Origin of the sequence: Aurantibacter aestuarii, assembly GCF_003008425.1 — a bacterium.
Lineage (GTDB): Bacteria > Bacteroidota > Bacteroidia > Flavobacteriales > Flavobacteriaceae > Aurantibacter > Aurantibacter aestuarii.
The window spans coordinates 584,217-814,902 of record NZ_PXOQ01000009.1 but is presented as its reverse complement, the minus strand read 5'-3'; the positions used below and the strand labels follow the sequence as shown (position 1 = coordinate 814,902).

General features: G+C 31.6%; 200 protein-coding genes, 1 tRNA gene, 2 other RNA genes and 1 pseudogene (2 of these 204 only partly in view). 106 read left to right on the top strand and 98 right to left on the bottom strand.

The genetic code is table 11. The features are described from left to right. Together bshB1 and C7H52_RS10345 are read left to right on the top strand one after the other, a co-directional pair. Positions 1-425, top strand: the 3' portion of a protein-coding gene (gene bshB1 / locus C7H52_RS10350; protein WP_106463824.1) for a bacillithiol biosynthesis deacetylase BshB1. It extends 292 nt beyond the left edge of the window; only the last 425 of its 717 coding nucleotides appear in the window; the start codon falls outside the window, past its left edge; it ends in the stop codon at positions 423-425. A gap of 75 nt (positions 426-500) precedes the next feature. After that, positions 501-576 (top strand) — tRNA-His (locus tag C7H52_RS10345). 48 nt (positions 577-624) lie between these two features. Here C7H52_RS10345 and C7H52_RS10340 read toward each other — a convergent pair. Together C7H52_RS10340 and pepT are read right to left on the bottom strand one after the other, a co-directional pair. Then, positions 625-1,044, bottom strand: coding sequence for a hypothetical protein (locus C7H52_RS10340; RefSeq protein WP_106463823.1), 420 nt, complete (start codon positions 1,042-1,044; stop codon positions 625-627). Further along, a complete protein-coding gene (gene pepT / locus C7H52_RS10335) occupies positions 1,037-2,287 on the bottom strand; it encodes a peptidase T (protein WP_106463822.1) in 1,251 nt (416 codons plus the stop codon). The genes C7H52_RS10340 and pepT overlap by 8 nt, the downstream gene beginning before the upstream one ends. A gap of 104 nt (positions 2,288-2,391) precedes the next feature. Between pepT and C7H52_RS10330 the strand changes: the two genes are divergently transcribed. Continuing rightward, entirely contained in the window at positions 2,392-3,423 is a 1,032-nt protein-coding gene (locus C7H52_RS10330) for a quinone-dependent dihydroorotate dehydrogenase (protein WP_106463821.1), read from the top strand. A gap of 14 nt (positions 3,424-3,437) precedes the next feature. Here C7H52_RS10330 and C7H52_RS10325 read toward each other — a convergent pair whose 3' ends face one another. Beyond that, complete coding sequence (locus C7H52_RS10325; RefSeq protein ID WP_245918599.1) at positions 3,438-4,709, bottom strand: hypothetical protein; 1,272 nt, start codon at positions 4,707-4,709, stop codon at positions 3,438-3,440. Between the two features lie 132 nt (positions 4,710-4,841). On the opposite strand from C7H52_RS10325, the gene C7H52_RS10320 reads away from it, so the two are divergent. The 7 genes from C7H52_RS10320 to guaB all read left to right on the top strand — a co-directional run bounded on the left by C7H52_RS10320 (position 4,842) and on the right by guaB (position 14,340). Beyond that, the gene (locus C7H52_RS10320) at positions 4,842-5,462 is read left to right on the top strand and encodes a LysE family translocator (RefSeq protein WP_106463820.1); all 621 of its coding nucleotides are present in this window, start codon (positions 4,842-4,844) and stop codon (positions 5,460-5,462) included. A 54-nt stretch (positions 5,463-5,516) separates the two neighbouring features. Beyond that, the gene (locus C7H52_RS10315) at positions 5,517-6,380 is read left to right on the top strand and encodes a hydroxymethylglutaryl-CoA lyase (protein WP_106463819.1); all 864 of its coding nucleotides are present in this window, start codon (positions 5,517-5,519) and stop codon (positions 6,378-6,380) included. Between the two features lie 183 nt (positions 6,381-6,563). After that, entirely contained in the window at positions 6,564-7,769 is a 1,206-nt protein-coding gene (locus C7H52_RS10310) for a DUF4856 domain-containing protein (protein WP_106463818.1), read from the top strand. A gap of 104 nt (positions 7,770-7,873) precedes the next feature. Further along, entirely contained in the window at positions 7,874-8,980 is a 1,107-nt protein-coding gene (locus C7H52_RS10305) for an imelysin family protein (RefSeq protein ID WP_106463817.1), read from the top strand. 55 nt (positions 8,981-9,035) lie between these two features. Beyond that, entirely contained in the window at positions 9,036-10,397 is a 1,362-nt protein-coding gene (locus C7H52_RS10300) for an HTTM domain-containing protein (protein ID WP_106463816.1), read from the top strand. After that, entirely contained in the window at positions 10,378-12,801 is a 2,424-nt protein-coding gene (locus C7H52_RS10295) for a TonB-dependent receptor domain-containing protein (RefSeq protein WP_106463815.1), read from the top strand. Before C7H52_RS10300 ends, C7H52_RS10295 begins: the two co-directional genes overlap by 20 nt. A 66-nt stretch (positions 12,802-12,867) precedes the next feature. Next, positions 12,868-14,340, top strand: coding sequence for an IMP dehydrogenase (gene guaB, locus C7H52_RS10290; RefSeq protein WP_106463814.1), 1,473 nt, complete (start codon positions 12,868-12,870; stop codon positions 14,338-14,340). A 70-nt stretch (positions 14,341-14,410) separates the two neighbouring features. Here guaB and C7H52_RS10285 read toward each other — a convergent pair whose 3' ends face one another. From C7H52_RS10285 to C7H52_RS10245, 9 genes are all read right to left on the bottom strand, one after another. Beyond that, the gene (locus C7H52_RS10285; RefSeq protein ID WP_106463813.1) at positions 14,411-14,596 is read right to left on the bottom strand and encodes a CsbD family protein; all 186 of its coding nucleotides are present in this window, start codon (positions 14,594-14,596) and stop codon (positions 14,411-14,413) included. A 205-nt stretch (positions 14,597-14,801) separates the two neighbouring features. Further along, positions 14,802-15,833: a serine hydrolase domain-containing protein gene (locus C7H52_RS10280; RefSeq protein WP_106463812.1), complete on the bottom strand. Its 1,032-nt coding sequence runs from the start codon at positions 15,831-15,833 to the stop codon at positions 14,802-14,804. Positions 15,834-15,974: 141 nt separating this feature from the next. After that, positions 15,975-16,970 carry a fasciclin domain-containing protein gene (locus C7H52_RS10275; protein WP_106463811.1) on the bottom strand — a complete coding sequence of 332 codons (996 nt, stop codon included), beginning with the start codon at positions 16,968-16,970 and terminating at the stop codon, positions 15,975-15,977. Between the two features lie 151 nt (positions 16,971-17,121). Next, positions 17,122-19,452 carry a T9SS type B sorting domain-containing protein gene (locus C7H52_RS10270; protein WP_106463810.1) on the bottom strand — a complete coding sequence of 777 codons (2,331 nt, stop codon included), beginning with the start codon at positions 19,450-19,452 and terminating at the stop codon, positions 17,122-17,124. A gap of 67 nt (positions 19,453-19,519) precedes the next feature. Then, complete coding sequence (locus C7H52_RS10265; protein WP_106463809.1) at positions 19,520-24,457, bottom strand: T9SS type B sorting domain-containing protein; 4,938 nt, start codon at positions 24,455-24,457, stop codon at positions 19,520-19,522. Between the two features lie 49 nt (positions 24,458-24,506). Continuing rightward, a complete protein-coding gene (locus C7H52_RS10260; protein ID WP_106463808.1) occupies positions 24,507-26,339 on the bottom strand; it encodes a T9SS type B sorting domain-containing protein in 1,833 nt (610 codons plus the stop codon). Between the two features lie 32 nt (positions 26,340-26,371). Beyond that, positions 26,372-29,701, bottom strand: coding sequence for a T9SS type B sorting domain-containing protein (locus C7H52_RS10255; RefSeq protein ID WP_245918597.1), 3,330 nt, complete (start codon positions 29,699-29,701; stop codon positions 26,372-26,374). 59 nt (positions 29,702-29,760) lie between these two features. Then, on the bottom strand, positions 29,761-30,597 hold the full coding sequence (locus C7H52_RS10250) for an ABC transporter permease (RefSeq protein ID WP_106463806.1): 837 nt from the start codon (positions 30,595-30,597) through the stop codon (positions 29,761-29,763). Beyond that, a complete protein-coding gene (locus tag C7H52_RS10245) occupies positions 30,597-31,499 on the bottom strand; it encodes an ABC transporter ATP-binding protein (RefSeq protein ID WP_106463928.1) in 903 nt (300 codons plus the stop codon). The genes C7H52_RS10250 and C7H52_RS10245 overlap by 1 nt, the downstream gene beginning before the upstream one ends. Before the next feature lie 125 nt (positions 31,500-31,624). Here C7H52_RS10245 and C7H52_RS10240 point away from each other — a divergent pair, with 125 nt between their 5' ends. Then, positions 31,625-32,782, top strand: coding sequence for a CHRD domain-containing protein (locus C7H52_RS10240; protein WP_106463805.1), 1,158 nt, complete (start codon positions 31,625-31,627; stop codon positions 32,780-32,782). A 50-nt stretch (positions 32,783-32,832) separates the two neighbouring features. Here the strand turns inward: C7H52_RS10240 and C7H52_RS10235 are convergent, their stop codons facing one another. Genes C7H52_RS10235 through C7H52_RS10220 form a run of 4 tightly spaced genes read right to left on the bottom strand, consistent with a single transcriptional unit; the run spans position 32,833 to position 36,424 of the window. Beyond that, entirely contained in the window at positions 32,833-33,351 is a 519-nt protein-coding gene (locus C7H52_RS10235; RefSeq protein WP_106463804.1) for an IS1096 element passenger TnpR family protein, read from the bottom strand. A gap of 49 nt (positions 33,352-33,400) precedes the next feature. Beyond that, complete coding sequence (locus tag C7H52_RS10230; protein WP_106463803.1) at positions 33,401-34,426, bottom strand: COX15/CtaA family protein; 1,026 nt, start codon at positions 34,424-34,426, stop codon at positions 33,401-33,403. Between the two features lie 9 nt (positions 34,427-34,435). After that, the gene (locus tag C7H52_RS10225; RefSeq protein WP_106463802.1) at positions 34,436-35,851 is read right to left on the bottom strand and encodes a CCA tRNA nucleotidyltransferase; all 1,416 of its coding nucleotides are present in this window, start codon (positions 35,849-35,851) and stop codon (positions 34,436-34,438) included. Positions 35,852-35,875: 24 nt separating this feature from the next. Then, the gene (locus C7H52_RS10220; RefSeq protein WP_106463801.1) at positions 35,876-36,424 is read right to left on the bottom strand and encodes an L-threonylcarbamoyladenylate synthase; all 549 of its coding nucleotides are present in this window, start codon (positions 36,422-36,424) and stop codon (positions 35,876-35,878) included. 77 nt (positions 36,425-36,501) lie between these two features. Between C7H52_RS10220 and C7H52_RS10215 the strand changes: the two genes are divergently transcribed. Then, entirely contained in the window at positions 36,502-37,506 is a 1,005-nt protein-coding gene (locus C7H52_RS10215) for a glycosyltransferase family 2 protein (RefSeq protein WP_106463800.1), read from the top strand. On the opposite strand, the gene C7H52_RS10210 is transcribed toward C7H52_RS10215, so the two are convergent. Next, positions 37,490-38,311 (bottom strand): glycosyltransferase family 2 protein, encoded by an 822-nt coding sequence (locus C7H52_RS10210; protein WP_106463799.1) that lies wholly within the window; start codon positions 38,309-38,311, stop codon positions 37,490-37,492. The two genes, C7H52_RS10215 and C7H52_RS10210, sit on opposite strands and share 17 nt — an antisense overlap. Before the next feature lie 106 nt (positions 38,312-38,417). Between C7H52_RS10210 and C7H52_RS10205 the strand changes: the two genes are divergently transcribed. The 3 genes from C7H52_RS10205 to C7H52_RS10195 are packed head-to-tail and all read left to right on the top strand — an operon-like array spanning position 38,418 to position 41,949. Beyond that, on the top strand, positions 38,418-39,599 hold the full coding sequence (locus tag C7H52_RS10205; RefSeq protein WP_106463798.1) for a glycosyltransferase family 2 protein: 1,182 nt from the start codon (positions 38,418-38,420) through the stop codon (positions 39,597-39,599). A gap of 3 nt (positions 39,600-39,602) precedes the next feature. After that, positions 39,603-40,739 carry a glycosyltransferase gene (locus C7H52_RS10200; protein WP_106463797.1) on the top strand — a complete coding sequence of 379 codons (1,137 nt, stop codon included), beginning with the start codon at positions 39,603-39,605 and terminating at the stop codon, positions 40,737-40,739. After that, a complete protein-coding gene (locus C7H52_RS10195) occupies positions 40,729-41,949 on the top strand; it encodes a glycosyltransferase (protein WP_106463796.1) in 1,221 nt (406 codons plus the stop codon). Before C7H52_RS10200 ends, C7H52_RS10195 begins: the two co-directional genes overlap by 11 nt. Here the strand turns inward: C7H52_RS10195 and C7H52_RS10190 are convergent. Continuing rightward, entirely contained in the window at positions 41,939-42,847 is a 909-nt protein-coding gene (locus C7H52_RS10190; protein WP_146130038.1) for a glycosyltransferase family 2 protein, read from the bottom strand. The genes C7H52_RS10195 and C7H52_RS10190 overlap by 11 nt on opposite strands. 52 nt (positions 42,848-42,899) lie before the next feature. Here C7H52_RS10190 and C7H52_RS10185 point away from each other — a divergent pair, with 52 nt between their 5' ends. Next, on the top strand, positions 42,900-43,754 hold the full coding sequence (locus C7H52_RS10185) for a hypothetical protein (protein WP_106463794.1): 855 nt from the start codon (positions 42,900-42,902) through the stop codon (positions 43,752-43,754). On the opposite strand, the gene C7H52_RS10180 is transcribed toward C7H52_RS10185, so the two are convergent. Continuing rightward, positions 43,743-44,822 carry a glycosyltransferase family 4 protein gene (locus C7H52_RS10180; protein ID WP_106463793.1) on the bottom strand — a complete coding sequence of 360 codons (1,080 nt, stop codon included), beginning with the start codon at positions 44,820-44,822 and terminating at the stop codon, positions 43,743-43,745. The genes C7H52_RS10185 and C7H52_RS10180 overlap by 12 nt on opposite strands. An 88-nt stretch (positions 44,823-44,910) precedes the next feature. Here C7H52_RS10180 and C7H52_RS10175 point away from each other — a divergent pair, with 88 nt between their 5' ends. Beyond that, entirely contained in the window at positions 44,911-45,669 is a 759-nt protein-coding gene (locus C7H52_RS10175; RefSeq protein ID WP_106463792.1) for a lipopolysaccharide kinase InaA family protein, read from the top strand. Here the strand turns inward: C7H52_RS10175 and C7H52_RS10170 are convergent, their stop codons facing one another. From C7H52_RS10170 to C7H52_RS10160, 3 genes are read right to left on the bottom strand one after another with little or no spacing between them, the layout of a single operon-like run. Beyond that, positions 45,670-46,428 (bottom strand): glycosyltransferase family 2 protein, encoded by a 759-nt coding sequence (locus C7H52_RS10170; RefSeq protein WP_106463791.1) that lies wholly within the window; start codon positions 46,426-46,428, stop codon positions 45,670-45,672. A 24-nt stretch (positions 46,429-46,452) separates the two neighbouring features. Beyond that, complete coding sequence (locus tag C7H52_RS10165) at positions 46,453-47,499, bottom strand: CDP-glycerol glycerophosphotransferase family protein (RefSeq protein ID WP_106463790.1); 1,047 nt, start codon at positions 47,497-47,499, stop codon at positions 46,453-46,455. A gap of 3 nt (positions 47,500-47,502) precedes the next feature. Beyond that, entirely contained in the window at positions 47,503-48,183 is a 681-nt protein-coding gene (locus tag C7H52_RS10160) for a phosphocholine cytidylyltransferase family protein (RefSeq protein WP_106463789.1), read from the bottom strand. Positions 48,184-48,634: 451 nt separating this feature from the next. Here C7H52_RS10160 and C7H52_RS10155 point away from each other — a divergent pair, with 451 nt between their 5' ends. Then, positions 48,635-49,228 (top strand): YrbL family protein, encoded by a 594-nt coding sequence (locus C7H52_RS10155; protein ID WP_106463788.1) that lies wholly within the window; start codon positions 48,635-48,637, stop codon positions 49,226-49,228. Here the strand turns inward: C7H52_RS10155 and C7H52_RS10150 are convergent. Then, positions 49,225-50,277: a glycosyltransferase family 9 protein gene (locus C7H52_RS10150; RefSeq protein WP_106463787.1), complete on the bottom strand. Its 1,053-nt coding sequence runs from the start codon at positions 50,275-50,277 to the stop codon at positions 49,225-49,227. The two genes, C7H52_RS10155 and C7H52_RS10150, sit on opposite strands and share 4 nt — an antisense overlap. Positions 50,278-50,295: 18 nt before the next feature. After that, positions 50,296-51,111: a 2,3,4,5-tetrahydropyridine-2,6-dicarboxylate N-succinyltransferase gene (locus C7H52_RS10145; RefSeq protein WP_106463786.1), complete on the bottom strand. Its 816-nt coding sequence runs from the start codon at positions 51,109-51,111 to the stop codon at positions 50,296-50,298. 353 nt (positions 51,112-51,464) lie between these two features. Here C7H52_RS10145 and ruvX point away from each other — a divergent pair, with 353 nt between their 5' ends. The 4 genes from ruvX (at position 51,465) to mazG (ending at position 54,007) form a co-directional block, all read left to right on the top strand. Beyond that, positions 51,465-51,875 (top strand): Holliday junction resolvase RuvX, encoded by a 411-nt coding sequence (ruvX, locus tag C7H52_RS10140; RefSeq protein ID WP_106463785.1) that lies wholly within the window; start codon positions 51,465-51,467, stop codon positions 51,873-51,875. A gap of 10 nt (positions 51,876-51,885) precedes the next feature. Next, positions 51,886-52,476, top strand: coding sequence for a peptide deformylase (def, locus tag C7H52_RS10135; RefSeq protein ID WP_106463784.1), 591 nt, complete (start codon positions 51,886-51,888; stop codon positions 52,474-52,476). A 56-nt stretch (positions 52,477-52,532) separates the two neighbouring features. After that, a complete protein-coding gene (locus tag C7H52_RS10130) occupies positions 52,533-52,985 on the top strand; it encodes a DUF5606 family protein (protein WP_106463783.1) in 453 nt (150 codons plus the stop codon). A gap of 242 nt (positions 52,986-53,227) precedes the next feature. Then, positions 53,228-54,007, top strand: a complete 780-nt coding sequence (mazG, locus tag C7H52_RS10125; protein ID WP_106463782.1) for a nucleoside triphosphate pyrophosphohydrolase — start codon at positions 53,228-53,230, stop codon at positions 54,005-54,007. 216 nt (positions 54,008-54,223) lie between these two features. Here mazG and C7H52_RS10120 read toward each other — a convergent pair whose 3' ends face one another. The 4 genes from C7H52_RS10120 to htpG form a co-directional block, all read right to left on the bottom strand. After that, positions 54,224-54,715, bottom strand: a complete 492-nt coding sequence (locus tag C7H52_RS10120) for a hypothetical protein (protein WP_106463781.1) — start codon at positions 54,713-54,715, stop codon at positions 54,224-54,226. Between the two features lie 92 nt (positions 54,716-54,807). After that, complete coding sequence (locus tag C7H52_RS10115; protein WP_245918596.1) at positions 54,808-55,626, bottom strand: RluA family pseudouridine synthase; 819 nt, start codon at positions 55,624-55,626, stop codon at positions 54,808-54,810. A gap of 59 nt (positions 55,627-55,685) precedes the next feature. Then, on the bottom strand, positions 55,686-57,875 hold the full coding sequence (locus C7H52_RS10110; RefSeq protein WP_106463779.1) for a B12-binding domain-containing radical SAM protein: 2,190 nt from the start codon (positions 57,873-57,875) through the stop codon (positions 55,686-55,688). 133 nt (positions 57,876-58,008) lie between these two features. Then, positions 58,009-59,925, bottom strand: coding sequence for a molecular chaperone HtpG (gene htpG / locus C7H52_RS10105; RefSeq protein ID WP_106463778.1), 1,917 nt, complete (start codon positions 59,923-59,925; stop codon positions 58,009-58,011). Positions 59,926-60,147: 222 nt separating this feature from the next. Here htpG and C7H52_RS10100 point away from each other — a divergent pair, with 222 nt between their 5' ends. Next, on the top strand, positions 60,148-61,158 hold the full coding sequence (locus C7H52_RS10100) for a 3-oxoacyl-ACP synthase III family protein (protein ID WP_106463777.1): 1,011 nt from the start codon (positions 60,148-60,150) through the stop codon (positions 61,156-61,158). Between the two features lie 267 nt (positions 61,159-61,425). After that, positions 61,426-61,788: a CoA-binding protein gene (locus C7H52_RS10095; RefSeq protein WP_106463776.1), complete on the top strand. Its 363-nt coding sequence runs from the start codon at positions 61,426-61,428 to the stop codon at positions 61,786-61,788. On the opposite strand, the gene C7H52_RS10090 is transcribed toward C7H52_RS10095, so the two are convergent. Then, on the bottom strand, positions 61,785-63,257 hold the full coding sequence (locus tag C7H52_RS10090; protein WP_106463775.1) for a sodium:solute symporter: 1,473 nt from the start codon (positions 63,255-63,257) through the stop codon (positions 61,785-61,787). The two genes, C7H52_RS10095 and C7H52_RS10090, sit on opposite strands and share 4 nt — an antisense overlap. Positions 63,258-63,345: 88 nt before the next feature. Between C7H52_RS10090 and recR the strand changes: the two genes are divergently transcribed. The 11 genes from recR to ftsY all read left to right on the top strand — a co-directional run bounded on the left by recR (position 63,346) and on the right by ftsY (position 71,894). Continuing rightward, positions 63,346-63,963, top strand: coding sequence for a recombination mediator RecR (gene recR / locus C7H52_RS10085; protein ID WP_106463774.1), 618 nt, complete (start codon positions 63,346-63,348; stop codon positions 63,961-63,963). Positions 63,964-63,966: 3 nt separating this feature from the next. After that, on the top strand, positions 63,967-65,067 hold the full coding sequence (locus tag C7H52_RS10080; RefSeq protein WP_106463773.1) for a glycosyltransferase family 2 protein: 1,101 nt from the start codon (positions 63,967-63,969) through the stop codon (positions 65,065-65,067). Between the two features lie 102 nt (positions 65,068-65,169). Continuing rightward, entirely contained in the window at positions 65,170-66,492 is a 1,323-nt protein-coding gene (locus tag C7H52_RS10075; RefSeq protein WP_106463772.1) for a dihydrolipoamide acetyltransferase family protein, read from the top strand. 410 nt (positions 66,493-66,902) lie between these two features. After that, positions 66,903-67,676 (top strand): 3'-5' exonuclease, encoded by a 774-nt coding sequence (locus tag C7H52_RS10070; RefSeq protein ID WP_106463771.1) that lies wholly within the window; start codon positions 66,903-66,905, stop codon positions 67,674-67,676. Positions 67,677-67,718: 42 nt separating this feature from the next. Then, positions 67,719-68,330: a fumarylacetoacetate hydrolase family protein gene (locus C7H52_RS10065; protein ID WP_106463770.1), complete on the top strand. Its 612-nt coding sequence runs from the start codon at positions 67,719-67,721 to the stop codon at positions 68,328-68,330. After that, positions 68,330-68,671, top strand: coding sequence for an Hpt domain-containing protein (locus tag C7H52_RS10060; RefSeq protein WP_106463769.1), 342 nt, complete (start codon positions 68,330-68,332; stop codon positions 68,669-68,671). Before C7H52_RS10065 ends, C7H52_RS10060 begins: the two co-directional genes overlap by 1 nt. After that, positions 68,671-69,921, top strand: a complete 1,251-nt coding sequence (locus tag C7H52_RS10055) for a competence/damage-inducible protein A (protein ID WP_106463768.1) — start codon at positions 68,671-68,673, stop codon at positions 69,919-69,921. The genes C7H52_RS10060 and C7H52_RS10055 overlap by 1 nt, the downstream gene beginning before the upstream one ends. 79 nt (positions 69,922-70,000) lie before the next feature. Next, positions 70,001-70,240 carry a 50S ribosomal protein L28 gene (gene rpmB, locus C7H52_RS10050; RefSeq protein WP_106463767.1) on the top strand — a complete coding sequence of 80 codons (240 nt, stop codon included), beginning with the start codon at positions 70,001-70,003 and terminating at the stop codon, positions 70,238-70,240. Between the two features lie 31 nt (positions 70,241-70,271). Next, a complete protein-coding gene (rpmG, locus tag C7H52_RS10045; RefSeq protein ID WP_092131049.1) occupies positions 70,272-70,454 on the top strand; it encodes a 50S ribosomal protein L33 in 183 nt (60 codons plus the stop codon). A gap of 38 nt (positions 70,455-70,492) precedes the next feature. Next, a complete protein-coding gene (locus C7H52_RS10040) occupies positions 70,493-70,645 on the top strand; it encodes a DUF4295 domain-containing protein (RefSeq protein WP_106463766.1) in 153 nt (50 codons plus the stop codon). Positions 70,646-70,919: 274 nt separating this feature from the next. After that, positions 70,920-71,894, top strand: coding sequence for a signal recognition particle-docking protein FtsY (gene ftsY / locus C7H52_RS10035; protein ID WP_106463765.1), 975 nt, complete (start codon positions 70,920-70,922; stop codon positions 71,892-71,894). A gap of 121 nt (positions 71,895-72,015) precedes the next feature. Here the strand turns inward: ftsY and C7H52_RS10030 are convergent, their stop codons facing one another. Then, a complete protein-coding gene (locus tag C7H52_RS10030; RefSeq protein ID WP_106463764.1) occupies positions 72,016-74,364 on the bottom strand; it encodes an Ig-like domain-containing protein in 2,349 nt (782 codons plus the stop codon). A gap of 183 nt (positions 74,365-74,547) precedes the next feature. On the opposite strand from C7H52_RS10030, the gene C7H52_RS10025 reads away from it, so the two are divergent. After that, positions 74,548-75,456, top strand: a complete 909-nt coding sequence (locus C7H52_RS10025) for a hypothetical protein (protein ID WP_106463763.1) — start codon at positions 74,548-74,550, stop codon at positions 75,454-75,456. Here the strand turns inward: C7H52_RS10025 and C7H52_RS10020 are convergent. Next, positions 75,403-76,479, bottom strand: a complete 1,077-nt coding sequence (locus C7H52_RS10020) for a serine hydrolase domain-containing protein (RefSeq protein ID WP_106463762.1) — start codon at positions 76,477-76,479, stop codon at positions 75,403-75,405. The two genes, C7H52_RS10025 and C7H52_RS10020, sit on opposite strands and share 54 nt — an antisense overlap. A 165-nt stretch (positions 76,480-76,644) precedes the next feature. Between C7H52_RS10020 and rimO the strand changes: the two genes are divergently transcribed. Continuing rightward, on the top strand, positions 76,645-77,949 hold the full coding sequence (gene rimO / locus C7H52_RS10015; protein ID WP_106463761.1) for a 30S ribosomal protein S12 methylthiotransferase RimO: 1,305 nt from the start codon (positions 76,645-76,647) through the stop codon (positions 77,947-77,949). Between the two features lie 85 nt (positions 77,950-78,034). On the opposite strand, the gene C7H52_RS10010 is transcribed toward rimO, so the two are convergent. Beyond that, a complete protein-coding gene (locus C7H52_RS10010) occupies positions 78,035-79,288 on the bottom strand; it encodes a carboxypeptidase-like regulatory domain-containing protein (RefSeq protein WP_106463760.1) in 1,254 nt (417 codons plus the stop codon). Positions 79,289-79,404: 116 nt separating this feature from the next. On the opposite strand from C7H52_RS10010, the gene bshC reads away from it, so the two are divergent. The 13 genes from bshC (at position 79,405) to C7H52_RS09945 (ending at position 94,569) form a co-directional block, all read left to right on the top strand. Continuing rightward, positions 79,405-81,000, top strand: coding sequence for a bacillithiol biosynthesis cysteine-adding enzyme BshC (bshC, locus tag C7H52_RS10005; protein ID WP_106463759.1), 1,596 nt, complete (start codon positions 79,405-79,407; stop codon positions 80,998-81,000). A gap of 55 nt (positions 81,001-81,055) precedes the next feature. Beyond that, positions 81,056-82,588, top strand: a complete 1,533-nt coding sequence (gene guaA / locus C7H52_RS10000; protein WP_106463758.1) for a glutamine-hydrolyzing GMP synthase — start codon at positions 81,056-81,058, stop codon at positions 82,586-82,588. A 59-nt stretch (positions 82,589-82,647) separates the two neighbouring features. Then, entirely contained in the window at positions 82,648-84,657 is a 2,010-nt protein-coding gene (locus C7H52_RS09995; RefSeq protein ID WP_146130037.1) for a LysM peptidoglycan-binding domain-containing protein, read from the top strand. Positions 84,658-84,665: 8 nt separating this feature from the next. Next, complete coding sequence (locus C7H52_RS09990) at positions 84,666-85,202, top strand: hypothetical protein (protein ID WP_106463756.1); 537 nt, start codon at positions 84,666-84,668, stop codon at positions 85,200-85,202. Then, positions 85,202-85,438, top strand: coding sequence for a DUF3820 family protein (locus C7H52_RS09985; protein WP_106463755.1), 237 nt, complete (start codon positions 85,202-85,204; stop codon positions 85,436-85,438). The genes C7H52_RS09990 and C7H52_RS09985 overlap by 1 nt, the downstream gene beginning before the upstream one ends. Positions 85,439-85,505: 67 nt before the next feature. Next, entirely contained in the window at positions 85,506-87,122 is a 1,617-nt protein-coding gene (locus tag C7H52_RS09980; RefSeq protein WP_106463754.1) for a CTP synthase, read from the top strand. Positions 87,123-87,203: 81 nt separating this feature from the next. Further along, positions 87,204-89,096 (top strand): membrane protein insertase YidC, encoded by a 1,893-nt coding sequence (yidC, locus tag C7H52_RS09975; protein WP_106463753.1) that lies wholly within the window; start codon positions 87,204-87,206, stop codon positions 89,094-89,096. A 91-nt stretch (positions 89,097-89,187) separates the two neighbouring features. Beyond that, positions 89,188-89,895, top strand: coding sequence for a toxin-antitoxin system YwqK family antitoxin (locus tag C7H52_RS09970; RefSeq protein ID WP_106463752.1), 708 nt, complete (start codon positions 89,188-89,190; stop codon positions 89,893-89,895). Between the two features lie 126 nt (positions 89,896-90,021). Then, entirely contained in the window at positions 90,022-91,212 is a 1,191-nt protein-coding gene (gene mnmA / locus C7H52_RS09965; RefSeq protein ID WP_106463751.1) for a tRNA 2-thiouridine(34) synthase MnmA, read from the top strand. A gap of 24 nt (positions 91,213-91,236) precedes the next feature. Continuing rightward, positions 91,237-92,178, top strand: coding sequence for an NAD(P)H-dependent flavin oxidoreductase (locus tag C7H52_RS09960; RefSeq protein ID WP_106463750.1), 942 nt, complete (start codon positions 91,237-91,239; stop codon positions 92,176-92,178). 91 nt (positions 92,179-92,269) lie between these two features. Beyond that, on the top strand, positions 92,270-93,649 hold the full coding sequence (locus tag C7H52_RS09955) for an MATE family efflux transporter (RefSeq protein ID WP_106463749.1): 1,380 nt from the start codon (positions 92,270-92,272) through the stop codon (positions 93,647-93,649). A 51-nt stretch (positions 93,650-93,700) separates the two neighbouring features. After that, a complete protein-coding gene (locus C7H52_RS09950) occupies positions 93,701-93,928 on the top strand; it encodes a hypothetical protein (RefSeq protein ID WP_106463748.1) in 228 nt (75 codons plus the stop codon). A gap of 56 nt (positions 93,929-93,984) precedes the next feature. Continuing rightward, complete coding sequence (locus tag C7H52_RS09945; RefSeq protein ID WP_106463747.1) at positions 93,985-94,569, top strand: phosphatase PAP2 family protein; 585 nt, start codon at positions 93,985-93,987, stop codon at positions 94,567-94,569. On the opposite strand, the gene C7H52_RS09940 is transcribed toward C7H52_RS09945, so the two are convergent. From C7H52_RS09940 to C7H52_RS09930, 3 genes are all read right to left on the bottom strand, one after another. Then, positions 94,566-95,270, bottom strand: coding sequence for a glycosyltransferase family 2 protein (locus C7H52_RS09940; RefSeq protein ID WP_106463746.1), 705 nt, complete (start codon positions 95,268-95,270; stop codon positions 94,566-94,568). The two genes, C7H52_RS09945 and C7H52_RS09940, sit on opposite strands and share 4 nt — an antisense overlap. After that, positions 95,270-96,361 carry a methylmalonyl Co-A mutase-associated GTPase MeaB gene (meaB, locus tag C7H52_RS09935; protein ID WP_106463745.1) on the bottom strand — a complete coding sequence of 364 codons (1,092 nt, stop codon included), beginning with the start codon at positions 96,359-96,361 and terminating at the stop codon, positions 95,270-95,272. The genes C7H52_RS09940 and meaB overlap by 1 nt, the downstream gene beginning before the upstream one ends. A gap of 61 nt (positions 96,362-96,422) precedes the next feature. Further along, complete coding sequence (locus tag C7H52_RS09930; RefSeq protein WP_106463744.1) at positions 96,423-96,968, bottom strand: DUF2911 domain-containing protein; 546 nt, start codon at positions 96,966-96,968, stop codon at positions 96,423-96,425. Between the two features lie 125 nt (positions 96,969-97,093). Between C7H52_RS09930 and C7H52_RS09925 the strand changes: the two genes are divergently transcribed. Continuing rightward, the gene (locus C7H52_RS09925; protein ID WP_106463743.1) at positions 97,094-97,780 is read left to right on the top strand and encodes a peptidoglycan DD-metalloendopeptidase family protein; all 687 of its coding nucleotides are present in this window, start codon (positions 97,094-97,096) and stop codon (positions 97,778-97,780) included. Between the two features lie 4 nt (positions 97,781-97,784). Here C7H52_RS09925 and C7H52_RS09920 read toward each other — a convergent pair whose 3' ends face one another. Genes C7H52_RS09920 through C7H52_RS09905 form a run of 4 tightly spaced genes read right to left on the bottom strand, consistent with a single transcriptional unit; the run spans position 97,785 to position 100,120 of the window. Next, positions 97,785-98,249 carry a hypothetical protein gene (locus tag C7H52_RS09920; RefSeq protein WP_146130036.1) on the bottom strand — a complete coding sequence of 155 codons (465 nt, stop codon included), beginning with the start codon at positions 98,247-98,249 and terminating at the stop codon, positions 97,785-97,787. A 10-nt stretch (positions 98,250-98,259) separates the two neighbouring features. Beyond that, the gene (locus tag C7H52_RS09915; protein ID WP_106463741.1) at positions 98,260-98,688 is read right to left on the bottom strand and encodes a DUF4268 domain-containing protein; all 429 of its coding nucleotides are present in this window, start codon (positions 98,686-98,688) and stop codon (positions 98,260-98,262) included. Positions 98,689-98,716: 28 nt separating this feature from the next. After that, positions 98,717-99,388, bottom strand: a complete 672-nt coding sequence (locus tag C7H52_RS09910) for a ZIP family metal transporter (protein WP_106463740.1) — start codon at positions 99,386-99,388, stop codon at positions 98,717-98,719. Continuing rightward, positions 99,389-100,120 (bottom strand): class I SAM-dependent methyltransferase, encoded by a 732-nt coding sequence (locus C7H52_RS09905; RefSeq protein ID WP_181256232.1) that lies wholly within the window; start codon positions 100,118-100,120, stop codon positions 99,389-99,391. Positions 100,121-100,318: 198 nt separating this feature from the next. Between C7H52_RS09905 and C7H52_RS09900 the strand changes: the two genes are divergently transcribed. Further along, the gene (locus C7H52_RS09900) at positions 100,319-101,476 is read left to right on the top strand and encodes a THUMP domain-containing class I SAM-dependent RNA methyltransferase (protein WP_106463738.1); all 1,158 of its coding nucleotides are present in this window, start codon (positions 100,319-100,321) and stop codon (positions 101,474-101,476) included. A gap of 5 nt (positions 101,477-101,481) precedes the next feature. On the opposite strand, the gene C7H52_RS09895 is transcribed toward C7H52_RS09900, so the two are convergent. From C7H52_RS09895 to C7H52_RS09880, 4 genes are all read right to left on the bottom strand, one after another. Next, positions 101,482-102,198 carry a DUF6048 family protein gene (locus C7H52_RS09895; protein WP_106463737.1) on the bottom strand — a complete coding sequence of 239 codons (717 nt, stop codon included), beginning with the start codon at positions 102,196-102,198 and terminating at the stop codon, positions 101,482-101,484. Continuing rightward, positions 102,164-102,718: a DUF6452 family protein gene (locus C7H52_RS09890; RefSeq protein WP_146130035.1), complete on the bottom strand. Its 555-nt coding sequence runs from the start codon at positions 102,716-102,718 to the stop codon at positions 102,164-102,166. Before C7H52_RS09890 ends, C7H52_RS09895 begins: the two co-directional genes overlap by 35 nt. A 1-nt stretch (position 102,719) precedes the next feature. Next, positions 102,720-104,135, bottom strand: a complete 1,416-nt coding sequence (gene rlmD / locus C7H52_RS09885) for a 23S rRNA (uracil(1939)-C(5))-methyltransferase RlmD (protein ID WP_106463735.1) — start codon at positions 104,133-104,135, stop codon at positions 102,720-102,722. A 159-nt stretch (positions 104,136-104,294) separates the two neighbouring features. Next, the gene (locus C7H52_RS09880; protein WP_106463734.1) at positions 104,295-108,128 is read right to left on the bottom strand and encodes a T9SS type A sorting domain-containing protein; all 3,834 of its coding nucleotides are present in this window, start codon (positions 108,126-108,128) and stop codon (positions 104,295-104,297) included. Positions 108,129-108,273: 145 nt separating this feature from the next. Here C7H52_RS09880 and C7H52_RS09875 point away from each other — a divergent pair, with 145 nt between their 5' ends. The 3 genes from C7H52_RS09875 (at position 108,274) to rocD (ending at position 113,325) form a co-directional block, all read left to right on the top strand. After that, complete coding sequence (locus C7H52_RS09875; protein WP_106463733.1) at positions 108,274-111,327, top strand: ligand-binding sensor domain-containing protein; 3,054 nt, start codon at positions 108,274-108,276, stop codon at positions 111,325-111,327. Positions 111,328-111,329: 2 nt separating this feature from the next. After that, on the top strand, positions 111,330-111,944 hold the full coding sequence (locus C7H52_RS09870; protein ID WP_106463732.1) for a response regulator: 615 nt from the start codon (positions 111,330-111,332) through the stop codon (positions 111,942-111,944). Positions 111,945-112,047: 103 nt separating this feature from the next. After that, a complete protein-coding gene (gene rocD / locus C7H52_RS09865; RefSeq protein WP_106463731.1) occupies positions 112,048-113,325 on the top strand; it encodes an ornithine--oxo-acid transaminase in 1,278 nt (425 codons plus the stop codon). A gap of 70 nt (positions 113,326-113,395) precedes the next feature. On the opposite strand, the gene C7H52_RS09860 is transcribed toward rocD, so the two are convergent. From C7H52_RS09860 to C7H52_RS09850, 3 genes are all read right to left on the bottom strand, one after another. Further along, positions 113,396-113,725 carry a CCC motif membrane protein gene (locus C7H52_RS09860; RefSeq protein WP_106463730.1) on the bottom strand — a complete coding sequence of 110 codons (330 nt, stop codon included), beginning with the start codon at positions 113,723-113,725 and terminating at the stop codon, positions 113,396-113,398. A gap of 1 nt (position 113,726) precedes the next feature. Continuing rightward, entirely contained in the window at positions 113,727-113,990 is a 264-nt protein-coding gene (locus tag C7H52_RS09855; RefSeq protein ID WP_106463927.1) for a DUF2752 domain-containing protein, read from the bottom strand. A gap of 93 nt (positions 113,991-114,083) precedes the next feature. Beyond that, positions 114,084-115,892: a T9SS type A sorting domain-containing protein gene (locus C7H52_RS09850; RefSeq protein WP_181256231.1), complete on the bottom strand. Its 1,809-nt coding sequence runs from the start codon at positions 115,890-115,892 to the stop codon at positions 114,084-114,086. Between the two features lie 183 nt (positions 115,893-116,075). Between C7H52_RS09850 and C7H52_RS09845 the strand changes: the two genes are divergently transcribed. Beyond that, positions 116,076-116,276 carry a hypothetical protein gene (locus tag C7H52_RS09845; RefSeq protein WP_106463728.1) on the top strand — a complete coding sequence of 67 codons (201 nt, stop codon included), beginning with the start codon at positions 116,076-116,078 and terminating at the stop codon, positions 116,274-116,276. Beyond that, a complete protein-coding gene (locus C7H52_RS09840) occupies positions 116,263-116,820 on the top strand; it encodes a Smr/MutS family protein (RefSeq protein ID WP_106463727.1) in 558 nt (185 codons plus the stop codon). Before C7H52_RS09845 ends, C7H52_RS09840 begins: the two co-directional genes overlap by 14 nt. Position 116,821: 1 nt before the next feature. On the opposite strand, the gene C7H52_RS09835 is transcribed toward C7H52_RS09840, so the two are convergent. After that, positions 116,822-117,763 (bottom strand): hypothetical protein, encoded by a 942-nt coding sequence (locus C7H52_RS09835; protein ID WP_106463726.1) that lies wholly within the window; start codon positions 117,761-117,763, stop codon positions 116,822-116,824. Positions 117,764-117,884: 121 nt separating this feature from the next. On the opposite strand from C7H52_RS09835, the gene C7H52_RS09830 reads away from it, so the two are divergent. Together C7H52_RS09830 and C7H52_RS09825 are read left to right on the top strand one after the other, a co-directional pair. Further along, entirely contained in the window at positions 117,885-119,030 is a 1,146-nt protein-coding gene (locus C7H52_RS09830; protein WP_106463725.1) for a cysteine desulfurase family protein, read from the top strand. A 3-nt stretch (positions 119,031-119,033) separates the two neighbouring features. Continuing rightward, positions 119,034-119,813, top strand: coding sequence for an alpha/beta fold hydrolase (locus C7H52_RS09825; protein ID WP_106463724.1), 780 nt, complete (start codon positions 119,034-119,036; stop codon positions 119,811-119,813). Here C7H52_RS09825 and C7H52_RS09820 read toward each other — a convergent pair. The 5 genes from C7H52_RS09820 to C7H52_RS09800 form a co-directional block, all read right to left on the bottom strand. Then, positions 119,810-120,928, bottom strand: a complete 1,119-nt coding sequence (locus C7H52_RS09820) for an SDR family oxidoreductase (RefSeq protein WP_106463723.1) — start codon at positions 120,926-120,928, stop codon at positions 119,810-119,812. The genes C7H52_RS09825 and C7H52_RS09820 overlap by 4 nt on opposite strands. Before the next feature lie 5 nt (positions 120,929-120,933). Then, entirely contained in the window at positions 120,934-121,104 is a 171-nt protein-coding gene (locus C7H52_RS09815) for a Lacal_2735 family protein (RefSeq protein WP_106463722.1), read from the bottom strand. Positions 121,105-121,177: 73 nt separating this feature from the next. Continuing rightward, complete coding sequence (locus C7H52_RS09810) at positions 121,178-121,546, bottom strand: DUF2306 domain-containing protein (protein ID WP_245918594.1); 369 nt, start codon at positions 121,544-121,546, stop codon at positions 121,178-121,180. A 19-nt stretch (positions 121,547-121,565) separates the two neighbouring features. Continuing rightward, positions 121,566-124,028, bottom strand: a complete 2,463-nt coding sequence (locus C7H52_RS09805; protein ID WP_106463720.1) for a TonB-dependent receptor — start codon at positions 124,026-124,028, stop codon at positions 121,566-121,568. Between the two features lie 11 nt (positions 124,029-124,039). Beyond that, on the bottom strand, positions 124,040-125,719 hold the full coding sequence (locus C7H52_RS09800) for a M23 family metallopeptidase (RefSeq protein ID WP_317045569.1): 1,680 nt from the start codon (positions 125,717-125,719) through the stop codon (positions 124,040-124,042). A gap of 180 nt (positions 125,720-125,899) precedes the next feature. On the opposite strand from C7H52_RS09800, the gene C7H52_RS09795 reads away from it, so the two are divergent. From C7H52_RS09795 to rny, 4 genes are all read left to right on the top strand, one after another. After that, on the top strand, positions 125,900-126,190 hold the full coding sequence (locus tag C7H52_RS09795) for a hypothetical protein (RefSeq protein ID WP_106463718.1): 291 nt from the start codon (positions 125,900-125,902) through the stop codon (positions 126,188-126,190). Between the two features lie 14 nt (positions 126,191-126,204). Continuing rightward, a complete protein-coding gene (locus C7H52_RS09790) occupies positions 126,205-126,498 on the top strand; it encodes a cell division protein ZapA (protein ID WP_106463717.1) in 294 nt (97 codons plus the stop codon). A gap of 51 nt (positions 126,499-126,549) precedes the next feature. Further along, a non-coding RNA gene (ssrS, locus tag C7H52_RS09785) (6S RNA) lies at positions 126,550-126,678 on the top strand. Positions 126,679-126,728: 50 nt separating this feature from the next. Further along, entirely contained in the window at positions 126,729-128,303 is a 1,575-nt protein-coding gene (gene rny / locus C7H52_RS09780; protein ID WP_106463716.1) for a ribonuclease Y, read from the top strand. A 112-nt stretch (positions 128,304-128,415) separates the two neighbouring features. On the opposite strand, the gene xerD is transcribed toward rny, so the two are convergent. Then, positions 128,416-129,312: a site-specific tyrosine recombinase XerD gene (gene xerD, locus C7H52_RS09775; protein WP_106463715.1), complete on the bottom strand. Its 897-nt coding sequence runs from the start codon at positions 129,310-129,312 to the stop codon at positions 128,416-128,418. A gap of 194 nt (positions 129,313-129,506) precedes the next feature. Here xerD and C7H52_RS09770 point away from each other — a divergent pair, with 194 nt between their 5' ends. The 4 genes from C7H52_RS09770 (at position 129,507) to aroQ (ending at position 132,249) form a co-directional block, all read left to right on the top strand. Further along, complete coding sequence (locus C7H52_RS09770) at positions 129,507-130,163, top strand: porin family protein (protein WP_106463714.1); 657 nt, start codon at positions 129,507-129,509, stop codon at positions 130,161-130,163. Positions 130,164-130,266: 103 nt separating this feature from the next. Beyond that, complete coding sequence (locus C7H52_RS09765; protein ID WP_106463713.1) at positions 130,267-130,953, top strand: porin family protein; 687 nt, start codon at positions 130,267-130,269, stop codon at positions 130,951-130,953. A gap of 125 nt (positions 130,954-131,078) precedes the next feature. Next, the gene (locus tag C7H52_RS09760; protein ID WP_106463712.1) at positions 131,079-131,747 is read left to right on the top strand and encodes a porin family protein; all 669 of its coding nucleotides are present in this window, start codon (positions 131,079-131,081) and stop codon (positions 131,745-131,747) included. Between the two features lie 79 nt (positions 131,748-131,826). Continuing rightward, positions 131,827-132,249 carry a type II 3-dehydroquinate dehydratase gene (aroQ, locus tag C7H52_RS09755; RefSeq protein WP_106463711.1) on the top strand — a complete coding sequence of 141 codons (423 nt, stop codon included), beginning with the start codon at positions 131,827-131,829 and terminating at the stop codon, positions 132,247-132,249. Between the two features lie 91 nt (positions 132,250-132,340). On the opposite strand, the gene lpdA is transcribed toward aroQ, so the two are convergent. The 3 genes from lpdA to msrB (C7H52_RS09740) all read right to left on the bottom strand — a co-directional run bounded on the left by lpdA (position 132,341) and on the right by msrB (C7H52_RS09740) (position 134,906). After that, positions 132,341-133,717 carry a dihydrolipoyl dehydrogenase gene (gene lpdA, locus C7H52_RS09750; protein WP_106463710.1) on the bottom strand — a complete coding sequence of 459 codons (1,377 nt, stop codon included), beginning with the start codon at positions 133,715-133,717 and terminating at the stop codon, positions 132,341-132,343. A 309-nt stretch (positions 133,718-134,026) separates the two neighbouring features. Beyond that, a complete protein-coding gene (gene msrB, locus C7H52_RS09745; RefSeq protein WP_106463709.1) occupies positions 134,027-134,419 on the bottom strand; it encodes a peptide-methionine (R)-S-oxide reductase MsrB in 393 nt (130 codons plus the stop codon). A gap of 4 nt (positions 134,420-134,423) precedes the next feature. Then, a complete protein-coding gene (gene msrB, locus C7H52_RS09740; RefSeq protein WP_106463708.1) occupies positions 134,424-134,906 on the bottom strand; it encodes a peptide-methionine (R)-S-oxide reductase MsrB in 483 nt (160 codons plus the stop codon). A 149-nt stretch (positions 134,907-135,055) separates the two neighbouring features. On the opposite strand from msrB (C7H52_RS09740), the gene C7H52_RS09735 reads away from it, so the two are divergent. The 7 genes from C7H52_RS09735 to C7H52_RS09705 all read left to right on the top strand — a co-directional run bounded on the left by C7H52_RS09735 (position 135,056) and on the right by C7H52_RS09705 (position 143,392). Then, positions 135,056-135,886 carry a M48 family metallopeptidase gene (locus C7H52_RS09735; protein ID WP_106463707.1) on the top strand — a complete coding sequence of 277 codons (831 nt, stop codon included), beginning with the start codon at positions 135,056-135,058 and terminating at the stop codon, positions 135,884-135,886. Between the two features lie 61 nt (positions 135,887-135,947). Beyond that, complete coding sequence (locus C7H52_RS09730) at positions 135,948-137,240, top strand: MFS transporter (RefSeq protein WP_106463706.1); 1,293 nt, start codon at positions 135,948-135,950, stop codon at positions 137,238-137,240. Between the two features lie 29 nt (positions 137,241-137,269). Next, positions 137,270-138,220: a DUF6252 family protein gene (locus tag C7H52_RS09725; RefSeq protein ID WP_106463705.1), complete on the top strand. Its 951-nt coding sequence runs from the start codon at positions 137,270-137,272 to the stop codon at positions 138,218-138,220. Positions 138,221-138,379: 159 nt separating this feature from the next. Then, entirely contained in the window at positions 138,380-140,830 is a 2,451-nt protein-coding gene (gene lon / locus C7H52_RS09720; RefSeq protein WP_106463704.1) for an endopeptidase La, read from the top strand. Between the two features lie 62 nt (positions 140,831-140,892). Continuing rightward, on the top strand, positions 140,893-141,915 hold the full coding sequence (porQ, locus tag C7H52_RS09715; protein ID WP_106463703.1) for a type IX secretion system protein PorQ: 1,023 nt from the start codon (positions 140,893-140,895) through the stop codon (positions 141,913-141,915). Beyond that, entirely contained in the window at positions 141,912-142,607 is a 696-nt protein-coding gene (cmk, locus tag C7H52_RS09710) for a (d)CMP kinase (RefSeq protein ID WP_106463702.1), read from the top strand. Before porQ ends, cmk begins: the two co-directional genes overlap by 4 nt. Positions 142,608-142,651: 44 nt before the next feature. Further along, positions 142,652-143,392 (top strand): hypothetical protein, encoded by a 741-nt coding sequence (locus C7H52_RS09705; RefSeq protein WP_106463701.1) that lies wholly within the window; start codon positions 142,652-142,654, stop codon positions 143,390-143,392. A 279-nt stretch (positions 143,393-143,671) separates the two neighbouring features. On the opposite strand, the gene C7H52_RS09700 is transcribed toward C7H52_RS09705, so the two are convergent. Continuing rightward, entirely contained in the window at positions 143,672-144,052 is a 381-nt protein-coding gene (locus C7H52_RS09700) for a LysM peptidoglycan-binding domain-containing protein (RefSeq protein ID WP_106463700.1), read from the bottom strand. A 281-nt stretch (positions 144,053-144,333) separates the two neighbouring features. Between C7H52_RS09700 and rpsA the strand changes: the two genes are divergently transcribed. From rpsA to C7H52_RS09650, 10 genes are all read left to right on the top strand, one after another. Continuing rightward, complete coding sequence (rpsA, locus tag C7H52_RS09695) at positions 144,334-146,166, top strand: 30S ribosomal protein S1 (RefSeq protein WP_106463699.1); 1,833 nt, start codon at positions 144,334-144,336, stop codon at positions 146,164-146,166. Positions 146,167-146,330: 164 nt separating this feature from the next. Beyond that, positions 146,331-146,870, top strand: coding sequence for a bifunctional pyr operon transcriptional regulator/uracil phosphoribosyltransferase PyrR (gene pyrR / locus C7H52_RS09690; protein WP_106463698.1), 540 nt, complete (start codon positions 146,331-146,333; stop codon positions 146,868-146,870). 75 nt (positions 146,871-146,945) lie between these two features. Further along, positions 146,946-147,875: an aspartate carbamoyltransferase catalytic subunit gene (locus tag C7H52_RS09685; protein ID WP_106463697.1), complete on the top strand. Its 930-nt coding sequence runs from the start codon at positions 146,946-146,948 to the stop codon at positions 147,873-147,875. A gap of 2 nt (positions 147,876-147,877) precedes the next feature. Then, the gene (locus C7H52_RS09680) at positions 147,878-148,210 is read left to right on the top strand and encodes a ribonuclease Z (RefSeq protein WP_106463696.1); all 333 of its coding nucleotides are present in this window, start codon (positions 147,878-147,880) and stop codon (positions 148,208-148,210) included. A gap of 42 nt (positions 148,211-148,252) precedes the next feature. Continuing rightward, on the top strand, positions 148,253-149,158 hold the full coding sequence (locus C7H52_RS09675; protein ID WP_106463695.1) for a ribonuclease Z: 906 nt from the start codon (positions 148,253-148,255) through the stop codon (positions 149,156-149,158). A gap of 73 nt (positions 149,159-149,231) precedes the next feature. Continuing rightward, the gene (gene pdxH, locus C7H52_RS09670; protein ID WP_106463694.1) at positions 149,232-149,879 is read left to right on the top strand and encodes a pyridoxamine 5'-phosphate oxidase; all 648 of its coding nucleotides are present in this window, start codon (positions 149,232-149,234) and stop codon (positions 149,877-149,879) included. 1 nt (position 149,880) lies between these two features. Beyond that, on the top strand, positions 149,881-150,369 hold the full coding sequence (locus C7H52_RS09665) for a SixA phosphatase family protein (protein ID WP_106463693.1): 489 nt from the start codon (positions 149,881-149,883) through the stop codon (positions 150,367-150,369). Positions 150,370-150,406: 37 nt separating this feature from the next. Then, positions 150,407-152,464, top strand: coding sequence for a polyphosphate kinase 1 (gene ppk1, locus C7H52_RS09660; protein ID WP_106463692.1), 2,058 nt, complete (start codon positions 150,407-150,409; stop codon positions 152,462-152,464). A gap of 1 nt (position 152,465) precedes the next feature. Then, on the top strand, positions 152,466-153,377 hold the full coding sequence (locus tag C7H52_RS09655) for a Ppx/GppA phosphatase family protein (protein ID WP_106463926.1): 912 nt from the start codon (positions 152,466-152,468) through the stop codon (positions 153,375-153,377). 82 nt (positions 153,378-153,459) lie between these two features. Then, positions 153,460-153,993, top strand: a complete 534-nt coding sequence (locus tag C7H52_RS09650; protein WP_106463691.1) for a porin family protein — start codon at positions 153,460-153,462, stop codon at positions 153,991-153,993. Positions 153,994-154,074: 81 nt separating this feature from the next. Here the strand turns inward: C7H52_RS09650 and C7H52_RS09645 are convergent, their stop codons facing one another. The 5 genes and pseudogenes from C7H52_RS09645 to C7H52_RS09625 form a co-directional block, all read right to left on the bottom strand. Then, positions 154,075-155,058, bottom strand: a complete 984-nt coding sequence (locus C7H52_RS09645; protein ID WP_106463690.1) for an alpha/beta hydrolase — start codon at positions 155,056-155,058, stop codon at positions 154,075-154,077. 65 nt (positions 155,059-155,123) lie between these two features. Further along, positions 155,124-155,705, bottom strand: a complete 582-nt coding sequence (gene miaE / locus C7H52_RS09640; protein ID WP_106463925.1) for a tRNA-(ms[2]io[6]A)-hydroxylase — start codon at positions 155,703-155,705, stop codon at positions 155,124-155,126. Between the two features lie 27 nt (positions 155,706-155,732). Then, positions 155,733-156,278, bottom strand: coding sequence for a hypothetical protein (locus tag C7H52_RS09635; RefSeq protein ID WP_106463689.1), 546 nt, complete (start codon positions 156,276-156,278; stop codon positions 155,733-155,735). A gap of 31 nt (positions 156,279-156,309) precedes the next feature. Further along, positions 156,310-158,048: pseudogene (gene dnaX / locus C7H52_RS09630) on the bottom strand (DNA polymerase III subunit gamma/tau). Between the two features lie 94 nt (positions 158,049-158,142). Beyond that, positions 158,143-159,099 carry a hypothetical protein gene (locus C7H52_RS09625; protein ID WP_106463688.1) on the bottom strand — a complete coding sequence of 319 codons (957 nt, stop codon included), beginning with the start codon at positions 159,097-159,099 and terminating at the stop codon, positions 158,143-158,145. A gap of 81 nt (positions 159,100-159,180) precedes the next feature. On the opposite strand from C7H52_RS09625, the gene rnpB reads away from it, so the two are divergent. Further along, an RNA gene (rnpB, locus tag C7H52_RS09620) (RNase P RNA component class A) lies at positions 159,181-159,487 on the top strand. Between the two features lie 121 nt (positions 159,488-159,608). On the opposite strand, the gene miaE (C7H52_RS09615) is transcribed toward rnpB, so the two are convergent. Next, the gene (miaE, locus tag C7H52_RS09615) at positions 159,609-160,190 is read right to left on the bottom strand and encodes a tRNA-(ms[2]io[6]A)-hydroxylase (protein ID WP_106463687.1); all 582 of its coding nucleotides are present in this window, start codon (positions 160,188-160,190) and stop codon (positions 159,609-159,611) included. A gap of 118 nt (positions 160,191-160,308) precedes the next feature. Further along, entirely contained in the window at positions 160,309-163,311 is a 3,003-nt protein-coding gene (locus C7H52_RS09610; RefSeq protein WP_106463686.1) for a beta strand repeat-containing protein, read from the bottom strand. Positions 163,312-163,500: 189 nt separating this feature from the next. On the opposite strand from C7H52_RS09610, the gene C7H52_RS09605 reads away from it, so the two are divergent. Continuing rightward, a complete protein-coding gene (locus tag C7H52_RS09605; protein ID WP_181256230.1) occupies positions 163,501-165,255 on the top strand; it encodes a tetratricopeptide repeat protein in 1,755 nt (584 codons plus the stop codon). Here the strand turns inward: C7H52_RS09605 and recG are convergent. Continuing rightward, complete coding sequence (gene recG / locus C7H52_RS09600; RefSeq protein ID WP_106463684.1) at positions 165,252-167,354, bottom strand: ATP-dependent DNA helicase RecG; 2,103 nt, start codon at positions 167,352-167,354, stop codon at positions 165,252-165,254. The genes C7H52_RS09605 and recG overlap by 4 nt on opposite strands. A gap of 152 nt (positions 167,355-167,506) precedes the next feature. Between recG and C7H52_RS09595 the strand changes: the two genes are divergently transcribed. Both C7H52_RS09595 and C7H52_RS09590 read left to right on the top strand, forming a co-directional pair. After that, positions 167,507-169,486 carry a M1 family metallopeptidase gene (locus tag C7H52_RS09595; protein ID WP_245918592.1) on the top strand — a complete coding sequence of 660 codons (1,980 nt, stop codon included), beginning with the start codon at positions 167,507-167,509 and terminating at the stop codon, positions 169,484-169,486. Position 169,487: 1 nt separating this feature from the next. Next, positions 169,488-170,414, top strand: a complete 927-nt coding sequence (locus C7H52_RS09590) for a patatin-like phospholipase family protein (protein WP_106463683.1) — start codon at positions 169,488-169,490, stop codon at positions 170,412-170,414. 74 nt (positions 170,415-170,488) lie between these two features. Here the strand turns inward: C7H52_RS09590 and C7H52_RS09585 are convergent, their stop codons facing one another. Next, the gene (locus C7H52_RS09585; RefSeq protein ID WP_106463682.1) at positions 170,489-171,019 is read right to left on the bottom strand and encodes a DUF7935 family protein; all 531 of its coding nucleotides are present in this window, start codon (positions 171,017-171,019) and stop codon (positions 170,489-170,491) included. Positions 171,020-171,208: 189 nt separating this feature from the next. Here C7H52_RS09585 and C7H52_RS09580 point away from each other — a divergent pair, with 189 nt between their 5' ends. The 3 genes from C7H52_RS09580 to C7H52_RS09570 all read left to right on the top strand — a co-directional run bounded on the left by C7H52_RS09580 (position 171,209) and on the right by C7H52_RS09570 (position 175,112). Further along, positions 171,209-172,969 (top strand): hypothetical protein, encoded by a 1,761-nt coding sequence (locus tag C7H52_RS09580; RefSeq protein ID WP_106463681.1) that lies wholly within the window; start codon positions 171,209-171,211, stop codon positions 172,967-172,969. 152 nt (positions 172,970-173,121) lie between these two features. Next, positions 173,122-173,892: a glutamate 5-kinase gene (gene proB, locus C7H52_RS09575; RefSeq protein WP_106463680.1), complete on the top strand. Its 771-nt coding sequence runs from the start codon at positions 173,122-173,124 to the stop codon at positions 173,890-173,892. After that, positions 173,889-175,112, top strand: a complete 1,224-nt coding sequence (locus C7H52_RS09570) for a glutamate-5-semialdehyde dehydrogenase (RefSeq protein WP_317045575.1) — start codon at positions 173,889-173,891, stop codon at positions 175,110-175,112. Before proB ends, C7H52_RS09570 begins: the two co-directional genes overlap by 4 nt. Positions 175,113-175,168: 56 nt before the next feature. Here C7H52_RS09570 and C7H52_RS09565 read toward each other — a convergent pair whose 3' ends face one another. Then, positions 175,169-176,719: an FMN-binding glutamate synthase family protein gene (locus C7H52_RS09565; protein ID WP_106463678.1), complete on the bottom strand. Its 1,551-nt coding sequence runs from the start codon at positions 176,717-176,719 to the stop codon at positions 175,169-175,171. A gap of 98 nt (positions 176,720-176,817) precedes the next feature. On the opposite strand from C7H52_RS09565, the gene C7H52_RS09560 reads away from it, so the two are divergent. From C7H52_RS09560 to C7H52_RS09550, 3 genes are all read left to right on the top strand, one after another. Further along, positions 176,818-179,889 carry a M36 family metallopeptidase gene (locus C7H52_RS09560; RefSeq protein WP_106463677.1) on the top strand — a complete coding sequence of 1,024 codons (3,072 nt, stop codon included), beginning with the start codon at positions 176,818-176,820 and terminating at the stop codon, positions 179,887-179,889. 121 nt (positions 179,890-180,010) lie between these two features. Beyond that, positions 180,011-181,579, top strand: a complete 1,569-nt coding sequence (locus tag C7H52_RS09555) for an AsmA family protein (RefSeq protein WP_106463676.1) — start codon at positions 180,011-180,013, stop codon at positions 181,577-181,579. Positions 181,580-181,661: 82 nt separating this feature from the next. Next, complete coding sequence (locus C7H52_RS09550; RefSeq protein ID WP_106463675.1) at positions 181,662-184,004, top strand: ATP-dependent helicase; 2,343 nt, start codon at positions 181,662-181,664, stop codon at positions 184,002-184,004. A gap of 47 nt (positions 184,005-184,051) precedes the next feature. On the opposite strand, the gene C7H52_RS09545 is transcribed toward C7H52_RS09550, so the two are convergent. Beyond that, a complete protein-coding gene (locus C7H52_RS09545) occupies positions 184,052-184,501 on the bottom strand; it encodes a hypothetical protein (protein ID WP_146130034.1) in 450 nt (149 codons plus the stop codon). 190 nt (positions 184,502-184,691) lie between these two features. On the opposite strand from C7H52_RS09545, the gene C7H52_RS09540 reads away from it, so the two are divergent. Both C7H52_RS09540 and C7H52_RS09535 read left to right on the top strand, forming a co-directional pair. Next, entirely contained in the window at positions 184,692-185,312 is a 621-nt protein-coding gene (locus C7H52_RS09540; RefSeq protein WP_106463673.1) for an L-threonylcarbamoyladenylate synthase, read from the top strand. Positions 185,313-185,352: 40 nt separating this feature from the next. After that, complete coding sequence (locus C7H52_RS09535) at positions 185,353-186,414, top strand: hypothetical protein (protein ID WP_106463672.1); 1,062 nt, start codon at positions 185,353-185,355, stop codon at positions 186,412-186,414. 10 nt (positions 186,415-186,424) lie between these two features. Here the strand turns inward: C7H52_RS09535 and C7H52_RS09530 are convergent, their stop codons facing one another. The 4 genes from C7H52_RS09530 to C7H52_RS09515 all read right to left on the bottom strand — a co-directional run bounded on the left by C7H52_RS09530 (position 186,425) and on the right by C7H52_RS09515 (position 189,469). Then, positions 186,425-186,898, bottom strand: coding sequence for a DUF6265 family protein (locus tag C7H52_RS09530; RefSeq protein WP_146130033.1), 474 nt, complete (start codon positions 186,896-186,898; stop codon positions 186,425-186,427). A gap of 172 nt (positions 186,899-187,070) precedes the next feature. Continuing rightward, positions 187,071-187,922, bottom strand: coding sequence for an OmpA/MotB family protein (locus C7H52_RS09525; RefSeq protein WP_106463670.1), 852 nt, complete (start codon positions 187,920-187,922; stop codon positions 187,071-187,073). Positions 187,923-188,005: 83 nt separating this feature from the next. Continuing rightward, a complete protein-coding gene (locus tag C7H52_RS09520) occupies positions 188,006-188,992 on the bottom strand; it encodes a glycosyltransferase family 2 protein (protein ID WP_106463669.1) in 987 nt (328 codons plus the stop codon). 30 nt (positions 188,993-189,022) lie between these two features. Next, positions 189,023-189,469 carry a type I restriction enzyme HsdR N-terminal domain-containing protein gene (locus C7H52_RS09515; RefSeq protein WP_106463668.1) on the bottom strand — a complete coding sequence of 149 codons (447 nt, stop codon included), beginning with the start codon at positions 189,467-189,469 and terminating at the stop codon, positions 189,023-189,025. Positions 189,470-189,549: 80 nt separating this feature from the next. Here C7H52_RS09515 and holA point away from each other — a divergent pair, with 80 nt between their 5' ends. The 3 genes from holA to C7H52_RS09500 all read left to right on the top strand — a co-directional run bounded on the left by holA (position 189,550) and on the right by C7H52_RS09500 (position 191,534). Beyond that, positions 189,550-190,554, top strand: coding sequence for a DNA polymerase III subunit delta (gene holA / locus C7H52_RS09510; protein ID WP_106463667.1), 1,005 nt, complete (start codon positions 189,550-189,552; stop codon positions 190,552-190,554). A 155-nt stretch (positions 190,555-190,709) separates the two neighbouring features. Next, positions 190,710-191,270 (top strand): type 1 glutamine amidotransferase domain-containing protein, encoded by a 561-nt coding sequence (locus C7H52_RS09505; protein ID WP_106463666.1) that lies wholly within the window; start codon positions 190,710-190,712, stop codon positions 191,268-191,270. A 9-nt stretch (positions 191,271-191,279) separates the two neighbouring features. Beyond that, complete coding sequence (locus C7H52_RS09500) at positions 191,280-191,534, top strand: DUF7218 family protein (protein ID WP_106463665.1); 255 nt, start codon at positions 191,280-191,282, stop codon at positions 191,532-191,534. A gap of 55 nt (positions 191,535-191,589) precedes the next feature. Here the strand turns inward: C7H52_RS09500 and C7H52_RS09495 are convergent, their stop codons facing one another. Beyond that, positions 191,590-192,063 (bottom strand): hypothetical protein, encoded by a 474-nt coding sequence (locus C7H52_RS09495; RefSeq protein ID WP_106463664.1) that lies wholly within the window; start codon positions 192,061-192,063, stop codon positions 191,590-191,592. A 159-nt stretch (positions 192,064-192,222) separates the two neighbouring features. Between C7H52_RS09495 and C7H52_RS13460 the strand changes: the two genes are divergently transcribed. Further along, a complete protein-coding gene (locus C7H52_RS13460) occupies positions 192,223-192,372 on the top strand; it encodes a hypothetical protein (RefSeq protein ID WP_181256229.1) in 150 nt (49 codons plus the stop codon). Beyond that, a complete protein-coding gene (locus C7H52_RS09490; protein WP_106463663.1) occupies positions 192,344-193,180 on the top strand; it encodes an alpha/beta fold hydrolase in 837 nt (278 codons plus the stop codon). Before C7H52_RS13460 ends, C7H52_RS09490 begins: the two co-directional genes overlap by 29 nt. A gap of 76 nt (positions 193,181-193,256) precedes the next feature. Here the strand turns inward: C7H52_RS09490 and C7H52_RS09485 are convergent, their stop codons facing one another. The 9 genes from C7H52_RS09485 to C7H52_RS09445 form a co-directional block, all read right to left on the bottom strand. Then, positions 193,257-195,668, bottom strand: coding sequence for an alpha-ketoacid dehydrogenase subunit alpha/beta (locus C7H52_RS09485; protein ID WP_106463662.1), 2,412 nt, complete (start codon positions 195,666-195,668; stop codon positions 193,257-193,259). A gap of 229 nt (positions 195,669-195,897) precedes the next feature. After that, a complete protein-coding gene (locus C7H52_RS09480) occupies positions 195,898-196,446 on the bottom strand; it encodes an SRPBCC domain-containing protein (RefSeq protein ID WP_106463661.1) in 549 nt (182 codons plus the stop codon). Positions 196,447-196,591: 145 nt separating this feature from the next. Further along, on the bottom strand, positions 196,592-199,417 hold the full coding sequence (locus C7H52_RS09475) for a gluzincin family metallopeptidase (RefSeq protein WP_106463660.1): 2,826 nt from the start codon (positions 199,415-199,417) through the stop codon (positions 196,592-196,594). Between the two features lie 147 nt (positions 199,418-199,564). Next, complete coding sequence (locus C7H52_RS09470) at positions 199,565-200,254, bottom strand: LOG family protein (RefSeq protein WP_106463659.1); 690 nt, start codon at positions 200,252-200,254, stop codon at positions 199,565-199,567. Between the two features lie 165 nt (positions 200,255-200,419). Beyond that, positions 200,420-200,587, bottom strand: a complete 168-nt coding sequence (locus C7H52_RS09465) for a lmo0937 family membrane protein (protein WP_106463658.1) — start codon at positions 200,585-200,587, stop codon at positions 200,420-200,422. 97 nt (positions 200,588-200,684) lie between these two features. Next, positions 200,685-203,519, bottom strand: coding sequence for an excinuclease ABC subunit UvrA (gene uvrA, locus C7H52_RS09460; protein WP_106463657.1), 2,835 nt, complete (start codon positions 203,517-203,519; stop codon positions 200,685-200,687). A gap of 383 nt (positions 203,520-203,902) precedes the next feature. Next, positions 203,903-206,182, bottom strand: a complete 2,280-nt coding sequence (locus C7H52_RS09455; RefSeq protein ID WP_106463656.1) for a leucine-rich repeat domain-containing protein — start codon at positions 206,180-206,182, stop codon at positions 203,903-203,905. Between the two features lie 135 nt (positions 206,183-206,317). Next, positions 206,318-207,040 carry a hypothetical protein gene (locus C7H52_RS09450; RefSeq protein ID WP_106463655.1) on the bottom strand — a complete coding sequence of 241 codons (723 nt, stop codon included), beginning with the start codon at positions 207,038-207,040 and terminating at the stop codon, positions 206,318-206,320. Beyond that, entirely contained in the window at positions 207,041-207,652 is a 612-nt protein-coding gene (locus tag C7H52_RS09445) for an acyl carrier protein phosphodiesterase (protein ID WP_106463654.1), read from the bottom strand. A 91-nt stretch (positions 207,653-207,743) separates the two neighbouring features. Here C7H52_RS09445 and glmM point away from each other — a divergent pair, with 91 nt between their 5' ends. Beyond that, positions 207,744-209,132, top strand: a complete 1,389-nt coding sequence (gene glmM, locus C7H52_RS09440; protein WP_106463653.1) for a phosphoglucosamine mutase — start codon at positions 207,744-207,746, stop codon at positions 209,130-209,132. A 68-nt stretch (positions 209,133-209,200) separates the two neighbouring features. Beyond that, positions 209,201-210,103 carry an alpha/beta hydrolase family protein gene (locus tag C7H52_RS09435; RefSeq protein ID WP_181256228.1) on the top strand — a complete coding sequence of 301 codons (903 nt, stop codon included), beginning with the start codon at positions 209,201-209,203 and terminating at the stop codon, positions 210,101-210,103. Positions 210,104-210,249: 146 nt separating this feature from the next. Here C7H52_RS09435 and C7H52_RS09430 read toward each other — a convergent pair whose 3' ends face one another. Further along, on the bottom strand, positions 210,250-211,158 hold the full coding sequence (locus C7H52_RS09430) for a lysophospholipid acyltransferase family protein (RefSeq protein WP_106463652.1): 909 nt from the start codon (positions 211,156-211,158) through the stop codon (positions 210,250-210,252). Between the two features lie 59 nt (positions 211,159-211,217). Between C7H52_RS09430 and C7H52_RS09425 the strand changes: the two genes are divergently transcribed. Beyond that, positions 211,218-211,868: a rhomboid family intramembrane serine protease gene (locus tag C7H52_RS09425; RefSeq protein ID WP_106463651.1), complete on the top strand. Its 651-nt coding sequence runs from the start codon at positions 211,218-211,220 to the stop codon at positions 211,866-211,868. Between the two features lie 13 nt (positions 211,869-211,881). On the opposite strand, the gene C7H52_RS09420 is transcribed toward C7H52_RS09425, so the two are convergent. Further along, positions 211,882-212,562: a DUF4369 domain-containing protein gene (locus tag C7H52_RS09420; RefSeq protein WP_106463650.1), complete on the bottom strand. Its 681-nt coding sequence runs from the start codon at positions 212,560-212,562 to the stop codon at positions 211,882-211,884. A gap of 41 nt (positions 212,563-212,603) precedes the next feature. On the opposite strand from C7H52_RS09420, the gene mnmE reads away from it, so the two are divergent. After that, positions 212,604-214,010 carry a tRNA uridine-5-carboxymethylaminomethyl(34) synthesis GTPase MnmE gene (mnmE, locus tag C7H52_RS09415; RefSeq protein WP_106463649.1) on the top strand — a complete coding sequence of 469 codons (1,407 nt, stop codon included), beginning with the start codon at positions 212,604-212,606 and terminating at the stop codon, positions 214,008-214,010. Between the two features lie 14 nt (positions 214,011-214,024). Here the strand turns inward: mnmE and C7H52_RS09410 are convergent, their stop codons facing one another. The 8 genes from C7H52_RS09410 to C7H52_RS09375 all read right to left on the bottom strand — a co-directional run bounded on the left by C7H52_RS09410 (position 214,025) and on the right by C7H52_RS09375 (position 221,516). Continuing rightward, the gene (locus C7H52_RS09410) at positions 214,025-215,569 is read right to left on the bottom strand and encodes a PA3715 family protein (RefSeq protein WP_106463648.1); all 1,545 of its coding nucleotides are present in this window, start codon (positions 215,567-215,569) and stop codon (positions 214,025-214,027) included. Then, positions 215,569-215,994: a hypothetical protein gene (locus C7H52_RS09405; protein ID WP_106463647.1), complete on the bottom strand. Its 426-nt coding sequence runs from the start codon at positions 215,992-215,994 to the stop codon at positions 215,569-215,571. Before C7H52_RS09405 ends, C7H52_RS09410 begins: the two co-directional genes overlap by 1 nt. Positions 215,995-216,171: 177 nt before the next feature. Then, on the bottom strand, positions 216,172-216,516 hold the full coding sequence (locus C7H52_RS09400) for a hypothetical protein (protein WP_146130032.1): 345 nt from the start codon (positions 216,514-216,516) through the stop codon (positions 216,172-216,174). A 10-nt stretch (positions 216,517-216,526) separates the two neighbouring features. Further along, the gene (locus tag C7H52_RS09395) at positions 216,527-216,913 is read right to left on the bottom strand and encodes a hypothetical protein (RefSeq protein ID WP_106463645.1); all 387 of its coding nucleotides are present in this window, start codon (positions 216,911-216,913) and stop codon (positions 216,527-216,529) included. A 70-nt stretch (positions 216,914-216,983) separates the two neighbouring features. Beyond that, complete coding sequence (locus tag C7H52_RS09390) at positions 216,984-217,862, bottom strand: hypothetical protein (protein ID WP_106463644.1); 879 nt, start codon at positions 217,860-217,862, stop codon at positions 216,984-216,986. Between the two features lie 18 nt (positions 217,863-217,880). Continuing rightward, complete coding sequence (locus C7H52_RS09385) at positions 217,881-218,450, bottom strand: hypothetical protein (protein WP_106463643.1); 570 nt, start codon at positions 218,448-218,450, stop codon at positions 217,881-217,883. A gap of 127 nt (positions 218,451-218,577) precedes the next feature. Then, positions 218,578-219,315: a LytR/AlgR family response regulator transcription factor gene (locus C7H52_RS09380; RefSeq protein WP_106463642.1), complete on the bottom strand. Its 738-nt coding sequence runs from the start codon at positions 219,313-219,315 to the stop codon at positions 218,578-218,580. 5 nt (positions 219,316-219,320) lie between these two features. After that, positions 219,321-221,516, bottom strand: a complete 2,196-nt coding sequence (locus tag C7H52_RS09375; RefSeq protein ID WP_146130031.1) for a tetratricopeptide repeat protein — start codon at positions 221,514-221,516, stop codon at positions 219,321-219,323. Positions 221,517-222,017: 501 nt separating this feature from the next. On the opposite strand from C7H52_RS09375, the gene C7H52_RS09370 reads away from it, so the two are divergent. Then, the gene (locus C7H52_RS09370; RefSeq protein WP_106463640.1) at positions 222,018-222,377 is read left to right on the top strand and encodes a hypothetical protein; all 360 of its coding nucleotides are present in this window, start codon (positions 222,018-222,020) and stop codon (positions 222,375-222,377) included. Here the strand turns inward: C7H52_RS09370 and C7H52_RS09365 are convergent, their stop codons facing one another. The 6 genes from C7H52_RS09365 to C7H52_RS09340 all read right to left on the bottom strand — a co-directional run. Beyond that, positions 222,378-223,892 carry a hypothetical protein gene (locus C7H52_RS09365; protein WP_106463639.1) on the bottom strand — a complete coding sequence of 505 codons (1,515 nt, stop codon included), beginning with the start codon at positions 223,890-223,892 and terminating at the stop codon, positions 222,378-222,380. A gap of 12 nt (positions 223,893-223,904) precedes the next feature. After that, positions 223,905-225,356, bottom strand: coding sequence for a hypothetical protein (locus C7H52_RS09360; RefSeq protein WP_106463638.1), 1,452 nt, complete (start codon positions 225,354-225,356; stop codon positions 223,905-223,907). Positions 225,357-225,455: 99 nt separating this feature from the next. Further along, entirely contained in the window at positions 225,456-226,862 is a 1,407-nt protein-coding gene (locus C7H52_RS09355) for a T9SS type A sorting domain-containing protein (RefSeq protein WP_106463637.1), read from the bottom strand. Between the two features lie 23 nt (positions 226,863-226,885). Then, on the bottom strand, positions 226,886-227,224 hold the full coding sequence (locus tag C7H52_RS09350; RefSeq protein WP_106463636.1) for a hypothetical protein: 339 nt from the start codon (positions 227,222-227,224) through the stop codon (positions 226,886-226,888). Between the two features lie 27 nt (positions 227,225-227,251). Next, complete coding sequence (locus C7H52_RS09345; RefSeq protein WP_106463635.1) at positions 227,252-228,967, bottom strand: Calx-beta domain-containing protein; 1,716 nt, start codon at positions 228,965-228,967, stop codon at positions 227,252-227,254. Positions 228,968-229,124: 157 nt separating this feature from the next. Further along, positions 229,125-230,686: the 3' portion of a sulfatase family protein gene (locus C7H52_RS09340; RefSeq protein ID WP_106463634.1), read on the bottom strand. It continues 136 nt past the right edge of the window; 1,562 of the gene's 1,698 nt are visible here — the last part of the coding sequence; its start codon lies beyond the right edge, outside the window; it ends in the stop codon at positions 229,125-229,127.

Sequence of the window (230,686 nt, the reverse complement as noted above, 5' to 3'; positions counted from 1 at the left end):
AAATTGTACTTTGTAATGCTATTGATGACCGACATATCGATCATGGAAAAGGCAGTAAACTAGTAAGTGATGCTTGTTTTTTAAGTGGTTTAGTAAAAATTGAAACTACACTTAATGCAAAGCGCCAAGATAAATGGCGTCCAAAACAAGTATATCATTATATTCAGTGGAAAACTATTGAACCAGATTTTGTAGTGGATATCTCATCTTATATAGATGTTAAAATGCAAAGTGTGATGGCTTATAAAACTCAGTTTTATGATCCAGAAAATAAAGAAGCAGAAACACCAATTACGAGCAAGAATTTTTTAGACAGTATAAAATACCGAGCAAATGACTTGGGTAGATTAATTAATAGCGATTATGCAGAAGGGTTTACTGCAGAACGTTATGTGGCTGTAGAGAGTTTATTTAATTTAAAATAAAAAAATATAAAAAAATGTTTGTGATTTTTACTAAATCAATTACATTTGCACTCGCACTATTTTAGGTGTTAAAATGGTGGTTGTAGCTCAGCTGGTTAGAGCATCGGTTTGTGGTACCGAGGGTCGCGGGTTCGAATCCCGTCTTCCACCCAAAAGAACAAAGCTTCTCTATTTTTAGAGAAGCTTTTTTTTGTGAGCTTTAGTGAGTTTTCTTTAATGATTTTGCTAGAAAGCCTCCAGCAAAAGCCATAGGCATATAAGCTAGAAGTAAATCTACCGCTTTAAACCAAGTTGGAGCTGGTAGCATCATATTTACTATAATTCCTCCAATAAAAAATAAGGTACCTATAACAAGTGCAAACCTTACTTTATATTTTAAAACTATTAATGCTGTTATAAATGCACCAACAAGTGTACCTACAGCGTGTGCTAAGAAAGGAAAAATAAAATGTTTTGAACTTAAACTAGGCATAACATTAGTTAATGCTTCTAGATTATTAGTGTCTACATTAGGAATAGGGTAGATGTAATATCCTAGCTGCACTAAGGCCATATTTACTATGCTTCCTGCAAACCAGCCTAACACCACAGCTAGAATATTTCTAAGTGTATTATTCATGTTTATAATTATTTGTTGCAGCTAATTCTGCTATTTTACAAATTACTTGTGTGGCCTTAATCATGCTTTCTACAGGAACATATTCGTAACGTCCGTGAAAATTATGTCCTCCAGCAAAAATATTAGGACAAGGTAAGCCCATATAGCTTAACTGGGATCCATCGGTACCACCTCTAATAGCTTTAATAAGAGGTTTTATGTCTAATTGTAACATAGCTTCTTCTGCTAAATCTACAATATGCATAACAGGTTTTACTTTTTCTTTCATGTTATAATATTGGTCTTTTATAACAATTGTAACAACTTCACGCTCATACTGCGCATTAATTTCTGCTGTTAAATTAAGCATGGCTTCTTTTCTTGCTTCAAAATGATCTTTATCGTGATCTCTTATGATATATTCTAAAGTTGTTTCGTCTACTTCGCCTTTAATAGCATAAAGATGAAAGAAACCTTCATATCCACTAGTATGCTCTGGAGTTTCTAACCTAGGTAAAGAGTTTAAAAATTCACTTGCTATGTACATAGAGTTCACCATTTTACCTTTGGCATATCCAGGATGTACAATTTTACCTTTAACTTTTACAACAGCTCCTGCCGCATTAAAATTTTCATATTCTAACTCTCCAATTTGGCTACCGTCCATTGTATAAGCCCAATCTGCACCAAATTTTTCAACGTCAAATTTATGAGCTCCACGCCCAATTTCTTCATCTGGAGTAAAACCAACTCTAATTTTACCATGCTTAATTTCTGGATGCTGTATTAAATACTCCATTGCAGATACAATTTCTGTAATTCCTGCTTTATCATCTGCACCAAGCAAAGTCGTACCATCTGTGGTAATTAAGGTTTGTCCTTTATAAAGAAGTAAATCTTCAAAGTAATCTGGAGATAAAATGATGTTCTCATCTTTATTTAAAATAATATCTTCGCCATTATAATTTTCTACAATCTGTGGTTTTACATCTTTGCCAGTAAAATCTGGGGTCGTATCAAAATGAGAAATAAAGCCAATAGTAGGAACTTCATTCTCTACATTACTTGGTAAAGTTGCCATTATATAGGCATTTTCGTCTATGGTTACATCAGACATACCTATTTGCTTTAGTTCATCCACTAAAGCATTAGCTAAATCCCATTGTTTAGCCGAACTTGGTGTTGTACTGCTATTTGGGTCTGCTTCCGTATCTACAGTGACATAACTAATAAATCTTTTTATAATGTGTTCTTTAGAAATCATATTGAGAGAAAGTTTTAAAGTATAAAAATACAATTTTAAAGGTTTTTATCTTTTTTAATTGTCCAATTTTTTAAAGCGTAGTATTTTTGCATAAACATAAAACGATGTATAAAGCGTTAATACGACCTATTTTATTTTCTTTCGATCCTGAAAAAGTACATCATTTCACCTTTTCTCTAATTAAGAATTTATCAAAAATACCAGGGATTTCTGCATTATTAAAAACACTTTATAAAGTTGAAGATCCACGTCTAGAGCGACAACTTTTTGGCTTAACTTTTAAAAACCCTGTTGGATTAGCGGCAGGATTCGATAAAAATGCAGTGCTTTACAATGAATTGGCGCATTTCGGCTTTGGTTTTATTGAAATTGGTACTGTAACACCAAAAGCACAAGGAGGAAACCCTAAAAAGCGTTTATTCAGATTAAAGGACGATAAGGGCATTATTAACCGAATGGGTTTTAACAATAATGGATTGGAGACGGCTATTAAGCAACTTAAAAAGAATAAAGGTCATCTAATAATTGGCGGTAATATTGGTAAAAACACACAAACCACTCCAGAAAACTACACTGCAGATTATTTAGAATGTTTTAATGCGTTGCATCCTTATGTAGATTATTTTGTTTTAAATGTAAGCTGTCCTAATGTAGGAAGTCACGCTAAACTAAATGATAAGGACTATTTAATTGAGCTTATACAAACAGTACAAAAAGCAAATAATACATTTAGTCAACAAAAGCCTATTTTACTTAAAATAGCACCAGATTTAAACGACACACAATTAGATGAAATTATTGAGTTAGTAATGCAAACCAATTTGGATGGTGTGATTGCTAGTAATACTTCTACAGATAGAAAAGATTTAAAAGCAAGTGAATCTCGTTTACAAGAAATAGGCAATGGGGGGTTAAGTGGACAGCCCATTAAAAATAAAAGTACACGAGTAATTAGTTACCTGTCTGAAAAAAGTAACAAGGCATTTCCAATAATTGGAGTAGGAGGCATTCACAGTGCCAAAGATGCTTTAGAAAAAATAAATGCTGGAGCAGATTTGGTTCAGGTTTATACTGGATTTATTTATGAAGGACCACAACTTATAAAAGATATTAATAAAGCGTTATTAAACCGATAATTTTAAATAAAAATTTACTGGTTGTTGCAATCAAAGCATTTTTGTAACGGACTAATTAAATTTAAATCTTCACATCCTTTAAGTGGCTCTTCTATTAGACCTTTTTTATCTATATGAGCTTTAAAGGTTTTAGCATAGGATACAATTTGATTTCTTCTGCTTTTTATCTTCTCAATTAGTGTATTGGCATCTAAATCTCTAAATGTTTTAGGCCAAATTTTAAAAGCATTTTCAATAATTTCATCAGTTAACTCTCTTTGAAGAATTTGAGCTTGAGTAATAAAAATTTTCTCTGATGTGTTTTGTAAAAAATATCGGTCATTTGGTTCCACCAATGCAGGAACATAGTTAATCTGTTTTTCAAAAGCCTGTAAGTCGCTCACAACAAAACGGTTGGAAATAATAGATGGAATTACACCATCTACATAAAAAAAAGCATTATCTCTGTCTGCAGCTAAAGCTTTAGCGACGAGTTTATCGGATTCTTCTACTAAAACCCAACCCCATTGTTTAGCATGTCTATCCCAATCGCCAATTATAAAATCAAACAGTCTACTTTTAATAAAAAACGCTTTATCTATACTTACGTTACTCATGTGTTTCTGTTTGAGTTCTAGTAAATCATCTGTTTCCACAACACTTTTTACATTTTCTAAATGTGTGAAATTTTTATTTTCGGTTTCAAATTCAAGCAGGTATAACTTATTACCGAATTCATCATTATAGGTATTTAAACCATTCTGCTTTGGTACAAAATAGAGTTGTGGTTGCGTATTAAGAAGTCCAATTTGGCTTGACAGATTAGCTACAATCAAGGCTGCATAAGGATGTTGAGCAGAAATGCCATCTATAACAATATTACTTAAGCCTATTTTTTTTGCAAAGTCTGGAACTAAAGGTTGTGGGAATTTATTTACACTTCTAAGAGAATACACAAAGGAATCTTTAGAACTAAGTTTAAGAGATTTAGTTTGTTTTCCACCTCCTTTTTTTATAGGAGTCAAACCATTTCCATAACTATTCATATTTAGAACAGGCACTTTTATAGGTGTTTCCCATGCTTTTCTGTAATGACGACCTTGCATAAATTTTTTAAAGCTATTGGCTTGATATTGTGTCGTAGCCACTACAGTTATGCTATCTAAATCGAGTACATGTGTTTCATTTAAATTGATACTAACTGGTCTTGAGAATTGTGGAAATTTATTTACAGTGTAGAGAGAAGCGTAGACAGCTACTACAAAAGTTAGTATAAATATAAGTAAGACGTATTTAATATATTTCAAGACTGGTTTGGTTTGTTTCTCAAATATAAGCGTTGCCTATGAGTTTAGCTGTTAATGAAAATTTAAAAAAGCAGTATTTTTTTCTTAATTTATAGTAATTTCACATTTTGAACTTTTCCAAAATCCAATAACATGAATTTTGAGATTCTAGTCTCATTTATAATAGCAACTTCTGCCTTAGCATTCTCTCCAGGTCCAGACAACATTTATGTTATGATGCAAAGTATAGTTCATGGAAAAAAGTATGGTATAGCAACAGTTGGAGGTTTAATTACGGGTTGTTTGGTACATACAACTTTTGTAGCATTTGGAATGTCAATAATAATTAAAGAACAATTATGGTTATTTACTGTAATAAAATGGTGTGGTGCCATTTATCTTATTTATTTGGCTTATAAAGTGTATAAAAGTTCTTCAAATTTAGTTTTAAATAACAATAATATTCCTCGAAAAACAATGAGTCAATTATTTAAGCAGGGGTTTGTAATGAATGTATTAAACCCAAAAGTATCATTGTTTTTTTTATCTTTTTTTCCGGCTTTTTTGTTTAGTAAATCTTTAAACACCATATATCAGTTTTATGTGTTAGGGTTTTTATTTATGATTACGTCTTTTATTATTTTTGTGGGCTTAGCTTTGTTAGCAGGAAGCATTTCAACATATATTAAACAAAATAATTCTATTGGTTTGATTTTGAAATGGTTGCAAATTCTTGTTTTTATAGCAATTGCTCTTTACTTAATTCTGAGTTAAATTAAAATTTAGAAAACGTTTTCGTAAGCTAATCAAATTACTATATTTGATGTCATGAAACCAGAGGTAAAAATTATTGAATGCCCACGTGATGCTATGCAAGGTATAAAGCAATTTATACCTACTGCACAAAAGGTACAATATATCCAATCTTTACTTCGTGTAGGTTTTGATACCATAGATTTTGGTAGCTTTGTTTCTCCAAAAGCCATTCCTCAAATGGTCGATACTGCAGAAGTTTTATCTCAATTGGATTTGAGCACTACAAAAAGTAAATTACTAGCCATAATAGCCAATACTAGAGGTGCACAGGAGGCTTGTAAGCATAAAGAAATTCAATATTTAGGCTTCCCGTTTTCAATTTCAGAAAATTTCCAAATGCGTAACACACATAAAACCATTGCGCAATCAATTATTACTCTTCAGGAAATTTTAAATTTAGCCGAGCAGCATAATAAAGAAGTTGTAGTTTATATTTCTATGGGTTTTGGAAACCCTTATGGTGATCCGTGGGATGTAGATATTGTAGGTGATTGGACTGAGCGCTTAAGTAAAATGGGCGTTAAAATTTTGTCTTTAAGCGATACGATTGGTAGTTCAAACCCAGAAAATATCTCATACTTATTTTCTAATTTAATCCCTCAATATTCTAAAATTGAGTTTGGAGCCCATTTACACACAACTCCCGATACTTGGTTTGAAAAAATTGATGCTGCTTATACTTCAGGTTGTTTAAGATATGATGGTGCCATACAAGGTTTTGGAGGTTGTCCTATGGCTAAAGATGAATTAACTGGTAACATGCCAACCGAAAAAGTATTATCTTATTTAACTACAAAAAAGAGGAATACTTTAAATGCCATGAGCTTTGAAAGTTCTTATAACGAAGCTTCTAAAATTTTTAATACTTACCATTAATCCTTATTGCTATTTTATCAAATTGTTAAATTATTGAGCTTAACTACCCTAAATTCAATTAGTTAAATTTTTTATTTAAAATTAATCTAAATAAACTTTGTGTAAAGTTAAATTGCTTCTTATTTTTGCTGTCAGAAATAACAAACTATTTATAATAAGTCTAAATAAAAGCAACTTACCAAAATGAAAAAATTAGTATTAAGTTTATTTGTAGCCTCTTCAATCCTTTCATGTTCAAGTGACGATGATGCTTCCTTTGTACCACAAACCAATAATGGGGTTACAGCTCCACCAACATATCAATTTTCAAGAAACAATCAAACTTCTGTGAGTTACTCTGGTCAAAGTACCCGTATTGCTATGGCAGAAGAGTTAACTTCGGCATTATTAGTAGAAACTAATACAGAAGCAAGTTTATTAAGTATGTTCGATCATCAGGCAGGAAATTCTGATTTCTCTGATGCTACTTTGAATGCTTCCGATAAAAATATTAAAAGCAAAATAGCAGCTTCTAACGATTTTTTTGCTGCAAACACAACCTTGTCTAATACTATAAAAACTGATTTTGAAACTTGGATTTCTAGCCAGGCTAATACTGTATTTCCTAATTGGAACACCAATGCATCTGCAGGAGTAGCTGGACAGTTACAACAAGCAGGTGGCGGGTCTATTCGCTATTTGGATGCTAAGGGAATCGAATTAAACCAAGTAATCTCTAAAGGAATTATTGGAGGTTTAATGATAGATCAAATGTTAAACAATTATTTAAGTTCTAGTGTTTTAGATGCGGGGACTAATGTGGCCGATAATAATGCGGGAGTTTTAGAGTCTGGAAAGAACTATACTACTATGGAGCACAAATGGGATGAAGCATTTGGATATTTATATGGAGCAGAATTAGATGCTGAAACTCCAGTTTTAGGCGTGGATAGTTTTTTAAATGAATATTTAGAGCGTATGGAGTCTGATGCAGACTTTACAGGTATAGCCACAAATATTTACAATGCTTTTAAGTTAGGTCGTGCGGCAATTGTTGCAAAAGATTATACCGTAAGAGACCAACAAGCTCAAATTATTAGAGCTGAAATTTCTAAAATTCCAGCAGTTAGAGCTGTTTATTACTTACAAAGCACTAAAACGTCATTAGCAGCAAACGATCCTGCAAGAGCATTTCATGCTTTATCTGAAGGTTTTGGGTTTATTTATAGTTTACAATTTACAAGAGAACCAAATACACAAGAGGCGTACTTTAATAATACTGAAGTAAATGCCTTTTTAGCGCAATTAACTACAGGTAACGGGTTTTGGGAAGTAACTCCAGCAACCTTGGATAGTTTATCTCAAACTATCGCAGATAGATTCGGATTTACTGTGGCAGAAGCCTTATAAATAAAGATGTGTTAGTCGGATAATAGCAACTGTTTATATTTGTTTGTAAACGGTTGCTTAATTATCTTTGCACACTGAAAAAGAAAACTTTAAAGACTTTTAATATGTTAAAAAAAATTGCAGGTTTAAGCTTTGTTTTTGCGCTAGTATTAGCGTGTTCATCTAGTGATGATGATTCTTCGTCAAGTTCTAATGGAGACGGTTTTGACCGCTCCACATTATTGGTTAACTGGGCAGATAATATTATCATTCCGGCTTATACGGATTTGGAAGCTAAGTTATCTACCTTAAAAACAGACAAAGATGTATTTGTAGCAACTCCTAATCAAGCTAATTTAGAGACTTTACGTGCCTCATGGTTAGAAGCTTATAAAGTGTACCAGTCGGTAGATATGTTTTATGTAGGAAAGGCTGAAGAAATTCAGTATAACCTGCAAATGAATATTTATCCAACCACTGTTGCAGATATTGAAAACAATATTAGTATTGGTTCTTACGATTTGACTTCTGTAAATAATCAAGATGCAGTTGGTTTTCCGGCAGTAGATTATTTATTATATGGTGTTGCAGCAGATGATGCTTCAATAGTGGCTAAATATGCAGATGTAAACTATCAAAATTATTTATCTGATGTAATCAATCGAATGCAGTTATTAACGGAAACCGTTTTAAATGACTGGACAAGCAATTACCGTGATTCATTTGTTGCACAAACAGGAAATAGCTCTACAAGTTCTGTTAACAAAATTGTTAATGATTACGTTAATTATTACGAGAGAGATTTAAGAAAAGCAAAAATAGGTACACCAGCAGGCGTATTTTCTGCGGGAGCTACTTTTAGCGATAAAGTAGAAGGTTTTTATTCTAAAATTTATTCAAAAGTATTATTAGATGAAGCTTTAAATGCTACACAAGATTTCTTTAACGGTGAAGCTTACAACAGTACTTCTACTGGAACCAGCTTCGTGTCTTACTTAAGTTTTCTAGGAAGAACAGATTTGTCTGAAACGATAAATACTCGTTTTAATAACGCACGTACTACATTTCAAAATTTAGATGCTAATTTAGCTTCTCAAGTGGAGACAGATAATACTAAAATGACTCAGACTTACGATGCTTTACAATTAGCAGTGGTGTCTTTAAAAGTGGACATGATGGGTGCTTTTCAAATAAGCTTAGATTCTGGATATCAAGATAACGATGGTGATTAATTCGTCATACAATTATTAAAAATACTCTAACTCTTTGGTTAGAGTTTTTTTTTGCATGAAAGAACAAATTAGAACATATTTAAATACACAAACCAATGCAGCACCACTTGTAGTGTTTAGATTGCTATTTGGTTTAATGATGTGTTTAAGTATTGTGCGCTTCTGGGCAAATGGTTGGATAGATTTACTATATATACAGCCAGAATTTCATTTTTCGTATTATGGATTTGAATGGGTTAAACCACTAGGGAATTTCACCTATGTTATTTTTATTATTTGTGGTTTATCGTCGTTTTGTGTAGCACTTGGTTTAAAATATAGATGGGCTATTATTACTTTTTTCTTAAGCTTTACCTATATAGAGCTTATGGATAAAACCACCTATTTAAATCATTATTACTTTATAAGTATTTTAAGTTTTTTAATGATTTTTTTACCGGCTAACGCTAGGTTTTCTATAGACAGTTACTGGGCAAAAAAAAAATATTTAAAAGTGCCAAATTGGACTATAGATAGTATAAAACTATTACTAGGATTGGTTTATTTCTATGCAGGTTTAGCTAAACTTAACAGCGACTGGTTATTTAAAGCTATGCCATTAAAAATATGGTTACCATCTAAGTACGATTTACCATTTATAGGAGAACATTTCATGCATCAAGATTGGTTTCATTATGCTATGAGCTGGAGTGGTATGTTGTACGACTTAAGTATTCCTTTTTTACTACTTTATAAAAAAACAAGACCTTTTGCATTTATACTTGTTGTCATATTTCACGTTTTTACAAGAGTGTTGTTTCCTATCGGGATGTTTCCATTTATTATGATTGTTTCTACGTTGATCTTTTTTGAAGCAAACTTTCATTTAAAAATTATAGCACTAATAAAACGACTATTGCTTCAAAAAGAAACATTAAAACTTCAACACTTAGAGCACTATTCGCTAAAAAATAAAAAAATACTTATTTCCATAGTGTCTGTTTTTTTTGTGTTTCAATTGGTGGTTCCGTTTCGTTATTTGGCATATCCAAATGAATTATTTTGGACCGAAGAAGGTTATCGCTTTTCATGGCGCGTCATGCTTATGGAAAAAAATGCATTAACGACCTTTAAAATTGTAAATGCTAAAAGTGGGTCGTATTTTTACGTCGATAATTCAGATTTTTTAACGGCGTTTCAAGAAAAGCAAATGAGCAGTCAACCCGATTTTATACTAGAATATGCTCATTTTTTGGGAGATCACTTTAAAAGTCAAGGTCATCAAAACATAGAAGTTTATGCCGAGTCTTACGTGTCTTTAAACGGAAGACCGAGTCAGCCCTATATTAATACAACAGTAAATCTGTATAAAGAAAACGAATCATTTAAACCTAAAAACTGGTTATTACCATTTAACGATGCAATTAAAGGACTTTAAATTTTTAATTTTATTTTTTATAGCCATTTCGGGTTACGCACAACAAACGGTAAGCGGGACTGTGGTTTTTAGAGAAACCAACAAGCCAATTTCTGGTGTTAAGGTGTACGATAAATCTTCTGGTGTTTTAGCTGAAACTAATACAGATGGTTTTTATCAATTTGAAACCACTAAGGAATTAATCACATTAGTATTTTTTTCATTTGAATATCAAGTTGAAGAAATTTCAATAAACACAAAAAATACATCTATTGTAAATGTGACATTATTGGATTTGTCTGAAACACTTTCCGAAGTTGAAATTACTGCACGAAAAGAAAAAGTCTTTGAGTTAAAACGATTAAGAGACGTGGAAGGCACGTCTATTTTTGCGGGTAAAAAAACAGAAGTGGTTTTAGTGGAGCAGTCTATGGCTAATTTAGCTTCTAATAATGCCAGACAAATCTACGCACAAGTTGCAGGATTAAATATTTACCAGAATGACGATGCCGGCTTACAGTTAAATATTGGAGGTCGTGGTTTAGACCCTAATCGTACCGCAAATTTTAATACTAGACAAAATGGGTACGATATTAGTGCAGATGTGCTAGGTTACCCAGAAAGTTATTACGCAACTGCAGCTGAAGGTTTGGAGGAAATTCAAGTCATTCGTGGTGCGGCATCTTTACAGTATGGAACCCAGTTTGGAGGTTTAATAAACTTTAAAACCAAAACTCCTAACCAAGATAAGGCGTTAGATATTACGTTAAGAAACACTTTAGGTAGCTTTGGTTTATATACCAATTTTACCAGTCTTAGTGGTACAAAAGGAAAATTAAGTTATTATACATTTTTCAATTACAAGAAAGGAGATGGTTTTAGACCTAATAGCGAGTTTGAATCTAAAAATGTGTTTACGCACTTAGGTTATCAAATTTCAGATCAAACGAAAATTGAAGGTGAGGTTACTTATTTACGCTATTTAGCACAGCAAGCTGGTGGGTTAACAGATCGACAATTTAATAACAATCCATTGCAAAGCAATCGTGCTAGAAACTGGTTTCAAGTGGACTGGTTGTTGTATAATCTAAAATTGGCGCACCAATTTTCAGAAAACACCAATTTTACTTTTAATTTCTTCGGCTTAAATGCATCACGATATGCGTTGGGTTACAGAGTAAACCGTGTAGATCAAGAAGATCCTGGCAATGAACGCGACTTAATTAAGGGCGATTATAATAATTTCGGTTTTGAGTCCCGACTGTTAAGTAAATATCAATTGTTTAATAAAGATGCCACTTTTTTAATTGGTACCAAGTTTTATAAAGCGAATAATAAAGAGCAACAAGGTCCAGGAAGTGCTAGCTTTCAACCTGATTTTGATTTTGCTACGGAAACATTTCCAAATTACCCAAACCAGTCACAATTTGATTTGCCAAATTTAAATGTATCTGTATTTGGTGAAAATATTTTATATCTGTCTGATAAATTTTCGGTAACACCAGGATTTAGGTTTGAATATATTAAGACTGAAAGTGAAGGTGCTTTTCAAAATATAAATACAGATAATGCTGGAAATGTTATTTTTCAGGAAACGGTAGAAAATAATAAAACATTTGACCGTTCATTTGTACTTTTAGGTTTAGGACTAAGTTATAAACCAAGTTCTAATTTTGAAACCTATGCTAATATCTCACAAAATTACCGTTCAGTCACATTTTCAGATATTAATATAACCAATCCATCATTTCAAATAGATCCAAATATAACCGATGAAAGAGGTTTTACAGCCGATGTTGGATTACGTGGAAATCTTAAAAATTATGTGTCTTACGACGCTAATATTTTTGGCTTATTTTATAATGATCGTATTGGTTTTACACAACAAGTTAATTCTTTTGGTCGTATTGTAAGTGAGCGTGGTAATGTGGGAGATGCAGTTATTTACGGATTAGAGTCTTTAGTAGATTTTAATCTGAAGAAGATTATTGGTTTAGGAAACAATTTTAGGTTTAATTATTTTGCAAATACCTCTGTAATTCAATCAGAATACACAGCAAGCGAACAAAATGGTATAGAAGGTAATCGTGTAGAGTTTGTGCCGGAATTAAACCTGAAAACCGGCTTAAGATTTGGCTATAAAAACGTGTTGTTTAACATACAATACTCTTATTTATCACAGCAATTTACAGATGCCACCAACTCTAAGGAAGCCGATTTAAGCGGAGTTGTTGGTGAGATTCCAGAATATGATATTTTAGATTTGTCTTTAAGTTACAGTTACAAACACTTTAAGCTAGAAACAGGTATTAACAACGTTTTAGATAACAGTTATTTTACAAGACGAGCAACAGGTTATCCTGGTCCGGGAATAATTCCATCGGCGCCAAGAAACTATTATGTCACTTTACAGATAAAGATTTAAAGTTCTCTTAAACTTAATACATTAAAATAGTGTATATTTGCATGCAATTATAACAGTAATTGCAACATGACTGCACACGAGAATAAAATTGTAGGCGAAGGATTGACATACGACGATGTATTATTAGTTCCTGCGTTTTCCGAAGTACTTCCAAGAGAAGTAAATATTCAAACCAAATTTACTAGAAATATTACCATTAACGTTCCTATCGTTTCCGCTGCTATGGATACGGTAACCGAAAGTGCTATGGCTATTGCTATTGCTCGTGAAGGAGGAATAGGAGTGTTACATAAAAATATGACTATAGAGCAACAAGCTCTAGAAGTACGTAAAGTAAAACGTGCTGAAAGTGGTATGATTATAGATCCAGTTACTTTACCATTAACCGCTACAGTTAACGATGCTAAACAAGCCATGCGTGAGCATAGTATTGGTGGTATTCCAGTTGTAGACGACCAAGGATTACTAAAAGGTATAGTAACCAATCGTGACTTGCGTTTCGAGCATGAAAATACACGTGCTATTGTAGAAGTGATGACTAAAGAAAATTTAGTTACTGCTGCAGTAGGTACTTCTTTAAAAGATGCTGAAGCTATTTTACAAGAAAATAAAATTGAAAAACTTTTAATCGTAAACGATAATAACAAACTGGAAGGTTTAATTACGTTTAGAGATATTACCAAATTAACTCAAAAACCTATAGCTAATAAAGATACTTATGGTAGACTTCGTGTGGCAGCAGCCTTAGGCGTTACCGGAGATGCAGTTGAAAGAGCAGAAGCACTGGTTAACTCTGGTGTAGACGCTGTTATTATTGATACGGCACATGGACATACCAAAGGAGTAGTTTCTGTATTAAAAGCTGTAAAAGCGAAATTTCCAGATTTAGATGTGGTCGTTGGTAATATTGCTACTGCAGAAGCAGCAAAATATTTAGTTGAAGCAGGAGCAGACGCAGTTAAGGTAGGTATTGGTCCAGGTTCTATATGTACAACTAGAGTAGTGGCAGGAGTAGGTTTTCCTCAATTCTCTGCAGTATTAGAAGTGGCTGCAGCCATAAAAGGTTCTGGAGTGCCAGTAATTGCAGATGGTGGAATACGATATACAGGAGATATCCCTAAAGCCATAGCGGCAGGAGCAGATACGGTCATGTTAGGATCATTATTTGCAGGAACAAAAGAATCTCCAGGCGAAACGATTATTTACGAAGGACGAAAGTTTAAGTCATATCGAGGAATGGGGTCTGTTGAAGCTATGAAACAAGGTAGTAAAGATCGCTATTTCCAAGATGTGGAAGACGATATTAAAAAACTGGTTCCAGAAGGTATTGTAGGTCGTGTACCTTATAAAGGTGATTTATTTGAGAGTATTCACCAGTTTATTGGCGGTTTAAGAGCTGGTATGGGCTATTGTGGTGCTAAAGATGTTGCAACACTTAAAGACACTGGTCGTTTTGTTAAAATTACGGCAAGTGGTATAAACGAGTCTCATCCTCATGATGTTACCATTACTAAAGAATCTCCAAATTATTCGAGATAGTTGATATAAAGTAAAAATTAAAAATGCCCAACTCTAATTTAGAATTGGGCATTTTTTAAAATTGAAAATCTTACCAGTTTTCAATTTCGTTTTTTAATTCTTCTTTTGTTTTACCGTATTTCTCTTGAACCTTACCAGCTAACTTATCAAAGTCGCCTTCAGCTTCAGTATATTCGTCGTTGGTAATATCTCCATATTTTTGTTTAAAATCACCTTTAATCTGTTTCCATTTTCCTTTAAATTGATCCTTGTTCATAATAGTAAATTTTTGAGGTTAATAATTTTGTCTTATTTATAAGTTACTAATAAAGAACTACTTAAAATAATTATGGTTTCACATTTAGCAGTATTTTAAAAGAATATTAAACATAATTAACATAAGTTATAAACGGATGTTAAAATTTTTAACTATTTATTTAATGTAATAAAAGTGATTAGCTAAAGAAATAGAAGTTTTAGAGTTAAAGTTGCTTTTTTAAAATCTTAATAATTCGCATATATTCAACATCTGCCAAATTCCAGTAATATAAGTTAGCATCGGTAGTGTTAGTAAATTGTACAACGACTGCATCTAAATCTGTATGATATTTGGCAATACTTTGATAGCCTGGAACCCACCCTTTATGTTCAAATTCATATAAAGTAGCGTAAAGTTCTTTTTCATTTGCATCAAATAAACTACCAGAGTTTAATGCTCTTAAAAAAATACCAGTATCTTCAATAGTAGAAACCATACCAATATCATCTGTTTTTAAATCATATTCATATCCAATATGATAACCACTCATAACTCGATTTAAATTCACTTTCTTAATAGACTCAAACGTGTTCTTTAAATCTAACCGATCAAGAATTTCTTTTTGAATAAATTCAAAGTATGGATAGCCCAGTTCTTTATTAATTATTTCAGTAAGCAACACATAATTTGTGTTACTATATTCATAACTACTATCTGGTTCAAAATTTGCAGGCAAGTCTAATATAAGATTAAGCTTTTCAGTATTTGTTGCTTTTGGATTAGCCCAATAATTTTTGGTGTCTGTAAAGTTTGGAATTCCACTTCTATGTTGCACTAACATTTTTAAGGTGATTATGTTGGCATTTTCAATGTGCTTAGACACTTCGGGGAGATAATCTGCTAATGTTTTTTCTAATGAGAGTTTATTATTGTAAACTAGTTTTGTAATAGCAGCTGCTATATAGAGTTTGTTTATGCTTGCAATTTTAAATAAGGCATTGGGTTTTGCTGGTATTTTATTCTTCTTATCATGCCAACCTGCAGTATAATATTTTGGAGGTTTGTTAGGTAGATCTACATAAATTAATATACCATCAAATCCATTAGATACAGCTTCTTCTGCTTGTTCCTGTATTGTGTTTGGTAACGGTAATATCCAAGCCTTAACTACTATCCAAGGAACAAAAAATAGTGAAATTATTGTTCCTGAAATTAATAGTATTTTAAATATTAATTTAGCTTTTTGTTTTTTCAAAATATGGAGTTGAAATTTTTAATAAATAAATAGTGTTTTGTAACAAAATTTTAAACTCATCAAAATTAATTTAAACTCTTAAGAAAAAAAAACGCCAAGTTTCATTTCAAACTTGGCGTTTTAATATAATTATAAATTATTTTAGAATTGTGCCGGTATTAAAACTTTCTCAGAAATATATATAATTCCATTTATAGTTTGAATTCCTTTATTTATAATGGTAATATCAGTATTTCCAGCACCATCTGTAATAGTTGCATCTATGCCTGTAGAAGTAGAGGTAAAAATGGTAATATCTTCTCCTTGTAAAGTTGGTTTAGTTAGCGAACCGTTTGCTGTAATTTCAGTATATACAATATTATCATCTTTAACTACATGGTGTAATAAAATATTAGTGATTTGACTTTCATTAAAAGTTGAAGTATCAACTGCATTTAATGCTGAGTTATTTGGAGCAAATAAGGTGAAATCTGGATTTAAGCCGTCTAAATTATTATCTAATAATCGGTTTAATATTTCTTCGAAATCTGTATTTGGAGCATCATTTGTCATGGTTTGAATCAATACATTAAACTCAGGATTTGCAGTTAACATGTCATATACAGTAGGTAAAGTTAATAGTGCATCTATTTCATGAATAACACCAGTTTCTGTAACAATCTCATCACTTGCAAAATTTGCAAGACCATTAATGCTGTTAGCTAAATTAATATTATAATAAATATCTAATTTTTCATTTAATGGTCCATTTGCATTTGATTTAATGTAACCAGATTCGTTAAATTCTATTTCAGATCTTAATACTTGATTATTAATTACATGATTTAAAAGAATATTTTCTAATAAACCTACGGGAACATCATTTATGCTATTGTAAGAGTTTGCCGTTAAAAAGGCTTCAAATGCTGTATTATTTGGAGCCAAAACGGTAAATATATTAGCATCTAAAACTGTTTTTAAATCTGTTAGTTCTAAAGCATTATTTAAAATTGAAAATTGATTGGAACTGCTAATAGTTCCTGTAAGAGTTTGATTTGAAGGTTCTGGAGTATTGTTGACAACAGTAACTGCATCATCATCACTTGAACAACTCGTCATTAAAAATAGAAAGGCAAAAAAGTAATTTAAATATTTCATGGTTTTTTATTTTAAATATACCACCTTGTAATTAGTGATACCATCAAAATAATGTTAAAATGAATATTTTAATTATGAATTTAATATAATATTAGTAAAATCATTAAATATTTAACAGAAATTAAGAAGATTTGAATTTCTTTTGAGCATTTTAGCGCTTTAATGTAAAATGTCCTGTATATGTAGTGCCGTTTGTTCTGGTAATTATATACCAATAATCATTTGTAGGCATTGGGTTTGCATTAAACGTGCCGTCCCAACCTGAACCAAAAGGGGCAACTTGCTTTAATAATTTACCATAACGATCAAAAATTTTAATATCTAAATCGATATTAGAATTTTTAGAAATTCCAAGAGGTTTCCAGAAATCATTAAAACCATCTCCATTAGGTGTAAAAAACTGTGGGAATCCTAATATATAGATAGTTTGTTGTGCAAAACCGCAGCCATTCTTTTCTCTTACATAAGCTATATGAATGCCAGGAGACACATTTGTAAATACATTTGAGTTTTGATATAACAAATTGGGATTGTCTAATGCAAATTCAAAATCTCCATTATTTTCCAGATTAATGGTTACCGTATTATTTTCAGTTAACTCTGTGAAATCAACAGAACTTATTATAGGTGCATTTATTGGATTAACGGTAATAGTTTGGGTTGCTATACATTGATTGCTGTTTGTAACTTCAAAAGTGTAAATACCAGCCATATTTGCATTTAGCGTTGTGCTGGTTTCATTTAATAAAGTGCTATTTAAAAACCATTGATAACTATAATTAGATTGTGGGTTAATAACCTCTCCTGTTAGTGTTATAGAGTCCGGAAAATTGGTCTCACAATAGGATGTGGTATAATCTGCTTCTACTTCTGGGCGTTCTAGCACCATTAAATTTGCAGGAGAAATCGCAAAACAGTTGTTAGAAGTATCATTTACCTTTACAAAAATGGTTTGAAAATTTGCGGTAGTATTCGTGAAATTAACATTAAGTTGATTAGTTCCATTTAATGCATCTGTTTCTGTTGCAAAAAACCGCACGGTAGCATTTGGAGGAATTTGTGATTGTATGTCTGTGGTAATCGTGTTTAAATCGAAAGTGGTAAAACCATCTATAACATCATCTTCACAAACTGAAACATCTGAAATATTTAAACTGTTATTTGAAGTGCCTAAAGTAATTGATGCAATAGTACTACAGTTTGTAAGTTGGCTTGTAACTAAAGCGTAAATAGTCTGATTTGCACTAGTATTAGTATAAGTATTAGGGTTCGTAATTTCATCAATACCATTTTCGGCATCTGTTGGATTTAAATAGAAGTTAATTATACTATCAGCTTGATCTGTTATAATATCACTTTCATAACTGTATAAATTGTAAGTTGTGATTCCATCTTGATTGGCATCACATTCAAAGACATTAATATTATTTACTGTTGGTAAATTTGCGTACTCTACAACAATTTCACCTTCAGAAATACAGGTATTGTTTAAAGTGACCTCTACGCTATAAATTCCATTATCTACCACAGTGTAGGTGCTATTTATAGCACCAGTAATTGGAACCCCATTTTTAAACCATTGGTAGGCTACAGCATTGGTTTGAAAAGCATCTAATTGTAATGTTTCTGTACCGCATAATGCTGTTCTATTTTCTAATAATCTATCAGGACCTAAATTAGAGCTTAATTTAAAACTTCCAGCTTCTAAAAATACAGCAGAATCAAATCTAAAATTTTGTTCGTCTGCAATAACGAGCTTAACATGGTAGGTTTGATTTGGGATAGTTGTTGCAGTAGCAGTTAAAATTTTTGTCTGTCCATTAAAATTTATAGGAGCAGAACTGTTGTTAAAAGTGTCAAAAAAAGCTTCATTTATAGCAGAACATCCATTAGGAATTTCCGGGTGTACTGTAGTAACTTTTACGGGCGTATTAGTGCCTGGTACAAGAGCTATGTTTTGATAAGTTGTAGAACCTATTGGACGAATTAAAAAACCAAATAAATCTGAGAAATTACACGTGTTTGGATTATTTTCTTGGTACTCTTCTGAAGCAAAAATATAACGAAAGCTAATTTCGTTAGCAATAGAAGTGAAGTCAAACTCTAATATTGTGGCATTTAAAGTGTTGGTTTCCTGTAAAGCAATTTCTAAATCGGTATCTCCAGTCCAATTATTTCCATCGTCGTCACTTAAATTGTCGTTTGGACCTTGAACGTTAGATAATCGTCCTGTGCTTAAAACTATACCACTCTGAAAAGGAAAACTGGTTCCTGTTGCATCAAAATAACCATAACTACGTTCTGAGTCTCCAAAATCGCCGCTTACAGCATTTGTAACTACCACATTTTCTATACAATTACTGTCTATAAGAATGTCTTCTATAAGTTGCTGAGGTGTAAACGCTTGCGAGTCGGTTAACACATTTTGCGATAAGACACAAAATGGTAGCATTAAAAATAGAATTTTAGTAATCTGCTTCATTTTTCGTAATTGGAGTGCAAAGGTAACCAACTACCGAATGTTAATTCTAAAATAAAACGTTAAAAACTTAATGCTTTAAAGCAAAATGACCTTTTACTTCAAATTCAATTCCATCCTTTTTTACTAAAGCTAAAAACCAGTAGTCACTTCCAGGCATTAAATAGCCATTATAAAAACCGTTCCAACCAGGAGAATTATGTAATAAAGTTTTTAATAACTTACCATAGCGGTCAAAAATATAAACTATGGTACCATTTAATTGTTCAACTCCAGTAATATGCCAAGTATCATTATAACCGTCTCCATTTGGTGTAAAAAATAGTGGAGCATCTATTACAATGACTTCTTTTGTAACCGAATTACACCCTAATTGATCTATAACTGTAATAATGTGAGCTCCATGGGACACATCATTAAATACATTGGAAGTTTGTGGTAATCCACCATCTAATTGATATAAATAATCGCCAATTCCAGAAACTTCAATAGTTATAGAATTAGGGTCTGCAAAATCTACGGTTTGAGTAAACTCTATAGTTGCGGCTTCAGACTCTATAACATCAAACGAATCTGTTGTAGAACAACCTTGAGCAGTTGTAACAGTTAATGTATAGGAGCCAATAGAGTTAATTTCTATTTGAGCTGTCGTTTCGTTTGTAGACCATAAATAAGTATCTGTAGAAAAGCCAGTGTCGGCATTTATAACTAATGGTAAATTATCTAAACAAAGCGGTTTGTCATCAAGTTCTACTACAGGTTTTCTGTTTACAATAGTACTAAAAGTGGTCGTATTATAACAACCTGTTGTATTATTTTCAATTCTAATAAAATACACTTGGTTATGCTCTGAAACAACATTTAAATCTGTTATAGCATTGGTGTTATCATCTGCATCTTGTTGCGAGTTAAAATAATTAACGCTGAAGTTGGCAGGGTTTTGTGCGCCAAGTATAGCAGGAGTTTGAATACTTAAGTCAAATGGTTCCATAAAATCATAATCCGTATCACAAGTCACTAAGTTGTTTACGATTCCCACTGAAGGTCTTGGGTTGACTTGTAGATTAAAACTAGTTATATTAAAGCAATCACTACCAGAGAAATTAGCCCTAACGAACAAAGTAGTATTTGTAGCGCTATAGGTAAATGGATTACTTAATGGATTATTTTGAGTGGTCGCATCATTTTGGGAAGCATAAAACTCTAACACAACATTCGTTTGAGTATTTATTAAAGCTTCTGTGATGTCGTTAAAATCGAAAGTAGACGCAGTATTGTCGCAAGTTTCAAAATTTAAGTTAGTTTCTAACGTTGGAGGCACTTCTACATTTAAAACCAGTTCTACAGTGTCGAAGCATGTTGTTGATGTATTTAGAATTTGAATGATAACCGTTTGCGGGTTAGAGATATTAGTATAATTAGTCACATTTGCAGTAGGAATTTGATTGGTATTATTATCAAAATCTGTTTGAGAAGGGAAATAGTTTACTTCAATATCATCTTGTCTTACACCTAAATCAGAAAGTACTTCATCTTCAACAGCTGTTAAGTCAAATTGAGCTATTCCATCAGTATTAGTGTCGCAAACTGTTAATGGAGCAGGAGTAACTCCAGAAGGTATCGGGTTTACAAGAATTTCAAAATTATCTACTCCATCACATATAGTACCGTTATCTATATTAAAATATAAGGTTTGTGGATTTTGTGTATTGGTGAAATTTGTAATGTCCGGTATAGGGTTGACTGTGTCAATAGCGTCTTGCTCAGTAAAATAATAAGTAATAGTTAAGTTTTGAGAAGATCCTTGTTGAAGTACAGTTGAAAAGTTAGATAAATCAAAAGTGGCAATGCCGTCATTCGAAGCATCATCACAAGTGCCAAAATTTCCAAAAGCGGTGTTATAAATAGGGATTTGACCAATATTAATTTCAAAATCTCCAACGGTTGCACAGCTAGGATCGTTTATGTTTTCAACTCGAACAAATATTGTTTCTACTGCGTTTGAAGTCTGATAAGCTATTGTTTTATCAATTAAATCGGCAGTCATTCCATTGGCAGGATCATAATTGTCTGCACCCGACTGAGAAGAAAAGTAAAAGACTTGAATGCCGGTTTGAGCTCCTAAAATTTCGGCATCTTTTTCCATTTCAAAAAAGAATTCACCTTGAGTGTCCCCAGGATTTAAACAAACAACATAGTCTTCAATAGTTGGAACTACAGGTTTAGGGTTTACTATAATTTCAAAAGATTGGACATCAAAACAACCTGTACTTGCGTTTTCAACACGAGCAAATAAAGTGGTTGAGCTTGTGTTATATGCTGTTGGTGTGGTTATAGCATTTGTTGCACTTTCTGCATCTAGATTATTTGTGTAAAATGTGAAATTTAATCCAGCACCATTATTTATTTCAGGGATTACGGTTTCTAAATCTATCACAGCATCGCTGGTACCATCTGCATTACATCTATAAATAATATTTGCAGGATTTAAGCTTGGTGCTGGTAGAAAATTAATTAATAACTCTTCTATAGCAATACATCCTGTAAGTTGGTTTGTAACTGTAACAAAAAAGCTTTGTGGATTGCTAACTGGGAAAATAACTTGAGAAGTTCCATATTGGTTAGTGTCGTCTTCCGCGTCTTGTAGTGTTGGAAAAAAAGTATAATTAAAAGTCCCAGAAGATGTAACTTCCGAATCTAAATAGGGTTCGAAATCCGTGAAATTGACAGGGACTTCAGATAAGTCGTCATCATTATCACAATAATCTTGAGCTGTTAAAGGGTTTACTGCAACACCATCAAAAATGATAAGTGTAATATTATTATTATAAGAACAAGTAGGACCTACACGATCTAGTCTTACAAATATTGTGGTGTCACCATTAATAATATAAGGTACTGTTTGGTCAATTTCTGGTTCAGAAGGATTAGTTACAGGGTCATTTTCATAAAACAATACTGTAGTATCATCGACATCATTTAAAATAAATCCTGCAATAGTTGTTAAATCAAATTCTACCATACCGTCAAAATCATTATCACACTCACCATATTCCACAGGACTAGCAGGTGTAATTATAAAGTCTGTACCTGTATAAAGTAAAAAGGTATGTAATTCTATAGGATGAATGGTTGCGCAACCAGATGCATCGTCTACGACTCTAATATAAACGAGTTGTTCTTCAGGAATTATATTGGTGTAATTAGTTGGGTCTGGAATTGGATTATTGCCTGTATTGGCATCTGGTAAATTTTCATGATAGGTTACTGTAACGCCTGTTAATCCACCTAAAATATCAGCCTCAACACTTGTAATATCGAATGCTGCAAAATCTGCTTCAAACATACAAGCATCAATTTGTTGTACTTCGGTATTAATAACAGGGTTGTCATTTTCAATAAGCTCTACATCTCCCGTATCGAAACATCCTGCACTTGTAGTTACTCTAATATAAACAATTTCTGGGGTTGAAGCAGGTGTGTAAGGAAAGGTTAATGGATTATTTCCCGATTGAGCGTCTCCAGGTGTATTATGATAAGTTACCAAAAAATTAGGATTCATGCCAGTAATAGCATCATCTAAAACTGGTAAAAAAGCACCTCCATCATTGGCGCAAATTGTAAATGGATCTGTTGGGTCTGTAATTATAGGAAATTCATTTACTATTAAGTTAAAGGTAGATACATATATACAGCCTTGACTATTTACAGCTCTAATAAATATAAGTTCTGGACTTGTGTTATTAGTGTAATTATTTGGATTTGGAATAGGTGAATTTCCAGAAATGGCATCAGCGTTTGTAGAATGATAGCTTATGGTATATGTTTCAGGTTGTGGTAAATTTGAAGTCATCTGCGTTTCAGCAGAAGAAAAATCAAAAACTTCAAGCCCATCGTTAGTAGGGTCATCACATAATGCTAAATCCGATAAAATAGGGCCAGTTTCAATATTATTTAAATTTACAACAACAGAATCCGAAAAAGTACAAGTGCTACCATTTAAAGGTATAGAGACAGTAATTTCGTAGGTTCCTGACTGATTAACTGAAACTATAGGCATATCGTTTAATGATGGTAATGCCGTACCATTTAATGTCCAGGTGTAACTTGCGTTTGAGTTTAATACAGTCCCATCTAAAGAAGCGGCGTCATTACAGGTAAAAATATCAGGACCTAAGTCCACTGTATTATCAAAACTATTGGCTTGGATAAATACCGCAGAATCAAAAAACTGGTCTCGAGCATCGGCAATAATAAGTTTAATAGTATAGGTAACGTTTGCTGTAACTGCAGCAGATGCTGTTAATACGGTCGTTCTGCCATTATAATTGGTGTCTCCAATATTAAAACCTTCAAAATATTGCTCATTAACAGCAGCACAACCTGCATCGTTTCCGCTGGGAAGTATTTCATTATGAATGGTTGTGGTATTTACAGGTGTGGTTGTTCCCGGAATTAAAGCGATATTTACGAATGGATTAGTTGTACCGGTTTCTTTTATTAAAAAAGCAAATCCATCAGAATATTCGCAAGGATTATTGCCAAAATATTCTTCGGATGCTAAAATATAATTAAACTCAACTAAATCAGTTCCAGAAATAAAATCAAATTGAATAGACGTTGCATTTATAAAAGTCTCAGAGCTTCCTAATGCAGTATTTAAGTCGGGATCATTTCCCCAAGAGGCACTTCCAGAATTTAGAGCAGAGGTAATTGTTGTGTTTCCGGCTTCATTAACATCTCCCGTAGTTAATATAATACCACTTTCAAAAGGAAAATTGGAATTAGCGCGATTAAACAAGCCAAAGCTATCTAAATTATTTACAGAACCATTTACAGAAGAACTGATATTACTAATCTCTACACAGCCACTAGCTAAATTATTCTGTATTAAATCCTGAAGAGAATTTGAACTATCTGTAGTGATTTGTTGTCCTATAGAAAAGTTACTCGAGAAAAAAAGTATTGTTATTACTATAAATTTAATATGTTTTAAAAACTTACTCATAAATATTTTAATGTCTGTACAAATTTATTGCTTTTTATGTTAACAACCTTTATCTATTAAGGTAAACCCATCCTGTTAATTGCTTTTCAGGGCTGTTATTTACATTTAACACATAGTAATAAGTGCCAACAGGTAAAATTTTACCTTTATTTATACCACGGTTAGAAGTTCCATCCCAAGGTTGATTTTGAGATCCAATAAAAGTAAGCGTGCCATAACGATTATAGATATATAAATCATAAACTGGATTGTTATTATTGTAAAAATTAATATTCAATATATCATTTAAGCCATCATTGTTTGGAGAAATTCCTGTTGAAACAAATGGAGGACAGTTATCTATTTGAAGGGTTATAGTAATAATATCAAAACAAGAAGTGTTTTCTGCTAAAACATAAATAACTTCAGGGAAAAATTGACTACTGTAATTGGTAATATTTAAAATTTCATTTTGCTGTAGATTTAAATCTTCTAAGGATTCAAAATAAGAAAAAGATAGATAGCTGTTTTGAAGTGTAGGTGTTAATGCGTCTTCTAAATTAAAATAATAGACATTGGTTGTTTCTATACATGTTTCAAAGAGGTTAAGTGGAATAATCATTGGTGCAGGAAACAATACTACATTATCTTGAGCAGAATTATTAGTTTCCAGTATTTCTAAAACATTACCATTTCCAGCACCATCATCATCAACAACAATAGTTAAAGTAAAATCTAATGGAATTTGATCTGGTACTATATAAGTTTCCTGATGTGTTTCAAAATCTCCAATATTAATACTATTAAAGGTTTGAGACTGTCCAATTAATGTACTGTTAGCATAAATGGCAATCGCTGTTTGAGCAGGAAGTGCTTCTGTAGAATTAAAATTAGTAATATCATAGATTAATGAAACTTCTCTAGTATTACAAGCCACATCAACATTCAAATTTTCTACTGAGGCATCCGGAACCTGACTGTTTAAAACGGTAATAATATTATTTAAAATAATTAAATCTGCTCTATAGAAACCATTACTGTCAAATCCACCAGTGGTTAGCTTTATTGTAGCTTGTGTATCTCCAACATTTATGTTGTTTTCTATATCATACACATCTAAATCCATATTAAATAAGGTATTACTATTGCTAAAGGTATTTGTGCCATTAAATGCATTATCTGAATTATTTAATGGAGGATTAGATAAGATATTATCGTTAATTAGAAGGCTTTCTCCAAAATTTAATGCATTGTCACCTTCCCAAGCTAAAAATCCAATTTTTGCATCTTGGTTATCTAACACATTTAAATTATCTATAATGATTTCTTTTTCTGGAACAAATCGATTAATAATATCTAAACCCACAAAAAGATTTACTTGGTTTAGTGGTAAATTATCGTTTCTATAAATAATATAAATACTCCAGCCAGCAAAATTAGTTCGGTTTCCACAATAAGTGGTGTTAGGTGTCAACACATTAGAGACATCTAAATTTGAAAGTGTATAATTGGTGTTACCTTCAGAAAGTACAAAGGACGTAATATCTGCAACACAAGAAAAATAGGGTAGAGATGAAGTTGGAGATTCGTTATAGAACACATTAAAAGTTTGTTCGGAAGTGAAATCTTGATTGTTTAATGTAATGGTTTCATCTCCCATTCCAGAACCTGCCCAAAATAAATAAGCAGCAATTATTTCGTTTGCGGGATCTAAATTTAAGTCGGCTGAAGATGAGCTTAACAACTGACAAAAACTTCCATCTAAATTATTTTCTGCAGGGTTTAAAGTGTTTCCTATAGCTGTATAGTCGTAACGCCCGTTATATTGTTGGAAGCTCGTAATTTCTTGTGCGAAAAAAACTCCTGAATATAAAAAAAATAGAAAAAATAATTTTTTAAGCATTTTAAAGATATAAGATGCTTAAATATAATGCTTTATCTTTTTAAAGTGAAATTATTTTTATAAACTCTTCCATCTTCTAAAGTTACCATAAACCAATAGTCGTTAGTAGGCATAGGTATTCCGTTATAAGTGCCATCCCAACCTGGACCAGTAGGATTAATTCGGGTTAATAATTTTCCGTAGCGATCAAAAATATAAATTTCTGCATCTGCCTGAAAAATTTCGTTTACACCATTAACTTGCCAAAAGTCGTTAAATCCATCGTTATTTGGTGTAAAGAAATTAGGAAAACCAATTACAGATATAGTTTGCTCTGCAATTCCACAATTATTCTTGATATCCTTAACCATAACGGTATAGATTCCAGCAGGGATATAATAAAATAAACCTGTTTCCTGGTATCCGTAAAAATCTCCATTTTGATTTAATAAGCCATACTCGTAAGTACCGCTACCAGTTACACTAACGTCAACAACATTATTTAAACTATTACCATCATTTACATAAATAGGTTGAGTAATTACTGCAATATCTGATGCTTCTATTGTTATTGTCTTGGATTTTTGGCAACCTGTATTAGGGTTAATAACCGTAACGGTATATACCCCAACTTGGTTTACTTCTATAGAAGGTGTTGTTTCTCCGGTAGTCCAACTAAAATCAAAATTATTAGGGTCTCCAATTAAACCACTGTCTAATGTTTGTGTAATAGGAAATTCATTTAAACAATAATAAATTAGCTCATCATCATCTAATTGTGGTCTAGGATTAACTGTTAAAGTTATTTCATTAATACCAAAACAGTCATTACCACTTTCTGCTCTCGCATAAATAATTTGATTGTATGGAGTTGTATTGGTATAACTTAATGGTAATGGATTGTTTTCTAAAACAGCATCATCTAAAGTCTCATAATAATTTAAAGTAATACCACCTGGTAAACCATTTAAAATTATACTTGTAAAACTATTTAAATCAAACGTATTCATACCGTCTTCAGAACCCAATTCATCACAAACTTCTGGAGCAGTATAATCACTAATTTGAGTGTTGCTAATTTCTAAATTAATTTCAGCTATTTTTTTACAACCAGTAGAGTCATTTGTCACAACTGCGTAAACAGTTTCATTTGGTAAGGTATTGGTGTAGTTTTCTGCAGAGATTGGCGAAGTTTCAGCATTTGCATTATTTAAAGTGTCATAAAAAATAATTGTGCTGGTAGTACTACTATTTGTAATTTCATCAAAAGCCTCATTTAAATTAAATTGAGTAATTCCATCTGAAACGCCATCTTCGTCACACTGTTTTAAAGTAACATTATTTGCTGTAGGTACTGGATTAATAGTAACTTGAAAAGAAGCGGTTTCATAACAGTCTTCATTTAAATTGTTTTCAATTCTAACATATAATGTCTGATTAAATGGTGTTGTGTTGTAATAAGAGTTACCCAAATTTCCAGAATCGTTAATGGCTCCATTTTCATCTATGTGATAGGTAATAGTAAATTCTGAAGCGTTTTGTGATCCTAAAATGGAAGCATTAAATGCAGATAGGTTTATTGTAGTTTGTCCATTAGCATCATCTCCGTCAGAAGTATCATCACAAGCTTCAAAATTAGCTAATGAAACTATTTCTGGAGTATCGTAAACCCCAATTTGAAATTGTGTTAACGCAAAGCAATCTGGGTTTCCTATATTTTGAACTCTAGCATATATAGTTTGAGGTACACTTGTATTTTGATACGTGCCTATTATAGGATTAGTGTTGTTATTGGCATTTACTTGATTTGTAAAATATAATACTTGATAAATGTTTGGATCTTGACCATTTAAAATGAATGAATCTTGAACAGTTAAATCAAAATTAGCTAAATCATCGTCATTATCATCACAAATAAAGTAAGGGTTTGGAGTTGAGGCAATTGGTATATCATAATAAGTTACAATAGCCTGACCTTCTAAAACATTACAGTCCCCATTTGTGTTACCAATTATAACCTTATAGGTGCCTGCTTCAGTTACTGTTAATTCATTTTGTGGTGTTGGTGTTGGAAGTAGTATGTCATTTTGATACCACTCATAAACACCATTAGGTACTACTTCTGCCTCTAAAGTATAAGAATCTCCAGTACATAAAGGAAGATTAATGTCAGAGGTCATATTGTTAGGAGTAATGTCTATACTTTCTTTAAAGAAAGAAGCTATAAATGGCGGTAAACCCTGTCTTGATAAATTATTTAGTGGTATGGCAGCGTGCAAATAATTTGAAGCGAAACCCAATTCATTTGGATTATTTATAACACTTAATGAAGGTAAGCCTGTATCATAAGAACTGCTCATAGATCTATAGATTTTTCCGTCTGGACCTAATTGTAGACTACTTCTATAAAGATTTCTTTCATCTAATACAACTTGACTATTTGAAACATTAGCAGCATTAACATCGAATTGAGTCAACGAAGATAAATGGTTCGCTGCATTGTTGTTATCGGATGGGCTTGAACTAAAAAAATCATTTGAGGCAGCCACATAAAGAAATCTATTATTTGGAGAAAATTCTACACCATAAGGTTTATTATAACTAGAAGTAAAAGAAAGAATTTCTAAATTGCTAAATTGTCCTGTATTAACATCAAAGTCTAGAAGTAATAATCCCGATCCTATGTTTGCACTTGCTGCTTTGGTTCCATCAGGTGAGAATTTTAAATTTCCACGTAATTCACTTATATTTATATTAGTAAATACACTTTTAACTGCTAGTGGGTTCACTCCTGTATTTGAAATTTCAAAAGAATGAAAGGTGTTCATTTGACTTACATTTGTTCCGCTGACACTTGAAAACGCAGAGACCCATATATTTCCAGTATTGCAATCCTGTAGAACAGCAGAAACTTTTTCAGCACAAGCTTGTATTAAATTAAAGTTTTTTTGGATAACGACACCAAGTCCATTATCACCTGTCATATCTACAGTAGAGTAGTTAAGGCCTAAAACCCCTTGATTAGACCCTACAGTGAATATATAGTATATATTTGGATCTCCTGGTTTAGGTACAATAATTGCAGACTGAGAACTAGATTGATCCCCTTTTAATCCATTACCATTTTGCATTACTGTATGTGCAGCATTATAAACAGTTTTTCCGTCTGTATACATTAAAAGCTGTCCGCTTTCATTTGATATTGATGTGCAGCCCTCAATAGTAGAGAGTTGTCCATTATTCAAATTTGTAATATTATTATTTGCATCAAAATTAATTCCCGCATTGTTACCAAAATACCAATTGGAAGCTTGTTGCTGTGCAGTAATATTAGTGGCAAGGAGTAATAATGTAAAAACTATAAAGTAGGTCAATCTCATCATGTAACAAAGATATTACAAAAAATAGAATGAGTATTCGACTAAATGTTAAATTATAAGCATTATAAGTCTCTTTTTTGCAGCAGTGTATAGGATAAAATTGTAAAAATGCTAATCCAACCGACAACGATTAATAATTCATGAAAATGTACAGCATAGTCAAATGAATATTTTTCTCCAACTTGTTTTGCAAGTTCTTTTGCGGCACCTAAACGAGTTATTGGTTCCTTTATAAGATTTGACATAGACTCTAATGGGAAAAACTGCGTAATAGACTCCCAGTTATTTTTGGTAGCTTCAATTTCAAATCTTAAAAACCCGTAAGCTATTTTTTCACCTACAAACCACACAAACAAAAAACCTAAAGCAAATGCCGAACGTTTAATTAATATGCCTAAGAATAAGCAAAAGGAGAAAAAACCAACTAGTTTTATAAAAAATGCTATTAAATATTCTAAATCTGAAAAAACATGATAGGGTTCCGTAATACTTGAAAAACTATAACCTAATAGTAATGATATGATGAATACAAAAATTGTTGAAATTAATGAGAATACTATTACAGTTAGGAATTTTGAAGCAATAAACTCTTTTTTACTTAACCCATCAATAAGATTCTGCTTTATGGTTTTATTACTGTATTCGTTAGCCATCATTGAAACTATAACAACCGCCAAAAAGAATTTTAATGAGGCTGCGACGTAGGTGTTAAAATGCCATATATATGGAAAATTGAAAATTCCTTGTTCGGCTAAGTGAAATTTAATTGGACCAATATTAAATTTTATCGATGCAATTAAAGCAATACAAGCTAATAAAATAAAATAAGCTAATATTAATACTTTGCTAGCTCGGTTATTCCAAAGCTTTATAAATTCTATATGTAATAAACGTATCATCAATGGTCTGTTTTATTGGTTAGTTGTAAAAATTGCTCTTCTAGACTTTCTTTTCGTTTAACTAAGTGTGTTAAGGTAATACCTTGTTGAAATAAAAACTCATTTAAGTCTTTTGCCGATAATTCGTCTTCTAAATAAGCTGTTAATAAATCATCAGTAATTTTTATGTTTTTAATAACTTGATGCTGTTCTAAACACTGAGCTAAAGCTTCTAAGTTTTCGCTTTTTAATTCAAAAAAACCATTAGTAGAAATCATTTCATCTACTCGACCAGTATATAAATTTTCTCCTTTTCTTAGTACCACCACATGTGAGCAAACCTTTTCAACTTCATCAAGTAAGTGAGAAGCCAATAAAATTGTAGTTCCAAGCCCAGCAATTTTTCTAATAATGTCTCTTATCTGGTGTATTCCTTGTGGATCTAACCCATTTGTTGGCTCATCTAAAATTAAAATTTCAGGATCATTTAGCAGTGCAGACGCTATTGCCAAACGCTGTTTCATTCCTAAAGAAAAGGTTTTAAATTTACTGTCCTTACGTTCTAATAGCCCAACTAACTCAAGTTTTTCATTAATTTTTGACTCATCTATATTTTTAATTTTACAAACGAGTCTTAGGTTTTTATAAGCGGACATATATGGGTAAAAGTTAGGGCGCTCAATGATGGCTCCTACTTTTTTTAAGGCTTCATGGGTTGTAATAGTTCCATCAAACCAACTATATGTACCTCCAGATTTGTTTACAACGTTTAAAACGATACCTAAAGTAGTCGATTTTCCGCTACCGTTTGGCCCTAAAATCCCATAAACATGACCTTTATTTATGGTAAAAGAAAGGTTGTTTACAGCCTTAAGTTTACCGTAGTTTTTCGATAAATTGTTAATGCTAAGAATAGTGTCCAAAATAAATTTGATGTTTTGTGGTTTAATGGTTCGACGATAAACTGTCATAATTGTTACAGCTTTTTTGATTTATGTTGAATTCTTGTAGACAATGTTTATATTTACCTTAAAATTTTTTTATGACTATGAAGTTGAAATTATTGTTAAGCCTTATTCTATTTGGAGTTTTATTTAATTGTGAGAGCGATGAAAATACAGATATCTTAAATCAAAGAGATACAAAGGTATATGATTTGGGTTCTGTTTCGGATCCTGCAATAACTGGTTTTGCAACTTTTATTGAAAACACAAATGGAACAGTAACAATAGAATTAGAATTGTCTAATACTATTGAAGGTGAAATGCACCCTGCACACCTACATTTCAATACTGCTGCTGAAACAGGAGCCATAGCCTTAACACTTGGCACTGTAAGTGGAATTTCAGGAAAAAGTACAGTAACTGTAAGTGCTTTAGATGATGGAACTCCAATTGACTATAATACTTTAAGAAATTTTGATGGTTACATTAATGTGCACCAAAGTGAAAGCGATTTGAATACTTTAGTTGCTCAGGGCGATATTGGTCAAAATGATTTAACAGGAGAAGTAAAGTTTTATAATCTTAGTGAGGTTGATTTATCGGGGATAAGTGGCACAGCTAATTTTTTTGAAAGAAATAATGGAGAAGCTTTAGCTGTTTTAGAGTTGCAGGGAACAATTGTTGGCACAAGTTATTTAGCAAATTTGAGAGAAAATGATGTAGTTACAACTGGCTCTATTACATTTACTTTTAATGATGTTAATGGAGAAACTGGTTTAAGTATAACTAATTTATCAAACTTGGATGGAACAACAGAATTCTTTGGTTTTGATGATTTACTAGAATATAATGGTCATATCAATATTCAGGAACCTGATAACACCATGGCTATTGTTGCCACAACAAATATTGGAAGTAATGAAGGTGTTTTTATACCTCAAACCATAAGTTACGATGTTACGAATGTGGATGATACGGCATACATATTTAATGGAAATGGACTAATGGATGCGCAAAATCCAAACCTAACATTTATAAGAGGAAACACTTATATTCTTAATTTAAATGTTACAGGAGAGCCTTTTTATATTAAAACTATTCAAGGTAATGGAATAGCAGACAGTTATAATGATGGTGTTTCTGGAAATGGTAATGAAACTGGAACACTTGAGTTTATCGTACCAGATAATGCACCAGACAATTTATTTTATAATAGTGAGTTTAGCTCTACAATGACCGGATCAATATCTATTACTAATTAGTAGATAAGTTTAAAAAAAATCCCCAAAAATAATTTTGGGGATTTTTTTATTTAATTCCAATTTTCATCAAAATCTAGATTATCATAATCTTCAACGTCAAAATCATCATCATAGTCGTCTAAATCAAAATCATCATCTTCTGCTTCAAACACTTTATCTGGAGCAGCATCAGGAATTTGACCATGAACAAACATTAAATTTGGATAGTCTATTCCAGCTTCTTCATCTACTATTTCAGCTAATTCCACAAAGAAAGTCCACATGCTTAAAAAATCATAAATATAAATAAGCTTGGTTTGTTTTTTATGAACCGTATCATCTAAAATACTTTCATTCATTAGTCTTACAGAGTCCATACTGTCACTTACGTCAAACAAAGAAATTTCTTCACCTTGAGTCCAGTCGTCGTCACTTAAATAAAAGGACGCCATTTCAGAACCATCAAATCCAAAAGCCTGAACAATACTATTATGTAAATCCTCTAAGGTATCGGTCATTCTAATTTCGATATCTCTAAAAATATCTTCTTTGGTGTCATTATCTAATATAACTCTAAATCTGTATATCATAAATTATGAATTTTTTTGATTGGCAAATATACTATTGTTACTTCTTTTTTTAAGCGATTTTCTCTTTTTTAGATCGGCATTCCAAAAAGATATAAAACTGTACTCCAATAAGCATGCTAGCCAATACTAAATGTATAGGTTGAGATAAATATGGAAAATGGAAGTAATACATGGCAATACCTGTGGCCACTTCAGCAAGAATTAAAACCAAAACAAAGTATAACTTGTTATATCCTAAAAAACGGGTTCTGTTTAAGTAAAGTAGCGCTAGATTAATAAGTAAAACAATAGCAGAAAATGTGCGATGAATGTAAAATTTAAAATCTGGCTGATCAAGCCAAAGTGTTTTATTGTAACCAATAGATTTTATTTGTTCATCAACATCTTGGCGTATTTGTGTACCTAAAACAATTTGAATTAAGGATAACGCAATAGCAATTACAATTAATGTCTTAAACGACTTATCATATTTATGTAATTTGAAGGTTTTTTTTGAGGCATAAATAAGGTAAAGTATAAATGCTACAATAACCAATGCCATAACCATATGTATAGTAATTTTATATGGGGCTAAATTAGAATCAACTACAGTTTTACCTAACCAGGCTTGAAAAGCCATACCAAAAACTGTAAGTATGGAGATTATAGTAATCCATTTATTTTTACGCCAGAACCAGAATGAAATAAAAGTAAATATTAATATTGGTATGCCAGAAAGTGCTCCAATTAATCTATTTACATATTCCACCCAGGTATGGGTTGGATTATAAATGGCATAGTCGTGTTTAGTGTAAGTATCCCAATTTGTAGTATTGATTTTTTCGGATGATTTAAAATTTGATTTAGCAACTAATAACGATTCGTTTTCAACAATAATAATACCTTTCTGGTAATCGTGATTTGGTTTAAATTCTAGTTCTTCTGCAGAAGTTGGTGGGACATAATAGCCAAAACACTTAGGCCAGTCTGGGCAACCCATTCCAGAGCCTGTCATTCTTACCACAGCACCCGCAACAATTACAAGGTAGATAAGTACTAAAGCCGTTTTAGCAATATTTCTGAAATAACGTTTCATACGTTTAATTTATTGAGCCGTTAAACCTAATTCTTTCCCTTTTTTTAGCATGAGCTGAAATGCTGCGTCATGCTCGTTTGGAATATCTCCTTCTAAAATAGCTTCTTTTATGGCTTCTTTAATCTGACCTATTTCTCTGGATGGTTTTATATTAAAGGTAGCCATAATTTCTTCACCAGAAACAGGTGGTTGAAAATTTCTTATACTATCTTTTTCTTCAACTTCTATAATTTTTTCTCTAACAATTTTAAAGTTGTTATGATACTTGTTGAATTTTTTAGGATTTTTAGTCGTAATGTCGGCTTCACAAAGCGTCATTAAATCATCCACATAATCTCCTGCATCAAACACCAAACGTCTAACTGCAGAATCTGTAACTATATCTTGTGCTAGAACTATGGGTCTTGAGCTCATATAAACCATTTTCTGGACAAACTTCATCTTATCATTTAAAGGCATTTTTAAGCGTTTAAACAATTGATAGACCATTTTTGAACCTTCAAACTCGTGGCTGTGAAATGTCCAACCCACTTTTTTACTGAATTTTTTTGTGGGAGCTTTCCCAATATCGTGTAGTAAAGCCGCCCATCGAAGCCAAAGATTATCAGTATTTTGTGCTATGTTATCTACTACTTCTAAGGTATGATAAAAATTATCTTTATGTTTCTGTCCTTCAACTTCGTCTATGCCTTTTAAAGCAGTTAATTCTGGTAAAATATATTCTAATAAGCCTGTTTGCTCAAGATGTAAAAATCCAATAGAAGGCACTTTGCTTTCAAGAATTTTATGTAACTCCACCACAATACGCTCATTGGTTATAATCTTAATACGCTCGCTGTTTTTTGAAATAGCCTCTAAAGAGTTTTTTTCAATTGTAAAATCCAGTTGTGTAGCAAAACGTATAGCACGCATCATACGTAATGGATCGTCGCTATAGGTAATATCTGGATTTAGTGGAGTACGGATTAGTTTCGACTTTAAATCTGCAATCCCATTAAACGGATCTAATAAATCCCCAAAAGTGTTTTCATTTAAACTTAGGGCTAGCGCATTTATAGTAAAATCTCTTCGATTCTGGTCGTCTTGAAGTGTCCCATTTTCGACAACAGGATTTCGGCTATCTTCATTATAAGATTCTTTACGCGCTCCAACAAATTCGACCTCAATATCTTTATACTTAAGCATAGCGGTCCCATAAGTTTTAAATATCTGTACATTTGGGCGCTCAGGAAGTAGTTTTGCAACTGCTTTGGCTAAGTTTATTCCGCTGCCAACTGCAACTATATCAATGTCTTTAGCACTTCCTCTTTGTAATAAATAATCTCTAACAAAGCCACCAATAACATAGCTTTCTATATTTAATTGTTGTGCAGCTTGCGTAATATATTTAAAAATAGAATGTTGTAAAGCGTCTTTATGGTTCATTGATACTATTTATAATAGAGCTTTTTAAGCTCTTATTACTGTAATTGTTCCATCAAGTTCTAGTTTTAGAATTTGAGATGGGGAATTGTTTTGATTTACAGACAAATTTACGACATAGTCTACACCTTTTAAAATTTGCTCACTAATTTCATCAAATGTTTTTGGAGTAGCTTCCCCCGAAATATTAGCGGAAGTAGACACAATAGGTTTGCCAAATGCAGTAATAAGCTCATGAGCAAATCCTTGTGTTACAATTCTTATTGCTATGCTGTTGTCTTGAGAGATTAAATTAGAGGCTAGACCAATGGGTTGGTTGTAAATAATAGTTGTTGGTTTAATGACGTTTTTTAAAAGCTCTAAAGCTTCGTTTGGAACATGCTTTATATATTTTTTTAGCATAGCCACATCATTTACCAAACAGATTAATGCTTTGCTGTCATCACGTTGTTTTAAAGTGTAAATTTTTTTTACAGCAGTTTCGTTGGTCGCATCGCAACCTATACCATAGACCGTATCCGTAGGGTATAGTAGAGTTTTTTGGTTTAGTAAAATGGTTTTAGCCTTAGAAATCATACAATATGCAATGTAAAAGCGAAATTAAAATTATATTTGTTAGAATTATAGTTAAATGTTATTAGCTTTTTAAAATTATGAATTTATCGGTTGTAATGCCTGTTTTTAATGCTGAAAAATACTTGAAAGAATCTATTGAAAGTATTTTAAACCAAACCTATCAGGATTTTGAATTTTTAATTTTAAATGATTGTTCTACAGATGGTAGTTTAGACATTATTAATGATTTTGCAGCACAAGATAGTAGAATACAGGTTTTTGATTTTAAAGAAAATAAAAAGCCTGCCTTTATTCGTTCTTTTGCGGTTAAAGAAGCTAAAACTCATCTTATAGCATTTGCAGATGCAGATGATGTGTATTTGCCTAAACGTTTTGAAACTCAGGTTAATTATATGCAAACACATCCGGAAATAGATATTTGCGGAACTTGGTTTAAATTATTTGGAACCTCTATTGAATCACAGATTATAAAACACAAACCGGAAAACCAGCAAATAAAAGCTCGTTTTTTGGTAGACAGTCATATTGGTTTTCCAACTGCTATAGTTAGGAAAAAAGTTTTTGAGACTATTTCTTTTGATAAAAGTTATTTTCCTATAGAAGATTATGAGTTTTTAGCCAAAGCTACAAAACAATATACTTTTTATAATCTACAAAAAGTACTTGTAAATTACAGGTGGCACGATACTAATGTTAGCCATACAGCAAACACCAAACTTGAAAGTTTACATTTTAAAGTAAGACACAAGTTATTTAATTTACTATTTGAAAAACAGTATACTTTCTCAGAAAGCCTTATTTATTTATATGCTTTAAAATATCAAACTCAATTAGAAAATATTAAATTGATTGACGTTTTAAAAGCAGGTAAAGAAATTTTAGATTATGAAATGAATTTAGAATTTCGAAATGAGTTAGAAATTATAATTAATGAGGCCCGAGAAGTTTACTTGTTTAAATCAAAAAAAATAGATTTTCAAGTAATTACATTTCTTAAAAAATCATGTAAACCTTTCTACAATTCATTAGACTTTAAATTTAAAAAACGTTTGTACAAGAAGATGATTAAGAATTTTTTGTAGTAAATATCGCTTTTAATTTATGCTTCAATTTTTTAGTAAAAGAAATTTTCTTTTTTCTCTCTTCATAAGCTAAATATTTAAAAAACATATTTTCAAAATTGGTGTAATATTTTGAATATATATCATGATGCTTTAAAAAAATTTTAAGTCTATTTATGGCTCTGATGTTGTTGGACTTGTCTGCTTGGTCTGTAGCAGAAGTTAAAAATTCAGTTTTTCTGTACAGAAAAAGTTCTTCATTAATTTTTATGACATTTCCTCCATTTTTTAAAATAGAAATCCATAAATCCCAGTCCTCATAGTGAGTTAATTCGGTATCAAAGCCGTTTGCATTTATAAAATCATTTCTTCTAATTACCGCACTTATGTATATAATATTATCTTTTAAAAAATCTCTAAAATTAGTATAAACAGGTAGATTCCAAAGTTCTGTACACCTGCCAAACATTCTAGCGTCGGTGTAAACAATTTTAGTGTCTGGAAGGTCAAACTTCTGAATGCATTTTTCTATATAACTAGGTTTAATAAGATCATCTGCATCTAAAAAAATTAAAAATTCTCCCTTTGCTTTTCTTGCACCATTATTTCTGGCAATTGAAACGCCTGAGTTTTCTTGTTTTAAATATGTCAAGTTTTGCTTATCAAATGTAGCTCCGATAATTTCGTGGAGTTCAACTCTAGAGCCATCATCTACAAGAATTATTTCTATAAATTTATAGGTCTGGTTTAAAACAGATTCTATAGTCTCTTTAATGGTAGTTTCATTATTGTAATAAGGGATGATAACGGAAACTAACGAATTCATAATAAAAATTTTGGTTTAAAAATATTAGAATTAATATCTTTTTTATTCTATTGTTAAGCTTAATAATTTTAATATTGTATAGTTAGATAGTTTTGCAATAAATTATATGGATAAAGTTAATTATAATTTTCACGATTTTGATTTTTTCGAAGGGTTAAACTTTAAGTTTAACTTAAAAATTAGTTCAAATCCAAAAGTATCGATAATTATTCCTGTTTACAATCAAATTCTCTATACATTAAATTGTCTTTGGTCATTAAAAACAGAGTTAAAATGTATCGATTCAGAAATTATTATTATTAACGATAATAGTACAGATAATACTCTTGAATTATTAGAAAAAATAGCAGGATTAAAAATTATAAATAATAGACAGAATTTAGGTTTTTTAAAAAACATTAATTTAGGAATTCAATCGTCTGTAGGAGAATATATATTGTTATTGAATAATGATGTAATTGTATTTCCTAATTTGTTACAAGAGTTATTAAGTACCTTTTCAAAGTTTAATAATGTTGGAGCTGTAGGTAGTAAAGCTATGCATCCCACAAATATTATTTTAGAGGCTGGCTCTGTAATATTTAAAAATGGTGTAACAACAAATTTAGGTAGAGGTCATAAGCCAGATTCGCCATTCGATCAATCTTTAAAATTAGTAGATTATTGTTCTGGTTATTGTCTTTTACTTAAACGATTTTTTCCAGATCAAACTTTGGTACAATTAGACGAAAAATTTTTACCTGCCTATTACGAAGAAACAGATTTGTGCATCACTTTAAAACATAAATTTAAAAAACATATTATTTACAATCCGTTTGCAGAATTAGTTCATTTTGAAAGCATCTCATATACAGCAGAAAAAAATGATAAAAAAGCAATGTTATTGAAAAAAAATAGATTTCAATTCCTTGCAAAATGGAAAAAAGAATTAGAACAATACTTGCCAGAAACTAGATATTCATATCATTCCTTAGCAAAAAACTACCTTACAGTAGGAAAAGTTTATTTATCAGATAAGATAAATGATAGCCTAGTAAACTCACTTATTAAAAATCACGATATCGCTTCGAGGCAAGTGTTTTTGGTCTTGAAAAAAGAATTAGATGCTAAACTCATGGAACGCTTAAGAAGAATTGGTGTAGAAGTGGTTTATCCTCATCTAAATTCTAAAAACAAGCCTATTTCATATTTTAAATTAATAAAGCAATTTGCAAAAACTAAAAATTTAATAATTACTTCAAATCTATTTTATAAATTGGTAATATCAATTGTTAGATTGAAACGATAAACTATGAAACTTCTTTATTTCTATCCAGAAAATCCATTAAGTCATAACCAAGGAAATAACTTAAGAGCTTATCAATTGCTTCAATATTTTAAGTTTAAAGGGTTTCAAGTAGATTTTGTAGCTCAAGAGTCTCATATTAAGAATGCATTTACATTAAATGATATTGAAACGCTAACAAAAAATAATTTAATTAGACGAGGGACACTCTTAAAAAGAAGAAAACGTTCAGGTCTTAAATATGCATTCTCCAGAATTGTCCTATTGTATAAAAGTCTATTTAACAATTATAAAAAAGTGTTCGACCGAATTCGCTTTGGGCAAATTAAAGATCTTAAGACCTTTATTGCAAAGGAAAGTTACGATATTGTAATTATTTCGTACGCGTATAATTACAGACTTATAGATGAGATTGATTTTGGAAAAGCTATAAAAATTTTGGATACACATGACTTTTTATCAGCACAATTCAATAGGCCAGATTTATTCAATAAAGAAATTTCAATTGCTAATTTGTTTGACTATGTTTGGAGTATATCTATAGAAGAAGATTTTTTGTATTCTCAGTTTTTAAATAAAAAATCATATCTAATTCCACATGCTAATAAAATAAATAAATGCGAAACTACTATAAAAAGTGAAATTGATGTTATTTATGTTGCTAGTAAAAATCATCATAACATAGTTGCCATCAATTGGTTTATGGATTCTGTATTACCCTTACTCAATCCAAATATTAATATCACAATTATTGGTAAAATTACAGAAGTAGTTAAAGCTTCCAACAATGTAATTTGTGTACCATTTGCAGAGCAATTAGAACCATTTTATCAGCAATCTAAAATTGCTATTTGTCCAATGTTTACAGGTACTGGACTAAAAATAAAAGTAGTAGAGGCACTGTCCTTTGGTCTACCTGTTGTTTGTAATAAACGCGGTGTTGATGGTTTACTAAACAAGACATCAAATGGTTGTCTTGTAACCAACAAGGCTAATGAATTTGCAGATTATATTAATAGACTTATGGACAATCAAGACTTTTATGATAAAAATAAAACGGAAGCAGTTTCATTTTATAATCAAACATTAAGTACTTCAAGCGTTTATAAACAATTAGATACCTTTTTTGAAGATGCTATATAAAAAAATTAAAACCTATTTTAAAAATCTAAAACTCAAGAAAAAACTCATAAAACAAGAAGCTTTTTTTAAGCTTGAAGATTATACATTTAAATCTCATAATGTTTTAATTGTAGATGAAATTATTCCTGAATATAATAAAGATTCTGGCTCTCGCCGTTTAACAGAAATAATAAAACTGCTTATAAAAAATGACGTTGGAGTTTTCTTATTAGCAGATTTAAAGCAATACAAATACCATAGCACCTACATAAATTATTTTAAATCATTAGGCGTTAACGTTTATGAACCTAAAGTAGAAGCTAATAAATTAGTAACAAAAGAACTATTTATAAAAAAAATAGCTTTTAAATTAAATACAGCTTGGTTGCATCGCCCTAATATTTTTTATACATATCATGATTTAATTAAAACCTGTAACCCAAACACAAAATTAGTTTTTGATATGGTTGATTTTCACTATGTTAGATTTATGCGTGAATTTGAACTTTCTAAAAATAAGTATAGTAAATCCGAAGCTAATAAGTTTTTAAAAATTGAATTGGATAATTGCAAAAAAGCAGACGCCATAATTGCTATCTCAAATACCGATAAAGTTCTACTAGAAAAACATTTTGAACAAAAAGAAAAAGTATTGGTACTGAGTAATATACATAATTATATTTCAGAAAATAAGTATTTTAAACCTTTTGAAAAGCGTAGAGATTTGCTGTTTATTGGTGGCTTTAAACATGAGCCAAATATAGATGCTGTTAAATTTTTATTTGAAGAAATTATGCCTTTAGTTTGGAAAAGCCATCCCGATATTAAAATTAATATTGTTGGAAGCACTATAACCAATCAAATAAAATCTTATCAGTCACCTAACTTTAATATAATGGGTTTTGTAGATGATATTGATACTATTATAAATTCATCACGTGTTTTTGTTGCTCCATTACGTTTTGGAGCTGGTATTAAAGGTAAAATAGGACAAAGTTTAGAACATGGCTTGCCACTTGCTACTACAGATGTAGGAGAAGAAGGTTTTGAGTTTGGTAGTGTTAGATCAAAAATGGTGGCTAATAACGCTAAGGATTTTGCTCAGCTAATTTTAAATTTATACGAAAACAAGCAAAGCTGGGAAGAAGTAAGTTCAAAATGTGAAGACATTCTAAAACCATTTTCCCTTATAGAAACTGAAAAAACGCTACTGCAAATAATTAATTCTTAACGCGTAAACTATAAGCTAATCCATTTCCACCTTTGGCAACTATGGCAAATGGTTGACCGTATTTTTTTGGTTTAGCTAGTGCTTTCATACCATATTTAAAAAATAATATGGTTTGTATAGTTTTGTAATACCAATAACTATAGTTTTTTTGGATAACATATAAGTATGCGATAGTAAACTCTACTTTCATTTTTACATTAACAGAACTCTTACCAAGATGATGTAAAAAAATACCATCAGGATAAAAAACAGTTTGGTATCCAGATTTTCTAAGTCGTTCCCCAATATCCATCTCTTCGTAGTATAAGAAAATGTTAGTGTCAAATCCTCCACAAGCCTTGTAGGCTTCAGTTTTAAAAAACATAAATGCACCAGAGACCAAATCTACTTCAAAAGGTGTTTTTAAATCACTTTGATGTAATTTAGAGTAATAGGAGTATGGCTTAGGTTGTTTAAATAATTGATATGAAATACCTTGAAATTGTCTGTAACTATATATAAAAGGTTTATGATTACTATTTATTTGAGGTAAGCCAAGACATCCAATTTTTGAGTCTGTTTTTATATAATTTAAAAGTTTTAGTAAAGAGTTTTCAAGAAACTCTACATCGTTATTTACAAAAGCTAAATATTTTCCTTTGCTAAATTGATAGCCTAAAGAGTTTCCTCCGCCAAACCCTAAATTTATTTTGCTTTCAATTAACTTAACAGTATAATTTTCAATTCCATTTTTTAAGTCTTGTAGCTCAGATGTCTTTGAATTATTATCAACTACAATAATTTCATAAGTTAGACTTTTAGTATATTTGATAATAGTTTCAATACACTTTAACGTATAACTAGAAGAGTTATAGTTAATAATTATTATAGAAACATCCATGATATCTATTTTTTTCAAAATTAAATAAAATTAAATAGATGTTAGTATAATAGTATGATATAAGTTTTATATGAATAAAATACATGTTGGTTTTTTAGTATCTTATGATTATGAGTTATTAAAAAAAGCAATTCCTTTCGTTTATAACCATTCAGATAAGATATTTTTGGCATTAGATGCAAATTTTAACACTTGGAAAGGTGAGCAGTTTGTTATTGAAGATTCTTTTTTTGATTGGTTAAAAAGTTATGATAAACACTCTAAAATAATTATTTATAGAGATGACTTTTATATTCCTGGTTTAAGCTCTATGCAATGTGAGGTAAGAGAACGGAAATTATTAAGTGAAAAAATGGGTTTAGAAAACTGGTGTATTCAATTAGATGCAGATGAATACTTTATTAATTTTAATGAATTTACAAAGTATTTACTAACCCAAAACAAACTTTTAAATTCTAAAAAAGGCATTCAAATAGCTGTTTTTCTTTATAATATTTATAAAAAAGTAGACGAAGGATTTCTTGTGGTTTCAAAACCTACCCGAGTTTTGGTTACCACGAATAAACCAGAGTTTAAAGTGGGGCGTAAATGTAAACAGCAAATTATTTATAAGCCTTTTGTAGTACTTCATGAATGTTTATCTAGAACAGAAGAAGAGTTAAAGCAAAAGCTAGATAACTGGGGTCATGATACTCAAGTTAATAGTGGTTTTATGGAAAAATGGAAATCGGTTAACGCTTCCAATTATAAACAAATGCAAGATTTTTTTTATATAGAACCAGAAAAATGGAAATCCTTAGAATTAATAAAAGCTAAAAATATAGAGGATTTAAGTGAGACACTAAACTATGAAGAGATTCTACCTAGTAAAAGCTATATTTTTGGTAAAAATTTTGGGCAGTGGTTTAAATTTTTATTTAAGTAATAAACTTTTATAAACCTGTATATATTCTTTAGCTGTTTTACTCCAAGAAAAACTTTGTGCATATGTTTTTATTGCTTCACTTTTAAGTAATTGGTTGGATTGAAAATTGTCTAAACTTTTTATAACTAATTCAGCCATATATTTAGGTTCAAAATGTTCCCAATAATAAGCGTGTGGACCTCCAACTTCAGGTAATGCACTTTTGTTGGATAGAATAACTGGTTTTCCAAATTGCATAGCTTCTATTGGCGGTAATCCAAACCCTTCCCTTAATGAAGGAAATACAAACGCAGTACAATTTTTATAATGAAACCACTTATCTTCTTCACTAATCTTTCCTGTTATAATAACACGTTCTTGGAGATTTAGGGCTTCAATTAATTGTCGACACTTATCGGCATAAGTAGTAGTGTTTTTACCAGCTAAAAGCAAGGTGAAATCAGGTAAATGCACAAGCATTTCAATTAAGGTATGAATATTTTTTTTCTCTAAAAATTCCCCTATAAAAAACAAATATTTTCCTTTTATAGCATGCTCGGGTTCATGCGTTTCTACTAATTTATTACTAATATTTGCACTGCCATTATAGATCACATACTCTTTAACGTTAGGAACATTAAAGTATTTATGTGTCATCGATTTAGCGTAATTAGAAATATAAGTAATTGCATTGGTACGAGCCAACTTATTTTCAAAGCGTTTTTTATGTTTCTCTAATTTTTCGCCGGTCATTTCTTCCATAAAATTGACATCATGCACTGTAAGTAGATATGGAATGTTGTGATAAGGCTCAATTTTTGTATTTTGATTTAGAGAATGCCATAAGTCATATTTTTTTCTAATTCTAAACCATTTTTTGCGGTAAATAGATTTATAAGACTTATGCTTAAAATCGTTTAAAATTTTTTTAGAAAAAGATGATTTTCTAGAACTCATTACCGTAAATTCTAAATCATCATTTTGTTTTAAAATTTCTATATGTAATGCCTCAATAAGCTGTTTATTATATTGACCTAATCCAAAATATAAGTTATTTATATTATGAGATTCTAGAAAGATGTGTGGCATACTTGAAATTTTAAACAAAATAAATAAAACTTTAAGAATTACAGAGAGGTTCACTTAAATATCTTCAATAAATTGTAATTTTGAATTTATGAAACGTGAAATCCATTCTAAATACCTTAATAAGTCTTCACATTTAGACAATTTTGTTATAAATTTTTCTACCCAAGGAGAATCTTTTGGTAATCAAGACCGGAATAGTTTGAAGTTATTTAATTTAGACGGAGAAATTCTAAATGTAAAATCTTTTAAGGTACCTAATGTTATTAATAAAGTAGCATATCGGTTTTTAAGAAAAAGTAAAGCTGAGCGTTCTTATAACTATGCAAATAAGCTTATTGATCTAAACATCGGTACACCTCAACCTGTTGCTTTTTATGAGTTTAAGTCGGCTTTTTTCTTTGGAAAGAGTTACTATATTAGTCATCAAATAGATTGTGATATTACATTTAGAGAATTAACTAAAGATTTTAATATTCCAAACCATGAAGCTATTTTGAGAGCTTTTACACGTTTTACCTACAAACTTCACGAAAACAATGTAAACTTTCTAGATCATTCGCCAGGAAACACACTTATTAATTTTAATAACGGAAATTACGAGTTTTATTTAGTGGACTTAAATAGAATGAATTTCAAACCACTTTCTTTTAATGAACGTATTAAAAATTTTTCAAAATTAGCAGTACACCAATCTATTATTGAGGTCATGAGCGATGAGTATGCAAAATGTATTAATGAAGATTATGATAAAGTATTTCAATTAATGTGGAAATACACTAACAATTTTCAAGAAAAATATCACAGAAAGCGTCGTTTAAAGAAAAAAATAAAATTTTGGAAAAAATAATTAACTTCTGTTTTTTCTTAATAACCACAGCTTAACATAACGCATAAAAACCACATAGGCTTGTATATAGCCAATGGTAAATCCAACAAACCCATCACGAAAACCACTTTGGACAATATAATGTTTAAAAAAACCCCAAAACGGTTTTAACACCAAATGGTAAGGTGTTATTTTTCCTGTTTTTAGATCATAAACCTTGGCTTGTTGCGTTGCATACCTATTCATTTTTTGTATAAAAGCATCAAAATTTTTATAGGTATTATGAGATAATTTGTGTTTTAATTTTCCAGTAGTTCCAGTGCAAATAATTTCTTCGTGCACAAAAATATCTTCGTATCTAGAATATTTTTTATCAAACAAGCGAATTACAGCATCATTTCGCCAACCACTATAATGCACTCTTTGTCCCATAAAATGATTAATGCGCTTTATCCAAAATGCTTTTTCTTTAATTTCTTTTTGCTGTAAAACAGATATAATTTCTTTTTTAAGTTCTGGTGTAACCCGTTCATCTGCATCTACTAACAATATCCAATCATGTTTTGCTTGCGGAATAGCCCAATTTTTTTGTGCGGCATGGTAATCGAAAGTTCTTTGTAAAATTTTTGCACCTAAATTCATTGCTTTTTCTACAGTACCATCTGTACTAAAACTATCAACTACCAATATTTCATCTGCAAAACTAACCGAAGCAATTACAGCTTCAATATTGTTTACTTCATTTTTTGTAGGTATTAATGCAGTTAATTGGTGTGCCATAATAAATAATTTAGAATCTAAAAACTAATAGGCATTTGCTTTAAGCAACTTTAGATGTGTTTTTAATTTTCTAAAAAAGGAAATATTTCTTTTTGAAGGTACTTTATGGTCTTTTAAATAAGTTACGACTGCTTCTACCATTCGTTTAGCCGATTGACCGTCTTGATAAGGATGGTAATTTTCTATAATATTTGTTCTGTTTTTTGAAAAAACATCTTCCAATAAAGTTTTATCTATTAATGCATTTAAATTATTATACTCTAAGCTATTTTCCCAAATTATATTAGACGAAATATTTTTAAATGTTATTACGGGTTTATCAAGTAACATAAATTCATATATTACAGAAGAAGTATCACTTATTAAAACATCTGAAATTAATAAAAATTTGGTAATATCTTTTTCTTCTTGAAAGAGTATATTATTTGTGCTTTTAGCTAATTTTTTATAAGTATCTATCCATTCTTTTGCCATTAATGGATGAAATTTTAATAAAATTAGAAAGTTCTTTTTTTTTGCTAAATTTTTAATTTCATTAATTAAGAAAGGAGCAGAGGTTAATTTTGGTGAAAATGTTGGGGCATATAAAAGTATTGTATTTGCATTGTAGGTTGTAAGTAATTCCTTTTTATATGCATGGTACTTATCTTTTTGTTTCCCATAAATATCTAATTTAGGCCAACCTGTTTCTATAACATCAAAATCGTTATGTGTTTTTTTTAACTCATTAAACTTTTTAGTAAAATAAGGACCTTGAGTTAGATATAAGTCGAAATAATTACGGATTCTAAAATGGCCTTTTTTTTCTCCAGCCAAACCATGGAAAATTTGAGTTTTTAAACCTCTTAAAAAGTAAGGCACCTCATTTCCTGGAGCAAAAATTACCTCTGGATTATATGATTTTATTTTAAGTATGGAACTCGTGTATTGATCTTGTTTAAACGGGAAATCTGCACTTATTTTTGGTGCTACATACCATAAAAAATCATAATTTAAATTTTGTAGTTCCTTTTTTATGGGTTCTAAAATGGCAAAAGCGTAGTTATTTAGACAAAAAAGTACAAATTTCATTTTTTAAAATAATTTGTTTACTGCAGCTAAATCTTCAACAAAATCAACTTCCATACAATTGTATTTTGAAATGTCTATAGCGCTTAATTTTAAATTATCCTTCTCTATGGCGAGTTCTAAACCTTTTTCAAAATAATCATTCGCATCACATTGTTCTAGTCTCTCAATAAAATACTTAATGTCTTTAGAGGCAATGTAATTAATACCTACAGCTTCACCTAATCCATTTTCTACTTCTTTAGATAGCGCATTTACATAACCATTTTTTAAGGTATACTTAACTTCTTCTTCAGCTACTCTATTTGTATTAACTGCAACAAACGAAGTATTCTCTTGTATTGCTGGTTGTAGTATACTTAATAATTTTTGATCAAAAACAACGTCTCCGTTAAACCATAAAACAGATTCGTCCTTATGTTTCTTTAAGGCTTTTAATAAACTTTTTGAGGTGTTTGTAATGTCAAAAAAAGGATTGTATATATAAGTAAGTTCTGGGAACCGTTCCATTATAATATCTTTTTTAAAGCCTACCACTACAGAAATGGAATCTACATCAAAATAAGCTGAAATATTATCTATTTGCGTTTGCATGATGGTTTTTCCATTATTAAGAGGTGTCAAAGGTTTTGGAAAAGGATTCCCTAATCGCGATCCAATACCTGCAGCAAGGATAATTATTTTCATAAAGATATAGTCTTTTTATTTGCTAATGCTCAAATATATGTCTATTAAATTAGTAAAAAAAATAAACCTTATTACTAATCTTAACTAAATAGGGTACTATTATTTTCACTAATTTATCTTGGTGTTCTAGAATTAATCGGTATTTAATTAAATTCTTTATTCATATACTTTAGTATATAACAATTAATCGTTTTAATTTAAATCCTTATAAAGGGATGTGTTAAAGTAAAATGAGAAGTGAGTATTATAGAGATTAAATGGTATATATTAATCTTCATGTATAAAGGTTTTACATAAAACTTTACAGCACTTACACAGCCGAATTAAATTTTCTAACAATACAAATAAGTTATAAATACAACCTGAATATATATATTATTTCTTTTTTAACTTTGAAAAAATCGCTATACATAGAAATTTATTTAATTTTGATACTTAGTTAACTTGTTATATGAAAATGATAAATATATCTGCTAAACATTATATAGGAGAAGGAGATATTAGAACTTGCTACGAACATCCAGAAAACAAATTTTTATGTATCAAGATACCTAAGCCACATGTTAAGGAAGAGTATACAAATAAAGAGTTGCGGTATTTTAAAAAAATTAAAAAGCACACCAAAAATGATTCTTCTTTTTATTCAGATTATAGAGGTGAAGTATCTACAAATTTGGGAATAGGACAAACTTTTGATTTGATTAGAGATGAGTCTACAGGTAAGATTTCGAAAACTTTAGAATTTTATTTGTTACAAAACCAACAAACTATCCCAATTTTAGAATTAGAAAAGGCTTTGTCTGTTTTAAAAGACCAAATGTTAAAGTATAAAGTTTTTACAAGAGATTTAAGAGCTAGAAATATTTGTTGTAAAAAACTAAATGAAAATAAAATTGAATTAGTAATAATTGACGGTTTAGGTCATTCTGATTTTTTTCCTTTTGCAGATTACGTTACTTATTTTTCCAAAAGAAAATTAATTAGATCTTACCATAGATGGCATTTCAATACTATTCAAGATCAAATAAATTTTTTAAAAATTTAGATTTTAATTGTATTCAAAAATTCATTTAAAGATTCTAAAAATAAATCTGGTTTAAATCTATTATAATAATAACCACTATCTTTTTTTGCTGCTTTTAGATCATATGTTTCGTAATCATTTAAATGCACTGCACTGTGTATCTTAGATTCTACTGCTCCAAACCAATTCTTTTTAATAATATAGGGTGAGAAAATTGTAAATGTAGGTGTATTTAATGCTTTGGCCATATTGATAGCTCCACCTTCGTTACCTATCATAGCATCGCAACACCAGGTTAATGCCAAAAATTCTCTTAAGGTTTTTCCATATAAATTAAAATAGATACAGTTTTTTGTTTGAGGCTTACATAAATTAAAAATGTTTTTTGCTTCGGTAATTTGTGAAGGTATGTAATTAAACAGCAACTGTGCATTTGGTTGTGTCTCACAAATAAAATCTAACACATTTGCCATAAAATGTATAGGGTAGGTTTTAGAATTATTACTTCCTAAAACACTAATCATATATAAGGGGTTTGTTTTAGAAATTTCAAACTGCTCTAGAAGTTTTCTTGCATTATTTTTTTCTATTTCGGTTAAATATATTTTTGGAGAAAGTGTTGTGTCGGGATTAATACCTAAAGGTTGTAACAATTTTAGTCTATTCTCTCTAGCTAAACTGATGTTAAAACTAGGTGTTTTACTTCGTGAAATAGTATTGGTATACAAACATTTAGTATACCATTTTCTATATGATATACGCTGCTTTGCTGCACTAAAAAAAGTGGTTAAAGCACTTGTGGTGACCGAATAAACATCAATAACAATTGTGTAATTCTCCGATCTAATTTGGTTTAAAAAACGCCAAAATAATATCTTATTTTGGCGTATGTTGGGCGAAAGTATAATACTATTATCTATGTAAGGATTATTTTCAATAACCGCTAGAGTATTGGACTCAACCAAATAATCTAATTGAGCTTCGGGAAAATGCTTACGTAATGCTTCAAATAAAATTGTACTTGTAAGCACATCTCCAATCATTTTTTGCTGTATTATTAAAACCTTCATAAGTGTTCTTTGCGAAAATTATACCGCTACATTATACTCACGTAACGCATCGTTAAGCGATGTTTTTTTATTGGTACTTTCTTTTCGTTTACCAATAATTAAAGCACAAGGTACTTGGTAGTCTCCCGCAGGAAATGTTTTAGTATAACTTCCAGGAATTACAACAGAACGTGCAGGAACAACACCTTTGGTTTCAACAGGTGTATCTCCAGTAACGTCTATAATTTTAGTACTCATAGTAAGGACCACATTAGCTCCAAGAACGGCTTCTTTTTCAACTCTAACACCTTCAACTACAATACAACGTGAACCTATAAAAGCGCCATCTTCAATAATAACCGGAGCAGCTTGTAAAGGTTCTAAAACGCCACCAATACCAACGCCACCAGACAAATGCACGTTTTTACCTATTTGTGCACAGCTACCTACAGTAGCCCAAGTATCAACCATAGTACCTTCATCTACATAAGCACCAATATTCACATAACTAGGCATTAAAATAGTTCCGGCAGAAATGTATGCACCGTGACGCGCAACTGCATTAGGTACCACACGAATACCTCTTTCAGCATAATTTCGTTTTAATGGGATTTTATCATGATACTCAAAAATACCAGCTTCTAGAGTTTCCATTTTTTGAATAGGAAAATACATGACTACCGCTTTTTTAACCCATTCATTAACTTGCCAGCCATCTGTTACAGGTTCTGCCACACGTAATTCTCCCGCGTCTAATAAATCTACCACCTTTCTAATGGCATTTTGTGTTTCAGTTTGGTCTAATAAATCTCGGTTATCCCAAGCAGCTTCAATAGTATGTTGTAAATATTTCATAATATGTTGTTTTTATTCTCGCGCATGCGGGAATCTTTTTAAAGTCTATTTTATTTCTGTTATTAATTCAGCGAAAGCGAAAATCAATTAGTTTTCTAACCACTAACCTCTAACCACTGTAATCATTGAAATTATGGCGTTCCCTAACGGTCGCGCTTTCGGCAGTCGCTTTTTTTGCTATACCTAAAAGATTAAAAAACCTTTCAGGAATACAAAAAAGAGCTCCAACAAAGCCTCAATCGCTAACGCAAATATAAAAAGCCAAATTTAAAATGGGTACAATTATTTAAGCATTACGAATATAAACCTTAAATTTGCACTCGTTTCTATAAAACAATAGATAGTAAAATAGTATGGCACGTATATTAGCAATAGATTTTGGGAAAGTTCGTACAGGTTTAGCAGTAACCGACGAGCTTAAAATTATTGCATCGGGTTTAACCACAGTAGCAACTAAAGAGGTTATAGACTATTTAAAGGACTATACCGCAAAACATGAGGTCGAATTATTTCTGGTAGGCGAGCCTAAGCAAATGGATTATACGCCAAGCGAAAGTGAGTCTTTAATTCTTCCCTTTATTGGCAGATTAAAACATGCCTTTCCAGAGATGCCAATAAAACGTGTAGACGAACGTTTTACCTCTAAAATGGCTGCCCAAACCATGATAGATAGCGGACTAAAGAAAAAGCAACGCAAAAATAAAGCCTTGCTGGACGAAATTAGTGCCACCATAATTTTACAAAGTTACCTTTACAATTTATAAATAAAAGTACATGATATTACCAGTAGTAGCCTATGGCGATCCTGTTTTAAAGAAAAAAGCAGTAGAAATTACACCAGAATACCCCAATTTAAAAGCATTAATAGAAAATATGTACGATACCATGTATGGTGCTTATGGTGTTGGCTTAGCTGCGCCACAAATTGGCTTAAGTATTCGTCTATTTCTAGTAGATGCGTCACCTTTTGCAGACGATGAAATTTTAGGTGAAGAAGAGCAAAATTTTTTAAAGAATTTTAAACATACCTTCATTAACCCAGTTATTTTAGAAGAATCTGGAGACGAGTGGGCATTTAACGAAGGTTGTTTAAGTATTCCAGAAGTGCGTGAAGACGTGTTTAGAAAACCAAATATTAAAGTGCAATATCAGGATGAAGATTTTAACACCAAGACTATGGAATTGTCTGGTCTGGCAGCACGAGTGTTTCAGCATGAGTACGACCATATAGAAGGTGTTTTGTTTACCGATAAATTATCATCACTTAAAAAACGTTTAATAAAAGGAAAGCTTGCCAACATTTCAAAAGGAAAAGTAGATGTAGATTACCGTATGAAGTTTCCTCTGGCTAAAAAGAAGCGTTAAAAATTTGCATAACCGTTGTAAACCTTTCATATTTGCAACCTTTAAAAAACTAAATTATGGCATTAGATAAAGTATTATCCATTTCTGGAAAACCAGGTTTATATAAATTAGTCACTCAAACACGTTCTGGTTTTTTAGCAGAATCGTTAACCGATAACAAACGTATTTCTGTTGGTATCCAACAAAACGTAAGTATTTTAAGTGAAATTGCTATTTATACCTTAAGTGAAGAAGTGCCTTTAAAGAGTGTTTTTAAGAAAATTTCTGATAAAGAAAATGGTAAAGAAACCAGTATAAGTCATAAAGCACCAAAGGTAGAGTTAGAAGAATATTTCTTTGACGTTTTACCAGATTATGATGAAGATCGTGTGTATGCAAGTGATATTAAAAAAGTAATTTCTTGGTATAACTTACTTCAAAAAAATAATTTGTTAGAATTTGAAGACGAGAAAAAGCCTGCTAAAAAAGCAAAAGCCTCTAAAAAAGCGGCTTCAAAAGAAGAGGAGTAGATGTAGCAATGTAATAATTTAATAATGTAACAATTATTAAATTAGGTTACTCTTGTCACTTCGAGTGATTTTAGACGATAGGAAAAAATAGTATCAAGAAGCCACAAAAGCCTGACCTTTAACCATATAAAATGGTCCGTTCGAACGCAGTCGAGAACTAAAATAAATTCAATCATAAAAAACATCCAGCCATTTGCTGGATGTTTTGTTTTAAGTACTTTTATAACAGCAAATACAACACCATGAATAGCAGAGCAGAGCAATTAAAAGCATTTGATAGATTATTAACCATTATGGACGAGTTGCGTGAGCAATGTCCGTGGGATAAAAAACAAACTATGGAAAGCTTACGTCATTTAACCATAGAAGAAACCTATGAGTTAGGCGATGCTATTTTGGATAAGGATTTAAATGAAGTTAAAAAAGAACTGGGCGACGTTTTGTTACACCTGGTGTTTTACGCTAAAATTGGTAGCGAAACTAAAGATTTTGATATTGCCGATGTTTGTAACAGTATTTGCGAGAAATTGATCCATCGTCATCCACATATTTATGGCGATGTTAAGGTAAAAGATGAAGTCGAAGTAAAACGCAACTGGGAACAGATCAAATTAAAAGAAGGCAAAGGAAAAACGAGTGTGCTAGAAGGCGTTCCTAAAAGCTTACCAGCATTGGTAAAAGCCAACCGCATACAAGATAAAGTGGCAGGTGTGGGTTTTGACTGGGAACAACCCGAACAAGTTTGGGAAAAAGTAGAAGAGGAGCTACAAGAGTTTAAAGATGAAGTTAAAACCAACGATGCCGATAAAATGGAAAGCGAGTTTGGCGACGTACTATTTTCTTTAGTAAACTACGCGCGTTTTAAAAACATAAACCCAGAAAATGCTTTAGAGCGTACCAATAAAAAATTCACGAAACGTTTCCAGTATTTAGAGGAAAAAGCCAAGTCTTTAAACAAAAACTTAAAAGACATGACACTTGCTGAAATGGATGTGTTTTGGGAGGAAGCCAAAACGCAGTAATTGGAAAATTTGATAAAATTTTCAAATACACAAGTATTTTGGGAAGAAGCCAAGCAAATTTAGATTTTTAGGTTTTTGTTTAACGTCTCGGTTATGAATAGTTGCGATGGCTAGGTCTAACTTAGCAAAAAGAAACCGAACCAGAGGAAAATCCGTAGGATTTTTCGAGTACACACAAACCAAGCAATTGATTACATACGTTTTTGTGGGTAGTTTTTATTCTAATATTTTCCGCAACGTTTTTTTATTAAATTCAATTAAAAACTCTTTTGTAAATAAAGGGTTATAACCATATAATTCGTAATCAGTAGCGGCTGAAATCCCCAGACATGCACGAACAGTACGGTAATAATTCTCGCCTATTAATTTCTCGTTCTCAAAATAAAATTCAGTAAAGGATGACAAATCTGTTAAAATCGGACTTTTTTCTTCGGTCTTAATTGAAATTAACTCGTTATTTTCAAAATAGTAATTAATTATTAATTGACTATTCGAGAAGAAATTTATAGTCTTTATTTTATCACCAAGATCATAGATTTGAACTTTAACAGAATCAACAGTGATTTTTTTTATTTCTTTTGTTTCTGTTGAGATTGAATCAATTTTGTGTGTTTTTATTTCAAGTTTTCTAAGCTTTAAGCTATCTACTTGTCCATAAACAGTAGTAGATAGAAATATTCCGAAAAATATAGTTAATAAATTATTCATTATTCTCAAATTACACACAACGACTTGATATGAAATCGTTTTAATTTTTTAGTTCTGATGTTAAACGAAGTTAGACTAAAAAAATGACAAACTCAAACAACGTTATTTTTAAAAACCTTCCTAAACCGTAGAGGCAATTCATCTTTTATGGTTACTAATGCTTTAGTAAATGGATGAATAAATTCTAAACTATAGGCATGTAAATACATACCTTTTCCGTTTAAAATTAAATGTGGTAAGCCATAATCTTTATCGCCTAAAATGGGATTGCCTAGTTCTGCACAGTGTTTGCGGAGTTGGTGCTTTCGTCCAGTTTCTGGAGCTAAGTTTACAAGATTTAAAAGCTTAAAACGTTCCGAATTAACACGGTCTAAAATATTATAATGAGAAATGGCTTTTTTGCCATCTATATCAGAAGCAATTATACCTTCTTTTGGCATGTTACCAATGGTAATGGCATAATAGTTTTTTTGAATGTTTTTGGTTTTAAAAAGTGTATTTAAAGCAATAATACTTTGCTTGGTTTTACCAATTAACAACACACCTGTAGTGGCATAATCTAAACGATGTACAGGTTGTGGTTTGGTCGCATCAGGTTGTGTGCTTCGGTTTAAGTTTTGCTCTAAAGCGTTGGTAACGGTTTTAAATTTGTTGCCACTTACTAAAAGTCCTGCGGGTTTTCTAATTACGGCTAAATAATCGTCCTCAAAAACAACATCTAGGTTTTGTATAAATTGCTTTTTCTGTGTTGTAGGTTCTAATGCTGTAAGTGTAATGTTTTCGCCTCCATAAATATAGGTTGCTGTGGTAGCTATTTGCCCATTAACGGTAATTAAACCTTTTTTTATGGCTTTTTTTAATGCCGATTTGGTAAAAGCCAACTCAAAAATACCAACACCATAGTCCTGCAACCTTTTTGGCAGATTTTGTGGTGTGGCAATATGTGTTTGTGTTTTAATAAGATATATATTTATACGCTTAATAAACCAAATTCTTGCAATTCCAAAATAGGTTTAGAAAACCAGAATAATTCAAAATTTTCAAATTGGGTTTCAAAGTCTGCTTTTAACTGAGCAAACGTTATTAATTTTTGGTTGGTTGGTTGAAGTGCTTCTAATTGATTTACCAACCATAAACCTTCAGCTTCATTTAAAGTAATGTCTAGTCGTTCTAATTTATCATGAAATTGTAAAGAAACCAATTGGTTAGTAAAGCCTTTTTTTGTTTTGGTAAATCTTTCAACTAATGGCTCATGACCTAACCAAATTATTTTGGCGTTTGGTTTCATTTGAAACTGAGGTTGTTCCGCTAGGCAATCTTCAATATAAAATGGTGTAATAGTAGTTCTTGGTATTTTAAAATCGAACCAATCCTGCAAATCCAAATCAAAACCAATACCGTGCATGTAATTAAATAAAGATTTTTTTAATCCGTAACTAAATTTACTATGGTCTATACCAGTTTGGTCGCTAAAATCTACATCGTTATTAGCAAAGCTAATGTCTTTATAATGTGGCGTAACACCATAAGCATCTGGGTTTTTGCCAATTGGACTATGTGTGGTTAATGCAAATTGGTGCCAGAATCCGGATTGGATAATACCAAGCTCGAATAACTGTCGCACCATTTCCAGACTATCTATAGTTTCTTGTTCGGTTTGTGTGGGATAGCCATACATTAAATACGAGTGAACCATAATATTCGCTACGGTAAAATGTCTGGTTACTTGTGCGACTTGTTCTACACTTACGCCTTTATCTATAAGTTGTAATAATCGGTCGGAAGCAACTTCGAGTCCGCCAGAAACTGCAATACAACCAGAAGCTTTTAATAACAAACATAAATCTTGGGTAAAGTTTTTTTCAAAACGAATATTTGTCCACCAAGTAACCACCAATTCACGTTTTAAAATCTCTAATGCTAAGGCTTTCATTAATGCTGGAGGAGCGGCTTCATCTACAAAATGAAAACCATTTTCGCCAGTTTGTGCAATTAATTGCTCCATGCGATCCACCAATAATTTAGCAGCAATGGGTTCATAAATTTTGATATAGTCTAAACTGATATCGCAAAATGTGCATTTTCCCCAATAACAGCCATGTGCCATAGTAAGTTTATTCCAGCGACCATCGCTCCATAAACTGTGCATGGGATTGGCAATTTCTATAACCGAAATATATTGGTCGAGTTTTAAATCGGAATAGTCTGGCGTGCCAATGTCGGCTTGTTTATAATCGGCTTTTGGGCTATTATTTTTATAAACAACTTCGTTATTTTCTTTAAGAAATGTACGTTTTAAGGTTGTTTCGACTGAGTTAGACGTGATATGTTGGTATAATAATTCTATAGGTAGTTCGCCATCATCTAAGGTAATAAAATCAAAAAATTCAAATACACGCGTTTCAGTAAGATCACGCAATTCGGTATTTGGAAAACCGCCACCTAAAGAGATTTTAATATTTGGGTAGTTCGCTTTTATGTATTGCGCACAACGAAACGCGCTATATAAATTACCAGGAAATGGTACAGAAATACATACTAATTTGGGTTGTGTTTGTTGTAGCTGATGTTCCAGAAGTTGAATACTAATCTTATCTATAAAGGTATAATCCTGTTGAAGTGTGTTATATAAATCGTCAAACGCATTGGCGCTTTGTCCTAAGCGTTCTGCATATCGGGAAAACCCGAAATTCTCATCGATACATTCTTTAATAAAATCTGATAAATCTTCTAATAAAAGCGTAGCTAAATGTTTGGCTTTATCCTGTAATCCCATAGATCCAAAAGCCCAATCCATATCGTCTAACTGCTCAAAACGTGATGCTCTGGGTAAAAAATTATCGGTACAAATTTGTCTGGCAAATGTGGGGTTTTTGCCTTGTAAAAAAGCAATAACCTGATTAAGCGGTTTTAAATACTCATGCCTTAAAGTATAAATACGCTGCGCATTTTCTGAGCTTATGGTATTTTTCTCGAAAGCAATTTTAAAAACGTTTTCAAAGGTTTTTTTAGTGAATAGCTCTAAAATAACTTCAATACCTAAATCCATTTGGTATGCCGAAATGTTTTTAGTATTTAAAAAGCCTTTTAAATAAGCAGTTGCCGGATATGGTGTATTTAACTGAGTAAATGGAGGCGTTATAAGAAGCAAGTCTTTCACTATAAAAAACAATTTTAAACAAAGATAGTAGTTAAATTACGATATGCTTAATTTTTATAAGATGAAGTTATATAAAGAAAAAGCCATTTCAACTCAATGAAATGGCTTTTTAAAAACTATGGTGTTCTTATAATTATTTTAATAACTCATAACTGCGTTTTACAAAGTCGCTTAACTCTTTACCTTTAAGCAATCCTTGACTTAAACGTGCTAAATCTAAACTTTGGTTAATTAAACGCTCCTGATTTTCTTTTTCTGTAGTATTTAAAATTTCACTTACTAGTTCAGAATTGGTATTCACCACAAGATTATACATTTCTGGCATGTTACCCATTCCAAACATACCACCACCGCCGCCAGATGCTTGCATCTCTTTCATACGACGCATAAATTCTGGTTGTGTAATCATAAATGGTGTAGCATCACTATCCATAGATTCTAGTTGCACCATAAACTTTTCTTGTGGAATAGCTGCTTTTAAAACCTCTTCTAAAGCTTTAGTTTGTTCTTCATCTAACTTAGAAACTTTGGTTTCGTCTTTAGCAATTAACTTGTCTATATGGTCTGCATCTACACGTGCAAAAGAAATATTTTCTTTAGTACTTTCTAATTTTTGCATTAAGTGCGATACAATTGGAGAATCTAATAATAACACTTCATAACCTTTAGCTTTAGCAGCTTCTATATAGCTGTGTTGCTCATCTTTATTGCTAGCATAAAGAATAATTGTTTTGCCATCCTTATCGGTTTGGTTGGCTTTAATTTTATTAATTAATTCTTCGTAAGTAAAATAAGTGTCATCTACGGTTGGATATAATGCAAATGCATCAGCTTTTTCAAAGAATTTTTCTTCGGAAAGCATTCCGTACTCAATTACAATTTTAATATCGTTCCATTTCGCTTCAAAATCTTCACGGCTATTATTAAATAACAACTTTAATTTATCGGCAACCTTACGAGTAATGTAAGATGAAATCTTTTTAACAGCGCCATCTGCCTGTAAGTAAGAACGAGATACGTTTAAAGGAATATCTGGAGAATCAATAACACCACGAAGCATAGTTAAAAATTCTGGAACAATGCCTTCTACATTGTCGGTAACAAATACTTGATTTTGGTATAGCTGAATTTTATCTTTCTGCATATTCATATCGTTTGTCATCTTAGGGAAATATAAAATCCCCGTCAAATTAAACGGATAATCCACATTTAAATGAATATTGAATAATGGCTCCTCAAATTGCATTGGGTACAATTCGCGGTAAAAATTGGTGTAATCTTCGCCTTCTAATTCTGTTGGTTGCTTAGTCCACGCAGGATTAGGGTTGTTTATAATATTATCTACAGTGATTTTACGGTGCGGTTCTTTAGTTTCCTTTCCGTCTTTATCTGTTATTGTAGCTGGTTCGTGCTCTGGATCGTTTATTTCTTTAGTTCCAAACTTAATTGGAACAGGCATAAACTTATTGTACTTAGTTAAAAGCTCACGTATACGTGCTTCTTCTAAAAACTCGGTAGAATCTTCAGCAATGTGTAAAATAATTTCTGTACCTCTATCGGTTTTATCGGCTTCTTCTAAAGTAAATTCAGGAGAGCCATCGCAAGTCCAATGTGCGGCTTTTGTACCTTCTTTATGAGATTTTGTAATGATTTCTACTTTTTCAGCCACCATAAATGCCGAGTAAAAACCTAAACCAAAATGTCCAATAATTCCAGAATCTTTAGCGGAATCTTTATACTTATCTAAAAATTCTTCAGCTCCAGAAAAAGCAACCTGATTAATGTATTTTTCAACTTCTTCAGCCGTCATACCTAATCCTTGGTCTATGATATGAAGTTTTTTACCTTCTTTATCTATTTTAACCTCAATGATTGGGTTGCCATATTCGGCTTTACTTTCACCAATAGTAGTTAAATGTTTTAATTTTAAGGTAGCGTCCGTACCATTACTAATTAGCTCACGTAAAAATATTTCGTGATCACTGTAAAGAAACTTTTTAATTAAAGGGAAAATGTTTTCTACAGATACATTAATTTTTCCTTGTGCCATAATACGTATTTGTTTTTATAAGTAATCCTGCGTTTGCAAGATACTGTTGTTGTTAAATTAATTTTATTCTGTTTATGAGAGTGACAACAAAAATGCCAATAGCGAAGAAGTGACAAAGTGACATTTTTATAGGAATTATGCACGCATAGTAAATGTAGACTGAAATCTTAAGAGCTATGTATTAAATAGCTAATTTCGTTAGACTAATATTTTAAGAGAACTATGTACAATTCAAAAATTATAGGTTTAGGTAAATATGTGCCAGACAATGTGGTTACCAATGAAGATTTATCGAAACTTATGGATACTAATGACGAGTGGATTACCGAAAGAACAGGTATTAAAGAACGTCGTTGGGTAAAAGAAGGTAGCGGAGATACAACAGCCACTATGGGTGTTAAAGCCGCAAAACAGGCTATTGAACGTTCTGGATTAGATAAGGATGATATCGATTTTATCATATTTGCAACTTTAAGTCCAGATATGTATTTTCCTGGTCCTGGTGTACAAGTACAACATGCTTTAAATATTAAAACAGTTGGTGCTTTAGATGTACGTAACCAATGCTCTGGCTTTGTTTACGCTATTTCTGTTGCCGATAACTTTATAAAAACCGGGATGTATAAAAATATTCTGGTGATTGGTAGTGAGTTACATTCTCATGGTTTAGACAAAACCACTAGAGGTAGAGGTGTTAGCGTGATTTTTGGTGATGGAGCAGGAGCAGCAGTGTTAACACGAGAAGAAGATAGCAGTAAAGGTATTTTAAGCACGCATTTACATTCGGAAGGCGAACATGCTGAAGAATTGGTGTTAGTAGCTCCAGGTATGGGTAAACGTTGGGTAAACGATATTTTAGCCGATAATGATCCAGAAGATGAAAGTTATTATCCACATATGAATGGACAATTTGTATTTAAAAACGCAGTAGTTCGTTTTAGTGAAGTCATTATGGAAGGTTTAACTAAAAATAATTTAGCAAAAGAAGCTATAGATATGCTTATTCCACATCAAGCTAACTTGCGTATTGCACAATTTATTCAGAAAAAGTTTGATTTAAGCGATGACCAAGTGTTTAATAACATCCAGAAATATGGAAATACTACCGCAGCATCTATTCCAATTGCTTTATGTGAAGCTTGGGAAGAAGGAAAAATTAAAGAAGGCGACCATGTGGTTTTAGCCGCTTTTGGTTCTGGATTTACCTGGGGAAGTGTAATTATAAAATGGTAAAACCTTAGAAAAACTTATAAATTAAAAAATCCGATACAGCTCTTGTATCGGATTTTTTTCGATTAACACTTGGTTAATTAAATTTTTAGCAGGTTATTTAGAAGACTAATTCAAAAGATCTGTAATATTTATTATTTCAAGTTGTTACTATTAAGACGCTGTTTTTTGAATTTTATTACTCTGATTATCAGACTTTAACATTATTTAACGTTTCTGTTTAAGTTCTTTTCAAAAAGCTTAAATAAATTTAACCTGAAAAAAATAATTATGAATAAGAAAACTTTAGTTATAGGCGCATCTACAAACCCAAACCGCTATTCTAACCGAGCTATTAAAGCTTTAAGAGGGAAAAATATAGAAACTGTTGCAATTGGTCTGCGTGACGGAGAAGTAGCAGATGTACAAATAAATACAAACCTTAAATCTTATGAAGATATTGACAGCGTAACCTTATACTTAAATCCTAAACGACAGGTAGAGTATTACGACTACATAATATCTTTAAGTCCTAAAAGAGTTATTTTTAATCCGGGAACCGAAAATTTTGAATTTTATAAAATTTTAGAAAATGCAAATATAGAGGTAGAGGTGGCGTGTACATTAGTGTTATTAGCTACTCAACAATATTAATTAGGTGTAATATCTATTGGTGATTGTTTTTTTTGACCAATTAATAATAGACCAATAAACGTGAAAAGACCATTTACAATTAATATTTCAAACCCTATTTTATAGCCATTAAATAGCATTTCAGAGTTGGCATTTAAAATGTAAGATACTATTGGGGCAATTAATGCAATTACCCAAACCCATTTATCTTTAATGTGTTTTTTGGTGAATATTCCAAAAGCAAATAACCCTAATAATGGTCCATAGGTGTAACCTGCTGCTTTAAATAATTCCCAGATCACAGAAACATCGGTAAAAATAAAATTAAAGGCAATAATGACTAAAGCCAGTAAAACGCTAAATCCTATGTGAGTTTGTTTTCTAATACGTTTACGTTTTTGTTCTTCTTTAGTCTCTATATCTATAATATCTATGCAAAAAGAGGTTGTAAGTGAAGCTAAAGCAGAATCTGCACTACTATAAGCAGCAGCAATTAGGCCCAAAAGAAAAAATGCAGAAGTAACCACACCAATTTCAGGAAGCATAGCTATGGTTGGAAATAAATCGTCTTTAGTAGCGGTAATACCATTTTGTGAAGCATAAACCGTTAGCAATAAACCTAAAGCTAAGAATAGCAAGTTCACAAAAACCAGAATAAAACTAAAACTAATCATGTTTTTTTGAGCTTCTTTTAAGTTTTTACAGGTCAAGTTCTTTTGCATCATATCTTGATCCAAACCAGTCATAGTAATGGTTATAAACATTCCCGCTAAAAAACTTTTTATAAAAAACTGGGGATTATTATGATCTTCAAAAAAGAAAATTTTGCTCATGTCACTTTCCGATACAGTAGTATAAACCTGAGAAAAACTATTTAAGTCTAATGCATTGGCTAAAAAAACAATAGTAACTACAACAGAAATAAGCATGAAAAGGGTTTGTAAAGTGTCGGTAAAAATGATGGTTTTTATGCCGCCTTTAAAAGTGTAAAGCCAAATTAAACCAATTGTAATAAGAACAGTAATTGTAAACGGGATTTCTAATGGATCAAACACTAATAATTGTAACACTTTTGCTACTAAAAACAAGCGAAATGAAGCACCAACCACACGACTTATTAAAAAAGCAATAGCTCCGGTTTTATAGCTGGTATTCCCAAAACGCTCATTTAAATAAGTATAAATAGAAGTTAAATTAAGTTTGTAATAAATGGGTAAAAGTACATAGGCAATTACCAGATAACCTACAAAATAGCCTAGTACAATCTGAAAGTACCCAAACTGATTAGCTTCTACTGCACCAGGAACCGATATGAAAGTTACTCCAGATAATGATGCGCCAATCATCCCAAAAGCAACTAAATACCAAGGAGCAGATTTATTAGCTTTAAAAAAGGCATCGTTACTGTCTTCTTTTCCTGTGAAATATGAGATAGCTATTAAAACAATAAAGTATATAGCAATTAAACCTATAATTTGAAGTGGCGTCATTTTCAATTTAATTTGTATGCCGAAAATACAAATCTTAAATCATAATTTGTATTTCATAAGCATATTTAAATGTAGTAAATTTGTACATATGGAATTTTCATCAAAACTATTAGAAAACGCAGTTAATCAGGTGTCACAATTACCGGGAATAGGTAAGCGTACGGCTTTAAGACTGGTGTTACACTTATTACGTCAGCCTGCAGAGCAAACCAATCAATTGGTACAATCGCTTGGTAAAATGCGCAACGAATTAAAGTTTTGTAAATCCTGCCATAATATAAGCGATGTCGATTTGTGTGAGATTTGCTCTAGCCACAAGCGTGATAAAGATATTATCTGTGTGGTGGAAGATGTACGTGATGTCATGGCAATAGAAAACACGAGTAGTTTTAAAGGCTTATATCATGTTTTAGGTGGTAAAATATCACCAATGGATGGCATAGGTCCGCACGATTTAAACATCAATTCTCTTATAGAAAAAGTCAAAACCAATCAGGTAAAGGAGCTTATTTTTGCATTAAGTCCAACTATAGAAGGCGACACCACAAATTTTTATATTTTTAAACAAATTAAAGAATATAATGTCGAGACGTCTACTATAGCAAGAGGCATTTCGGTAGGAGACGAGTTAGAATATGCAGATGAAATTACCTTAGGACGAAGTATTTTAAATCGTATTCCGTTTGAAAATTCTTTAAAAGCTTAAAGAATGAAACTTTCGGTAGTTATATTAAATTATAATGTGAAACATTTTCTACAACTCTGTTTGCAAAGTGTGGAAGCTGCTATACAACCTATTGAAGCCGAAATTATTGTAATAGATAACAATTCGTCGGACGATAGCCGACTGATGGTCGATAAAAACTTTCAAAATGTAAAATGGATTCAGAACCATGAAAATGTAGGTTTTTCAAAAGCCAATAATCAAGCGGTTAAAGAAGCAAAAGCAGAATATATTTGTATTCTTAATCCTGATACGGTTATTGCAGAAGATACGTTTACAACACTATTAGCGTTTGCAGAATCTAAAGAAAATTTAGGAATTATTGGTTGCCAGCTTATAGATGGAACTGGTAAATATCTCCCAGAAAGCAAACGAAACATTCCTACGCTACAAGTAGCAACAAAGAAAATTCTGGGTTTTTCTAAAACCTATTATGCCAATCATTTAGAAAAAGACCAGATTGGAGAAGTTTCAGTGTTTGTTGGTGCATTTATGCTTTTAAAACGCTCTGTTTATAATAAAGTAAGTGGTTTTGACGAGCAATACTTTATGTATGGAGAAGATATAGATTTATCTTACCGCGTTGAAAAAGCAGGTTACACTAACTATTATTATGGTAAAACTACCGCCATACACTTTAAAGGTGAAAGCACCTTAAAAGATCAAACCTATGCAAAACGGTTTTATGGCGCCATGCAAATTTTTTATAAAACGCATTTTAAAAGAAATATCTTCTTTAATAGTCTTGTGTTTGGAGCAACTCATATATTACCTTTGCTATCCAAACCCAAAGAACACATGGTATCCCATAAGGTTGAATCATACCAGTTAGTTTCAAATAAGATTTACCCTAAACTTCAAAAGACTTTAAATACAAATCTAGAACTAAGTGATGTATTTAATGAAAAATCAGAACAAGTAGAATATATTTTAGATGCCAACTGGCTTAGTTTTGCTCAAATTATTGGGATTATAAAAAATTCTAAAAAAAATAAAAAATCAAGTTTTAAGATTTTACCGAAAAAGACTAATTTTATCCTCGGAAGCGATTCTTCTCAAAACAGAGGTGAGGTTATTCACTTTTGAAAGAGTAATAAAATAGAAATTAATAAACATGATGTAATTTAATCGTCATTTTTTTATTAATTTTGTAAATCATAACCTAAAAACAAGGTATAAATTATTAATATGGCAAGATTTGAACTTAAATTACCAAAAATGGGCGAGAGCGTTGCAGAAGCTACGATAACGTCTTGGTTAAAAGAAGTTGGAGATACAATTGAAGCAGATGAGGCAGTTTTAGAAATTGCTACAGATAAAGTAGATAGTGAAGTACCAAGTGAAGTTGATGGTGTTTTAGTAGAACGTTTATTTGAGGCTGATGATGTTGTTCAAGTAGGTCAAACCATAGCAATAATAGAAACTGAAGGTGGCGAAGAAACTTCAGCCCCAGCAGCTAAAGAGACATCTCAAGAAGCACCAAAAGAGGTTAAACAAGTAGAGCAAACAGTTACAGAAGCTAAAGCATCAGTAACTGTAGAAAGTTCAGAAGATCGTTTTTATTCGCCATTAGTTAAAAATATGGCTAAGGAAGAAGGTATTTCTCAGCAGGAATTAGACGCTATTTCCGGAACCGGAAAAGATGGACGTGTTACTAAGGACGATATGTTATCATATCTTAAAAACCGAGGTGTTGCTCAAACGCAAACTACAGCACAACCTGCACAAAAACAATTGGTTTCAGAACCTAAAAAAGAAGCATCAGCGAAAGCTCAAGCTCCAATTCAGTTAAGTGAAGGCGATGAGATTATTGAAATGTCTCGTATGGGTAAACTTATTGCTCACCATATGGTAGAGTCGGTTCAAACTAGTGCACACGTGCAAAGTTTTATTGAAGCTGATGTAACTAACATCTGGAATTGGAGAAACAAAGTAAAATCTGGTTTTGCAAAACGTGAAGGAGAAAACTTAACGTTTACACCAATCTTTATGGAAGCTATAGCTAAAGCCTTACGTGAGCATCCTATGATGAACATTTCTGTAAGTAGTGGTGGCGATAAAATAATTAAGAAGAAAAATATTAACCTTGGTATGGCAGCTGCTTTACCAGACGGTAATTTAATTGTACCAGTTATAAAAAATGCCGATCAGCTTAACTTAGTTGGTATGACTAAACAAGTTAACGATTTGGCAGGTCGAGCTAGAGAAAACAAATTAAAACCAGACGATATCCAAGGTGGAACTTATACCGTAACCAATGTTGGTACCTTTGGTAGTATCATGGGAACCCCAATTATTAATCAGCCACAAGTAGGTATTTTAGCATTAGGAGCTATACGTAAAGTTCCTGCGGTTATTGAAACTCCAGATGGCGATTTTATTGGGATTCGTTATAAAATGTATATGTCACACTCTTACGACCATCGTGTTGTAAATGGCGCATTAGGCGGACAATTTGTAAAAACCATAAAAGAATACTTAGAAAGCTGGGATGTAAATAGAGAAATCTAAAATAATCTAGTAATAAAAATCAAAGCTCAGCTTATGTTGGGCTTTTTTTATACAATTAATTTGGGCGTTTCTTTTAGGTTTTCTGCAAGAAAAAACTTGCAGAAAATCCAAAAATCAGGCTGTGCGCTATATCTTTTTTAGGTATTCACCATAAAAAAGGATGCCGCTTCCATCCTTAACGCAAATCAGTTTTCAATTATCAGTGCTCAGTTATCAATTATCAATATATTTATTAAAATCAAATTTGTTCTTCATTTAAAATGGTTGTCACTTCGAGTGATTTTCGACCTTAGGAGAACATCGTATCGAGAAGCGCACAAAAAATTTTTAATATTGCTATTTCAAAATCGTAAATCAAAAATCTTCAATCGTAAATCATAATCCTTACCTTTGTAGTATAAAACCAAAACATGCAGCTAAAGCTTACAAAACCTATGTGTTTCTTCGACTTGGAAACCACAGGAGTAAATATTACATCAGACCGAATTGTAGAAATATCCATTTTAAAAGTGTTTCCAAATGGCAAGGAAGAACGTCATACCTGGAAAGTAAATCCGGAAATGCCAATCCCACCAGAAACCACAGCGGTTCATGGTATTAGTGATGAAGATGTAAAAGATGCACCAACCTTTAAGCAATTAGCTAAAGACATCCACAACTTAATAAAAGATTCAGATTTGGCAGGTTTTAATTCCAACCGATTTGATATTCCGCTTCTGGCAGAAGAAATGTTACGAGTAGATATGGATTTTGATATGAAATCTCGTGTAGCAGTAGATGTACAGACTATTTTTCATAAAAAAGAACAACGTACGTTAAGTGCAGCTTATAAGTTTTATTGTAATGAAAGTCTAGAAAATGCCCATAGTGCAGAAGCCGATACAGTTGCAACTTACGAGGTGCTTAAAGCTCAGCTCGACAAATATGACGACTTAGAAAATGATGCTAAATTTTTAGCAGAATTTAGTTCGCGTAAAAAGTTTGCAGATTTTGCAGGTTTTCTAATTTATAATAAAGAAGGACAGGAATGTTTTAGTTTTGGAAAACATAAAGGTAAATTAGTAACCGATGTTTTAGAACAAGAACCAGGCTATTTTGGATGGATTTTAAATGCCGATTTCCCATTATACACTAAAAAAGTACTAACGGCTATTAAGTTAAAGTCATTTAATAATAAGTTGTAAATAATAACATCTTTTTTTAATAATCCAACAACCTAGTAAGAAATGAAACTCATCTGCATCGGAAGAAATTATACAGAACATATAAAGGAACTTAATAACGAGAAGCCAACAGATCCGGTTATTTTTATTAAGCCAGACACGGCTATTTTATTAAAAAAGCAACCGTTTTTTATCCCAGATTTTTCAGACGATGTGCATCATGAAGTTGAGGTTTTGGTAAAAATTAATAAAGTAGGAAAACATATAGCTAAAAAATTTGCACATAAATATTATGACGAGATTAGTGTTGGTATAGATTTTACAGCGCGAGATCTTCAGTCTCATTTAAAAGCTAAAGGCTTACCGTGGGAAAAAGCAAAGTCTTTTGATGGCGCAGCAGTAATAGGAGAGTGGATGCCAAAAACAGAATTTAAAGATGTAAATAATTTAAATTTCAGTCTTAAAAAGAATGCTGAAATTGTTCAAAATGGTCAAACCAGTCACATGCTCTATAAAATCGATGAGATTATCGAATATGTATCGAAATATTTCACTTTAAAAATTGGAGACATTATATTTACAGGAACACCTGCGGGAGTTTCAAAAGTAAATCCAAATGACCAATTAGAAGGTTATTTAGAACAACATCAATTATTTTCAATAAAAGTTAAGTAATGGCGTCCTTTTACAGTTTAGATAAGGTTAATGATATAGCAGATAATGATTCTGACTTTATAAAAGTTTTAGTACAAACTTTTTTAGAGGAAATACCAGAAGATTTAGAACAGCTTTCATCTGCTGTAGAGAGTAATAATAAAGAAGCTGCCTATCAAGTTGCTCATAAAATGAAACCAACAATTGAGTTGTTTGGTTTAAATTATTTTGATGAGTTGCTAACCATTCAAAACTGGGGCAATAAAACCAATACGGTAGCACAAGTTAATTCAGAATTATCTAAGGTTCAGCAATCTGTAACTAATGCTTCTACAGAACTTCGAAAAGACTTCAACTTATAATGCAAGCAGAAATTATTACTATAGGAGACGAAATTCTTATAGGTCAAATTGTCGATACTAATTCGGCATATATAGGTCAGCAATTAAATAAAATAGGGGTTTCTGTTTATCAGATTACGTCTATTCAAGACGATAAGCAACATATTTTACAAGCTTTAAAAGCTGCTGAAAAAAACGCAGATATTGTCATTATTACTGGAGGCTTAGGACCAACAAAAGACGATATTACAAAGCATACACTTACCGAGTATTTTGAAGATACTTTAGTTCAAAATGATGAAGTTCTTAAACATGTAGAGGACTTATTTGCAAAATATATAAGTACGCCTATATCAAATTTAAACAGAATGCAGGCTTTAGTACCTTCTAAATGTGAGGTGTTAATGAATGAGTATGGAACAGCACCAGGAATGTGGTTAGAAAAGAACCAAACCGTATTTGTATCGCTTCCTGGAGTACCTTACGAAATGAAGCAACTCATTTCTAACAAAGTTTTACCTAAAATCCAGCAGAAATTTAAACGCCCACACATTTTACATCGTACCATATTAACTTATGGTTTGGGTGAAAGTGCTATTGCAGAACGTATAGAACATTGGGAAACTAATCTGCCAGAAGATATTAAGTTAGCGTATTTGCCAAGTTTGGGAAAAGTACGTTTACGTTTATCTACTAAAGGTTTTGATGTTAATGTTATTGAAGATAATATTCAAAACCAATTAAAAATCTTAATGCCTTTTATTGAGGATATTTTTGTGAGTTTTGAAGACGATTTCGATTCTTTAGAACAAGTTGTCGCTAAAGAACTGGTTAATCAAAATAAAACCATAGCATTTGCCGAGAGTTGTACCGGTGGTAAAATTACAGAAATGTTTACCAGAAATTCTGGAGCCTCTCAATACTTAAAAGGAAGTATTATGTGTTATGCCACGCAATCTAAAATAGATCTATTAGAGGTTTCAGTAGAAACTATAAACAGGTTTTCTGTGGTTAGTGAACCTGTCGCTAAAGAAATGGCAGAGCAAACCCGAAAAAAATTTAAAAGTGACATTGCGGTTTCTACTACAGGAAACGCAGGACCCACAAAAGGCGATTCCAATGTTGAGGTAGGTACGGTTTGCGTAGCCATAGCAACAGAAACAGGTACAGAAACCTATACGTTTCATATGGGAAATATGCGCGAAAAAGTCATAAATAAAACCGCTAATAAGGTTTTAGAATTATTACAAAAAGATTTTTTAAAAAATTAATGTCATTTAAGGTTGTTATAATATAAAATATTAATATATTTGCACCTCGAATTTTAATAACATTTTAAAGTTATATATCATGTCAAGAGTTTGTGAACTTACTGGAAAGAAGGCAATGGTTGGAAACAACGTGTCTCACGCAATGAATAAAACAAAACGTACTTTTGGTGCTAATTTAATCAAAAAACGTTTCTTTATTCCGGAAGAGGATAAGTGGGTAACTTTAAAAGTGTCTACATCTGCATTAAAGACCATTAACAAGATTGGTATTTCTGCTATGTTAAAGGAAGCTAAGTCTAAAGGGTTTTTAAAAAAATAATTTTTAAAGGTCTACATTAAAGCATTATAAAATGGCAAAAAAAGGAAATAGAGTACAGGTAATATTAGAATGTACGGAGCACAAGGAGTCTGGAAAACCAGGAACTTCTCGTTATATTACAACTAAAAACAAAAAGAATACGCCAGATAGAATGGAGATTAAAAAATTTAATCCTATCCTTAAGCGTATGACTGTTCATAAAGAAATTAAATAATTCATATACCTTACGGTAATTGACAAAACATAGTAGTTATGGCTAAGAAAACGGTAGCAACATTACAGACCTCATCAAAAAGATTAACTAAAGCAATCAAAATGGTAAAATCTCCAAAAACTGGAGCTTACGTATTTGTAGAGTCTATTATGGCTCCAGAATTAGTATCAGATTTTTTTAAGAAAGACTAATTCATTAGTAATCATTAATATACAAAGCTGCTTTCTATTTGGAAAGCAGCTTTTTGTATTATATTTGTTCAAAATTAAACTGACAATCTTTCCTCTTTACATTTAAGGCTCAAAAATTGTTAGTGTATTTTGGCGTTACTCTACTACGCTGCGCTTCGTAGAGTCAGGCTTTCGCAACTCGCTTTAAAACATAAATAAGATTTATGTTTTAAGAGCTCAAACAAATTGCTTAATCCTTAACGCACTAATAACAAACCAGCAAATACATAAACGTATGAGTTTTTTTAAAAAAATTTTTTCTTCCGATAAAAAGGAAACACTAGACAAAGGTTTAGAGAAAACAAGCACTTCCTTTTTAGGTAAGTTAAGTAAAGCAGTCGCAGGTAAATCTAAAGTAGACGACGACGTCTTAGATAATTTAGAAGAAGTTTTGGTGTCTAGTGATGTAGGTGTAAACACCACATTAAAAGTTATAGAGCGTATAGAAGCTCGTGTAGCTAAAGATAAATATTTGGGAACTAGTGAGCTTAATCAAATTTTAAGAGAAGAAATTGCAGCGCTTTTAAGCGAAACCAATTCTGGAGAAGCAACCGATTATACCATCCCAAAATTACCTGCACAAGACAATGGAACAAAAACACCTTATGTTTTAATGGTTGTTGGAGTAAATGGTGTTGGTAAAACTACAACCATAGGAAAATTAGCATACCAATTTAAAAAGCAAGGCTTAAACGTCGTTTTAGGTGCGGCAGATACTTTTAGAGCGGCAGCAATAGACCAATTACAAGTTTGGGCAGACCGTGTAGATGTGCCAATGGTACGTCAAGATATGGGAAGTGACCCTGCTAGTGTAGCGTTTGATGCCCTAAAAAGTGGCGTCTCTCAAAATGCAGATGTCATCATTATAGATACTGCAGGACGTTTACACAATAAAGTTAATTTAATGAACGAGCTAACCAAAGTTAAACGAGTGATGCAAAAAGTGATTGCAGATGCGCCACATGATGTGTTATTGGTTTTAGATGGCTCAACAGGACAAAATGCATTCGAGCAAGCTAAACAGTTTACAGCAGCTACAGAGGTAACTAGTTTAGCAGTGACTAAGTTAGACGGAACGGCAAAAGGTGGCGTTGTAATAGGAATTAGTGATCAGTTTCAAATCCCTGTAAAATATATTGGTGTTGGAGAAGGTATTGAAGATTTACAAGTATTTAATAAATATGAGTTTGTAGATAGTTTCTTTAAATAAAATACTAATCAAAAAACAAAAAGCTCAGAGTTTCCTCTGAGCTTTTTGTTTTAAACGGTTCGTATAAAAAAATCCCAGGATTTAAATCTTGGGATTTTTACTAATTTATTATTTTATAATTTTACTGTTTAATAATTTTTTTGGTTATTATTTTACTGTTGGCGCCTTCTAGAGTTATAATATAAACACCTTTAGCTAAGAAGTTTAAGTTTACAGTTTTACCTTTTAATGGTTTTTTGTAAGCCACTTTTCCAGTTAATGTGTAAACGGTTACCATTCCATTTTTAAAGCTTTCTGTAAGGTTACTAAAAGTCACAACATCTTTAAATGGATTAGGATATACTTTCAAAATATCTACGTCTTTAATTTTCTCTGTAGATAAGGTAGAAGGATCCATTGTATATTCGATATGTAAAACCGGATGACGTGAGGCATCAGAGTTATTTAAAGAATATGCTCTTCTAATGTTGCTTCCTGCTCCAGATAAGGTAGCACCTGTTCCTTCAATTTTTATACCCATCGCATTTCCAGGATTCCAGCTAGTTTGAGACACTATATTTTGAATGGTTGTCGCTAGATTTGGAGTTCTTTGTGCTGCTAAAGCTTCATCTGTATTCCAAGCTGGAACACTCCAATTTATTGCCTGATAATACGTTCTACCAGTTCCAGTTACATTAGTAGTAGTGTTACTTTCATAATCTACGGTATTCGTACTATTTTCAACAAAAACTTGTAAGTCAACTGTAGAAGAATGTGTAGATTTTGCCTTAAACTGAATATAAGCATTTGTAATTTGAGCGCCATTTGGGATATTTAAGGTATTAAATCGTAATCCAATTTTTTGGTAACCTTGGCTGTCATAAGAATCGTATACTAACTCTAAGTCACTACTGTCATTATAAACAGAACCATCACTTTCTTTTTGCTCCACATCATTATCTACGGTCTGGTCAATTGTAGCAGAATACGTACCAACATAAATTTTAATGGTTTCAGAGTTACTTAAGTTGTCATTATCATAAGCAATAGTTTGGATGTCATGCTCTCCATTAGCAAATGAGTAATTTATTTGGTAAGGTGCGGTAGCGTCTGCTGCTTGTAAAACGCCACCAATATAAAATTCTACATAAGAAATGGTACCGTCTGCATCATTAGCATTTGCACTAACTATAACATTGTTGCCATCTGCAAGATATTCATTGTTGTTTTGAGAAGTTATATTCACAACTGGTGCTTGCAGAGCAGAGTTTAAAATAGTAACTATAGCTCCATTTGAAGGATTCCATACATTAACCCCTGCTGGTAAAGCACAACCGTCATTATTACCGTTCTCACTAACCGAATCTGCATTGTCTATGGCAATCGTTTTTACTTCAATTTTATTGGTAGACACACAAACCCATTTAAATTGGTTAAAAGATCCAAAATCTCTAGACCAGCTTTTTTCGTCATCACTAGCTCTTAAAGGTGCGCCCCAGCAACCTTCACCAACATATACGGTACCAAAATTATCATCTCTTTCAAAACCTTCTTCACAATTAGTACCAGAAGCACAAGGTTTAATTGGCCAAGTAGTTTTTACGGTATGAGAATCCGATTCGTAAACCAATTTCACATCCTGATCAAAAAATAGTTGAGCCCAGTTATTATATTCATCTGTGCCTTCACTTTTATTTGAAACATGTGGTCTCATAGGTTTATGGTATTGCGCCGATTTCCAAATAGCATTATCGTTTTGTAATTGTGATGCTAACCATGCGCCTTGTATTCCTCCAGCTGTTATTTCAGAATTTAGGGTATATAAAGAATATAAGTTTGCTCCAAATGTTATGTTGTAATATGCATCGGAATTTGGACAGTTGAATAAGTTGTAAATTCTACTGTTATTATATTCATGATTTCCTCTTGCGGGAATAATAGGAAACATTCTTCCATCTGCAGCAATGGTTAATTGCCAGTCGTCAAACCAATCTTGCCATTCACCATCGGTATCTCCATTAGTCATATCTCCACCAAAAAATATTGCAGTTGGTTTTAATTTTGCAACCATTTTATTGGCATTTTGTCTTGGCGTTCTATTATTTCTAGAATCTCCACCAGAAATAAACGACATGGTATCATTAGTGTTTGGGGCAGTTCTAAACCAATAGCGTGAACTAGTGCCTTCAGAATCTTTAATTACAAAGTAGTAATTGGTATTTGGTGTTAAACCGGATAGTTTAGCAAATTGATTGTTCATACCTTTATCGGTTACTGTTCTGTCTACCGTTTTAGAATTTGAATAATTTGACCAGGTGGTTCCGTGATCTGTTGTACCATAATATACAGTAGCATTAGTTCCACTAATTTGTTCCCATCCAATCATCATTGTAGAAGACGGATTGTCTGTAAACATAATGCGGTAACGTCGTGTGTTAGAAAAAGCAGAAAGCCCTACAAACAACATTAAAAGAAGTGTAATTTTTTTCATTTTGAGTTTATAATTTTGGTTTTAGTTGTTCCAAATATATATAGGGATTTATCTTACTTACATACCAAAATGTTAAGCTTAATCATTTCTTAAAGAAGTGCTTATAAAGTTTACTTTTAGTTAAACTGCCTTAACATTCAGGTAACTTTATCTGTTGTAGTTTTACATAATTTTTAAATAGTTATGAGTCAGCAATTAGTATTAAACGTTTTAAAATGGACCTGTTTTTTCATCTTTGCAGGAAGAGCTTATCAGTTTTTATTTTGGGATGCACCGTTTAGAAGTGTGCTTTGGGATCAAGATTTATTAAGTCCTATTGTAGAAGGCATTTTTAATATTCCATGGAAAGATTATGTAACTTCATTACAACATGATAGCTATATTCAAAACAGTATTAGGCTTAATGGTGTATTTTATGCACTATGCGCTTTTTTATCTTTGATAGTTCAACAAAACAGTTCAAAAATTGTAAAAGGAATAATTTTTTCTGGTGGTACTTTGCTAGTTATTCTTGCTTTATTACAAACAAAAAGTAAATTTTATGTATTTGCAATGTTTTTTGAGCATGCTATACAATTTGGATCTCCTTTTTTATTACTTTTTTACTTGAAGCATTTTTCAGTTACAAGACTCATACAACCTTTAAAATTAATGATCGCTTTAACGTTTTTATGTCATGGACTTTACGCCTTAGGGTACTTTTTCCCCTTACCAGCCAACTTTGTAACTATGACCATGAACATTTTAGGCACCGATGAACCAACAACTAAAACATTACTGTTTGTAGCTGCACTATTGGATTTTGTAATAGTAATAGGTATTTATATGCCTCAGCTTACTAAATATGTATTAGCATATGCCGTATTTTGGGGTTTTATTACTGCATTTGCAAGAATTTGGAGCGAACTAGTTTATTCTTCAGCATTAATAACAATCCATCAAACGCTTTACGAAACAATTTTTAGATTATCTCACGGCTTGATACCTCTATTATATTATATAATTTTAAAGAAAACTCAACAAGAAACTTACAAACCACTAATTAATAATCGCATTAATTCTAGCCCACAAGTCACTGTCAAAAGTACTTAAAGCAAAGCTATCTTCATCTGCCGCTTGCCCCATTCTAATAATTACAAGGTCGCGACTTGGGTAGATATATATTTTTTGTTCATTTTTTCCAAGCGCACAATACACATCAGTTGGAGCATTTGGTATTAATTCACCAGTAAATTCAAATTGCGTTTGTGGTAAATGGTAGCTTTCTTTTCCATTTAACCACCATAAATAACCATAAGCCTCATTAATGGGTTGGGAAGTTGTAGTCGCTTCATTTAAAAAAGCTTCAGAAATAATTTTGTTCCCGTCCCAAACACCTTTTTCAGACATAAGTAAACCAAAACGTGCCATGCTTCTGGTAGTACTCCAATAGACATTAGAGTTTCCAAAGAAGTTCCACATACCCGTCATACCAATTTTATTTTTCAGTGCCGTGTTAAAATAACTTTCCCAACTTTGACTAGAGGCTTGCGCTACCACATCTTGAAGTTTTACATACACATTGTGGTAAGCCCAGCGAGAACCAGCATCTGCAATGTATTGCAAATTACTTGGTGAGTAATCGTCACCTAGCGTATCGTCCAAACCAGAGGTCATAGTTAATAGATGTTTACATGTAATTAAGTCTTCTTTTTCAGTTGGTGCACTGGTCCAACCTAAACCAATATAGTCCGATACTTTATGGTTGATGTTTAATAAACCTTCGTCTTGAGCAATACCAACAGTAGCAGTGGTTAATGTTTTACCAGCACTTGCCCAATACCAAGGTGTAGAAACGTTGTGGTTATTCATATAATATTCTACAACGATTTTTCCTTTATGTAAAATGATAAAGCTTTTGGAGTTTTTTTCTTCTAAAAAGCTTTCTAAATCATTAAGATTAGAGGTGTTCCAATTTAAACTTTCGGGCGTTTTGGTTTGCCATTCTGAAGAATTATTAGGTGGAAAGTATGTGTTTTCTTCAGTAGTTGGAATGCTTTCTTGAGCTACTAAGTCGTCTGAATTACAACTGGTCATGAAACTTATGGAAGCAAAAAGTATATATAGGTATCTCATAATTTTAAGGTTTACATCTAAGACCACGATAATTAAAAATAGTTTAATCAAAAATAGAATTTTCAATTGCAGAAACTGTAAATCAAATTCTCCAAATTCTGAAATTAGAATTCATATATCGTAAATCCTAAATCATTATGTATCTTTGCAGTCCAAATAAAACGTATGAGAACTAAAACACTAAAAAAGAACAAGATAAACGTTATTACACTTGGTTGTAGCAAAAATGTTTATGATAGTGAAGTGTTAATGGGACAGCTTAAAGCCAATGGTAAAGAAGTGGTTCATGAAGAGGAAGGAAATGTAGTGGTTATAAATACCTGCGGATTTATAAATAACGCCAAAGAAGAAAGTGTAAACACCATTTTGGAGTATATGCAAAAAAAGGAAGATGGCGAAGTTGATAAAGTATTTGTAACAGGTTGTTTAAGTGAGCGTTATAAGCCGGATTTACAAAAAGAAATACCTAATGTAGACCAGTATTTTGGAACTACAGAATTACCAGGGTTGCTAAAAGCTTTAGGAGCCGATTATAAGCATGAGTTGATAGGAGAACGCTTAACTACAACCCCTAAAAATTACGCTTATTTGAAAATTGCAGAAGGTTGCGATAGACCTTGTAGTTTTTGTGCAATTCCTTTAATGCGTGGTAAACATAAAAGTACACCAATAGAACATTTAGTTACAGAAGCTGAAAAATTAGCAGCTAATGGTGTAAAAGAGTTGATATTAATTGCCCAAGATTTAACCTATTACGGATTAGATTTATATAAAAAGCGAAATTTAGCCGAATTATTAGAAAACTTAGTTAAAGTCGAAGGAATTGAGTGGATACGTTTACACTATGCCTTTCCAACAGGTTTCCCAATGGACGTGTTAGACGTTATGAAGCGTGAACCAAAAGTTTGTAATTATTTAGATATTCCTTTACAGCATATTTCAGATAATATTCTAAAAAGTATGCGTCGAGGAACTACTCAGGAAAAAACGACTAAACTTTTAAAAGAGTTTAGAAAAGCGGTGCCAGAAATGACTATTCGTACCACACTTATTGTGGGATATCCAGGCGAGACTGAAGAAGATTTTCAAACCCTAAAACAATGGGTTAAAGATATGAGATTTGAGCGTTTAGGTTGTTTTACCTATTCTCACGAGGAAAATACACATGCTTATAATTTAGAGGATGATGTGCCACAAGACGTAAAACAGCAGCGAGCAAATGAAATTATGGAAATTCAATCTCAAATTTCTTGGGAATTGAATCAAGAGAAAATAGGTAAGGAATTTAAAGTTGTTATTGACCGTAAAGAAGGTAATTACTTTGTTGGTCGTACCGAATTTGATAGCCCAGATGTGGATAATGAAGTGTTAATAGATGCCAAAGAAACCTATTTAAAAACAGGCGACTATTATACCGTTAAAGTAACCGAAGCAGAAGATTTTGATTTGTATGCTGAAGTAAGTAAATAAACTTTTACGTAGGATATAAACTTAAAAACACCTTAACTATATACAATAAGTTAAGGTGTTTTTTTAGCTTGAAACGGACTAATTCTTAAGCTTTATTTAATTGTTTACTAATTTTTTTAATGGCACTTTCTATAGATTTTTCTGGTTCTATAATATTATAAGCTCCCCAAAAATTAGGATCGGAAAACCCACTAGCTTTTTCTTCTAGAATAACATTAGTTTTTAGTTTTTCTCTATTGGCTATTTTATAGGTGTCATTAAATTCCCAATTGGTTATTGCCATTTCACTTTGTAACGAATAACGTTTACTAAACCAGTCATTTTTCCACTTGACTTTAAATTCTAAAAAAATATTACTATAGGTGTAATACCATTTTCCATCTTTAGAACTGTAATTAACAAGGTATCTAGCTTCTGTTGGTAACACAATAGCTCCATTAGGTTTTCTTCTAACAAATAGCTCACTTGCTTTGTCTTCCTGTTCTAGGTTTAATTGGTATGAGGCACGTGTTAAAGCATTTGTTTCAGCATCAATATACAATTGCCCGTAATAAAGTGGTTCTGTAACTGTTTGATTTTGTTTAAAATTAACTACATAAACCAATTTGCCATTAATTTCAGTGGAATTATTGAAATTGAATAGGTATTGATTGATGTTATCGTAAGAAAATATAAATTCTGAATATTTAATAACATCTGTATGTAAAGCGCTAAAAGGTCCACCTTGTAATTTAAATGCTAAGGTATCCAAGCGGTTGTAATCTACATTTTTTCGTGCTTTAACAATAGAAATTTGGTCTTGCTTACTAGAGTTGTAAGGTTCTTTTTTAATCTTTAATACGGCTTCAGATAGTGAAGCATTACGATTTCTTTTTTTTATGGTTTCTCTATAGAATCCAGTCATTACAGCATTTCCGTTTAAGTAATTACTGCCTTTTAAACTTAATGTTTTTAGTACAAGATCCTTAGCGTTTTTTGGTCGGTTAACTTCTATAGTTGCAAGTTCTAATGTGCTACTTTTAAGAGAAATAACATTATTTTTTTCGCTTAAATTTATGAGTTCAATTTTTTTTGTTTCATACCCTAAATAAGACACATTAAGCCATTTGGAATTCTGATTAATAGGGACTTTAATAATAAACTCACCGTTTTTGTTAGTAACGGTACTAATATTGGTGTTTTCTATATTTAAAGCAGCTAAGTGCAGAGCATCTTCGTTTTTAGAATCTACGACAATTCCAGAATAAGACGTAAAATCTTGGGCTGTTATAAAAAAACTGATCGAAAAAAATAAAATAACCATTAGGCTATTTTTTGGAGATGTGAATAATGTTTTCATAACGTTTCTTTTTCTTAAAGATAAGATTATTAGTTGTTTAACTGCTTATTTTTTATGTTAAATTTAAGATTTTCATAGGGTTAAAGATTAGTATATTTACAGTCTATCTAAAAAATATGATTAAAACACATATTCCTTATAACGAAACAGGTTACTTTTCAAATTTGATGAAGGATTATTTAGACGAAAAAAAATCATTACAATCGTTTTATCATAGATTTCCTCATTTAGAAAATTTTAAGTTTCAAATTGAAGAAAAATCAAAACTTTATACAGCATCTCAACGACAACAACTGGTATCCTCTCTAAAAAAACAATATACAAAAGTTGAAAACTCTGTCGAGGTTACACAAAATATTGAACTGCTAGCGTTAGAAAATACATTCACCGTAACCACTGGACATCAGCTAAATTTATTTACAGGACCTTTATATTTCTTATATAAAATTATCTCAACCATAAATCTTACTTTAGAACTTAAAAATAGATATCCTGAAAATAATTTTGTGCCTATATACTGGATGGCTACAGAAGATCATGATTTTGAAGAAATTAATTACTTCAATTTTAAAGGAAAAAAAGTACAATGGAACACAGAGACTTCTGGAGTAGTGGGCGATTTAAACACCGCTGGGTTAGAGCAGGTTTTTGAATTATTTTCGGGCCACTTGGGAGTAGGAGACAATGCTGAACAATTAAAAGAATGGTTTAAAGAAGCGTATTTAAATCACTCAAATTTGTCGGACGCTACTTTTTACTTAGCCCATACACTTTTTAAACATTACGGCTTACTTATTCTAGACGCCAACACTAAGGCATTAAAAACCGAATTTATACCTTACATAAAACAAGAGTGTTTTAAACAGACCTCTTTCAACAACATTAAAAAAACAAATAAAGATTTAGAGCGTTTAAACTATACTATTCAAGTTAATCCGCGTGAAATAAATTTTTTTTATATAACCTCTGGCTTAAGAGAACGTATAGTTTATCAAGATAAAACGTATTTTGTTTTAAATACAGAAATTAGTTTTAGTAAGGAAGAGTTAACCAAGGAAATTGAAAATTTTCCGGAACGTTTTTCTCCAAATGTGGTAATGAGACCTTTATATCAAGAAGTTATTTTACCAAACCTGTGTTATATTGGTGGAGGAGGAGAACTGGCTTACTGGCTTCAATTAAAAGAGAATTTCAAACTATTTTCGGTGCCTTTCCCTATTTTGTTATTAAGAAATTCTGCCTTAGTACAAACTAAGCGTCAATTTGAAAAGACCACAAATCTCAATGTGGATACTAAAGATTTGTTTTTAAAACAAATTCATTTAGAAGAAAAGGTCATTAATACAATCTCAAAAATAAATATCGATTTTAGTGCACAGAAAGAGATGTTATCTCAGCAATTTGAAATGCTATACCAAATTGCAGAGCAAACCGATGCTTCTTTTAAAGGAGCAGTAGGCGCACAGGAACGAAAACAAATAAAAGGCTTGGAGCATCTGGAAAAACGACTGTTAAAAGCTCAAAAACGAAAATTAAAAGACCATTTAAATAGGGTTAAAACTTTGCAAAATGAATTATTTCCAAACCAAAGTTTACAAGAACGTCAGGTTAATTTTTCTGAATTATACTTGGAATATGGTGACCAGCTTATCCCAAAACTGATTAAAAATTTAAAGCCATTAGAGTTAGAATTTACGGTGTTAACATTTTAGTTAAAAACTAATCCTTAATTCTTAGTTAGTTTAAGAGCAATTATTATTTTTGCGTATGCAACACGACAAGGTACTCATATTAGATTTCGGATCGCAATACACACAACTAATTGCGCGCAGAGTTAGAGAGCTTAACATCTATTCTGAAATACATCCATTTAACAAAATTCCTCAAAACTTAAACGACTATAAAGCGGTTATACTTTCTGGTAGCCCGATGTCTGTAAGATCCGCAGAAGCATTTCATCCAGATTTAAAAGGAATTAGAGGCGAGAAACCCTTATTAGCGGTATGTTACGGTGCTCAATATTTAGCTCATTTTTCTGGAGGCGAGGTAGCAGAGTCTAACACACGCGAATATGGACGTGCAAACTTAAGCTTTATTCAGGACGATTTATTTTTTGAAAATATTACTGTAGGAAGTCAGGTTTGGATGAGTCATAGTGATACCATAAAAACATTACCAACAAACGGTAAACTTTTAGCAAGTACACATGATGTGCAAAATGCTGCATACAAAATTGAAGGTGAAGAAACGTTTGCTATTCAATTTCATCCTGAAGTATATCATTCTACTGACGGAAAACAGTTACTTGAAAATTTTCTCGTTAAAATAGCAAAGGTTACACCAGATTGGACACCAAATGCATTTGTAGAAGAAACGGTTGAAGAACTACAGGCTAAATTAGGTAATGACAAAGTAGTTTTAGGACTTTCTGGAGGTGTAGACTCTTCTGTAGCGGCAATGTTATTACATAAAGCGATTGGTAAAAACCTCTACTGCATATTTGTTAATAACGGTTTACTCCGTAAAAATGAATTTACCGATGTGCTGGAACAGTATAAAGGTATGGGCTTAAACGTAAAAGGTGTAGATGCTTCGGCACGCTTTTTGGATGCCTTAGCAGGAAAGAGCGACCCAGAAGACAAACGTAAAGCTATAGGTCGTGTGTTCATTGAGGTATTTGATGATGAAGCCAACCAATTAAAAGATGTTAAATGGTTAGCACAAGGTACCATTTATCCAGATGTTATTGAAAGTGTTTCGGCTACGGGCGGACCTAGTGCAACAATTAAGAGTCATCATAACGTTGGTGGATTACCAGACTTTATGAAACTTAAAATTGTAGAGCCATTAAGAGCTTTATTTAAGGATGAAGTAAGACGTGTTGGTGCTTCTATGGATATGGACGCTACCTTATTAGGTCGTCATCCATTTCCTGGACCTGGTTTGGCAATTCGTATTTTGGGCGATATTACTGCCGAAAAAGTTCGTATTTTACAAGAAGTTGATGCGGTATTTATAAATGGATTACGCGATTGGGGTCTGTATGACAAGGTTTGGCAGGCAGGAGCAATATTATTACCGGTTAATAGTGTTGGTGTTATGGGAGATGAGCGTACGTATGAAAAATGTGTCGCTTTAAGAGCTGTAGAAAGTACCGATGGAATGACTGCAGACTGGGTAAATTTACCATATGAGTTTTTACAAAAAACTTCAAATGACATAATTAATAAAGTAAAAGGAGTTAACAGAGTAGTTTACGATATTAGTTCTAAGCCGCCTGCAACAATAGAATGGGAATAAATCTTAAATAAATTTAAATGTATAAGAAAATGTCAAAATCATAATAAAACTAAAAGATTTTGGCATTTTTAGACTTAAATAATAATAGAATGATGATTAAATATGTTTTGAAAAGCATTTGTGCACTGGTTTTTATTTTGACGTTTCAATTGAATGCTCAGGAGTTTTTAACGCATAAGGTTGAAGAAGGAGATACGGTTGAAGCTTTATCTAAAAAATATAAAGTAAGTGCCAATCAGATTTACGATTTAAACCCAGATTCTAAAAAAGGATTAAAAGTAAAATCGGTTTTAATAATTCCAAATGTTAAGGCAGTTAAGAGTAACGCTGTTAAGGTTACTCAAAACTTAGAGAAATTTACGACTCATAAAGTTCAGCGAAAAGAAACCTTATACAGCCTGTCTAAACAGTATAACACTACAGAGGAAGCTATTAAAAAATACAATTCTTTTTTATATGCTAACGAATTGAAGAAAGGGGACGAGTTAAAAATTCCATTATTTAAGACAGAAGTAAAAAATGAAGTAAAGAGTGAAATTATTTCTGAAGTAAAACCAGCAATCATAACAGATAGTGTATTGCCAAATGGTAAATACCGCGTTAAAAAAAGTGAAGGGAAATGGCGTATAGCAAAAAACTTTGGAATAACGGTTGAGGAGTTAGAAGCTTTAAATCCGCAATTGGTTGATGGTTTAAAAGAAAATGACATTATTAATGTACCTAAAATTAAAAACACAGAAATCCCAAGTACTACTACAGTAGCTATTAAAACCTATACTGTGCTTCCTGCAGAAGGGTTCTTTAGACTTTCTCAAAAACTAGGTTTATCTCAAGAGCAACTGGAGACTTTAAACCCTGGGTTAAAAGAAACAGGTTTAAAAGAAGGTATGGTATTAAATCTAGGAGCTGAAAAAGTAAAGCCAACCAATGAAATGATTTTAGTAGAAAATCAAGCCACTAATTTAGGAAGTGATATCTCTAATAAAGACAGAAAGAAAATAGCAATTGTTTTACCGTTTAGACTAAATACTATTCAAACCGACTCGTTAAGTTTAGCTAAAAACAAGCTAGAAAATGATAAACTTTTGACTATAGCTTTAGACTTTTATGCAGGAGCAGAAATGGCTTTAGATTCATTAAAAAAAATGAATGTAAAATTAGATGTTAAGGTTTATGATACTAACAACAGAGAAAGTAACTCGCTGGATATAGCTAATGAGTTACTAGAAAATGAAACGGATGTAGTTATAGGACCATTAATGACAAAGAATTTTGATGCCTTAGCTTCAAAATTATCTTTAAGTAACATCCCAGTTTTTTCCCCATTAACAAAAGAAGTTGCATTTAGTTCTAATGTTTTTCAAACTAGACCTAACGAAAGCTTTTTAGAACAAAAAATCATTAACTATATTAAAAAAGATTCTACTGCACATATCGTGATACTTCACGATTCTAAGCATGAAGCTGTGGCAAAACGATTAGAAAAAGCATTTCCGAATGCTAAAGTATTAACTACTAATCGAAATAAGAAAAATGGAAGTGATCAATTTTTTATCTATGAAGCTACATTATCTAATGCACTAAACACTGGAAAAAATTATGTTTTTCTGGAAACAGAAGAAGAAGGGTTCGTGTCTAACGTTACAAGTATATTAAATTCTAAAAATAACCAAACAAATTTAGATATCGTGTTAGCCACAACCAATATGAATGAGGCTTTTCAAAGCGATAATGTATCAAACGCACAATTGTCAAGGTTACGTTTAATGTACCCTAGTATTGCAAAAATGTTTAAGTCAAGTTCTGCTACAGGTTTTTATAAAAATTATGAAGCCAAGTATAATGAAACTCCAAGTTCTTATGCAGTAAGAGGATTCGATTTAACTATGGATGTAGTTTTACGATTATTATCTAACACATCTGTGTACGATAATGCTAAGAACAATATCTTAACTGAGTATTTAGAAAATAAATTTATGTATAGTGAACTGAAAACAGGAGGTTTTCAAAACAATGCGGTGTATTTAGTTAACTATAATGATTTGAATATTGAAGAAGTTCAAGAATAAAAAATAATATGTCATTAAAAGCCTTTTTTATTTCTATAATTTGTTTTAGTCTTTTTCAGCAAGACTCAGAAATTATTTGGCGTAATGACTTAGCGTTATCCTGGGACAATTTTAATGGACGACCAGACTTAAACTCTACAGCTGCTGCGGTAACTGCTTCAGGTATAAGTTATAATTATTCGGTAAGTAGGGTTGGAGATCGTGTTGTTGGTTTTGATGCTATGGTTATTAGTCACTTTTACCCAGAAAAATCATGGTGTAAAAAGGATCAAATCAATGAGCATATCTTGCGTCATGAGCAATTTCATTTTAATATTACAGAATTACATTCACGATTGCTACGCAAGCAGTTGTCTTTACTTAAACCAAATCCAGAATTAATTAGTCAAATTACTACAGCATACAAAACTGTAAACGAGGATTTAGCAAAGTTTCAAAATAAATACGATGAAGCGTCTGACTATTCTAGAAATTATGAAGCTCAAAAAAAATGGGAGCTTATAGTTGAAGAACAATTGGAAGCTTTAAAAGATTTTGCTTTATAATGAATTTTTCCAAGGAAGATCATCAGTTTTTAATACAACTGGCTCATACCAAAATGCCATTTGGAAAATATGAAGGAAGGTTTTTAATTGACCTACCAGAATATTATGTAGTGTGGTATTTTAATAAAGGTTTTCCTGAAAATAAATTAGGAAAAATGCTAAATATGGTTCATATGCTAAAAATGAATGGTTTAGAAGATTTAATCCGAAATATTAAAAAAAATTTCAAACCATAATAAAATGTATTCTTAACCCGAATTTCTCATTAGGAATTCGTAATTTTGCATGCGTTAAAAACGCATGATGGCAACACAAACGAAATACATATTTGTTACTGGTGGAGTAACATCTTCTCTTGGTAAAGGTATTATAGCAGCTTCTTTAGCTAAACTTTTACAGGCGCAAGGTTATAGAACAACAATCCAAAAATTAGATCCTTACATTAATATCGATCCGGGTACATTAAATCCTTACGAGCATGGCGAATGTTATGTTACGGAAGATGGTGCAGAGACCGATTTGGACTTAGGGCATTATGAGCGATTTTTAAACGTACCTACCAGTCAGGCTAATAACGTAACCACAGGTCGGATCTACCAAAGTGTTATTGACAAAGAACGTCGTGGCGAATTTTTAGGAAAAACCGTTCAAGTTATTCCTCATATTACCGATGAAATAAAAAACCGAATCCAGATTTTAGGAAATTCTGGAGAATACGATATCGTTATTACCGAGATAGGTGGAACTGTTGGAGATATAGAATCATTACCATATGTAGAAGCGGTAAGACAGTTAAAATGGGATTTAGGAGAGCATAATGCTTTAGTTATTCACTTAACATTAATTCCTTACTTATCTGCAGCGGGCGAATTAAAAACCAAACCTACACAACACAGTGTTAAAACCTTAATGGAAAGCGGTGTTCAAGCCGATATTTTGGTGTGTAGAACTGAACATGAATTACCTGAAGAAATTAGAACAAAATTAGCACGTTTTTGTAACGTAAGAGAAGAAGCAATTATACAATCTATAGATGCTTCTACCATTTACGATGTGCCTAATTTAATGTTAGACCAAGGTTTAGATAAAGTGGTTTTAAAAAGTTTAGATTTAAAAAGCGATGTGCCAAATTTAGACAGATGGAACCAGTTTTTACAACGTCATAAAAATCCAAAAACCACTATAACTATTGGTTTAATTGGTAAATATGTAGAGTTACAAGATTCTTACAAGTCTATTTTAGAAGCTTTTATTCATGCAGGCGCAGAAAATGAAGTAAGCGTAAATGTAGAATCTGTACATTCCGAGCATTTAGATCCTAAATCTGTAAAAGATAAATTATCGCATCTAGATGCGGTTTTGGTCGCTCCAGGTTTTGGAGAACGCGGTATAGAAGGAAAAATAGAGGCAATTAAGTATGTTCGAGAAAACAATATTCCGTTTTTAGGGATTTGTTTAGGTATGCAAATGGCAGTTATAGAATTTTCAAGAAATGTTTTAGGCTTGAAAGATGCTAATTCCGTAGAAATGAACCCAGAGACCTCTCATCCTGTAATTAACTTAATGGAAGAGCAAAAAAATGTAGTTAATAAAGGCGGAACAATGCGTTTAGGAGCTTGGTCATGTAAACTTGAAGTAAATTCTATTGCCAACAGCGTTTATAATTCTGAATTAATTTCCGAGCGACACAGACATCGTTTTGAATTTAATAATGCTTACAAAGAGCAAATTGAAACAGCTGGAATGAAAGCTACAGGTTATAATCCAGATACAAAACTGGTAGAAATTGTTGAGGTGCAAAATCATCCTTGGTTTGTTGGTGTGCAATATCACCCAGAATATAAGAGTACTGTTGCTAATCCGCACCCATTATTTGTGGCATTTGTTAAAGCAGCACTAGACTATAACCAGAGTAAATAATGTCATAATGACATTATTTTAATGAATGGACACATTTTTGAAAACAACTTTTAGACTTATTTAAAGTCTTAACATAAGAATATGGAAGAAAAAAAGATAGACACAAAATCGATTATAGGTTTTGTATTAATTTTCGGAATTTTATTATTTATGATGTGGCAAAACCAGCCAACTCCTGAAGAATTAGCCGAAAAAGAAAAACAAGAACAAGTTGCTAAACAAAAAGAAGCAGCAAAACAGGAATTAACATCGGTAAAAGAAGCTGAACAAATTTCTGAACAACTTCCAGAAAACGATTCTTTAAAAACACTTGCTTTACAAAACAAATTAGGTGCATTCGCCTATGGAGCAAATGCTAAAGAAGAATTAATTACTGTAGAAAATGAGGTGCTTTCTTTAAAGTTTAATACTAAAGGTGCATATTTAGCCGAGGTTAAATTAAAGAAACACACCAACTTTAATGATGGTAATATTTTTCTTGTTAAAGACAATAACTCTTCATTTAATTTAAATTTTGGAACTACAGATAACCGAATTTTAAATACCAAAGACGTCAATTTTGCACCAAAAGTGTTTAAAAATGGAGAAAACACAATTGTTTCTTTTAAGTTAAACGTTTCAGATTCTAAATTTTTAGAGTATAAATATGTTTTAAAACCTAATGACTATATGTTAGATTTTAGCATTAATTCTATTGGTTTAGATCAGGTTATTAATAGTTCTAAAGAGGTAGATTTAGAATGGACTTTAAAAACAATAAGTCATGATCAAAGTGTATCTTATGAAAATAGATATACCAGATTAACCTATTCTTATGATGATGGTGAAATAGACAAATTATCGGCTACTGGAGAAGATGAAGAAATTGAGCAAGACGTCAAATGGTTATCATTTCGTCAGCATTTCTTCAGTTCTATTTTAGTTGCAGACCAGCCATTTAATAAAATGACATTAGCGTCAAGAGACCTGGTTAAAAATGAAGAAATTGATACCTTGTTTACCAAGCAATATGCTGCAAAATCTGTTTTAGATTTAAAGAGTAATAATTTAGCTAGTAATTTTCAATTATATTTTGGGCCAACAGACAGTAAAATATTATCTCAGTATGAGAACGATTTAGAAGAAAGTATTCCTTACGGTTGGGGTATTTTTGGATGGATTAATAAATTCTTATTTATTCCGTTATTCGATTTATTAAGCGGATTTTTACCTTATGGTATTGCTATTATTGTAATGACTGTTTTAATTAAACTGGCTATGTCATTTGTACAATACAAACAGTATTTATCGCAAATGAAAATGAAAATTCTGAAGCCGGAATTAGACGCTATTCGTGAGAAATATAAAAACAATAAGCTAAAAGCACAGCAAGAAACTATGGCGCTGCAAAGCAAAGCAGGCGCAAGTCCGCTTGCGGGCTGTTTACCAGCATTAATACAAATGCCAGTGTTTTATGCCTTATTTACCTTTTTCCCTGTAGCATTCGCATTAAGACAAAAAAAGTTCCTTTGGGCAGACGATTTATCGTCTTACGATGTGGTAGCAGAGTTGCCATTTAATATACCATTATATGGAGACCATGTAAGTTTATTCCCAATATTGGCAGCAATAGCTATTTTCTTTTACATGAAGTTAACGACTGGGCAACAACAAATGCAGGCACCGCAACAAGAAGGTATGCCAGATATGACAAAAATCATGAAGTACATGATTTATTTTGCGCCTATTATGATGTTAATTTTCTTCAATAATTATGCGTCTGGTTTAAGTTTATATTATTTCATCTCTAACTTAATTAGTATTGGTATTTTGTTAGTAATTAAAAACTTAATTTTAGACGAAGATAAAATCCTTGCTAAGATTGAAGTGAATAAATCGAAACCTAAAAAAGAGAATCGTTTTCAAAAGAAAATGAAAGAAATGATGGAAGAAGCTGAAAAGCAAAAAAATCTTCAGAATCAAAAGAAAAAATAAATTTTAGATAATTTTATAAAAAAAGCTGCCTTAATTTAAATTTTGGCAGTTTTTTTGTAAAATAGAAATTGTAATAAAACGTTAGCTATTTATGAAATCACTTTTAATACTATTTAGTTTCTTATGTACCATGTTACTTTCTGCACAAGAATTTAATCAAATGGACGAAAATGGTAAACGTCATGGTAAATGGCAAAAAACCTTTGATAATTCTGAAATTTTAAGATATGAAGGACAGTTTAATCACGGTAAACCTGTTGGTGAGTTTAAATTTTATGAAGCTATTAATAATAAGCCCGTTCTTGTGGCTAAGCGTGTTTTTAATGAAACAGATGATTTGGCTCAGGTGACCTTTTATACAGCTAAAGGAAATGTTATGGGCGAAGGTAAAATGCGAGATAAAACCTATATAGGTGAGTGGAAATACTATCATAAAGACTCTAAACAGTTAATGTCTCAGGAATTTTATAATAATGATGGGAAATTAGATGGTATGAAAACAGTTTACTATTTATCTGGGTCTATTGCAGAAACGACCAATTATGTTAATGGTAGTCTGCAAGGCGAGAGTATAGCTTATTCTGAAAAAGGAAAAATTTTAAGAGTTGAAACTTATAAAGATAATATGTTTCATGGCTTATATAAAACTTACGATTTAAAAGGAAACTTACTTAGTGAAGGTAATTATTCTAATGATTTGCGTAAAGGTATCTGGAAATTTTACAAAGACGGAAAACTGGTTGAAGAAAAAGACTTAACCAGAAAATCTAAAAATCCTTATAAGAAAGAGAAAAAATAATTAGTTCTTAGAATATGATTACGAGCTTTTATTGTTATTAATAAAAGCTCGTTTTTATTTACAGCTATAGTATAATCTTCTATTGGAAAAATTAAAAATCTTATCTTTGCAACTTAGTTATAAAAAATGAAAAAAAGAGTTATTGTCGGGCTTTCAGGTGGTGTAGATTCTAGTGTAGCAGCCTATTTGCTAAAAGAACAAGGTTATGAAGTTATTGGCCTCTTTATGAAAAACTGGCATGATGATACAGTAACCATATCGGACGAATGTCCTTGGTTAGACGATAGTAATGATGCCATGTTAGTGACTCAAAAACTAAATATTCCTTTTCAAACAGTCGATTTAAGCGAACAGTATAAAGAACGTATTGTGGACTATATGTTTAACGAGTATGAAAAAGGACGTACACCTAATCCGGATGTTTTATGTAATAGAGAAATTAAGTTTGATGTGTTTATGAAAATTGCATTAGAACTTGGTGCCGACTTTGTCGCTACTGGTCATTATTGTCGTAAAACTGAGACAGAAGTGAATGGCGAAAAAATATACCAGTTAAAAGGCGGATTAGATAAAAATAAAGACCAATCTTATTTTTTATGTCAATTATCACAAGACCAATTAGCTAAGGCTTTATTTCCTGTGGGCGAATTACTTAAACCAGAAGTTAGGGCAATTGCAGCAAAAGCCGATTTAATTACGGCCGATAAAAAAGATTCTCAAGGCTTATGTTTTATTGGTAAAGTGAGGTTGCCAGAGTTTCTTCAACAAAAGTTAAAAGCCAAAAAAGGAGAAATTGTTGAAATATCAGATCAGTTTGAAGCTTATTACAGACCATTACCTCAATTTAGTTCTAAGTTAGAGGAGTTGGCTTATCGTGCTAACCGAATTGCTTATAAAAAAGAAGATGGAAAAGTTGTTGGAGAACATCAGGGCGCTCATTATTTTACAAAAGGACAACGTAAAGGTTTAGGTGTTGGAGGTACAAAAGAACCTTTATTTGTTATTGAAACAGACGTAGAAGATAATATTATCTATACTGGACAAGGCAAGAACCATAAAGGTTTATATAATAATGTAGTATTTGTGAAACCAGATGAAATACACTGGATTCGTGAAGATTTAAAACTTAAAAACGGTGAAAGTTTAAACGTAAAAGCAAGAATTAGATACCGCCAGACTTTAGAAAATGCTACGCTTTTTCAAACTGAAAAAGGATTATTTGTAGAATTTGAAGCCCAACAATCGGCTATTACCGAAGGTCAGTTTGTAGCCTGGTATCATGAAGATGAACTTTTAGGTTCTGGTGTTATGAGTTAATTTGAATTTTAAAAGAACAACAAAATGGAAAATAGTATAACTAAACTCTTCAATATAAAATATCCAATTATACAAGCAGGTATGATCTGGAATAGTGGTTGGAAATTAGCTTCCGCAGCTAGTAATTCGGGGATTTTAGGGCTTATTGGAGCGGGAAGTATGTATCCAGATGTGTTAAGAGAACATATTCAAAAGTGTAAAGAAGCGACCAATAAACCTTTTGGTGTAAATGTTCCTATGTTATATCCTAACATAGAGGAGATTATGAATATTATTGTTGAAGAAGAGGTTAAGATTGTATTTACTTCAGCAGGAAATCCTAAAACCTGGACCAAATGGTTACAAGATAAAGGGATTACTGTAGTTCATGTGGTAAGTAGTTTAAAATTTGCTTTAAAAGCACAAGATGCAGGTGTAGATGCTGTGGTTGCTGAAGGTTTTGAAGCTGGAGGACATAATGGTCGTGATGAAACTACAACATTAACATTAATCCCCATGGTAGCAGAGCAAATTAAAATACCTCTTATTGCGGCTGGAGGCATTGCTACTGGACGTGGTATGTTGGCGTGTATGATTTTAGGAGCAAATGGTGTGCAAATAGGAAGTCGTTTTGTAGCAAGTACAGAAAGTTCTGCTCACGAGGCCTTTAAAAAAGTAGTTGTAGACGCTAAGGAAGGCGATACACAACTGACTTTAAAAGAATTGGCGCCAGTAAGATTGGTTAAAAATAAATTTTTTAACGACGTACAGGAGTTATATAAAACAGCACCAAGTGTTGAAGACTTGATACAATTATTAGGTCGCGCTAGAGCTAAAAAAGGTATGTTTGAAGGCGATTTAGAAGAAGGTGAACTTGAAATAGGGCAAATAGCAGGATTAATTCATGATGTTAAACCTGTAGCAGATATTGTACAAGAAATTGTCGAAGAATTTGAGCAGGTTAAAGCAGAAATAATTTTGTTGTAAAGTGCAAATTATAAAAAAAAGCAAGCTGTTTAGCTTGCTTTTTTTTATAAATATCATATTGTGTAGTTTTAAATAATAGTATTTTTGCCTCATGCAATTAAAAAATTATACGAAAGAGTTTCAATACAATTGGCAATTGGCGGCACCTGTTATTTTAGGTATGTTGGGGCATACTTTTGTGAGTTTTGTTGACAATATTATGGTGGGGCAACTTGGGACTGCAGAATTAGCAGCCGTATCCTTAGGCAATAGTTTTATGTTTATTGCTATGTCTATAGGTATTGGTTTTTCTACAGCAATTACGCCATTAATTGCAGAAGCAGACTCAAGTAAAAATTTTGCTGAAGGTAAATCAGGGTTTAAACACGGTTTATTTTTGTGTACAGTCTTAGGATTTAGCTTATATCTCGTATTATATTTTGCAAAACCTTTAATGTTTTTAATGAATCAACCTATAGAAGTAGTTGAACTAGCGATTCCATATTTGGATTTAGTTGCTTTTTCTTTAGTACCACTAATTATTTTTCAAGGTTTTAAACAGTTTAGTGATGGGCTATCTTTAACTAAATACCCTATGTACGCTACATTATTAGCTAACATTGTAAACATTGCATTAAATTATGTTTTAATTTTTGGTAAGTTAGGATTTCCGGAGATGGGGATTGTTGGAGCTGCTTATGGAACATTAATTTCACGTTTTGTTATGTTGTGGCATTTATGGTTTTTACTGAAGAAAAAAAAGAAGTCCACAAAATATGTAACCAATATTAAGTTTTTCAGTTTAAAAAAAGCAAAGCTTAAAAAAATTATAAGTTTAGGAATGCCAAGTGCTATGCAAATGTTTTTTGAAGTTGGTATTTTTACATCGGCTATTTGGTTAAGCGGTTTATTGGGTAAAAACCCTCAAGCAGCCAATCAAATAGCATTAAACTTAAGTTCTATGACTTTTATGGTTGCTATGGGGTTAAGTGTAGCAGCAATGATAAGAGTAGGAAACCAAAAAGGATTACGAAACTTTATAGATTTAAGACGAATTGCAGTTTCTATATTCTTTTTTGGATTTATTCTAGCAGTAGTTTTTGGAGTGTCATTTGCTATTTTCAATGTTGCTTTACCCAAACTTTATGTAGATTTTAATGATCTTGTTAATTTAAAAGATAATATGGAAGTTGTAGCAATAGCATCTAAATTATTATTAGCAGCTGCTGTGTTTCAAATTAGTGATAGTTTACAAGTTATTGTATTAGGCGCATTAAGAGGTTTACAAGATGTAAAAATACCTACCATAATTACATTTATTTCTTATTGGATCATTGGTTTTCCTATAAGCTGGTATTTTGGTAAAGCAGATATGTATGGAAGTTTTGGTATTTGGTTGGGTTTACTCGCGGGACTAACTACTGCGGCGGTATTGTTGTTTATTCGATTTAATTATTTAACAAAACGCTTAATTTACTCTAGTAATAATTAACTTTGACTTAATATACAGAATTAATTAAAAACATAATAGATACATAACTATATGGAATTACCAAAATTTATATTAGGAGATAACACCGATTTTCCTAGTGCGATATTTGTTATTCATACTGATTTTCCTCGATTTATAATTAACCTAGAAGATGATGAGGTAGAATGGTTGGAAGATTTTGACGCAGAAGATGAGAAAGAACTTGAGCTTGAAATGGAAGGCTTGATTGAGCAGGCTACTGCATTTTATGATAGAGAAGTGGCTCGTTATGACGACTAAACCTTTAATTTAATTTTAAGAATTCTATAATCTCTTTTTTTTACTTTTGTGCAACTATGATTGACCAATTAATACAGCAAGACCAAGAATTATTTTTGTTTTTAAACAATTTAGGTAACGAATATTGGGATGCTTTTTGGTTAACCTATACTGCAAAATTACACTGGATTCCTTTTTATGCTATTCTAGCTTATTTAATGTTTAAAAAATATAACACGAAAATGTTTGTGTTAACATTAGTGCTTATAGTTTTTATGATAACTTTTACAGACCAGGTAACCAATTTATTTAAATCTGGTTTTGCAAGACCAAGACCTTGTCATCAAGATGGCGTTGCAGAATTAATGCGACTTGTAAAATCGAGATGTGGAGGTGCTTATGGTTATTTTTCAGGACATTCAAGTAATTCTATGGCGGTAGCAATTTTTTCTGGACTAATGTTACGCTATAAATATAAGTATTTAATAGTAGTGCTTATTATTTGGGCTTTGTGTATGGGTTACAGTCGTATATATATTGGTGTTCACTATCCCTTAGACGTAGTTTCTGGAGCTTTATTTGGAGGTTTTTCAGGCTTTATGTTTTATAAACTGAATAAATATCTACATAGTCGATTTACACTTGTTAAAAAACAATCTTAATCTTGTTTCGTAATAGTATAAGTTATTTTATTTCTTTTCATCCAAAGATAGATAAAACAAAATATTAGAGAAGTTCCTAAACGATTGCTAATACCAAATTTGGAATAGCCTTTTATTCTTCTATAATGCGGAATTTCTATTGCTTTTACGCTTACATTTTGAAGCATGACCAAGGCTGGTAAAAAGCGGTGAGCTCCTTTATAAAAAGGAATTTTTTTTGCCACATTGGTTTTTATGACTTTAAGAGGGCAATTTGTGTCTTTTAAACCATCTTTTGTGAACCAGTTTCTTACTGTATTTGCAATTTTAGAGCTTATTTTTTTAATAAAAGAATCTTGTCGATTAACTCGAATACCTGTTATAAAATCATATTCCGGAAGAAATGAAAGCAACAGATTAAAATCTTCTGGTTTCGTTTGCAAATCTGCGTCAATATAACCTAAGTATTCTGTTTTAGTATGATCTATTCCTGCTTTAAGTGCTGTACTTAATCCGCGGTTGTTTTCTAAAGAAATGTATTGAAATACCTTGTAAGATTCACTGTAAGATTGAATAAGATTTAAGCTTTCATCCGATGAACCGTCATTTATAAACAATACCATTGTAGGTAAAGCCGCTATTTTTAAATAATCTAACAAGGCGTTTTTTAAATCGTCTAAAGCTTCTGCCTCATTATATACCGGAACAAGAATGGTAAACATTAAATTTCTTTTGAACTGTAATATAATTGTAATAAATCTCTAGCCGCAGTAAATGGTGAAATTTTTGAGTTTTCAATTTGCAGGATTCGTTTTTGTAACTCAATCTCTATATTTGAATTAGAGTAGAATTCTTGTTTTAATGCATCGTTTATGGTTTGTAAAAACCAGTATGTATTCTGCTCTTTTCGCTTGTCACTAAAGGAATTATTTTCTTTAGTTTGGGAGATATATAATTTGACAACGTTCCAAATGTCACTTATCCCTTCATTTTTTAACGCGCTACATAGTACCACTTTGGGTTGCCATCTTGAAACTTTTAACGGATACAGATGTAATGCTCTATTAAATTCTACTTTTGCAAGTTTAGCGGCTTTTAAATTATCACCATCTGCTTTATTTATAGCTATGGTATCTGCCATTTCCATAATACCTCGTTTAATACCTTGTAACTCGTCACCAGCTCCAGCAAGCTTTAATAATAGAAAGAAGTCTACCATGCTGTGTACAGCGGTTTCACTTTGTCCAACTCCAACGGTTTCAACAATAATAACATCATAACCAGCAGCTTCGCATAAAACAATACTTTCTCTGGTATGTTGTGCAACACCACCAAGTGAATCTCCGGAAGCTGAAGGTCGAATAAAAGCGTTTTCGTTTTTTACTAAATCTTCCATTCGGGTTTTATCTCCTAAAATGCTACCTTTTGTAATAGAACTACTTGGGTCTACTGCCAAAACCGCAACTCTATGATTTTTAGTAGTAAGATAATTACCTAAAGCTTCAATAAAAGTACTTTTTCCAACACCAGGAACACCAGTTATACCAATTCGGATAGAATTACCAGAATGAGGTAAACAGTTATTTATAATGTGATTTGCTGTTTTTAGGTGTAAGTTATTTTTGCTTTCTACAAGAGTAATTGCTTGACTTAAAGCGGTAATATTACCAGCTAAAATTTGACGAACTAGATGTTCAGGATTTGTTTTTTTTGCTCGCTTTTCTTTTATTTTTTGTATAGCAGCGCTGCTTGTTGTTTCGGGAGACACAAGTGGTTTTTTTTCTTCTAAAGCAGATTTTTTATTTGGTTTCAAAAAACAATCTATTTACCGATTTAAAGTTAAGAAAACTAACTCGCTTCATATAAAAGTTGGTCTAATATTTTAATGGCACCTCAATTTTAGTAGTGTCCCAAGCCATAGTTAAAAATAAATTGTCTGTACTATTATCAAAAGCAATAGTAAATTGCTCTACGGTAGTATCTATTTTACTAACATTTGCTTCGTAGGTAAGGACATCAAATTCACCTTCTCGCATAGGTTTCATCGTTTCATCTACACCCCAAGGATACATTTTAGAATTAAATATTACTGTCCATGAGGTATCTTTAGGAATTGTCCATAACGAATATTTACCTTTTTTTAAAGTTTGTCCACCAATTTCTAAATCCAAATTAGTTTCAAAAGTCGTAGCTTCGTTAGCTCCAGTACGCCAAACTTGATTGTAAGGCACTAAAGCACCAAAAACATCTCGATTTCTTTTACTTGGACGATTATAAAATACTTCAAGCTCTAAACCTTCTACTTCAAAAGCAACTGTTTTTTTTGGACTTAAAGGATTGCTGAATAGGCCACCACTAAAGTAAGAATAGCCAAAAACAGCTAAAGCAATTATAAAAAGAATAATAATAATACGTTTCATATGATTTGTTGGTAGAGTTCTTTCAAAGATACTTTAAAGTGTTAAATTTGAATGTTGTTAATATGATAAAACTTTCATAAAAATCTGTTAGCTTTAATTACATTTATCTGGTAAATTTTATAAAAATGTCCACTATTTTTTCATCGTCTGCAAAAGAATTTCAAAATCCTGTCAAAGTTATAGACGCTTCAATTTCTATAGACCAATATGTACCCATCGATCTTTCTATAGCTAATACAGATTTAAAGCATTTTAACATTGAAGATTCTTCTGAGTGGGAAATTTATATCAACCATTTTTTAAAAGAACGCCATAAAAAAGTGGCTTATGGTGGGTATTTAGAACGTAGAGCCTTGTACGACAGAAGTACTTATTTTAATACAGAAGATAAATCTAAACAACGCTGTGTACATTTAGGATTAGATCTATGGGTTAAAGCAGGAACTTCTGTTTTAGCCGCTTTTGACGGTAAAGTCCATAGTTTTAAAAACAATACTAATTTTGGAGATTATGGGCCGACTATTATTTTAGAACATGAATTAAACAACGAAACATTTTATACACTTTATGGTCATTTAAGTTTAAATTCTATAAGCTCACTTAAAGTAGGAAAGACCTTTAAAAAACAAGAACCAATTGCAGTTTTAGGTGATGCCTCTATAAATGGAGATTATGCGCCGCATTTACACTTTCAACTAATTAAAGATTTACAAGGGAATTTTGGAGATTATCCAGGTGTTTCTAGTCTTGAAAATCTCGACTTTTATAAGAAAAATTGTCCCGACCCAAAGCTTATTTTAGGGCTAAGCTAATCTTTTAGGAAGCTATTAAATACATTAAGTTTGCTAGAAGAGCTATTTGACTAACAAACACTAAAATAGACAGTCTATCTTTTAGCTTAAACGAAATTAATCCAATAAGAAACACCAATAACGGAACTATTAAACCCGTTAAAATTCTAAGAGAGTAAGTTTCGGAGCGTTGCGTTTTTAAATTTTGATAAGCGTTGACTTTATTAAATAAATACGACGTACTGATTATAAGTGAATCTCCAACATTGGACGTTTCATAAAACGTGTCACTACAATTAAATACAAACCGAGATGTTTTTATAGATTTAGAAACGTGAGAGTTTCCTCCTGCATTATGGTAGCTTTCAAAATGAGTTGTTTTTTTAACTATAGAATCTTTAATAGTATTACTAGAATATATAAAGTCACTTAAAATTATCAATGCTAAAAATAGGCAGAGATAATTTAAAATTTTAATAAAACCTTTCATAAACTTGTATTTAAGCTTCAATAATATCCTTATATTCAATAAAAAAGTCTTCAAAAAGGCTCATGTTTTTATTAAAAAATTCCATGACATCGCGCCATGTATTCTTATTATGAATGGATACTTTATGGTCTAATTTAACTTCAATTCTGGAAATTTCTTTTTTATTATCTAAAATATAAATTTCATGATAAACGGCATCTGGTAAAAATTCGCTTTGTAAAATAGACTTTAAGCTTTCTAATTTTCCCCAATATGTAATACGGTGCTCTAAATCGTCTTCTAAATCTAAAACCACTGCAGCTTCACGATTATTAAAATGAAATTTAAAACTAAAGCCTTTTAACTTGGTGTTATATAAAATCCATTTTCTTGGAAAAGATTTACCAAAACTGGTCCAAAACTCTTCTCTTAATAAGCGCGATTCCTCCTTGCTAAACATGTTTTAAATTTTACAAATTATAGTTTAATTAGATAAAATAAGCTAAAATAACAGCCGCAATAATGGTCATAAGTTTAGTGAAATTAAATTTATGTCCTTCATTACTTTCAAATAAAATAGTGGTGGAAATATGTAGAAAAATACCAATAACCAATGCCGAAATTTCATAATAATACGTATCGAAAAAGCTAAAGTTTTTAGATAAAAACACACCTAAAGGCGTCATTAATGCAAACAAAATTAAGAAAATAATACTTTTTGTTTTGCCTAAACTGGAGGTTATAAAAAAGGTTGTTAAAATAATGGCAATAGGTAATTTATGAATAATTATTCCATATAATAAATTGTTGTGAGCTTCAATAGGAATACCTTCCAATATGCTATGTATACTTAAACTTATAAAAAGTAACCAAGGAAAATGTGTAGAAGTTTTATGTAAATGTACATGACCATGTTCTGCGCCTTTCGAAAAAAACTCTAGAATTATCTGAAATAAAATTCCAATCATTATAAATAAACCAATGCGTTTATTTTGCATACTAAACACTTCTGGCAAAAAGTCGAAAACGGTTACAGATAATAAAAAAGCACCAGAAAACGCTAACAATAATTTTAGGTGCTTAGGTTGCTTAGGCTTTAAAATAATTACCACTAAATAACCTAAAACAACTGCAAGAATGGGAAATAAAATATTCTGCATTTATTTAAAAATCATAATTAAACGTTCGGACGTTTTATTTTTAAACTTGTTTAATTTATAGTCTCCAAATATGTCCAATAAGTAAACTCCAGCTTTTTCAAACAAATGTTCAAAATGTTTTAGACTTAGTGCTTTAACGCGCTCTTGGAAATGGTAGTCTTTACCATCGCTAGTAAAATTAATATCTTTAATTATAAAATCGTTCTCAACACGGCGTTTTAGATGAAATGAAATGTCTTCTACAACTTTAACTTCTTCTGGCACGAGATGCGCTATGACATATTCCGTATTCATAAAATCAATCACACCAAACCCGTATTCATTTAAGTTTTTATGAATAGCTTTTATAGTGTTTAGATTATCCTCTTCCTTATCAAAATACCCAAAACTGGTAAACAAATTAAATACCGCATCAAATTCTCCATCATAAGGCTCGCACATATTATGTACTTCGAATTTAAGGGTTTCGTTTTCAAATTGTTTAGCATAATTAATACTATTTTGGCTTAAATCGACCCCAAGCACATTGTAACCTAAAGTATTTAGAAATACAGAATGTCTTCCTTTACCACAAGCCAAATCCATAATAGTACCATGTTCTGGCATATTTAAGTATTCGGTTAAATTAGTCATAAAATCCTGAGCCTCAGAGTAGTCTCGGTCTTTATAAAGAATATGGTAAAATGGTGTGTCAAACCAAGAGGTATACCAAGTAGAAGATGTTTCAGTCATGTTTTTTATTTGATGGTTTCTTTTTAAGCTCATTAAATCGCTTAAAAAGTCAGGCTTTACGCAAGTCGCTTTTTTAAAAGGGTTTTAAGAACCCATTTAAAAAGAGCTTCAACAATTGCTTCAATCCTTAACCTGTTACAGATTACTACAAAATTTGTGTAAAAATAGCGTATTTTTGCATGTAATTAGACGTAAAACATGGAGAATAATTTCACAATGGTTGCAAAAACCTTATTTGGTTTTGAAGATTTATTAGAAAGAGAATTAAGACAATTAGGAGCAGCAAATCTTAAAAAAGGCGTAAGGAGTGTTTCTTTTGAAGGCGATAAAGGTTTTATGTATAAGGCTAATTTAGCCTTGCGTACCGCAATAAAAATTCTAAAACCTATACATAGCTTTAAAATAAAGACAGAGCAGGATTTGTACGACCAGATTTACAAAATGCCTTGGGAGCAGTACATGAAAAATGCGGGTACTCTAGCAGTAAGCTCAACGTTAAACTCCAACGTGTTTACCCATTCGCAATACATATCTTTAAAAACAAAAGATGCTATTGTCGATAGATTTAGAGACCAAACCGGAGAACGACCTAATGTGGATTTACGTTTTCCAGATTTGAAAATTAACATACATATAGACCGCAATGTTTGTAATGTGAGTTTAGATACCTCTGGAGAGTCTTTACATAAGCGTGGTTATAAAACGGCTACAAATATAGCTCCAATTAATGAAGTCTTGGCAGCTGGACTAATTATGTTGTCTGGCTGGGACGGACAAAGTGATTTTATGGATCCTATGTGTGGTAGTGGAACAATGTTGGTCGAAGCGGCTATGATAGCTTGTAATATACCTCCAAATTTAATGCGTAAAGAATTTGCATTCGAGCGTTGGGCAGATTGGGATGTGGAGTTGTTTGAAAAAATAGAAGAATCCTTATTAAAGAAAACCAGAGATTTTCATCATAGAATTTTAGGGTTTGATAAATCTCCAAGCGCTGTGGCTAAAGCTATAGAAAATACCAAATCGGCTCATTTAGACGAATTTATTACAATAAAACACGAAGATTTTTTCAAAACCCAAAAAGGAGGAGACAAACATTTACAGATGGTCTTTAATCCGCCATACGGAGAGCGATTAGATATTGATATGGAAAATTTCTACAAGAATATAGGCGACACATTAAAACAAAATTATCCAGGTACCACAGCATGGTTTATTACCTCTAATTTAGAAGCCTTTAAACATGTAGGATTAAGACCTTCTCGTAAAATAAAATTATTTAATGCTAAACTAGAATCTAAACTAGTGAAGTACGATATTTATGAAGGTAGTAAAAAAGCTAAGTTTCAGGATTAAGCCATTTACTTTTTATATACGGGTATTCTGTACGATATAGAGTATCCAAAACCTGCACCAATTTTTGCACCTTCAAAGACTTTGTTAAATCCTGGGATATATAAGTTTGCAAAGTTATCTGGTTGGTCTTCGCTAACTAAATGTTTTAGTTGTGCGTTAACACCTAAGTATAAATTTGTAAATACTTCAGCCTTAATACCAAATTGAACTTCAACCCAGATAGCAGATAAGTTATCAAAATTACGTTCTGTGGTGTTAGCTGGAGTAGGTTGCCAATACGGATATACCGTATATGCTGTACTTTCATTTATAGTTTGTGTAAAGTTGGAATAACCTACTCTAAAACCAGCATAAATCATGTTATCTAAAGGGAACAGGTTATCATGCATATTATAGTCTAAACCCGCTTTTAAATAGTTTCCTTTTGTGGTCACATCAAGATAATCCGATTCAAAATCTTTTTGCTCACTACCAATTTCTCCAGCAATAAAAAACTTTTTGGAAAATCTATAATCTGCTAAAATTTCAAAACCAGAATAGTTATCGCTAAACGCGGTTCTAGCCAATTTGGCCATGTCTACACCAACTCTAATACCATATTTTAGTTCTTTTTTTGGTAAAGAGTCTGTTTTTACTTCTTGTTCTATGTCGTTTTGTGAGATTAACGACCCGCTAGAAAGTAATAAACTAGTGAAAAAGGTTATAATGCGTAATCGTTTCATCTCTAATAATTAAGTTGTCAATTGAAGGTTCGGTTAATAAAATCCAGTTATCGGCATCAGGTTCAACCATAATAGATACGTTTTCATATTGAACTTTATAACCGCAAGCTGGCGAAACATAAATTTCTTTAACCACATATTTTATGGTAATGATATCCGAATTAGCCAATTCTATATCGTCATTAGGGTCGTTAGGAGTACCATTATCATCAACTTCATTAAAATCTTTAATTAATTCATATTGAGTTGTAATTTCAATATTAGGTACATCAATCTTTAAGGGTAAAAGCACTTCAGCAACATCTACAGAATTATAGCCAGTCAAGACAGCTTCATTCCCCACACCTTGGACTAATAAATTATTAACCGTTTTTAAATTCTCCTGTACAACTATATCTTTAAAATTAACCACCATTCTTGGTGTAGTTAGAGTGGTGTTGGCACAAATATCATCCTTTTCACAGTTAGTAACTATAAATAGAGAACAGAGAATAAGTAAGATGCTTTTTAAAACTCTCATTTTAGTTGCGTTTTTCCAAAAGTACAATATTTTCTACATGAAATGTTTGTGGAAACATATCTACAGGTTGCATACGGGTGACTTTATAATTAGCGTCCATTAAAGCTAAATCTCTTGCTTGCGTAGCACTGTTACAGCTTACATAGACTACTTTTTGAGGCGCAATATTTAAAATTTGCTGTACGACATCTTTATGCATTCCATCTCTTGGTGGATCAGTAATGATTAAATCTGGATGACCATGTGTGTTTATAAATTCTTGATTAAAGACATTTTTCATATCTCCTACAAAAAACTCACAATTCGTAATATTATTGCGTTCCGCATTTTCTTTGGCAGCCATAATAGCATCCGGAACAGCTTCTACACCAATGACTTTTTTTGCTTTTTTGGAAACAAATTGGGCAATGGTTCCAGTACCTGTATATAGGTCGTAAACTAATTCTTCGCCAGTTAAACCAGCAAAATCACGGGTTAATTTATAAAGTTCATAGGCTTGGTTAGAGTTGGTCTGGTAAAATGATTTGGCATTAATTTTAAAAGTTAGACCTTCCATTTCTTCAAAAATGTGGTCTTCACCTTTATAGCGAATAACTTCTTGGTCGTAAATGGTATCATTTGCCTTCTCATTTACAACATATTGTAGAGAAGTGACTTCAGGAAATGTTTCTGCAATGTAATTTAAAAGAAGTTCTCTTTTAGTTTTATCGTCTTTAAAAAACTGAACTAAAACCATAATCTCTCCCGTAGAAGAGGTTCTTATCATCATGGTGCGCAATAAACCCGTCTGGTTTCTGGTATTAAAAAACTCAAGGTTATTTTCTATTGCAAAAGCTTTTACCGCATTTCTTATGGCATTTGAAGGATCGGCTTGAAGATGACATTTTTTAACATCTAAAATTTTGTCCCACATTCCTGGTATATGAAAACCAAGAGCATTTTTATCGCCTAAGTCTTCATTACTATTAATTTCGTCAAGAGTAAGCCATCTGGAATCGCTAAAAGAAAATTCCATTTTATTTCTATAGAAATATTGTTCTTTTGAAGGTAAAATAGGAGTAACTTCAGGTAACTCAATATGGCCAATTCGGGTTAAGTGATTCACCACTTCTTTTTGTTTATAAAAAAGTTGATGTTCATAGCCCATGTTTTGCCATTTACAACCACCACAAGTACCAAAATGTTCACATTCCGGCTCTACACGTTTATCACTTAATTTATGAAATATGGTTGCTTTACCTTCGTAGTATGCGGTACGTTTTTTAAAAGTTTGTACATCTACAACATCTCCGGGTACTGCATTAGGTAGAAATATGACTTTACCATCTGGAGCTTTAGCAACAGTTTTGCCTTTAGCACCAGCGTCTATAACTTCTACTTCTGTAAAAACCTGCTTTCTGTTTTTTTTTCTCGCCATGTTGCAAATGTAGTTTTTTTTAAGTTTTGACATAAAAAAAACCTCTTTAAAGAAATGAATCTTTTACAGAGGTTTTGTGTTGGTTAAACTATTATAATTATCTAAGTGCAAATATAGAACACGTGTTCATCTTAAAAAATACCTAATTTTATGTATTTTTTAGTTTTTAATTAGCTTTTTGATAAGTTGATATTTTTCAAATTGAATAGTTAAAATGTATAAACCACCTTGTAGTTGATCTAAATTAATGGTTTCTAAAGTTTCATTTGTTCTATATACAATTTTCCCATTTAGGTCTGAGACTGTTATGTTTTTTATATTTTCTTTTGTTTTAATATGAACCAAATTTTCAAAAGGGTTAGGGTAAATTGTTACTTGATCTTCGAAAACAACTTCAGAAACATTTAAGGAACAATTTGTAGAAAAAGTGGTAGTTGCATCTTTAAACCAAATACCATTTGTAACATTTGAATTAGCCTGAGTTACATTGTCAACTTGTACACAGGTTAAATTAGGATTGTCTCTTAGCTCTAAATTAATTAATGCAGTATTGTTACTGTTATTAAGATTTAAAGCTAAAAGATTATTATTTCTTACTCTAAACGTATTTAAATTAATATTTAACGAAGCATCTAATTCTGTTAAATTATTATCTGCTAATTCTACAAAATCTAGTGCAGTGTATGTCCCTATATTAAAATTAGGTATTCCACTATTATTAGCTCTTAAAAAGACAAAATTAGGAGCGGATGTAGGTAAAATAAACGTATTAAGATTTAATAAATCACTTGCATTAAGAGCAATAAGGTTAGTGTTATTGCTCAAATTTAGAACATTCAAGTTTAATCCGTCAATAAATATATCTTGAACTTGTAATGTGTTTGCAAAATTTAAATTTGTTATGTCACTAAAAGCAACATCAATTTGAGTTAAGCTAGTATATCCTGATAAGTTTAATGTATTGATTGGGTTATTTCTTAAATTAAAATTGGTAATAATTCCTTCATTATTGAAGCTTATAGTACTTATTTGATTATTGTCTCCGTAAAGCTGAGTAAAGTTTGGGTTATTACTTAAATCTAAACCTGTAAGCTGATTTCCTGAACAAGACAAAAGCTGTAATAAAGAAAGTGTTGATAGGTCTACAGAGCTAATGTTATTGTTCGCAAATCTTAAATCGTCAATATTTATGAAAGCTTCAATACCAGTAAGAGATGAAATATTGTTATTATCTACGTTTAAAGTTGTAACTGCTTCAGCTTGAGATCTAAAAATGTTTCCATTTAGTCCATTGGTGTCAATATTTAAATCTATAAGTGCCTGCTCAAAATTTGCATCTGGAATAAAGACTAAATCTTGAAATAAACAATCTGAACTAAAATTTTGCCCAGCATCTTTAAGTGTGAAATTTGCATTTGCAAAAGCAACATCATCAACCTCAATACAAGTTAAACTTGGGTTATTTCTGGTGTCGTAATTAGTAATGGAATTAGTGTTTCCGTTTCTTAAGTTTAATTGTGATAGATTATTACCTTCAAACAACACTACTTCTAAAGCATTATGATTGCTAAAATCCATTGGTCCAGAGATATCATTATTATTTAAATCTATTTCTCTCAGTGCTAAATTATTACTAAGATTAATTCCAGTAATAACATTATCAGAAAGTTGTAAGATTTCAAGATTTGGATTTTGAGATAGATTAAAAGTAGAATCTCCAATATTACTAGCACCTAATTCAATTAACATGGTTTGACTGTTTAAATCTAAAGGTCCAATATTGGGGTTTTGATTAATAAACAGGTATTGTAGATTAGTATTAACGGAAAGATCTAAACCATTTAACTGGTTGTTGGTAGCATAAAGTCTCTCTAAATCTACACTATTAGTTAAATTAAGACTTACAATATTATTAGCATCGCAACCAAATTCTCTTAAGTTTAATGGTCCAATATTAATTCCTGTTAAGTTATTATCTCCTACATACAGGACTTTTAATAATAGATTGTTGTTTATATTTAAGGTGTTTAGGTTATTATTAGACACATCTAAGTAATCCAACTCGTTCATAGTGCTAACATTAATAACAGAAAGGTTATTACTAGAAATATTTAAACCCCTAAGATTAACAAACTCTTCTAAACCGGTTGGATCTGAAATATTTAAACTGTTTAAGTCTAAAAAATATGTACCTAAAGCTTCAGTAATAAGTATCGTATCGTCTAATACTCCAGATTGATCAATTCCTAAATTGATTAACTCTTGTTCTAAATTATCATCAGGAACAAATACGGAACCTGGAGACATACTGCAGTTGGTTTGATAAGACTGATTAGGTCCTTTTAACCAATTGTTATTTGCTTCGTTAGCATAAGCGATGTTAATGTCATCTACCGTTATACAACTTAGGTTTGGATTATCTCCTGTGTAAAGGTTGACAAGATTAGCATTATTTCCATTGGCTACGTTTACACTCGTAAAGTCATTTTGAAACAAATCGACAACTCTTAAATTTGGGAATCCTGATAAATCCAAATTACCAGAAAGTTGTGCAATTCCAGCATAAAAATCTTCTAAAAGCAAGGCATTAGAAATGTCTATAGTTGAAATTCCCGTATCATTAATACCCAATCTTCTTAAAGCTGTATTAGTTGACACATCCAAACTTGTTAGGCTTAAATTTTGTCCTACAAATAAAATATCTAAAGCCGTAAGACCTGTAACATTAACCGACGTTAAATTAAATCCAGCATCTGTATCTTGTAGGTCTAACAAGAATAAATTACTAAAAGGCGTTGCATCAAAAGTTGTAATCCTGTTTTGATATAACGAAATACGTTCTAAAAGTATGTTATTAGATAAGTCTATTAAAGCTATATCATTATTTCCTAAAAATAAAAATCTTAGGTTAGGGTTATTACTTAAATCTATAACGTTTAATTGATTATCTCTAGCAAATAAAAACTCTAAGTTAGAATTGTTAGTGACATCTAAATTATTAATTCCTATGCCATCAGCAAATAAAATCTCTAAGTTTGGAAGTATAGAAACATCTATACCATTGGTTAGTGGGTTATTACTAATTCTTAAGTCAGTAAGACTTGTTTTATTTGATACATCTATTTCTGTAATATTATTATTTTGAAGATTTAGTGTCGTTAAATTTGTAAAAGCTTCTAATCCTCTTAAGTCTGTAATATTTCTATTACTCGCATTAATACTTGTTGTTGCTAAAATATCGCTTTCAAGAACGTCACCTGTTAATCCGTTAGAGTCTATATTTAAATCTATAAGTGTTTGTTCAAAATTTAAATCGGTTACAATAGTAGAGTCAGGATTAAAAACTTCAACATAGTTTAAATTATCTATATAGAACTGACTTTCTGGTGAGCCTCCATAAAAGTCTATACCTCCTAAAACCGTATTGTCATTATTAAATGGAGTAACAATAGTATTTACTACAGTATTGTTAATTTTTAATTGGTGACTTTTATTATCCACATTAAAGTACAGTTCTACAGTAAACCATGCGTCATGCGGAAAATTAAAGGTAATACCAGTGTCTGCTATATTTCCAATTCCAGGATTTAAATTATTCTGATTAAAATTAAAACCACCATTTATAAAACTAGTACCCATTTGTCCACTTCCGCCATTTGCGTTTAGTGTCGACTGAATATTAAAATAAGCACTTTTGTTGGTTGGCACATACATTTGAAATGTTAAGGACCATTTTCCAGACGCTTTGTTTCCTAAATTCAAAATAGCATCTCTGTTTGTGTCTATTAATCCCGATTGTGATCCTTGAAATGAAAATGCGTTATTTACGTTTATTGATGTCGCAGCACTATAATCTCCAAAGTAAGTATTCCATAACGATGGGTTTTGATTCGTCATATTTCCGGTTGGATAGCTTTCAAATGTTTCCGAAAATTGCGCGGTTACATTTAGGCTAAAAGCTAAAATGATTAGTAAAGTAAAATTAGTTTTCATGAAGTTGTTTTTTTAAACACCTGTTTATTAGTTATTTAAGTGTGTTGATTTAACAGATATAAAATTAAGGAAGATAATAGGCTTATGAAATACCTAATTTTATGTATTTTTTGTAACTTACTATCCCAACTGAAAACCAAATTAATTGAAACTTAATTTTTTATATTTTTTATTCCTCTTATTTACTGTTCAACTGTGTGTAAGTCAGAATATTAAAGAATTAGATACACTAACTGTTAATATTTTAGGACAAAAAGAAGGCTTACTTCAACTTAATGTAAAAGGATTAGCTTTAGACGATTTAGGTTATTTGTGGGCAGGTACCGAAGATGGATTGCATCGCTTTAATAGTTATAAATTTAAGCCCTATTTGCATAATCCGTCCGATTCTTTAAGTATTAAAGATGATCATATTAGAGATTTATTATTTACAAATGATACTTTATGGATTGCAACAAATACTAAGGGTATAAATGGATACATTCCTTCAAAAAAATCTTTTTTTAATCTAAAGGTTGATATTGATAATGAAAAATTACAGCGAGCTTATAAAATTTTCAGTATTAATAAAACATATTTATTATTTGGTGCACAAGACCACTTTATAATTTTTAACAGAAAAAGAAACACACACCAAACTTTTAAGCTTCCTGTTTTTGATGTTGAAAATTCAGTAAATGGAATTTATTTAGAAAACAGTAATAACATTTTATTGGCCACTAATTTTGGTGTTTTAAATTTTAATCTAACCCAAAATAAATTAACCTCAAACGCTTCCTTTAATAAAGAGATTTATAACTGCGCAACTCAACTTAAAAATAACATTTTTTTTGGTACAGAAAGCGGTTTCTACATAAAAAACAACAACGATAATAGCAGTAGATTTTATACATTGAAAGCTAAAGTAAAAGCGTTTCATAAATTAGATGATAAGGTGCTTTTAATAGGAACTTCAAATGGGGTTTATTCATATAATGTTGCAACTCAAAATATAAAAAAAGTACTTTTTAAAACACAAGAAGATATCTTATTTAATAAAATAAGTGTAGAATCATTTCTAGATGATAATAAAGGTAATTTATGGATAGGAACTGAAGGCGAAGGATTGTTACATTTTAACGAGTTCCAAGAAAAATTTAAAACTTTACGCCTGGTTTTAGATGGTTATAGTTCCTCAAATAAAATTAGTTCTTTTCAATTTTTAAAAGATAATCCTGAAAGTCTATATATTGGTGCTTCTAGTGATTTATTAAAATATAATCCCATAAATAAATCCTTTAAACAATATAATTTAATGGGAGAACCATTAATTTATACAATAGCGAAAGATTATAATGGCACTATTTGGGCCGGAGGTTTTACAAGTGGACTTTTAAAACATAATCGTAAAACTGATACGTTTGAAGAAATGATTTCAACATCCGATAAGCTTTCCGATAGAGATGTTATTGAAATTCTTCCTATTAATAAAAATGAATTATTGGTAGCAACATGGTCTGGTGGTTTATACCGCTACTTAATACAAGAAAATAAATTTATTTCTTTTCTTCTAAATGGACTAAGTGTTAATAGAGCTCGATGCTCATATAAGGATTCAAAATCTAATATCTGGTTAGGTACAGATGATGGCGTTTTTAAAATACAACCCGATGGTTCCATAAAAACATATACAGAAAACACAAAGCATTTTAACCTTAGTAGTAATAGAATTTTTTCTATCACGGAGGATTTAAGTGGCGCTATATGGTTTGGCACAAGTGTGGGATTAACAAAACTTACTAAAACAGAAACAACATTATTTTATAAACAAAAAGGTTTACCTAATGACTTTATTTATAGCATTTTAGTAGATCAAAATAATCAACTTTGGGTGAGTACTAATTTTGGACTTTCAGTTTTTAATCAAGAATCAAATAATTTTACAAACTATACAAAGAACGATGGTTTACAAAATAATGAGTTTAATGGTAAAGCAGGTTATAAAGACAAAAATGGGTTGTTTTATTTTGGTGGCGTAGATGGCGTAAATATTTTTGATCCTACCAGTATAATAAAGAATCCTCATGCTCCTAAAGTATATATAGAACAAGTAGATTTGTTTAATGAGCCAATAGAGAAAAATATACTTTTTTTAAATGACTTGTCATTTAAGAGTAACGAAAATGTAATTAGTTTCAATTATTCAGCTCTAAATTTTATGAACCCAGAAAAGGTCAACTATAGCTATCGTTTGATTGGGTTTGATAAAGATTGGAGAAGTGTAACTAAAGACAAATCGACTACTTATACCAATTTAGACCCAGGAGAATACGAATTTCAAATTAAGGCTACTAACGATAATGGAATCTGGAGTAAACATATAGACAAGCTTTCATTAACTATAATTCCGCCGTGGTATCAAACTGTTTGGTTTAAAATCACATTAGTTTTGGCAATACTGTCGACCTTACTTTTTATTTACTTTTTAAAAACGAGACAATTAAAATCCGATAAATTAAAGTTAGAATTAATTGTTAAAGAACGTACAAGAGAAATTTCCAAAAAACAAGATGCCTTAGAATTAGCTTATTCAGAATCTGAAAGCCAAAAGGAAAATATAAAATTCTTAATGAGAGAATTGAGACATCGTGTTAAAAATAATTTACAAATTATTTCAAGTTTACTTAATATTCAATCCTACCATTTAAAAGATGAAACTGCAAAAAATGCATTAAAAGTTGCTAAAAATAGGATTTTAACAATCTCTCATTTAGAGGATAAAATTGCCGTAAATCATGAAAAAGTTAATATTAAGCTATTTACCGAAGAGCTTTGTGAAAATATTATGGCTACATTATCAGATGAGAATAATATTAATTTTAATATGGTTTATAATTGTGCGAACGTAGAAATGGAAGGGCTCAATACAACCCTATTTGGGTTAATTATTAATGAAATTATTACAAACACTGTAAAACATGCTTTTCCAAAATATAAAGAAGATAATTTTTTAAAAATTAATATTTATAACCATAAAAATCATATAGAATTAGTAACTGAAGACAATGGAGTAGGCTATAATACATCTAAAATTAATGATGATTCTTTAGGGTTAGATTTAATCCATGATATGGTAAGCCAATTAAATGGTAAAATAATCACTAAATCTAACCGAGGTGTTACACATCATGTTACTGTTCCAAAACAAATAATAACTTAATTATGTTGCATATTTTATTAATTGAAGATGAGTTAATAATTGCTAAAGATTTAAAAATGACTTTAGAAAAGCAAAAATTTTCTAAAGTTGATGTTTCAAAAAATGAAGAAGAAGCTATAACGTTTTTTACATCAAATACATACGATATTATTATAACCGATATTAATCTAAACTCTAAAAAAGACGGTATTGAAATTATATCACATTTTAATACAATTAAGAAAATACCTGTGGTGTATTTAACCGCTTATTCCGATGATGATATCATAAAAAGAGCAGAAGCAACCAGCCCTTTTGCTTATATATTAAAACCATTTAATGAGTCTCAATTAAAAGCCACAATAAATTTAGCTCTATTAAATTTTAAAAAGAGAGACCAAGCTTCTAAAGGTTTAATAGATAACTCAGATAAAATCGCCTTACTAACCAAACGAGAAAAGCAGGTGCTTGTTACGTTGTCTAATGGTAACTCCAGTAAAGAGATTGCAGAGGTTTTAAACATTTCTAATCAAACAGTAGAAAAGCATAAACAAAACATAAGAGAGAAGTTAAATTTGCGCACAGTTGCAGAAATGATTAACTTTACCATGACATCAAGACTATACAAACTAAAATAGTCTTTTAGGGGTGATTTCTCTCCCACGCTGAATTTTCGAGCTTTCGAAAGGATAAAGGTATAGAAGGAATGGCTACTTTATAACTTAAAAAAATTAAAAAAAAATGGCTGTTTTAGACCAATTAACGTCGCAGGATGCGATGGATTTAGAAAACAAATATGGAGCCCACAATTATCACCCCTTACCGGTCGTGTTAAGTAAAGGTGATGGTGTTTATGTTTGGGATGTAGAAGGAAAAAAATATTATGACTTTTTATCTGCTTACTCGGCAGTAAATCAAGGACATTGTCACCCAAAAATTGTTGGGGCAATGGTGGATCAAGCAAAACAATTAACATTAACTTCTCGAGCATTTTATAATGATATGCTAGGGAAATTTGAAAAATATGCTTCCGAGTTTTTTCACTTTGATAAGTTATTGCCAATGAATACGGGTGCAGAAGCAGTAGAAACGGCTTTAAAAATTTGTAGAAAATGGGCTTACGAAGTAAAAGGAATCGATGAGAATGAAGCTGAAATAATAGTTTGCCAAAATAATTTTCACGGTAGGACAACAACGATTATTTCTTTTTCTAACGATCCTGTAGCACGTAAAAACTTTGGGCCTTATACCAATGGATTTATTAAAATTGAATACGATAATTTACAAGCCTTACAACATACTTTAGAAAATAATAAAAATGTTGCAGGATTTTTAGTAGAGCCTATTCAGGGAGAAGCCGGAGTTTATGTGCCAAGTGAAGACTATTTATCTAAAGCAAAAGCATTATGTGAAAAACATAATGTACTTTTTATTGCCGATGAGGTACAAACAGGAATAGCAAGAACAGGACGTTTGTTAGCCACTTGTGGAAACTGTAACTGTGAAAATAAAAACTGTTCAGGAACACCTGAAGTAAAACCAGATATTTTAATTTTAGGTAAAGCATTGTCAGGAGGAGCATATCCTGTTAGTGCAGTTTTGGCGAACAACCCTATAATGAATGTTATTAAACCAGGAAACCACGGAAGTACTTTTGGCGGTAATCCTGTCGCTGCAGCGGTCGCTATGGCAGCGTTAGATGTGGTTAAAGACGAAAATTTAGCTCAAAAAGCGTTTGATTTAGGTAATCTTTTTAGAGCGGAATTAAATAAATATATAGAAACTACAGAGCTGGTAAGTTTAGTAAGAGGTAAAGGTTTATTAAATGCTATTGTTATTAATGATGATGAAGACAGTGAAACTGCTTGGAATATTTGTATGGCATTAAGAGATAATGGTTTACTGGCTAAGCCTACTCATGGAAATATCATTAGATTTGCGCCACCTTTAGTAATGACAGAACAGGAGTTATTAGACTGTGTTCAAATTATTATTTCAACATTAAAACAATTTGAATAATTAAGCATTTAGTGAAAATAAAAAAATCGACCTATTGGTCGATTTTTTTTGTTTATAGGATAGACAGAGCTTAGTTGCCACTATTTTTTTGATATTCTTCCATAAGTATTCTGGATTGTTCCATAATGGCATCCCAGTCATTTGTACTTAGTACATAAATAACTCTTATAACCATAATAACGTTTATAATTAATACTAAAAGTGCAATAATTTTGGCAGTATTCATAGCATTAATATCGCCTTCATAATCGTCTGGATTTAATTGTGCATCTTTTACTTTAGTATGTGCAATATAAAATGCTGGAGCAGACAAAAAGATACCGCTTCCTGCAATACAGCAACACAACAAGCCAATAATAGATAAAACGTAGACTAAGGTTGGATTTAAAGATTTTTTCATTTTAGAGAATTAGTTTTATGATATAGTTTATAAAAATAGTTGAAATGGTTAATATAGCTATAGTATTTATGCTTTTTTGAACTTTTAATTTTTTGAATATCGTTTTTAAAAATATAAGTATTAGTAATATTAATAAAAAATATATAGCAGGGTACATTAAGAATGCCTTGTAAAATTCTTTATAATACAAAAGTAAAACAGATCTTTGTAGTCCACAGCCGGGACAAGTTATGTTTAGTATTTGTTTGCTAATACATGGTAACATTTGTAGGTCGTCAATTATAAAAAAAATAGCCTTAAATAAAATATATACTATTTTATTTAAGGCTATCATGACTAAAGTAATTAGTCTTAAAAACTAGTTCTTGTTACCAATTACTAGTTTTTTACTTGTTGAAGCACCGCTTTCAAAATCTACCTTAACAATATAAACACCATCGCTTAAATTACTTGTAGAAACTTCAAATCGTTGTTTCGTGTTCATTTCTAAACTTTTAAATATTTGTTTACCAGTAACATCATAAAGTGCTACATTAGATACATCTAATCTGTTAGGGTTTAATATATTAAGGGTTTGTACGTTATTATTTTGATAGATGTTAAAATCATTTAATTCATTTTCAATAACACTTAACACTTGCTCGTTGTTTTTAAATGTAATCTCAAATCTACTTGAATAATCTCCTGCAGGTAAAGACATTTGGTGGTCGTTAGTGGCAATGTTAAAATATTCATCTGTATTTAAATCGTGCAAATAGATAGGCTGATTAGCTTCAAAATTTTGAACATCTTTTAATCCAAAATTAATAACTTGGTCTGTAGCTAATTTTAATGCAAATGGAATTTTCATATCAACATCATAAGCATCTGCAATACTATTAAGTTTTCTATTTACATTAAAGAAATATGCATCTGTTGAGTTAACAGGAGAAACACGTGTTTCATAGCCGTAATCTTTCCCAGGTGTTAAATGATCACCAAAAGTATGAATTAATTGTCTTTTTACTTTTTGATTAATAAAAGTTACATTAAATCTAAATCTTTTATATTCTGCAGGCATTATAGAATAACCTTGTGCATTATACTGGATTAAATTTTCTGCACCAAAGTTAGTAGCACTTAATGAACTATTAGAATTTGAAGATCTTGCTGTAGTAGATGTAGGGTCACTACGTTTTACATAATTTCTGTGTGAATTTCTGAATATTAGTTGATCAGACCCAACCATTAATGAGTCACCTTGTACGAAAAAACCTTGACTTATTGAAATATAACGTTGTCCTGGGTTTGTATAATTTCCAGTTGCAGGAGTTGGACTATTTCCTGTGATATCTGCATTTTGAATTGCAGGGTCAGGTTTAGTTTCAACCGTTCCAGCAGCATTTATTGTGTAGGTTGCATATGCATATTGATACGCTAACAGATTGTGAGAGCCATTACCATTGTGAATGTAATAGTATAAAGTTCCATCCTCTAATTTACCTGCGTTAGCTGGCTCATGTATAAAGTCAAGAGCATCTAAAGCACTTGGGTATGGATTACCAGCTAAAGTAAATTGTGCAGGATTAACATCAATTAAAACATCTGCACTATTAGGTAAACCTCTAAAGTCTAAACTGTTATTAATATCGGTAACATAAGCACCTTTCATTAAAAAACCATAACCAGGGTCTATCGTAGTAGTTAAATCACCTAACCAATCCCAGTCTGCATAAACTGAACCAGGTAAAAAAGCCCACAACCAATATTTAGCCATTTCTGATGTAGCCGCAGCATTATTTGGAGTGTAACCATTAACAAAATTAAGCCCACCAGTTTCTATAAAACCATTTGCTGCAGTACCTTCAGAAGCTAACATAAACTCACTTGGGTTTCCAGTCTGTCCAACAGGTAGCGCCCAAGCATTATAACTGTAAAAATCATTTTTAACAGGCTCTAGCTGACTTAAATCTCCATCTCCAGAATTTGCAATTGTTTGATTCCCTTGTATTAATTGCGCTTCATTACGTAAATAAAAATTGGTTGTAGTTTCTTGAAGGTTAACATTGTTTTCTACAAAAACAATCTCATCATCAACATAAATGTAAGCATTATTTCTAACGTTAAGTTGAGCATAAGATATACTCAAACAAAAAAGAAAGGATAGTAGTAAGGTAATTTTTCTCATAGTAAAAAAATTGATAATCATACAAATTTAAAATAAATTTAAAATGTAAAAATCATTAATAATAATAAATATAAACAAATTGCTGTTAATTACTTAATTAAGAAGCTTAAATTTGTTTCTAAAACCTGTTTTTTAGTTAAAATGCATATTTTATCTTTAAACGGTAATTGAATTTTAGTGTATATGAATTTTATTTTTTACTATTTAGCAATTTTTATTGGCTTGTGTTTGCTTTTAAATGATAGTTTTTTTGGACTTGTCTATTTCAAAATTATAGGATTAATTTTAGTAATGTTTTCGGTTTACAAGTTACAATCTAAAATACCGTGTAAAACAGATGAGACTAAGGTCTTAAATTCAATAGAAGAAGATGAAAATATTTAAAAAAGGAGATATTATTGAGGTTTTAGACGATGCTATTATTGGTCAAATTACGTCTATTAAAAATGATACGGTTTATATTATTTCTGAGGATGGTTTTGAACTTAATTTTAAGATTAATGAAATTATAAAAAGACCTAAACCATTAGATGACAATGCTTTTTTTGATTATGATTCTTTTAACGAGGTTTTAAAAGAAAAGTCCGAAACAAAACGAAAAAACACTGTTGTATCTCGTAAAAAAGAGCGTTATGAGCCAACTATGGAAGTCGATCTTCATATTCATCATCTTGTTGCTAATGAAAGATTCTTAACAGCTCATGATAAGAAAACTATTCAGTTAGATACAGCACAGCATAAGTTAGAATTTGCAATGAAAAAAAACTTACAGAAAATCGTATTTATTCATGGTGTTGGTGAAGGCGTTCTTAAAATGGAATTAGAATATTTATTTGGACGCTATGACAATATTAAATACTATGATGCCGACTATAAAAAATACGGTTTAGGAGCTACAGAAGTCTATATTTTTCAAAGTAAATCTTAGTTTAAAATTCTGGTTTGTAAATACGTGTTCTAGTGGTTTCTCCACTATTTAAAGTTCCAAAATCCAATTCGGTATATTGAATATTTGGGAACGTAATATTAAAAAACTTTAAAGCAACTGTAAAGGTTTGTGTAATGATATGATCTCTATATTCCATAGTTGTAACACTTTCAAATACAGCATTATTTAAATAATCTGGACCTATTGTAGCGGTAGAAATATCATCAGTTGGGTTTAAATTTTGTGTAAATTGTTCTTCATTAATTGTTAAAACGCCATCACCATCGTCATCATTATCTAAATAATTAGGAATATTATCTTCATTACTATTGGTGTTAAGTGCCAAGCTTAAAGGGTTGGCTAGACTTGCATCAAAATTTACTTCTTCGTTTATGGTTAATACGTTATCTCCATCATCATCTGGATCTAAATAATTAGGTAAGCCATCACCATCGGTATCATCATCATTTAAATCGCCGTTACCGTTAAGGTCTTCAAATTCTGCAGGAATACCATCATTATCATCTTCAAATAAACTAATCGTAAAAGCAGCTTCGCCAGAGCTAGATGTAAAGTCTTGTGTAATTACAATGTTTGTTGGAGGTACATCGTTACAAAAAATATTATTTGGTGCTGCATCATAACTTCTAAAAGTTAAAATATTTGAACTACCTACAGTAATACTTGCAGGCGTTGGGTTTACTAAATTTACAAGTGGCGGATTAGTGTCACTTGCAGGTTCTGTTTGTAATAAATCTTCTAAACTAATTGCTGGACTTGTTATTTGAAAGGATAGAGTTTCATTTGGATTAGTTTTTACTTTATATAGAACTAATTCTCCACAAGCCTCAAATGTATCACCAAACTCTAAAGTTTCTGTAATAATATCTCCATCATTACATGAGAATAGAAGTAAAGCACTAATTATAAACCACTTTTTCATAATACATTAAGTTTGAAACAAAAATAAAAGATTTGATTGATTAATATAAGCTTATGTAAATTAATTTTATTTAAGTTATTTTTGTCGAATTACTTAATAAAACCCAAAAAAATACTAGTTAATGAGAACTGTTTATTTTGATAGCGCTGCAACCACACAATTAAGACCGGAAGTAGTTACTGCTATGACAAGTGTGCTTTTAGAAAATTATGGAAATGCTTCTTCAACACATAGTGTTGGTAGAAGCGCAAAATCTTTAATAGAGAGCGCACGTAAAACGGTTGCAAAGTATTTAAACACTACTCCTGCAGAAATTATTTTCACTTCTGGTGGTACAGAAGCAGATAATCTGGTCCTTAACAGTGCCGTTAGAGATTTAGGAGTAAAAACAATTATTACTTCTAGAATAGAGCACCACGCAGTTTTATATTCAGTAAATCAACTTCATAAGGAATTTGGTACTAATATACTGTATGTTAATTTAGATGATTGTGGTCATGTAGATTACGAACACTTGGAAGAGCTACTAAAAGCTAATAAAGATGTTTTAGTGAGTTTAATGCACATTAATAATGAAATAGGTAATATTTTAGATATTAAGCGTGTAGGCGATTTATGTAAAGCGAATAATGCTTTATTTCATAGCGACACAGTACAATCTGTCGGGCATTTTGAAATGGATTTACAAGCTATTAATGTCGATTTCTTAGCTGTTTCCGCTCATAAATTTCATGGACCAAAAGGCGTAGGTTTTGCATACGTTAAGAAAAGTTCTGGTATTAAACCCTTAATTTTTGGAGGTGAACAGGAGCGTGGTTTGCGTGCAGGAACCGAGTCTGTTCACAATATTGTAGGTTTAGAAAAGGCATTACAAATGTCTTACGATAATCTGGACCAAGAACGTGAATATGTAAAATCTTTAAAAAGATATTTTATAGAGACTTTAAGTGAAGCTATTCCGGATGCAGAATTTAATGGTAATTGTGCTTGTTTTGAAAATAGCACTTATACCTTAATTAATGTATGCTTACCAGTTGCTCCCGAAAAGGCACCAATGATGTTGTTTCAAATGGATTTAAAAGGGATTGCCTGTTCTAAAGGTAGTGCCTGCCAAAGTGGTAGTACTAAAGGCTCGCATGTGTTATCGCAAATTTTAACAGAGGAACAGATGAAAAAACCTTCGTTACGATTTTCATTTTCAAAATTTAATACAAAAGCAGATATCGATTATGCTGTAAGCGAATTAAAAGCTATTGTAGCCATGTAACACATGTTAAACCATACCACTTATTTACACGACACCTCTACCCAATGGGTTACTTTTGTTCATGGAGCAGGAGGCAGCAGTAGTATTTGGTTTAAGCAAATTAGAGCTTTTAAAAAGGAGTTTAATGTCCTTATGTTAGATTTAAGAGGTCATGGTAACAGTAAACCAAAACTTAAAGACACTTTTAAAACCAAATATACTTTTGATGCTATTACTAATGATATTTTAGAATTATTGGATTTTCTTGATATTCAAAAATCTCATTTTGTAGGCATATCCTTAGGTACAATTTTAATTAGAAATCTCGCCGAAAAATATCCCAACCGCGTGCAAAGTATGATTATGGGTGGCGCAATCATGAAACTAGATTTGCGCTCTCAAATACTCATGAAATTGGGTGTTATTTTTAAATCTGTGGTACCTTATATGTTGTTATATAAGTTTTTTGCATTTATTATTATGCCTCGTAAAAATCATAAAACTTCACGATCTCTTTTTGTAAATGAGGCTAAGAAAATGTATCAGAAAGAGTTTATTCGTTGGTTTAAATTAACCTCAGAAATTAATCCTTTACTGCGTTTTTTTAGAGCAAAAGATATTAAAATTCCTACTTTATATGTTATGGGAGAACAAGACCACTTGTTTCTACCTTCTATAAAAAAAATGGTTCATCAGCATGTTAAATCCAGCTTGTATGTTATTAAAAACTGTGGACATGTGGTTAATGTGGATGAGCCAGAGATATTTAATTTACAATCTATAACATTTATAAAATCACTTTAAGAATAACTTTTTCTAAAGTTTTTTTCAACCGAAAAATCAACCAGTTTCATAAAGTTGGAGTGTACATCTAAGTTGATATTTAAATCTAAAGTTTCAATAACTTTTAAAATGCCTTCAGCGTTAAATTGCAAATCTGGTATTGACACATATTTTTCAAATAAAACCCCAATACTTTTATAGTAAAGCGTTTCGAACGGGTTAAGATGTTCTGGTTTTTTTGAGGTAAACTCGAAGGAATTAATTCTAAAAGATTTTAATACGTGACCTACATAATCTTTGTGTAAAATTTGTTTTGGATTAACAATATTAAGTTCCGTAATTTCTGGATGTAAAACGGCATGAATAACTGTTTTTGCTACAAAATCTACCGGTACAATATTAAGACCGCTTTTTTTGTCTATCCAGATTCTAAAATGCTCTTTACAATGCTGTGCATATTTATTTAAAAACATTGGCCAGCTATAAAACACATCAAATTTTGGAGTTTCAAAAAAAGGAGGCTCTATTAATCTCCCACAAACAATACTTGGTCTTAAAATTTGAGAAATAATCTGATGTGATTTACAAAATTGCTTTACATAAGTTTCACTTTCATATTTAGATGCTTCGTAAGGGTTTCTAAATTGATTTATAGTGTGGTTTTCAATAAAATCGTCAACTTTATCTTTTTGAATACCAAATGAATAAGCGGTGCTGATGTAAATAAATCTTTTAATTTCTCTTTTAAATGTGTGAAGTAAATGCTTGGTCACTTCAAAATTTTGTTCATTTACAAGATTCTCGGTATCGCCAGAAGGCATTAAATTTGTAGAACCAGCGCAATGAATAATGCTGTCTATTTGTAAGGCTTTAAAATGATGAAGCTGAAGTGTTTTTAAGTCACTATCAATTACCGTAATTTTTGATATTAATTCTTCAGGTGAAAACGAATTTAAATTTGAAGGTTTATTAGAATCATTTAAAATTTGAAGCAAGCGGTCTTTTGCGGTATGTTGATTGGCTCTAATGACGACATATAAATGATTGATCTTAGAAGTAGTCAATGCGGTATGTAGCCACTCAAATAAGATGTGACTACCAACAATACCTGTAGCTCCCGTGAGTAAGCAATTCATCCAGTTTATTTATTTTGTAGTGCTTCAATTTTATCTAAAACTTGTTGAGCTTCCAGTTGTTTTTGGTCACTAGCACTTCGGTTTGTTTTAGACAATTTAAAAGCTTCCTCTAGTAGCTTTTTATGTTGTAGCTCTAATTTTTCAAGTTCTGTTTTCTTTTTAAATAGTCCAAACATATTTTTTTAGTAAAGATACGATGCTTTAGTTTAGCTTATTTAAAATTTAAATGAAGATTCTTAAATTTAAAAATTAACCAAAAAACACTTCGTGTAAATAGCGTCCAGGGAAAAAAGTAAATCCGCCAGCAATAATTAATGCTCCAAAGTATAAAAGAATCATTTTTCGTTTATGCACCTTAACATCACCTCTTCTTATAGCGGTATATGCGGTAGGAATTGTGTAAATGGTTAGAACGCTAAATAAATGAATATATCCAAAATGATTTAAAAATACGGGTCCCACATGGGCTTTCATAAATAGAGTTACTACAGCTGTAAAGAGCATAAGTATCATATAAATTCGCCCCAATGTTTTGTGTAAATTAGTTCCTTTTCTTAATATTAAATTTAAGGTCCCTAATACAAATGAAGGAACTACAGAGTATAAATGAATAAACATTAACGTTTCATAACTCATTTTAAAAACTCATAGTGACTTTAACATTAAACACACGCGGACTTAAAAAATTAGGTATGGCAAACTGACGCTTACTGTACACATCTCTAACCCAAGTATTGGTAATTGAATTTTGATTATTAAAAATATTAAAAATCTCAAATCCAAAATTTAAGTTTTTAAAAGGTTTTCTCCAACCGCTATCAAATTGTTTGTTTTCGTCAACCACGACAAATAACAATCCTACATCGGCACGTTTGTAACTTGGTAGTCGGTTTTGATACTCGTAGGCATCGGCATAACTTGGTGATCCACCTGGTAAACCAGAATTATAAACCAAATTTAAATACATTTTAAAATTTGGTAAGCTTGGAACATAATCCTGAAATAGCGCCGCAAATTTAAAACGTTGGTCGGTTGGTCTTGCTATAAAACCTCTGTTATTACGATTTTCTTCGGTCTTTAAATATCCTAAACTAAACCAACTTTCTGTACCTGGAACAAATTCTCCATTTAATCTTAAATCTAGTCCATAAGCATACGCTTCAGTGTCGTTTGTTGCATTATAACGGATTCGTACATTTTCAACAGAATATGGATTTACATCGGTTATTCCTTTATAATAAGCTTCACTAGTTAATTTAAATGGTCTATCCCATAAATTAAAACTGTAATCATTTCCTATAACAATATGAAACGATTTTTGAGCTTTTACATTAGGATTTACCACACCATTTTGAGCACGTAATTCTCTATAAAATGGAGGTTGATAATACAGTCCGGTCCCTATACGAAATAGCATGTCTTTTTTCCAATCTGGTTTAATTGCAAACTGTGCTCTTGGACTAAAAACGGTTTGTGTAACGCTATTAGATAATTCATCATTTACACTCCAATTATGTACTCTAACTCCTGCATTATACCAAACCTCATGCTCACCAATAAAAGAACGTTTACTCCATTGTAAATAACTTTGCAGTCTGTTAATTATGGTATTATTTCTTGCTCTTACATTTTGAAAGGCTACTATTGGGGCGTTATCTGGCGAGTAAGGTTGGTCGTTAAACCCTCCGGAACTTGGCGGATTTATTGAAAAACCAACGGAATCGATGATTTCATATTCTACAAGTCGGTCTCTTATATCTTCATTGGTGAATTTTACAGACCATTTAAATTCATTTTCATCGATAGTGTATGTTCCTTTTTGTTCGATAGTAGAAATTAATGCGTCTAAATCGTTACGACCATGATTTAGCTGAGAGCCTAAACCTACGCTAAATTCGACCTCACCTAAATCTTCATCTCCAATATTACTGTTTACTTCACCTAAAGCATACCTTGCTAAAATGTCAAAGTATTCTTCCTCTGAAGTATGATATGTTGAGGCGATTAATTTTAAATTTAAGTCATCATTTACATTATAGCTTCCTTGTAATGCTCCAAATAAGGTTTGGTAGCGGTCTTTTTCCTGACCTTCGTAATCCACAATTAAGGCTAGCGGATTGTCAAGAGTTCCAAAATTGGTTTGTCTGGATTCTGGTTCGTAATCGTATTTATTTAATGAAGCATTACCTAAAAAGCTCAATTCAAATTTTGAATTAAATTGATAAGTTAAATAGGTTTGTCCATCTACAAAAACCGGTCTGTAATTGGTTTCGGTTTGTTTAGCTTCAACAAAAAGACTATTGTCTCTGTAACGTAAGCCAGTGATACTTGTAAACTTCCCATTTTTACTTGCAGTAGCAACACTTGTATTTGCGCCTAATAAACTTAAATCTACAGTCGCTTCAAAAGCAACAGGTTTTTTATAAGTGATGTCTAAAACAGAAGATAATTTATCGCCATATTTTGCCTGAAATCCACCTGCTGAAAATTCAACATTGCTAACCAAATCACTATTTACAAAACTAAAACCTTCCTGTTGTCCCGAACGTATTAAAAAAGGTCTGTATACTTCAATACCATTAACATACACTAAGTTTTCATCAAAATTTCCACCTCTAACAGAATATTGTGTACTTAATTCATTATTTGAATTAACGCCAGGTAGCGTCATTAAAATATTTTCTACACCTGCATTAGCGCCAGGGATTTTACGAAGTAGAGCAGGAGCAATGGTTACTATTCCTTCAACATCTTTACGCTTTTTCCCGTTAATGGTAACAGTAGAAATTTGCTCGATGTCTACTTTCATTACCGGGTTAAACTCAAATTGTTCTCCTGGTTCTAAAAGAAAGTTAGCAGAAACGTTTTTATGAGATATATGTGAAAAGGTGATGTTAAAGGTTTCGTTAGCAGCAACATCTAGCTTGTAAAAACCATTTTCGTTAGATTGTGTGCCATTTCCGTTAGACGAAATATTAACACCTTCTATAGGTTGGTTAAATTCATCTAAAATCACACCTTTTATACTCGCATTTTGAGCTAAAGTCACATTAGCAACTAATAAAAGGCAAAAACTTGTAAAAAAATAGATTGTTTTCAAAAAGCTAAATTTTATTTTCTAAAAAATGTTGCTTCAAATGTACTGCTATTTCCTACATTATCTGTAACGATTAATTTTAATTTATTTTCAGTGTCTGTAACTTTATTATCATCAAAAAAATGAACTAATTTTTTGGTTTTATAGTCATACTCCATTAAAATAAACTTACCATTTACGGTCGCTCTATAATTGCCAACGCCAGTGGTAGCATCATTTATTTTTAATTCTAGCGTTTTATGGTTGCTTATCCATTTTCCATCACTAAAATTTAAAGGTGTTATACTTGGTTTATCCTTATCAAAAGCAACAGTATAACTTCCTAAAGTTTTTGTTTTAGTATAAATAATATCGCCAATACGTTTGGTTGAGGAATAACTTGGAAATTTATTCCAGCCTACAAGTTCTGCAATATATAAACCATCGACATCTTTATCTTTATAGTTTGAAATATCAAAAGAAACAGTAATGTAATTAGTTAACGCTTTGTTTTTTGGTGTTATAGAAACCGTATCACCACTAACTTTAAAATCTAGAGTTACGTCTTTGTAAAATGTATATTTTGGAATAGTTACCGAGATGTGGTTAGCTTTTAACTCTGTAATTTCATCACGCTTAATAAACTTGTTTGTTTTTGATATTTCTTCTTTTATAATATTAGTTGATTTCTCGGGTGTAATATTCAAGCTTATTTCAGAACTATTACCATCATAATCGCTTACGTTCACCTTATAAATATGAGCATTATTTTCGGTTACATTAATAATACCATCTTTTAGGGTAGACTTGTAGAGGCTTAAGGGATTATTTAAATCTTTATATAGTTTTTGAATGCGCTTCTTTTTATCATAGTAATGCTCAAAGTCTATATATTGATTAATATGTTTTGATTCGTCAAAAGAAAAGCGTTCAAAATTTATTTTATAATTAGGGACTCCATTATAAGTGGTTTCAATTTTAAAAACACCATTATTATTATAAGCTAAATCGTGTTGGTCTGTACTTTCTATACCAAAACCTATTTGTCCGTATGCGGTTATATTTGCAGCTTTATAGCTTCCTGTTTTAAGTTTCGTAAGTCTTATTTTTTGCTTAGAATTAAAACCGTTTACATGAGAAGTGTCATTTAAGGGATAGGCGTAAAACCCATCAATTTCCGGAGATTTACTGTCTTTTACTGTTAAACCAAACAGCATTGGATTTATTATGCGCTCTTCGTTATCTCTAATTTCAAAATGCAAATGTGGACCACCAGAACCACCTGTGTTTCCAGATAATGCAATTAAGTCTCCTTGTTTTAAAACAAGTTCTGTTGGTGTAGGAAATAATTCAATCTCATAAGTTTCCTTTTCGTATTGTTTATTTTTAATGTAAGTTTCAATTTCACCAGAAAAATCTTTTAAATGACCATAAACGGTTGTGTAGCCATTAGGATGCGTAATGTAAATAGCTTTTCCGTAACCATAATGAGATAATTTAATGCGGCTTACATAACCATCTGCACTAGAATAGATGTTTAAACCCTCACGACCTTGTGTTTTAATATCCAAACCAGAGTGAAAATGATTGGAGCGTAATTCTCCAAATGAACCAGAAAGTACAATATCTATGTCAAGCGGGTTTTTAAAATAGTCTTTAGGATATATATCTTGTGCGTTTAAGCTGATAAAAAAAAGACAAAAAAATAGGGGCATATATCTCATAAAAATCAAATCATTAAATATTTGGGAATAGAATGAACACTCAATTTATTTACAATAGATATACCAAAGTATTGAAAACAAAGCAATTTCAAAAATTAAATAAAATATATAATAAAACAATTGTTAATTTAACTTAGTTCTTATAACTTTGTGTGATAAGTATAGTTGTAAATGGGACAGATTGAAGACCAATTGAATCTTCTTGAAAATAAAATGCTTAAGCTTTTTAAAAAGCATAGCATTTTAAAACAAGAAAATCAATTGCTAAAGCAAAATTTGCAAGAATTTCAGTCTAATTTAACCCACACGCAAGATGAAGTTTTACACTGGAAACAACAGTTTGAAACTTTAAAAGTTGCAAATGCTATGCTTGGCAGTGACGATAATAAAAGAGAAACAAAACTCAAAATAAACGCTTTAATTCGGGAAATAGATTATTGTATTAGTCAACTTTCAGAATAAATAAAAGCATAATTATGGCAGAATCGTTAAAAATAAAATTATCTATCGCAAATAGAGTTTATCCTTTAACGATACATCCAAATCAAGAAGAAGGCTTGCGTAAAGCTGCCAAACAAATTGATGCCATGATTACACAGTTTGAGAAAAGTTATTCAGTCCAGGATAAACAAGATGTATTAGCCATGTGCGCCTTACAATTTGCCAACCAGGTTGAACAACATAGCATAAATAAAGTAAATGTAAATGTTGAAGTAATTGACAAACTTCAAGCTTTAAATGAAAGTTTAGACAAGCATTTAGATTTATAACGTTCATTACATAATAAGGTTACTGCCTACATTAATTATTTTTTTTGATAAACTCAACGTTAATGCTCTTAAAAAGGGTGAGTTTTAATTGTAAAAGCAAGCTGTTAGTGCCAGTTTATTCTGGTATTTAGGACAGATCCTTGATCAATTAGTTAGCCCTAAACTTGTTTTAAGGAGTTTATACAAAACATAAAATTAGTGTAGGCTTTTTTTATATATAAATTTTAATCATGGATAACACAATTTTATTTTCAATTATTGGCGTCTTTTTAGGCGTTATTATTGGTTTCATTATAGCAAAAGTACTTGAGAAAAATAATGCTTCGAAGCTTATTAAAAATGCTAAAAAATCTGCAAGTGCTATTTTAAAAGAAGCAAAATCTGAAGGAGAGTCAATAAAAAAAGACAAAATTCTTCAAGCAAAAGAGAAATTTATAGAGTTAAAGTCTGAGCATGAAAAAGTTATTTCTGCTAAAGACAAAAAAATGGCAGAATCTGAAAAGAGAACCAGAGATAAAGAATCTCAGGTTTCAAGTGAGCTGTCAAGAAATGCAAAATTAAATAGTGATTTAGAAGCTAAATTACAATCATACGAAGATAAATTAGCTCATTTAGAGCGTAAACAGGAAGAAGTAGATCGCTTGCATAAGAGCCAAGTAGAGCAATTAGAGGTTATTTCATCCTTATCTGCAGAAGAAGCCAAAGCTCAATTGGTAGAGTCACTTCGTAATGAAGCTAAGAGTGATGCTATGGCATATGTACGTGATAAAGCAGAAGAAGCTAAATTAACGGCGCAACAAGATGCTAAGAAAATAATTATAAACACCATTCAACGTATTGGTACAGAAGAAGCAGTAGACAATTGTGTTTCAGTATTTAATATTGAAAGTGATGATGTTAAAGGACGAATTATTGGTCGTGAAGGACGAAATATACGTGCTTTAGAAGCTGCGACAGGTGTGGAGATTATTGTTGATGATACACCAGAAGCTATTATTCTATCGTGTTTTGACTCGGTAAGACGTGAAGTAGCTCGTTTGTCCTTACATAAATTAGTTACCGACGGAAGAATTCACCCTGCACGTATTGAGGAAATAGTAAATAAAACTCAAAAGCAAATAGAACAAGAGATTATTGAGGTTGGTAAACGTACTGTTATAGATTTAGGAATTCATGGATTACATCCTGAATTAATAAAAATGGTTGGTCGTATGAAGTATCGTTCTTCTTATGGTCAAAATCTATTACAACACTCTAGAGAAGTTGCTAAATTATGTGGTGTAATGGCTGCAGAGTTAGGTTTAAACCCAAAATTAGCTAAGAGAGCTGGTTTACTGCACGATATTGGTAAAGTACCAGATGCTGAGGCGGATATGGAAACTCCTCACGCTATTTTAGGTATGCAGTGGGCAGAGAAATTTGGAGAAAAAGAAGAAGTTTGTAATGCTATTGGTGCTCACCACGATGAAATTGAAATGACATCATTACTATCTCCAGTTATTCAAGTGTGTGATGCTATATCTGGAGCAAGACCAGGAGCAAGACGTCAGGTTTTAGACTCTTACATACAACGTTTAAAAGATTTGGAAGCAATCGCATTTGGATTTAATGGTGTTAAAAAAGCATATGCTATTCAGGCAGGTCGTGAATTACGAGTTATAGTAGAAAGCGAAAAGGTAACCGACCAAAATGCATCGGATTTATCTTTCGAAATTTCTCAAAAAATTCAAACAGATATGACTTATCCAGGACAAGTTAAAGTAACTGTAATACGAGAAACCAGAGCTGTTAATATTGCTAAATAATCAGTAAGCAGTCTCCAGTAAGCTGTCTTTAGTAGGCAGTTTGCAGTCAATAAATTTATAGTAAAAACCTCAAATTGAAATTCAATTTGAGGTTTTTTAGTTTTACTAGTTACTATCTACGCGGATGGAAACTATTTATAGCTTCGTGTAAATGTGTTCGGTCCATGTGCATGTATATTTCTGTTGTTGTAATACTTTCATGTCCCAGCATTTGTTGTATAGCTCTTAAATCGGCGCCATTTTCTAGAAGGTGTGTGGCAAATGAGTGTCTAAAAGTATGTGGAGAAATGGTTTTATCTAAGCTTATTTTTGTAGCCAATTGTTTAATAATGGTAAAAATCATAGCTCGGGTTAGTTTCTTACCTCTTCTATTAAGAAATAATACATCAGTATAGTCTTCATGAATTTTTAAATGGTTTCTGGTGTAGGTTTTATAAAACTCTATATATTTTATAGTATGGTCAATAATAGGTACAAAACGTTGTTTATCACCCTTACCTGTAACTCTTATAAAGCCCTCTTTAAAAAATAAATCCGAAAGTTTTAAATTAATTAATTCGCTTACACGTAAGCCACATCCATATAAAGTTTCTAAAATGGCTCGGTTTCGTTCACCTTCTTGTTTACTTAAATCTATAGCTTCAATAAGTTGATTAATCTCAACTTCAGATAAGGTGTCAGGTAATTTCCTTCCAACTTTAGGAGATTCTAAAGTTTCAATAGGATTGTCTGCTCTGTAGTCTTCAAACACTAAAAAATTAAAAAACCCTTTTAAACCAGAAATTACTCTAGACTGACTTCTTGCATTTAATTCTTTAGAAATACTATAAATAAATTGAGTTAATTCGTCTTTTGTAATATATAAAGGACTTGTTGTAATATGGTTAGTTTCTAAGTATAGAATTAGTTTCTTTAGGTCTAATTGATAACTGTCTATGGTATTTTGTGATAATCCACGCTCAATTTTTAGGTATGATAAATAATCTTTAAGTAAGTTAGTCCATGTCATAGCTGGTAAATTTAAACAATTTCAATTTTATTAAAACGTTAATAATTTGATATTAATTACATTTAAGTTGCTTAAAAACAGAACATTATGTAGTTTATTTTAATATTTTGATGTTTTTTTGATAAAAAATAGGATTTTGAAAAGAAATAATTTTTATGTTTGCATTATAAATCAACAATTAAAATTTAAAACAAATGAAAAAATTATTATTAAGTGCAGCTGTGGCTTTAATGGCAATTACAGCAAACGCTCAAGACTCAGGAATGACTTTCGGTGCTAAAGCTGGATTAAATGTTGCTACTATTGGTGGAGATGTTGAAGATGCTTCTTCTAGAATTTCTTTCCATGTTGGTGGTTATGCTGAATTTATGGTTTCTGATAAATTTTCAGTTCAACCAGAGTTAGTATATTCTTCTCAAGGAACTCAAGAAGAATACAAAGAGTCTTTTGAGTCTAATGGAGTAGTATTTGATGGTGAGTACGAAGATAAATTAAAATTAGATTACATTAACTTACCAGTTATGGCTAAGTTTTATGTTACTGAAGGATTTAGTTTAGAGGCTGGACCACAAGTAGGTTTTTTAATTGGAGCTAATGTTGAAAGTGAAGGAACTGAAAGTGTTACTTTTGGAGGAAGTACTGAAACTGAATCTTTTTCTGAAGAGGTAGATGTGAAAGATTCTTTTAAAGGAATTGATTTTGCTGTTGGTGTTGGTGCTGGTTACAAATTAGACGGTGGATTAAACTTTGCGGTACGTTACAACTTAGGTTTATCTAATATCTATGAAGATTCAGGTGATTTCAAAGCTCAAAACAATGTATTCCAATTTTCAGTAGGATACTCTTTCTAATTAGAAAATTAAAATATAAAGAACCCGAAACGAAAGTTTCGGGTTTTTTTATGAGCTAACCTTTTAATCATTATTTTCGCAAAAAATATATAATTATAAAAAAATGAAAAAAATAATATTAAACCTATCCTTATTATTTAGTTTACTAATTGTAAATGCTCAAGATGATGTTTCAAACTCAACGACAAATGTTAGTTTTGGAATTAAAGCAGGCTTAAATTTAGCAGATTTATCTGGTGAAGATATAGCTGAAAGTTCTTCAAAATTAGGGTTTCACATTGGTGGTGTTGCAGAGATAATGATATCAGATAAATTTTCAATTCAACCAGAATTGATTTTTTCTCAACAAGGAACAGAATCTACTGAAAAAGAATCTGGAACTTTTGAAGGAGGATCATTTTCTATAGAAGAAGAGACAATATTAAAATTAAACTATTTGAATTTACCTGTTCTAGCTAAGTTTTATGTTGTAGATGGTTTTAGTTTAGAAGCAGGGCCTCAAGTAGGCTTTTTATTATCAGCAGATTTGGAATATGATTATCGAGAAACTGTAACTTTTGACGGAGAGACTATTACAGATACGGAATCAGCAAAAGCAACTGTAAAGAATGAATTTAAAGGGATTGATTTTGGATTGGGCTTTGGCGCTAATTTCAAATTAAATATGGGTTTAAACTTTGGTTTACGCTATAATTTAGGTTTAACTTCTATTGCAGAAGATGATGAGGACGGAGAAGCGTTTGACGTAAAAAATAATGTTTTACAATTTTCAGTAGGATACTCTTTCTAATTAGAAAAGTTCAATAGATATTTAAAAACCCGAAACTTTTGTTTCGGGTTTTTTTATGACCTAACCTTTTAATTATTATTTTCGCACCAAAATTAAGAAATCAACTATTTTAAAATTTAAAACAAATGAAAAAAATAACTTTTCTAGTTGTATTGATGTGTTTTCCATATCTTATTAATGCTCAAAAGGAGACTTCAGCTCCTTTATCAGTACTTGGAGGTCTTAAAGGTGGATTAAATGTTGCTACTATCGCAGGAGAAGGTGATTCTGATGTTACTTCAAGAATATCATTTCATCTTGGTTTTTTTGCGGAATTTCCTGTGTCATCAAAATTTTCTTTTCAACCGGAACTATTATTTTCTTCACAAGGTGCAAGAGAAAATACATTTATACAGACCAATATTAACGGATTCCCAACATTTGCCAAGTCTGACATTATTTTAAGATTAAATTATATTAACGTTCCTGTACTAGCAAAATACTATTTAGCTGATAGATTTAGTATAGAAGTTGGTCCTCAGGTTGGGTTTTTAATTACTGCTAGAGCAGAGTTTGAAAATGAAGATGAACAATTTACTATTAAAGGGGAGGATAGTGTAATTGACAATTTTAAAACCATAGATTTTGGAGCTGTATTTGGTCTTGGATTTAAAGTAACTGAAAAAGTGAATTTTTCAATCCGATATAATTTAGGATTATCCAATATTTATAAAGGAGAAGAATTAAATGAAGATGCAAGTGAAATAGAATTTAGAAATAGAGTATTTCAATTCTCTCTAGGGTTTAATTTTTAATACAATTTAAAAACCCGAAACATTCGTTTCGGGTTTTTTTATGTTTAAAGTTTTGTACTTTTACTTCAAGCTAATACACATGAAAAAAATTATTATAATAAACGGACCTAATATTAATTTATTAGGCAAGCGTGAGCCAGAAATATATGGTCATGACACTTTTGAAGAGGTATTTCAGAAATTAAAAGGGGAGTTTACTAATATTGAGTTAGAACATTTTCAATCTAACATTGAAGGAGAATTAATAGATAAAATACAAAATGTTGGTTTCTCCTACGATGGTATTATTCTTAATGCTGCTGCCTATACGCACACATCAATTGGAATTGGAGATGCCATAAAGGCAATTAGTACACCTGTTGTAGAAGTACATATATCTAACACGTTTTCCAGAGAAGCATTTAGACATCAATCCTACATTTCTCCAAATGCTAAAGGAGTTATTTTGGGTTTTGGTTTACAAAGTTATGAATTGGCTTTACATAGTTTTATTACATCTTAAAGCTTAAAAAAAAAGTAATTTTTAAATAATTTATATAAAAAATGCGGTTTAGTTATCTAAACCGCATTTTTTATAAAATTATTGATTAATTCTACAAATGAATCACTTCATCATAAGCATCTGCTACAGCTTCCATAACCGCTTCACTCATAGTTGGATGCGGATGTACAGCTTTAAGTACTTCATGACCTGTAGTTTCAAGTTTACGACCTAAAACAGCTTCAGCAATCATATCTGTCACGCCAGCACCAATCATGTGGCAACCTAACCATTCACCATATTTGGCATCAAAAATAACTTTTACAAAACCATCTTTGGTACCTGCAGCACTTGCTTTACCAGATGCTGAAAATGGAAATTTACCAACTTTAATCTCGTAACCTTTATCTTTTGCTTGTTGCTCTGTTAAACCAACACTTGCAATTTCTGGAGAAGCATAAGTACAACCAGGAATGTTTCCATAGTCTAAAGCTTCAACGTTATGTCCAGCAATTTTTTCAACACATAAAATACCTTCAGCAGAAGCTACATGAGCCAAAGCTTGTCCAGGAGTAACATCTCCAATAGCATAATAACCAGGAATGTTAGTTTGATAATAGTTGTTTACTAGAATTTTGTCTCTGTCCACTGCAATACCAACATCTTCTAAACCAATACCTTCAATATTTGTTTTAATACCAACAGCACTTAAAACCAAATCAGCTTCTAAAACTTCTTCACCTTTTTTAGTTTTAACCGTCGCTTTAACTCCAGAACCAGAAGTGTCCACTTTAGTTACTTCGGCAGAAGTCATCACGTTTATACCACTTTTCTTAAACGATTTTTCCATTTGTTTAGAAACGTCAACATCTTCAACAGGAACAATACGATCTAAATATTCCACTACAGTCACTTCAGTTCCCATAGCATTGTAGAAATAAGCAAACTCTACTCCAATAGCACCAGAGCCAACCACAATCATTTTCTTAGGTTGTTTCTTTAAAGTCATAGCTTGTCTGTAACCAATTACTTTTTCGCCATCTTGAGGTAAACTAGGTAACTCTCTAGAACGCGCACCAGTAGCAATAATGATATGGTCTGCACTATATTCTTTACCATCAACGTCTACTTTTTTTCCAGGCTTAACCTTTCCAAAACCATTAATAACGTCAATTTTATTTTTTTTCATTAAAAACTGAACACCTTTACTCATGCCTTCAGCTACGTTACGACTTCTGTTTACAACAGCGTCAAAATTTTTGTCATATTCCTTAACCACTAATCCATAATCGTTAGCATGTTTTAAATATTCAAAAACCTGAGCCGATTTTAATAAGGCTTTTGTAGGAATACAACCCCAATTTAAACAAACACCACCAAGACTTTCTTTTTCTATAACAGCGGTTTTTAATCCTAATTGCGAAGCACGAATAGCAGTAACATAACCACCAGGACCACTTCCAAGAACTATAACATCGTATTTACTCATTATATATGTATTTCGTATTTAACAAGCTACGAATTTACGAAAGAATGCTTAAAATATAGAGTGGAAATACTGTTTTTTTATGGCGTGCCCTAAAGGTCGTGCTTTCCGCAGTCGCTTTTTGCTGTGGCTTAGGCGCCATCACAGCAAAAGAGCTCCAACAATGCGTCATCACTCACGCAGTTATCAGTTGTCAGTAATCAGTTATCGGTTAACAGTAGTTAATATTTACAAGGTATTATTTTTTAGCCAACAACCAACAACCAACAACCAATAGCTAAGAGCTAAAAGTCAACAACAAACAACTAAATATTACTTTTTAAATTCAATACTGGCCGAGTTTACACAAAAACGTGTGCCTGTTTCGGTAGGTCCGTCATTAAACACATGACCTAAATGTCCGCCACAATTGGCGCATACAATTTCTGTTCGAATCATTCCATGAGATTTATCTAAAATATGCTCGACTTTACCCTTTATAGCTTCGTCAAAACTAGGCCATCCACAAGACGACTCAAACTTGCTTGAGCTCTCAAAAAGAGCTTCGTTACAACCCGCACATTTGTAAGTTCCATCCTCAAAATGCAAATTATATTTTCCAGTATGTGGCATCTCTGTACCTTGTTGTCTTAAAACGCGGTACTGCTCATTGCTTAATTGCTCACGCCACTCTGCATCTGTTTTTTTTATATTATAATCTTTCATGGTTTTATTTTTCTGGAACAAAATCTAAAGCAACACCATTTATACAATGTCTTTTACCTGTAGTTTTGGTAGGACCGTCATCAAACACGTGGCCTAAATGCCCACCACAAGTAGCACAATGTTCTTCAACTCTAGTATATCCAATTTTTTTATCGGTAGAGTAAGCTACATTTCCTTCAATCGCTCTGTCAAAACTTGGCCATCCTGTTCCAGAATCAAATTTATGTTCGCTTTTAAATAAAGGAGTTTTGCAGGCAGCACAGACAAATGTACCTTTTCGTTTTTCTTCATTTAAAGGACTAGAAAAAGGACGCTCTGTACCAGCTTGTCTTAAAACATTATACTCTTCAGGACTTAACTCAGCTTTCCACTCTTCACTGGTTTTAGTAACTTCAAATGTAGTTGAGTTTTCATTTTTAGTTTGTTGTGCTTCACTTTTACAGCTAAAGGCAAATAGGAAAATAGTTATTAATAGAATAGGTTTCATAAAATTTTTATTTTAAAATTAATATAATAAATAGGTTGCCGTTATAAATTAAGACAATATTAACCTACAATAGTATAAGTCGTTAAATTAATGTAAACCTTAATTATAGACTAGACTTTATTTTCTACATTTATAAAAAATTAAATATTATGAAATTAAATAAACTAACCTTAACACTTGTAATGCTAGCTGTTTTTTTCAGTTGTTCAGAAAACCCTTTTACTGGAAAGAAAACTTTAGCATTAGTACCAAATTCACAACTTTTTCCAACATCATTCGCTCAGTACAACCAGTTTCTTGGAGAAAATAGAGTTGTTAATAATACTACCGAAGCAGAAATGATTACTCGAGTAGGGCAACGTATTGCTATTGCTGCAGAACGATGGTTAACTGCAAATGGTCAACCCGGATATTTAAATGATTATAAGTGGGAATACAATTTAGTACAAGATGATGCTGTTAATGCATGGTGTATGCCAGGTGGAAAAATAGTGTTTTACACGGGGATTTTACCAGTTGCTCAAAATGAAACAGCAATTGCTGCAATTATGGGGCATGAGGTTGCTCACGCTTTAGCAAATCATGGTCAGCAACGTATGAGTGCTGGAATGGTGCAACAATTGGGAGCAGTAGCAGGAAATGTACTAATACAAGACGAGCAAAAAGCTGCATTATTTAATCAAGCTTATGGTGTTGGTTCTCAAGTTGGCGTCATGTTACCTTTTAGTAGAAGTCATGAAACAGAAGCTGACCGTATTGGGTTATATTTAATGGCTATTGCAGGATACAATCCAGATGAAGCAGCTCAACTTTGGGTAAGAATGGGACAAGCTAGCGGAGGACAAGCCCCACCAGAGTTTTTAAGTACACACCCATCTAATCAAACAAGAATAAATAATTTAAAACAATTAGCTCCAAATGCAAAAGCTGAAGCTAAAAAATTTGGTGTGACTCAATTTAGACCAATTGGAAAATATTAATACAGATATAAAATAAATTAGTTATTTTCGAAGCTGAACTAATTAATGTGCAGCTTTTTTTATGCAAACACTTCAAAAAGGAGATAAGAAATTATTAAATGCTTGGGCATTTTACGATTGGGCTAATTCAGTGTATACTTTAACTATAGCTTCTTCTATATTCCCCATATTTTATTCGGCCTTATTTTTAGATCGTATTAAAGTTGTTTCTGTTTTTGGATTTGAATTTAAAAACACAGCACTCATCACCTTTGTGACAGCATTTACCTTTTTAGTGGTTGCAATAACATCTCCAATATTATCCGGAATAGCCGACTATGTTGGTAACAAAAAAAATTTTATGAAATTCTTTTGTTATGTAGGAGGTTTGGGATGTATAGGGTTGTATTTTTTTGGTATAGAATCTCATGAAATTTACTATAGCCTATTATTCTATTTTATGGGGCTTATAGGCTATTGGGGAAGTTTGGTGTTTTATAATTCTTATTTACCAGACATAGCGTTTCCAGAACAGCAGGATCGTATTAGTGCAAAAGGTTTTAGTTTAGGCTACATTGGTAGTGTTTTACTTCTTATTATAAACCTAATTATGGTAATGACTGCACCGGATGGAGAAAAAATAAGCATGATGAAATATTCTTTTGTTATGGTTGGAATCTGGTGGATTGGGTTTAGTCAGTATTCATTCAAAATTTTACCTAAAGGCACTTCAAAAGGAAAAAAAATAACTAAACAGGTTTTGTTTAATGGTTTTAATGAATTAAAACTCGTGTGGAAAGAGCTTCAGCAAAATTTAAAACTAAAACGCTACTTGTCTGCGTTTTTTGTGTTTAGTATGGCGGTTCAAACGATTATGTTGGTAGCTGTTTATTTTGGAGAAGAAGAAATTGCTTGGGGAACAGATGAGGCTAAAACGACTGGATTAATCGGGAGCATTCTAATCATTCAACTTATCGCGATTGTAGGAGCGGTATTAACTTCAAGAGCATCTAGTAAGTTTGGAAATATAAAAACACTAATTGCTGTTAATGCCATTTGGATGTGTTTATGTGTATATGCTTACTTCATGATTACGCCTCTCCAATTCTACATTGCAGCAGGACTTGTAGGACTTGTTATGGGTGGTATTCAATCTTTAGCACGTTCTACCTATTCTAAATTTTTACCAGAAACAAAAGATACAACGTCTTATTTTAGCTTTTACGATGTTGCAGAGAAAATAGGGATAGTTATAGGAATGCTTATATATGGAACTATAGACCAAATTACAGGAAGTATGCGAAATGCCATACTGTTTTTAGTTGTTTTTTTTATAGTTGGTATTATTATGTTGTTTAGAGTGCCAAAAAATTAGTATGTTTGTTAAAATAAACCATTTTAGAAATGAAGAAATACTGTTTTTACCTATTTACTATCCTTACGGTTTTTGCATTTAACTCTTGTGACAATGAGCCATTAGAGGGATTTGACTTATCTAACCCAAATTCTCAAAACAATGGAAATATAAATAATACTCAAACTGGAATTTTCCAAGTAGATTTTGATTCTCAAACTTTTGTAGCAGACCAAATTTCCGCTACAAGAACTGATGAAGTAATAAATATTTCAGGTTTAAGAGGTGCAAACGGTGAACTAGTAACTTTAACCATACAGGGTACTACCACTGGTACATATGACTTAGGAGTTCAAAATGGCTTAACTTTAAGTGGTGGTTCTTATGTAGAACCAAATAATCAAGGATTTGGCACTTGGGTTTCAGTAACAGATGGCGTCCAATCTCAAGGACAAGTTACAATCACATCTATTGATGAAGTAAATAATAAAATGTCAGGCTCATTTGAATTTACTGGAAATAATTATTCTACAGGTACTGCTCAAACAAAAGCCTTTACAAATGGTATATTTACAGATGTTTTATTTCAGGATGGTGTAGGAAGTTCTAATAATTCAAATACATTTTTTGCAAAATTAGATGGTGTAGAATTTGTAGAAGATGCTGCAAATGCTATTTTGTCTAATTTTTCAGGTCAACAAATACTTACTATTAATGGATTTAAGAATAATGGCGAATCGTTATCATTATCAATTGATGGTGATATTGCACCTGGTACATATTCTTTTGACGGTTTTGGTAATTTTACTAATACAGGTCAATACGTTGGAGATGATCCTTCCGAAGTTTATAATGCAAATGGAACATTTACAATAATTTCACACGATACAACTAACAACACAATTAGCGGAACTTTTTCATTTATAGCAGAAGAATTCCCTCAAGTTCCTGGATCGGTTAACATAGATGTTACCGAAGGTGCTTTTTCTGTTACTTATTAAAGCTTAAAAATAAAAGTTTAAAACCCGCAAATTGCGGGTTTTTTTATGCCATAAAACGTCTGTGGCATATATATTGAACTACTAAGTAATACAAGTATTTATTAATAAAACATCCTCCAAAGTGCATAATATAAATGACACTTTGGCTCAAATATATCTATGAAAAAATCAGATTTTTTAACACTTGACAGTTTGTCACTCCAAGATTTTGATGGAAATTCAGAATTAATACCATTAATGACGCCAGAAGATGAAGCCGCTATCAATAATGAAGAGCTTCCGGAATCTTTACCAATACTATCCTTAAGAAATACCGTGTTGTTTCCAGGAGTAGTTATTCCAATTACAGCTGGAAGAGATAAGTCCATTAAACTTATAAACGATGCTAATAAAGGCTCTAAAGTTATTGGCGTAGTTGCCCAAAAAGATGAAACTATAGAAGATCCTTCAGCAAAAGAATTACATCATGTAGGTACTGTAGCTCGTATTTTAAAAGTTTTAAAAATGCCCGATGGTAATACTACTGTTATTATTCAGGGTAAAAAACGTTTTGCTTTAGACCAAGTTGTTCAAGAAGAACCTTACATTAGAGCAACAGTTAAGGAAGTTGAAAGTGTCAATCCAAAAAAGGATAAAGAGTTTAGGGCAATCATAGAAACTATTAAGGAAATTTCACTTCAAATTATAAAGGAAAGCCCTAATATTCCTAGTGAGGCTTCATTTGCTATTAAAAATATTGAAAGTGATGGTTTTTTAATCAGTTTCATTTCGTCTAACATGAATTTAACTGTTCCTGAAAAACAAAAATTACTTCAAATTGGAAACTTAAAAGAAAGAGCTTTAGAAACTCTACGTTTTTTAAATATTGAAGTGCAAAAATTAACTTTGAAAAACGATATTCAGTCCAAAGTCCAGACGGACATGAATAAACAGCAACGTGAGTATTTCTTAAATCAGCAATTAAAAACCATTCAGGAAGAATTAGGTGGTGTTAATAACGACCAAGAGCTGGAAGAAATGAAAACGCGTGCTAAATCTAAAAAGTGGAACGAAAAGGTGGCGAAGCATTTTAATAAAGAAATTGCCAAGCTTCAGCGTATGAATCCGCAGGTTGCAGACTATTCGATTCAACGTAATTATTTAGATTTATTTCTGGACTTACCATGGAACGAGTTTAGTAAAGATAAGTTCGACTTAAAACGTGCTATGAAAATTCTGGACCGTGACCATTATGGTTTAGATGATGTAAAGAAACGTATTATTGAATACTTGGCAGTTTTAAAATTGCGTAACGATATGAAATCGCCTATTTTATGTCTATATGGACCTCCTGGAGTAGGTAAAACGTCTTTAGGAAAATCTATAGCAGAAGCTTTAGGTCGTGAATATGTAAGAATCTCTTTAGGAGGTTTAAGAGACGAAGCGGAAATTAGAGGGCACCGAAAAACCTATATAGGTGCTATGCCAGGACGTATTATCCAAAGTCTTAAGAAAGCAGGAACGTCTAATCCGGTATTTGTTTTAGATGAAATTGATAAGTTGTCTAATTCAAATCAAGGAGACCCATCTTCTGCAATGCTAGAAGTTTTAGATCCAGAGCAAAATAAAGAATTTCATGATAACTTTTTAGAGATGGGTTACGACTTGTCTAAGGTTATGTTTGTTGCAACATCTAATAGTTTAAACACCATACAGCCGGCTTTACGTGACCGTATGGAAATTATAAATGTTACTGGCTATACTATTGAAGAAAAAGTAGAAATTGCTAAACAGCACCTATTACCAAAGCAAATAGAAGAGCATGGTTTAAAAGCAAAAGATATTAAAATAGCTAAACCACAACTAGAAAAAATTGTAGAAGGTTATACGCGAGAATCTGGAGTAAGAGGTTTAGAAAAGCAAATTGCTAAAATGGTGCGTTACGCAGCAAAAAATATAGCAATGGACGAAGCGTATAACGTGAAAATTACTAATGATGATATTGTTGAAATTTTAGGTAGTCCTAAATTACAACGTGATAAATATGAGAATAATGATGTGGCTGGTGTAGTTACAGGTTTAGCATGGACTAGTGTTGGAGGCGATATTTTATTTATAGAATCTATTTTATCTAAAGGAAAAGGAAATTTATCTATAACTGGTAACTTAGGAAAAGTAATGAAAGAGTCTGCTACCATTGCAATGGAGTACATTAAATCTAATGCAGACGAGTTTGGGATAGAATCGGGAATTTTTGATAAATATAATGTACATATTCATGTACCAGAAGGCGCAACACCTAAGGATGGACCAAGTGCAGGGGTAACCATGTTAACGTCTTTAGTCTCTTTATTTACTCAAAAGAAAGTGAAAAAGAGTCTTGCAATGACAGGGGAAATCACTTTAAGAGGTAAAGTTTTACCAGTTGGAGGTATTAAAGAAAAGATTCTAGCAGCTAAACGTGCACGGATTAAAGAAATACTATTGTGTGAAGATAATAGAAGAGATATTGAGGAGATTAAACCAGAATATTTAAAAGGCTTAACGTTTCATTATGTTTCCGATATGAAAGATGTCATAAAATTAGCCATTACTAATAAAAAAGTAAGTAATTTTAAAAGCATAAAATAAAACGTAAAAAATAAATCTATCTTTAATCCGTTCTAAGATAGATTTATTTACTTTGCGCCTGCATGAAAATAGTTTACTTTTTTGTTATTGGGTTTTTACTTTCTGGAGTTGCGGTTGCGCAGTTAGGAGGGAATTCAACCTATCAATTTCTTAATCTGGTGTCGTCTCCAAGACAAGCCGCTTTAGGAGGTAAAGTACTTACAAATGTAGACTACGACGTTACTCAAGCCTTATATAATCCATCGACCATTAATATTAATATGGATAATCAGCTTGCGGTTAACTATAGTAATTATTTAGGAGATATTTCATATGGTACGGCTGCTTACGCCTATACCTGGGATAGACGTACTCAGACTTTTCACGCAGGAATGACTTATGTAAATTACGGACAATTTGATGGTTATGACGAAAATGGCCTTGCTACCGGTGAGTTTACAGGAAATGAAGCAGCATTATCTTTAGGCTATGCTTGGCAAATTGGCTATTCCGATTTCTATGCAGGAACCAATGTAAAACTTATTACATCCAGCTTAGAGCAATACAGTTCTTTTGGTGCAGCAACCGACTTAGGATTGCTTTATATAGATGAGCGTCTAGAGTTTCAAGCAACTCTTGTGGTGAGAAACTTAGGAACCCAAATTACAACCTATGCAGGACTTAAAGAGACTTTGCCATTGGAAATTAATTTGGGGTTGTCACAAACTTTAGAGAATTTACCTTTACGTTGGCATCTTACCTTTGAGAATCTTCAACAGTGGCCTATTGGCGAGCCTAATCCAGCTCGTATTGAAACCGATTTAGAAGGTAATATTGAAGAAGATAAGGTGGGCTTTCTAGGTCAGGTTATAAGGCATACTATTTTGGGAGCAGAATTGTTTCCAGATAAAGGTTTTAATATCCGATTGGGTTATAACTTTAGAAGAGCAGAAGAATTACGTATTAATGATCAAAGAAACTTTTCAGGGATTTCAGCCGGTTTTGCAGTGAAAATTAATAAACTTAAGTTTAGTTATACCCATGCACGTTATGCGGCAGCATCAAATGTAAGTTTCTTTGGTTTGCAAATAGATTTAAGAGAATGAAAAAAATTACCATAGCTATAGATGGGTTTTCATCTACAGGAAAAAGTACAGTTGCCAAACAATTAGCAAAACATTTAGGTTATGTTTATGTAGATTCTGGTGCTATGTATAGAGCTGTAACTTATTTTGCTATGCAGCATAATTATATTTCTTCTGAAGCATTTGATGTTGAAGCTCTTGTAGAGAAATTGGACGATATTACGATTTCGTTTCAGTTTAATTCAGATAAAGGTTTTGCAGAAGTTTATTTAAACGGAAAAAATATAGAACACGATATAAGGACTTTAGAAGTTTCTAAATTTGTAAGTAAAGTTGCGGCTATTCCAGAAGTTCGTTATTTGTTGGTCAAACAACAGCAAAAAATGGGGCAAGATAAAGGCGTGGTTATGGACGGTCGAGATATTGGTACAGTAGTATTTCCTAACGCAGAACTTAAAATATTTATGACTGCGTCTGCACAAACCAGAGCGCAGCGTCGTTTTGATGAGCTTATAGAGCGAGGTGATGAAGTAGAGTTTGACGAAGTACTAAAAAATGTTCAGGAACGCGATTATATAGATTCTCATAGAGAAGATTCCCCTTTAATTAAAGCTGCAGATGCTACAGAAATTGATAATTCTCACCTTACACGTGAGGAACAATTTGCGAAAGTGTTACATATAGCTACAATTACTATAGACGGATTGAAGTAGGAGGTCTTTAGTTTAAATATGCAATACTAATAAATATTTTGACAATGAAATTGATAATAAAAATAACAATATTATTTTTTTGTATTATTTTAATTAGCTGTAATAATAAAGAAACCAATATTAAAAAGTCAGAAAATATAAATTTTTCTGTCACAAAAGATATCTCTGCCTTTAATCCAAATAATAATAGGGGAAATAAAAATAATAGATATGTTTATATCCTAGATTCTCTTCTTGATTATACTAATTTAGTTAAGGTTGGTGAAAAGAATAACCCTTTTGAAAATGACACTTTGATTTGGTTTAATATATACAGTTCCAAATCTAAACGATTATTAGAGGAAAGAGAAATTTTTTTTTCAGATAAAAAAGCACCTCAAATTAACCAGTATATTACTTATGACTCAAATGGGAATATACTTAAAGATAGGAGTTACTTCGTTGATTTACATATAAGTGATACATTAAATTTAGGGAAGAGTATTCATAGCTTAGAATATGTAGGTAAAGTTGATGAAAATAGAACTTTATTAGCGGCTCATATTGAAAACAGTTATGATAATGTTAAGCGTATTGATTCTTTTCGGGGCAATGAAGAAACAAATAAAGTTCGATTTTGGATAAATTTAGATTCGTCTGGAGAAAAAATAATAAAAGGGTTTGTGTCTCAACAGCACATAAAAAAAACTGAGATAGATGATAGTACTAGTAAGCTAACTGTGTACTATAAAAGAATACTATTTAACAAAAAAGTTTACATGAAAATAGTCGATAGTTTAGATTAGTAAAGCATAAGTTGAAAAATTTCATAATACTGTGTTAACAATTTTTTTAGTTTGTGCTAAAAACTGTAAGTATAGTGAAATCAATAAATGGGTTAGTGACAATCAATTTCTTTTTACTTACTGCTATGCTGTCTTTGAGTTGTATAAATGAAAGAAAGTTAAAAATGAATTTCTAACAAACCAAATTATATTTTAATTTTTAATACGATAAGAAAAATCCCATTTGAAAACATTCAACTGGGATTTTTTAGATTTCGTTTAACATAAAACCTCTAACAATTACATATTCGGAATCACTAATTCTTGATCTGGGTGAATAACGTTAGGATCTTTTAAGATGTTTGTGTTAGCTTCAAAAATAGCCTTGTATTTCATTGGGTCACCATAATAATGCTTAGCAATCTTACTTAAACTTTCACCTTTCTCAACGGTGTGTCTAGCATAAATAGATTCGTCAGCAACTCTAATATCTGCCTGTACATCTGTTGGGTTTTCTCCGCCAGCAGCTTTTATTTGGTCCCATAATAAATTTTTCTCGTAAGGAGTTGCAGCGGTACCTTTTATCTTTAAAACACCATTTTCTTCTGAAACATCTCCATTTTGAATATTTAATTTTTCTCCTAAGTCTAATACTTTTTGATATTTTGCTTTTACTGCCATAATTTGATATGTTTTTGATTGTTAATAGGCTTAAATATACCATTTTTCAGTAAAAAGAAATGAGGTTAATCGCTAAATAAAACTTAAAGTTTAAAAAAGAATGATTTTCAATACGTTACCTGTTGTCTGTTTTAATAATTTATAGTATTTTTGCAGTCCTTTTAACGGCAAATGATTTTTTAAAAGGAATTGAACTAAAAACTATTTTTAACACTTCTGTGTGTCAGTCGTTTAAATAAATCTAAACACTCAGAATACAAAATTTTAATCAGCAAACAAACATGGCTGAAAACAAAAACAACGCTGAAGTTGAAGCAACTGAAGCAAAAGCAACTCAAGCTCCAGTAGTATCTGAAGCTCAAGCAAACCCTGAAAAATTCTTAAAAGAGTTTAACTGGCACAATTACCAAGAAGGTATTGATGAGGTTGAAGATTCTCAGTTAAAAGAATTTGAAAAGTTAGTATCAGAAAATTTCGTTGACACTTTAGATGACGAAGTTGTAGAAGGAACTGTAATTCATATTACAGATCGTGATGCAATTATTGATATTAACGCTAAATCTGAAGGTGTAATTTCGTTAAACGAATTCCGTTACAACCCAGATTTAAAAGTTGGCGATAAAGTAGAAGTATTAATTGATGTGCGTGAAGATGCAACAGGACAATTAGTATTATCTCATCGTAAAGCTAGAGTTATCAAAGCTTGGGATCGTGTTATTAAAGCAAATGAAACTGGCGAAATCGTAAATGGTTTTGTTAAGTGTCGTACAAAAGGTGGTATGATTGTAGACGTATTTGGTATTGAAGCATTCTTACCAGGTTCTCAAATTGACGTTAAGCCAATTAGAGATTATGACGTTTACGTAAATAAAACAATGGAATTTAAAGTAGTGAAAATTAATCACGAATTTAAAAACGTTGTGGTTTCTCATAAAGCACTTATTGAAGCTGATATCGAGGAGCAGAAAAAAGAAATTATTGGTCAATTAGAGAAAGGTCAAGTTTTAGAAGGTGTGGTTAAAAACATTACTTCTTACGGTGTATTCATCGATCTTGGTGGTGTAGACGGATTAGTTCACATTACAGATTTATCTTGGTCTCGTATCAACCATCCAAATGAGATTGTTGAGTTAGACCAGAAGTTAAACGTTGTAATTTTAGATTTCGACGAAAACAAATCAAGAATCCAATTAGGTCTTAAGCAATTATCTAAGCACCCATGGGATGCATTAGGAGAAACTGTTGCTGTAGGAGATAAAGTAAAAGGTAAAGTAGTTGTAATTGCAGATTACGGTGCATTTATTGAAGTAGCAGATGGTGTTGAAGGTTTAGTTCACGTTTCTGAAATGTCTTGGTCAACACACTTACGTTCGGCTAACGATTTCGTAAATGTTGGAGATGAAGTTGAAGCAGTAATTCTAACTTTAGATCGTGAAGATCGTAAGATGTCTTTAGGTATCAAACAACTTCACCCAGATCCATGGACAGATATTACATCTAAGTATCCAGTAGGTTCTAAGCATACAGGTATTGTACGTAACTTTACAAACTTTGGTGTTTTTGTTGAATTAGAAGAAGGTATTGATGGATTAATTTACATCTCAGACTTATCTTGGACTAAGAAAATCAAGCATCCATCAGAATTCTGTAACGTTGGTGATAAATTAGATGTAGTGGTATTAGAATTAGATGTTGAAGGACGTAAATTATCTTTAGGTCACAAACAAACGACTTCTAACCCATGGGATAAGTATGAAACTGAATTTGCAGTTGGTACTAAACATACAGCTGAATTAACAGATGTTGTAGATAAAGGTGCTACTATCGAGTTTAACGAGGATATCGTTGCTTTTGTTCCTTCTCGTCACTTAGAGAAAGAAGATGGTAAGCAAATTAAGAAAGGTGAAACTGCTGAATTTGTTATTATTGAATTTAATAAAGAATTTAAGCGTGTAGTAGCTTCTCATACAGCTATCTTTAAAGCAGAAGAAATGCAAAACGTAAAAGCAGCAGCTAAAAAAGCTGAAGCTCAAGCAGCAGAAGCAAAACCTACATTAGGAGACGCTAATGATGCATTACAAGCATTAAAAGATAAAATGGACGGTAAGAAATAATCGTACCGCATCTGTCTAGGCAGAAATCTTTTTAACTATAAATGAAAAACCTCTCGGAAACGAGAGGTTTTTTTATAAATGATAACTGAGAATAATATAAATTATCAAATTGTTATCTATAATTTTTTCACTTACATTTGTAAAACAAACAGGTTAGAAAAATTATGAGCCAAAAAGTGTTACTTAATGCATCAGAAATTACTATTATTCTTCATCGATTAGCCTGTCAATTAATCGAAAATCATAACGATTTCAGTAACACGGTTCTTATTGGTTTACAACCAAGAGGAAAGTTTCTAGCCAATAGAATTGCCTCTATTTTAAAAGAAGATTATCAAATTTCAGACTTAAAATTAGGGCACTTAGATATTACTTTTTTCCGTGATGATTTCCGAAGAACAAGTAAACCTTTAGAAGCCAACAAAACACAAATAGATTTTTTAGTTGAAGATAAAAAAGTTGTATTTATAGATGACGTGTTATACACAGGTAGAAGTATTAATGCAGCATTAACAGCAATCCAATCTTTTGGAAGGCCTAAAGAAGTGGAGCTATTAACTTTAATAGATAGACGATTTAGTAGGCACCTACCTATACAACCAAACTATAGAGGGCGACAAGTAGATGCTATAACAGGAGAGAAAGTAAAAGTCAACTGGATCGAGAATGAAAATGAAGATGCGGTTTATTTGGTGAAAAATTAAATTTATAAGAATTAAAAACTTAAGGTATTGATTAAATAGCTAATAGCTAATAGCTAGAAGCCAAAAGTAAAAAAAATGAACGAACTAAGTGTAAACCACTTGCTAGGCATAAAATACATCACAAAAAGTGACATCGATTTAATTTTTGAAACCGCAGATCACTTTAAGGAAGTCATTAATCGCCCGATAAAAAAAGTGCCTTCCCTAAGAGATGTTACTATTGCTAATTTATTTTTTGAAAATTCAACAAGAACAAAACTATCATTCGAGTTAGCTGAAAAACGTCTTTCTGCAGATGTTATTAATTTTTCAGCAGCACAATCATCGGTTAAAAAAGGAGAAACTTTAATAGATACTGTAAATAATATTTTGTCTATGAAAGTGGATATGGTAGTTATGCGCCATCCAAATCCAGGAGCTGGAGTTTTCTTGTCTAAGCATATTAAGGCAGCTATAGTTAACGCAGGAGATGGAGCGCATGAACATCCAACACAAGCTTTATTAGACTCTTTTTCTATTAGAGAGCGCTTAGGAGAGGTCGCGGGTAAAAATGTAGTTATTGTTGGTGATATTTTGCATAGCCGTGTGGCTTTGTCTAATATCTATGCATTAAAACTGCAAGGAGCAAATGTTATGGTCTGTGGACCAAATACTTTAATTCCTCAACACATTCATAAACTAGGAGTTAAAGTCGAGCACGATTTGCGTAAAGCCTTAAACTGGTGCGATGTGGCAAACATGCTTCGAGTTCAAAATGAGCGTATGGCTATCAGTTACTTTCCATCTACAAGAGAATATACCCAACAATATGGAGTTAATAAAAACTTACTAGATTCATTAGATAAAGAAATTGTTATTATGCACCCAGGACCAATTAATCGTGGTGTAGAAATCACGAGTGATGTGGCCGATTCTGGACAATCTATAATTTTAGATCAGGTTCAAAATGGAGTAGCTGTAAGAATGGCAGTTATTTACCTATTAGCTTCCAAAATAAAAAACTAATTATGATTATAAATACCAACGAAAATACTTCAATTATAACTCAAGAAAAAGCAACTATAATTGAACTTGTTAAAAAAATTGAAGCTCTTTATCCAAAGTTCAAAAACCAGAATATTATAGTTCATTTAACTAGCATTAAATCTATCGTATTGGAAGATATTATTGAGTTTTTACAAATATCTAATCAACATAGAGCAAAAAAACATTCCTTTGTTATTGTTACCGAAAGTTTTGATTCTAGTAAGTCTCCAGATGAAATTGTTGTGGTACCAAGCCTTCAAGAAGCTTATGATATTATAGAAATGGAAGATATGGAGCGTGATTTAGGATTTTAATCATGTAATTTCTTTCTATAATAGCCCTTTTTTACCAACAAAATGAAATTAAATATATTAGGTTGCTACAGTGCAACGCCCCGAACTTTTACAAACCCTACAGCTCAAGTTTTAGAAATAAATAATCATTTGTTTTTAATTGATTGTGGAGAAGGTACGCAAGTACAATTGCGAAGACATAAAATAAAGTTCAACCGAATAAAACATATATTTATTTCTCATTTACATGGAGACCATTGTTTTGGTTTGGTGGGTTTAATTTCTACATTTCGACTACTTGGTAGAGAAGCCGATTTGCACATTTATGCGCCAAAAGGTTTAAAAGAATCTATATTACTTCAGCTAAAACTAGGTAATTCATGGACTAATTATAACTTGATATTTCATGAGCTCACTAATAATAAAAGTGAATTGATTTTTGAAGATGAAAAGGTTACTGTAGAGACCATTCCTTTGGATCATAGAGTTTATACTAACGGATTTTTGTTTAGAGAAAAAGAAGGCGATAGAAAGTTAGATATGAACGCCGTTTTAAACGAAGGTATAGACGTAGCTTATTACAGAAAACTTAAACAAGGAGCAGATGTTCCTAACTTGAAAGGTGTAATAGTACGTAATGAGTTAATGACTAAACCAGCCGCTCCACCAAAAAGTTATGCGTTTTGTAGTGATACGGCTTACAATGAATCCATTATTCCGCTAATCTCAAGCGTTACTGCGCTTTATCATGAGTCTACATTCTTAGATCAGCATATAGAACTTGCAGCACCAACAAAACATTCTACAGCCAAACAAGCTGCTGCAATTGCCAAGCTGGCAAATGTTGAGCAGTTAATTTTAGGCCATTATTCTACAAGATATGATAATTTAGATGCTTTTAAAGAAGAAGCAGAGACCATCTATTCTCCAGTTTATCTTGCAGATGACGGTAAGGTTTTCGATATCTAGCGGAATACAAAAAACTTTGTTAAGACTTGCTTAATGCTATATAAAACCTAAAAAAAAGGTTTAATTTTATAGTATGGAAAAAGATTTAGGTGATTACAGAAAATCATACGAATATGGTGAATTATTACTCGATAATACGCCAGAAAAGCCATTAGAGCTTTTTACAACTTGGTTTAATGAAGTAGACCAGAGATTTAAAGATACCGAAACCAATGCAATGACAATTTCTACTATTGGCACAGATGGTTTTCCTAAAAGTAGAATTGTATTATTAAAAAAATTTTCTGATGAAGGTTTTATATTTTACACCAATTATAAAAGTGAAAAAGGTAGAGCTATAAAAGTAAATTCGAAGGTATGCTTATCTTTTTTTTGGGAAAAAGCAGAGCGTCAGGTTATTATTAAAGGTGAGGTGTCTAAAATATCTGAAGCAGAAAGTGATGCTTATTTTCAATCTAGACCAAAAGGTAGTCAATTAGGAGCAGTGGTATCTCACCAAAGTGAGCCCATAGAAACTCGAGAATTACTAGAAAATCAGTTGAAGCAATTGGAGCAAGCATATAGCTCTAAACCTGTAGAACGACCAAAAGTTTGGGGAGGCTATATTGTAAAACCAATATCTGTAGAATTCTGGCAAGGTCGACCAAATCGATTACATGACAGAATTTTATTTAAGCTTCAAGACCATAAAACATGGTCTAAAACCCGATTACAACCTTAATATGAAAACACTTATCCTAATTAGACATGCAAAATCTTCATGGAAACATGATCTTCCAGATCATAAGCGCCCTTTAAAAAAAAGAGGTAGAACAGATGCCGCATTAATGGCGAAGCATTTAAAAGAATCGGATTTTTTAAAACCTGATAAAATTGTTATTAGTGATGCAGAACGGGCCAAACAAACCAGTGAAATTTTTATTAAGCATCTAGATTGGTCATCTGTAAACACTTATTTAAACAATGATTTATACGATTTTTCTGGAGAATTAGCTTTTAATGTTATTACATCCACTCCAAATGATATAAATACATTAGTTATCTTCGGGCATAATCCAACATTTACTTTATTAGCCAGTCAATTAGGATCTAAATTTATAGATAATATCCCAACTTCGGGTTTAGTTCAAATTCAATTTGAACAAGACAATTGGAGCAAGGTTAAGAAAGGGTTAACAATCAGAACATTATATCCTAAATCTTTAAAATAAACCAAATTAAAATATATTTGTTTTTCAAAATCAAACCATGACCAAAACACATAATAGTTATTTAAATCGTGAAATAAGCTGGTTACAGTTTAACGGAAGAGTATTACAAGAAGCGGGAGATAAAACCGTACCACTTATAGAGCGTATGCGTTTTCTAGGAATTTTTTCTAATAATTTAGATGAATTTTTTAAAGTGCGATATGCTACTGTCAAACGTATAGATTATGCAGGTAAAGCAGGGAAAAGTGAGTTAGGTGGCGTAACAGCTTCAGAATTATTGGAGTTAATTACAAAAATTGTAATTAAACAACAGACCGATAGCTTAAAAATTTTAAGTGCTATTGAAAATGAATTAGAACAGGAAGATATATTCATTATTAAAGAAGATGAACTAGACCAAAATCAAACCGAGTTTTTAAAAGATTATTTCATTAAGAAAATTAGTCCTGCACTTGTGACTATTATTTTAAATGAAGATATCGATCTTCCAAATCTTAAGGATAGTGCGGCTTATTTAGCAATAAATATGCACTTAAAAACAGGCAAGCATCAATATGCGCTTATTGAGATTTCTAAAAATATGGACCGTTTTATCGTGTTACCTCAAAAAGATGGTAAAGACTATATTATAATGGTCGATGATGTGTTAAGGCTTTGTTTAAATGATATTTTTAGCATATTCGATTATAAAAAAATATCGGCGCATATGATTAAAATCACTCGAGATGCAGAATTAGATTTGGAGAGTGATTTAAGTAAGAGTTTTATGGAAAAAATAAGCGATAGTGTTAAGGAGCGCCAAGAAGGCGAACCGGTACGTTTCGTTTATGATAAAACCATCGCTAAAGATACTTTGCAATTTTTTATTCATAAAATGGGGATTGATTCCACCGACAGTAGAATTCCTGGTGGAAGATATCATAATCGTAGAGATTATATGAGTTTTCCTAGTTTAGGAAGAACCAATTTGCTTTATGAAAAAATAGAACCATTACCTGTAAAAGGTTTGAGTCTTGAAACAAGTATTTTTGAAGCGATAGACAAAAAGGATTATTTCTTATATACACCATACCATACCTTTTCTTACGTAGTTAAATTCTTAAGAGAAGCGGCTTTAGACCCTAAAGTGAAGTCTATAAAAATAACTATTTATAGATTAGCAGAAATTTCTCAAGTGGCAAGTTCTCTAATAAACGCTGCAAAAAACGGTAAAAAAGTTACGGTTTCTATGGAAATTCAAGCACGTTTTGATGAGCAAGCAAATATTGAGTATGCAGAACAAATGCAACGTGAAGGTGTTAATCTAATTTTTGGAGTTCAAGGCTTAAAAGTTCACAGTAAAATGTGTGTGATAGAGCGAGAAGAAGATGGAAAATTAAAACGTTATGGCTTTGTAAGTACGGGTAATTTTAATGAGTCAACCGCGCGTGTTTATACGGATTTCACGCTGTTTACATCACATTCTAAAATCCTAAAGGATATAAATAAAGTTTTTAATTTCTTTGAAGTTAACTATAAGATATACCGTTATAAACATATTGTAACCTCGCCTCATTATACTAAAAATACCTTTTATAAACTTATAGATAAAGAAATCGAAAATAAAAAGGCTGGTAAACCAGCTTACATTCGATTAAAAATGAATAGTATTTCAAGCTATAAAATGATAGATAAGCTTTATGAGGCAAGTCGTGCTGGAGTTCAAATTCAAATGATTGTGCGTGGTATTTGTTGTTTAGTTCCTGGAGTTAAGGGCATGAGTGAAAACATAGAGGTTATAAGTATAGTCGATAAATTTTTAGAGCACACCAGAACTTATATTTTCTGTAACGATAACGACCCTAAAATATATATTTCTTCAGCAGACTGGATGACTCGAAATATTGAAAATAGGGTAGAAGTAAGTTGTCCTATTTACGCCGAGTCTATTAAAAAACAATTATTAACTATATTTGATCTTTGCTGGAATGATAATGTGAAGGCAAGAATTATAAATCAGGCAGGAAATAATTCCTATAAAAAAGATAAAAAACCAAAATTAAGGTCTCAATTTGAAACCTATAATGTTTTGCAAGCACATTTAAATGACCAATAATATGCTTAACATAAAAAAATATGCCGCTATAGATATAGGGTCTAACGCGGTACGTTTATTAATTTCTAATATTGTTGAATTTAAAGGTAAACCAACACAGTTTAAAAAGAGTTCTTTAGTACGAGTGCCAATTCGACTTGGAGAAGATGTCTTTGTAAAAGGCAAAATTTCTAAAGAAAACAGTGAACGTATGGTAAATACAATGACAGCTTTTAAACTACTGATGAAGTCTCATCGAGTGGTTAAATATAAAGCTTGTGCAACATCTGCAATGCGTGAAGCAAAAAATGGACATGATTTAGCTAAAATTATAGCTAAAGAAACCAATATACACATAGACATTATAGATGGTGAGGAAGAAGCAACTATTATTGCAGCTACAGATTTGAATGCCTATATAGAATTAGATAAAACCTATTTATATGTAGATGTTGGAGGTGGAAGTACGGAGTTTTCTATTATTCATAAAGGGGAAAAAATAGATTCTAAATCTTTTAAAATAGGAACTGTTCGTTTATTAAAAGATATTGTTTCTAGTGAATCTTGGAAAGAGTTGGAAGTTTGGATAAACGAAAAAACTAAAAGTTATCAAAACATTGCGGTGATTGGTTCTGGAGGAAATATTAATAAAATATTTAAACTCTCTGGAAAACAGCAAAGTAAACCTTTAACTTATTTTTATTTAAGCTCTTATTATAAAATGCTTCAGGAATATTCTTATGAAGAACGTATTTATAATCTAGATTTAAACCAAGATAGAGCCGATGTAATTATACCTGCATGCCGGATTTATTTATCTGCAATGAAATGGAGTAATGCAAAAAACATCTATGTTCCGAAGATAGGATTGTCTGATGGTATCATAAAAAGTATATACAACAATACGGTTTCTAGCCATTCAAAGATAAATTAAGCGCTTTGTCTATTAGTATATGCATCTTATCAAAAAAAAAATTATATTAGCTACTTATAATTTTAATGTAATTTAAATCCAGATGAAAAAAAATTTACTTTTTGTTTTTTTACTTTTAAGTATCACAAGCACTTTTGCTCAGGAAAATCTTTTTGGTGCTAGAGTAGGTCTAAACGTTACAAACTTAGATTTTAGTCCAGAAGTTCCAGAAGGGGTTTTAAACGCGCACAGAAATGGGTTTGCAATTGGTTTTGTTGCCGATTATGGTATTTCTAAAAAGTTTTCTATAATGCCTGAGATTCAATTTTCAGCTGAAGGTGCTAAAGATGATGGATTACGTTTAGATTATATCCAATTACCAGTTCTGTTTAGTTACAAAATTTGTGACCAAATTGCTTTAGGTGTTGGTCCACAAGTAAGTTTAAAAGCACACGATTATGAAGATGGTTTCCAAAATATAGTTTACGCAGGTATTGCTGGATTAACTTATATGATTACAGATGTATTTTTTGTAGATGCTCGTTTTTCTTATGGCTTAACAAATGTTTTTGATGATGAAACAGGATTAGATGCTATAAATAAAAATCTTCAGTTTGGATTTGGTTTAAAAATGTAATCCACGCTTAACAATAAAAAAAAGTCCAACACAGCATGTGTTGGACTTTTTTTTTATTGTATATATAATTATCGTATTCTTCTAATCTACTTGTAATTTCTGCTGTTTTACAATAAAATTAAACGCTAATTCTTCTAATCTTTTAGAATTAATTGTACCGTTCCAAACCCCGTGTTTTTTATTCTCTAAAGGGTAAAAGGCATGCGGAATTTCAAAGTTCTTGTATATTGAGTTTAATACTTCTGCATGACTAAATGGTACTATGGGGTCTAACGTTCCATGCGCAGTAAATAATGCTGGAGCATTCTTACTTAATCTATTAACGTTATATGATTTTTCCAATCCATCTAAAGCAATTTTAGAGCCCCAAAGATTAATTAAGGTTTTAATCTGGTAGGTTTCGTCTATATGTGTTGTATGTAAGGTAGAATCTTGTGTAATGGTTAATTCATCTCTAAAATCTTCCAGGTTAGAGATACTTAAAGCAATTGCGGTCATAGCACCCGCAGAAGCGCCACCAACAGTAATGTAATTGGTGTTAATATGATAATCTTTAGCATGTGCAACTACCCACCTTAAAGCGGCTTTAGCATCTCTAACTGCTGGATAAATAGCTAAAAATTGATTTGCTTTAGAACTGGGAACTTCTTTAGCTGTATGAATCCATTCTTTGGGAACTGTTCCTTTATGTTTTTTTAATCTGTAATCTATCGAAACAAAAACCCAGCCTCTAGAGGTATAATAGTGGGCTAAATTTACAACCGCTTCTTGAGTTTTAGATCCGCCAGAAAATCCACCGCCATGAATGAACATATAAACTGGTCTATTTGTAGTTTGATTGTCGGGTTTATAGACATCCAGTTTAAGTGGAAGTACAGAAGCATCTGGACTATTGATATCTTTATGTACTAATCCTTCAGCATAAACAATATCTTCATCAATAAGTACCTTGTAAGTTGGTTTAGATGTTAGTTTGGGTGAATTATTATTTATCTGCAGAAAGTGTTCAGTTTGACTGCATAAAACAATAAGCGCAGCACACAAATAAAAAAAATAGATTTTCATTTAAATTTCTTTTGGTCTATAGTTAAGACCACGAAAATTGATTATGGTTTAATTAAACCCTAATATTATCCGTGGATAGACTCGCTCTTGCTTAAATCTTTCATAATTTCAGCTTCAAAAGTCAACAAGTCTTGCCATTTCTGGTCTACTTCTTTGCGGTCGCCATATTGTCTTGCAAAACCTAAAAACATGGTATAATGATTTGCTTCGCTTACCATAAGTTTACGGTAAAACTCTGCAAGTTCTTTATCTTTTAGTTGCTCACTTAATAATCTAAAGCGTTCACAGCTTCTGGCTTCAATTAAAGCAGCATAAAGCAATCTGTGCACCAATTGTGTCGTTCTGCTACCGCCTTTTGGAAAAAAGGTAACTAGTTTTAAAACATAGTCGTCACGTCTATCTCTACCTAAGGTCCAGCCATGTTCTAAAATTTTATCGTGTACCATTTTAAAATGACTAATTTCTTCTTTAACTAAAGCGGTCATTTCGGTCACTAAATCGCTATATTCTGGGAAACTTACAATAAATGAAATGGCAGTACTAGCAGCTTTTTGTTCGCAAAAGGCATGGTCTGTTAAAATATCTTCCACATTTTTCTCTACGATATTTACCCATCTTGGATCTGTTGGTAACTTAAGGCCTAACATTTTTATAGCGTCTTCCATAGTTTAAAATTATAGTTCTACAAATATAAATTCATCTTTCAATGGAGTAATCATTACTGTAGTAGAAAACATAGTTTTAGGATTAAAAAAATCCATCAAAATACAAGGTACATCTGGGTAATATTTATCAAGTTTTTCTGTCCAGACATTTCTTAAATAGAAATTTTCTAACTCTAATTGACTTAAATGTTCAGTAATTATAGGATCCTTAATTGAGAAAGATTTATCAAATATAATTTCATTATTAAGTGAAACTTTAATATCTGTATTGGTATCCTTAAAAACATTAATTTGATCCTTTTTTTCTACTTTAATACTTCTGTCCTTAACTGTGTATTGTTTTATATAAACATGATATCCATTAGAGAAAATTGTATCCGTAACTTTTTCAGAATAGCTTTCAGGAATATAAGTAATATTTGTGTTTGACGACTTTTGTTGATTGAATGCTGCTAAACTCGTTTTTTTATGATCTTTCAATCGATCACGACCATCACAATTTAAAAACGTGCAAATAATACTTATTAATAACCCAAAAGATAAAATAGACTTCATGTTAAAGTACGTTGTTTATTAAACCGTTAAGTTACAAATCTAAATCGAAGGTAGATCTTAAAAAATCGATTGCTGGATTTTTTTCTTTTAACTTCTCGTATTTTTCTTGCGGTGTATAGGCAAATTTAGTTTGTAAGACTTCATTAATAGTAATATTAAAGCCTATACTGTAATTATTTAATTGTTTTCGTAAAAAGTTTAAAATTTCGAAAGAATTACGTTCTAATTCAATTTTATTGGTTTCATTAGGAAAGGTTAAATGAATTGTTGCGCCGTCTAATTTGGGTTGATCCATATTAAGAATAGAGGCCAGATTCATTTGTCTGTTGTCTTCTGTAATTTTTAGAATAGCTTTCCAAGCTTCTAAAAAAGCTTCTTCTGTAAACGCATCTGTTGGTAAATCTTCTTCATCTACCACCACATCCATTTGCTTTATTTGATGCTCTTTTTTAGCGCGAATACTTTTTAAAGACAAACCTGAAGTTTTCTTTCCTGATAAATCTAAAGGAACTCTCGGTTTTGGCGGATTTTCCTTAACGGGTTCCGAAGTTTTAAGCTTGTTTGCTGTTTCTTGAGCTATTTCTTGCTTTGGTTGCTGAGTATTTTCCTTTTGTTCTGTTGAAACAGCTGGATTTACTTTAATAGGCTCTATACCTTTTGCTCTAAAAAATGAAGGAGATATTATGTAGCGGCTAAGCTTTTTTTTTTAGCAGAATCGTGCGTTAAAGACGCTAGTTGCATTAAACAAAGCTCTACTAATAAACGCTGATTTTTACTGCTCTTATATTTCAAATCGGTTGCATTAGCCAAATCTATACCTTGAATTAAAACATCCTGACTTGCTTTTTGGGCTTGTTGCGCGTACTTCTCTTTAGTTTGTTCGCCTACTTCTAATAAAGCAATAGTTTCTGGAGATTGGCACACTAAAAGATCTCTAAAATGTGAAGCCAAACCTGCAATATAATGGTGACCATCAAATCCTTTAGATAAGATGTCATTAAATTGAACCAATAAATCTGGAATTTTGTTTTCTAAGATATAATCGGTAGAGGTAAAGTAGGTTTCATAATCTAGAACGTTTAAGTTCTCTGTTACGGCTTGTCTGGTTAAGTTTTTACCTGAAAAACTTACCACACGATCAAAAATAGATAAAGCATCTCGCATAGCGCCATCTGCCTTTTGAGCTATAATATGTAGAGCATCATCTTCGGCAGTAATACCTTGTTCTTCAGCAATATATTTTAAATAATTTTTAGCGTCGGTAACGGTAATTCGTTTAAAATCGAAAATCTGGCAACGCGATAAAATGGTTGGGATAATTTTATGCTTTTCGGTGGTCGCTAAAATAAAAATACAATGTTTTGGTGGCTCTTCTAACGTCTTTAAAAAGGCGTTAAAAGCAGCTTGAGACAGCATGTGCACCTCATCTATAATATACACCTTGTATTTTCCAACTTGTGGTGGTATACGCACTTGGTCGGTTAAATTTCTAATATCGTCTACCGAGTTATTAGAAGCTGCATCCAACTCAAAAATATTAAAAGCAAAATCTTCATCTGCTTCATCATGACCTTCGGCATTAATCATTTTAGCCAGAATACGCGCGCAGCTGGTTTTACCAACACCACGTGGACCTGTAAATAATAAAGCTTGTGCTAAATGATTATTTTCAATAGCATTTAACAACGTATTTGTAATAGCATCTTGACCAACAACATCCTTAAAGGTTTGTGGTCTGTATTTACGTGCCGATACTACAAAATGTTCCAAATGCTAATTTATTTTGTTATCACAAATTTAGAAAAACAAAGCTCAATTTAGTAATTAAATTGAGCTTTGTTTTTATGGAGTTATTAACAGAAGGTTATTTTAAAGTTTTCTTTAGATTTTCTAAGTCTTTCTTAGATATTTCTTTTGAAAACAAATCAAAAACATTTCCATTAGGATTGCCAAAACTGATGGTGCTCATATTTTTCATGTCATTAAAAAACACTAATTGTTGTCCTGTGCTAGCAGTTCTGATACTGTCAGAGTAAAGAATTACAATGTTGTCATCGTTATCTAAAACAGCTTTGTAAATTTCTTCTTTGGTTACAATTTTATAATCAAATTTATAAAAATCTTTAAAATACGTTTTATTTTTTTCGGATAAAGACGTTTCATTTATATAAAGAATTTTGCTTTCTAGCTTTTTTATATTCTCTTTTTGTTCTAAAAGTGCTTTGGCCATCATAGCTTTAGCTTCTTTCATTTTTATTTTTTTTGTATTAGATGGTATGTTTAAAAATGATATTAGTCTATTTTGAAAATCTTGTATAAGAATATAGTATTCTGCTTTATCAGAGTTTTTATCAAGTTTAAAGTCTATTGGGTAAACACTAATTTTTTTGCCTTTTGAATCAAAACCTATTAAATTTAAATTTGAAAATTTTTGTGATGATTCAAATCTTGTTTCTCCACTTCCAGAATTAACCTTTGGTAAGCCTCCATTTGAACTAAACATACTGCTACCTGTGGTAGATCCATTTTCTTGTCTCAAAAAAGCATATGTGCTATTTTTATTTTTATAAAGCGTTCTAAATTCTTCATAAGATATAAATGCAATATCTTTGTTTATTGTCCATTCACTTTCTATTGCTTCTTTAAGCATAGTGTTATATTGTAAATTACTTTCTTTAGTTTCTTTTTTGAAAACTACTTTTAATGGTCTTGACGTAAGATCTTTTGTGTTTTTAATTAATTTTTGAACAGCTTTTCCTTGTGCAAAACCTGAAGTAGTTGTTAATAATAAAAATGCTAAAATTGAATAAATTGTTTTCATTTGATTGTTTTAAAATTTTAAAAGTCGCAAATTTAATAGATTTTAAGCTTTAATAGCTATAAAAGATTACTTTTGTAGCTTAAAGCAGGTCGCCTTATCGCATCTTAGTTTTAAGATGAGGAAAGTCCGAACACCAAAGTGTAAGCATAGTGGTTAACAGCCACCAGTCGTGAGGCTAGGAAAAGTGCAACAGAAAGTATGTACAGGTCATGCTGTAGTGAAACCAGGTAAACTCTATGTGGTGCAATCTCATGTAAATTAACGTTTGAACGTACACGCGTGATGTTAAAGGGTAGAGAGCTAGAGTGTTATGGTAACATAACATGTAGATAAATGATAAGGGCTCTTTTTAAGAGTACAGAATTCGGCTTATAGATCTGCTTTTTTTTAAGTCTACAGTACTCAGTCTTCAGTTGGCAGTTCCCAGTCTAGAGTACAATTGTTAGTTATTTTTAGTGTTTTATTTGTTAGTCGTGTGTTTAAATTTAAACTTTACTAAACCCTAAACCCTATCCATGAATACTTCCGTGTGTTCCGTAATTTTTAATTAAATCTGCTTCAAAAGTCACTAATTCCTGCCAACGTTTTTCAACATCTATACCTTTTCCATATTTTCGGGCTAAAGTGATAAAAGTCGTGTAATGTCCAGCTTCACTTACCATCAATTCGTAATAGAATTGAGATAACTCTTCATCTTCAATATGTTTGTGGAGTAATTTAAAGCGTTCACAGCTTCGTGCCTCAATCATTGCTGAAAATAATAAACGATCTACCATACTTTGTAAGCGATTTCCACCTTTATTCATAAACTTGTAAAGCTCATTTACATAATGGTCTTTGCGCTCGCGACCTAATTTGTATCCTCTAGCTTTAATTTGCTTACAAACACGCTGGAAATGCTCTAATTCTTCTTGTGCCAACTCGGTAAGTTCTTCAACCAAATCTTCATGTTCAGAATTTAAAGTAATTATAGTTATGGCGTTGGTGGCTGCTTTTTGTTCGCACCAAGCATGATCACTTAAAATTTCTTCTAAATCTTGTTCTGCTATTTTCGCCCAACGTGGGTCGGTATCTAATTTGAGGTGAAGCATTTTGACAATTAACTTTATGCAAATACACGGTTTTATTTTATAATATAAAATTTAATGATAAAAAAAGCGCTTAAAACTATATTAAGCGCTTTTTTGCATGATAAGTAAGTAGGTTTACTTATTTATTTTCTTCTATTAATTTTAAAACTAAGAGTTCAAGTTTTTCAATACGATTTTTAAGTGTTTCGTTTTCTTTTTTAGAATCTTCTAATTTTTGATTTAATTCAGAAATATATAAGAAATTTTCTTCTATTTTTTCTAGGTTTTTAATTGAAGTTTCACCTAAATCAATAGCCATACCATTAGCTTTAATCTCTTCAAAAGATTTTACATTTGGTAAATGTCCATTTTCTTTTACAAATATAATGGCTTCTCTTAGCTTAGTAAATTTATACTCTGAATTTATAGTAGAACTTCCATTAAAATAGTTTTCGAAAACATAATCTGGATACGTGTTTGTAGGCGTGCTAAAACCAGCTGTAGCTCTTACATTACCGCCAACAGTTAAGGTGTGTGTTAACCCTGATGTAGTATTTACATTAATACCAACTCTGTTGGTGTTAAAATTACCACCAATTAAAGGTGAGTTAGTACTTGTATTTTCAATATATAATAGATTGCTTTCTGTGGTTAATAAATCTCCCGCAAACGCACCTAAGAAAATATTATTAGAGCCTGTAGTTAAAAGGCTTCCAGATCTGTTTCCTAATGATAAGTTATTTGAACCCGAAGAAACCAAGTGTAAACTTCGTTCTCCCATTGCAATATTGTGAGAACCAGAATTTATCTCAGATAATGAAGAGGTACCAATTCCAATATTGTGAGATGAAGCACCTGTAGCCACACCGCCAGATCGAGTACTACCCATAGAAAAAGCTCCAATGCCAATATTATATTCTGCATTATCCATATAAACACCAGATTGGAAACCTAGAACCGTATTATAATTACCATTCACCATATCACTTAAAGTAAAACGACCTACAGCAACGTTTCTACCATTAAAAGTTCCAAGCTTTTCCAGACTTTGATCTCCAATAGCTACATTATTTGAAGCAGTTGTAATGTCCCTTAGTGCATTTCTACCAATTGCAACATTTTGTTCACCTGTAGTTAAGTTATATAAGGAATAGTAACCAATAGCTGTGTTTCTTCTTGCAGTTGTCATGTTTCTGCCAGTAAATGCTCCAACAAGTGTATTTCTGGTTCCCGATGTTATTGGATAACCAGCTGCATATCCCATAGCAGTATTATAGGTATTTGTTCCGGTTTGGAATTCTCCAAGAGCAAAATCTCCTAGCGAAGTGTTTCTATAAAGGTTAGGAGTATATAACGTACCAAAAGTTTTTATTCGTAGTTGCTCTGTGTTATTGGTTCTAAAAGATAAATCTTGAGCGTCTGTTGTGCCTAAAAAATTAGTACCTGCGGTTGTTCCAGCATTACCAACTATTGACCAATCTGTACTAGTGGCAGCTAGTGGTTGTTGAATTATGTTACCTACATTATCTACTGCTAAAAGTGATGTTGCGGTTCCAGTAAATGTTGTAGCAGTTGTATATTCGTTAAGTTGAACTTGACCATTTGACTTAAAAGTCGTAGTTAAATTGTCTACAGGTAAAATCTGAATATCTGATGAAGGATGAGTCGTTCTAATAAGTAAATCATTTTCTCCAGTTCCTGTCGAAACAGCGCCAGTATTTCCTTCTAATTGAATACTCGCAGTAACAGCTCCTCCATCTTGAATCAGTTGTATTTCAGGGTTGTTGTCTTCAGCACCATTCCCTGTGTCTGCTTCAATAATAATTTTAGCATCTCCAGAGCTTGCTATGTCTAAATTAGCATCTGGGGTGTTGTCTCCAATTCCTACATTTCCATTGGTGAAAATATTATCAGTAATATTAGTAGGAGCAGCTGTTGTCCCTTCTGCATACCAATCTGCGTCACTTCCTCCAGCGGAAGGGTTAGCCCAAGTTACATTACCAGTCGCGTCTGTAACCATTATTTGACCATTTGTACCTCTTGTAGATGGTAAGATATATTCATTGCCTACCGCAGTACCTATCGATACTCTACCTAAAAAATAACCAGCAAAAGAATTTGCTTTAGTTACTTGAGAATATAGTCCATAATGTATGCCTCCAGCAGAAGGATGGATGTAAGAAAAATACCCATATTTATTTCCATTTCCTGTGTTTTCATCTAGCGGGAAATTAGTAAATACACCATATCTATTACCATTACCTTGAACTTCTACTTGGTTAAATATGCCAAATACATTGGCATTATTAATATTTCCGGAACCGTATGTGGTATTGTCAAACGCAATAAAATCTCCGCTTGTTGTATGGTTACCAGAGGAAAGCGATAGTGTGTTTTTTATCCCGAAATGACTGGTTGTTCCAGATGCAGTTCTATTTCCCATGAAAACCTCATTTAAAATTCCTGTCACTTGTGATGAATGATCGACATTTGGGCCATAAGTTTGGAAATAACCACCATACCTTCTTCCTGAGCCAGCAGATGAAATATTAGATCTTAAGCCATATTTCCAACCTGAAGTATTTGTGTTATTTACAAAGTAGCCCGAGTAACTACCTAAAGTGCCTAAGTTAGATTCTAAAATACTTCTTAGGCCATAATTGTTTGTAGTATTTGTATTAGGTGTATTGAGAAATAGTCTTGCACTTGGATAGGTTCCACCAACTAAAAGATTTCCATTGTCTTTCTCAATTCTTACATTTTCTGTATTATTTGTTTTAAAAACTAAATCTTGTGCATCTGTTGTACCTATAAAATTTGTACCAGGAATAGTTCCTGAATTGCCTAGTAATTCCCAAGAGTTTGAAGCTTCAGAGCCTATACGAATCCATATTGTGCCATTCCAATAATAAAAACCAGGAGTAACATCGGATATCGAAGCTGTATTATAAATAATTTCTGAAACGGTTAATGTCTGTACTGTAGTATTATCTGTTGTACTGGTAAGCGCAATTCTAGGAATAATTAATCCTTCATTATTACTAACTATTTCTAAAGAACCACTTGGTGTTACTGTGCCAATACCAACTTGAGCAAAGGAAACACTAGATATGATAAGGATTAAATGTAAAATTTTTTTCATCTGACTTTAGGCTTTTAAATTATTTCTTCAAATTTATAAGTGACTCAGATAAATACAGTTTTAAGTATATAACATTTTTATACTTTTATTCTTTAATTATATACTATATTTATACTTTTTACAACTGTATATTTTTTTATGTGTTTGAGAATTAGTCTTTTATTTTTTTTTGGTTTGAATTTGTGCTTAATGGCTCAAAATGATGAAAATATTATTCAGTTGTTTGAGAGTTTGAATAAATCAAACTCTAATTTACATAAGGAAAGTGCTATTTCAAGAATAGAAAATGGGAAATACAACCTGTCAGATTCATTAAAATTAGAATTAGAGTATCATAAGGCAGAGCTACTTTATCTAAATAGTAATTATGAGGAATCTTTTAAGAAAATTGTTAAGCTAATTAAATTATTTAATCAAAAAAATTACGATTCAAGAGTATTTGTTTTAAGCTTATTAAAAGTTAAAAATCTTTATAAACTAAATAGGCTTGAAGAGGCATTAACTTTAATGTTTGAGCTTGAAAACGAGAACATCAAAGATAAGTCAGAGTTTTATGTTCTTTTAGGCTCGATTTATTACACATATAACGATATAAATAATTCTTTAAAATACAATATAAAGGCAGAAACTGAAGCTTTAAAATATAATAATTATGATGCTTTAGTTAAAATTTACAACCTTTTTGCTGTAAACTACGCGTTTAATAAAGATTTTAATAATGCCATTACTTATTACAATAAAAGTCTTGACCTTAGTAAGAAGACAAATAATGATTTAGCAACTTTAATGATTTTAAATAATTCTAGTATTTATTATACAGAGCTAGGTAATTATGAAAAAGCTTTAGAGGTTTTGAATGAAGCTGATAAATTTAAAATAAACTCAAATAATAAATTTTTAAACACTAAAAACCTGTTACTGCGAGCTGAAAATTTATATTTTTTAAAAAAATATAATGAAGCTAGTCAAATTAACGAAAATGTAATAAGGCAAAGTATACTATTAAAAAATGATGACTTATTGAGTTCTGGCTTAACACTTAAAGCGGACATTTTAAGTGCGGAATCTAAATATGTTGAGGCTATTAAATACTATAATGAGGCTTTAGAATTGGGTGTTTTAATGAATAAAGACGTTTTAAACTCTGAGAATTATTTAAAAATATCTAATCTATATGAAGTTACTGGTAATCCTACCCAAGCACTTCAATATTTTAAAAAATATTCTGTTTTGAAAGAGAAAATAGATGTCCAAAAAAATGCTGATGAATTAAAACAAATTGAAATAAGAAATAATTTAAATGATTATAAGCAACGGTTAAGTTTAAAAAATAAAGAAATAGAATTATTAAACCTTAAAGATTCAAAAAATAAGTTTAGAAACTATTTATACATTTTTCTAATTTTAGGACTTATATTTTTTATTTACAGGCAATTAAGGCTTAAAGCTATAAATAAAAAGAATACCGAATATCAAAAAGAAATCTCGCGATTAAAAGAAATTAATTTAAATAATAAAATTTCTTTTGCAAATAATCAAATGACAGATTTTTCAATTCAAATTATAGAACAAAGCAAGCTTTTAGAAGTACTAAAAAAAAGATTATCATCTTTAAAATCAACTTATAAATCTAATGGCGACTTTAAAGAATTAAGTTTTATGGTTAACGAAGCTTTAGCTGTAAATACTGAAAAAATAAAATTAAATAAAGAAGTAGATAATACAATTGGTGATTTTTTATATAACTTAAAATCAAAATACCCTATACTAAACGAAAAAGAGATTCAAATTATATCTTACTTAAGATTAAACTACAAGTCCAAACAAATTGCGACTCTTCTAAGTATTAACACTCAAACAGTAAATAATTACAGAGCTTCTATTAGGTCTAAATTAAATTTAAAAAAAGGACAAAAATTAAATCAGTTTTTACAAAAAATCTAACTAATATAATTCCAGATGTTTTTATACTTACCCATTTGTTTATAGGTATTTAATATAACTTTATTACTTTCTAAGGCTAAACTAGGGTCATTATTTAAAATTTTCTTGGCATGAAAACGAGCTAATTCCAACAAATCTTTGTCTTTAACCATATCTGCAATTCGTAAATTTAAAATCCCGCTTTGTTGTTTTCCCATAATGTCGCCAGGTCCACGCAGGTTTAAATCCACTTCAGCAATTTCAAAACCATCATTGGTTCTAACCATAGTTTGTAGTCTGGTTTTACTGTCTTCACTTAATTTATGGCTCGTCATTAAAATACAATAACTTTGTTCGCTACCTCGACCCACACGACCCCTTAATTGGTGAAGTTGAGATAAGCCAAAACGTTCCGCACTTTCAATAATCATAACACTGGCATTGGGCACATTTACACCAACTTCTATTACGGTAGTTGCAACCATAATTTGGGTCTCTCCTTTAACAAAACGTTGCATCTCAAATTCCTTATCGGCAGGTTTCATTTTACCGTGCACAATTGAGATTTGAAACTCCGGCATTGGGAAATCTCGAGCAATACTTTCGTAGCCATCCATAAGGTCTTTATAGTCCATAGATTCGCTTTCTTGAATAAGCGGATAAACCACATAAACTTGTCGCCCTTTTTTGATTTCTTGACGAATAAAATTAAAGACTTTTAAGCGGTTATTGTCAAAACGATGAACCGTTTTTATAGGTTGTCTTCCGGCTGGTAATTCGTCTATCATAGAGATGTCTAAATCGCCGTAAACAGACATGGCTAAAGTACGCGGAATTGGCGTTGCAGTCATGACTAAAACATGTGGCGGATTAGTATTTTTTTTCCACAATTTACTACGTTGTTCTACACCAAAACGATGCTGCTCATCTATAATAGCAAGACCTAAATTTTTAAATTTAACCTTATCTTCAAGTAAAGCATGAGTACCAATTAAAATTTGTAAATCTCCGCTTTCTAAAGCCTCATGAATGGTTTTTCGTTTTGAAGTTTTACTTGAGCCTGTAAGTAGTTCTATTCTGATATTGAGTGGCTTACATAGTTCCAATAATCCATTGTAATGTTGTACTGACAAAATTTCAGTAGGCGCCATTAAACAGGCTTGAAAACCGTTATCTAAAGCCATTAACATGGTCATTAAGGCCACAATGGTTTTACCGGATCCCACGTCACCTTGAAGCAATCTGTTCATTTGAGCATTGCTTCCTAAGTCGTTTCTAATTTCTTTTAAAACGCGCTTCTGCGCACCTGTTAATTCGAAAGGTAAATGTTGGGTAAAAAAGGTATTAAAATAAGTGCCAATTTCAGTAAAAGGAAAGCCTTTTATTTTAGATTTATGAATTAAATTCTTAAGAATTAATTGCAGCTGAATATAAAATAATTCTTCAAATTTTAATCGGAATTGAGCCTTAGAAAGTAGCTCGGAATTTTTAGGAAAATGAATGTTAAAAAGGGCTTCAGATTTTGTAATTAATTTTAAATCTGAACGTAAATTTTCGGGTAAAGTTTCGCTAAATTTTCCTTTCGTTTCTAAAAATAATTGCTGCATTATTTTAGTAATAACTCGATTGGAAATACCGCGATTTGATAATTTTTCTGTGGACGGATAAATGGCTTGCATAGCACTTCGTAATCCGTTTTCATGTTCGCTTAATAATTCAATTTCTGGATGTGGCATACTGTGCTTATTTGCAAACACATTTGTTTTTCCAAACACCACATAATCGGTATTTAATTTTAAGCTTTCTTTTATCCATTTGGCACCTCTAAACCAAACCAGTTCCATACTACCTGTCTGGTCTGTAAATGTAGCAACCAGACGTTTTGCTCTTCCAGTACCTACATCTTGAAATTTTATAATGCGTCCTATAACTTGGATTTCGGCATTGGAATTAACCAATTCATTTATTTTAAAATATTTGGTCCGATCGAGATAACGGTTAGGAAATAAATTGAGTAAATCCTGAAACGTAGCAATTCCCAGTTCCTTTTTAAGTAAGGTCGCCCTGCTGGAACCTACGCCTTTTAAGTAATCTATAGGAGTTTGAAGATTTATACTCATAAGACGAATTTAAATGTTTTCAACTAATTAATAAAGGCTTTTTAAAGTGATTTTTTCCTAATTGACAATCTTACTTTATTAAAACTTTAATTAATCTTGACTTGATGTATCTTAAAAATGTATTTTGGCTTGTAAGTTGATTGGTTCTAATTATGAAAATGTATTTTACACTATGTACTTTCTTAATCGCATCTGCGGTTTTTTCTCAACAAACTAAAGTTGTGGACTTTAAAACAATTTCAGCAGAGTTGTCTTTTCAGCCCAAAAAAGCTTTAGTAGAAGGTGTTGCAACAATTTCTTTTGAAGTGTTACAACCAACAGATTCTGTTTTTATCGATGCTAAAAAAATGGAAATTACTCAGGTGTATAATGAAAATAAAAAAGTTGATTTCGAGTATAACAACCAGCAAATCATCTACAAAACTAATTTTAAAGTAGGTAAGACGTATACGTTAATCATTAATTACAAAGCTCATCCTACAAAAGCGCTATATTTTATAGACTGGAATAAAGATGAAACACATGCAGAATATCATCCGCAACTATGGACCCAAGGTCAAGGAAAATATACAAGCAATTGGTTGCCAAGTATAGATGATATGAATGATAAAATAGTGTTCGATTTAAAAATAGACTTTAATAAGGATTTTGAAGTTATTGCAAATGGTAAATTATCTACTAAAGAAACCAATGGATCTACAACATCATGGCATTATAAAATGAATCAACCTATGTCCAGTTATTTGGTGGCTTTGGCTATTGGAAAGTATGGCTCGTTTGCAGAAAGCTCAAAAAGTGGAATCCCGCTTCAGTTTTATTATTATTCTGAAGATTCACTAAAAACAGAATCTACTTACAGATACTCTAAACAATTATTTGATGGTTTAGAAAAAGAGATAGGTGTGGCTTATCCTTGGCAGAATTATAAACAGGTTCCCGTAAAAGATTTTTTGTATTCAGGGATGGAAAACACCAGTTGCACTATTTTTTCTGATGCTTTTGTGGTGGACGATATAGAGTTTAATGATAATAATTATGTCAATGTTAATGCACACGAACTGGCGCATCAATGGTTTGGAGATTTAGTAACCGAAACTTCTGGTACGCACCATTGGTTGCAAGAAGGATTTGCGACCTATTATGCGTTGTTAGCCGAAAAAGAGATTTTTGGAGAAGATTATTATTATGATCAGTTGTATAAGTATTCGCAAGAATTACTTGAGCAGGATCTTGTAGGACAAAGCACTGCATTACTCAATCCTAATTCCAGTAGTGTAACTTTTTATAAAAAAGGAGCTTGGGCTTTGCATATGCTTAGAGAAAAGGTTGGAGATGTAGCCTTTAGGACCGCAGTAAAAACCTATTTAAATACTTATAAGTTTAAAAATGTTGAGACTAAAAATTTTATAGCTGAAGTGGAGCGAGCTTCAAATAAAAATTTAGATGAATTTGTAAAATCATGGTTGGAAGATCAAACACTTCAATTTGAAGCTATGGAGGAGAGTTTGAATAAAAGTAATTTTTATCAAGAGTTTCAAAAAACAGATTGTGAAGTTAAAAATGGCAAGTGTAAAGATTGGTTACGCGCGCCAATTTCTGATATAGCCAAAACTCGAATTATTAATCAGCAACCAGAATTAGTTTTTGAAGAAACTTTTTCAAATTCATTAAAAACAAGACAAGCTATAGCGTTTACATTACAAAAAATCCCAGAACATTTAAAGTTGGAATTTGAAACTTTATTAAACGATGCGTCCTACTTAACTAAAGAAGCTGCACTATATAAATTGTGGGTGAATTTCCCGGAAGACCGTTTTAAATACTTAGACCAAACCAAAGCGGTTATTGGTGATAATACCAAAAACGTACGTTTACTTTGGTTAATTTTAGCACTTAATACGGTAGATTATAATAATGAAGATAAATCGGCTTATTTTAGAGAGTTAGTAGCATATACGAGTCCTATTTATCCTTTTTACGTAAGACAAGCTGCATTTATGTATCTTAGAGATTTAAATGCTATTACAGATGAAGTGTTAAGTCATTTAAAAGAAGCAACCAAACATCATAACTGGCGATTTAAAAATTTCGCACAACAATTATTAGAATCACAAACCAACAAAAAAGAGTAAATTGAGAGCATTAGTAATTTCAGGAGGCGGTAGTAAAGGCGCTTTTGCAGGTGGCGTTGCCCAATATTTAATAGAGCAAGAAAAACGGGATTACGATATGTATTTGGGGACTTCTACAGGAAGTTTATTAGTACCTCATCTTGCTGTAAATGATATTGGTAAGTTATATGATATTTATACCAATGTTAATCAAAAATCTATTTTTAGTATCAACCCATTTAAGGTTAGGAAAAAGGGCGATAGGGAATATGTTACCATAAACTACTTTAACTCTTTAATACAGTTTATAAAAAAGAAACGCACCTTTGGAGAAAGTAAAGCACTAAGACGAAACATTAAAAAGAATTTTACAAAACAAGAATATGACAAAATTAGAGCCACCAAAGAAGATGTTGTGGTTACCGTTACTAATTTGTCAATGAATAGAACCGAGTACAAATCTATAAAAGATTATAGTTATGAAGAGTTTTGTGAATGGATCTGGATTTCGTGTAATTACATTCCATTTATGTCTTTAGTGATCAAAGATGGCTACGAGTATGCCGATGGAGGATTAGGATGTGTCATCCCAATTAGAGAAGCCATTTTAAGAGGCGCTACAGAGGTAGATGCTATTATTTTAGAAAGTGAAGATTTAAGCTACAGTAAAATATTAGGTAAAAATCCATTCTCTTTAATGATTAGTCTTTTTGGGCATTTAATGGATCAGGTTGAAAAAGGAGATATAGCAATAGGAAAATTAGCAGCTAAATATAGAAATGTTAAGCTTAATTTATATTATACCCCAACCAAACTAACAGAAAATTCTTTAATTTTTAATAAGCATTTAATGGAGCAATGGTGGCAACAAGGTTATGAATATGCAGAGTCAAAACACAGTGAAGGACAAACTATGGACCAAAGTCCAAATATTGAAACCATTCGATAAAATTTGAGTTTTTCAAGTTTAAAACTTGAAAGTGATAAATTATCTTTACCAACAACCAACAACCAACAACTACATTACCACAATTTACTAACCTCATTTCTTATATAAGACAATGCGACTAATGTAGGTGAGGGTTTTTCTACCATTTCGGTTAAAACAGCTTCTCTTAATTGATTTGCTGTGGTTACTTTCTCGCTAATATTAGCTTTTCTAATAGTTTTAATCACACCATTTTTTGAGGTGTTTATAACACTCCAGCAATCGTCTGTAAGATAGATTTGTTGTGCAAGATTATGTTCAAACTCCTGCTCAATATTTTGTATCAATAAGTTTTCATAACCTTTAGAATCTTCAGTAATAGGGCTTACTCTTAAAAGTAAATTATTAGGAGAAATGCGTTCTAAGTATAAACTCATACGCTCATAAGCCTGAAGTCTTACAGGTAAACTTTCTTTAGTCGTTTCAAGATGTTTTAAACTTAAATTGTCATGTTCTCTACGGCTTTTTTCATTTTTAAAAAACTGTTGTAATAACACATAAGCTAAAACGCCTGTAATTAGCGCTGGTACAGTAAAATATAATAGGTTTAGTAAAGTAGAATTCATGCTTTTAAATTTTATGTAAACTTAAATGCTTTTCATAAAATGTACAAGAAGGTTGGATTAAATTTTAGTGCTATTTAATTCCAATTTAGTTGATTTATGCCTTTTTAACCTATCAAATCTACCTTTAAACCATTAATTTATTAGTTTTTATTTTTTTGAATTACCTTAATAAAAACAAACCAAATTATTATGAAAAAATTAAACACACTTAAGCTTTTGCTTATCGCCTTGTTATTTACATTAGGCTGCTCGTCTGACGATGATGCTGCTTTAAATAACACAAACAACACAGACAACTCTACAGCGACACCTGTAAACCAAGGTTCGGATATACAAAGGACTTTTTTAGGAAAGGTCTCAGATGATTCTGGAAATAGCGTCTCTGGTGCTCAGGTATCTATCGGTAGCACAAGTGTTATGACGGATTCTCGAGGGGTTTTTATTATTGATGATGCAACCGTTAAATCGAAACAAGCTTATATTAAAGTTTTAAAAAACGGGTATTATCAAGCGTTAAAAACCACAGTTCCTACTGAAGGAATCAATAAAATAGCAATAACTCTAATTACTAGAACACCAGATGTCACAATTACTTCAGGTGCTAGTAGTGAGGTGACCTTGCCTAATGGAACCAAAGTGACTTTTGACGGTAATTTTAGTGATAGTTCAGGCAATTCCTATACTGGTAATGTGAATGTCTCTATGTATTATTTAGATGCTGGAGATCCAGATTTAGAATCTAAAATGCCAGGGAATCTTCAGGCAGAAAATGCAAATAATTCTGAAGGTGTTTTGGCAACTTATGGGATGTTGAATGTAGAATTAACAGGAGATTCAGGTCAAGATTTAAACTTAGCTACCGGAAGTGTTGCTCAAATTGAAGTGCCAATACATTCGACTATTTCTGCGAGTGCACCAGCAGCCATTCCTTTATGGCATTTTGATGAAACAAAAGGGTATTGGGTTGAAGAAGGTTTTGCTACAAAAACAGGAAACACCTACGTGGGAGATGTATCTCATTTTTCGTGGTGGAATTGTGACGCATTTTTTCCTACAACCGATTTATGTATGACAGTCTTAGATGTAACTTCTGGTCTATCTTTATCTGACGTAACTGTGACTTTAACATTCTCAGGAAATACATTTCCGAGACAAGGAATCTCTAATGCCAATGGACAAATTTGTGGCTTGGTACCAAGCAATGAAGTTATTTCTGTTAATGTGTTAGATACTTGTGGGAATTCCATTTTCACTTCAAGCATTGGTCCTTTTACAGGTACAGGAAATACAACAACCATTTCTGTTCCATCAGGTTCGGTAACCGCTACAAATGTAATTGGAGATTTTTATGACTGTAGTAATAATCCTATTACAAATGGTTATGTAGAATTGGTTTATGGGTCAAGTGTTTCGTATCAATATATCACAGATGGGTCAATAGATATTAATACAGTCGTGTGTAACAGCAATAATAGTTTTACACTAGAAGGTGTCGATTATGATGCGCTTCAATCTACTGGAATTTTAAATCACACCTTTACAACACCGGTAACAAACGTGGGAAGTATTATTTCTTGTAATACGGTAGATGAATTTATTACATTTCAGTTAAATAGTGATCCTGTAGAAATTTATGTTCAAGCCGATAGTTATGATACTGGAACAAATGGGTTTTCTATAATTGGATTAGGTAATGGTCAAACTACAGAGATAAATTTTAGTTTAAATGCAAACAGTCCAGGAATATACGATTATGCCACAAGTAGTATAAATTTTTATGAAAATTCGGTAGCTCAGTTCGTTATACAAACGTTTGAAATTAATATATCGGCGTTTGGAGCAAATGTTAACGATTATATAGATTTTACATATAATGGGACGTTATTGGATACCACAACCAATACCACACATAATGTCTCAGGTTCGGTCCATGTGAAACGAGATTTTTAAAGAGATTAAAATTTTAAAATTTAAAAAAACGACCCTAATAGGTCGTTTTTTTATTTATGTCACTTGTTTTAGTATTAACAATAGTTTAACGGCTTATATTTCATAAGTAGGTTAAAAATCTTATCATATGGTTTAATCATTTAAAAACAGATATGTATAAGGAAATTGTAGTTATTAAAGTTGGTACAAACGTAATGACCAATAAAGATAACAGAATTATAAGACCTTTATTAAGAAATTTGGTAAAACAGGTTGCAGAGCTGTATGAGCGAGATATTATATGTGTGCTCGTGTCTTCAGGTTCCGTAATTGCTGGAAAAGAAGTATTAGGAAAATCTAATATTGAGGACGATACTATTCGTAGACAAGTGTATTCAGCAATTGGGCAACCTCGTATGATGCGTCTTTATTATAATATTTTTCACGATTATGGGCTAAAATGTGCACAGGTATTACCAACTAAGCGAGATTTTAACCCTGGTGTTCACAGACAAAACATGATTAATTGTTATTTAGGCTTAATGTCGGAAGGCGTTATTCCTATTGCAAATGAAGATGATGCTGTTTCAGTAACAATGTCTATGTTCTCAGATAATGATGAGTTGGCTTGTCTTGTGGCGCAACTTTTAAATGCCGATAAATTAATCATTTTAACAGATATAGATGGTTTGTATACCGGTCATCCCGATTCAGACTCTAGTGAGCTTATTAAAAATGTAGATTTAGACCAGGACGTGAATAAGTACATTCAGAAAAATGAAAAAGGCGAAGCCGAAGGTCGTGGAGGTATGGGATCAAAACTTAACTATGCCAAAGAAGCTGCCGCTAAAAATATACCTACATACATAGCGAATGGAAAAACTGATAATGTAATTATAGACATTATTGAAGGTAAAAACGTAGGAACAAAAGTATCATTATAAATAAAAGAGAAAAAACGATTATGAAGTTATTAAATACCACAACAAAAAATAATGTATTACAAAGTATGATGCGTATACTGGATACACATAGAGAGGAATTGCTAGAAGCCAATCAAAAAGATTTGGATGCATTTACCAAGGAAGACCAGGCAATGTATGATAGACTAGTAGTAGATAATAAAAAAATAGATGGAATGATTGAGGCGGTTAGACAGGTTGCTTCTCAGAAAGATCCTGTAGGTAAAGTCATCTCAGAAAAACATTTAGATAATGGTCTGGAAATTTTAAATAAAACCTCACCATTTGGAACAATAATGATTATTTATGAATCTCGACCAGATGTGACTATAGAAGCTGCTGTTTTAGCCTTTAAAGCAAATAGTAAAATATTATTAAAAGGTGGGAAAGAAGCTATACATAGTAATAAAGTATTGGTAAGTTTCTGGCATAAAGCTTTAAGCGAGCATAATTTGGAGCATGATTATATTAAGCTATTAACTCTAAATAGGGAACAAACACAAGCTTTTTTAAAAGAGCCTACAGAGCCTTTAGATTTAATTGTGCCTCGTGGCGGGGAGCGTCTTATTGCTTTTGTAAAAGAACATGCTATTTGTGCTGTTTTGGTAAGCGGTAGAGGTAATAATTTTTTATATGTAGATACTGAGGCAGATTGGACTATGAGTTTAGAGGTAATAAAAAACGCTAAAACCGATAAGATTTCGGCTTGTAATGCATTAGATAAAATTTTAATTAATGAGTCTATTGATGGGTTTGAAGATAAATTACAAGAACTTACAACGCTATTAAAATCTCAAAATGTTACAATTTTGGGAGATAAAAGTGTTGCTAGTAAATTTGATGAAGTTGAGGAGATTAAAGACAAATCGATTTGGTACGAAGAATTTTTAGCCTTAAAATGTTGTATTGCTACAGTAAAATCAACAGAAGAAGCCATTTCAAAAATAAACACCTATTCTGGTGGTCATTCTTCAACCATAATGACTAATAATAAAGAAACAGGATTGTCGTTTATGGAGCAAGTAGACAGTGCAGCGGTATATCAAAATGCATCAACACGTTTTACAGATGGAGGTGCTATGGGTGTAGGTGCAGAGCTTGCTATAAGTACAGACAAATTACACCATAGAGGTCCTTTAGGTTTGGAACAGTTAGTGACCAATAAATATTATGTTTTTGGAAACGGACAAGTTAGAGTTTAAAACCAGATTCATTAAAAAAAAGCGTAATCAATTTAAGATTACGCTTTTTTTATAAATTAATTTTTTCCACCTAAATGATGGCAGTCTTTTAAACTTTGCATCCCATTAAATGGAACTTCTACTTTAGAGTAGTGGTAGGTTCCACTCAATTCTTTAGATAAATTATGGTCATCTACATTTACTTCGATATCATCCATAGTAAATTGGCACGGATGTTCATAACCTGCAGCATGGGTAATTTCTAAAAATTCTTTTCTAAATGTTTTAAAATACTGGGCTAAACGTTCAGATTTTAAAGGAATATCAATTCCACGTTGTAACCATTTGTTTTGTGTAGCAACACCACTTGGACATCGGTTAGTATGGCAAACCTGAGCCTGGATACAACCAATACTCATCATGGCTTCTCTGGCTACGTTTATACAGTCGGCACCCATAGCAAAAGCCATAGCAGCTTTGGCAGGAAAGCCTAATTTCCCACTACCAATAAATACAATACGCTCTGTTAATTCATAACTTTTAAATAATCTATATAAGTCTCCAAATGCATATACCCATGGTAAACTTACATGATCTGCAAAACTTGGTGGTGCAGCACCTGTTCCTCCTTCACCGCCATCAACTGTAATAAAATCTGGACCTTTACCAGTTTGTTTCATTAATATAGCCAATTCTTCCCATTGGTCTAGTTTACCAATAGCAGCTTTGATGCCTACAGGTAATCCTGTTTCTTTAGCTATGGCTTCTATAAAATCAACCATTTCAGGAATTGTGTTAAATGCTTTGTGGTTTGGTGGAGATAATACGGTTTTACCAACTTCAACACCTCTAATATCTGCAATTTCCTGACTTATTTTTTCACCAGGTAATACGCCACCTTTTCCTGGTTTGGCACCTTGAGATAATTTAATTTCAATAGCACGTATGTAAGGATTTTCAGCAACCAGCTGTTTCATTTTTTCCATGGAAAAATTGCCATCTTCTGTCCTAACTCCAAAATATCCAGTTCCAAAGTGAAACACAATATCACCACCATTTTTATGATAGGGAGATAAACCACCTTCTCCAGTATTATGATAAGCACCTGCAATTTTAACGCCTTTATTTAACGATTCTACAGCTTTTGCTGAGAGTGAACCATAACTTATAGCAGATACATTTATAATCGATTTAGGTCTATAAGGCCTTTTACGATTGTTAAATTCTCCCATTACTTTAGCACAAGGTAAAAAAGCATAATCTTCTTTATTGGGATGGAAATCATCCACTTTATACGGAAACATAGCATTATTTACAAATAAGTGCTGGTGTGAATAAATGTCTCTGTCGGTACCAAATCCTTCATAATTATTTTCACCCTTAGAAGAGGCATAAACCCAGCCACGTTCTATACGGTTAAAAGGTAATTCTTCTCTGTTGTTAGCTACTAAATACTGTCTTAACTCAGGTCCAATACTCTCTAAAATATATCTTATATGTCCAACAACTGGGTAATTATGACTAATAGTATGTTTTCGTTGAAATATATCTCTTACTGCAATTATAAATAGAATGATTAGAATCCATGCCCACCATGGTATAGATATTAAAAAACTGGAAATATTCATGTTTTTGTTCGTTTAATAAAAAAAGGATAATAATTTCAATATTAATGTTTTAACTATTCGGTTTTATCGTTATATTGCAGAAAAAATACGTTAATACGATGATAAAAAACTATTCTAGATTCTTCATTTTTATGTTGTTGGTTTTGTTTTGTTCCGCTTCTACACTAGCGCAAAGCAAAGTAAAAGGTTCAAAATACTTAGAGCCAATTAAAAAATATTTATCTCAAAGTAAATATAAACTTTCAGAAAGCGATATTCAAAATTTTTATGTTGATAGTGAATATTTATCCAAAAAAACACAAATTACACATGTTTTTTTGGGTCAAAAACATCAAGGTATAGAGGTTTTTAATGCTATTTCAAGTATAGCTATTAAAGATAATCAGGTTTTTTATGTGGGTAGTGCTCTTGTCTCTAATGTTGCAGAAAAGATTAATACTGTAACACCATCAATTTCTCAAGTGGAAGCTATAAATATTGTGGCTTCAAAATTTAATACACCTCAGATATTAAATCCTAAATTATTAAATTCTGAAGATAACACTTATGTTTATGATAAATCAAATTTGTTTTTTAAAGACATTCCGGTCCAGTTGGTTTACACTAATGTAAATGGAGAATTAAAATTATCTTGGGATTTAAGTCTATATACTTTAGATGCTCAACACAATTGGAATGCTAGGGTAGATGCTGTAACAGGAGAAATTTTACAATCAAGTGACTATGTTATAAGTTGTGATTTTGGACCAGGAGAGCACAAGCATGATGAAACTCATAATGTTTTACCAGTTAAAGAAACTAATACATTTAATTTGTTTAAAACGAAGTCTACTACAAGTGTAGGTGGTGCAGAATATAATGTTTATGAATTACCTGCTGAAAGTCCAAATACAGACCCAAGAACTTTAGTTGTAGATCCTGAAAATATTGTAGCTTCTCCATTTGGGTGGCATGATACCGACGGTATTTCTGGACCAGAATTTACAATTACCAGAGGTAATAATGTTCATGCTTATGAAGATAGTAATGGTAGTAATTCAAGTTCTGGAAATGAACCTAATGGTGGAGCTGCACTTTCATTTAATTTTCCAATTAATTTAAATTTAGCACCGGTTAACTATCGTGCAGCAGCAACTGTAAACTTATTTTATGTAAGCAATATGATGCATGATATCTACTATAATTATGGATTTGATGAGGCTGCAGGAAATTTTCAGGAAAATAATTATGGAAATGGTGGAATTGGTGGAGACTATGCCATAGTTGAAGCACAAGATGGAAGTGGAACAAATAATGCTAATTTTTCAACACCTGCAGATGGTGGAAATGGAAGAATGCAAATGTTTTTATGGACAACCGCTAATCCAAACAGAGATGGAGATTTAGATAACAATATTGTAGCTCACGAATACGGTCATGGTATATCAATCCGATTAGGTGGTGGACCAAACAATAGTAGTTGTCTATCTGGACAAGAACAACAAGGTGAAGGTTGGGCAGACTGGGTTGGACTAGTAATTACTATGAAACCTTCGGACGTTGCAACTACAAACAGAAGTATTGCTAACTACTCAAGAAACTTGCCACAAGGAATTAGACCATATTATTATACAACAAATATGGCTGTAAATCCTCATACCTATGACGATATTAAAGTAGAGTCTGTTCCACATGGTGTAGGTTCTGTTTGGTGTGCTATGCTATGGGATTTAACTTGGGCATATATTGATAAATATGGTTTTGACCCTGATGTATATAATGGTAATGGCGGAAATAATAAAGTTATGCAATTGGTTCTGGATGGTTTAAAACTACAGCCTTGTGGTTCTGGTTTTGTAGATTCTAGAGATGCGCTTTTAGCAGCAGACGTAGCTTTAACAGGAGGACAAGATCAATGTTTAATATGGGAAGTATTTGCAAGAAGAGGTTTAGGAGTATCTGCTATTCAAGGAACTTCTGGATCAAGAGCGGATGGAACAGAAGCTTTTGACATGCCAGCGTCTAGTATCTTGGCAGAAATAACAAATGATACTTGTGGTTCTTCTGCAGTTAATTTATTATTTGCTAATTTCGACGCAAATTCAATTTCACAGTTCGATTATACATACACTGTAGATGGAGGAGCTCCAATAGCAGGAACTTATTCTAATAATATCGCAAGTTGTAGTGTTTCTCCAGCATCCGCATTTGACTACGGAAATTTAACTCCTGGGACTCATGAGATTGTTGTGACAGGAACAAATCCAGTTTCTGCACCTAAATCATTTATAGTAAATGTAAATGCAATTGGTCAGAATAATGTGGTTAATACATTTGAAAATGCTGGTGATGTACTTGTGGCATATGATGAAATTGGAAATGGAGCTACTTGGGAAAGAGGTGCTGCAGCAGGTATGATATTAAATGGAGCAGCAGCGAATAATTCTACGGTATATGCAACTAATTTAGATGGTATTCATGGAGATCAAAATAAGTTCTATTTATTATCTAGATGTTATGATTTATCAAATTTAGTAAATGCAACCGTTCAGTTTGATTTAGGTTTTGATATTGAACCAGATTGGGATATTTTATTTTTAGAATACTCTACAAATAATGGTTCAACTTGGAATGTGCTTGGAGACGCTACAGATCCAGATTGGTACAATAGTAGTAGATTACCAAATGGAACAGATTGCTTTAATTGTATAGGGAAACAATGGACAGGAGATGGAATTTCTCCTAGTTCACATTCTGCTGGTGGACAAAACAGAGCTTTACACACCTTTAGTTACCCATTATCTGCTTTTGATACCTCAGGATCAGCAGAAACAAACATGGTATTTAGATTTGTGTATCAAGCGGATGAAGCGTATGCAGATGAAGGCGCAATCATTGATAACTTTGTGGTAAGTGGTACATTATCAGTTGAAGATAATCAATTTGATAAACTTGCAATTTTTCCTAATCCTACAAATGGTAATGTCACTATTACAAGCGGAAGCTCATTAAAAGACGCTAAAGTTAATCTTGTTGATGTTATGGGAAGAAATTTAATTAATAGTGCTAACCTACAAAGAGTTAATAATGATAAAATAACTTTAAATATTAGTAATTTATCTGTCGGTACTTACTTTTTGATTTTAGAGGACGAAACACGCAGAAGCGTGAAACAGATTGTTAAGTATTAATTACTAGACAATAATAAAATTAAAAGCAGCGATTTTTATCGCTGCTTTTTTTATTTTGAATTGCTAGATAAATATTTCATAATTTATTGTTTTATTTGGTGATGCTCGATATATTTAATATATGAATAAATTTATACGTAAAACTTTATCAATCATAACCGTTTCATTGGTTGTTGTAATTGCTTTATACGTAAGTCTTTCAATATACATCACGCATAAAATTGAGGATGGTTTAAGAAATCTTCCATTACATATTCAACTTGATTATAAACAAATCGAAATTGATTTATTAAGTGCTTCAGCAGAATTAGACAGTGTAAGCCTGCAATTAAACAGTCCAGATTTGAGCACTAAACTTCTTTCGGCTACACTAAAAACTATAAAAATAGAAGGTGTTAGTTATAGGGATTTAATTTATAATAGAAAATTATCTATTACCGATTTAAAGATGAATTCTCCTAAAGTAGTCCAGTATAACTCAAAACTAAAAAAAATAAAATCTGATTCTTTAAATAAGTCAGACGAAAGTAAAAAACCTGTTAAAATTTATTTAGAACAACTGTCTTTAACCAATGGGTCTTTCAAAAAATACGATTCACTTCATAATATTAATACATCTGCAAAATCCTTAAACATTTTTTTTAATAAGATTAATTATAATGCAAAGGATAATAAAAAATCTATTCCATTTAATTTTAAATCTTTTCGTATTGAAGGGGAATCTTTAATGGCTCAAACCAGTGAATTTGAAATTTTAAATGTGGAAAATTTTAAAATTACAGATAAAATTTTTCAGATGAATAATGGAACATTCCAAACAAAATATTCAAGAAAGGAGCTTAATAACCATATTTCAAAAGAACGAGATCATTTCTTAATTGCTTTTAGTGCTATTAATGCAAAAAAGTATGTGTTAAAAGGATTAGATTCTAATGCTATAAGTTTAAAAATACCAGAAATAAGATTAGAAAAAATGGATGCAACAATTTATAGGAATAAATTAAAGGCAGACGACTTAACTCACAAAAAACTGTATAGCGAACAACTTAGATATATAAAACATCAATTAGCTATAGATTCTATCTTAATATCAGATTCCAAAATTACTTATGCTGAGAAGGTTAAAGTTGGTGCTCAACCTGGAGAAATTTATTTTAAAAATTTAAATGCAACTATAGCGAATTTAGGAAACAATTATCCTAAAGAAAAAGCTGTTGAAATTAAAGTAAATACCACCTTTATGAAATCAACACAGCTAAAAGTTGACTGGTCTTTTAATGTAAATGATAAGAATGATAGATTTCTTTTTAAAGCCGGTTTTGGTGCATTGCCAGCAGAAGATTTAAATCCTTTTGTTACTCCAAACTTAAGTATTGGTTTAGAAGGTGTTTTAGAAGAAACCTATTTTACAATTGGCGGCGATAAAAGGCGTAGTGCTATAGATTTTAAAACACGCTATGAAAATTTTAAAGTAGACTTACTTGACCGAGAAACTAAAAAAGAAAAAAAGTTTTTATCTAATATTTTAAATTTATTTATAGCTAAAGATAGCAAAGAGAATAAAAATAATTTTAGATGGTCTGACGTTAAGGATGTGGAACGTGATCCTACTAAATCTGTGTTTAATTTTATTTGGTTAAATGCTCGTAAAGGTCTTTTAGGAGCTATGGCGGGTAATGGAAAAAAATAGGCTTGTTTAAAACTTCTAAATATATCGTTTAGTAAACACACGAGTAATGCTTATTTTTACACCTCAATAAAAAAGAGCTCTTTTGGAAAAATATTTAAGTCAGTTAAACGAAGCACAATATGCACCAACCGTTCAGGTTAATGGTCCCATGATAGTTATTGCAGGCGCAGGTTCTGGTAAAACTCGTGTGTTAACTTATCGTATTGCCTATTTAATGCATAAAGGGGTCGATTCGTTTAATATTTTAGCCTTAACCTTTACCAATAAAGCAGCTCGCGAAATGAAAGAGCGTATTGGCCAGATTGTAGGAGAAAGTGAAGCTAAAAACTTGTGGATGGGGACTTTTCACTCGGTTTTTGCACGTATTCTTAGAGTGGAAGGACATCATTTAGGTTTTCCAAGTAACTTTACTATTTATGATACTCAGGATTCCCAAAAACTCTTGGGCTCTATTATAAAAGAAATGGGTTTAGATAAAGACATTTATAAAACCAAACAGTGTTATTCCCGCATTTCTTCTTATAAAAATAATTTAATTACTGTTAAGGCTTATTTTAAAAACCCAGAACTTATGGAAGCCGATGCTATGGCAAGGCGACCTAAAATGGGTGAAATCTATCAAGAATATGTAGACCGCTGTTTTAAAGCTGGAGCTATGGATTTTGATGATTTATTATTAAGAACCAATGAGTTATTAACGCGTTTTCCGCAGGTTTTAGCAAAATATCAAGATAAGTTTAGATATATATTGGTAGACGAGTATCAAGATACCAACCACTCTCAATACCTAATTGTTAGAGCGTTAGCCGATAAGTTTCAGAATATATGTGTCGTGGGAGACGATGCTCAAAGTATTTACGCCTTTCGTGGTGCAAATATTAGTAATATTTTAAACTTTCAAAAAGATTATGACGATGTTAAAGAGTATCGCTTAGAACAAAACTACCGTTCTACTAAAAACATTGTAAATGCCGCCAATTCTGTCATTGAAAAGAATAAAACAAAACTTGAAAAAATTGTCTGGACGGCGAATGATGAAGGTGGAAAAATAAAAGTACACCGTAGTCTAACCGATGGTGATGAAGGTCGTTTTGTAGCTAGTACTATTTGGGATACTAAAATGAACGAGCAGCTTAAAAACAGTGAATTTGCTATTTTATATCGTACCAATTCTCAATCCCGAGCAATGGAGGACGCCTTACGAAAACGTGATATCCCGTATAGAATATATGGCGGACTGTCGTTTTATCAGCGTAAGGAAATTAAAGATGTTCTTTCTTACTTAAGACTTATTATAAACCCTAAAGATGAAGAAGCTCTTAAACGAGTGATTAATTACCCTGCAAGAGGTATAGGTCAAACAACGGTAGATCGTCTTACGGTTGCGGCAAATGGCTATAAACGTTCAATTTTTGAAGTGATTCAGAATATAGATAAGGTGGATATTGGCATTAATTCTGGTGCAAAGAATAAATTGAGAGATTTCGGTTTGTTAATCGAATCGTTTCAGGTTATGAATGAAACGGCTAATGCATTTGAATTGGCAGAACATGTGGTAAAAGTCACTGGTTTAGTTAAAGAAATTAATAAAGACGGGACACCTGAAGGCGTTGCAAAACTTGAAAATGTTGAAGAACTTTTAAATGGTATTAAAGATTTCGTAGAAGGCCAAGAAGAAGTAGTAGACTCCAGAGGTTCTTTACCAGAGTTTTTGGAAGATGTGGCTTTAGCAACCGATTTGGATAATGATAAAGGCGATGATGATCGTGTGGCATTAATGACCATTCACTTATCTAAAGGACTAGAATTCAATCATTTATTCATTGTGGGATTGGAAGAAGATTTATTTCCAAGTGCCATGAGTATGAATACCAGAAGCGAACTGGAAGAGGAAAGAAGATTATTTTATGTAGCATTAACAAGAGCTGAGAAACAAGCCTATTTAACATATGCCTTATCTCGTTACCGTTGGGGTAAGTTGGTAGATTCTGAGCCAAGTCGTTTTATAGAAGAAATAGATGACCAGTATCTAGAATACATCACACCAAAAGAAGAAATGCGTATAAATCCAATGCTATCTGCAGACATTTTTGGGGATGTAGAACCTAATAAAATAAGGTTTAAAAAAGCGGTCACGCCACAATTTAAAAAGAAAACCGAGCGATCGGTACCAGAGAAGTATCAGGCGGCAACACCCAAAAACCTAAAGAAAGTAAGTGCAGCAAAACAAGATGCATCTACAGCAGATGGACTGTTTGATACCAATTTGGTAGTTGGAAATATTGTAACCCATTTAAGGTTCGGAAAAGGTCAGGTCTTAAGCTTAGAAGGCAAAGGAACCGATACCAAAGCTGAAATTAAGTTTGATGTAGGTGGTACTAAAAAATTGCTATTACGTTTTGCAAAATTAAATGTTATAGGTTAGTTACATCGCAACTAACCCATAACATGTATCATGTGAATAAAATTAAATTATTTCTTTTTCTTTCCCTTACTTTTATTTTTGCTTTTACCTTTAGATTTGTTTTTTTTAGAGCTTACGTTGTTTTTTAATTGGTGAAACTCTGAAGAGCCTGGTTTTATACCTAATTCCTTAGCAATGTGACCCCAACCGTTATCTTTATCTCGGCGATATACTGTTAACACATTATCTATATTAGTTCGAGATATTCTACCTATTTCTAATGCTAGATAAATTTCACCAGGTACCATATTTAAACGTTGTCTCATATAGTCAATTTTAGATACAGGAGTGTTATAAGTTACACTTAAATTCGATTTATAAGTATCAAAATTTAAACTAGCTTGCGTATTGATAGTGTTTAAATCTCTATCCATTTGTACGATTCCTGTCCTAAATGAAATTTGTGCATTTATTGAAAAGGCACATAATAAAGCAAATGTAATTATCCAGTTTTTCATATCTATAAAGTTTAAATTCAACATAAAATATTAAGTTCATACTAATGAACAATTAATAAGTTATTATCTATTGTAGATTAACAGTAATTTATTCTTTAATTTAGAAAACTTTAATTATTAATCTTGTAAATGTCCAAATAAACGTTAAATTTTTGTGAGACTTAGGCTTTACCTATAAATTGAAAATGTTATGGCTGAATTAATACGAATTTACGAAGAGAATCCTAACCCAAAAGAAATAAAGAAAGTGGTTGAGGTTCTTAGAAAAGGAGGTTTGGTAATTTACCCAACAGATACCGTATATGGTCTGGGTTGCGATATTACCAATAGTAAAGCTTTAGAGCGTTTAGCTCAAGTAAAAGGCGTTAAGCTGGATAAAGCTAACTGGTCCTTTATTTGTCATGATTTAAGTAATCTTAGCGATTATACCAAGCAAATCGAATCTTCCACCTTTAAAATACTTAAAAAAGCATTACCCGGACCTTATACATTTATTTTACCTGGGTCAAAAAGTTTACCAAGCGTATTTAAAAAGAAAAAGGAAGTCGGTATTCGTGTACCAAATAACAATATCATCTTAGAACTGGTAAAACTTTTAGGAAATCCTATAGTTTCCACATCTATACGAGATGAAGACACGATTTTAGAATATACCACAGATCCAGAACTTATTCACGAAAAATGGGACAAACTAGTCGACGTTGTTATAGATGGCGGCTATGGAGACAATCAGGCCTCTACTATAATCGATTTTTCAAACGGAACTCCAGAGGTGTTACGTGAAGGAAAAGGTTCTCTAGATATTCTTTAATCATTTTAACCAATTATCACTTTAGAATTTAAAACACTTAATGAAAGACGTAAAAATAACACACAAAAAGGCAACTTATCCCGTTTCAGAAAAATTAAATGAATATTTGCTTGAATATAACAGGAACACTAGATTGCCAATTTTTTACGACGATTTATTACGTTTTGAAGGTTCTATAGTTGTGTACGATAAAGAAGATAACGATACACTTTGGATTAGAGTTTTCTACAATCAATTTGAACGAGAAGAAATAGATCAAAGTTTAAAACGCGTTTATTCTAGTTTAAATTCAGATGGAAGTGAAGCTATAACAAAATATTTAAATGTAGATGCAATAGATTTTTGCACGTTTGGAAATTCTAAACCTTTTCGTATAAAAATAAGGAATATCTTAAATGATAATTACACTTATTTTTATGTAAAAACAGCCGATGCTTCTAGGATTTACGGATTAGAGCTAGAGCAAATGCTGTCTCCAGATCAGTTAAATTTTTTAGTATATAAAGATACTTTAATCGAAGAACACATTGCCGGGATTCCAGGAGACGTATTTATAGAAAATTATTTAGATGATTGTATTCCTTCAGAAAAAACACAAATAGCCAAAGAGTTTGTCAAGTTTAACGAGCGTTGTTTAATACGATTATTGGGCGATATGCGCTCTTATAATTATGTAATTATCCCAACGCATGATTTTGATCACGTTGTGTATAAAATTAGAGCTATAGACTTTGACCAGCAGTGTTATGAAGGTAAATTAAAGGTGTATCGTCCTCAATTTTTTAAAGAAAACACCAAAATGGTCAACTTGGTAAAAGAAAAAATTGACTTGGAATCTATTGAGCAATATCAGATAGAGGAGCGCTCTATTGTTGCCAGACGTATGTTAAGTTATAAAAAACGCTTAAAAAAGCTTTTAAATTGTATGTCTGAAGACACGATTTCTACACCAGCTCATATGGAGCAACTTCGCGAAGAAATTTATAATTACACCTTAGATTTAGGCATTCGAAAAAGTACCAATATGGGGGAAATTGTTACCAATGTCCTAGAGTTTGTCAAGAGAAACTATGAGGATGTGAATATGAAAAACTTTTTATAGGGCAAATAACTTACAATACGGGTTTAAATTTAAAATCAATTGTAGCTTCATCACTACTTACTTCCGCATTTAAGATATTGTTTTGTTTCCAGTACTTAATTTTTTTTGGGAAATCATGTTTTATATTTTCAACAACAAACGTGCTATCTGTGTAGCTCGTTTCTTTAAAGCTTACAGCATCATTTTGACCAGGCGTTTTTACGGATAATTCCCAAACACCATTTTTTTCTTTAAGAGTCATCTGTTCTTCCCAAACCGTATCTTTTTGTTCTAAAATAAATCCATGACCATTATAAGTAGCATCTGTTTTAGTCCAGATTTCAAAGGTTTGTTTCAAGCTGTCGTTGCTGTCACGTTCCCATTTTCCTAACAACCAATCGTAGTTTTTTTCTAAAACCATCTGTTTAGATTCTTGTTTATTATTGTTTTTACATGCAAATATTAATAAGCTAAGAAAAAGGATCAAAAGGGCTGTTTTTTTCATGATTTTGTCAAAATAGAACTTTTTATAATTAAATGGTTTCATTTTTTAGTTCTGTTGTTTAACGAATTTACTTTAAAAAAGTATCATATCAAAAAGCATAAATTTTATAACAAAAAAACCGCCAAAACTCTAAAGTTTTGGCGGTTTCAAATTGAAATTAAAAAGTATCTAATTATTTAGAAAGGCTTTTCATTTCATTTTCTATCATGTTGTAAAATTGATCAATTTTTGGTAAAATTAAAATCTTAGTTCTACGGTTTGTAGCTCTGTTTTCAGCAGTATCGTTAGATACTAATGGCACGTAACTACTACGTCCAGCTGCAATAAGCTTCTCTGGTGCAACACCTAAGTCTTGTAAAGCTCTTACAATAGAAGTACTACGCTTAACACTTAAATCCCAGTTGTCTTGTAATACACCACCAGACTTGTATGGTACGTTGTCTGTATGTCCTTCTACCATCGCTTCAAAGTTTGGCTTACCGTTAATAACAGTAGCTACTTTCTTTAAAATTTCTTTTGCACGATCTGTAATATTGTAGCTTCCAGATTTAAATAATAATTTATCCGATAATGAGATAAATACTACACTTTTCTCTACGTTAATTTCAATATCCTCATCGTTAAGACCAACTTCTTTCTTTAAACTACTAACTAAAGCTAAAGTCACACTATCCTTTTTAGTTAAGGCGTCTTGTAAACGAGAGATTTTTAAGTCTTTCTCTTTTAAGCTTTCTAAAGATTTTTCTAAGTTAGAAGCACCTTTAGAGGTTAAAACCGTCATATCCTTAGTGCTTTGTATTAAGTCTTGGTTAGTTGCTTTTAAATCGGCTAAACGCTTCTCAAGCTCTTTACCTCTTGCACTTAAGGCAGCTTCATCGGCTAAACATTTGTTTAACTTTACAGTAGTAGAGTTTAATAAGTCTTTAGTTTCTTTGTGTTTGGCTTCTAAAGCTGCGTACTCTTTTTTAGAGACACAAGATGCCAGTACTAGAGCTGAAAAGCCCAATAACATTATTTTTTTCATAATTGATTTTCGTTTTTGTTTAGACCAAAATTAGAAGAACTTAAGGCTTAAACACAATGTTTAACAAAACTTTTGCTAAAATGTTAAAATTGAGAAAAATGCTTTTTACCTCTTATAAAATAAGTCCAGACAATAGATGAGCTGTGGTAATATTTTTTTTTCTGTGGAAGTGTTTTTCGTAAATTTAAATAATGAGGTAAAGCATGATAAAACGAAAAATGAGCTTTTAAAATTGCAAGAAAATGAGCAAATTTAAAAGTTACTAAAAATCTAATTCCAGCTATACCATCTAAAATTAATCGGCAAAAAATAATGATAAAAATAGGTCCTGAAGCATTTTTAGTTAATGTAAATAAGCTATTTCTAAAATTTAGATACGTTTTTTTTGGATTTGACGCATGTAGTGTCGCTCCACCAACATGGTAAACTATAGACTGTGTAACGCAACTTGATTTGTAACCCATATTAAATGCTCTCCAGCATAAATCAATCTCTTCAAAATGTGCAAAATAATGTTCATCAAAACCTTGAAGGCTTTCAAAAACAGATTTTCTAATAAATAAACAAGCTCCCGAAGCCCAGAATATAGTGCTAGTTTGGTATTGATTTTGATCGGCTTCTACGGTATTAAAAACCCGACCACGACAGTACGGGAAACCCAACTGGTCAATAAAGCCACCTGCGGCTCCTGCATATTCAAAGTGTGTTTTTTGTTTATAATCAATAATTTTTGGTTGAATTATTGCTGTGTCAGGAGAATTATCAAAAGTCTTTATAATGGGTTGTAGCCAGCCTTTAGTAACTTCTACATCGCTATTTAATAAACAAAACACATCTTCATTTACTTGCTTTAAAGCGTCATTATAACCTTTAGCATAACCACCATTAATTTTGTTTTGTATTATTTTAACCTCTGGAAAGTTTGAAGATACGTAAGCTATAGATTGGTCTGTAGAAGCATTATCGGCAACATAGATAGTGGCTTCTTTAGAATTATTAATTACCGAAGGTAAAAACTGCTCTAAAAGCGCTTTACCATTCCAGTTTAATATAACCACAGCTAATGTCAAAATAGATAAGATGTTTAAATGTATTGCAAATTAATAGCTTAATTTGGGTAAAGCTTCTAAAAAAGTATATTTTTTTTCTTTAAAATCCATTTCGCAATAATAATGGTTTAGTCCATTAGTAATCATTAAATAAGTTGCATTTAAAGCCATATTATATTGTGCAATCTGGTCAAACGTGGTCTGATTAATTGTAATCTTAGGTGCTTTACATTCCACAATAAGAAAAATAGTACCGTTTGGGTAAAACACAATAATGTCATAACGTTTTTTTAAACCATTAATGACTAGTTCTTTTTCAACATTAATAAGTGATTTTGGAATGTTTAATTCTTGGATCAAATACTGTACACAATGTTGTCTAACCCATTCTTCAGGTTGAAGAATTACAAACTTTTTACGAATCTCATCAAAGATAGAGACATTATTTTCGCTATTTTTGAAACGAAAAGTATATTGAGGAAATTGTAGTGATTGCACATTGCAAAAGTAATCAACTCTATTCTTATAAGAAAATAGATTATTTCGAATATTTTTTAACAAAAAAGAAAATATCAATTTTGGAGGACGTTAAAAAGATTGTAACCGATATTAAGCAAGGAGATATTAAACCTATTTATTTTTTAATGGGTGAGGAGCCTTATTATATCGATAAGATTTCCCAGTATATCGAACAAACTGTCCTTAGCGAAGAAGAACGCGGTTTTAACCAGATGGTTATGTACGGTCGTGACGTTACCATAGACGATATTGTAGGGCAAGCTAAACGCTTTCCAATGATGGCAGAGTATCAGGTTATTATTGTAAAGGAGGCTCAGGATTTATCAAGAACTATAGATCAATTGGCAGACTATGCAAAAAAACCGCAATTAACCACAGTTTTAGTCATTTGTTATAAATACAAAAAACTAGACAAACGTAAAGCATCTTACAAGGCAATTAAAAAAGCGGGAGTTATTTTTGAAGGTAAAAAACTATATGATAATCAGGTTCCTGATTGGATAGGTCGTGTATTGGCTTCAAAAAAATACACCATTACTCCAAAAGCGTCACTAATGTTAGTAGAGTTTTTAGGGACTGATTTGGCAAAAATAAATAATGAACTAGAAAAATTACAAATTGTATTACCTGAAGGTACAGAAATTTCTCCAGAGCATATTGAAGAAAATATAGGTATTAGTAAGGATTATAATAATTTTGAGCTAAGAAAAGCTATAGGTGCCAAGGATAAATTAAAAGCATTTAAAATTGTTACTTACTTTGCAAACAACCCTAAAGATAATCCTATGGTTGTGACGGTATCTTTATTATTTAGTTACTTTACACAGCTTCTAAAACTTCATGGATTAAAGGATAAAAATCCACGAAACGTCGCTTCTGCAATTGGTGTAAATCCATACTTTGTAAATGAATTTATTACGGCATCAAAAAATTACCCGATGCGTCAGGTTAGTCAAATCATTTCTACCATAAGAGAATTTGACCTAAAGAGTAAAGGTGTTAATGCCAATGCTACACCTCAAGGTGATTTATTAAAAGAACTTATGGTTAAAATCATGAAGTAATAGCGTTAATTTTTTTAACGTATTTACAGGTAATTTAACACATAAAAGATTTCTCTTAACACTTCATATTAAAGTGAGGTTAAACTGATTTGTTTTTTTGTAAATGCTTCGTTTCTAATGTAATTTAGTTTCAAATCAAAAAAAACTATAAAGAAATGGAAAATTTAGAAAAGAAAACAGTAGCAATTTTAGCAACAAACGGATTTGAAGAAAGTGAATTATTCGAGCCAAAAAATGCTTTAGAAAAAGCTGGTGCAGAGGTTCATATTATTTCTTTAGAAAAAGACGATATTAAATCTTGGAAAGATGGAAATTGGGGAACATCGTTAAAAGTAGATAAAACAGTAGATGAAGTTTCTCAAACTGACTATAATGCATTAGTGTTACCAGGAGGAGTGATGAATCCAGATTTATTGCGTGTAAATGATGAGGCCATTAGATTTACAAAATCATTTTTTACTGCAAAGAAGCCTGTAGCAGCAATATGCCACGCGCCATGGTTATTAGCAGAAGCCGATGTGTTACAAGGAAGAAAAATTACTTCATATAAATCCATTAAAAGAGATTTAGTTAATGCTGGAGCAAAATGGGAAGATAGTGAAGTTGTTGTGGATGAAGGTTTAGTAACTAGTAGAAACCCAAACGATTTACCAGCATTTTGCAGCAAAATTGTAGAAGAAGTTTATGAAGGTAAGCATGATATGCAAACTGCATAATTTACTATTATGGCAAAACAAAAAGAAAGCTCTTCAAGAATAAAAAATGAAGCCCAGTACGAAGCTCTTAGAGATAAGGGCTACAGCAAAGAAAAAGCTGCCAGAATTGCAAATACTGAAAATTCTGGGGTAAAAGGAGGAAAGGCTTCGCCTTACGAAGAGCGAACAAAAAAAGAACTTTACCAGCAAGCTCAAGATATTGGCATTGATGGTAGAAGTAAAATGTCTAAAAACGAATTAATTCACGCATTACGAAACAATTAGTTGTGTTTATGGTTTGTTTTTAAGAAAGCAGTCAGCAATAAGTTGGCTGCTTTTTTTATGTTAATTCTTCTAAAAGAATCGTATAATCGTATTGCAAATCTTCATGCAGAGCGGTTATTTTTTTTGCTATAAACTCGTTATTCCGATTGTAAATTGATAGTAATGCAGAGCTTTTATGAATGCTTGGTTTTAATTGTTTTAATTTCTTAGAGAAATAAAGTAACAACTGTACTTCAGTATCTTTTTGTTTGCTGTATTTAATATATTTTTTGGTTAGCTTTAAAATTTTTCGAACACTTTTTTTAATGTAATAGTAATTGTTTGTGCCAATGTTTTCAAAACCATCGTCTATAAATGTTTTAACTTGTTCTACATAAGCACTTTCATCTTCTTGTTCAAATAACAAATAAGTAAGAAGTTCTTTATTTTCAACTTTATAAGCAGCTAGCCTCAAACATAACTTTTGTAATTCTTCAGAAGATTTATGTTTTAATTCTTTCCTAATGGTTACTATAGAGGCTGCTTTCATACACGTAATTAAATTTTATGATTTTCTTAGGTTTTGTTTATCAATGGTTTAACACAATTCCATAGCATAAAAAAGTAAATTTAGTAAAAATATTACAGGTCTGCTTAAAGAGTAAACATTTAAGCGGTCTATAAATTTCGTTAATAAAATACTATGATTATGAGAGCAAAATTAACACAAACACCTACGAATTATAAGCCGCATGATGAAGTTTCTTTTTTAAAGTGGTACACTAATATTAAAAGAAAAGCAAAACATTCATACTTAAATTTTAACAATCATGCCATTTATTACCAACAGGAACAGTAAAGAAGAAGTAGATCTATTTTATGAAGATTATGGAGAAGGACAACCCGTTATATTAATTCATGGTTGGCCACTTAGTCGTAAGTCTTGGGAACAACAAGTTTGGAAGATTGTAGAGTCTGGTTATAGGTGTATTTCTTATGACCGAAGAGGTTTTGGAACTTCATCTGCAGCTTGGACAGGCTACGATTATTCGACTTTAACAAGCGATTTAAATGAAATTATTATACAGTTAGATCTTAAAAACGTAGTTCTTGTAGGTTTCTCTATGGGTGGAGGAGAAGTTGTTCGTTATTTTACAGAATATGGTTCTACCAGAATAGATAAAGCGGTATTAATAAGTAGTATTATTCCGCTAGTTAAACAAAAGGACGATAATCCTTCAGGTGTCCCAGAAAGAGATTTAGATGGGATTATTACCGCTTTACAAAATGACAGAGTCGGATTTTTAAAAGATTTTTCTAAGGGCTTTTATAATTTTGATGAATTGAGTAAAGTAAGTAGAATAAGTCAGGCTCAATTAGATTATGATTTTATGATAGCTTCTTTTGCATCGCCACAAGCTACTATTGAAGCAGCTAAAGCATGGATGCATACAGATTTTAGAGATGAATTAAAAAATGTAAATGTTCCCACTTTAATTGTCCATGGTAAAGCAGATCAAACTGTACCAATTGAAACTTCTGCAAATCAGGCTGCAAAAGGAATTAAAAATGCAACATATATTAAAATAGATAATGCGCCGCATGGTTTAAATGTTACACATCCCGATGAGTTAAATAAAGTACTTTTAAATTTTTTGAATAGTTAATAAAGAGGATATTCAAATAAAAAAAAACACGCTAATTCCTTAGCGTGTTTTTTTTTATTAATCCAATAAGTATGTTTTATCTCAATTTAGGAAATGCTCCAGGATTTACTTCATGAAACACGGCATAAATAGCTTCAAAAACATCTTCTACATTTGGTTTAGAGAAATAATCTCCATCTGTACCATACGCAGGTCTGTGTTCTTTGGCAGTAAGCGTTAAAGGTTTACTGTCTAAATGTTTATAAGCATTTTGGGTATTTAGAATTTTATCTAATATAAAAGCACTTGCACCACCAGAAACATCTTCGTCAATCACTATTAATCGATTGGTTTTGGCTACACTTTTCACGATATCATGATTGATATCAAAAGGTAATAAACTCTGCACATCAATAAGTTCAATATCTATACCTACTTGTTGTAGTTCTTTAGCAGCTTCCTCAATAATTCTTAGTGTAGAACCATAAGAAACAATTGTTATATCTGTTCCTTCTTTAATGGTTTCTACCACACCAATTGGTGTTTTATAGTCACCAGAATTAGTAGGCATTTTTTCTTTTAAACGGTAACCATTTAAACACTCCACTACAATTGCAGGCTCATCACTTTGTAAAAGTGTATTGTAGAATCCAGCAGCTTTTGTCATGTTTCTAGGCACTAAGACGTGTACACCACGCACTAAATTAATAATTCCGCCCATTTGTGAGCCTGAATGCCAAATACCTTCCAGTCTGTGTCCACGGGTTCTAATAATTAAAGGTGCTTTTTGTTTCCCTTTTGTTCTATAACGTAGGGTTGCCAGATCATCACTTATAATTTGTAGTGCATATAAAATATAATCTAAATATTGAATTTCGGCAATTGGACGTAATCCACGCATTGCCATACCAATACCTTGGCCTAAAATAGTAGCTTCACGTATACCAGCATCTGCCACACGTAATTCGCCATACTTTTCTTGTAAGCCTTCTAAGCCTTGATTAACATCACCAATATTTCCTGCATCTTCTCCAAACACTAAAGTTTCTGGATACTTACTAAAAATAGCGTCAAAATTTTCTCTAATAACGACACGTCCGTCTACCATTTCAGAATCTTCATTAAACTCTGGTAAAACTTCTTTTACACTAGTAACATTGGTTTCGGTTTCGTTATATAATTCTGATGAGTATTCAGGTTGAATCTTACTAAAATAACTGTTAATCCACTCTTGAAGCTCCTGTTTTTCGGCAATCTGTTCTTTTACAATAAAACGAAGCACTTTACGAGCTGTAGAAAGAATGTCTTTTCTAAAAAGTTCTTTTTGGGCTTCCAAAGTATCAACTAGAGGTGTGATAAATACTTTATTTTCACTTGCGTTTGCAACAGATTTAAGAATTTTTACAGCGTTATCTCTTTCTTCTAAAATTGGATTAAGGTAGTTAGACCAAGCTGCTTTTTTCCCGTCTCGAACTTCTTTTTTAATCGTTTTATCTATAGCGTCTAATTCTTCTTCGGTAGCCAGACTATTGGCTAAAATAAACTCACGAAATTTAACATTACAGTCAAATTCACGTTCCCAATTTAAACGGTCTTCATCTTTATAACGCTCGTGAGAACCAGAAGTCGAATGACCTTGTGGTTGTGTTAATTCATCTACATGTATTAAAACCGGTACATGCTCTTTTCTAGCAATCTCACCAGCCTTTTCATAGGTTTCAACTAACGTTGGATAATCCCAACCTTTAACTTTTAGTATTTCATATCCATTTGCTTCATCATCTCTTTGAAAGCCACTTAGGATCTCAGAAATATTTTCTTTAGTAGTTTGGTGTCTTGCGTGAACAGAAATCCCATAATCGTCATCCCAAACACTCATAACCATAGGAACTTGTAATACTCCTGCTGCGTTAATGGTTTCAAAAAATAAACCTTCACTTGTACTGGCGTTTCCAATAGTTCCCCATGCTACTTCGTTTCCTTTATCAGAAAACTTTTCAGTATCAATACCTTCTACGTTTCTATATATTTTTGAAGCTTGTGCTAAACCTAATAAACGTGGCATTTGTCCCGCAGTAGGAGAGATATCGGCACTCGAGTTTTTCTGATTTTTCAGATTTTTCCAGTTTCCATTTTCATCTAAACTATGGGTTCCAAAATGTCCACCCATTTGGCGTCCACCAGACATAGGTTCCTGTTCTAAATTGGTATTGGCGTATAAACCAGCAAAAAACTGCTCAATATTTAATTGCCCAATAGCCATCATGAATGTTTGATCACGATAGTAGCCAGAACGAAAATCGCCATTTTTAAATGCTTTTGCTAAAGCTAATTGAGGAACCTCTTTACCGTCTCCAAAAATACCAAACTTAGCTTTACCTGTTAAAACTTCTCGACGTCCTAAGAGACTACATTCTCTACTGGTTACAGCAAGTTTATAATCGTTAATAACTTCATTTTTAAAGTCGTTAAAAGATAAGTTGTCCTTCTGTTTGGTTTTTGCCTGCATTTAAAAAAAGTTTAGTACACAAATTTAGTAAATTAAACTTGTAACTACAACGTTATAAAAACCTAAATAATTATTAATTTATCAATAAAAAGAGTTATTTACTGCATATTGTTTTAAATAATGCAAAAAATAACCATTTTGGTAAGAATTGTTTAAGTTGGATTTGTACTTTAAATCACAAAAACATTAAGTATAATATTAGTTTTTATAGAATTACTACCTGTTTAACTTATTGCTCGAGATATGCAATGAGTTTCATTAAGGATTTTTCGTTGGCAGGAATGAAAAAAATCATTAATGAAAGGTATTTAGGATTATTTTTATATCCTATTCCATAAGATTTTACACTAATATAACCATCTTCTAAATCTGAGAAATAAATTACATTATAAAAATCCTTAGCATCAGCTTTCATGAACTCTGGGAAATTTGGTGTCAATTCTGCTTGAAGTGTGATAAGTTTTTTTGGAACATAATTAATGATATGAGTTACAATTGTAGTACTGTCACCAATTTTACCTAGTGGATTGTAATTGGTTTTGATGAATCCACCTACTTTTAAATTTATCTCTGCAAGAGGAACTGCCCAACTTTCCCAACCTTTTTTTGTGGTATAGGCGTTCCAAACTTCTTGTATAGAAGCTTTTACTTTAAATTCCTGAATTAATACCAATTCTGGTGTTTTAGTAGAGTCTATGGTGGATGTAATTCTTGATTCTTGAGTAAATGCAATAGAATTAAAAATTAAAAAAAGGAGTAAAGTAAGCTTATGTTTCATAATATTAAATGAGTTAATGTTATGTTGAAAATTATAGAACAACTCTTTATTAGTAATACTAAGTACGTTAAAAAACTATGTTATTACTAAATAAATATACGCTTTTTTAAACTGTTGGTTTAGGCTTTATTTTTTTCCTAACTAATTAATACCATCTGCGCGTAAATAAACCTAATAAGGTTTTAGGAGATAAAGTAACTATAAACCGAATGCGTTCGCCATAATTATTCTCTCCAATTTCCCAACCTAAGTTGGAGTACACTGGAAAATAAAGTTCGAAGTAATCTTCAACTAAATTTAAACGTATCCCAGAATCGTAAACAAATGTTGGATCCTCAAAATGGTTGTCTACAAAACCAACATCGCCATAAGCCATGATGTAGCGCCATATGGTTAAACTCGAATTTGCAGTAGCAATCCATTGGTTGGCAAATGGTGTGTTTAACTTAGATTTAAAGCCTCCTTCCGAAACTATAATTTGTTGGCTAAGTAAGCCTGTTTCTTCACTTCGGCCTAAATAATTATAATCGAATAAATAATCGGTTGGTCTGTCTAAAGCAAAACTAAAAAAGTCCGAATCTTGAAATGTGCGGTTGTAAAGAAATGAACCGGCAAACAAACGTACATTAAATTGTCTATTATTTTCACTTAGCTTTCTGTATTCCAATGTTGCGGAAACTTTACCAAAATCTTTTGCTAGTTGCAAATCTGTATTCCATGAAAAAAAGTTTTTTAAATTAGGATCAGATTCACCATAACTCGCATTAAAGACACTATATTTTGGTTCACCATCAGTTTCAAATTCTCCTGTAGGGTCAACTTCACGAGAAACAGTTACATGTCTAAAGACCAAACGACGCCTGTAATTATCACGATAATCGTCTTTATTTCTAAAGTTAAAACTTATGTAAGGATTATAACTGTAATAGGATAGGTTAGGAGCATAGTTAAAATATTCACCAGAAAAGCCAAAACGAGTATAGAAGTTATCGTTATCTTCAGTTATTAAATTATAAATTAATGAACCACTACCAACAATTTGTTTACTTTTAAAACCATACTGCGGTGTTAAACGATACAGAAAGCGTTTGCTTAAAATAGTTTTGTTATACAACTTTAAACCTAAGGCTACACCATCATAAAAATTATAATCTATTTCAGGCATAAAAAAGACCTGATTGTAATTTGGGTCTTCTATATCTTTAAATAAACGAAATTGTAATGGCTTATTAAACCAGCTATTTAGAGATTCCCAGTTATTCCTAGTGTTAAACTCTGGTATAGTATTGTCAAAGTTTAAGGCAAAATGATCTTGGTTTTCATTTGGAATATAAAAAGTCTTTGTTCCAGAAAACCCTTCAAGCCAAGATTTACTTACAATACTATCATTTTTTATGGTGTAAAATGAAATAGGCATTTTAGATGTGCGTAAGTTCCTTATAGTTACTTTTAAAGAATCTCCTTTGACATCGACATCTTTTATTTTATAATCTATCTTGTTGTTAGTAGCGATATACTCGTTAAAAAACCAGCTTTGGTCTTTGGTGGAAGCATCATGAATATAATTTTTAAACAGCTCTGTATCTACAGGTTTTAATTTTTCGGTTTTTACAAAACGCTCAATAGCATTATCTACAGTTTGATTACCTTCATATTCATTTAAATACTTTAAACCAACACCAGCTTTATATTTATTAGAGATGTTCTTATTAAATTTAAGTAAAGAATCTTTAGCCATCGTTAATGGTTGGTCCAGAGCTTGTCTAGCCATGTGCATATATAAAAAGTTATACTGCTCATTAAATTTTAAATCGGATGCATGAAAAGCTCTTACGCCCCAAAAATCGGCTAAGGCTCCTAATATTTTAGTATTTGGGTAATAATCGTCTACATACTTCATTAAGTAGTAGGTTTGTATGCCATCTAAAATCCACTGATCTTTTCTAGGGTTTATTAGAAGTGTATTTTCTAAATAATTACGTAAGGATGTTTTTAAAATTTTTAATTCGTACTGAAAATTATCTGGAAAAGGTCTTATAAAATCGGGTAATAAATTTAAACCATAAATAGGTTCTTTTTTATAATCTATGTAGGATAATAGAAGATTTTTATGTGGATAATCGCCTAAATTATTACTAAGATACTGTGCAACCTTATCGTTTATGATAGCAATTTCTTCGACTGGTAAATCTTCAGTATCCAGATTGGATTGGATGTTGTAAAAATCGGTTTCAGTGGTATAAAATTCGTCCGTTTTAACCAGAGAGAATTTAGTATTTAAACGGTTTTCTCCTTTAAGTTGAAGGGTTTTTAATCCATTATTTTCTATTTCTTTAACAGGGTTTAATTCTGAAATAGCTTTAAACTGAGCTGGGAAAGTAGCGTTAAAAGTTATATTGTATGGGTATGTGTATTGATCGTCTAAATCCTTATTACTGAAATACTGCCAAGTCCCATTATAAACCGCAGGAACAATATACCAATGTCTTAGGTGAAACTCTCCGTTGCCGTTAATTCCATAACGGGTAAATTTATCATTTTGTATTTGAAGTGTATACTCCAAATGTAATTGATATGATGAATTAGGAAGTACAGGATTTTTTAAAGTGACTTTAATGATGTCAATTTGTGGATCTAAACGCTCAAAATTTAATACCATTTCATTTTGCGAAATAGTATTTAGGTCTGTAAAACCTCTATCATCATCTTTAGCAAAATGAAACGTGTTTTTAAATTCTTCTGCAAATCTCACTGCTAATGGAGAATTTTTATCGGAATAACTATGGGTCCAGTCTTGAAGATAAATAACTTGTAGCGTATCTTTAGACGTGTTTGTAAACTCAATATCCTGCTGGATACTAACTGTTTTTAATTGCGCATTAAATACGGCATCTATTTGAATTGAGTTTTGGCTTGAAGCTGTTAAACAAAACCCTAGACTAAAAAGTACTACTAAATATAGATGTTTCAATGCGTTTTTATGAAGTTTTAATGTGATGATTATTCTATTTACGATAATAGTTTATGCTTAGTTTTAAATGAACTAAAAAACTAAGCATAAAGCTAAAGCTTCTAAAAAGATAGATGCTATTAGTAACGAAACGTTGCGTGGATTATTTTAGAAATTTGGACTTAAATCTGCAGAATCATAAAATTCATTTAAAATATCTACGACTTCATCTTCAGTATCTACTAGATGGATTAAATCTATATCCTTAGCACTAATATTTTCAAATTTTGCCAATAAGGTATCTTTAATCCAATCCATAAGCCCTTTCCAGAATTCTGTACCAACCAAAATAATAGGAAATTTATCAATTTTATGAGTTTGTATCAGGGTAATAGCTTCAAATAGTTCATCTAAAGTTCCAAAACCTCCTGGCATAACCACAAAGCCTTGTGAGTATTTAACAAACATCACTTTACGGACAAAGAAATAGTCAAAATCTAAACTTTTACCTTTATCTATATAAGGGTTGTCGTGCTGCTCGAAAGGTAAATCGATATTAAGACCAACCGAAGTTCCTCCTCCTAGATGTGCACCTTTATTTCCTGCTTCCATAATACCAGGTCCACCACCAGTAATAACGCCGTAACCGGCTTCAACAATTTTAGTGGCCATTTTCTCGGCAAGAATATAATTTGGATGATCTGGCTTGGTACGTGCAGACCCGAAAATTGAAACACAGGGACCGATAGAACTCATTTTTTCAAATCCATTAACAAATTCTCCCATTATTTTAAATAATGCCCAAGAATCGTTTGTTTTTATTTCGTTCCAGCCTTTATGGTGTTGTTCTGCTCTCATGTATTGTAATAAAATTTAATAATTGTAAAACTGTTTATAACAGCCCATAAATATAAGGTAAATATTAAGATTGATATGAAATATTGAGAAAATAATCCTTTGATTTAAAGCCAAAAAAAAAGCAAACCAATAAAGGTTTGCTTTAATTAATTTTGTTTTAAATTTCTATAATGGTCGTTTACCAGATATAATGTTATATAGAATTACAATAACAGCAATTACTAATAAAATGTGAATCAAGCTATTAGTTCCTAATCCAGCAACAATACCTAATTGGCCTAAAAGCCAAACAACAATACAAATAACGGCTACAAGCCAAAGAATACCTCTCATAATAGTTTAGTTTTGGTTAATTATTTTAAAAGTACTCATAAATTTGATGACTTGCGTTAAACAAAACGTAAGATTATGTTATAAAATTCCCAATTTTTTAAGAATTCAGTTCTAATTTAAGAAATCTAGCTGTGTGACTGGTCTTGTGTTTAGCTACTTCTTCAGGTGTTCCTTTAGCAATAATTTCTCCACCGCCTTTTCCACCTTCAGGACCCACATCTATAATGTAATCTACAGTTTTAATCACATCAAGATTGTGTTCAATAATTAAAACGGTATTTCCTTTATCGGCCAACTTATTCAACACTAGCATTAATACTCTAATATCTTCAAAATGAAGTCCAGTAGTTGGTTCATCTAAAATATAAAAGGTATTACCCGTATCACGTTTGCTTAATTCTGTTGCCAATTTAATACGCTGGGCTTCTCCACCAGAAAGCGTGGTGCTTTGCTGTCCTAAAGTAATATAACCCAAACCAACGTCTTGAATGGTTTTTAATTTCCTATAAATTTTAGGGATGTTTTCAAAAAAGGCGACACCTTCATCAATCGTCATGTTTAGCACATCGCTAATACTTTTGCCTTTATAACGAATTTCTAAAGTTTCACGATTAAAACGTTTTCCTTGGCAGGTTTCACATTCCACATACACATCTGGAAGAAAATTCATTTCAATAACCCGTAAACCGCCACCTTGGCAAGTTTCGCAACGTCCGCCTTTTACGTTAAAACTAAAACGTCCAGGTTTGTAACCACGAATCATGGCTTCTGGGACTTTAGCAAATAGACTTCTTATTTCGTCAAAAGTTTTTGTGTAGGTTGCAGGATTACTTCGTGGGGTTCTCCCAATAGGCGATTGATTAATATCGATAACTTTATCGATGTGTTCCAATCCTTTTATGCTTTTATATGGCATAGGTTTTTTTACGCCATTAAAATAATGCGCGTTTAGAATTGGATAAAGTGTTTCGTTTATTAAAGTACTTTTTCCACTTCCAGAAACACCCGTGACGCCAATCATCTGGCCTAAAGGTAATTTTATAGAGACATTTTTTAAGTTGTTTCCTGTACAACCTTTCAACTCTAAGAAGTTTCCGTTTCCTTTACGGCGTTCTGCAGGAATTTCAATTTTCTTTTTGCCGGTAATATAATCGGCAGTTAAAGTATTTTCTTTAACTAAATCTCCGGGTTTTCCTTCAGAAATAATTTGTCCGCCATGTTTTCCTGCTCGTGGACCAATATCTATCACATGATCGGCACGTTCTATCATGTCTTTATCGTGTTCTACCACAATAACCGAGTTGCCTATATCCCGTAGCGACTCTAAAGAGTTGATGAGTTTTTCATTATCGCGCTGGTGTAAACCAATACTTGGCTCATCTAAAATATAAAGTACACCAACCAGTTGTGAACCTATTTGTGTGGCTAAACGAATACGTTGCGCTTCTCCACCAGAAAGCGATTTAGAGCTTCGGTTTAAGGATAGATAATTCAAACCTACATCTAGTAAAAACTGAAGTCTGGCATTAATTTCCTTAATGACTTCTTCGGCTATTTTTAATTGATTTTTCTCTAAATGTTTGGGTAGATTCTTAAACCAATCGGCTAAATCTACTATATCGGCATTGGCTAATTCGGCTATATTTTTTTTATTAACTTTAAAGTATAACGATTCCTTGCGTAAACGTGAACCTTGACATTCTGGACATTCAATTTTGTCCATATACTCTTTAGCCCAACGTTTTAATGAGGTTGATTCTGCAGTTTCGTACTGACTTTCAATAAAATTAGCAACACCTTCAAAATCTATTTTATAATCTCTGGAAACTCCTAAAGCTTTGCTGTTAACGGTAAATTTTTCATTTCCGCCAAATAGAATGATTTGTTTAGCTTCTTTAGGAATGTCTTTAAAGGCATCGGTTAATTTAAAATCGTAACGTGTGGCAATCGTTTCCAGTTGTTTAAATATCCAGGTTTGTTTAGCTTCTCCTAATGGTGCTAAAGCGCCTTTTTTAATGGAAAGACTTTCATCTGGAACAATTTTATGTTCGTTTACTTGATATAAGGTTCCAATACCATTACAATTTGGGCAGGCTCCTTTTGGTGAGTTAAAAGAAAAGTTATTAGGTTCTGGGTTTGGATACGAAATCCCGGAACTTGGACACATTAAATTACGGCTAAAGTAGCGCGCTTCTTGAGTGTCTTGGTCTATAACCATAAGCACATCATCGCCATGGTACATCGCGGTATTAATACTTTCGTTTAAACGTTTATGGTTATCTTTAGTGTCATCTATAACCAAGCGGTCAATAACAATTTCGATATCGTGCATTTTGTAGCGGTCTAGCTTCATGCCTTTTACGATATCTTTTATCTCTCCATCGGCACGAACTTTTACAAAGCCTTGTTTGGCAATTTGCTCAAACAACTCGCGATAATGTCCTTTTCTTGAGCGAATAACGGGTGCTAAAATATTAATACGCTTGCCTTTATAACTTTCTGTGATAAGTTCTTTAATTTTCTCATCGTTATAGCTCACCATTTTTTCTCCCGTATTATAACTGTAAGCATCACTTGCACGTGCAAACAACAGACGCAGGAAATCATAAATTTCTGTAATAGTTCCTACGGTAGAGCGTGGCGATTTGCTGGTGGTTTTTTGTTCTATAGCAATTACGGGCGATAGACCATCAATTTTATCTACATCTGGTCGTTCTAAACCACCTAAAAACTGTCTGGCATACGCCGAAAAGGTTTCAATATAACGACGCTGACCTTCCGCATAAATGGTGTCGAAAGCTAAAGAGGACTTCCCAGATCCTGAAAGTCCAGTAATAACCACTAATTTTTCACGAGGAATCGTGACATCTATATTTTTTAAGTTATGGGCTCTTGCGCCTTTAACTTCAATGTTTTCTTCAAAATTTGTCATAGCAAAGCAAAGCTGTAAAGATAAGTCTTTATATGCGCATTTTGAAATGGATTTCTGTTAGAGTTTTGTTATTTATTGAGATTTAAGTGCTTAAAAATTTACAGTGAATGGAATAAATGATAATTAGAAACAGCTATCAACCTTAATGTGTTTACAGCTGTTTTTTGAAGTTTCGTTTAACGGTTTGGTATAAGAATAGTAGGGCTGAAAAAGAGCACAAAACATTCGATTGACTATGAGTCGAATTTTTAAATTACTATATTTATCTTTCTCTAAAAATATAGCTAAAATTAAAAATTTGGCAACAGCACAAATATGCTCATACCATTCGTTTGATCCAATAATTGCCCTATTGTTTTTATACGATGTTAGCAAATGTTATTTTATCTATACTCTATTTTTAATTGTTTATTGGACTTTTTGATTAGCTTAATATCATCTTTAAGAGATTTTTTTTTCGATTCAGAAACTATAAGCTTTCTAAGTGACACAAGATTTTGTAGACTTTCTGGAAAAGTTTTGATATATGTGTTTTCTATATTTAGTACTGTTAAGTTTTGTAAGTTACCCAAATCTTCTGGTAAATGACTTATTAGGTTATTACTGATATTTAATTCGATTAAACTTGACATATTCTCTATTCCCAAAGGAAGAACAGAAATAGAATTTTTTGAAATATCTAAAATTTTTAATTTTTTCAAATTATATATATATTTTATGCTTTCCAAACTTTCTTCAGTTTCGCCTAACAAGTTATCTCTTAACTTTAAGATTTCAAGATTTGTTATTTCCTGAATATTCTGAGGAATTATTTTAAAACGATTTCCATTTAAATAAATTGACTTTAATTTATTCAAACCATTTAAGTTTTTTGGTAAGTTTGCCAACTTATTCCATTCCAAATTTAAAATCTCAAGTTCGCTTAAATTTCCTATTGATTCAGGTAAAGTAGATATACTCAAAGCCGCAAGATGAAGTTGTTTTAATTTTTTTAACTTGTCAATGTCCTCTGGTAGATTAGGCATATAATTATGATATAATAAAAGATATTCTAAATTCGAAAGTGTCAATATAGATTTTGGAAAAGATGTCAGTTTATTATCATATAAGCTAAGGTGAATTAGTTTAGTTAAGTTTCCAACACTTTCAGGAATACTTGTTAATTGACTATGTGTTACAGATAATTTTTTTAAGTTAGTCATATAGCCTATTCCAATCGGTAGAGTTTTTTCATTCCTAGAAACTTCAATTATAATATCAGTCTCGAAGGGATTTGTTATATTAAAAAAATCTCTCAGTTCTATTTCAATTCTTTCCATTATCCAATCTTCATTGTTTGGTTCAGCATCAATAGCTAATTCTAAAAAATAAACAGCTTTTTGATTTAGCTCTGGTCTCTTACTAATTTTTTTTCTTTTATAAGCATCAAAGTAATCTTTACCGCTTAACCCCTTTTTTGATTTTGAAACTGGTTTTGATATTTTAGCTTTTTCACAAGCATAATCATCAACAATTATCTTATAAGCATTATCAATCATACATTTAGCATATTCGTATTGGGCTAAATGATAATCTTCATTGTCTTTTTTTACAGCATACATAGCTGCTTGTTCGTGTTGGTTTTTTATAGGCTCAAATTTGTCAATAATTTCCTGTGATAACTTTTTCAGTTCTTGTTGTTTTTCGTTTTCAAGTTTTTCTTGAGCTTTTTTTCTTTCTTTTTCTATACTTGATTGAGATAAAGCTGTTAACCCAGCACCAAGAATACCTCCAGCTATAGCTTGTTTTTCATTTTGAGCTGAATTTACAAGATTTTGAGTAGCTGCAACACCTTGATTTAGAGCGTCTTGTTTTCTTATAGCGTAAGCTTTATTTATTTGCTGAGCCTTACTTCTTGCCTCACTTATAATTGAAGAGGCATTTACACTTTTAATATTAGTGAGTGACGATATTTTAGATTGAAAATCTCTTTCTTTTGCCCAGCTATCAGAAATTTTATTAAATGTTTGCGTTAAGTCTTCTGCCAACTTTTGATTTAGCTCTTGCTGCTTTAAAAATTGCTCATTTTGGCTATCTATAAAACCCTTTGCGCCTGAACTATTTGTGTTTTTTGACTTAGAATTACTAGTTTTATCTAAAGTCTTATTTTTAGAATTTGATTCTGATTTTTTATCAATATTACGTTCATCACCAATATCGCTACACAACTGCAATTTACTAGCAAAACGATCTTGTATATAAGCATCTACCGAAACTACTGTTCCAGGAAGACTTTTAATTTCATTAACTTTTTGCTGAGTTATAAAAGCCTGTCCAGCAATATTTGTTGCTTTTGGTGTGGCATCTGGATCATCAGTTTGAAGTGCAATTTGTGAACTTTTGTAAATAGGGTGAGATTTTACTGCTTTTAATATAGCAGCATTAACTTCTTGCCACCAATAATTATCTCTTGGTATACATAATTCTTGAGGTGGAAAATAGGCTGCGTAAAAATGATATTGTAATTGTTTACCCTCACTATTAGTTCCAATAATTGAAGTCCAACCGCCAATGCCAGTTTTATCTTTTACTCCTGACTTAGAATAACATTCACATTTTGTTTGTTGTGAAAAGGAAATTGAAAAGAAACAAAATATAACGAAAAATGTTAAATGGTATTTCATAAATTTAAAAATTTAATCTATAAAAATAGATATTTTTAAATTATATGACAATAGCTAAAATTAGGTATTTTTTAAAATGTATTAACTCAAGTTAAAAGAAGTTAGTTTAAAAAATAACAAATTCAAACGCTTGAATTATTTCTGTTTTTTCGTCTTAAGATTAGAAATTTCTAACCCAAATACCCCTAATTTATGAAATGTTGATAACTCTGCGCCTGTTTCGGTAGTTTTCCAATCGCTCCAAGATGCAGGAAAGCCTTGTATGGGTAAAATGCTGGTCCACATTTGGAAGCTTTTAGGTTTGTTGTTTTTATCTAAATGCCACAAGTAAGAATCCCCAGGTGTGTTGCCACCAGAAGTGTAGTTTACTAATAATCCGCTTTCTCCAGCATCATTTGTTGCAATACTTCGAGAGGTACCTTTATCAAACACTTTATAAGGTGCTACCAACCAAAAAGTGTCATTATTAAAATAGCCTAATGCTTTAGCGATAATCTCTTGTTTTTCTAAGCCATTATAAGCTTGGTTTCTTACAAAAACTTTAGAATTTTTAGTGTGCTTTAAATCTAAATTAACTTGATAACTTTTCCAATAGACTTCACAGGTTTGGTTGGTTTTATTCCATTTATAGTGGTGCCGATTAGAAAATGTAAATTCAATATAGTCTGTATTTTTGTAAGCCTCATAATTTAAAGCGTCCAGCATTTTTAGAGCCAATGCATCTGCTTCAGGACTTGGTTTTGAAACTGGTAATGGTTCATTATACTTAAAATACACATAACCAAACAAAAGCGCAGTAGGTAAGGTGAAGAATATAATGACTCCAAGACTAATTTTCAGGATTTTTTTAAGCTTCATTTATATTGTCTTTTCAAAAATTGTTTTCACTAAATCTTTATGTTTTTTAGTTGTGAAATTGCGTAAATCTTCAAAAAATAAGGTAAACTCGGCTTCAAATTCATTATAAAACTCTTGCAATTCATTTATGGCTAAATTCATTTGAGAACGGTTTTTTGTGCGCCGGTTCATACCTTCTAAAACTTTTTGAATGCCTTCAATAGAACGATAACTTAACAGCCAGTTATCACTTATCATATATGGCATAAACTGTTGTATACGCTTTGGAAGTATATCAAAATGAGCTTCCAGGTTATCATAAAAATCATCTATAAAAACCTCTAAAGGTATCTCAGAATAATTGTTCCAGTTTTTTGCTAAAAAATGATCGTATAAAATATCTACTATAACACCAGAATAATGTCCGTAATTTTCGTGTAAACGTTTGGTGCTAAGACGCACAGTTTGATGCGCATCGGTATACGTATCGATATGGCGGTGTAATAAAATGCCTACCTGTATGGCTTTAGGATATTTTTTATAATTTTTACCACGAATACTATCCGAAATAAAATTGCCTATAGCGACTTTATTGTTGTTATTGGATAAGTAAATGTGTGCTAAAAAGTTCATAAGTCGAATTTACAAATTCATAACTTAGTATTCCAAATTAAGAATATTATATTTGTTATTATTCAAATTAAAAATTAACGAACTTACAGTTATGACACTTATAAAATCAATTTCAGGAATTCGTGGTACCATTGGCGGAAGCGTAGGAGAAAATTTAACACCAATAGATGCGGTTAAATTTGCAAGTGCTTACGGAACTTGGCTTAAACAACAATTAAAAAAAGGCAGTTACCGCGTGGTTGTTGGACGAGATGCGCGTTTAAGTGGTGAAATGATTCAGAACTTAGTTATGCATACCTTAGTAGGTTTAGGAATTAAAGTAATTGATTTAGGATTGTCTACCACACCAACGGTGGAATTGGCAGTACCATTAGAACATGCCGATGGAGGCATTATTTTAACCGCTAGTCATAACCCAAAACAATGGAATGCGCTTAAATTATTAGATGCGAAAGGTGAATTTTTAAATGCTGAAGAAGGCGCTAAAATTTTAAAGATTGCCGAAAGTGATGAGATGTCGTTCGCAGAGGTAGATGATTTAGGCGAAATTATGACCAATGATGCGTATATCGATATCCATATTGATGAGGTTTTAGAATTATCTTTAGTTAATAAAAAAGCGATTGAATCCTGTAATTTTAAGGTGGTTGTTGATGGTGTAAATAGTACCGGAGGAATTGCCATTCCTTTATTATTAGAAGCTTTAGGTGTTGAACCTATAAAATTATATTGTGACCCGACAGGTCATTTCCCTCATAATCCAGAACCTTTAAAAGAACATTTAGGCGACTTGTCTGCCGAAGTTAAAAAGCATAATGCCGATTTTGGTATTGTAGTAGATCCAGACGTGGATCGTTTGGCTTTTATGGACGAAAATGGCGAAATGTTTGGCGAAGAATATACTTTGGTGGCTTGTGCCGATTATGTATTGAGTAAAACACCAGGAAACACGGTAAGTAACATGAGTTCTACTAGAGCGTTGCGCGACGTGACCGAAAAGCATGGCGGTACTTACGAAGCGAGTGCTGTTGGTGAAGTAAATGTGGTTAACTTAATGAAAAAGAATAAGGCTGTTATTGGTGGCGAAGGTAATGGAGGTATTATTTATCCAGATTCGCATTACGGTCGTGACGCTTTAGTTGGTGTAGCTTTATTTTTAAGTTTATTGGCTGAAAAGAAAATGGCGGTAAGCGATTTAAGAAAAACTTACACCAGTTACTTTATGAGTAAAAAGAAAATTGAATTAACCCCAAGTCTTGATGTAGATGCCATTTTAAAAGCAATGGAAGAGCGCTATAAAAATGAAGACTTAACTACAATAGATGGTGTTAAAATAGATTTTTCTGAAAGCTGGGCACATTTAAGAAAGAGTAATACAGAACCTATTATTAGAATTTATACAGAAGCAAAATCTCAAGAAGAAGCCGATGCTTTAGCAGATCAAATTATTGGAGAGATTTCTGAGGTTGCTGGGTTGTAGTTGTTAGTGCTTAGTTGTTAGAGGATAGAATTTTCTAAATTATTTGTATCATGTAATTATATAAATTAGTGTATAGAATTTTAACATTAATATTTTTACTTCTTTTCGCAGGTTTAGGATTTTCTCAAAATGGAAAATTGCTTTCGAAAAACTTAGTTGATCTCTCTAAAACACCTATTTGGAATAAAATTTCTGAAAACAATGTATTAAAAGCTGATTTTGAGCATTTAAAAAGTCTAGATTTTTATTTTATTACTTATGAAAGTGATGGGCTGCAAGTTAATGGTTTATTAATCGAGCCAAAGAAAGTAGGTAAATATCCAGTTGTAATTTTTAATCGTGGTGGAAATAGAGATTTTGGAAGATTAACTGTTTCAACAATGATTATGTACACGTCCAAATTAGCTAATCAAGGATATGTTATAATTGGTAGTAACTATCGTAAAAATGATGAATTCGGAGGAATAGAAATAAATGACGTGTTGAATTTGACCGAAACCGTAAAAGAAATTGAAAAAGCCGACTCTAATTGTATAGGAATGTTTGGTTGGTCTAGAGGAGGAATGATGACCTATTTAGCTCTTCAGAAATCAGATAAAATAAAAACTGCAATTATTGGTAATGGACCAACAGATTTGTTTGGTATAATAGCAGATAGACCAGAAATGGAATCTAAAGTTATTGCCGAGTGTGTGCCAAACTATTCGGAAAATAAAGAAAATGAATTGAAAAAACGTTCTGCAGTTTACTGGGGTGATCGATTAGATAAAAAGAGTAGTCTTTTAATTTTGTGTGGAACTAATGACAAAAGAGTAAACCCTAACCAAGCCGATAAAATTTCTGATAAACTAGAAGAAATTAATTATGATTTTGAATTGATAAAGTTTGAAACTGACCACTATTTTACAGAATATAAATCGGAACTTAATGAGCTGGTAATAAGATGGTTTAACAAACGATTAAAGACTTAAAAGTAAAATATTGACATAGAAGTGATTTAAACTAATTCTATAAAATTTGCAAAAACGATAGAAGTGGCAGCTTTTGTAAAATTGCTTTAAAATTTTACAAAACTATAACGGATAGCGTGGTGGCTTGCCATTTGCCCTTACTAAAATTATTTGATTTCGCGTTCTACCGCTATAGGCTCAGCATTTCTATGTTTCCAGCGTTTATGAGTCCATAAATAATATTGTGGAGCCTCATAAATTTGTTGTTCTGCGAGTTTTAAAAAACTATCGGTAATACTATGTTTTTCTAATGATTTAGGATCTTCTGTAATGGTTTTAAAAGTACACTCGTAATAACCTCGTTTAATACGTTCTACTCCAAAAAATACAACTGCCATATTCAGTTTTGTCGCAATAGCCTCAGCACCTGTGTGCACAGGAACTTTAATACCCATAAAGTTTTGCCAGTAGGCCGCTTTGTTAATTTTAGGCGATTGGTCACTTACAAAACCACTAATGGTACGCTCGCCATTTCTTGTAGCTTGTAATAAGGTCGGTATAGTTTCTTTGGTAGAAATTAGATGACTGTTGTATTTGGCTCTAACACCTTTAAAAAGCTTATCAAAATACTTGTTGGCTAAAGGTTTATAAACAGCAAAGCCTTTACTGTCTTTATGGACATAACTTTGCATAATAAAAATCCATTCCCAACTACCATAGTGGCTGCACATTAAAATAATACTTTTGTTTTTTTCTTCTAGTTTGTTTATTAGTTCAATATTTGTAAACTTAAAATGTTTTTTCATGGTCTCTTCCGAGATGGTAATAGACTTAATAGCCTCTACCATCATATCACACAAATGGTGATAGAATTTTGTCATGATTTGTTTTTTTTCGGCTTCTGATTTTTCAGGAAACACTAAGGTTAAATTCTCATAAACCACCTGTTTTCTGTAACCAAAGATTTTATAGATAAAAAAGTATAAAATATCTGAAACGATGTATAATAACCTAAAAGGTAATATAGAAATTAACCATAAAATAGGATATAATAAACGATAAGCTACTAATTGCATTTAAAAAGTCATTTGTGTGCTACAAATATATAGTATATTTGAATTTATTTGGATATTCTATGGGTAATATAAGTATCGTAACAGCAATTTTAATTGCAGCAAATGGATTAATTTCCTACAAAGGTTTTAATGATTACAGTTTTTTTGAAAAATATAAATTTCACGTTGGAGCTATAAAAAATGGTGAAAAAATAAGAGCTTTTAGTTCGGCTTTTTTACATATAGACTTACAACATTTTATATTTAATATGTTGTCTCTATATTTTTTTGCTCCAGTTGTTATAAATTATTTAGGTAATGCTGGTTTTATAGGTGTGTATGTAGGTAGTTTGTTATTAGGGAGCACTTTGTCATATTACTTTCATAAAAACGAATATCATTACACTGCTGTTGGTGCCAGTGGAGCAGTTATGGGTGTTGTGTATTCGGCTATTTTGCTACAGCCAGATATGAGTTTATTTTTGTTTTTTATACCCATACCAATACCAGCTTATATTTTTGGAGTTGGCTATTTGTTATATTCTATTTATGGTATGAAAGCAAAAAACGATAATATTGGTCATGATGCCCATTTTGGTGGTGCTATTGGAGGTTATATAATTACCTTAATTTTATTACCAGCTCTTATACAAGTTAATTTAACGATGGTTATTGTTTTGGCTATCCCCATTTTAATTCTTTTTTTATTAAAAAAAACAGGAAAAATATAATATGTAAAAACTACTAATTTAAAAATGTTTTTATCTGAATAGCAGCTTGTGAGGATTTAGCGTCACCTTGAAGTAATTGATACAAATTGCGACCTTCCTCAAGACTTATTTCATAATTAAAAATTAAGTTTCCTAATAATGTTGTTACAAAAACATTACTCGGGTGTTTCTTTATGAATGCGATATCAGTATTTATTTTTTCACGAAGAAGGCTGTCTGCAACTAATTTAGCTTTGTTGAACTCAGCTTTATCAATCGTTTCATCAAGTACTGTTGCTTTTTTATTTATTGAAACCAAAGCTTCATTAATACTTTTGATTTCGTGATTGTAAATATTTGAAAGACTATACACACTGCTACCTGTAATTGCAGATTGACTAATGTCGTAATTATCTAGAATAATCTGGATAGATTCGTTTGTAAGTGTAAAACTATAGGCTCTATTTCCATTTTTAAATTTTAGATGCCTTAAATCTGGATGCTTAATTACACCTTCAAACATTTCTGTTTCAGAATCAATAATAACAGAGTCTATTATAACCTTTTTTCTTTCTTCAATTTTAATCAGATACAACATCTTATTAAAATTTTCTTTTTTAATATTTACAATTTTAATTGTATAACCATCATTTTCCTTTTCTTTACATCCAGAAATACATATAGATAGTAAAAAAAGCAGAATTACATTTTTCATTGTTTTTTTTTCAAATATACCGAATTTTATAAATTTATAGAATGAATTACTCAGATACTATAGTCGCATTAGCAACTGCAAGTGGTGCAGGAGCAGTTGCAATTATAAGAATTTCAGGAAGTGATGCAACTACTATTGCAGATGGTGTTTTTAGATCTGTTACTAAAAATAAATCATTACTTAAACAAAACTCACATACATTACATTTAGGACATATTGTAGACGAAAAGCGAATTATAGATGAGGTTTTAGTCTCTATATTTAAAAACCCAAAATCTTATACAGGTGAAGATGTTGTAGAGATTCAATGTCACGGATCTATTTACATTCAGCAGGAAATTATACAATTATTATTACGTAAAGGTTGCCGAATGGCAGATGCAGGAGAATTTACTCTACGCGCTTTTTTAAATGGTAAATTAGATTTAAGTCAGGCAGAAGCAGTTGCCGATTTAATTTCTAGCGATAATGAAGCTTCTCATCAAATTGCCATGCAACAAATGCGTGGCGGATTTTCTTCTGAAATAGCCAAACTTAGAGAAGAACTTTTAAATTTTGCTTCTTTAATTGAGCTGGAACTAGACTTTGCTGAAGAAGATGTCGAGTTTGCTGACAGAACACAATTTCGAGACCTAATTGAGCGTATAACTTTCGTTTTAAAACGATTAATAGACAGTTTTGCAGTTGGAAACGTGATTAAAAACGGAATTCCCGTTGCAATTGTAGGCGAACCTAATGTAGGGAAAAGCACACTTTTGAATGCACTTTTAAATGAAGAACGTGCCATAGTAAGTGATATTGCAGGAACTACAAGAGATACTATTGAAGACGAACTGATTATTGAAGGTATTGGTTTTCGATTTATAGATACGGCAGGAATAAGAGATACTAAAGATGTTGTAGAAGGGATTGGAATTAAAAAAACTTTTGAAAAAATAGAACAAGCACAAGTGGTATTATACTTATTTGATGCCGTTCAGTTTGTAGATAATCCCGAAGCTTTTATTGTTGAAATTGAAAAGATTAAAAACAAATATCCATTAAAGCCATTATTGATTGTTCCTAATAAGATTGATAAGATTTCTGATGAAGGCGTTTCAAATTTGAAATCCGTTTTGGACACTATTAAAAATTCTAAATACATTTTGCTATCTGCTAAACAAAGTATAGGAGTAGACGACTTAAAAAATCAGTTGTTAAGTTTTGTAAACACCGGAGCCTTAAGAAACAATGAAACTATTGTAACCAATACCAGACATTACGATGCGCTCTTAAAAGCGTTTGAGAACATTAAAAAAGTGCAATACGGTTTAGTCTCTAATTTATCAAGTGATTTAATGGCTATAGATATTCGAGAAGCCTTATATCATTTTGGGCTTATCACTGGTCAAGTGTCTAATGATGAGTTACTTGGTAATATTTTCGCCAACTTCTGTATTGGCAAGTAACAAGAATTTATATTTTAAGATTTTTTCTGGTAAATGCTACCATTAAATTTTATAGTGTATTGCTCTGTTTTTTCTGTGGTTTTTTCGTCACAATCACCTATGTCCGACACAAAATTTGTTGTGTGTGTTAGGGTTTGTTTTAGCTCAAAATCAAAATAACCGTTGGTCATTTTTTCGCTGATTGAAAGCGTATTTTTCTGGTTATTAAATTCACCTTCACACGAACCATTCCATTCACCTGTATTTTCTTCAAGGCTAAAATTAGATAAGATTTTTTTTAGAGATTGTTCATTTTTAACAAATAATGAAAGTGTTTGGTGGTAATAAGGATTAACTCTTGAAGAACCAAAATAATGTACTCTTACACCAAAAGCTTTAGTGCTCTTGTCTATAGGATAAGGTACAGCATCTATGGCTAATTGATCTAATCTAATCGCATCCGAAACCCAAGTGTTGGTCTTATAACTCTCAAAATAGGTATGGGTTATTTGATTTGTGTCGTTTTTATAAATAACAATATGTGTGTTTAACGTAAAAAATTCTTCAGCTTCTTCAACAATTTCTGGAAGTACAATAATGGTTTCATTATTATGTTTTAAAAATTGACTTGAAATAAGCTCTTCTTTTAGATTTTCTGGGTCTAAATTTAATTGAGAAATCGCATTACTTATAATTAATTCTTTATTGGTTATGATTTTAATTTTCCCTTCGGAAGTTATTTTAAAAACATCACTACTTTCGTGACCTTCATCTGTCCATTCGATATTTTTAATAGTTATTTTATCTTTTTCTAATTTTGAAGTGGTTTTAAAAAAACCTTCGGCAATTTCATCGTAAGCAATTATTTTATAATCTATAATTTGACCATCCAAATTATAATTAATTAAAGTCGTTTCCATTTCATAGTCACCTTTTTTTACGGTTAAAACTGTAGTGTAAAAATCTTTAGAATAGTCTAAACGATATCCAGAACTTAATTTAAAATTATAACCAGTTTTATACCAATTGCTATAAATTAATGGCAGTTTAAAAGCTTCAGCATTAATGGGATTTGTGTTTTGTATTTCACTAAAACTATCAAAAGAAGTTTCTTCTGTTAAGGGTAATGTTTTTAATGGTAATTGGGTAAATACATTTTCAAAATTAGGAATTTTACCTAAAGATTTCGCAGAAACCAGATGCTCAACAAAGTCTAAAAACTCAGGATCGCCAGCAGGACGCATGCTATCCATTTTCCATTTAATTTCAAGCCGTTCATCTTTTAAAAACTCAGGATTTTTTTGGTTATAGATTAATGCTACCGATTCGTTATCTTTTTTAACTATAAACAAAAAATCATCATAATTATCATTAAACTCAACAAATTGAACAGTATCGGTATAAACTGCTCCAACCTCTATATTTTCCCCAATACGCAAATGGCTTGTTTTATATAGCTTAGGAATACTTTGAGCAGTTTTTTGGGTTTCAGTCTGTGTATTAACTTGAGTTTCTTTCTTACAGTTTGTAAAAATAACAGTAACCAAAAGTAGAATGTTGATATAACAAAAACGTTTCATTAGTTCAATTTATAAGTTTTTAAATTGCAAATTGTATCTTTTTTTATAAAAATACCTTCTTCGAACCAGTTAAGCTCTCCACAAACCTTATCAGCTTGTTCTGTTGTGTTTATATAGTAAAATTCAGTTATTCTATAATCACGATACATTCCTAGTTCTTCTGAAACAAATCCGCCTAAATCTTCTTCATGATCTATAAAATAACCAGTTCCTGCTTCTCCTATAAAACCAAAAGTTCTTCCGCCATATTCGTAAAAATAAATGGCATTTTCTCTTGTATATGATAGCTTTTTCCCTTTTAAATGTTTAGAACTACTATGTTCTTTAATTTTGTAAAGGATAGCTTGATATAACTTTTCTCTACCTTTAACGGGGTTTTTTACAATGTATAAATTTGAATATATTTTAGATGGAATAAACTCCATGTAAGAAAAAAAAACTTTTTTAATTATAAAGCATGAAATAATTGTAAAAGATAAAATTGTAAACCATTTTTTTCTTAAGGGTTTAAGGAATATCCATCTTAAAAATTTATAAATAGTATAAGTTGTAAGTAATAGAAAGCAAAAACCAATGATTAAAAAGATTATAAACATAAGCCATTAAATAATATCAATAACCTTTTCTAAAACGTAATGTGTTATAATTACTAAAAAGCAAATTACAAGAAATATAAAAATTCTTAAAATATACCATTTAATATTCTTTAATGGTTTTATATTGAAGAATATGATGTCGGTTATTATAAATAGTAAAGCGATAATACCTCCTAAAATAAGACCAACATACCACAAACCAAAGAATAAAAATTGATTAAATAAATAATCAATTGTATTAAGGCTTGCGGTATTTATGGTATAATTTAAAACGAATTTCATATATATTACACCAACTAAAAGTGAGGCTAAAGTCCAAAATATATAATAGAAAAATCGTTTAAGTATCATAAGTCATTTTTTAGCAAACTACTCTTTTTAGTTCTGCTTCAATTTCATTAAATGCTTTTTTTTGTGTAGGTTCTAAAACTATTGCTTTTATTTTACCTGTAATAATTTCAATTGGGTTTTGGTACGCTTTTTTGCTTTTACCAAAATAAGCTTGCATGACTTTATTAGGAATAACATGATTAAGTTTTAAAGTATTTTCATTTAAATAAAACAATTTAACGGCATGCATATTGTTCTTTTTTAAAACAAGGCATTGTGCCATTTGTCCATTGTTATCCAGTCTATTTTCCCAAATATCATATTCTTTAGTACAGTTATAATTTGTATTTGTTTTTAGTAAACTAAACAGTTGATCAAGTGAATTGTATTGCTTATTAATTGTAATTAAATTTTCCATTTGATTTAGTTTTTAAGTAAAAAACTAACCATCCCAAAAGATGGCTAGTTGATTTGTTTTAAATTTTATATTATTCGAAAGCTCTTACTGCTCTAACACTTCTTGAGTTAATTGGTAAAACTCCATTTGGACTGTCAAGAACAAGATTATATAAATAAACACTTTCATTTGTGCTATCAATTTTAGAACTAGTCCATAATTGATCCGGCAAAATAGTTCCGCCATTATTTGAAGAAACTGTATTTATAATGGTTTTGTTGGTATTCATTTCTGCTACTTCATCTACACTTGGTAAAAACCAATCTGTAAAACCACCACCGTTAAATGCTTTTGCAATTCCAGCTGCATAGGTCGTTTGGTCTCCTCCTTCATGAGCAATAATTGTGTTTGTGTTAGATAAGCCAGTGCCTAAATTAATACTTGTTCCAGGCGCAGTTGTTGCTGGACCTGTTGGATTGTCCCATCTTACTCCTGAAGTTTGATCACTAATTGCGCAAACCAAACCTTTAGAGTCATCTGTTGGGTCAATCCAAAAAATGACTCCTCCATGATTATAATCGCCAATTTCGTTTATATTTTCCAAATTTATAGTTACTGTTGCTGTATTTGCAGTTGTTGTTGATGAAACTATAGCTGTAACTGTGGAATTTGTTTCAAAATCAAATAATGAAGCATCTAGAACTGTTATTTCTCCTGTAGCTGCATCAATTTCTAACGCACCAGCAGGCATTTGCGATGTTAAGCTAAAGCTTGCCGTACCAATTGCATTACTTTCTATGGTACCGATAGATTGTCCAGCTAAAGGGTTTTCATTAATTGAAGCTTCAAAATTTGAAATAGTCATTGTATTCTGTGGCTCTGTCAAAGTATCGTCGTCACTACTACAATTGAATAAAGTGACTATAATTGCAAAAGTAATTGCAGTTTTAATTTTAAAAATGTTTTTCATGATTTCTATAGGTATTAATTAATAATCTAAATTGATTAGTTCCTCGGCTAAAGTATAATAAAAGCTAAAAGTAGTTCCGCCATTTTTAGGTTGGAGCATCACGATGTATTGTGCTTTAGTGACATCACCATTGTCAGGATACTTAATAGACGCAATATGCAGTCTAGGTGATTCTATATTCTTTTCTTTGGTAAGTTGTGACTTAGATTTTTCAACTAAACTGCCTAATTTTTTCAAATTAATGGTTTCGTTTAATTTAAACATAAAGTCGGAAGCTTTTGTGCCTTCAGGAATTTCTATACTTACGTTAGAACTTTGAGTCCAATTGTCTTGCGTGTTACTCCATTCCTCCATTTGTAAAGAACTTGGATTTTCTGTAACGGTTACGCTTATAATGTTTCCAATAGATTCGTTATAGGTAATGGATAAATCTGTAAAGTAAGCGTCATTTCCAAATTTGCTTTTAATTTCATTTTCAATTTCGGCAAATCCTGAAGCTGTAGCTTCTTGCTTAGAAGCACCGCCAGAACAAGACATTAAACATAATGTCAATAGTAATAGGAATGTTGTGGTTTTAAAATTTTTCATGTTGCTAGTTTTAATTCATACGATAAAACTAGGCTGATTACTGTTAGTATGAAATACCAAATCTATATCCGATTGGTTTCAATCGATATTCGTAAAGGTTTAATACATTTCTGATTTTATAAACGTATTATGTTTTGTTCCAATTGAACAAAGAGGAGATAAAGTTTTCTTTTTTTCTATAAGACACAGGTATTTTTGTGCCATTTTTTAAGTGAATTATACCTGATTTATCATACTTATCTACAAACTTCATGTTAATCATGAAAGATTGGTGAGGTCTTTGAAAATTAGCATTTAGTAAACGCTCTTCAAACTCTTTAAGGGTTTTTGAGACTACATGTTTATTGCCATCACAACAATAAAATGTGGTATAACCTTTATCGGATTCGCAATAAATAAGCTCGTCTAGATTTATAACCTGATAACTATCGTGAAAAGATAAAATAATATGATCACCTTCATTATTAAAAATTTGTTTGGCCTTAGCAATAAGAGGTTTTTGATCGCTTGTAGTTAATTTTTTAACCTTTTTTAAAGCTATGGTAAGTTCTTCAACATCTACAGGTTTTAGTAAATAATCTACCGCGCCAACTTTTAATGCTTTTAGCGCATGTTCTTCATAAGCTGTAATAAAGATGATTTTAAAATCGATGTCATTTATTTTCTCTAAAAAATCGAAAGCCGTGCCGTCTAATAAATTAATATCTAAAAACACTAACTCGGGTTTACAAGTCTTAGTGACCACTAATGCTTCTTCAACCGATTCGCATTCACCTATAACATCTACATCTACATCAATAGAAGCAAGGAGTTCTATTAAAGCTTTTCGTATATAAATTTTATCTTCAACAATTATAGATTTCATTACTATTACGCTTTAGTATATGGAATATTTATGGTGATTTTTGTTCCTTTTTCATCATACTTTTTCCGGTCTTCAATAGCTATGGAAGCATCCATTTTAAAATCTTTAGACAGGTATTTTAAACGTTCTGAAGTAATTTTTGTGGCTAAGGATTTTTTATTTTGATTAATGTTTCGCTCACTAGAATCTATTCCAATACCATTATCTAAAATACAGCAAATTAGTTTTGCACCTTCTAATTTAAGATGAATTTCTACCACAGCATTTTCTTTATGATTTTTAAAGGCATGTTCTATTGCGTTTTCAACAAAAGGTTGAATCAACATTGGTGGTATTTTAATAGTATTAGTATCTATAGTGCTATCTACATTTAATTTGAAGTTAATGTTTTCATTTTCTATAGTTTGAAGAGAAAGGTAGTTGTCTACCGCTTCTAATTCTTTTGAAAGTAAAACCGTCTTATCTCTGGAATTTTCTAAAGTAATACGCAACAATTTTGAAAATTTAGATAAATAACTTACCGATTTAGAAGCTTCTTTATTTAAAATCATGCCTTGTAATACAGACAGAGAATTAAAAATAAAATGCGGTGTCATTTGTGTACGTAACAGTTTTTGTTCGGTTATAATGTTTTGTGTTTTAGCTTTTGAATTTCTTAATTTTAAATAGAAAATGATACTTCCTAAAAGTATGGCAACCGTTAAAAAACTAATAATACCAAGCAGTAAATTGCGTTGTGTTTTTGCTAAATCTTTAGAGGTTGTTTCAACAGTTTTAGTAAGTTTTACTTCTCTTTTTTCGGCAGCATCTAGTTCTTTTTCGTATTTATATTCGTATTCTAATTGAGTTATTTTTTTAATATTATCTTCATTTAAAATACTGTCACTTAAAACTTTAAATTGTTGGTAACTCTCGAAAGCTTTTTTAAAGTCTCCTTTGTTTTTGTATATCCTAGAGAATAAACTATAGGCATTTTTTTTATGAGTTAAGTATTTATATTCTTCAGAAACTTCTGCCAGCTTTTTAGTGTTTAACAATGCTAAATTAAAGTTTTTCATTTCAAAATAAGTTTCAGCTAAACCTTGATAGGAATCGGCTAAATCATAAGAATAGTTATTTGCTAAGTTTATGGTTTTAGATTCTTCAAAATAGCTTAATGCTTCAGGAAACTTTTCAATTTCCAGATAGATAAACCCTAAACCATTAAGAGCCGTTACTAAATTCACATCATCTTCAATCTCTCTACTTAACTTAACAGATGCGTTATAATTACTTATAGCCTTATCATATTCGTTATTGTCAAAATAAACGCCTGCGATGTTATTTTTTAAAGCAGTTACATTTTTAACATTAAACTGTGCATTATTTATGGAAAGTGCTTTATTATAAAAATTTAAAGCTTTTTCGTTATCATTTTGTTGTCTGTATAAGTTTCCAATATTTATATGCGATTGAAAAATGCCTATAGAATCATTAATACGTTCTGCTATTTGGAGTGATTTATTATGGTAGTCCAGAGAAACTGGATAATTGCCTTGCTCATAGTACAAACTAGCAATAGAATTTAAGCTGTTTAGAATGCCTAAAGAGTCCTTATTCTTCTTGTTGATTTCCAATGCATAATCAAAATTTTCTAAAGCTTTTTCATATTCTCCAGTATGTCTATAAATAATACCTATATTATATAAGTATTTATGAATCATTTTACTGTCATTTCTTTTTTCTGCAATACGCATTGCTTTTTTGTACGCGTTTAAAGAGTTTTTAAATTCTCCCTTATAAGAGTATAGGACGCCCATTGCATTATTACATTTCTCTAAACCTTTTAAATCGTTTAAAGTAGTGTAGAGCTCTTTTGATTTGCCATAATTTTTAAGTGCTTCATTAAAATTTGCTTGCTCTGTATAAATAACAGCTTTAATATAATAGCTGTGAGCTAAAAATTTAGCAACACCTAGCTCATTGGCAAGTTTTAAAGATTCGTCTATATATTCAATAGCTTTTGGCGGATTGTTCCTATAATGTTGAAAAGCTAAAAGGTTAAGTAAGTTTACTCGTGTAGTATCTTGCTTTTGATGTGATTTTAATTCAGTCTTTAAGCTATCAATTATAACAGTTTGAGAACATAAATATTGAAAAGCTAAAAGAAAAATTACTGTAAGTGCACTTTTTAGATTGTGAGAAGAATAAAATAGCTGCATTAATTTTGGTTTGGTTGTACTCAAATTTAAGTTTTTTATCTATGAATTGCTCAAAAGTTTTTCAGAAATGGACATTTTTATATTTATTTTTTATGATAAGAATATAATTAATACCTAATAAAACAATGGAGTAGGAGCGCATGCTTTTGTGTTTGTAATTTTTAAAAAAAGTATGTGAATTGTAAACCTTATGCGAGGTTTGTTTATATAATTATTATGCTAATATTTATTAATATAGCAGTTACGTTAATAAAATGTAAAACTTTAATTTAAAGTTGTTTTACCCTTAGATTTCGTTTTACATTTGCGCAAAAAATAGTAATTATGAAAAGAGAAGTTAGAGTATTTGTTTTACAGCTAAGTTTTTTATTAATAGGCGCATTATTAATCTGTGCTTGTTTATAATAAAAATCTTATTTAAAATAAAGTTCAACTTTTAAAGTCTAATTTCGATTAGACTTTTTTTATATTTTAAAACCATGTGTATTAATATTTAATAGGATGACTATAGAAGATATTACCGGAACTTTTCAAATTAAAGGCACCAACCAAGATAGTACGAATTTGAATTATAAAGGAGAATTAACATTGACCTTAGATGCCACAAATAGAATAGAAGCTAAATGGCTTATAAATAACGAGCAGGAACAATATGGTACTGGGTTTTTTAAGAATCAAATTCTCGTCATTAATTTTAATTATAAAAATGACCTAAATAAAGTTTTTAAAGGTGTTGCTGTTTATAAATGTCTAACTAAAGATGTGTTTGAAGGATTTTGGAGTGAAAAACATGGTGATCCTATGTTTTTAGGTACGGAAACTTGCTTTAGAATTGGTGGATGTACGACCAAATTGAATTGATTAGCGGCTTTTTATAAGTAAATAAGCAGATTGAATACTTAATGATGATCCTGAGGATACAGATCCATTTAAATGGATCTCATAAGGTGTTATACCTGCATTCCAGTTTCTCCATCCAGTATCTATAACTCCATTTGTTCCAGAAAGTGGAAAATCTGTAAAGGTTCCAGCTCCTAAAATATTAGTAGATAAAATCCCGTTATCAGCTCTTACTCTTAAGGTTGGAATGCTTCCTGCTTTATTAGTATAATAGACTATCATTCTTACTTCTAAACTTCCTAAAGCGCTAAATACAGTAGGTATAACACCTAAATCAAAATTAGGTAAATCTGTATTTGCTCCTGTATTATTCATAATATATGGTGTACTTGAAGTAAACATTTGCAAATGAGTGTAAGGATCTACAATATTATTTTGAGTTTGCCAATTAGCAATTCCTGAACCGTTAGTAAGTATGATATTATTTGATGCCCCATCAGCTATAGGAATTTCATATGCTTCATTAATTTCAATAACTCCAGTTTTCCAAATTTCTATTGCATTATTACTTACAATACTGTTACCATTTCCAATAACGAATACTCTGTCTGCTGAGTGATTTTCATTATGGCTATCCATATCATCATTTGATGGATCTGCATCATCTTCATTTTGATTAAATCGGGGATATTGTTTAGCATAAGTTCCAAAAGCAATTTCCCCTACAGATTCGGCAATATTATTATCTCCTGAAGCCCAACCACTTCTACCTTTTGTGTTGTTATTGCTACCAAAAGAAATTGAGTTATTCTGTGTTGAAAAATTACTGGTTCCTGTTACAAATGAAGAGTTTTGTCTTGCTTCACTTAAATAGCCAAAAGCACTAGCATTGGTCCCTTGAGTATTGGTTGCAGTCTCATTATTTGCAGCAAAACCTCTACCAGATCTGGTTTCAATATCGAATCCAAAACCAAAAGAATAATTTCTACTTTCATTTGCAGAAAAAGTAGGACCTAAAGTGCTTCCTGCCTTGAAAGCTGCATTTCGTGGATTAAAAAACAATCGCGTTCCTGCACCAGATTCTTCAGAATCTATATTGACTCCTGACCCAAATGTTCCAGTTATATATAAACCGTCCGTTGCTGTTATTTTTACAGCAGATGCATCAGCAAAAATTAGTCGTCCGTTTCCTGGTCCTCCTGAATCATACGCTTTATCTAATGTGCTTGGGTTTTGAAATTTAGTCCATTGTAATCCGTTATAATAATAATAACCAACCCCATTACCATTTAATACAGATGCATTTGTATTCCATATAATTAATCCTATTTCCGGAGTATTTATAGGGGTCGTAGTATTGAAGACTGAAATAAGATTAATTCTAGGTATCAGTAACCCTTTATCAGTAGAAGTTACATCTAAAATAACACTATCGTCAATATCTGTAGTATTAATTCCTACTTTATTTTGAGCATTAAGGTTTAAAGATATGGTTATAGTCGCTAATGCAATGTAAAATTTAAAAGTAAAGTTCATAACAATGCGATATTATTGAGCACGTACTAATAAATAGACGTTTTCTATTGTGAAATTTCCCGTTGTAGTAGCTTGTAATGCTAGTTCGTAAGGAGTAATATTTCCAGCATTCCAGTTTAACCATCCACTTTGGGCAATACCGCCAGTAGTAGTTCCTGTAAATGTTTTAGCATCTGTAAAAGTTATTGGAAAAATGGTGTTTACGCCATCTCTAGCTCTTAATCTAAACTGTGAAGTTCCTGTTGAAGCCGTATAACGTATTACCAATTTAACCTGTAAATTACCATTGGTATCATAGATAGAAGGAACAATTCCACTTTCAACTCCAGGGATTAAAGTTGTGGTAGAACTTGTAAGGTTGTAGGTTGTATTTGTTGCAAATAAAGTTAAGGAAACGATTGCTGAGTTATTAGCATCTCTCCAACTAACATTTCCAGCACCGTCGGTAACTAAGGTTTGTCCATTATTTCCATCTGTAGTAGGTAGTGTATATGCTTCATTTATCCTTACTCTACCATCTTTAAAAACTTCTAAAGCATTTTTTCTAGTAGTTGTAGAAGTACCTATTCCAATTGCTAAAGCCCTGTCTGTAGAAAAAAATTGTGTATTACTGTTTACATTAGACAAAGTACCAATAGTAGCATAGTTTCCTAATACTACTTCAGTAAAAGAATTAGCGACATTAGATTGGCCAAAAGCAACCGAATTATTACCTAATGCACTAGAGCCTGAGCCTCCAACAAACGAATTTTCACCAAAAGCAGTGTTACCTGCACCCGTAGAGAAACTAGTTAAACCACTAGAAATATTGTCTCTACCAAAGCTAGCAGAATTATTTCCAGAAGCAATATTTCCATCATTAACCGCAAAAGACATCGCTCCAGATGCAATATTATTTCTGTTTGCAGCAAATGAATAGTTACCTACATTTGCATCGTTCCATTGTGCGCCATTTACGAATCCAGCTCTAAAGGCAGCTTTTCTTGGATTAAAAAACATCCGTGTTCCCGCACCTGATTCCTCAATAGTTGTTCCAGATCCAAAGGTTCCTGTTACAAAGAAACCATCAGTACCAGCAATTTTTACAGCTCCAGCATCTGCGGTAATGATGCGTCCAGCACCAGCACCTGTTTCATCATATGCCTGATCTAAGGTATTATTTTGCTTAGTTATTGGTAACCAACGGGTACCCAAAAAATAATAAAAACCAATACCAGTACCACCAATAGTTGAGGCGTTTGTGTTCCAAACCAATAAACCATCTGTAGGGTTAGGTATTGTAGCTGTGGCTACAGAAATATCCGTGACATCATTTAAGCTTACGCGAGGCACTAAGACTCCTTTGTCAGTACTAGTAATATCTAGTATAGCAGATGGATCAGGAGTGGTAGTTCCTATACCTACTTGACTTAAACAAATTAAGCTAGATAAGCTAAAAATTAAAATTAATAAGTTCGATTTCATAAAATAATTTAGGAGGAATAAATTAAAACGTAAGTAGTTTAAAATGAAATCAGAATAAAAAAAGAGTCACTTTTTGGGGGGAAGTGACTCTTTATAAATTTATTCTTTGACTAATTTTTTTGTCGTAGAGGAATTATTCTGATCTACAATTTTGACTAAATAAACACCAGTTGTTAAAGTTGATATATTTAGTTTGCCATTAGTTAATTGCTTTGACTTTATTACTTGTTTACCTGTAATGTCAAAAACAGTTACTTGAGATATAACACTAGGATTAGAAAAGTTTAATTCGCTATTTGCAGGATTTGGATATAATGTAAACCCTGAAGTCTTATCAAAACTATCTACACTTAATGAAGGCTCATTATAAAATTCTATAAAATCGAATACAATAATACCATTTGAAGCATCTGTATTTCCAGCATTTCTTATTAAAATCTCTGTTAATTCTACTTTATCTACAAACTCTGTATTATTTAAAGGAATTACAACAGTTCCTGTTCCGTTAGGAGTAATAGTTTCATTTACATAATTATCACCACCGCTAATAGCATTAGTGTGTTTAACTCTTATAACCGTATTAGTTGTATTATTTGTATAAGTAATTCTACAAGCATTAACATTCCAAGTTGTTGGAGCTAAAGCACAGTTGTACGTTATTTTTGGAGTACCTCCAGTAATTTCAATCGAAATGTCATCACCACTAACAGTTTCAATAGCATTTCCATTAGCTGTCCAATTTGCAAGTTCTGCATCGGTATCAAAATTTAAATCTGGCGCCGGAGTTACTGGATTAAATGTAGCTGTTACGGTAGCATCAACAGTTCCTACAGTATAGTTAAAAGGATTCATATTACCAGAAGGAACACCATTTACAACCCACTCGTTAAATGTAAAGTTAGCACAAGCCGGAGTTGCAGTAAACTCTACCATGTCTCCTGTATTATAACAACCTTGAGGGGCAGTTATAACATTTGTACCTGCACCATCTGTTGCAGCAATTACTTCTTGACCTGCACATGGAACTTTTACCCAAGTTACATTATCAATAAAATAAGTTACAGGTGTTGCAACACCATTAGGCCTTCCAAAAAAACGTATGTTCATTTGATCTGCAGTTAACCCTGTGAAAGTTTCTGTATGCGATTCCCAAGTATTATCTGCCGCGATAGTAATATCAGTCCCGTTAATTCCAGTACCTTGAAATAGAGCAGGTCTTATAACTGTTCCAGAAGTACCTTTAACATCAAATGATAAAGTATAGTCACCTGGACCATCGTATGGAGCAACATTAGGGTTTGTATTTACACGGTTATTATTTGCCGTACTTTGAAATTCTAATGCTCCACCAGGATTACCTTCTGCAGCATTCCAGACAGGAGTTGTGTTATTCCCAACCCAACCGCTAATATCTGCATCAAAAGTACCATTGGTTAATGGCGCATTTTGGGCGTTAATTGTAAAAATTGCAACTAAAAAAGCTGCTAAAAATGTAATTTTTCTCATAATTGATCGGTTTTTAATTAAAATTATTCTTTTGCTTTCCCTTTTTTACGGGCTTTTTTCTGTTCTTTCGTTAAAATTTCTTGATAAAGAATTTTACCATATTTTTTATGAATATCTTTAATATCCTCTTTAGAACTATTTGCTTTTTTTGCAGCTCTAACTTCTTTAAGTTTATTAAATTCTATTTTGAAAACTTCTTCTTTTTGACTTTCTGAAAGAGATTGACTAGCATCTCCATCCATTATTTCTTGATTAAGTTTCTCAATTTTTTCATTTATTTTTTCTTTCATTTTATCAGACTGAGCTAAACTAATTGCTGATAGTCCAAAAACTAATAAAAGGGTAAAAAGTACTTTTTTCATTGTATTATTTATTTAATTAATTATTATTTATATAGAGTCTACTCTAAAATTATCTAATCTCCATTGTGTTTTTGAAAACGTGTTATCAATAGTTTGTTTTACTCTCACAGAGATATAAAAAGAACCAGTAGAAGTAATATTCATACTTTTTCTTTTATATACATTTGTACCAAACCCATCATTATTCATATCTGCTGCAGTTTCACTGCCTATAACTGTCCAATCTGCTTCATTCCATGGATTTGCAGGGTTGTAAGTTTGTGAATAATAAAAGGTAACATTAGCGTTGTTAAAATTTGGAGCTTGGCTATACGCTATATCTACTTGAAAATTAGAATTTCCAGTATAAGCCATTTGTGGTGTAATGACGACATTATCAATTTCACCTGGGCCATCTTGTGTAATATTATAAAAGACTACTAAACCTGTATCAGATGTTTGTGTTACATCATTAACATCTGCATATTTACCTGCATTGTTATTATACTTAAATAGTTTGTTGTCCGGAAGATTTTGGGTCGCTAAAACTTCAGCTGAAAAATTGGCGGCATCCAAGTCTGCTACTGTTTCAAATGTTTCTAAATAGTTAAAAGGCACAAAATCATTATCTGTTATATTAATAGTATGTTGTGCGTTTGGTCCCACGATTGCACCACCCGTAACATTTGTAATATTTACAATAACAGTTTCATTTTGCTCAATGGAAGTATCATCTACAATAGATATACTTACATTACCAGTGGTTGTTCCAGTAGGAATTGTAAAGTTGTAAGGATTTGCTGTACTACCTGAGAAATTGAAATCGGTATTATTAGCTGTACCACTTGTGGTTAATTCTATGTCGGTACTTGCGGTTGTAGCATAAGATAATGTGTAAGCAATATTTACAGTACCAGCATCTTCATTATACGTTGCAGACGCCATATCAAAATTTAATAATGGAAATGGAGGTGCCTCATCATTATTTATTTCAATTGTATTTTGTAATGTAGATCCTAATAAAAGATTTCCGGTTACTTCACTTATAGTATAAACTACTGTCTTATTATTATCAAAAGTGGTATTGTCAATTGCTGAAATGTCAAAACTTGCAGAAGTAGCGCCAGCTGGAACTGTTAAAACAAAATCTGATGAAGTTTGACCTGCAATAGTATAGTCAGTTCCAAAAACAGCATCACCAGAAGCTGTTAATGTAATTGTACCTCCAAAAGAACTTTCATTTATAAATGGCATATTAATTGTCGTCGCTGTTGTTGCATTCTCTTGAATAGTTGTATTTGCATTTGCGAAATTTACCACTCCAATTGATGGTGCTTCATCATCTAAAATTGAGAACGTTAAGGTGTTTGATTCTCCTACAGCTAAAGCACCAGATACACCAGTAATTGTAATAGTAAGTGTTTTGGTACCTTCTAATATGCTATTGTCTAAAGGTTGTATATTAAAAGAGCCTACTAAGCCTTGTTTTTCTATAGATAAACTAAATTCATCGCTTCCTAGATTGGTTGTATAGTCTGTACCGTAAGTAGCACCTGAAATACTTACATTTATACTACCTCCATTATGATTGAATGTGTCAATTCCAATGTTTACATTCAATGGAGCTGTTGCATTTTCTACTTCAAATAAATTAGTATTTGTAAATTCTACAGTACCAGTCCCATCAATAGTTTCATCATCTTCCTCGCAAGAAATTGTAAAAGCTAAAAGAAGTGATAGGATGAAAAGGAATTTTAATTTCATAATTACAACGTTATAGTTAAAGCAATAAAGTTCACATTTTAATGTGAATTAGTGGTTGGTTTATTGTCAGATAGGGTTTAAAAATCGTAAAACCCTTTAAAATAGTTTAATTTAAAGGCTTTATTTTAAGAATTTAAAAAAAATAAATGATATTATTTTAATTCTTCAGATTTATTTTTAGCATATCAGAGGTTTTAAAACCTATTCTTTCTGCAACAACATAAAGATATTTATGGGTTGCTGTATTAGAAATGGGACTAGTATATAATTGCCAATTTAAATCATAATCGAACTTTATATCTGGATTATCTGAAAACAAATAAGCTATAGAAGAACCATCAGTTTGATTTGTTAGGTGTATTAATTGATTCCTTTGTGATATTTTCACGGGAGACGTTATAGGTTGTTCATTTTTAGGCCACATAGTTTCAACCACTTCGGCTTCAAACATTTTACCTAAATCTGGAGACACTTCCTGTTGATCTTTTAATTGCAGCCTCATTTCCTTTAATACCGCATTGTATTCTGATTTTTGTGCAAGATTATTTAAATTATGTGGATCTTTCGAAACATCATAAAGTTCTTCAACAGTTTTGGTATTAAACCATATTTCCTGGGTTTTGTTAAGTTCACCTTCCGTTTTTAATTCTAAAAACTTAGGCATCATAGAAATATTTTTTCTATAACCAACATCTTTATATTTCGGTTTTTCTGGATAATCATTTTTAAGATATAAAAAATCTTTAGTTCTTATTGCCCTTATGCGGTCTGTAAACTCATCAAAACGGTCAGAACTTGCAAACACATAGTCTCTTTGCTTATTATGTTTATAGATACCTAAAAAAGCCTGCCCTTCTAAATGCTTTGGTGCTTTTATTCCTGCTAAACTTAGCATGGTTGGTGCTAGATCTACAAAAGAGATTAATTCATCTGTTCTACCTTTATTTCCATTTGGATGTTTTACCATAAAAGGTACTTTTAATCCAGAATCGTAAATCTCGCGTTTTTGACGAGGTAACGGGCCGCCATGATCACTATAAAAAAAGATTATTGTGTTTTCATATAAACCATCTGCTTTTAACTGATTAATAAATTCTCCCACTTCCGCATCCATTAATTCTACATTGCTATAATGTCTTGCAATTGTTTTTCTTGTTTCTAAATTATCTGGTAGGTATGGAGGTACAGTTACATCTTCTGGGTTTACAGTTAGAGGTAAATCGTTGTTTTTCCAAAGCTGACTTTCATGCGTCGTGTTAATATTGAAAACGGAAAAGAATGGTTTTCCTATTGGAGTATTTCTCCAATGCGCTTTTGGGTTATTTTCATCCCATGCCGTTATTGGCGCAGCAAATTGGTAATCGGTTTTTTGGTTATTAGTACAATAATAACCAGCAGCTCTTAAATATTCGGTATAACATTTAACATGTGGTGGAATAACGGCAGAATATTGAGGAATAGGTTCATTATTTAAATCTAAACGTCCTGTTTCTTCTTTATTTTGGTATTCACGTTTTCCCCATGACATGACATCATTACCTGTACGCATGTGCATGGTACCTATACTGGTTGGGTACATTCCCGTAATAATTGAAGAACGTGTAGGAGCACACACACCAACGACTGCAAATGCATTATCATAAATCATACTTTCTTTTGCTAAAGCATCTAAATTTGGTGTTTTAGCCGTATAGTCTCCATAAAATGAAAGCGTAGGAC

What these genes read in the sequence shown, in the direction of transcription:
- guaB (WP_106463814.1), top strand. Translation starts at nt 12,868, where the DNA reads ATGACTGCACACGAGAATAAAATTGTAGGCGAAGGATTGACATACGAC.
- C7H52_RS09915 (WP_106463741.1), bottom strand. Translation starts at nt 98,688, where the DNA reads ATGTTTAGCAAGGAGGAATCGCGCTTATTAAGAGAAGAGTTTTGGACC.
- C7H52_RS10305 (WP_106463817.1), top strand. Translation starts at nt 7,874, where the DNA reads ATGTTAAAAAAAATTGCAGGTTTAAGCTTTGTTTTTGCGCTAGTATTA.
- C7H52_RS10310 (WP_106463818.1), top strand. Translation starts at nt 6,564, where the DNA reads ATGAAAAAATTAGTATTAAGTTTATTTGTAGCCTCTTCAATCCTTTCA.
- C7H52_RS09795 (WP_106463718.1), top strand. Translation starts at nt 125,900, where the DNA reads ATGGGACAGATTGAAGACCAATTGAATCTTCTTGAAAATAAAATGCTT.
- C7H52_RS10100 (WP_106463777.1), top strand. Translation starts at nt 60,148, where the DNA reads ATGTACAATTCAAAAATTATAGGTTTAGGTAAATATGTGCCAGACAAT.
- C7H52_RS10020 (WP_106463762.1), bottom strand. Translation starts at nt 76,479, where the DNA reads ATGAGATACCTATATATACTTTTTGCTTCCATAAGTTTCATGACCAGT.
- C7H52_RS09870 (WP_106463732.1), top strand. Translation starts at nt 111,330, where the DNA reads ATGTTGCATATTTTATTAATTGAAGATGAGTTAATAATTGCTAAAGAT.
- C7H52_RS09360 (WP_106463638.1), bottom strand. Translation starts at nt 225,356, where the DNA reads ATGAAATCGAACTTATTAATTTTAATTTTTAGCTTATCTAGCTTAATT.
- C7H52_RS09355 (WP_106463637.1), bottom strand. Translation starts at nt 226,862, where the DNA reads ATGAGAAAAATTACATTTTTAGCAGCTTTTTTAGTTGCAATTTTTACA.
- lpdA (WP_106463710.1), bottom strand. Translation starts at nt 133,717, where the DNA reads ATGAGTAAATACGATGTTATAGTTCTTGGAAGTGGTCCTGGTGGTTAT.
- mnmE (WP_106463649.1), top strand. Translation starts at nt 212,604, where the DNA reads ATGAATTACTCAGATACTATAGTCGCATTAGCAACTGCAAGTGGTGCA.
- C7H52_RS10195 (WP_106463796.1), top strand. Translation starts at nt 40,729, where the DNA reads ATGCTATATAAAAAAATTAAAACCTATTTTAAAAATCTAAAACTCAAG.
- C7H52_RS09730 (WP_106463706.1), top strand. Translation starts at nt 135,948, where the DNA reads ATGCAAACACTTCAAAAAGGAGATAAGAAATTATTAAATGCTTGGGCA.
- C7H52_RS10265 (WP_106463809.1), bottom strand. Translation starts at nt 24,457, where the DNA reads ATGAGTAAGTTTTTAAAACATATTAAATTTATAGTAATAACAATACTT.
- rimO (WP_106463761.1), top strand. Translation starts at nt 76,645, where the DNA reads ATGAGAACTAAAACACTAAAAAAGAACAAGATAAACGTTATTACACTT.
- C7H52_RS09430 (WP_106463652.1), bottom strand. Translation starts at nt 211,158, where the DNA reads ATGCAATTAGTAGCTTATCGTTTATTATATCCTATTTTATGGTTAATT.
- C7H52_RS09815 (WP_106463722.1), bottom strand. Translation starts at nt 121,104, where the DNA reads ATGTTTGGACTATTTAAAAAGAAAACAGAACTTGAAAAATTAGAGCTA.
- C7H52_RS09665 (WP_106463693.1), top strand. Translation starts at nt 149,881, where the DNA reads ATGAAAACACTTATCCTAATTAGACATGCAAAATCTTCATGGAAACAT.
- C7H52_RS09830 (WP_106463725.1), top strand. Translation starts at nt 117,885, where the DNA reads ATGAGAACTGTTTATTTTGATAGCGCTGCAACCACACAATTAAGACCG.
- mnmA (WP_106463751.1), top strand. Translation starts at nt 90,022, where the DNA reads ATGAAAAAAAGAGTTATTGTCGGGCTTTCAGGTGGTGTAGATTCTAGT.
- C7H52_RS10030 (WP_106463764.1), bottom strand. Translation starts at nt 74,364, where the DNA reads ATGAAAAAAATTACACTTCTTTTAATGTTGTTTGTAGGGCTTTCTGCT.
- C7H52_RS09610 (WP_106463686.1), bottom strand. Translation starts at nt 163,311, where the DNA reads ATGAAAAAAATTTTACATTTAATCCTTATCATATCTAGTGTTTCCTTT.
- yidC (WP_106463753.1), top strand. Translation starts at nt 87,204, where the DNA reads ATGGAAGAAAAAAAGATAGACACAAAATCGATTATAGGTTTTGTATTA.
- C7H52_RS09825 (WP_106463724.1), top strand. Translation starts at nt 119,034, where the DNA reads ATGTTAAACCATACCACTTATTTACACGACACCTCTACCCAATGGGTT.
- C7H52_RS10010 (WP_106463760.1), bottom strand. Translation starts at nt 79,288, where the DNA reads ATGAAAACATTATTCACATCTCCAAAAAATAGCCTAATGGTTATTTTA.
- C7H52_RS09405 (WP_106463647.1), bottom strand. Translation starts at nt 215,994, where the DNA reads ATGGAGTTTATTCCATCTAAAATATATTCAAATTTATACATTGTAAAA.
- C7H52_RS09530 (WP_146130033.1), bottom strand. Translation starts at nt 186,898, where the DNA reads ATGAAAAAAACAGCCCTTTTGATCCTTTTTCTTAGCTTATTAATATTT.
- C7H52_RS09560 (WP_106463677.1), top strand. Translation starts at nt 176,818, where the DNA reads ATGATAAAAAACTATTCTAGATTCTTCATTTTTATGTTGTTGGTTTTG.
- C7H52_RS09725 (WP_106463705.1), top strand. Translation starts at nt 137,270, where the DNA reads ATGAAGAAATACTGTTTTTACCTATTTACTATCCTTACGGTTTTTGCA.
- C7H52_RS09450 (WP_106463655.1), bottom strand. Translation starts at nt 207,040, where the DNA reads ATGAAGCTTAAAAAAATCCTGAAAATTAGTCTTGGAGTCATTATATTC.
- C7H52_RS09705 (WP_106463701.1), top strand. Translation starts at nt 142,652, where the DNA reads ATGAAATTGATAATAAAAATAACAATATTATTTTTTTGTATTATTTTA.
- glmM (WP_106463653.1), top strand. Translation starts at nt 207,744, where the DNA reads ATGACACTTATAAAATCAATTTCAGGAATTCGTGGTACCATTGGCGGA.
- C7H52_RS10130 (WP_106463783.1), top strand. Translation starts at nt 52,533, where the DNA reads ATGGCATTAGATAAAGTATTATCCATTTCTGGAAAACCAGGTTTATAT.
- lon (WP_106463704.1), top strand. Translation starts at nt 138,380, where the DNA reads ATGAAAAAATCAGATTTTTTAACACTTGACAGTTTGTCACTCCAAGAT.
- C7H52_RS09540 (WP_106463673.1), top strand. Translation starts at nt 184,692, where the DNA reads ATGGCTGAATTAATACGAATTTACGAAGAGAATCCTAACCCAAAAGAA.
- C7H52_RS09945 (WP_106463747.1), top strand. Translation starts at nt 93,985, where the DNA reads ATGATTGACCAATTAATACAGCAAGACCAAGAATTATTTTTGTTTTTA.
- C7H52_RS10270 (WP_106463810.1), bottom strand. Translation starts at nt 19,452, where the DNA reads ATGAAGCAGATTACTAAAATTCTATTTTTAATGCTACCATTTTGTGTC.
- C7H52_RS09800 (WP_317045569.1), bottom strand. Translation starts at nt 125,719, where the DNA reads ATGCCCCTATTTTTTTGTCTTTTTTTTATCAGCTTAAACGCACAAGAT.
- C7H52_RS09370 (WP_106463640.1), top strand. Translation starts at nt 222,018, where the DNA reads ATGACTATAGAAGATATTACCGGAACTTTTCAAATTAAAGGCACCAAC.
- C7H52_RS09845 (WP_106463728.1), top strand. Translation starts at nt 116,076, where the DNA reads ATGAATTTTATTTTTTACTATTTAGCAATTTTTATTGGCTTGTGTTTG.
- rlmD (WP_106463735.1), bottom strand. Translation starts at nt 104,135, where the DNA reads ATGGCGAGAAAAAAAAACAGAAAGCAGGTTTTTACAGAAGTAGAAGTT.
- C7H52_RS09490 (WP_106463663.1), top strand. Translation starts at nt 192,344, where the DNA reads ATGCCATTTATTACCAACAGGAACAGTAAAGAAGAAGTAGATCTATTT.
- rpmB (WP_106463767.1), top strand. Translation starts at nt 70,001, where the DNA reads ATGTCAAGAGTTTGTGAACTTACTGGAAAGAAGGCAATGGTTGGAAAC.
- C7H52_RS09680 (WP_106463696.1), top strand. Translation starts at nt 147,878, where the DNA reads ATGATTATAAATACCAACGAAAATACTTCAATTATAACTCAAGAAAAA.
- uvrA (WP_106463657.1), bottom strand. Translation starts at nt 203,519, where the DNA reads ATGACAAATTTTGAAGAAAACATTGAAGTTAAAGGCGCAAGAGCCCAT.
- C7H52_RS09545 (WP_146130034.1), bottom strand. Translation starts at nt 184,501, where the DNA reads ATGAAAAACTGGATAATTACATTTGCTTTATTATGTGCCTTTTCAATA.
- C7H52_RS13460 (WP_181256229.1), top strand. Translation starts at nt 192,223, where the DNA reads ATGAGAGCAAAATTAACACAAACACCTACGAATTATAAGCCGCATGAT.
- C7H52_RS09840 (WP_106463727.1), top strand. Translation starts at nt 116,263, where the DNA reads ATGAAAATATTTAAAAAAGGAGATATTATTGAGGTTTTAGACGATGCT.
- C7H52_RS10080 (WP_106463773.1), top strand. Translation starts at nt 63,967, where the DNA reads ATGAAACTTTCGGTAGTTATATTAAATTATAATGTGAAACATTTTCTA.
- C7H52_RS10220 (WP_106463801.1), bottom strand. Translation starts at nt 36,424, where the DNA reads ATGATTTCTAAGGCTAAAACCATTTTACTAAACCAAAAAACTCTACTA.
- def (WP_106463784.1), top strand. Translation starts at nt 51,886, where the DNA reads ATGATATTACCAGTAGTAGCCTATGGCGATCCTGTTTTAAAGAAAAAA.
- C7H52_RS10235 (WP_106463804.1), bottom strand. Translation starts at nt 33,351, where the DNA reads ATGATATACAGATTTAGAGTTATATTAGATAATGACACCAAAGAAGAT.
- C7H52_RS09925 (WP_106463743.1), top strand. Translation starts at nt 97,094, where the DNA reads ATGTCCACTATTTTTTCATCGTCTGCAAAAGAATTTCAAAATCCTGTC.
- C7H52_RS09890 (WP_146130035.1), bottom strand. Translation starts at nt 102,718, where the DNA reads ATGAGAGTTTTAAAAAGCATCTTACTTATTCTCTGTTCTCTATTTATA.
- C7H52_RS09810 (WP_245918594.1), bottom strand. Translation starts at nt 121,546, where the DNA reads ATGTTTATTCATTTATACTCTGTAGTTCCTTCATTTGTATTAGGGACC.
- C7H52_RS10240 (WP_106463805.1), top strand. Translation starts at nt 31,625, where the DNA reads ATGAAGTTGAAATTATTGTTAAGCCTTATTCTATTTGGAGTTTTATTT.
- C7H52_RS09400 (WP_146130032.1), bottom strand. Translation starts at nt 216,516, where the DNA reads ATGATACTTAAACGATTTTTCTATTATATATTTTGGACTTTAGCCTCA.
- C7H52_RS09860 (WP_106463730.1), bottom strand. Translation starts at nt 113,725, where the DNA reads ATGAAAAAATCTTTAAATCCAACCTTAGTCTACGTTTTATCTATTATT.
- recR (WP_106463774.1), top strand. Translation starts at nt 63,346, where the DNA reads ATGGAATTTTCATCAAAACTATTAGAAAACGCAGTTAATCAGGTGTCA.
- C7H52_RS09835 (WP_106463726.1), bottom strand. Translation starts at nt 117,763, where the DNA reads ATGAAAAAGTGGTTTATAATTAGTGCTTTACTTCTATTCTCATGTAAT.
- C7H52_RS10025 (WP_106463763.1), top strand. Translation starts at nt 74,548, where the DNA reads ATGAGTCAGCAATTAGTATTAAACGTTTTAAAATGGACCTGTTTTTTC.
- C7H52_RS10150 (WP_106463787.1), bottom strand. Translation starts at nt 50,277, where the DNA reads ATGAAGGTTTTAATAATACAGCAAAAAATGATTGGAGATGTGCTTACA.
- proB (WP_106463680.1), top strand. Translation starts at nt 173,122, where the DNA reads ATGTATAAGGAAATTGTAGTTATTAAAGTTGGTACAAACGTAATGACC.
- C7H52_RS09910 (WP_106463740.1), bottom strand. Translation starts at nt 99,388, where the DNA reads ATGCAGAATATTTTATTTCCCATTCTTGCAGTTGTTTTAGGTTATTTA.
- C7H52_RS10090 (WP_106463775.1), bottom strand. Translation starts at nt 63,257, where the DNA reads ATGACGCCACTTCAAATTATAGGTTTAATTGCTATATACTTTATTGTT.
- C7H52_RS09390 (WP_106463644.1), bottom strand. Translation starts at nt 217,862, where the DNA reads ATGAAAAACATTTTTAAAATTAAAACTGCAATTACTTTTGCAATTATA.
- C7H52_RS09760 (WP_106463712.1), top strand. Translation starts at nt 131,079, where the DNA reads ATGAAAAAAATAACTTTTCTAGTTGTATTGATGTGTTTTCCATATCTT.
- C7H52_RS09375 (WP_146130031.1), bottom strand. Translation starts at nt 221,516, where the DNA reads ATGCAGCTATTTTATTCTTCTCACAATCTAAAAAGTGCACTTACAGTA.
- C7H52_RS09770 (WP_106463714.1), top strand. Translation starts at nt 129,507, where the DNA reads ATGAAAAAATTATTATTAAGTGCAGCTGTGGCTTTAATGGCAATTACA.
- ftsY (WP_106463765.1), top strand. Translation starts at nt 70,920, where the DNA reads ATGAGTTTTTTTAAAAAAATTTTTTCTTCCGATAAAAAGGAAACACTA.
- C7H52_RS10255 (WP_245918597.1), bottom strand. Translation starts at nt 29,701, where the DNA reads ATGATGAGATTGACCTACTTTATAGTTTTTACATTATTACTCCTTGCC.
- miaE (WP_106463687.1), bottom strand. Translation starts at nt 160,190, where the DNA reads ATGCTTCACCTCAAATTAGATACCGACCCACGTTGGGCGAAAATAGCA.
- C7H52_RS10295 (WP_106463815.1), top strand. Translation starts at nt 10,378, where the DNA reads ATGCAATTAAAGGACTTTAAATTTTTAATTTTATTTTTTATAGCCATT.
- C7H52_RS09645 (WP_106463690.1), bottom strand. Translation starts at nt 155,058, where the DNA reads ATGAAAATCTATTTTTTTTATTTGTGTGCTGCGCTTATTGTTTTATGC.
- C7H52_RS09465 (WP_106463658.1), bottom strand. Translation starts at nt 200,587, where the DNA reads ATGAGAGGTATTCTTTGGCTTGTAGCCGTTATTTGTATTGTTGTTTGG.
- C7H52_RS09555 (WP_106463676.1), top strand. Translation starts at nt 180,011, where the DNA reads ATGAATAAATTTATACGTAAAACTTTATCAATCATAACCGTTTCATTG.
- C7H52_RS10095 (WP_106463776.1), top strand. Translation starts at nt 61,426, where the DNA reads ATGAATAAGAAAACTTTAGTTATAGGCGCATCTACAAACCCAAACCGC.
- C7H52_RS10260 (WP_106463808.1), bottom strand. Translation starts at nt 26,339, where the DNA reads ATGCTTAAAAAATTATTTTTTCTATTTTTTTTATATTCAGGAGTTTTT.
- pepT (WP_106463822.1), bottom strand. Translation starts at nt 2,287, where the DNA reads ATGATTTCTAAAGAACACATTATAAAAAGATTTATTAGTTATGTCACT.
- C7H52_RS09905 (WP_181256232.1), bottom strand. Translation starts at nt 100,120, where the DNA reads ATGACTGAAACATCTTCTACTTGGTATACCTCTTGGTTTGACACACCA.
- porQ (WP_106463703.1), top strand. Translation starts at nt 140,893, where the DNA reads ATGAAAATAGTTTACTTTTTTGTTATTGGGTTTTTACTTTCTGGAGTT.
- C7H52_RS09735 (WP_106463707.1), top strand. Translation starts at nt 135,056, where the DNA reads ATGAAATTAAATAAACTAACCTTAACACTTGTAATGCTAGCTGTTTTT.
- C7H52_RS10210 (WP_106463799.1), bottom strand. Translation starts at nt 38,311, where the DNA reads ATGAATTCGTTAGTTTCCGTTATCATCCCTTATTACAATAATGAAACT.
- C7H52_RS10155 (WP_106463788.1), top strand. Translation starts at nt 48,635, where the DNA reads ATGAAAATGATAAATATATCTGCTAAACATTATATAGGAGAAGGAGAT.
- C7H52_RS09985 (WP_106463755.1), top strand. Translation starts at nt 85,202, where the DNA reads ATGAATTTTTCCAAGGAAGATCATCAGTTTTTAATACAACTGGCTCAT.
- C7H52_RS10070 (WP_106463771.1), top strand. Translation starts at nt 66,903, where the DNA reads ATGCAGCTAAAGCTTACAAAACCTATGTGTTTCTTCGACTTGGAAACC.
- C7H52_RS09500 (WP_106463665.1), top strand. Translation starts at nt 191,280, where the DNA reads ATGGCAAAACAAAAAGAAAGCTCTTCAAGAATAAAAAATGAAGCCCAG.
- C7H52_RS09585 (WP_106463682.1), bottom strand. Translation starts at nt 171,019, where the DNA reads ATGAATTCTACTTTACTAAACCTATTATATTTTACTGTACCAGCGCTA.
- C7H52_RS09410 (WP_106463648.1), bottom strand. Translation starts at nt 215,569, where the DNA reads ATGAAACGTTTTTGTTATATCAACATTCTACTTTTGGTTACTGTTATT.
- C7H52_RS09950 (WP_106463748.1), top strand. Translation starts at nt 93,701, where the DNA reads ATGGAATTACCAAAATTTATATTAGGAGATAACACCGATTTTCCTAGT.
- htpG (WP_106463778.1), bottom strand. Translation starts at nt 59,925, where the DNA reads ATGGCACAAGGAAAAATTAATGTATCTGTAGAAAACATTTTCCCTTTA.
- C7H52_RS10060 (WP_106463769.1), top strand. Translation starts at nt 68,330, where the DNA reads ATGGCGTCCTTTTACAGTTTAGATAAGGTTAATGATATAGCAGATAAT.
- pyrR (WP_106463698.1), top strand. Translation starts at nt 146,331, where the DNA reads ATGAGCCAAAAAGTGTTACTTAATGCATCAGAAATTACTATTATTCTT.
- C7H52_RS09990 (WP_106463756.1), top strand. Translation starts at nt 84,666, where the DNA reads ATGTCATTAAAAGCCTTTTTTATTTCTATAATTTGTTTTAGTCTTTTT.
- C7H52_RS10180 (WP_106463793.1), bottom strand. Translation starts at nt 44,822, where the DNA reads ATGCCACACATCTTTCTAGAATCTCATAATATAAATAACTTATATTTT.
- C7H52_RS10065 (WP_106463770.1), top strand. Translation starts at nt 67,719, where the DNA reads ATGAAACTCATCTGCATCGGAAGAAATTATACAGAACATATAAAGGAA.
- cmk (WP_106463702.1), top strand. Translation starts at nt 141,912, where the DNA reads ATGAAAAAAATTACCATAGCTATAGATGGGTTTTCATCTACAGGAAAA.
- C7H52_RS09345 (WP_106463635.1), bottom strand. Translation starts at nt 228,967, where the DNA reads ATGAAATTAAAATTCCTTTTCATCCTATCACTTCTTTTAGCTTTTACA.
- C7H52_RS10215 (WP_106463800.1), top strand. Translation starts at nt 36,502, where the DNA reads ATGAATTTATCGGTTGTAATGCCTGTTTTTAATGCTGAAAAATACTTG.
- C7H52_RS09565 (WP_106463678.1), bottom strand. Translation starts at nt 176,719, where the DNA reads ATGAATATTTCCAGTTTTTTAATATCTATACCATGGTGGGCATGGATT.
- C7H52_RS09675 (WP_106463695.1), top strand. Translation starts at nt 148,253, where the DNA reads ATGAAATTAAATATATTAGGTTGCTACAGTGCAACGCCCCGAACTTTT.
- C7H52_RS09960 (WP_106463750.1), top strand. Translation starts at nt 91,237, where the DNA reads ATGGAAAATAGTATAACTAAACTCTTCAATATAAAATATCCAATTATA.
- C7H52_RS09765 (WP_106463713.1), top strand. Translation starts at nt 130,267, where the DNA reads ATGAAAAAAATAATATTAAACCTATCCTTATTATTTAGTTTACTAATT.
- C7H52_RS10185 (WP_106463794.1), top strand. Translation starts at nt 42,900, where the DNA reads ATGAATAAAATACATGTTGGTTTTTTAGTATCTTATGATTATGAGTTA.
- C7H52_RS09525 (WP_106463670.1), bottom strand. Translation starts at nt 187,922, where the DNA reads ATGAAAAAAATAATGTTATTGGGCTTTTCAGCTCTAGTACTGGCATCT.
- C7H52_RS10250 (WP_106463806.1), bottom strand. Translation starts at nt 30,597, where the DNA reads ATGATACGTTTATTACATATAGAATTTATAAAGCTTTGGAATAACCGA.
- aroQ (WP_106463711.1), top strand. Translation starts at nt 131,827, where the DNA reads ATGAAAAAAATTATTATAATAAACGGACCTAATATTAATTTATTAGGC.
- C7H52_RS09595 (WP_245918592.1), top strand. Translation starts at nt 167,507, where the DNA reads ATGAAAATGTATTTTACACTATGTACTTTCTTAATCGCATCTGCGGTT.
- C7H52_RS09625 (WP_106463688.1), bottom strand. Translation starts at nt 159,099, where the DNA reads ATGAAAACAATTTATTCAATTTTAGCATTTTTATTATTAACAACTACT.
- miaE (WP_106463925.1), bottom strand. Translation starts at nt 155,705, where the DNA reads ATGTTAGGCCTTAAGTTACCAACAGATCCAAGATGGGTAAATATCGTA.
- C7H52_RS09880 (WP_106463734.1), bottom strand. Translation starts at nt 108,128, where the DNA reads ATGAAAACTAATTTTACTTTACTAATCATTTTAGCTTTTAGCCTAAAT.
- C7H52_RS09505 (WP_106463666.1), top strand. Translation starts at nt 190,710, where the DNA reads ATGGAAAATTTAGAAAAGAAAACAGTAGCAATTTTAGCAACAAACGGA.
- C7H52_RS10120 (WP_106463781.1), bottom strand. Translation starts at nt 54,715, where the DNA reads ATGAATAATTTATTAACTATATTTTTCGGAATATTTCTATCTACTACT.
- C7H52_RS09385 (WP_106463643.1), bottom strand. Translation starts at nt 218,450, where the DNA reads ATGAAAAATTTTAAAACCACAACATTCCTATTACTATTGACATTATGT.
- C7H52_RS10230 (WP_106463803.1), bottom strand. Translation starts at nt 34,426, where the DNA reads ATGAAACGTTATTTCAGAAATATTGCTAAAACGGCTTTAGTACTTATC.
- C7H52_RS10160 (WP_106463789.1), bottom strand. Translation starts at nt 48,183, where the DNA reads ATGAAAATAATTATCCTTGCTGCAGGTATTGGATCGCGATTAGGGAAT.
- C7H52_RS09420 (WP_106463650.1), bottom strand. Translation starts at nt 212,562, where the DNA reads ATGAAAAATGTAATTCTGCTTTTTTTACTATCTATATGTATTTCTGGA.
- C7H52_RS09820 (WP_106463723.1), bottom strand. Translation starts at nt 120,928, where the DNA reads ATGAATTGCTTACTCACGGGAGCTACAGGTATTGTTGGTAGTCACATC.
- C7H52_RS09485 (WP_106463662.1), bottom strand. Translation starts at nt 195,668, where the DNA reads ATGCAGGCAAAAACCAAACAGAAGGACAACTTATCTTTTAACGACTTT.
- C7H52_RS10145 (WP_106463786.1), bottom strand. Translation starts at nt 51,111, where the DNA reads ATGAAATATTTACAACATACTATTGAAGCTGCTTGGGATAACCGAGAT.
- C7H52_RS10300 (WP_106463816.1), top strand. Translation starts at nt 9,036, where the DNA reads ATGAAAGAACAAATTAGAACATATTTAAATACACAAACCAATGCAGCA.
- rpmG (WP_092131049.1), top strand. Translation starts at nt 70,272, where the DNA reads ATGGCAAAAAAAGGAAATAGAGTACAGGTAATATTAGAATGTACGGAG.
- guaA (WP_106463758.1), top strand. Translation starts at nt 81,056, where the DNA reads ATGCAACACGACAAGGTACTCATATTAGATTTCGGATCGCAATACACA.
- C7H52_RS10320 (WP_106463820.1), top strand. Translation starts at nt 4,842, where the DNA reads ATGAATTTTGAGATTCTAGTCTCATTTATAATAGCAACTTCTGCCTTA.
- msrB (WP_106463709.1), bottom strand. Translation starts at nt 134,419, where the DNA reads ATGAAAGATTATAATATAAAAAAAACAGATGCAGAGTGGCGTGAGCAA.
- C7H52_RS09855 (WP_106463927.1), bottom strand. Translation starts at nt 113,990, where the DNA reads ATGTTACCATGTATTAGCAAACAAATACTAAACATAACTTGTCCCGGC.
- pdxH (WP_106463694.1), top strand. Translation starts at nt 149,232, where the DNA reads ATGGAAAAAGATTTAGGTGATTACAGAAAATCATACGAATATGGTGAA.
- C7H52_RS09350 (WP_106463636.1), bottom strand. Translation starts at nt 227,224, where the DNA reads ATGAAAAAAGTACTTTTTACCCTTTTATTAGTTTTTGGACTATCAGCA.
- C7H52_RS10225 (WP_106463802.1), bottom strand. Translation starts at nt 35,851, where the DNA reads ATGAACCATAAAGACGCTTTACAACATTCTATTTTTAAATATATTACG.
- rny (WP_106463716.1), top strand. Translation starts at nt 126,729, where the DNA reads ATGGATAACACAATTTTATTTTCAATTATTGGCGTCTTTTTAGGCGTT.
- msrB (WP_106463708.1), bottom strand. Translation starts at nt 134,906, where the DNA reads ATGAAACCTATTCTATTAATAACTATTTTCCTATTTGCCTTTAGCTGT.
- C7H52_RS09895 (WP_106463737.1), bottom strand. Translation starts at nt 102,198, where the DNA reads ATGAAACGATTACGCATTATAACCTTTTTCACTAGTTTATTACTTTCT.
- C7H52_RS10165 (WP_106463790.1), bottom strand. Translation starts at nt 47,499, where the DNA reads ATGAAATTTGTACTTTTTTGTCTAAATAACTACGCTTTTGCCATTTTA.
- C7H52_RS09900 (WP_106463738.1), top strand. Translation starts at nt 100,319, where the DNA reads ATGGAGAATAATTTCACAATGGTTGCAAAAACCTTATTTGGTTTTGAA.
- C7H52_RS10315 (WP_106463819.1), top strand. Translation starts at nt 5,517, where the DNA reads ATGAAACCAGAGGTAAAAATTATTGAATGCCCACGTGATGCTATGCAA.
- C7H52_RS09655 (WP_106463926.1), top strand. Translation starts at nt 152,466, where the DNA reads ATGCTTAACATAAAAAAATATGCCGCTATAGATATAGGGTCTAACGCG.
- C7H52_RS10040 (WP_106463766.1), top strand. Translation starts at nt 70,493, where the DNA reads ATGGCTAAGAAAACGGTAGCAACATTACAGACCTCATCAAAAAGATTA.
- C7H52_RS09380 (WP_106463642.1), bottom strand. Translation starts at nt 219,315, where the DNA reads ATGAAATCTATAATTGTTGAAGATAAAATTTATATACGAAAAGCTTTA.
- C7H52_RS09535 (WP_106463672.1), top strand. Translation starts at nt 185,353, where the DNA reads ATGAAAGACGTAAAAATAACACACAAAAAGGCAACTTATCCCGTTTCA.
- C7H52_RS10330 (WP_106463821.1), top strand. Translation starts at nt 2,392, where the DNA reads ATGTATAAAGCGTTAATACGACCTATTTTATTTTCTTTCGATCCTGAA.
- C7H52_RS10075 (WP_106463772.1), top strand. Translation starts at nt 65,170, where the DNA reads ATGGCAAGATTTGAACTTAAATTACCAAAAATGGGCGAGAGCGTTGCA.
- C7H52_RS10170 (WP_106463791.1), bottom strand. Translation starts at nt 46,428, where the DNA reads ATGGCACACCAATTAACTGCATTAATACCTACAAAAAATGAAGTAAAC.
- C7H52_RS09920 (WP_146130036.1), bottom strand. Translation starts at nt 98,249, where the DNA reads ATGAAAGGTTTTATTAAAATTTTAAATTATCTCTGCCTATTTTTAGCA.
- C7H52_RS09425 (WP_106463651.1), top strand. Translation starts at nt 211,218, where the DNA reads ATGGGTAATATAAGTATCGTAACAGCAATTTTAATTGCAGCAAATGGA.
- C7H52_RS09495 (WP_106463664.1), bottom strand. Translation starts at nt 192,063, where the DNA reads ATGAAAGCAGCCTCTATAGTAACCATTAGGAAAGAATTAAAACATAAA.
- C7H52_RS09635 (WP_106463689.1), bottom strand. Translation starts at nt 156,278, where the DNA reads ATGAAGTCTATTTTATCTTTTGGGTTATTAATAAGTATTATTTGCACG.
- C7H52_RS10275 (WP_106463811.1), bottom strand. Translation starts at nt 16,970, where the DNA reads ATGAAATATTTAAATTACTTTTTTGCCTTTCTATTTTTAATGACGAGT.
- C7H52_RS10200 (WP_106463797.1), top strand. Translation starts at nt 39,603, where the DNA reads ATGAAACTTCTTTATTTCTATCCAGAAAATCCATTAAGTCATAACCAA.
- C7H52_RS10205 (WP_106463798.1), top strand. Translation starts at nt 38,418, where the DNA reads ATGGATAAAGTTAATTATAATTTTCACGATTTTGATTTTTTCGAAGGG.
- ruvX (WP_106463785.1), top strand. Translation starts at nt 51,465, where the DNA reads ATGGCACGTATATTAGCAATAGATTTTGGGAAAGTTCGTACAGGTTTA.
- mazG (WP_106463782.1), top strand. Translation starts at nt 53,228, where the DNA reads ATGAATAGCAGAGCAGAGCAATTAAAAGCATTTGATAGATTATTAACC.
- C7H52_RS09445 (WP_106463654.1), bottom strand. Translation starts at nt 207,652, where the DNA reads ATGAACTTTTTAGCACACATTTACTTATCCAATAACAACAATAAAGTC.
- C7H52_RS09395 (WP_106463645.1), bottom strand. Translation starts at nt 216,913, where the DNA reads ATGGAAAATTTAATTACAATTAATAAGCAATACAATTCACTTGATCAA.
- C7H52_RS09685 (WP_106463697.1), top strand. Translation starts at nt 146,946, where the DNA reads ATGAACGAACTAAGTGTAAACCACTTGCTAGGCATAAAATACATCACA.
- C7H52_RS09470 (WP_106463659.1), bottom strand. Translation starts at nt 200,254, where the DNA reads ATGAGAGCAGAACAACACCATAAAGGCTGGAACGAAATAAAAACAAAC.
- C7H52_RS09940 (WP_106463746.1), bottom strand. Translation starts at nt 95,270, where the DNA reads ATGTTTACCATTCTTGTTCCGGTATATAATGAGGCAGAAGCTTTAGAC.
- C7H52_RS10340 (WP_106463823.1), bottom strand. Translation starts at nt 1,044, where the DNA reads ATGAATAATACACTTAGAAATATTCTAGCTGTGGTGTTAGGCTGGTTT.
- C7H52_RS09930 (WP_106463744.1), bottom strand. Translation starts at nt 96,968, where the DNA reads ATGAAACGTATTATTATTATTCTTTTTATAATTGCTTTAGCTGTTTTT.
- C7H52_RS09955 (WP_106463749.1), top strand. Translation starts at nt 92,270, where the DNA reads ATGCAATTAAAAAATTATACGAAAGAGTTTCAATACAATTGGCAATTG.
- C7H52_RS09480 (WP_106463661.1), bottom strand. Translation starts at nt 196,446, where the DNA reads ATGAAACATAAGCTTACTTTACTCCTTTTTTTAATTTTTAATTCTATT.
- rocD (WP_106463731.1), top strand. Translation starts at nt 112,048, where the DNA reads ATGGCTGTTTTAGACCAATTAACGTCGCAGGATGCGATGGATTTAGAA.
- C7H52_RS09980 (WP_106463754.1), top strand. Translation starts at nt 85,506, where the DNA reads ATGGCAACACAAACGAAATACATATTTGTTACTGGTGGAGTAACATCT.
- C7H52_RS09650 (WP_106463691.1), top strand. Translation starts at nt 153,460, where the DNA reads ATGAAAAAAAATTTACTTTTTGTTTTTTTACTTTTAAGTATCACAAGC.
- C7H52_RS09700 (WP_106463700.1), bottom strand. Translation starts at nt 144,052, where the DNA reads ATGGCAGTAAAAGCAAAATATCAAAAAGTATTAGACTTAGGAGAAAAA.
- C7H52_RS09365 (WP_106463639.1), bottom strand. Translation starts at nt 223,892, where the DNA reads ATGAACTTTACTTTTAAATTTTACATTGCATTAGCGACTATAACCATA.
- C7H52_RS09605 (WP_181256230.1), top strand. Translation starts at nt 163,501, where the DNA reads ATGGCTCAAAATGATGAAAATATTATTCAGTTGTTTGAGAGTTTGAAT.
- ppk1 (WP_106463692.1), top strand. Translation starts at nt 150,407, where the DNA reads ATGACCAAAACACATAATAGTTATTTAAATCGTGAAATAAGCTGGTTA.
- C7H52_RS09790 (WP_106463717.1), top strand. Translation starts at nt 126,205, where the DNA reads ATGGCAGAATCGTTAAAAATAAAATTATCTATCGCAAATAGAGTTTAT.
- C7H52_RS10055 (WP_106463768.1), top strand. Translation starts at nt 68,671, where the DNA reads ATGCAAGCAGAAATTATTACTATAGGAGACGAAATTCTTATAGGTCAA.
- C7H52_RS09850 (WP_181256231.1), bottom strand. Translation starts at nt 115,892, where the DNA reads ATGAGAAAAATTACCTTACTACTATCCTTTCTTTTTTGTTTGAGTATA.
- bshC (WP_106463759.1), top strand. Translation starts at nt 79,405, where the DNA reads ATGATTAAAACACATATTCCTTATAACGAAACAGGTTACTTTTCAAAT.
- C7H52_RS10285 (WP_106463813.1), bottom strand. Translation starts at nt 14,596, where the DNA reads ATGAACAAGGATCAATTTAAAGGAAAATGGAAACAGATTAAAGGTGAT.
- C7H52_RS10175 (WP_106463792.1), top strand. Translation starts at nt 44,911, where the DNA reads ATGAAACGTGAAATCCATTCTAAATACCTTAATAAGTCTTCACATTTA.
- rpsA (WP_106463699.1), top strand. Translation starts at nt 144,334, where the DNA reads ATGGCTGAAAACAAAAACAACGCTGAAGTTGAAGCAACTGAAGCAAAA.
- C7H52_RS09970 (WP_106463752.1), top strand. Translation starts at nt 89,188, where the DNA reads ATGAAATCACTTTTAATACTATTTAGTTTCTTATGTACCATGTTACTT.
- recG (WP_106463684.1), bottom strand. Translation starts at nt 167,354, where the DNA reads ATGAGTATAAATCTTCAAACTCCTATAGATTACTTAAAAGGCGTAGGT.
- C7H52_RS09580 (WP_106463681.1), top strand. Translation starts at nt 171,209, where the DNA reads ATGAAAAAATTAAACACACTTAAGCTTTTGCTTATCGCCTTGTTATTT.
- xerD (WP_106463715.1), bottom strand. Translation starts at nt 129,312, where the DNA reads ATGACATGGACTAACTTACTTAAAGATTATTTATCATACCTAAAAATT.
- C7H52_RS09455 (WP_106463656.1), bottom strand. Translation starts at nt 206,182, where the DNA reads ATGAAATACCATTTAACATTTTTCGTTATATTTTGTTTCTTTTCAATT.